A 171,641-nucleotide genomic window follows, 5' to 3' on the forward strand; every position below is an offset into this window, starting at 1 on the left:
CATCAACGGGATTCCGCATTCGATCCGCGTGTCGATCACGGCGGGCATCGGCCTCTTTCTCGCGATCATCTCGCTCAAGACTTCGGGTGTGATCGTCGCCAGCCCGGCCACGCTCGTCGAGCTTGGCAACCTGCACGACCCGCACACGCTCCTCGCGATCGTCGGCTTTTTCGCCATCGTCACGCTCGACGTGCTCAAGGTGCGCGGCGCGATCCTGATCGGCATCGTGGGCGTGACGATCCTGTCGTTCTTCTTCGGCGGCAACCAGTTCCACGGGATCTTTTCGGCGCCGCCCTCGATTGCGCCGACCTTCGCGCATCTCGATATCAAGGCCGCGCTCTCGACCGGCATCCTGAACGTGGTGCTCGTGTTCTTCCTCGTCGAGCTGTTCGACGCGACCGGCACGCTGATGGGCGTGGCCAACCGCGCCGGCCTGCTCGTGCACGGCAAGATGCACCGCCTGAACCGCGCGCTGCTCGCGGACAGCACCGCGATTCTTGCGGGCTCGGTGCTCGGCACCTCGTCGACCACGGCCTATATCGAAAGCGCCTCGGGCGTGCAGGCGGGCGGCCGTACGGGCGTGACCGCACTCACCGTGGCCGTGCTGTTCCTCGCGAGCCTGTTCGTCGCGCCGCTCGCGGGCGTGGTGCCCGCCTATGCAACGGCGCCGGCGCTGCTCTATGTGTCGTGCCTGATGCTGCGCGAGCTCGCGGCGCTGCCGTGGGACGACGCCACCGAAGTCGTGCCCGCCACGCTCACGGCGCTTGCCATGCCGTTCACGTATTCGATCGCGAACGGCGTGGCCTTCGGCTTCATCTCGTATGCCGGTCTGAAGCTGCTGACGGGCCGCGCGCGCCAGGTGCGCCCGATCGTCTGGATCATCGCGGCGGTATTCCTGTTCCGCTACTTCTACCTGGGCTCGGAGTAAGCGTCTTTAGTCTTTGTGGTTCGCGCCCGTGGCACGGGTACGCGGGGCCATGTCAAGCATTCCGGCCACGCAGGCGCACGGGGCGCCGCGTGGTCCTTATCATACGAATACTCGACCCAGTCGACGCTCACGCCCCATCCCGTCCCACCCGCAAGGAGCCGCCCCGTGGCTACGTACCCCGCCTCCGCAGAACGCTATTCGAAACCCGCGATCTTCTTTCACTGGGCCATCTTCCTGCTCGTGGCGCTCGCTTATCTCGCAATCGAAGTGCGCGGCCCCAAGGGCTCGGACAGCCGCGTGTTCTGGAGCAACGTGCACTTCTGGGCGGGCACGCTCGTGCTCGCGTTCGCCGTGCTGCGCCTCTTGTGGCGCATGTGGGAAGGCGCGCCGCAGGACATCGATTCGAACCGCGTGCTCACGTTCCTTTCGCGGCTCGTGCACGTGGCGCTTTATTTGTTCATCTTCGTGCAGCCGCTGCTCGGCATCCTGACGATCAATACCGGCGGCAAGCCAGTCACGCTCGCGGGCATCGACCTGCAGATCATGCTGGTGGGTGCGGACCCGGTCGCGCGCCAGATCATCAAGGATGCACACGAACTGATCGGCAATGCGTTCTACTGGATCATCGGCCTGCACGCGCTCGCGGCCATTGCGCACCACGTGATGTTCCGCGACAACACGCTGCGCCGCATGATCTGACGCGATCGCCAGCCTGCCCCCCGTGCGAGTGCGGCATGGCCCACGCCTCGCGCGAACCAGATAGAAACACGCCGGCGATCTCCGAGAGATCGCCGGCGTGTTTCAAATCCTACGTGAATAAGGGCAAAAAGCTCAGGACACCGCGCCGTGCGCCTGCACGAAGCGCACATAGCCGCTGCGCAGCGTCAGGCATTGCGCGCGCGTTTCGGAGAGCAGCCGGCGCGCCACCGCCTCGATGCGCTCGCGATGGTGATCGAATGCGTCGAGCATGTCTTCGGCGCGTGGCGAAGCCGCGCCGAAATGATCTTCCAGCGCTGCCGCCGTGATCGTACATTCCACCCGCTCTCCATCGATCATTACCGGAAACGCCAAGGTCAAATCGGGACCCGAGTATTCGGGCACCTCATTCGGAAACAAGATCTGCATGAGAATGGCCTTAGGTTGAGGGTGAGCGGGCCGCGCCATTCGATGCTCCTCCTGGACATACGCGCGGTTTAAATGTCGACCGCCGCAAGTGTCGCTTCGTTCGACACGATTGCGGCGGTCGTCTGGATTCACTTTAGGACACTTCCTGAGACCCGCAAGCTCGACTTTGTCACACGCGCGAAAAGATCTTCGTATCCGGTATTTTTCAGTGTCTTGCGAACCGGCCGTTGCGCGCGCAAACGGCCTCTCCCGCACCCCGCCCGCGCGGCATGGCGCACTGCAGCATCGTGCGCGCCACGCATGCACTGGCGTCGCCTCGGGTATTGGGTCCGGCAGACCCGCGAGCTCACGATTCGCGATGCTGGTGATGCTCGATCTCGATGTCCTTCGGGTGCACGGTGAGCATCGCCACGAACGCGACGATGCCGCACGACACGATCGCCATGCCGTAGAGCACGACGCGCTGCTCATCGAAGAGCAGCCCGTGGATCGCGACCGCGAGGCCCGCCAGCACGGCAAAGACGGCGAGCGCCGCCACCAGGATCCTCAATTCGCCTTGGACCATGACGGCCCTCCGCAAGGAAGCCGCGGTGGCGCCAAAGACCCCGTAATGCCCGCTGCGCCGCCGCCGGGACGCTGCATGCATGCGCCCCTGCTTTTATCCTGGCACTCGCGCGCGCAAAGACAAGCCGCACATGAAGCGCGCGCGGATACGCGCATGCGCATACTGTGCCGCCTGCCTCCGCAACTGTCCCCCATCGACCGGATTTACCCGGACTCGCCCGGATTTGGCGCGCGCCCACCTTCCTGTACTATGGCTCGCGCGGGCCACGCCGCCGGATCCGCGCCGCCAGGTTAAGCTTCGCTGGAACGAAACCCCCGCGCGCATCATGGCCTCCACCCAGGAACTCCACCGCTACCGGCGCAATCTCGCCGACGAACTCGACAGCGCCGCCGTCTACGACACGCTCAGCGCCGTCGAGAAGGACGCGGACCGGCGCCAGATCTTCGCCGAACTCGCGGCGTCGGAGCGCGAGCACGCTCAGGTCTGGCACGACAAGCTCGCCGCCAACGGCGTGCGCGTGCGCTCGCACCGGCGCAGCGCGAAGACACATCTGTTGCAGACGCTTACACGCGTATTCGGCCCGTCGCTCGTGCTGCCCACCGTCGCCGCCGGCGAATACGCCGACCGCGACCGTTACGCGCGCGAACCCGGCGCGGAAACGCTCTCGGCACAGGAACATCAGCACGCCGCCATCGTGCAATCGATCGTGGCGAGCAAGCGCGCGCACGGCCAGTCGAGAGGCGCGCAAATCGCGGGCGCCGAGTCGTGGCACAAAGGCGCGACCTCGGGCAACGACCTGCGCGCCGCCGTGCTCGGCGCCAACGACGGGCTGGTCTCGAACTTCTGCCTGATCATGGGCGTGGCCGGCGCCGGCAGCGCCAACCGGGCGATCCTGCTGACCGGCCTGGCCGGGCTGGTCGCGGGCGCGTGCTCGATGGCGCTCGGCGAATGGCTTTCGGTGACCAACGCGCGCGAACTCGCGCGCACCCAGCTCGCCAAGGAAGCCGACGAACTCGAGCACACGCCCGACGCCGAACGCCACGAACTCGCGCTCATCTACCAGGCAAAGGGCATCGACCCCGACGAAGCTCGCCGCGTGGCCGCGCAGATCATGCGCGACAAGAACGAGGCGCTCAACACGCTCGCACGCGAGGAACTCGGCATCGATCAGAAAGAGCTGGGTGGCAATCCGTGGACCGCCGCAGCCGCATCGTTCTGCCTGTTCGCGCTCGGCGCGGCGTTTCCCACGGCGGCGTTCCTGTGGGCGCACGGCACGGCGGCCATCGTCCAGTGCGTCGTGCTGAGCGCGCTCGGGCTCGCTGCCGTCGGCGTATTCACATCGCTATTCAATGGGCGCAGCGCGGCGTTCTCGGCGTTCCGGCAGATCGCGATTGGTCTTGCCGCCGCCGCGTTCACCGCCGGCGCGGGCCACCTGCTGGGAGTATCGGTTTCATGAGTGCCGGCGATTCGAACCTGCGCGCGAGCGACGAGAAACGCGAGAGCGCCACGAGCGCCGATAGCGTCCCGTCCGCTGACGCCCCCGAAGCCTTCGCTGCGGATCTGCCGGCTGCTGCACCATCGGTGCCGCTCGTGCGCGTGGAGCCGCTTGGCCGCACGTTCGAGGCGCCGTCCGAACTCACGCTGCTAGAGGCCGCCGCATTCGCCGGCATCCGCTTGCCGCGTCTGTGCCGCAACGGCACGTGCCGCACCTGTCTGTGCCGCGTCGTGAGCGGCGAGGCGAGCTTCACGATCGAATGGCCGGGCCTGTCGCGCGAGGAAAAGGCCGAGGGCTATGTGCTGACCTGCGTCGCCGTGGCGCGCACGGATCTCGTACTCGACGTGCCTGAAGCCGAACTTTTGTAGGTCATGCCCTCTCCCGAAGTCCGCCCAAAATGAAACCGGCCCGCGACTTCGCATCGCGGGCCGGTTTGTCCTGGGTGGAACCCGGGCGTCCGACGCCCCGGTATTCCGGTGCCTCAGTACCCCGAACTCAGTCCCGGTACCTGACAGGCAGCGTTACTGGCCGCCGGCGTACACCGACAGCGGCCCCTTGCGCGCCGCTTCGGAAACATACTGCGCGCCGGCCATCGACGTCGAGCTGCTCACGCCGCCATACGAGCTGTCGCCTTGGGTGACGGGCGCATTCACGGCCGTCGAGACGACGTTCTGGTTGCGCTGGGTCTGCTGGAACTCGACGAGCTGGGCGCGCACCTGCTCACGCGTGAGGCCCTGGTCGGACTGGGCGAAAGCGGCTAGCGGCGCGGCGCAGGCAGCGGCGATGACAACGGCTTGGATGAGCGACTTCATGACGATTACCTCCAGAATTGTATGAATCGCCTGGCATGCTGGATCGTGCCGCGCACAGCAGGCGTCGACTGGATTCTAGGCAAGTGCGGGTTCCGGATATAGGGTTATCGCGGTGAATTCAAGTTGCGGATTTCGCAATAATTCGTGCCCTTCGGCACGAACGCGCCCCAAATAAGCAGCCAATCCAGCCGCTCCATCCAATAATCAGACGAAACACCCACCGGATTGTTACTTCCAGAAGAACAGTGAATTCGTTTTATTGGTATTTACCCTGATGCCCCGAAGGCCTAAAGTGCGGCCATGGGTCACGCCGTCGTGCGAACCCCTTAAAAGAACCCGGAGGTCATCGTTATGAATTCGCTTATCAAGGCTGCGGTCGTGGCCGCCATCGTCGCCGTTCCGGCGCTCTCGTTTGCCCAATCGCAGCAGCAGCCTGTCACGCGCGCGCAAGTTCGCGCCGAACTCGCCCAGTTGCGCGCAGCGGGCTACGACCCGAGCGACTGGATGCACTATCCGGAAAACATTCAGGCTGCCGAAGCACGCGTCGCCGCCGACAAGGCCAATACGGCTTACGGCCCGTCGACGTCCGGCACGTCGCAGTCCAGTCAGTAATACGGTCGGTTAGCTGCCGGGTTATTCCTCGGTTATTCCCTCGGTTATTCCGTCAGCTATCCTGCCAGGCAGCGCTGAAACAAATCAGGCCCGCCGCTCCATCGAGCGGCGGGCCTGATCGTTTCTACCGTCAACGCATTGACGTCAGTGGAGGCTTTGCCGGATTTCCGCACCACCCTTGCCGCCGCCAGACGACCACGACCCGCCACGGCCTCCACCGCCATGCGAGCCGCCCGAGTCGCCGCCACGGCCACCACCGCCGGCCCAGCCGCCCGGATTGCCGCCACGGCCACCACCACCGCCCTGCCAGCCGCCTGGATTACCGCCACGAGTTCCACCGCCAGCCCAGCCACCCGGGTTGCCGCCACGCTCTCCACCACCGCCGTGCCAGTTGCCCGAATCGCCGCCACGGCCGCCGTTGCCATGCCAACCGCGCGAGTCGCCACCGCGGCCGCTGCCGGGCCGCCCCCACCATCCACCGTGGCCACCATTCCAGCCGCGGCGGTCGTAGTCGCGGTCGCGGTAATAATCGCCGCCGCCGCCCCAAATGCCGACATTCACGCCGCCGTACGCCGGCGCCGCATAGGCGGGCGCGTAGTCGTAATCGTCATAGCCGGTTTGACCGTAACCGTAGTCGTAACCTGGCGCCACACACCCTGCGAGCAGGGCAGCAGCGCAAGCCACTAGCGCATATTTGAACATGGCGAAGCCTCCTCCTTTCTGATTGTAAGAAGGCGGCGCCTGTCTCAGGTTGCTGAATTGTGAGCGTGGGTTACGAATGTAACGGCGCAGTCGGCCCAATCCGCCATCCATGCGCTTCATGCTTTGCGCTTAGTTGCGGCGGCCGAACGCGTCGTCGATCTTTCGATCGGTCTGATATTGGCTGAGCGAATACACAGCCCAGATAGCGGCGGGAATCCAGCCGATCAACGTGATTTGCAGGATCAGGCAGATGATGCCCGAGACAGGCCGGCCAATCGTGAAGAACAGCAACCACGGTAAAACGAGTGCAATCAGTAAACGCATCCTGGAACCAGCCTCGTAAGTAACAACAGTTAGTTGACGGGAGCAAATCGCGGCACGAGTGCGCCTTCGAATTCGACCTGCTCGAAGAAGACGGAAGCCGGCCGCGTCCAGATCGTGCCGTTCGCGGCCCGGTACACGATCATCGTGACCGATGGATCGGATTCGAGCGTCGCCTCGCAAACCAGTTCGTAGATGCCACCCTTGTAGTGCCGATAGCGCACCATTATCGTTCCTTCGTCGATCAAGCAAGGCGCCTAGTTTATCAACGGATCGTGCGAGCCTTCGGGGAGGCGTTTGTCCGCGCCGCCGCACCGCAGATGAGCGCCACGCCCGCCGCCGCCGTCGCGCGCAGCGCCGCGCGCGGTTCGCCGGCGCGCGCGCAAGGCGGTGCTGTGCAGCAGCGCCGAGGCCACGCGCGCAAGCATCGCCGGGTCGGCATCCGCCGGCAGTTCGCCTTGCTGCACGGCATGCCGCAAACGCCGCTCGAAGGCCTGGTCGAACGCACGCAAGCCCGCCGCGAGGCGCTCGCGCACCGCAGTGTCGGCGACCGCCTCAGCAGCCGCCGTGCCGATCAGCAAACACCCGCGCTGCGCCGCGCTCGGTGGCAAATACCACGCGAGTGCGCCATCGAATACGCGCAGCAGCGCCTCGGCCAGCGGGAGTGTTTCGTCGAGCGCCGCTTCCATCGCCGCGCGGCCCGCTTCCTATCTCGTCACCGTGCTCAACTGGGCGCCCTATGCCGGCATCGATCTCGCGCGCTGGCCCGCTGTGGCGGACTACGCGCGACGCATGCGCGAGCGCCCGGCCGTCGCGCGCGCCATGGCCGAGGAACTCGAATTTTTCAGGCGCGAGCGCGAAGCAGAAATAGCGGACGGTGTCGCGCACGAAACCGATGCACCACACGCTCAAGTCGCCAGATCGGCGAACACGGCCTTCAGGTCGCGGCCCGCGCGCAAGCGCGCCTGGCGCACCACGCGCTCCTCGATTTCAGCCAGATGCTCGCGCATGGTGGCGAGCGCCGCTGCCTGATCGCCGGCCTCCAGTGCCGCGATGATCTGCGCGTGCTCGTCGGGCGCGCACGAGGTGGCTTTCGACGGATCGAACAGCGCCTTGTAGAGCTCCGTGCGCGCCACGAGCTGCGCGAGCGCCGCCACTAGCGCCGCGCCACCCGCGAGCTCGGTCACGATCAGATGAAACTGGCCCGCGAGGCGCACCGCCTCATCCACGCGGCCCTCGCGCAGCGCCTTCTTTTCGTCGCGCACGTGCGCGGCGAGCTTGCGGCGCATGTTCGCGTCGAGCGCGCCACACAGACTCACGGCCACCCCCGCCTCCACCACCTGGCGCGCCCGGTACGTCGCGCGGATGTCCTCCTCGGAGGGCGACGGCACGAACGCGCCGCGATTGGGTTCGAGCACGAGCTTGCCTTCGAAGCCCAGCCGCGCGAGCACCTTGCGCAGCGCGCCGCGCGTGCAGCCGAACGCGGCCGCGAGCTCGCGTTCCACGAGTTGCTGGCCGGGCGCGAGCTTGCCTTGCAGGAGCGCCGAGTTGATCGAGGCGTAGACGAGCGCTTCGACGTCGTCGGCGCTCTCTCCCTGGGCAAGCCCGGCAGGTTTGTCGATAAGCGCGTCGACGTGGGCGTCGGGCGAGACGTGAGGCGCTTCGCCCGCGCGGGTGGGTCGTGTTGCAGAAGCCATGAGAGTAGGCGCATACGAACGGAATCAGGCGGCATTGTAGCGACGCGCACGCACTGGCGATATACGCAATGCGTGCGCCGCCACGCATTCTCCCGCTATATCGGCCATAGCAGCAGCGCCTGAGTTGGTTGACAATCCTTTTGTATAATGGTCAACCAAAAGTTGCAACCAAGGTTAACCAGATGAGCACGACTTACGACCCCATTGACTCCTGCGCGCGCGGCGCGGCCGTATCTGAGCGCACGAGCGCGCTCGTCTGGTATGCCGCCATCGTCGCGATCGGGCTGAATCTGCGGCCGTTGCTCACGTCGATCAGCCCGCTCATGGCCACCATCCGCGAGGCCACCGGTCTGTCTTTCTACGGTGCCTCGCTGCTCACGAGCCTGCCCGTTGTCGCGATGGGGCTCGGTGCGCTCGGCACCGGCCTGCTCGCGCGGCGCCTGGGCGACACGCGCGGCGTGGCGCTCGGCCTGATCGCCATCGCCGCGGCGTGCGGCGCACGCGCGTTCGCGGCGACGGGCGGCGCGCTCATGCTCACGGCCACCGCGGCCGGCGCGGGCGTCGCGGCCATTCAGGCGCTGCTGCCCGCCGTGATGAAGCAACGCTTCGCGCACCGCGTGCCGCTCGCGATGGGGCTCTTTTCGGCATCGATCATGGGCGGCGGCGGTCTTGGCGCGAGCCTGAGCCCGCTGGCCGCGCGTCTTGGCGGCTCGTGGCACGTAGGGCTCGCCGTCTGGGCGCTGCCCGCACTCGCCGCGCTCGCGCTGTGGAACGGGCTCAATCGCGGTGCGCGCCAGGGCGCATACGCCACGGCAGCGGGGACGAACCCGGCGAGCCACGCGGGAACGAGCACGGCCGCTGCCGGCGCTCACGCCCACGTGCCGGTGTGGCGCAAGCGCCGCGCATGGACACTCGGCCTGCACTTCGGCCTCGTGAACGGCGGCTACACGTGCCTCGTGGCGTGGCTGCCCACCTACTACCAGCAGCACGGTGCGAGCGTCGAGGCCAGCGGCTCGCTGCTCGCCGTCATGACGGTCTTCCAGGCCATCTGCGCGCTCCTGCTGCCGCTCGCGGCAGCCCGCTTCGCCGACCGCCGCCCGTGGCTCACCGCCGGACTGGCCGCGCAGTTGATCGGCATCGTCAGCCTCGCCGCCTGGCCCGAAGCCGCGCCGCTCCTGTGGGTGGCCGTCGCCGGCGCGGGACTCGGCGGGACCTTCTCGGTCTCGCTCGTGACCGCGCTCGACCACTCGGGCGATCACCGCATCGCCGCAAGCCTCGTCGCGTTCATGCAGGGGCTCGGCTTCGTGATCGCGGCAATCGCACCGGTCGTGGCCGGTCGCGTGCGCGACCTCACCGGCGGCTTCACCGGCGCGTGGATCATGCTCGCCGTCTCCCTCTGCGCGATGATCGCGCTCACGCTGGCTTTCTCTCCACGCAGCTATGGCCGCTGGCTCGGCCGGCACGGAAGCGCCGCATCCGACGCCTGAGCGCTGCCGCCTGAGCCGGGGCTGTTCGCGCTAATTCGCGCTAGTAACAGAACAGGTCCCAGGAACATTCGCACGTCGGCTGCCGTATCCACGCAACATTGGCGCGGTATGTTCCGACAATCGTTTGCATTCACCGCTGTACGAATGTACAGTGCGTGCAGCACGACCCTCCGTGCCGCCCGCTTGCCGTACCGGGCCGCGCCGCCCTCGGGCGGGCGCGCCAGCCAACCTCGCGCACTGCGCGAGACCGGTGCGCAAGGCGGGTCTGCTCACCGAAACGGAGATCACGACGTGCGTTCAATCTTGACGGGGACCTTGCTGTGCGTCCTCGCATCCACCGCGCTCGCTGGGGAACACTACACCGAGGTCTGGAATCCGCCCGAGGCACGAACGCCCGAGGCACGAATGCCCGCGGCGCGAACGCCCGCTGCGCATCCGGCCACCCCCGAAAAGAAAGCTCACGCGCATCACGGCGCGAAGCACAAGCTCGCCAGGCTGGATACGCGCAAGGTGGCCGAGCCCGCACTGCGCGCTTCGGCAGCCACCGTGCCGGTACTGCCCAATATGCCCAACGGGGTGCCCAACGGCGCCGCGCACGGCGGCTCAAAGTCGGACCGCGACGGCACGCCCTTCATCCCGCCGCAGATCGGTCCCGATGGCAACGTCCTGCAAGTAAGCTATGCAGCGCCCGCGCGCCGCGCGCAAAAACCGCTCATGCTCGTGCCGACCACCATTCCGGCCGCTGGGTCGTCTGCTGCGTCGTCCGCTGGGTCGTCGATCTCCCGCGCGCGCTGAGCGCCGCCTTCTCCCGATCCCAATCCGGAAAATCGCGAAAAAAAAGCCCCGTCACCTTGCGGTGCGGGGCCGAATCCCATGTCAAGGAGATGAAGCTCTGCATGGGATGGGACTTAAGCGCTGAAGCGCCAAGTCCCATCGACAGAAGACGGTTTCATGCTAGCCGCCTCCGTGACGCGGACCAACCAATGCGTTCAGCTATGCATATGGCGCGCGCCATGCACAGCCAGGCTGCCCCGTGTGCATATCCTTAGAAAAAAAAGTCGTTTAGCGCAGCGCTGCGCGCTCACTAAGATGGCGGTTCAGGCTTCGTTCGCACCGGCCCGCAACAGGCCACCATCGGCCCGTGGTAGCTCATCGTCGAGCCACAACCGGGCGCCGGAAGCGAGATCACGCGTTGCCGCGCGTCGCCGATGGCCCGCATCGGGCCACTACCGCTTTTCCGAGGAGCACCCCTTGAGCATTACCGATTCCAGACACCGCCCGCTCGTCGTCGGCATTGGCGGCACGACGCGCGAAGCTTCGTCGACCGAGCGCGCACTCGCCTTCGCGCTGCGCGGCGCGGAGCAGGCCGGCGCGCGCACGCGGTTGTTCGGCGGCACCTTCTTGCACAGCCTGCCGCACTATGCCCCCGAAAACGCCGTGCTCACGGACGCCCAGCGCGAGCTGATCGAAGCGGTGCGCGCTGCGGATGCCGTCATCATCGCCACGCCCGGCTATCACGGCGGCGTCTCGGGTCTCGTGAAGAACGCGCTCGACACGCTCGAGGAACTGCGCGCCGACGCGCGCCCTTATCTCGACGGCCGTGCCGTGGGCTGCATCGTGACCGCCTATGGCTGGCAGGCCGCCGGCTCGGTGCTCACCTCGCTGCGCTCGATCGTGCACGCGCTGCGCGGCTGGCCGACGCCGTTCGGCGCCGGCATCAACACGCTGGAAACGCACTTCGAAAGCGCGCATCAATGCTCGGACGCGAAGGTCGTCGATCAGCTCTTCACAGTCGGCCAGCAGGCCGCGCAGTTCGCGCTCGCGTTCGGCTCGCAGCGCGCCGCTTCGCCGGCCGGCGCCGCATGCGCGATCGCGGCGGGCGCCAGTGCGGCGCGCAATGAGGATCGCCTGAGCGTCGCTGTCTGATATCCGGGCAGCGGTCCCGCCCACCGTCGGACGGTCGGACGGTCGGGCGGCGCGGCCTTGCGCCCACCGCGCCCTTCCCTCCTGTTCCCCCCGCTCCGCACACGGGATTGCCCCGCCGCCCGCGCTCTGCGCGCTGGCGCACACAGGCACGCGCGTTGCGTCATCCAGCCCACAGACGCCGCGTGCGGCGCGATCCACATTGTAGGCAAACCGTAATCTCGCCTCATCCGGATCATTCCGCTGACCGCTCCCCGGCCACCCGTGATTAGCTTGCGACGAATGATTGGTTCCGCCCGCACGCGGCAGCCCCTACGCTTCGCTCGTACCCGTAGACGAACGAGCCACGAGGCGCTCATGCGCAACACGCATCAAGGCAGGACGCACCAGCAGGATCCAGAGGCCATGAACACGCCTATTCGCTACAAAGGCTACGAAGTCGCGCCGAGCGCACAGCGGCTTCCAAACGGGCTGTACGCCGCCAATCTCACGATCGGCACGCTTGCGACGCCCCAGACGCCGTCGCAGCCCGTGACCGCATCCGGCACCCTCCCGGACACACCGTCCGCACCGACCGCATCGGACGCAGCGCCCCCACCGAACACGGCGAACACAGCGAGCACAGCGGACTCGCCACGCAGCACGACACGCGGCGCGCTGGTTTCGTTCGACGCGCTCGACTACTTTTTCGACGAACGCCACGCGCTCGCCTACGCATGCCGCTGGGCGCGCATGTGGATCGACGAGCAGCGCCGCTGCGCGTGACGCCGCCCCTTCCCTTACAGTTATGACAGAATAGGAGTCCGATCACCGTCATCCCATCGCGATCCTTTACGCCCAATGTCCGAAACCCTGACGCATTCAGCCGAAGGTGCAAGCGACGACGAAAGCGCCCTCGCCGACCAGGACGCCGCGCTGCGGCACTGGACTTACGACAGGCCAGGGCCAATCAGGATGGGTTCGGACGAGCATCGGAAGATGTTTTGCCGGATGCTGCTGGACACGCACGATCCCTACCGCCCGGCCGTGCTCGACTGGCCGAAGCTCGAACCCGATGCGCTGCGGCGCCTGACTTCGCTGCCGATCTGGGACATTGCCGTGCAGACCGAAGGCCGCGCGTCGATCCGCGTGAAAACCTATGCGGCCACGCTGGCCGATCCACTCTTGCGGACCGCCATCGACATGGACGGCGAAGAAGAAGCGCGCCACAAGGTCGTGCTCTCGCATCTCGTCGAGGCCTACGGCATCGCGCTCGCACCCGAGCCCACCTATCCGTCGCCGAAAGACCCCGAATGGGCATGGATGTTCACGGGCTACAGCGAGTGCATCGACAGCTTCTTCGCGTTCGGCCTGTTCCGCTCGGCGCAGCGCTCGGGGTTTTTCCCCGCGGAGCTCGTCGAAACCTTCGAACCCGTGATCCAGGAAGAAGCGCGCCATATCCTCTTCTTCGCCAACTGGGTGGCGTGGTATCGCAGGAATCTGCCCTGGTGGCGCCGGCCGTGGCACTCGCTGCGAGTCGCCGGAATCTGGATCAAACTGGTATGGGACCGCGTGGCGATTGCGCGCGGCATCGACGCCGAAGGCGTTGCGCACGACTCGAATTTTCTGCCCGCCAACCGCGATGTGCTGGGCGACTCGCTCAAGCCGTGCGAAATGATCGAGCTGTGCCTGCATGAAGACCAGCAGCGCATGCGAGGCTACGATTCGCGTCTGTTGCGCCCGACACTCGTTCCCGCGCTCGCCCGCATCGCGCTGCGCTTCATCAGGAAGTAGCGGACGTCGCCCACACGGCCGCACGAGGAGGAGATTGCATGACCTGGACTGTCGACGAGCAACTGGAACTGAGCGCGACGCAGGCCGTCGCGGCCATCCGCGCGGGGCGGCTCAAAGCCGCCGATTACGTCGCCACCTTGCTCGCCCGCGCGCAGGCGCTGGAGAACCTCAACGCGCTCACGACGCTCGACGTGGAAGGCGCGCTCGCCGCCGCGCAGCGCATCGACACGCTCGGCGCCAACGAGCGCGCGCACCTGCCGCTGGCGGGGCTGCCCGTGGTCGTGAAGGACAACATCAACACGCGCGGCCTGCAAACCTCGGCGGGCACGCCCGCGCTCGAAGGCTTCATCCCCGCGCGCCACGCGCCCTCGGTGCAGCGGCTCGTGGACGCGGGTGCGATCGTGCTGGGCAAAGCCAACATGCATGAGCTCGCGTTCGGCATCACGAGCACCAATCTCGCGCCGCACGCGGGCCCCGTGCGCAACCCCTGGGATCCCGAACGAATTCCCGGCGGCTCGTCGGGCGGCACGGCCGCCGCCATCGCGGCGCGCATCGTGCCCGCGGGCCTTGGCACCGACACCGGCGGCTCCACGCGCATTCCCGCCGCGCTGTGTGGCATCGTCGGCTTGCGCCCGAGCGTGGGCGACGGCGGCACGCAGCGCCGCTACCACGACCCGCACGCCGTCGTGCCGATCAGCCACACGCGCGACACGGTCGGGCCAATGGCGCGCAGCGTCGCCGATGTAGCGCTCATCGACGGCGTGATCACCGGGCACGGCCCGCTCGCCCGGGCCGCCGTGACGAACCTGCGCGTGGGCTTGCCCGCGCCGTTCTGGGCGGGCCTCGAGGCCGCGACCGAGCGCGTGGCCCGCGCCGCACTCGCGAAACTCGAAGCGGCCGGCGTGACGCTCGTGCCCGTGGAAATGAGCGAAGTCTTCGCGCTCAATGACCGCGTGAGCATGGCCATCGCGCTGCACGAACCGATCGAGGACCTGCAAGCCTGGCTCGCCGCCAACCACACAGGCGCGCGGACCGTCGCGGACGTGGCGGCGCGCATCGCGAGCCCGGACGTGCGCGCGGCCTACGACGCCATCCTCGCCGATACGCGCGGCGGCGATTACCAGACGGCGATGACGGTCTGGCGTCCGCGACTGCAGCAGCTCTATGCGCAAACCTTCGCCGCCAGCGGGCTCGACGCGCTGCTCTTTCCGACGACGTGCCTCGCGGCGGTGCGCATCGACGGGGTGAACGGTTCGTCGAGCGTATCGATCGATGGCGGCGCGCCGGTGAACGAACTGGAGGCGTATCTGCGCAATACCGATCCCGCGAGCAATGCGGGCATTCCGGGACTGGCGCTGCCCGCCGGGTTGACGGATGGGCGGACGCCAGGGTGGACGGCGGGGCGAACCGCGGGGCGAACTGCGGGGCCGACTGACGGGCTAACTACGGGGCGGCTGCCGGTCGGCCTCGAGCTCGACGGGCCGACCGGCAGCGACCGCCGGCTGCTGGCGATCGGGCTCGCCTTCGAAGAGATTTTGGGAACCTTGCCGGCACCGGACATTTGACGGGGTAAGATGCTTTCGCGCGGCATCGCGCAGTCCACTATTCGAAGAACCAGGAGACGAGTAATGAAGCTTTCGAAGCTCTTCCTTACAAGCGTACTTGCCGTATCGGCATTTGGCCTGAGCGCCGTTGCCGCCCATGCGGAAGATCTGCTGGACAGCGTGAAACAGGCCGGAGTGCTCAAGATCGGCCTCGAAGGCACGTATCCCCCCTTCGACTCCCGGGACAGCAAGGGCGAACTCGTGGGTTTCGACGTCGACGTCGCGAAAGCGGTTGCGGCCAAACTGGGCGTGAAGCCGGAGTTCATTCCCACCGAATGGAGCGGCATCATCGCGGCGCTGCAAGCCGGGAAATTCGACGTGATCGTCAACCAGGTGACCATCACGCCACAGCGCCAGCAGGCGCTCGACTTCAGCCAGCCCTATACGTACTCCGCCGCCCAGTTGATCCAGCGCGCCGACGACAAGCGCGATTTCAAGTCGCTCGATGCGTTCAAGGGCGACAAGAAGCTCGGCGTCACGCTCGGGACGAACTACGATCAGATGGCGCGCGCCGTGCAGGGCATCAATGTGCAGACTTATCCGGGGGCGCCGGAAAAGCTGCGCGATCTGGCTGCGAAACGTATCGATGCCACGATCGACGATCGCCTGATGCTGCCGTACATCATCAAGACTTCACAACTGCCGCTACGCCCGGGCGCCGTGCTCAAGGGCGCCAATCAGGACATGGGCATTCCGTTCCGCAAGGGCAATCCCAAGTTCGAGAAAGCGATCAACGATGCGCTCACTTCGTTGAAGCAGGATGGGACGCTGAAGAAGATCTCGGAGCATTGGTTCGGGACCGATGTCACGGTGCCGATCGCGCAGTAGTGGCGTCCGGGCCGTTGCCGCGGCGGTCGCCGCTGAGATACGCGTAGACCGCCGCAGTTACCGCGATACCGCCCAATTCCTCCGGCGATGCCAGACGCGCGGCGACGATCTCACGATGATCGAGCCGAAGTTCGGGCATGCGATCGAGGCGCAGCTCGAAGAAATACACCTGGTCGCGGCGTCCGTCCCAGATGCCGGACGCGCTGCCCGCGGGGACTAACGGGCACGACGAGAGACCGATCTCCTCGTCCATTTCGCGCTGCGCCGCTGCTTCAGGCGCCTCGCCCGGATGGATACTGCCGCCGGGAAAATTCCACTCGGCCCGGTACGACGACTTCACGAGCAACAACGCCTGCCCGACATAGATTGCCACCAGCGCGCCCTCATGATGAGGCCGTCGAACGTGCCACCAGACACGAGCAAGGCGGAATCCGACGCGAAGCACCAGGCGCCAGACAGCGTCGATAAACCTGGCCGGTCGCGCTCGCTCAAAGCTCGGCATCGAGTCTCTCCTTTCCTTTCTCCTACGCGGCCTCTTCATCACTTACCAGATCGCGAGCCGCGAAAACGACTGCACGCTGGCAAGCCGCCGCCGCGACTTCGCGGCCGCAGCGCAGCGCGAGCAACCTATCATGTTTCATCCGCGCCGGAAATAAGCACGCCACATTGGCTGGGCTACACTCGCGGCAGCAAGACAAGCCCGCGCGAGCGCACCGACTGCACGATTGCCGTTGAGCGCATCGCACGGCCCATTCCTGGTTTGCCCGATATACCCGCTTAGCGCCGATGCCTCACGTCTTCTTTGCCGCCGCTTATCGCAAGTCCGCGTTCCCCGCGCTTTTCGTTTCGTTCGCTGTCGCGCTGGCCGCCACCGGCTGCGTGCGTCTTTCGACGTTCGACGCAAACGGGCTCTGGAAGGTCGTTGGCGAGCAATGCGTGCCGAACGCGCGCAACACCGCCAACCCTGGCCCATGCGCGAGCGTCGACTTCCAGAAGCGCTATGCGCTGCTCAAGGACATCAACGGACGCGCGCAATATCTGCTGATCCCGACCGACCGCGTGCCCGGCATCGAAAGCCCCGAGATTCTCTATGGCGGTTCGCCCGAATACTGGGCGGGCGCATGGGCGGCGGGCCGCTACGTGGACGCCAGGCTGAAGACGACGCTCGCGCCCACGCAGCTCGGCCTCGAAATCAACTCGTCACAGCGGCGCTCGCAGAACCAGTTGCATATCCACGTCGATTGCATGCGCAACGATATTGCCGATGCGCTCGCGCCGTATCGTCACGATACATCCGGCACCTGGCGCTGGACGACGCTGGACGGCAAGCGCTATCGCGTCATGCGCGTGATGAGCCTTACCGATGGAGGCAATCCGTTCCGCGTGGTCGCCCGCGACCTGGGTGCGCAGCAAAGCATGGGAGCGCAGACGATCCTCGTGACCGGCGCCGGTCCAGACACCACGCGCGACGGCTGGCTCGTGGTCAATAGCGGGCTCGACGTGGAAGGCGGCACGGGCACCGCAGAAGGGCTGCTCGATCATTCTTGTGCGCTCGCTCGCGCGCGATGATGCGATGAAAGAGGCGTAGAAAGGCAGAAGCAGCGGCACGCGGCAGCCTTGTCGCGACGTTCCAGCAACAGGACATCAGCCGCATCACCGTCCGTGTCCGCTTCGCGACACAAGTACTTCCACTCGCCGCGCACGTCGGCGCACGTCGGCGCACGTTTCAACCATCCGGCAACGCCTGCGGCCAGGGTTTTCCCACGTTATGCGAGTCCCGCATAAGAACATGCCATCCCCGCATTACGCTTCTTTTGGCTACTTCTACCATGCGATCTGACTCTGGTGAGAGGCGTGATCAATCCCGCTACACATCAAATTCGGAGTCGTGGGATCGCCCGCTTTTTCAGGTCATCGATAAGTCGGGTGAATTCGCCGTTCCTTCCGTCCAAGGTCTCTTCCATTTGCAAACGATCATGAATAAATTCGCGCATCCCGTTTCAGGTCGCTTTCGTACGACCATTGCCGCGGCACTGGCGGTGCTCATTGCCCTGCCCCTGTACTCCATGTCCGCCGCGGCAGCGGACACCATCCCGGATCAGCAAACCAGCGCTGCCGTTCAGACAAAGCAGTTGCCGCACGTCATCGTGCTGGCAACCGGAGGCACGATCTCCGGTACGGCAGATGCACGATCGGCCATCGGATACAACTCTGGTGAGCGGACCGGACAACAACTGATCAAGGATGTGCCGGGCATCGAGAAATTCGCCACTATCTCGGCGGAGCAAATTTCGAATATTGGCTCGCAAGATATGAACGACAAGGTTTGGTTCCAGTTGGCCAAACGCATCAACGAGATCTTTGATCGCGGCGAGGCGGACGGTGTCGTGATCACGCACGGCACGGACACCATGGAGGAAACCGCATTTTTTCTGAAGAACGTTATACATTCCACCAAGCCGGTCGTTCTCGTTGGATCGATGCGACCGGGTGGCGTCACCAGTGCCGATGGTCCCAACAACCTGCTCGAAGCCATCGAAGTCGCTGCGAGCCCGCAGTCACAGGGGCGTGGCGTAATGGTGGTCATGAACGATACGATTCATGATCCGCGCTGGATCACCAAAACGAATACCACTTCACTACAGACGTTTGTGTCTCCCAACGCCGGGCCGACCGGCTATGTGGATCCGGCGTCGATCCGCTTCGTTGCGCCCGTCCTCGCGGCTCGCAAGCCTCCATACACGCTGCCCGCCGACGGACAATTGCCCAAGGTCGAGGTTATCTTCGCGCATAGCAACATGGATGCAGTACAGATCGACCATGCAATCGCGGACAAGGCTAAGGGGATCGTGATTGCCGGAGTGGGCGACGGCGACGTTTCCAAAGCGGCCATGCTTGCCATGCAGCGCGCCGCAAAAATGGGCATCGTTGTGGTTCGCTCCTCGCGGGTTGGATCGGGCTTCGTGAATCGCAACGTCGAAGTCGACGATGATAAAAGCGGATTTGTCGCGTCCCTCGATCTCAATCCAGAGAAGGCTCGTTTGCTAACGCAGTTGCTGATTGCGAATGGGATCACGTCGCCCGCCCAGGTACAGGCAGCATTTTCCGCGACTTATTAGGACCTCACATTAGAAACACGCTTTGTGTCGGGTTCGCGGCTCCATGGTTGTCGCGGTTCCTCGTGCGCACAAGGAACCGCGAAAGCGGGTTAACCGAACCCTGACGCAACGCTAGCAGCGTAAGATCGAAACTTCCTGCAACCGGTGTTTCGCGTCCAACAAGGCGGGCCCTGCGTATGGAAATCAAGTGGGTCGAGGACTTCATCGCCCTTGCGCAATACCAGAGTTTTTCGCGCGCAGCGGAGTTCCGCAATGTGACTCAGTCCGGGTTCAGCCGGCGGATTCAATCGCTGGAGCAATGGGTCGGGGCGGAATTGATCGATCGCAGCAGCTTTCCTCCCGTGTTGACGCCCGCAGGTCAACTATTCCGCGAAGCCGCTGAAGATATCCTCCACAGACTCTTCGATACGCGCGCAATCATCAGGACTGAAAAACGGATTGGAGGCAAGAGCCTCCAGATTGCGGCTGGCCACACGATTGCGCTGAATTTCCTTCCCGCCTGGCTCAAAGCGCTTTCCGCCCACTTCGGGGACGTGCGCGCGCGAGTGGTCCCGACCAATGTGCACGACTCGATTCTGATGCTCGTGAACGGCAACTGCGAATTGATGTTCGCTTACCACCATCCCGAGCTGCCCTTGCATCTCGACCCCGCGAGATACGAGCATCTCACTGTGGGTATCGACACCCTCATGCCGGCCAGCAGACCAAACCAGCGCTCCGCACCGATGTATCGACTGCCTGGAACAGCAAAACAGCCATTGCCTCACATTTCATACACAGAGACGAGTTATTTCGGGCGTTGCGTTGCGGTGCTGCTTGGCCGAGCCCCTTCTTCACCGTCCTTATTGCTTCACTATGAATCGGACATGGCCGAGGTGCTCAAAAAAATGGTCATGGAAGGCGAGGGGATGGCATGGCTGCCAAAGAGTACGATTGCCGCCGAACTGGATGAAGGTGAACTGGTTCCCGCTGGTCCGCCGTCCTGGAATCTGGATATCGAGCTTCGCGTCTACCGCGATGCATCGAATCGCAGCGAGTTTCTCGATACGCTCTGGCAGCATTTTCGTGCGGTATTACAGTCCGGAGCTTAAGGCTTGGGGTTTTCCCGCGTTATGCGAATCAGGAATAAGCACATGTCATAGCGGCATCGCCGTTGCTTCTCGCATCCCTAATATGCCTTTCAACGCTTGACGGAAGCGCAGTCGATCTCGCTCCAGGCGTCTCTCAACGTACACCGGTCAGGCCTTGACCGCATTGCGTCATTCCAGGACAAACGGAAATGAAAAATCGCCTCACCTTTTATATTGCGGTTGGCATGATATTGGGCGTCATTGCGGGCTACGCGTGCCACGCCAGCACATCCGATCCGGCCACACTCAAAGCCATTGCAGGATACTTCTCGATCGTCACGGACATCTTCCTGCGCCTCATCAAGATGATCATCGCGCCACTAGTGTTTGTCACGCTGGTGTCGGGCCTGGCCGGCATGGACAGCGGCCAGGACGTGGGCCGCATCGGCTTGCGTTCGGTAGGCTGGTTTGTTTGCGCGTCGCTGATTTCGCTCACGATGGGCCTCATCTTCGCGAATCTCCTGCAACCGGGCGCTGGCCTGCATATGGTCGCGGGTACAGGCGAGGTCGAAACCGGCCTGAATACGTCGGCATTGAACTTCAAGGACGTATTGACCCACGCCTTTCCGACCAGCCTGCTGGACGCCATGGCGCGTAACGACATCCTGCAGATCCTGGTCTTCTCCGTGTTCCTCGGCCTGGCGCTGGGCGCGACGAAGCGGGACGCGCGCGTCAAGGTCGTGATCGAAATAATCGACGGCATGGTGCCCGTCATGCTGCGCGTGACGAACTACGTCATGCGTGCAGCACCCTTCGGCGTGTTCGGTGCGATCGCTTCGGCGGTAACGCTGCGCGGCCTCGACGTCATCTACACCTACGGCAAGTTGATTGGCTCCTTCTATGTCGGGCTGGCCGCGCTGTGGGCAATTCTGGTTTTCGTCGGCTATCTGTTCCTCGGCCGTAGCGTCGGCGCCTTGCTCAAGGCGATACGCGAACCGGCGATGATCGCGTTTGCAACGGCGAGCAGCGAGGCGGCGTATCCGCGGCTGACCGAGCAGCTGGAACGCTTCGGCGTCGACAAGAAAGTCGTCGGCTTCACGCTCCCGTTGGGTTATGCATTCAATCTTGACGGTTCGATGATGTATCAGGCGTTTGCAGCCATCTTCATTGCTCAGGCGTTCGGGGTTCACATGCCGATCTCGCAGCAATTCTTCATGCTGCTCGTGCTGATGCTGAGCAGCAAGGGCATGGCCAGCGTGCCGCGCGGTTCGGTGGTGGTGGTCGCAGCAGTGGCGCCGATGTTTCATTTGCCGGTCGAAGGAGTGGCCATGGTGCTCGCGATCGACCAGATTCTCGACATGGGCCGCACGATGACCAATGTGATCGGCAACAGCGTGGCGACCGCTGTGATCGCGAAGTGGGAAGGCGCGCGCCAGAGCAACGCCTCCGACTTCATCGACGACGAGCAGGTCTTCGGCCCGGCGCAAGGTGGAGCAAAATGACTTCCGGCAACGCCGACCACAAGCGAAAGTTCGGCATTGTCGGCGGACTGGGTCCGCTGGCAAGCGCAGACGTCTTCTTCAAACTGGTGAAGGCGACGCCTGCATCGACCGATGCCGAGCACTTCGACGCAATCTTTCAGCAATCGCCATTTCGCAGTTCGGGCTCCGGAAGTGCCGCCACGACCGAACGGAAGCTGTATGTCTTCGAGATGATCCGGGACTTCGAGAAACGCGGTGTGACGACGATCGTGCTGCCGTGCTTTCTCAGTCACACCTTCATCGACGAACTACGCGCGAACACCAGCTTGCAGATCGTGGACATGGTCGAGGCGGTTCGCAGCCATGTTCGACGCAAGTTCCCCGGTGCAAGCCGCATCGGCGTGCTCGCCTCCGACTACACACGGGAAAAGCGCTTGTTCGAGCATTACTTTGCGGCCCCCGAGTTCGAAGTCATCCATCCCCGATGCCATGAGCGCTCCGATCCTGTTACGGAAGCCGTATATGGATCGGACGGCATCAAGAGCGGGAACCTGCGCGGCCGTCCCGCCGAGCTATTGCGCAAAGCATGCGAGGATCTGATCGAGCAGGGCGCCGAGGTGATCGTACCCGGCATGACCGAAATCGCGCTAGTCGCAGACGAAATCGGCCTGCTGGACGTGCCGCTCGTCGATTCCAACCTGGTATACGCACAGTACGTCGTATCTGGCGGTTACGCCGCGCCGGCGCACGCCTTCAAGGTGGGCGTCGTGGGCGGCGTCGGCCCCGCGGCAACGGTTGATTTTCTACAGAAGATTGTCCGGAACACGCCGGCCGCGCGCGACCAGGATCACATCAAACTGCTGGTCGAACAAAACCCGCAGATTCCGGACCGCACCGGGAATCTGATTGGTGACGGCACCGATCCAACGGTCTCGCTATATGCGACGTGCAAGCGTCTTGAAGACGGCGATGCGGACATCATCGCGATTCCGTGCAACACGGCGCATGCATTCGTCGAGCGCATCCAACCGTACCTCAGTATCCCGATTGTGAATATGTTGACCGTCACGGTCGGCTATCTGCGCGAGACGTATCCGACACTTCGCGATATCGGCGTTCTGGCGACGTCGGGCACGATCGAGAGCGGAGTCTATCGAAAGGCGCTCGAATCGCAGGATTTTCGTCAGGTTACCCCCTCCCCCGCGCTACAGGAGCGCGTGATGGAATCCATCTACGGAAAGCATGGAGTCAAGGCGGGATATACAAAGGGGAAGTGTCAGGAAGACATCGCTGCCGCAATGGAAGAACTGATTGCCGAAGGCGTTGAAGTTGTCGTCCTCGGCTGCACCGAACTCCCGCTCCTTTTGACCGGAAGTGAATTCGCAGGCAAGAGCGGTGCTCGCGTCAGGCTGGTCGATCCCACAGACGTTCTCGCTCGGCGGTGCATCGCGTACGCATTGTCGGCGGACGCCGCCATCGGTCGAATCCAAAGTTAAACCGAAAACTCTCCAACGGAGCAAAAACATGCAAGACCGTTCCGAACGCATCGAACACGATCTTCTTGGCGACCTCGCTGTACCCAACGAAGTCTATTACGGAGTCCACACGCTTCGCGCGCTCATCAATTTTCCGATTACCGGTATTCCCATCTCGACCTGGCCGAATCTGATCAACGCATTGGCGTATGTGAAAGAGGCCGCGGCAATCGCGAACTGCGAGTTGCGCCTGCTCCCCGAGCACAAGATGAAGGCCATCGTTCACGCGTGCCAGCAGATCCGGGAGGGGATCGCTCACGATCAGTTCGTCGTCGATGTGATTCAGGGCGGGGCCGGCACGTCGACCAATATGAACGCGAACGAGGTGATCGCCAATCTCGCCCTCGAACATCTTGGCCACAAGCGAGGAGACTACGCGGTGCTGCACCCGAACGAAGATGTGAATCTCGGGCAGAGCACCAACGACGTTTATCCGACTGCGTTGAAAATCGCCACCTATATGGGCATTGCGCAACTGGTCGATGCGATGGGTGTCTTGCGAGCATCGTTCGAACGGAAGGCGGTGGAGTTTCGCGACGATCTGAAGATGGGCCGAACCCAGTTGCAGGACGCGGTCCCCATGACATTGGGACAGGAATTCAGCACCTTTGCAGTCATGCTCGACGAAGATCAGGAGCGTCTGCGGGAAGCATCGCAATTGATTTGCGAAATCAATCTGGGCGCTACGGCAATTGGTACGGGCATCAACACGTCGCCCGACTATGCGCCTCTCGTCTGCCGCCATCTGGCCAGCGTCACGGGTATCCCTGTGACGACGTCCCCCAATCTCGTGGAGGCGACGCAGGACGTCGGCTCATTCGTGCAACTGTCGGGGGTGCTCAAGCGCGTGGCGGTCAAGCTCTCGAAGGTCTGCAACGACCTTCGCCTGCTTTCGAGCGGCCCACGCGCAGGTCTTGGCGAAATCAATCTGCCGCCGGTTCAGGCGGGCTCCAGCATCATGCCGGGCAAGGTCAACCCGGTTATTCCGGAGGTCGTGAACCAGATCGCTTTTGAAGTTATCGGCAATGACGTGACGGTGAGCTTTGCCGCGGAGGCCGGCCAATTGCAGTTGAACGCGTTCGAACCGGTCATTGCGCACAGCCTGTTCAAGAGCGTTGCGCATCTGCGTGCGGGATGCCTCACCCTTGCATCGAGGTGCGTCGACGGAATCACGGCCAACCGCGATCGGCTTCGCTCGCTCGTTGAAAATTCGATCGGCATCGTGACTGCGCTGAACCCGTACATCGGCTATACGAATGCGACCCAGGTGGCGCAGGAAGCACTCGTATCGGGAAGAGGCGTCGCGGAAATCGTCATCGAGAGAGGACTGCTCACCCGGGCTCAACTCGAAGACATTCTCAAGCCAACGATGTTGACGCAGCCGAGGCATAACCTGCCCCTTGCGTAACGCCACCAGCATCGGGCTGACGACCGGAGCATTCATGCAGCGACGAACCGGTGCCAGCATGATGCTGCCGCTGCGCGAGCGCGCCTTTCCAGACTTCGTCGCAGTCCTTGCGCTCGGCCCTTCTGGCGGCCAGCGCAAGCCCGTTATGAATGTGAACAGGCCCAAGACACACCTGAAGTTGCAGGCGTGATCCTCACTCGGCCTCGAGCATCAGCAGTTGCGCACCATCGGCAACCTGGTCGCCCACGGCGTACAGCACTTCGGTCACCTTGCCCGCTGCCGGCGCGCCGATGGTGTGCTCCATCTTCATCGCCTCCATCACGATGAGCGGCGCGCCCTTCTCCACCACCGCGCCCGGCTCCACGAGCACGGCAATCACCTTGCCGGGCATCGGCGCCGTGAGGCGGCCTTCGCCGTGCTCGGCATCCGCCGCGTGCGCGAGCAGGTTCTGCCATTCGAACGACATGGCCACGCCAAGGCAGAACACGTGAAAAACATCACCGTCGATGAACACGTGCCCCGTCACGCGATTATTGCCAATGGTCGCGCCGTATTCGTTCTCGCGCTCACCGCGCCACCACGTGTAACGCTCTTCTTCGCCCGCGCATGCGAGCGTCTGTGCGCCGCCGTCGTGCGTGAATGCCGTCGACAATGCCGTATCGCTTTCGGTATCGCGCCACGCGAAGGTCTGCGCGAAGCCGCCATTCAGCCGCCAATGCGCCAGCGCCTGCCACGGCGACGCGCCCAGCCCCACGCCGCCCTCGCGAGCGATCAGCGCCGCGCAAGCCAGCGCGAGCGCCTCGCGCAACGGCTTTTTCTGCGCAGCGAACAGCGCATCGTGATGACGCTCGATGAGGCCCGTGTCGAGATCGGCGCCCGCGAACGGCTCGCAGGTCACGAGCCGGTGCAGGAACTCCACGTTCGTGTGCGGGCCGACGATCTCGCACTCCTCCAGCGCGCGCCGCATGCGCGCGAGCGCTTCGTCGCGCGTCGCGCCGTGCACGATGAGCTTGGCGATCATCGGGTCGTAGAACGGCGTGATGGTGTCGCCCTCGCGCACGCCGCTGTCGATGCGCACGCTCGCGCGCTCGCCCGCCTCGCCAATGCTGAACTCGACGCCCTCAGGCATGCGCAGATGCTTGAGCGTGCCCGTCGAAGGCAGGAAGCCGCGCGCGGGATTCTCGGCGTAGATGCGCGCTTCGAGCGCGTGCCCCGTCACCGTGAGTTGCGACTGTTCGAGCGGCAGCGGCTCGCCCGACGCCACGCGCAGTTGCCATTCGACGAGGTCGAGTCCCGTGACCATTTCCGTCACCGGATGCTCGACCTGCAGGCGCGTATTCATCTCCATGAAGTAGAAGTCCGCGCCCGTCATGATGAACTCGACGGTGCCCGCGCCCACGTAGTTCACCGCGCGCGCGGCCGCAACCGCGGCCTCGCCCATCGCGCGCCGCACGCTGTCGTCGAGGCCCGGGGCGGGCGCTTCTTCGAGCACTTTCTGGTGGCGCCGCTGCACGGAGCAGTCGCGGTCGAACAGATACACGGCGCCGCCGTGTTGATCGGCGAACACCTGCACTTCCACGTGTCGCGGGCGCGTGAGGTACTTCTCGATCAGCACGCGGTCGTTGCCGAAGCTGCTTGCGGCTTCACGCTTGCATGAAGCGAGCGCCGCCGCCAGATCTTCGCTGCGCTCGACCACGCGCATGCCCTTGCCGCCGCCGCCCGCGCTCGCCTTGAGCAGCACGGGATAGCCCATCGAATCGGCTTCGCGTTGCAACAGCGCGGCGTCCTGGTCGTCGCCGTGGTAGCCCGGCACGAGCGGCACGGCTGCCGCGTGCATGAGCGCCTTGGCGGCGGCCTTCGAGCCCATCGCGGCAATTGCCGCGACCGGCGGCCCGATAAAGACAATGCCGGCTTCTTCGCACGCACGCCCGAAATCTTCGTTTTCCGAAAGAAATCCGTAACCCGGGTGAATCGCTTGCGCACCGGTCGCTTTTGCGGCTGCGATGATGCGCTCGATCCGCAGATAGCTCTGCTGGGCGCTAGCCTCGCCGATATGTACGGCCTCGTCGCACGCGGCCACGTGCTTGGCGTTCGCATCGGCGTCCGAATAGACGGCCACGCTCTTTACGCCGAGGCGGCGGCAGGTGGCCGCGACCCGGCAGGCAATCTCGCCCCGGTTGGCGATCAGAATCTTGTTGAACATAGGAGGTCTCGCTATCGTTCTGGTTCGCCGTCATTCAAGCCGAATCACGCCAGCGCGGCGTGCGCTTTTCGAGGAACGACGAAACACCGTCGCGCCCCTCATCGCTCGCGCGAATGCGCGCGATGCGCACCGCCGTGTCTTCGATCAGCGCGTCATCAATTGACTCGCCCGCGATGTCCTGCACGAGCTGCTTGCACTCGCGCACCGCGTTCGGGCTGTTTGCGCAGAGCGTATCGGCGATGCGCTGCACGGTGGCATCCAGTTCGCCCGCGCTCACCGCTTCGCTCACGAGGCCGAGGCGCAGCGCCGTCGCGCAATCGAATGCTTCCGCCGTGACGAAGTAGCGGCGCGAAGCCTGCTCGCCGAGCGCGCGGATCACATACGGCGCGATGGTCGCGGGCATCAGGCCAAGACGCGCTTCGGACAGGCAGAAGTGCACCGTCTCCACCGCCACGACGATATCGGCCGCGCACACGAGGCCCATGCCGCCCGCGTAGGCGTCGCCATGCACGCGCGCGATCACGGGCTTCGGGCAACGGTACACGGCGGAGAGCATATGCGCGAGACGCAGTGCGTCGGCGCGGTTCTCCTCGTCGGAGTAGCCGGCCATCTTGCGCATCCAGTTCAGGTCCGCGCCCGCGCAGAAAGCCTTGCCGTTGCCCGCGAGCACGATGGCGCGCACGTCGTCGCGCGCGCCGAGCGCCGTAAAGGCGGCGGTCACGTCGGCGATCATCGTCTCGTTGAACGCGTTGCGCACGTCGGGGCGATTGAGCGTGACAGTCGCGACATGACCGGTCACCTCGACCAGCAGCGTTTCGTATTGCATCGTCATGTTCTCCTTCTCCGCGCGCTTACATGCGGAACACGCCGAAGCGCGTGTCTTCGATCGGCGCGTTCATCGTCGCCGAGAGCCCGAGGCCGAGCACGTCGCGCGTCTGGGCCGGATCGATCACGCCGTCGTCCCACAGGCGCGCGCTCGCATAGTACGGATGCCCCTGGCGTTCGTACTGGTCGCGAATCGGCTGCTTGAACGCCTCTTCCTCTTCCGCGCTCCACGTGCCGCCCTTGCCTTCGATGCCGTCGCGGCGCACCGTCGCGAGCACGGAGGCGGCCTGCTCGCCGCCCATCACCGAGATGCGCGCATTCGGCCACATCCACAGAAAGCGCGGCGAGTATGCACGGCCGCACATGCCGTAATTGCCCGCACCGAACGAGCCGCCGATGATGACCGTGAACTTCGGCACCTTGGCCGTGGCCACCGCCGTCACCATCTTCGCGCCGTTACGCGCGATGCCTTCGTTCTCGTACTTGCGGCCCACCATGAAGCCCGTGATGTTCTGCAGGAACACGAGCGGAATCTTGCGCTGGCAGCACAGCTCGATGAAGTGCGTGCCCTTGAGCGCCGACTCGGAAAAGAGAATGCCGTTGTTCGCGACGATCCCCACCGGATGGCCCCAAATATGCGCGAAGCCCGTGACGAGTGTGGTGCCGTAGCGCGCCTTGAATTCGTCGAAGGCCGAGTCGTCGACGATGCGCGCGATTACTTCGCGCACGTCGAACGGTTTGCGCGTATCCACGGGAATGACGCCGTAGAGACTCTTTGCGTCGTAACGCGGCGGCAGCGGCTCGCGCAGCACCACGGGCGACGTTTTCGTGCGATTCAGATTGCCGACGATCGAACGCGCGATGGCCAGCGCATGCGGATCGTTTTGCGCGAGATGGTCGGCCACGCCCGAAAGGCGCGTATGCACGTCGCCGCCGCCGAGGTCTTCGGCGCTGACTTCCTCGCCGGTCGCGGCCTTCACGAGCGGCGGGCCGCCCAGGAAAATCGTGCCCTGGTTCTTCACGATGATCGACTCGTCGCTCATCGCGGGCACGTAGGCGCCGCCCGCCGTGCACGAACCCATCACCACGGCGATCTGCGGGATGCCCTGCGCCGAGAGATTCGCCTGGTTGTAGAAGATGCGGCCGAAGTGGTCGCGATCGGGAAACACGTCGTCCTGGTTCGGCAAATTCGCGCCGCCCGAATCGACGAGATACACGCACGGCAGGTTGTTTTCCTGCGCGATTTCCTGCGCGCGCACGTGCTTCTTCACGGTGACGGGATAGTACGTGCCGCCCTTCACAGTGGCGTCGTTACAGACGATCACGCACTCCTGGCCCGCGATGCGCCCGATGCCGGTGATGATGCCGGCACCCGGCGCGGCGTCGTGGTACATGCCGTAGGCCGCGAGCTGCGAAAGCTCGAGAAACGGCGTACCCGGGTCGAGCAGTTGCGCGATACGCTCGCGCGGCAGCAGCTTGCCGCGCGAGACGTGCTTGTCGCGCGCCGCCTCGCCGCCGCCCAGCGACAGCTTCTGGATTTTTTCGCGCAGGTCCGCCACCAGCGCTTCGAGCGCGGCGGCGTTCGTCTTGAAGTCATCCGAGCGCGGATTGAGCTTCGATTCGATAATCGGCATCTCGTCTATCCTCAGGATTGCGAAATCAGGCAGTTTCCGCGAACAGCTCGCGGCCGATCAACATGCGGCGAATCTCGCTCGTGCCCGCGCCGATTTCGTAGAGCTTCGCGTCGCGCCAGAGACGCCCCACCGGATACTCGTTGATATAGCCGTTGCCGCCGAGAATCTGAATGGCCTCGCCGGCCATCCACGTGGCTTTTTCCGCCGTGTAGAGAATCACGCCGGCGCAGTCCTTGCGCACCTGGCGCACGTGCCCCTGGTGGAGTGTGTCGAGCTGGCGACCGACCGCGTAGAGATACGCGCGGCACGCCTGGAAGGTCGTATAAAGGTCGGCGACCTTGCCCTGGATAAGCTGGAATTCGCCGATGGCCTGGCCGAACTGCTTGCGCTCGTGAATGTACGGCACCACCGAATCCATCACGGCGGCCATGATGCCCGTGGGGCCGCCCGCGAGCACGGCGCGTTCGTAGTCGAGGCCGCTCATGAGCACCTTCACGCCGCCGTTGAGCTGGCCGAGAATATTTTCTTCGGGTACCTCAACATCCTGAAACACCAGTTCGCCCGTGTGCGAGCCGCGCATGCCGAGCTTGTCGAGCTTTTGCGCGACGGAAAAACCCTTCATGCCCTTCTCGACGATGAACGCCGTAATGCCGCGCGGACCGGCTTCGATATCGGTCTTCGCATAGACCACGAGCGTGTCGCAATCCGGGCCGTTAGTGATCCACATCTTCGTGCCGTTGAGCACGTATTTGTCGCCCTTTTTATCGGCGCGCAGCTTCATGCTGACGACATCGGAACCGGCGTTCGGCTCGCTCATCGCGAGTGCGCCCACGTGCTCACCCGAAACCAGCTTGGGCAGGTATTTGCGCTTTTGCGCCTCGGTGCCGTTGCGGTGGATCTGGTTCACGCAGAGATTCGAATGCGCGCCATACGAAAGGCCGACCGAAGCCGAGGCGCGCGAGATTTCCTCCATCGCCACCATGTGCGCCGTGTAGCCCATGTTCGCGCCGCCGTATTCTTCGGAGACGGTCATGCCGAGCACGCCCAGATCGCCGAACTTGCGCCAGAGGTCCATCGGGAACTGGTCGGTGCGGTCGATCTCGCCCGCGCGCGGGGCGATTTCCTTTGCCGCGAAGTTCGCGATGCTGTCGCGCAGCATTTCGACTTCTTCACCAAGCGGGAACTGCAAACCGGGTACGTTGCTCATTCTGTGTCTCCTCAATGGGGCGCGGGCGCTCTCGCGGGTGACGCGACTTGCCCTTCGGGGACATATTTCACGCCACATTTACGTTAACGTCAATAGATATTTTTGAGTCACACTCAGATTTCCGCATTGCCAGCATTTTTAGCGCCCTTACGACCTTGAAAAGCGCTAGATATCGTGCATAATCAGCACCAATCCCGCCGTAAACTGAACTTCACTCAGAATGTCGACCGCCCCCAACACCTTCATGCCCGCGTCACGCCGCCAGCCCGCGGGCCGCAAGTCCCAGCAGCGCGTCAAGGAGATTCTCGCGGCCGGGCGCGAGGTGTTCTCCGAAAAGGGCTACACGCGGGCCACCACGGCCGAGATCGCGCAGCGCCTCTCCATTTCCGAAGCCACGGTGTTCAGCTACTTTCGCGGCAAGCGCGAACTGTGCGCACGCGTGATCGGCGACTGGTACGACGAATCGATCGGGGCCATCGAGGCGGGCCTGCCGCGCGACGGCACCGTGCGGCAGCAATTTGCGTTCATCGTACGCATGCACCTGCGATTAATGCTGGAAAGTGGCACGGGCATCTGCGAGCTGGTGCTTTCGGAAGGGCGCACGCGTCACCACGAACTCAGCGAGGCGCTCACGGAAATGCAGCGGCGCTACACCGCGCCGCTCATGCGCGTGCTCGCGCGCGGGCAGGAATGCGGACAGATTCGCCGCGACATGCCGCTGCGCCTGTTGCGCTCCCTTATTTTCGGGCCGATGGAACATGTGCTCTGGGACGCGACGCTCGCCAACCGCCGCACCGATATCGACGCTACAGCGGAGAAGCTCGCCGATGTGCTGTGGAATGCGCTGCAACCACCCAATATCGAACTGGCCGCGCTCGCGCAATTCAGCCAGGACGTGGGCGAGGCCATGCGCCGGCTCGAACGCGAGCGTTCGCCGCGCAAGGCGGGAGCGCCGTCGTCTCTGCACGACTAGGGTCTGTTTGTGTAGATCGCGCGTGCCGGCTCGCAGCGTGCCTCGCTCGCGCCAGGCACCGGCAAGACTTGGGGGTTTCGCGCTAAGCTGGCGCTTTCGCATCAGCGCCCTCCACGTCGCCACGTCGCCAAGTCGCTACGCACAGACCATCATGGACACCACGCTCACCGCTGCGCTCGCCTCCCGCTTCGCGTCCCTCGCGCTCGCTCACCTCACGCGCGAGTACCCCAACAAGCTCACCCATTCGCTGGACGGTCCGCAGGACGTGCAGGGCCCGCGCGCGCTGCATCCCGTGTTCTACGGCAGCTACGACTGGCATTCATGCGTGCACGGCTACTGGCTCGTCGCGCATCTGCTGGAGCGCTTCCCCGACTTGCCCGAGGCGCCGCGCATCGTCGCCGTGATCGACGCGCATTTCACCGATGCGAACATGGCCGGCGAGCGCGCCTACCTCGACCTGCCGCACAACCGCGGCTTCGAGCGCCCCTACGGCTGGGCCTGGCTGCTCGCGCTCGCAGCGCAACTGCACGGCATGAAGACGCCCGAGGCCCAGCGCTGGTCGCGCACGCTCACGCCGCTCACCGAGGCGTTCGTCGAGCGCTTCGAGGAATTTCTGCCGAAGGCGACCTATCCGCTGCGCGTGGGCACGCACTTCAACACCGCGTTCGCGCTCACGCTCGCGCACGATTTCGCGCGCAAGACGTCGCGCGATACGCTGGCGCGCCTGATCGAGGAGACGGCACGGCGCTGGTACGCAGGCGATGCGGGATGCCAGGCGTGGGAGCCGTCGGGCGACGAGTTCCTCTCGCCCGCGCTAATGGAAGCGGTGTTGATGAGCCGCGTCATGAGTACAAACAAGAACGCCGAAGAATTCGCCGCCTGGTTTGCGCGCTTTCTGCCCGCGCTGGCCGCGCGCGAGCCGGCCACGCTGTTCCAGCCCGCCACGGTCACCGACCGCACCGACGGCAAGATCGCGCATCTCGACGGTCTGAACCTGAGCCGCGCGTGGTGCCAACGCACGCTCGCACGCGTGCTGCCCGCGGGCGACGCGCGTGCGGATGTGCTGCGCGAAGCCGCGCAGACGCATCTGGACACGGCGCTCGATCACGTCGCCGGCGACTATATGGGCGAGCACTGGCTCGCCAGCTTCGCGACGCTCGCGCTCGAGGCTTGAGCGCTTCCGGGAAAATCAGGGCGACACATAAGCGACATAAGGCCCCGTCGGCCCCGTCGCGCTCGCCCCCGATGCCGTGCCATCGATCCCGTAATAGATACGCCGGCCGTAGAAGAACGGCATGCCCAGATCGACGGTCTGCGCCAGGAACGACGCGAGATTGCTGAACGCGAAGTTCAGCGACGTAAGCAGCGCATCCGCATTGCCGATCGCGATGCTCATCGTGGCGTTCACGCCTTTCGAGTCGGACACCGTGACGGTGCGCTTGAGCGGCGTGGCAGGCACATAAAAGGTGTTGTTGTCCTGGATGATCGCCCAGTCCTCGAAACTCAGCGTGTTCGAACCCGAGTCGATGAACGTTTGCACGGTGCTGCCATTGCCGACGCTGCCTCTAAAATTGCCCCAGCCGTTGGTCGCGAGGACGGTTGCGCCCACACCCGCCAGCTGGTTGTTCGCCTGCGTGCCGATGCCGAAGGTTAGCGTGCCGCTCGCCGTGGGCGCGCCGTCGGCGGCAATCTTCGGCATGTCCACAATCACGCCGTTATTGTCGACGGGGAAAAGCGCCACCGGATTCGTGACCTGATTGACGAGCGGCATCGAGATGGGCGTAGGCGGTACGGTGTCGGCGTAGTAGTAGCCGGTGCGCGGCGTGCTGCGCGTGCACGCGGTGCCGCAATCGTTGCGCGCGACGCCTACGCCGAGTATGCCGTTCGCGCCCATCACCGCCGGGCTCGTGAGCGCCGTGTTCCACACGCACGAAGCCGGTACCGGCGAGACGATCGAGGCGTCCCCGATTATCTGGATGGGCACGGCGGCGGCCACCTCCCGCGCGAGCTTCACGTCGGCGGCGCGCAAGCTTCCCCATGTATGGCCCGAGCCGAAGACGCCGCACGCCGCCACGTTCTTGCCGCTGGCAGGGTCGGTCTGCACGGGCAGCGCGGCGAGCGTGGCAGCGGGAATCGCCGACGCATAGAGGCGCAAGCCGAACGAGCCCGTGTCGAGCAAGACGTTATCGATCGTCGAGCAGTTCGTCTGTGCGCCGCTGCCGGGCTGACAAACCGTCACGCTCACGAGCGGGAAGTTGCGCACGGCGCTCGCCGACGAGACGAGTACTGGAATCGTGTTGCCGATATCGGCAGTGGAGCCTCCACCCGAGGAGCCGGAATTGCCGGAGCCTGAGTCGGACGTGCCGGATCCCGAGCCACCTGAGCCGGAACCGCCCGAGCCAGAATCACCGGAGCCAGAACCACCCGAGCCCGAGCCACCCGAACCTGAACCACCCGAACCCGAGCCGCCTGAGCCGGAACCGCCCGAACCTGAACCACCCGAGTTCGAACCACCCGAGCCCGATCCGCCTGAGTTCGGACTCTTGCCGCCCGTTCCGCTGCTGCTTGCCGCGTCCGACGCCGCCCAAGCCCCGGCGGCGGCGCCGCTCGGTATCGCGGCGCCGCTCGGCACCGCGATGCCGTCCGAGCCGCCGCCGCAAGCCGTCAGCAGCACACTTGCGCCGAGCGCGCAAACCATGATGATCTTGTGCATCGCGCGTCCCTCGCTTATTGGATCTGATCGACGCCGAAGCCTTGCGGCAGCGCCTTCGGCAACCACGCGCGGCCCGTCAACGCGCCCATATGGCCGCCCGTCTCGACGACGAGATCGGCTTGACGCACGGCAACCGGTCCATAGCCGCCACCACGCGCGGCCTGCGCCGCCGCGAGCCCCTTTTTCCACGCGGGAAAGTAGCTGCCCAGCAACGTATCGAGCGAGCCGACGCGCGGCCCGCGCCAGGACACGGCGAATACAGTGCCGCTAGCGTCGAGGTACTCATGGATCACCGTGTCGTTTTCGAGCGTGGTCGTCGTGACGGTCCACGGCGCCGCGGCCACGTTTGCGGCAGCCATCAAGCGCGTGGCAGGCGTACGCTGCGCATCCGGAAACGCCGGTGCGCCGCCCAATCCGGCCCATGCGGGTGCAGTGGCGAGTCCGATCGCCGTCGCCGCACTCACTGTCAGAATCCCCTTCATGTTGTAGTCCTTAGTAAATCGATGGCGTGCAATAGATGAACCACGCCTCGCACGGAGCGCCCGGCGAGTCTAAGCGGGCCAACGTCGGACATCGCGATCAGCGAATCGAAATGACTATTCGAACTTTTGGCGTCGGCCCGGAGCGTCGACGTCTTTCACCTTGAAAGCGCCCATTTCGTCGGTGTCGAGCGCGCCCAGGCGCAGGAATGGAATCGTATGAACCGCGGGGCGCATGGTCGCACCTCGTTGCCTCGTTGTAACAACTCGAAAAATCAGTGGTGTTCGCGTAATTGCATTGAACGTCGCAATGTCATAGCGTTGCAGAATGCGCGGGCGCGCAAGGCCAGGCCGGCACGAGCCCCCGCCCAATCCCGTTCTGGAGAGCGTTGTGAGAAGGTCGAAACTGATTCTTGGGGCCGCCATGGCCGCGCTGACCTGCGCGAGCGGCGCAGCGCACGCGGCGCGCGTGGGTGTTTTCATCGGCGGCGGCGTGCCTTACTACTACCCGGTCGCCCCCGCGCCCTACTACTATGCGCCCGCGCCCGTGATAGTCGCGCCGCCCCCGCAGCCGCCCGAATACATCGAGCAGGGCCAGCCACAAGCGCAAGCGCCTGGATACGATGGTAGCGACGGTGGCTATGGCAGCGACGGCGGCGAAAACAGCGACACGTGGTACTACTGCGACGCCTCGAAGACCTACTACCCGTATGTGAAGCAATGCTCATCGGGCTGGCGCGCCGTGCCGGCCCAACCGGCGCCTTGGAACTGATTTGACCATATCGAGCTGCACATGAAACCGATCTATCTCGCGCTGCTCGCCACTGCGGGCCTCCTGAGCGCATGCGCCGTGGTCCCGTCCGGACCGAGCGTGATGGCCCTGCCGGGCACCGGCAAGAGCTTCGACCAGTTCCGCAACGACGACTACAACTGTCGTCAGTTCGCCTTCCAGCAGGTGGGCGGAACCACCACCAACCAGGCCGCCAGCAATACCGCCGTGGGCAGCGCCGTGGTCGGCACGGCGCTCGGCGCCGCCGCCGGTGCGGCGTTCGGCGGCGGCAACGGCGCGGCCATCGGCGCGGGCGCCGGCCTGCTCGCGGGCAGCGCCGTCGGCATGGGCAACGCGCAGGGCTCGGCCTACGACGTCCAGCGCCGCTACGACTACGCGTATCTCCAGTGCATGTACGGCACGGGCAACCGCGTTCCCGTGGCGGGCCGCATGCAGACGCAGCAGCCGTACTATCAGCCGCAGCAGCGCTATTTGCCGCCTCCGCCGCCGGGATCGCCGCCCCCGCCGCCGCCAGGTTCATATTGATCGAGCGAGGCTAACCAGGCCGCGGGCGCACCGGGCGCGACGCTCGCCAGCGCGAGCGCTTCGGCCTGCACCAAAACAAACGCGCCCGGAAAGGGCGCGTTTTATCGAACGCAAGGTTCGCTCGCCAGCGCGAGCATATCGAATCGGGCGGCCCAGCAAAGCTGGCCGCCCGACGCTACGTCATTTCACGTTCATCCTTGCCTTAACTGATTCGGCATCCGAATAAAATCCCGGCACCGTGCTGGACCAGCTCGCTATCGCGCGCAGTTGCCCGAGCGGCACGCTCACGTGCTGCACCGCGCCCGTCTGCTGATCGATCAGCGTCATCTCCTGTGAGTCGGTTGCGGCCTTCAGCTTGCCGTCCGGTGTGTCCTTCTCCTCCAGCAGCGGTTGCAGCACCGGGGCGAGCGACTTCAGTAACTGTACGGACAGCGCACTCGTGAACGAGTAGCGGGCGGCGTACGGCTCGTGCACCCAGGCGGTGAGCGTGCCGTAGAAACGGTCGCCGATAACGAACACGAACGTCGCGCTGCGGTTCACCTTGCGCGACTCGATGAGGCGCGCACCCGGCGCATAGACATTGAAGCGTTGATCGCCCGTGCCGGTCTTGCCGTAGACCGGCAGCGTCTTGCCGCCGGGGAACGCCATGCCGTCGGCGAGCCGCTTGGCCGTGCCGCCCTCCACCACCGACGTCAGCAGCTCGCGCACCACCTGCGAGATTTCCGGCGAGAACAGCGGCTGCGGCTGCGCGGCCGCGTGCACGAAGCGCGTTTCATACGGCGTGCCGTGCGCGAAGTCGAGCGATTCGAAGCTATGCGTCGGCCGTTTTTCACCGTTGCTGGAGACGAGGCCGATCAGATACGCGAGCGCCGACGGCCGGTCGCCCGACGCACCGATCGCCGCGCCATACGATGGCGTGATGTTGTCGAACGGATAGCCGAGCGCGCGCCACGACTTGCCGATCTCGGCATACGCCTTCAGTTCGATCATGTGGCGAATGCGCCGGTTCTGCGTGGCGTAATAGCGCGTCTTGAAGAGCCACTTATAGGTATAGAGGCGCACGTCGCGGCTTTGCTGCTGGACCTGCGCAAGCGTCGCTTCGGGGTGCGTGTGCAGATAATTCAGCAGCCACAGTTCGAGCGGATGAATGCCCGCGATATAGCCGCGATCGTTGAGGTTGAATTTTTCAATCGCGTACTTGTTGTAGTACTTCGCGAGGTCTTCGTCGTCGAGCCACTGGAACCTGGTGTGCTTTAGTTGCGCGCGCATCAGTCCGTTGAACCACGTCTGGTCGCCGTTCGGATTCACGCTGCGCAATACCGTCGCGATCCGCGCCGGGCCCTTGCGCGTGTGCTGCAGCAGAATCTGCAACGCCTCGTCGTTGCTCTTGCCCGCATAGCGCGTGTAGAAACGCTTCATGTAGACCTGGCTCTCGCCGTCGGCAAACTGCGTGAGGTAGCGGTTGCGCACCGCCGGGTCGTCGAGATAGTTCGAGGGCGACCCCGCAACCTGGATCATCTCGTAGTGAACGATGTCGCGCATGAGCCGCACGAACACGAGATTCACCGAATGCTGGAACGCACGCTGCACAGTGAGGATCTGCGCGTTTTCGCTCGACTCGAAATTATTGAAGCTCTGCGCGCCGCCGCCCGTGTAGAAGGTCTCGCCCGGATTCCCCGAATACTTGCGCTGCACCGCCGCTTCGAGCATGGCGGACAGCGAGCGATCGGGCGTCTTCGAGAGGTAGTCGAGCGCCCAGCGCGTGAGTGCATCGCTCGGGTCGATCTGCGGGATCGTCGCGCGCAGCGTCTTCGCGTCCTCGCCGGCGTATTTCGTGTGCAGCGCGCTCACGATCTGCAAATACGTAATGAGCGTGCGCAGCTTCGCGGTCGAGCCGAGATTCAGGCGCGCCCCGGAATTGATGTCGAACGGCTCGTTCACGCTATCGGTCTGCACACGCACGAGATTTTCGCCGCCGCGCCGCTCGAACAGCGTGAAGCTATAAGCGATCTTCGACGGATCGTCGGCGGGCTTGAGCATATTGAAGCCCACGAGCCCCGCCGCGCGCGCGCCGTCCTTGGTCGCCGCATCGGCGAGGCGGTCGCTCACGGCCTGCTGCACGGCGTCATCGAGCGTGGAGCGTGCCGAAAGATCGAGGCGGTCGAGATCGTAGATCGTCTTCAGGCCGAGCACCTGCATCAGTTGCGTGCGCATCGTGAGCACCGCCTTGCGTTCGACATAGGAGACCGGCGCGCGAGGCACGGACTTCGAGCGGTCGAGCGTGAGTTTCGCCGCGAGCGCGGCGTCGCGCAGCGCGGGCGAGATCACGCCGCCGCCGCCGAGCAGGCGTAGATAACTGTCGGTGAGCTTCGCCAGGGCGTCGTTGTTTTTCTGCAGGAAATACGAGGGCGCACGCTGGGCGATCAGGAGCGAGAGCACCTGGCGGAACGCGAGCGCCTGCTCGTCGAGCGTCGCGCTCGAAATGGGCTCGCGCAGGATGCGGTTGACGTCGCGGAAGTCGCGTCCGTACCAGGCCGCGAGACCGTCGCCGATGCCATTGACCTCGCCCACGCCCGCCTTCGCGGAGAGCGGCACGGAATTCAGGTAGTGCACGAGGATCTGCTGGCGCGCGGGCATCGTCTGCGGGCCGTCGAGATAGGCGCGCACCGAGGCCGACGCGATCTGGCGCAGCTTCTCCGGCGGCGTGGCGGTGCGCCCGCCCGAGGAGTGGCGGAACTTCTCGATCTGCGTGGCGAGCGTGCTGCCGCCCGGCGTGTGCTGGTGCTTGTTCACGAGCCTCGCGCCCTGATCGACGAGTGCGCGGCTAAAGCGCCCCCAGTCGATGGCCGGATTGCGGTTGGGCTGATCGGCGGCGAGCAGGTATTTGTCTTCGATGAAGAGCAGCGAATCGCGCACGAGCGGCGGCACGGCTTCGAAGCTCTCGTAGGCACGCTGCGGATAGCGCGTATGAAACAGCGTCGCGCCGTTCGCGTCGCGCAGCACGATGCCGGCCTGGTCCTTTTCCTCATAGGGCAGGAAAAGGCCTTCGTCGGCGAGCGAAATCATCCGCGCCGAATCGCGCGCCTGCGCGGCGACCGCGAAGCCGCGCTTTTCGAGCCGCTCGGTAAACGCAGGTAGCTGCGCGTAGCCGAGCCGCACGTCGTAAGGGCCATTCGTCGTGGGAAAGCGGATCGTGTGACTCTCTCCGGGCTCGACCGCAAAACCGACGTCGCGCGTAAGCTCGGAGAAGTAGCGCGCCTGAAGTCTCGACGTGTCGATTTCGATCTGCACGATGCGCACCACGATGGCGATGGCAACCAGAATCGCGACGAAGAAACCCCACTTGATCCACCGCCAGACTGAACGGGCATGGGTGGCAGGAAGAGGAAAACGGACCGACGGGCGGCTCATGGTTATTCTCCCTGACGTCGCGTCAGATTGCGGAGTACACCGCAGAGATAGTCTATCTCGGCTGGGTGATTCGTGTGCGGCTGTGTCGCGTTGCGGCGGCGTCAGTCGTGTGCCCGCAACACGCGTGCCCGCGTTGTGCGTGCGGTTCCGCACATTTCCTGTTGTATTACTAGTCGTGTTTCCACTGTATGTCGCGTGTATGGCGCGCAGATGGCGGCCGCCAACCCGCGCACCGGCACGCGACGTGCTGCCCTTATAATCCCCGGTTGCTTGCCGTTTGCGACCGTGTTTGCGGCCGTGTTTGCGACCACTCACTCCGGTCGAGAGCCTTGCATGGGACCGGAGTAACCGCTAAAGCGCTAACTCCGGTCGACACAGGAGAAATATGAAGAAGCTTGCCGCGCCCCTCGCCCTTTCGCTCAGCCTCGGCGCCTGCGCCTGGTTTCAGGGCAATCCGGATTCCGGTCAACCCGTCATCGATTCCACGACCAGCCGGTCGGTTCAGGACATCGTCTCGTGCCTGACCGCGCAAGCGTCCCAGCACGGCGCGAGCTTCCAGACAAGCGCACTGCCGCAGGGCGAAATGCTCGACTTCGGCGATTCGAACGTCATCAAGATTCGCACCGACAACGGCACGACCACCTATCGCTTCTACGCCGGCAAGCGTCACGCAGCGAATCTCTGGATCGAAGGCGCCAGCAAGACCTGTGCGCCCTGAGCCAACACCTCCACGCCATCCGTTTTTCCATCTGTAAATGAACATGCAAGCGGCCTTGAACGCCACCGGCGCAAGCCCGCTTATGAACGTGCTTACGAACGGACTTACAAACACGCTTACGAACAATTACGGTGCGTAACGCCGTGCAGTACGGCGACACATTTCCACGGCGGGTTTTAAGAATCGCTTAAGTCTTCGTCCGCATCATCGCGTCACCCCGGAAGAAACGCTGCAGGAGGTGCCAGTGAACTGGACAGGATCGAAGAAGCAGGCAGCAACCGAAGCACAACAAGCCAAGCCCGCAAAGCGCACCATGCTGCGACGTCTGCTGAGCCATCACGAACTCGCCACACTGCTGTTGCTGCTGCATGCCCCCATCGACGCGAGCGCCAAGCCCGAGATCACTACGCTCCAGGAAGCGGGTCTCGTCGAGCAGGTGCCTGGCGACGCCGCTGCGGGCGCCGCGCAGATCCGCCTGACGTCGGAAGGCAACGCGGTACTGCAGGGGCTCGGCATCGCACGCTGATACCGCTGCGCTAACGCGCGCGAGCGTCCATGCACCGCGCATCGAACACCGCATCGAACACCGCATCGAACACAGAAGCCAGGACTGCGGACCAGAAATAGCAAAACGGCGGCACGCTACCATGCGTGCCGCCGGCAAGAACCACGAGACGACGCAACGTCACGCCGCCGCGCGCTCGAGCGAGATCGACTCATCCTGCAAGCGCAACAGCCGGTAGCCGCTCTTGTAGACGGGCTGCAAGCGAAAGCCGTTGTGCTCCTCGATCTCGAGCAGCACGCGCAGGCGAGAGACGTGACTGTCGATGGTGCGCGTGAGCGTGTGCAGCTCACGCCCCCAGACCATCGCGTAAATATGGTCGCGCGAGAGCACGCGGCCGACGTTCGCGAAGAACAGCGAGGCCAGCCGATACTGCGTGCCCGAGAGTTCGACGGCCTTGCCGTGCACGGTGACGCTCTGGCGGTGCATGTCGAAGTGATACGGACCGGCTTCGAGCACCACGTTGTCGTAACGATCGGGAAAGGCACGCCGCAGCAGCGCGTTCACGCGCGCGCGAAACACCGACGGGCAAACCGGCAGGCTGACGTAATCGTCCGCGCCCACCGAGAACGCGCGCACCACGCTTTCGTCCGAGTCGTCCTCGGAGGCAAACAGCACCGGAATCTGATTGCCGTTCACGGCGCGCACCATCTTCAGCAGTTCCGTACCCGAGAGCCGCGAGCCCTGCCAGTCGAGCACCAGCATGTCGACGGTCGAAGCGGCCAGTGCCTTGGCGAGCGTGATCCCGTCGCTGAATGGCATGCACGCATGACCGCATTGTGCGAGCGTGCGCTCGATCAGCCCGCGCTGAACGTCGTCGCGCTGAAGAATCGCGATACGCATAGAACCTCCCTTATCCGAACAAAGCGGGTGCAATTCTGTGGAGATGTGCAAAGGCCGCCCATAAGAGGACTCTGAATTGCGACGAAGGAAGGACAATTCCTGCTGCGTCGGCGGGTAGGCCTGACAGTCATGAGGTCAGAACGAGGGCGAGCGCCGTCGGGCGCGGCGACATGCTTCGACCTTTCACGTCGCGCTGAAACGTCGTCGCGGCCAGCGTCCTAAGATACGTCGCATGAACACGCCACCTGACTCTTCGCCCTCCCCGACTTCGTCGCGGCCCGACCACCCCGTGCACTTCACGCCCGCGCTCGCGCGCATCGTGGCGACCGTGAGCGTGGGCTTCGTCGTGACGCAGCTCGACGTCACCATCGTCAATATCGCGCTGGCGCGCATCGCCACCGACCTCCACGCGAACGTCGCCCGGCTGCAATGGATCGTCGATGCCTATACGCTCGCCTTCGCCGTGCTGATGCTCTCGGGCGGCGTGCTCGGCGACCGCTACGGCGCGCGTCGCATGTACGCGGCCGGCCTCGTCGTGTTCGCGCTCGCCTCGCTGGCCTGCGGGATCGCGGCCAATCCGGTCTTGCTGATCGCCGCCCGGGCGCTGCAAGGCGCGGGCGCGGCCGCCATGCTGCCCAACTCGCTCGCGCTCCTGAACGAGGCCTGCCGCCACGAACGCACGCTGCGCGCCCGCGCCGTGGGTCTCTGGACCGCTGCCGGCGCGGTCTCCATCGCCGCCGGGCCGATCGCCGGGGGCCTGCTGATCGCCGCGTTTGGCTGGCGCAGCATCTTTCTCGTCAATCTACCGCTCTGCGCGGCGGGCCTCGCTGCCACGCTGATGTGGATTCCCGCGTCGCGCCGCGCGGGCGCTGCATCCGCAAGCCAAGCCGCAAGCCGGGACGCCAGCCAGTCCGCGAGCGAGGCCGCGCCCCAGGCGGCAACCTCCGCCGACACACCCGCACAACGCCCGCGCAGCCTCGACGTGCGCGGCCAGTTGCTCGCCGTCATTGCGCTCACGGCGTTCACGGGCGCGGTGATCGAATGCCGGCCGCTCGGCTTCGCGCACTGGGCCGTATGGGGCGGTTTCGTGCTGGCCCTCGCGGCAGGCGCGGCATTTGTCGCGCTCGAAGCGCGCATCGAAGCCCCCATGCTGCCGCTCGCCATGCTGCGCAACCGCACCTTCAGCGCGGCCGTGCTGTTCGGCGTATGCGTGAATCTGACCTACTACGGCACGGTGTTCGTGCTCGCGCTCTTTTTGCAGCACGCGCGCGGCCAGTCGCCGTTGCAGGCCGGGCTCACCTTCATCCCGCTCACTGGCGGCTTCCTGCTCTCCAATATCGCGAGCGGACATGTGGTCGCCCGTTACGGCACGCGCTTGCCGATGATCGGCGGCGCGCTCGTTGCGGGGCTCGGCTATGCGCTGCTGATCCCCGTCGATGCGAACACGCCGCTCATCGCGCTGCTCGCGGCGTTTCTGCTGATTCCAGCTGGCATGGGGCTCGCGGTGCCGGCCATGACGACGACAGTGCTGGCCTCGGTCGAGCCGGCGCGCGCGGGCACGGCATCGGCGCTGCTCAATACCGCGCGCCAGGCGGGCGGCGCGGTGGGCGTAGCGGCGTTCGGCGCGCTCACGGGCGGCGGGGCGGCGGCTGAGGTCGTGAGCGGCCTGCACGCGGATACGGCCATCTCGGCGGCGCTCCTGCTGGTTGCGGCCTGGCTCGCCTGGAACATGCGCGCGGATGCTGCGCATCTGGCACACCAGGCACATCCGACACATCCGGCCCAGGCCGCCACGGACGCGGCGCGCACGAAAGCGTCGCGCCAGGGAAAACGCGCATACGAATGAGGCGCGAACGATAACGAGGCTGTGCCGCAATCCCGGGGATCGGATTCGCGGGCACCGCCGCCCGGCCCTTGCCCGGGCTCCGCGCAGCGCCCGCAGAGCGGACTCGAATTCGGATTCGGCTAAAGCGACGCTTCCTGAATCGAGCCCGTGCTCAGTGCACGTTCGATCAGTCCATCGGTTTGCGCTTTGCGAATGGCATGCGCAATCAGCCGATCCGGCTCCTCGAGTTCGGCCTTGAGCGTGCCGATCAGCCCCGAGGCGTCGAGTATCACCAGCGTCTTCGCCGTATCGGCGGCGCTGATCAGCACGCGGTGCGTGCCGTCCTCGGCAAGGCTTGCGCAGAACCGCCCAGCCTTGCCCCCCACGTTGAAATCGAAGTTTTCAATCACAGCCGGCTCCCAGGTTTCTCAGTGGTCTTGTTTGTTGTCGGCGTGCCGCGCCGCATGAGCGCGCTATCCCGATGCACTACGCGGGCGTTCAGCCCCGCAACCCGCCGCGCGGCGCACGCAATCCATCAATGGAAGCACGTCCCGCGCCCGTGACCGTGAGCAGCAAGAATCCGCCGGCGATCGCGATGTTTTTCCAGAAGTGCACGACCGCGTCCTGTTGCAGCGCGGCCTCGGTGACGTTCCAGAAATCATGCCCGAGAACGGCCGTGACGAGCGCATAGACGGCCAGCACGAACGCCACGAAACGCGTGCGCACACCGAACACGAGCGCGAGCCCGCCAAGCAGTTCCACCGCCGTGGCGACCGGCGCCGTGAATTGCGCATAGGGCACGCCGTGCGCATGCAGATAAGCGATGAACCCCGCATACCCCAAAAGCTTCATGGCACCGCCCCACAAAAACAGGATCGCGAGCGCAATACGGGCGATGAAGATGATCAGGGAATCTGCGGGACGTGTCATGGAGGGCTCCGATATGCAATATGGCAGTGACACCGGCCCTATCCTACAGTTCCCTACCTAATGGATTACGCGCATATCAGCGGCCCGCAGGCTTGCGTCCGCCGGGCTGAGCCGCACCCGGAAGGCGGGCGCCGGCGGCTGTGCAGCCAGCGGTGGCGGTCGGGATATTGATTCGCACTGCCAGCTATCTGATACCCGATGTCCCGCCTGCCGGGCGCATGATACGCGTTTACCCGCGCACGCTTGACTTCAGAGACCGGCTTGCTGGCACGCTCAATGCTTGTGACGCATGCCGTGTCCGCGGTGTGCATTGAGCCAGCGCGTCACGCGCTCTTCGAGCACGCCCCGGCTGTGGCGCGACATGGCCCACATGGCCGCGCACACCACCACCATCACGGCCGGACCCAGCAGATAAGCAACCACCGTTTCCCTCATGGCTATCTCCTCGCCATGCCATCGAACAAATTGTGAGATATGAATTCTAGGCGAAACGCGCGGACAGCGATAAGCATCCTGCGCGAACGTCGCAAACATTTTTTCGCGCGGATTGCTTATGACACCCCGCCTGGGCGTCCCCGCCCGCCGCGGCGGCTCCGGCGAAGCGCAGGCCGCGCAGGCCGATGATTACCTCACGGGTAATCGATCGAACGCGCGGTTTCGCTAGAATCGGCGCCATGAACACGCCCGCGAACGCCTTCGTGGCGCCCTCCATCGTGCAACCGGCCAGCGGCTCGACACGCCGCAGCGTGGGCGAACTGTTGCGCGAATGGCGGTTGCGCCGCCGCATGAGCCAGATGCTGCTCGCAAATGAAGCGGAGATCTCCACGCGGCACCTGAGTTTCGTGGAATCGGGCCGCTCGCTGCCGAGCCGCGAGATGGTCATGCATCTGGCCGAGCGCCTTGACGTGCCGCTGCGCGAGCGCAACGCACTGCTCGTCGCGGCGGGTTACGCGCCGCTCTACCGCGAGCGCGCGCTCGACGACCCGCAACTCGCGGCGGCGCGCGAAGCCGTCGAGCTGGTGCTGCGTGGCCACGAGCCCTACCCGGCGCTCGCGGTCGACCGGCACTGGAACATCGTGGCAGCCAACGCCGCGCTCGCGCCGCTCGTCGGCGACGCCTCACCCACGCTGCCGGCCGCGCCCGTGAATGCGCTGCGCCTTTCGCTGCATCCCGAGGGCGTGGCGCCGCGCATCGTCAACTGGCATGCCTGGCGCGCGCATCTGCTCGCACGCCTGCAACGGCAGATTGAAGCGAGCGCCGACCCGGTCCTCGTCGCGCTCCACGACGAGCTGGCTGCCTATCCCGCACCACCGCATGCGTCTGCCGCCGACACTGAGCCGGTTCAACACCTCATCGCGGTGCCGCTGCGCATCCGGACCGCGCTCGGCGAGCTGTCGTTCTACAGCACGACCACCGTATTCGGCACGCCCGTCGATATCACGCTATCCGAGCTCGCGATCGAAGCGTTCTTTCCCGCCGATGCACAAACCGCACAAATGTTGCGCGCGCAATCATTTTGACGCGCGCTCCATACACTGCGTGCCGCTTCGATTCGACCATTAAGCAAAGCGCCGATCCGGATTTTCTCCGCATTCACCAACAGCGAAAAGGTCGCTTAACCGCGATTAACGCATATACGTAATTTATGCCATACATCGGGTAAACATCCCATTAACCCCGCGGAAAAATATAACAAACGATTTCTAACGTTTCAGATTATCCAATCGAGCGCCTAATCGGGGCGGACACTCAGAAAACATCCGCATTCCGCCTCATGCACAATGGCGCAAAGGGGTTGGCATTCGTTCAAGTCGCATTACATGCGCGGCGCGTAAATGCATGGCTCCCAGGGTATTTATTTCATGTCCGGGCCTTTACTTATTTTCGGCCTTCCCCTTAAATCACCCCTGTCCCCGAAACAGTAGCTGGAGATACCATGAGTCATTTTCTCGATCGCCTGCGTTACTTCACTACTGCCAGAGCGCAATTCGCGGACGGTCACGGTGCCGTTACCGATGAAGACCGAAAGTGGGAAGATGCTTATCGCACGCGCTGGGCGCACGATAAAATCGTGCGCTCCACGCACGGCGTCAATTGCACGGGCTCGTGCTCATGGAAAATCTATGTGAAGGGCGGCATTGTCGCGTGGGAAACGCAGCAGACCGATTACCCGCGCACGCGCCCCGACATGCCCAACCACGAGCCGCGCGGCTGTTCGCGCGGCGCATCGTACTCGTGGTATCTCTATAGCGCGAACCGCCTGAAATATCCGCTCGTGCGCAGCGCGCTCGTGAAGCTGTGGCGCGAAAAGCGCCGCACGCTCTCGCCCGTGGACGCGTGGGCCGCGATCGTCGACGACGAAGAAGCGCGCAAGAGCTACCAGACGCGGCGCGGCCTCGGCGGCTTCGTGCGCGCCGACTGGAGCGAGGTGACCGAGCTCATCGCCGCCGCCAACGTGCATACGGTCAAGCGCCACGGCCCGGACCGCGTGATCGGCTTCTCGCCCATTCCCGCCATGTCGATGGTCTCGTATGCGGCGGGCTCGCGCTATCTCTCGCTGCTCGGCGGCGTGTGCCTCTCGTTCTACGACTGGTATTGCGATCTGCCGCCCGCCTCGCCGCAAACGTGGGGCGAGCAGACCGACGTGCCGGAATCGGCCGACTGGTACAACTCCTCGTTCATCATGCTGTGGGGCTCGAACGTGCCGCAAACGCGCACGCCCGACGCACACTTCATGGTGGAGGCGCGCTATCGCGGCGCGAAGATCGTGTCGATCTTCCCCGACTATGCCGAAGGCGCGAAGTTCGGCGACATCTGGCTGCATCCCAAGCAGGGCACCGACGCCGCTCTCGCGCTCGCGATGGGCCATGTGATCCTCAAGGAATATCACCTCGCGGGCAAGAGCGCGTATTTCGCCGACTACTGCCGCCGCTTCACCGACATGTCGTGCCTCGTCACGCTCACCGAGCGCGACGGCCAGTACGTGCCCGAGCGCTACCTGCGCGCCTCCGATTTCGCCGATTCGCTAGGCCAGGCCAATAATCCCGACTGGAAAACCGTCGTGATCGATTCCGCGAACGGCGCGTTCGCGGTGCCGCTGGGCTCGGCGGGCTTCCGCTGGGGCCAGCAGGAAGGCGGCGACCTCGGCAAGTGGAATCTGCGCGAGGAAAACGCCGGGGGCGCGCCGCTCGAGCCAGCGCTCTCGCTCGTCGCGGCCCACGACGACGTGGTGGACGTGGCGTTCCCGTACTTCGGCAACGTCGCGCATGCGCACTACTCGCATACCGATCACCAGTCGGTGCTGAGCCGCCGCATCGGCGTGCGCCGCGTGGCCACGCGCGAAGGCGAGCGGCTCGTGGCCACCGTCTACGATCTCTTCATTGCGAACTATGGCCTCGATCAGGGTCTCGGCGGCAAGGACGTCGCGCACGGCTACGACGACGACGTGCCCTACACGCCCGCCTGGCAAGAAGCGATCACGGGCGTGAAGCGCGCGGACGTGATCAACGTCGCGCGCCAGTTCGCGGAAAACGCGGACAAGACCCAAGGCAAGTCGATGGTGATCATCGGCGCGGGCATCAACCACTGGTATCACATGGACATGGCGTACCGCGCCATCATCAACATGCTGGTGATGTGCGGGTGCGTGGGCCAGTCGGGCGGCGGCTGGTCGCATTACGTCGGCCAGGAGAAGCTGCGCCCGCAAACGGGCTGGACCGCGCTGGCGTTCGGGCTCGACTGGAGCCGCCCGCCGCGCCAGATGAACGCGACGTCGTTCTTCTACGCGCACACCGACCAGTGGCGCTACGACCCGATGAACCCCACCGACCTGCTCTCGCCGCTCGCGGACAAACAGGCGTATCACGGCACCCCCATCGATTACAACGTGCGCGCCGAACGCATGGGCTGGCTGCCCTCGGCGCCGCAACTCGCGTGCAACCCGCTCGAACTCGGGCGCACGATCGGCGACGCCGCACAGGCGGGCGCGGCGGTGGCGGGCAAGCTCAAGGACGGCAGCCTCAAGCTCGCCTGCGAGGACCCCGACAATCCCACCTCGTTCCCGCGCAACATGTTCGTATGGCGCTCCAATCTGCTCGGCTCGTCGGGCAAGGGGCACGAGTACTTTCTCAAGCATTTGCTCGGCACCACCAACGGCGTGCAGGGCGAGGAAGTGGCGAAGAACGGCGCGGCGCGTCCTGAAGAAGTCGTCTGGCACGAAGAGGCGCCGAGCGGCAAGCTCGACCTGCTCTGCACGCTGGACTTCCGCATGTCCACCACCTGCATGTACTCGGACGTCGTGCTGCCCACGGCCACGTGGTACGAGAAGGACGACATGAATACGTCCGACATGCACCCGTTCATTCACCCGCTCTCCGCCGCTGTCGACCCCGCCTGGCAGGCGAAGAGCGACTGGGAAATTTTCAAGGGCATCGCGAAGCGTTTTTCTGAGCTGAGCGTGGGGCACCTGGGCCGCGAGCGCGACGTGGTGCTCTCGCCCATTGCGCACGACGCGCCGGGCGAGCTCGCGCAGCCCTTCGGCGTGGCCGACTGGAAGCGCGGCCAATGCGAGCCAGTGCCGGGCAAGACCATGCCCACAGTCGCCGTGATCGAGCGGAACTATCCCGAGACCTATCACCGCTTCACCTCGCTCGGCCCGCTGATGGACAAGCTCGGCAACGGCGGCAAAGGCATCAGCTGGAACACCGAGACCGAAGTGAAGGCGCTCGGCGCCCTCAACTATCGTCACGCAGATGAGCCACGGTTCGGCGACGCCGCGGGCCGGCCGCGCATCGAGACTGCGATCGACGCAGCCGAAACGATCCTCTCGCTCGCGCCGGAAACCAATGGCGAAGTGGCGGTGAAGGCATGGGAAGCGCTCAGCAAGATCACCGGCATCGAGCACGAGCATCTGGCCGAGGCGCGCGCCGACGAAAAGATCCGCTTTCGCGACATCCAGTCCCAGCCGCGCAAGATCATCTCGTCGCCCACGTGGAGCGGCATCGAGTCCGAGCATGTGTCGTACAACGCGGGCTATACCAACGTGCACGAGCTGATCCCGTGGCGCACGCTGAGCGGCAGACAGCAGCTTTATCAGGACCACGAATGGATGCGCGCGTTCGGCGAGGCGCTGTGCGTGTACAAGCCGCCCATCGACACGGGCAGCTACGCGCACATGGAAGGCACGCGCTCGAACGGCAACCCCGAGATCGCGCTCAACTTCATCACGCCGCACCAGAAGTGGGGGATTCACAGCACCTACACGGACAATCTGCTCATGCTCACGCTCTCGCGCGGCGGGCCGATCGTCTGGATCTCGGAGAAGGATGCCGCGCAGATCGGCGTGGTCGACAACGACTGGATCGAGTGCTTCAACTCGAACGGCGCGCTGTGCGCGCGCGCCGTGGTGAGCCAGCGCATTCCGCGCGGCATGGTGATGATGTACCACGCGCAGGAGAAGATCGTGAACACGCCGGGATCGGAAATCACCGGCACGCGCGGCGGCATTCACAACTCGGTCACGCGCATTTCGGTCAAGCCCACGCACATGATCGGCGGCTACGCGCAACTGGCCTACGGCTTCAATTACTACGGCACGGTCGGCTCGAACCGCGATGAGTTCCTGCTCGTGCGCAAGATGAAGAAGGTCGACTGGCTCGACAGCGAAGAAACGCCCGTTGGCAACCTGCCCCCCGCCGTCCGCGAAGGAGAAACGTCATGAAGGTGCGCGCACAGATTGCGATGGTGTTGAACCTCGACAAGTGCATCGGTTGCCATACTTGCTCGGTCACCTGCAAGAACGTCTGGACGAGCCGCGAGGGCATGGAATACGCCTGGTTCAACAATGTCGAAACCAAGCCGGGTATCGGCTATCCGAAGGAATGGGAGAACCAGGAGAAGTGGCGCGGCGGCTGGGTGCGCAAGGCCGACGGCAAGATCGAGCCGCGCCTCGGCGGCAAATGGCGCCTGCTCTCGAAGATCTTCGCCAACCCGCATCTGCCCGAGATCGACGACTACTACGAGCCCTTCACCTTCGATTACGCGCATCTGCAGGAAGCGGGCAACACGAAGGCGACGCCGGTTGCGCGGCCGCGCTCGCTCGTGAGCGGCGAGCGCATGGAGAAAATCGAGTGGGGTCCTAACTGGGAAGAAATTCTCGGCGGCGAGTTCGAGAAGCGTTCGAAGGACTATAACTTCGAGAACGTGCAGAAGGACATCTACGGCGAGTTCGAGAATACCTTCATGATGTACCTGCCGCGCCTGTGCGAGCACTGCCTCAACCCGGCGTGCGTGGCCGCCTGCCCGTCCGGCTCGATCTACAAGCGCGAGGAAGACGGCATCGTGCTGATCGACCAGGACAAGTGCCGCGGCTGGCGCATGTGCGTGTCCGGCTGCCCGTACAAGAAGATCTACTACAACTGGAAGAGCGGCAAGGCCGAGAAGTGCATCTTCTGCTATCCGCGTATCGAGGCGGGACAGCCCACGGTGTGCTCGGAAACCTGCGTGGGGCGCATCCGCTATCTGGGCGTGCTGCTCTACGACGCCGACCGCATCGAAAAAGCCGCGAGCGTGGCCGACGAGAAAGACCTCTATCAGGCGCAGCTCGACGTGTTCCTCGATCCGTTCGATCCGGCCGTGATCGAGCAGGCCGCGCGCGACGGCGTTCCGCAAGCGTGGATCGACGGCGCGCAGCGCTCGCCCGTCTACAAGATGGCGATCGACTGGCGCATCGCATTCCCGCTGCACCCTGAATACCGCACGCTGCCGATGGTCTGGTACGTGCCGCCGCTTTCTCCCATCAACTCGGCCGCGAACAGCGGCGACCTGGGCATGAACGGCTATCTGCCCGACGTGGAGTCGCTGCGCATTCCGCTGCGCTATCTGGCGAATCTGCTGACCGCCGGCGACGAGCAGCCCGTGAAGGTCGCGCTCGAACGCATGCTCGCGATGCGCGCGTTCATGCGCGCGCGTCACGTGGACCGCGTGGATGCCACCCAGGTGCTCGATCAAGCGGGGCTTTCGCTGCATCAGGTCGAGGAGATGTACCGCTATCTCGCGATCGCGAATTACGAGGACCGCTTCGTGATTCCCACGACGCACCGCGAATACGCAGAAGACGCCTTCGATCTGCGCTCGGGTTGCGGCTTCACGTTCGGCAACGGCTGCTCGGACGGCCGCAGCGAGGCCAGTCTGTTTGCCCCGAAAGCCGGCCAGCGCCGGATTCCGATTCAGGAGATCTGAATGTTTGCGCCCCGCCCCCCCAATAGCCTCACGTTCCGGCTGCTGGCCGCGTGCCTCGAATATCCGACCGATGCGCTGATTGGCGCGCTCGATGAAGCACGCGAGCTCGTGCGCGCCGAGCGCGCCCTGCGCGGCGAAACGCGCGAGCACCTGCTGCGCTTTCTCGACTACATCGGCTCGCGCGACCTGCTCTCGCTGCAGGAGAACTATGTCGCGCTGTTCGACCGCGGGCGCGCCACCTCGCTGCATCTGTTCGAGCATGTGCACGGCGAGTCGCGCGAGCGCGGCCAGGCCATGATCGACCTGAAGCAGATGTACGAGGGCCACGGGCTGCTGCTCGGCCCCGAGCAGTTGCCCGACTATCTGCCGGTGTTCCTCGAATATCTCTCGATACTCGAAGCCGGCGAGGCGCGCACGCTGCTCGGCGAGACCCTCGCAATCTTGCAGGCGATCACGGCCGAACTGAGCCGCCGCAACAGCCACTACGCGTATGTGACGGGCGCGGTGCTCGCGCTCGCGGGCAACACCGCGAGTGACATCGAAGCAGCGCTGCCCCAAGCGGCGCACGACGACGACGCGAACGCGCCGCACGACAGCCAGGATCTCGATGCGCTCGACGCCGCCTGGAGCGAGGAGCCCGTGCGTTTCATGGGCAACACGCCACCGGCGGTGGCGCCCGTGGCGTTCCATGCGCGCCGTCCGCCGCGCTAAAAAAACGCACGCGAGCACCCAGTACCCGGATCAGTACACCACGCAGTACCCCGCGCATTCAGCAAGGAGCAGTCATGGGCCAATATTTCCATCAGTTCCTGTTCGGCATCTATCCGTACATCTGTCTGGCGGTGCTGCTGTTCGGCTCGCTCGTACGGTTCGACCGCGAGCAATACACATGGAAGAGCGACTCGTCGCAACTACTAAGGCGCGGCGCGCTGCGCATCGGCAGCAATCTCTTCCACTGGGGCATCCTCGTCGTGGTAATGGGCCATTTCGTGGGCTTTCTCGCACCGCACTGGCTCGTGGCGCCGTTCATCTCGGCGTCCATGCACCAGTTGCTCGCGATGGTCGCGGGCGGCACGGCGGGCTTCTTCGCCATCATCGGACTCACGATGCTGATCGCGCGGCGCCTCTCCGACTCGCGCATCCGCCACAACAGCAAGACGTGGGACATCGTCATCGTGCTGATGCTGTGGGTGCAACTCGCGCTGGGGCTCGGCACCGTCGTGCTCTCCGCGAGCCACATGGACGGCGCGATGTTCGAGCAGCTCACCGACTACGTGAAGGGCGTCGTGACGTTCCGCGGCAACATCGCGGGCCTCCTCGACGGCGTGCCGCTCGTCTACCAGACGCACATTGCGCTCGGCTTCACGATCTTCCTCGTTTCGCCGTTCACGCGCATGGTGCACATCTGGAGCGGCATCGCCTCGGTGGCCTATCTGCTGCGTCCTTACCAGCTCGTGCGCAAGCGCTGAAACATCAAGGAGACCTGTGCATGAACGCCGATTCGCAAAGCGTAGCGGGCGCCGAAACTAACGCGCCCGCTCGCGTGAACCATATCGAAATCGATCTGCCGGCGATCGCCGAAGAAAGCCGCCATCACGCCGACGATCCCGACCCGCAGCTTGCGGCGCGCCGGGCGCTGGTGGTGCGCGAGTTGCTGCGCCAGCGCGCAGCCCAGCTCGCGCTGATCGACACAGAGGGCCCGCTCGAAGACGACACGCTCGACGCGCTGCTCGCGCAAGAGCTGCGCACACCGGAGCCGACGCCCGAGGACTGCCGGCGCTTCTACGAGCAGCACCCCACGCGTTTCATACGCAACGAGATCGTTTATGCGAGCCATATTCTCTTCGCCGTGACGGACCGCGTGCCGCTTGCGCTGCTGCGCCACAAGGCCGAGGAGACGCTCAACGCGCTGCTCAGCGCGCCGGAGACCTTCGAGGCGCGCGCCCGCGAACTTTCGAATTGCCCCTCGGCCGGCGTGGGCGGCAGCCTCGGCCAGTTGATGCGCGGCGACACCGTACCCGAGTTCGAAAGCGCGCTGTTCGACCATCCCGACGAGGGCCTGCTGCCGCGCCTCGTGCGCACGCGCTTCGGCTTTCATCTCGTGCGTATCGAACGGCGCGTGGCCGGCGAGCCGGTTGCGTTCGAGGACGCCGCCGACGACATCGCGCGCTTTCTCGCGGAGCGGGTGCGCCACAAAGCCATTCAGCAATACGTAGCGATTCTGGCTTCGGAAGCCACACTCGAAAATGCCGCCGTCGAAGCGGCGACGAGTCCGCTGGTTCAGTGATCCGCACAACCCAGGCAACCAAGGAAAACGTCATGAATCTGCGCAACACTCCAGTCCGCGAACCGGCCCAGGCCGACGCCGTACCCACCGTGGCGGACGCCAAAGCGTGGTCCGTGCTGCTCGTGAGCACGCTCGCATTCCTGGTCTGCTTCGTGGTGTGGATGATGTTCGGCGTGCTTGGCGTGGGCTTGCGCGAGGAACTCAAGCTCAACAGCACCGAGTTCGGCCTGCTCACAGCCACCCCCGTACTAACCGGCGCCGTGATGCGGCTGCCGCTGGGCACCTGGACCGACCGTTTCGGCGGCCGCATCGTCATGACGATCCTGCTCGTGGTCTGCGCGGTGCCCGTCTATATCGTCAGTTTTGCGGACGAGTACTGGCAATTTCTCGTCATCGGCCTTTTTCTCGGCTGCGTGGGCGCCTCGTTCGCGGTGGGCACGCCCTATGTCGCGCGCTTCTTTCCGCCGAAGCAACGCGGCTTCGCGATGGGCTTTTTCGGTGCGGGCACGGTGGGCGCCGCGGTCAATCTGTTCGTGACGCCGGAACTCACCAAGCTCTATGGCTGGCGCTTCGTGCCGCGCGTTTATGCGATCGCGCTGCTCGTGACCGCCGTGATCTTCTGGCTTGGCTCCGCGCGCGATCCTGGGGCCGGCAAGGCTAACGGCTCGTGGCTCGACGCGTTCAAAGTGCTCGGCGACTCCCGCGTCTGGCGCCTGTGCCAGTACTACTCGATCACGTTTGGCGGGTTCACGGCGCTTTCGCTGTGGATTCCTCAATATCTGAAGGCGGAGTACGGCATGTCGCTGGTGGTGGCTTCCGCGTTTGCGGCGGGTTTCTCGCTGCCGGGGTCGGTGCTGCGCGCGGTGGGCGGCGTGCTCGCCGACAAGCTTGGCGCGCATAGCGTCACGTGGTGGGGCTTGTGGGTCGCGTGGATCTGCCTTTTCTTTCTCTCGTATCCGGCCACGGACTTCGTGATTCACACCATCAACGGCACCGAGACGCTGCACATCAGCATGCCGCTCGCGGGCTTTGTCGCGCTCACGTTCGTGCTGGGCGGCGTGCTGGCGTTCGGCATGGCCTCGACCTTCAAGTATGTTGCCGACGACTTTCCCACCAACATGGGCGTCGTGACTGGCGTCGTCGGCCTCGCGGGCGGGCTGGGCGGCTTCCTGCTGCCGATCCTGTTCGGCGTGCTGCTCGACCTGCTCAAGATCCGCTCGAGCTGCTTCATGCTGCTCTATGGCGTCGTATGGGTCTCGCTGATCCTGCTCTATATCACCGAGGTCAAGCGCGCACCGATCTTCGGCGACAAGCAGGCGTCGTCCGCCGGGATGCACGCGCACTCATAAGGACACCCAGGATGCACCCGGGGCGCACCGGGCTCAGGCGGCCGCCGCTTCGGCGGCCTCCGGCGCCGTCACCACGAGCACGCTGCACGACACCCGGTCGAGCAGCTTGCGGTCGTCCCGGCCCTCCCACCAGCGCTTGAACGGGCCTCTGCGGTGATGGGCCAGCACGATGAGGTCGGCGTTGAACGACGCGCTCGCACGCGCAATCTCGTCGATCGCCCGGCCCACGGCAAAATTCCCCGTTGCCTCCAGCCCGAGCGCCTTCAGGCGCGCCACGCCGTCTTCGAGAATCTCCTTCGCGGCCGCCTCCGCAGCTTCAAAGGGCACCGCGGACGCCACGTCAGTGCCCCACTGCAGCGGCGACTGGTCGAGCACGGCGAGCAGATGCGTCTGCGCCTTGCATTCGAGCGCCAGATCCTTGCCCTCGCGCAGCGCGCGGCGCCCTTCCCGCGTGGCGTCGTAACACAACAGAATGCGGCTGAACGCGCCCATCTCGCTCCTCCCTGGCTTCCCCTCGTGCTCTCTCCGAGCCCAAGCTGCCGATCGTTACCGTTACACTATTTATATCATGTCGTGATATAAAATAACAGTAAGGGCCCGTGTTGCCCGGCTTGTGCTGGGACACGGGCAGCAACTCCTCAGGGACAGGAGGCATCATGGCCATCAACAACGACTTTGAGATCGCGTATCTGCTCGTCGCCTTTGCCCTGCTGGGCGCAATATTCCTGGGTGCGCTGATCAGCGCGTTACATCTCGACAAATGGCATCCGAGGCTGCTGGGCGCGGTCGTAGGTGCGCTGGTCGGCTTCGCGCTGATCGAAGCCGTGCCCATGCTCACCTGAGCGCCCCGCCCTCCCACGGCGGCGTCGGCAAACGGACTGGATCGTGCGATTGACTTGGCCGCGTAATCTGATGGTGTTACAAAGTCGCGCCGACAGCCCGGAGCACCGTTTGTCACATTTAGATAGAAACAGTTACACAGGGTCGAAACGACTGTTACAAATTGGCGCTCCTGTGAGTGGTATTTGCAACAAGAATTTATTACCGGCTACAACCACCTCATTCAATTAAGCCGTCAATAAAAAGTCACAAAAACGCCTTTCGCAATTCACCCTGCATAGTGTATCCCTGCCTCGGAAAGCCCTTATGTTACGGCTACTTACCGGGAATTGCCCGTCCCATAAGGGCGCTCGGGCTACCTTGCAATCTGGGCATCCGTCAACCAGAAAAAATTACCGAAAATATTTGTAACAAGTAGATTATTTTTTGCAGAAGGGATTGATTTCTGGGATCTCTACTCATACAATTCGCTCCAACATGTTACGAGTTGTAACGTGTTGTATCAAAGAGTCAGGACCGCCACCAAAGAGCGGCCGACCAAGGACCAAAAAGTTACAACGGCGATCAACGCCGGGGGGTTAATCGGGGCTTCGGAAAAGAGAAAATGGACCGCAGCAGCGAGACGCTGGATTCAATCCGCGAAATTAACTTGTCGTACCTGATGCTCGCGCAGCGCATGCTGCGCGAGGACAAGCCAGTCGGTATGTTCCGCCTGGGCCTGTCGTCGGAACTGGCCGATCTGCTTTCCGGTCTGTCGCTCGCGCAGATCGTGAAGCTGGCCGCTTCCGACCAGCTCCTTTGTTTGTTCCGCTTCGACGACCATGCCATGCTGTCCGCGCTCACGCAGGCAACCCGGCATGCCGACGTGGCGGCCACCCACGCGGCCATCCTGCTCGCAGGACAGTCCGCTGTGCAATTCGCCTGAGGAAACGCGTCATGTCGACGAGCCGGCGCAGCCTCACCGAAGACGCACAGGAAGTTTTTCGCGCGATCGCGCTGATCGAGCTGGGTGCGCGCATGCAGGTGCTGGAGAGCGAGCTGTCGCTCTCGCGCGACCGCATGATCCGCCTGTATCGCGAGATCCGCGGCGTGTCGCCGCCCAAGGGGATGTTGCCGTTTTCGGCAGACTGGTACATGACGTGGCTCGCGAACATTCATGCTTCGCTGTTCTACAACACGTACCTGTTCCTGAAGAATGAAGCGCGTTGCTCGCATCTCGACGCGCTCACCAAGGGGTTCCGGCTGTACCTGGAACACTGCCAGCACAGCGGGACCGAGCCGGTGCTCGATCTCACGCGTGCATGGACCCTGGTGCGGTTTTTTGATGCCGATATTCTGCAGATGACGCCTTGCTGCCGTTGTGGCGGCAAATTCGTCGCGCACCGTCACGACTTGCAGCACAACGTCGTGTGTGGCGCATGCCAGCCGCCTTCGCGCGCTGGCAAGACGAAAAAGGCGGCTGCAGCGCGACGGGGCGCAGAGCAGACCGACCGCGACCTTCCGGTGCCAACGCCGGATGGCATTGCCGAGGCTGCATAAGCGTAGGAGACCGAAGATCCGGAGGGCCCCTCAGGCTGAACTGGACGCATCAAGACTAGACGCGAAGCCGTCCGGTGCTCGGAACGAGGGCCGGACGGCGAAGCGCATTCGGGATCGCAGCGCCGCTTGCGCACCGCCGGCGCTTTGCGCATCGCCTTCCCGTTGTTCCGCACAATCCCTCTCAACTCCCGCTAAACATCTGCAAGACGAGCCACAGGTTCGCCGCCGTGATCACGGCGAACAGCAGCCATGCAATCAGGCGCGTGGGCAGCCGGTTCACGAACGCCCCCATCAGCGCGCGATCGTTCGTCATGCGGATGAGTGGCCACAGCGCGAACGGCAATTGCAGGCTCAATACCACCTGGCTTGCGACCAGCAGCTTGCCTACCGCGCCGTTGCCGAGCATCCACACTCCCGCGAAAGCGGGCATCAGCGCGAGCACGCGAGTGATGAGACGCCGCTGATAGCAGGGGATCTTCATCTGCAGGAAGCCTTCCATCACGACCTGCCCCGCCACGGTGCCGGTGAAAGTCGAGCTCTGCCCGGAAGCAAGCAGCGTCACGGCGAACAGCACGGCGGCGGCACCGCCGCCCACGACGGGCGCGAGCAGCTTGTAGGCATCTTCGATCTCGGTGACCTGGTTGTGGCCGCTCGCATGAAAGGCCGCCGCCGCGAGAATCAGAATGGCCGCGTTGATGAGCAGCGCGAGCGTGAGCGAGACGATGGTGTCGATCCGCGAAAGCCCGATGGCCTGTGCGAGGCTCGCGTGATCTCGCTTCACGGCGCGCGTCTGCACGATGGACGAGTGCAGATAGAGGTTATGCGGCATGACGGTCGCGCCGAGAATGCCGATGGCGAGGTACAGCGGCTCGCGCAACGAGAGCGCGTGCCACGACGGCACCGCGCCCGCGAACACCGCGGGCCAGTGCGGCTTCACGAGCGCCAGTTCGATCACGTAGCCCAAGCCGATGGTGGCGATGAGGCCGGCCATGATCGCCTCGAGCGTGCGGAAATTCTTGCCCTTGAGGCCGAGCACGATAACCGTGTCGAACGCCGTGAGCACTACGCCCCATAGCAGCGAGCAGCCCAGCAGCAGATGGAACGCGAGTGCGCCGCCCAGCACCTCTGCAAGGTCGCACGCGATGATGGAAAGTTCGGCCAGCACCCACTGCCCGAGCGCGACAGGCTTCGAATAGCGTGTGCGCGACAGCTCGGCCAGATCGCGCCCGGTGACGATGCCAAGGCGCATCGCGAGACATTGCAGCGCCATGGCCGCGACGCTCGACAGCACGACGACGAACAGCAGCTGGTAGCCGTAGCGCGAACCGGCCTCGATATCGGTGGCCCAGTTGCCGGGGTCCATATAGCCGATCGACACCAGCAAGCCGGGTCCGGCGAATTGCCAGAATTTTTTCCAGAACGACGCCCGTGGTGAGACCTCCACGCTGCCCTGTACTTCGGACGGGCAAAATGGCGCCGTCGCCGTGGTCGGTAGTCTGAACTCCAACGGAACGTTCCTCGAGATGTGGATTGTCGCGCGTTGGGTTCCTGTTCCTGTTCCTGTTCCTGTTCCTGTTCCTGCTTGCGGCGCGCGGTTGGTTCGTTGAGTGTACCGTTTCCTGGGGCGCTTGCTTTTTCGCGCTTGCTTTTTCGCGCTTGCTTTTTTCGTGCTTGCTTTTTCGTGCTTGCTTTTTCGTGCTTGCCTTTTCGCGTTTCCTTGTTTTCGTGTCGGTCTGCAAGCGTTGCCCCTGTGCGGGGCGGCACCTACTTTTCTTTGCAGCCGCAAAGAAAAGTAGGCAAAAGAAAGCGGCTCAAACCGCCAGTGTGACGCCGTGCACCACTTGTCCTTAATCGGAGTGGTTCCGGGGCATCCGTCACCTCGCACCTTCCAACTCAGTGACAAAGGAGTCATTCATCCCGCTGCTCGCTACGCGCGCAGCGGTCGGGTCTGCAGGGGAAACCACACGTACTGCCAAGCATTCGAATAGGCATGCACCCCATCGATTCGTATGCATTCCTCTGGTTTTGGATTATGCCCCACGGCGCGCGTAGCGCCGCCGGAGGGATGAGTCCTTAGTCACTCTGTTGTATGGCGCGTGGTGGCGGACGCTCCGGAACCGCTCCGATCACAGGCAAGTGGTGGACGGCGTCACACTAGCGGTTTGAGCGGCTTTCTTTTGCCTACTTTTCTTTGCCGCGGCAAAGAAAAGTAGGTGCCGCCCCGCACAGGGGCAACACTAATAGACCGACACGAATACAAGGAAACGCGAAACACCATGCCCCACGAAATCCAGAAAAAAACGCACTCAGCGTAAAGCGACCGGCACAGCAGATGCACTACCAGGCTGCTGCACACCCTCAGCCTTCGCGTCACCCCACCCGCCGCCCAACGCGCGAATCAGATTGACGGCGGCCACCGCCTGCGAGCCTTGCAAATGGCTCGCCTGCAACTGCGAAACCAGCACCGAACGCTCGCTGTCGATCACGTTCAGGTAGCTCACCTCGCCCTCTTCGTACTGCGTGCGCGAAAGATGCGCCGCGCGTTGCGAAGCATTCACTGCGTCGTTCTGCGCGCCGATCTGGTCGTCGAGCAGGCGCAGGTCCGAGAGGTTGTCCTCCACCTCGCGAAACGCCACGAGCACCTGCTCGCGGTACTGCGCCACATCCTCGTCGTACTTCGCGCGCGCCTGCGCGAGATTGGCCTTGCGCCGCCCGCCATCGAAGAGGGGCAATGTGAGCGCCGTGCCAGCGAACGGGCCAAGCAGAAACGCGCGGCTCGACCACATGAAGAGGTCGCCGAGCGAAGCCGATTCGTATCCGAACGCGCCGGTGATGTCGAGCTTCGGAAAAAACGCCGACTTCGCGAGGCCCACGCGCGCGTTCGCGGCCGCCATCGCGCGCTCGGCGGCGGCGATGTCGGGGCGGCGTTCGAGCAGCGTCGAAGGCAGGCCCGGCGGCACGCTCACGGTCACCGGTGCAAGCGGCGTCTCGGGGAACGTGAAGTCCGCCGGCGCCTTGCCGAGCAGGATCGCGAGGCTGTGCTCCGAAGCCGCGCGCTGGCGCGCCACGCCCACGGCGTCGGCGCGTGCGCTCGCCACTGCGTTGCGCGCCTGCGAAACGTCGAGCTCGCTGATGTCGCCTTCCTTGAAGCGGCGCTCGACGAGCTTGAGCGCGTCCTCGCGCAACGCCACGGTGCGCCGGTAGAGATCGACGTCTGAGTCGAACTGGCGCAACTGGAAGTAGTTTTGTGCGACATCGGCCTGCAGTGCGAGCTGCACCGAGCGGAACAGCGCCTCGCTCTGCTGCGCGTCGGCCTGCGCGGCGTGCACGTTCGAGCCCACGCGGCCGAACAGATCGACTTCGTAGCTCGCCGTCGCCTGGGCGCGCCAGAGCGTTTGCGCGGGCACGTTGGCGTTTTGCGGCAGATACTGCGAGGCCGGCGAGGCGCGCTCGCGCGTAGGCCCGAAGCCCGCGTCGATCGACGGGAACCACGAGGCGCGCGCCGACTGCGTGAGCGCACGCGCCTGCTGCACGCGCGCGGCGGCTGCCTTGAGGTCCTGGTTCGCGGCCTGCGCCTGCGCTTCGAGCTGGTCGAGCGCGGGGTCGCCGAACACCTTCCACCACGCGCCGCGATGCGCGTCGTCGGCGGGTTGCGCGGGCGTCCATAAACCCACGTCGTGCGGGCCTGCGGGCTGATTTTGCGCTTGACCCTGCGCTTGACCCTGCGCTTGACTCTGCACTTGACCCTGCGTTTTTCCCTGCGCTTGTCCTTGCGTTTGCAGCGGCGCTTCCTTATACGCATTCGGCACGCCCGCGTCGGGCACCTTGTACGTCGGTTCGACATTGCACGCGGCAAGCCACGCGAACAGCGCGACACTCGCAGCCAGCCGCGTCAAGCGCCAGAAGCTGCCCATCTCTTCCACACCGCGAGGTTTCGCGGGCGAGGCCGAATAGTTAGTCATCTTTATCATCCTTGCTTACGCGTCCACCGTGGACCGGGCCGCGCGTGCGTTGTCCTTTTGCGCGACGTGTATCGTGCCGCCCGCAATCGTGCGCAGCACCACGTAGAACACCGGCGTCAGCAGCAGGCCGAAAGCCGTCACGCCGAGCATGCCGAAGAACACCGCCACGCCCATCGCATGACGCATCTCCGAGCCCGCGCCCGACGAAAGCACGAGCGGCACCACACCCATGATGAATGCAATGGACGTCATCAGAATCGGGCGCAGGCGCAGGCGGCTTGCCTCGATGGCAGCCGAAAGCGGCGTGTGTCCGTCGTGTTCGAGCTCGCGCGCGAACTCCACGATCAGGATCGCGTTCTTCGACGCGAGCCCCACCAGCACCATCAAGCCGATCTGCGTGAAGATATTGTTATCGCCGTGCGTGAGCCACACGCCGGTCAGCGCGCACAGCACGCTCATCGGCACAATCAGGATCACGGCGAGCGGCAGCGTCAGGCTCTCGTAAAGCGCGGCCAGCACGAGGAACACCAGCAGCACGCTGATCGGAAACACCCAGATGCCCGAGTTGCCCGCGAGAATCTGCTGATACGTGAGGTCGGTCCACTCGAACTTGATGCCGCGCGGCAGCACCTCGGCCGCGATGCGCTCCGCCGCCGCCTGCGCCTGGCCCGACGAGTAGCCCGGCGCGGGCCCGCCGTTGATGTCGGCAGCCGTGTAGCCGTTGTAGCGCACCACCATCTCGGGACCGTAGGTGGGCGTCACCGTCACGAGCGATGAAAGCGGCACCATGTCGCCCGCGGCGTTGCGCGTCTTCAGTTGCAGGATGTCGTCGGCCTTCTGGCGGAACGGCGCATCGGCCTGCACGCGCACCTGGTAGACGCGCCCAAAGCGGTTGAAGTCGTTCACATAGAGCGAGCCCAGATAGATCTGCATGGTCTCGAACACGTCAGTGACCGGCACGCCAAGCTGCTTGGCCTTGGTGCGGTCGAGATCCACGTTCAGTTGCGGCACGTTGATCTGATAGCTCGAGAAGGTCGGGCCGAGTTCGGGCGTCTTCGCCGCGCGCTTCACGAAGTCCTCGGTCGCACGGTTGAGCGCTTCATAGCCGAGCGCCCCGTGATCCTCCAGTTGCATCTTGAAGCCGCCCAGCGTGCCGAGGCCGAGCACCGGCGGCGGTGGGAACACGGCAATGAACGAGTCCTTGATGTTCGCGTACTGCTGGTTGAGCGCACCCGCAATCGCGCCCGCCGCAAGCGCCTTGCCCTTGCGTTCCTTGAACGGCTTGAGCGTGACGAACACAATGCCGGCGCTCGAACTATTGGTGAAGCCGTTCACGGAAAGGCCAGGGAACGCCACCGCGCTTTCCACCCCCGGTTGCTTGAGTGCGATCGCGCTCATGTCGCGAATCACGTTCTCCGTGCGGTCGAGCGAGGCGCCATTGGGCAGTTGCGCGAACGCGATCAGATATTCCTTGTCCTGCGCGGGCACGAAGCCGCCCGGCACGATGCGCGCCATCAGCACCGTCGCGCCGATCAGCACCGCATAGACCGCAAGCATCCCGCCCTTGTGACGCAGCACGCTGTTCACGCCGCGCCCGTAGTCTTCCGAGCCGCGATGGAACACCTTATTGAAGCGCCGGAAGAAGCCGCCCAGCACGCGGTTCATCACGCGCGTGAGCCAGTCCTCCTTTGCGTCGTGGCCGCGCAGCAAGAGGGCGGAGAGCGCCGGCGAAAGCGTGAGCGAGTTGAACGCGGAGATCACCGTCGAAATGGCGATGGTCATCGCGAACTGCTTGTAGAACTGGCCCGTGAGACCGCTCATGAACGCGAGCGGCACGAACACGGCCACGAGCGTGAGCGCAATGGCGATAATCGGCCCGCTCACCTCCTGCATGGCCTTGTAAGTCGCGTCGCGCGCGGAAAGCCCGCTGGCGATGTTGCGCTCGACGTTCTCCACCACCACGATCGCGTCGTCCACCACAATGCCGATGGCGAGCACCATGCCGAACAGCGACAAAGCATTGATCGAGAAGCCGAACGCCAGCAGCAGCGAGAACGTCCCCACGATCGACACCGGCACGGCAATGAGCGGAATGATCGACGCACGCCAGGTTTGCAGGAACACGATCACCACGACCACGACCAGCGCGATGGCTTCGAGCAGCGTATGCACGACCGCCTCGATGCTCGAGCGCACGAACTGCGTGGGGTCGTAGACGATGCGGTAGTCCACGCCCGCGGGCATGTCCGCCTTGAGCTCCTTCATCGCCTCGCGCACCTGGTCGGAGATCGCGAGCGAATTCGCGCCCGGCGCCTGATTGATTGCGAGCGCAACGGCCGGCTTGTTGTCGAGCAGCGAGCGCAGGCCGTATTCGGATGCCGCAAGCTCGATGCGCGCGATGTCGCGCAAATACGTTACGCCACCGTCGGGATTGGTCTTGACGATGATGTTGCCGAATTCGCTTTCCGTACGCAGACGACCGCGCGCATTCACGTTCAGTTGCAGCGGCGTGCCAGGCACGCTCGGCGAGGCGCCGATTACGCCCGCCGCGACCTGCACGTTCTGCTCGCGAATCGCGTTCACCACGTCCTCAGCCGTGAGATTGCGCTGCGCCACCTTCTGCGGATCGAGCCAGATGCGCATGGCGTAATCGCCCGAGCCCCACAGTTGCACCTGGCCCACGCCCCGGATGTTCGAGAGGCGGTCCTTGACGTTGAGGAGCGCATAGTTGCGCAGATACGTCATGTCGTATTGATTGTTCGGCGAGATCAGGTGCACCACCATCGTGAGCGTGGGCGAGCTCTTGATGGTCGTGATGCCGAGGCGCTGCACGTCCTCGGGCAGGCGCGGCAGTGCCTGGTTCACGCGGTTTTGCACGAGCTGCGTGGCCTTGTCCGGGTCGGTGCCCAGACGGAACGTGACCGTGAGCGTGAGATTGCCGTCGCTATTGGCCTGCGACTGCATGTAGAGCATGTTCTCGACGCCGTTGATCTGCTCTTCGAGCGGCGCGGCCACGGCTTCGGCAATCACCTTCGGGTTCGCGCCCGGATACTGCGCGTGAACCACCACCGAAGGCGGCACGACCTCGGGATATTCGGAGATCGGCAACTGGAACAGTGCGATCACCCCGGCCAGCAGGACCAGCACGGACAGCACGCCCGCGAAGATCGGCCGGTCGATGAAGAATTTCGATATGTTCATGGGTCGCTCTTAATTTCGGATGACTAACTGGATGCGAGGATCGCACTCGCCGCTATGACCAAAGCCGCGGCGAGTGCGGCGCGTCAGGAAGTCCTGGCAGGCGTTGGTGCTGACTTTGAGGCTGAATTCGCGACTGAGGGCGCAGACGCATTGGCAACACCCGCGTCCGGGTCGCCGTTCATCGGTACCTCGTGCGAGCGCACGGCCTCGCCCGGCCGCACGCGCTGCGTGCCGTTCACGATCACCTGGTCGCCCGCCTGCAAACCGCCCAGGATCACGCGCAGATTGCCCTGCTGGCCGCCGATTCGCACGTTGCGATATGCGACCTTGCCCGCGCCGTCCACGACATAGACGAACTTCTTGTCCTGATCCGTGCCGATGGCCGCTTCGTCGACGAGCAGCGCCGGATGAGGCGCACTGCCGCTCACCTTGATGCGCGCGTAGAGGCCCGGCACGAGCGCGCCATCGGTGTTGTCGAAGCGCGCGCGCACGCGGATCGTGCCCGAGGACGTGTCGAGCCGGTTGTCCACCGACTCGATCGTGCCGCTGCGCGAATAGCCGGTCTCGTTCGCGAGCCCCAATTCGACCGGCACTTTCGAGCCCACTTTCATGCGGCTGATGTAGTCCAGATAGGTCTGCTCGTCGGCGTCGAATTCGGCGTAAATGGGCGAGACCGAAACGAGCGTCGTGAGCGGCGGCGCGCTCGCGCCCGCCGATACCACGTTGCCCACGGTGATCTCGGCGCGCGACACCCGCCCCGATACTGGCGCGACGATGCGCGTATAGCCGAGGTTGATTTGCGCGGCTTCGAGCGCCGCTTGTGCGGCCTTGAGATTCGCGCCCGCCTCGCGCGCGGCGTTCTGCTTCTCGTCGTAATCGCGCTTCGCGATGGCGTTGTCGCCGATGAGGCGCTGCGCGCGCGCCCAGTCGCTCTGCGCGTAGCCGGTGCGCGCCTGCGCGGCAGCCACCTGCGCTGCGGCCTGGTCGACGGCGGCCTGATACGGGCGCGGATCGATCACGAAAAGCGTGTCGCCCTTTTTCACGAGCGCACCGTCGCGGAAATTCACGGAAACGATCGTGCCCGAGACCTGCGGCCGGACCTCGACTTTCTCGACGGCGGCCATGCGGCCCGAGTAGGTCTGCCAGTCAGTGACATTGCGCTTGAGTACGGCGGCCACATCCACCTCGGGCGCCGGCGGGGCTTCGGCGGCGACAGCCGGGTGCGAATCCAGACGCATGGCAACGAGCGAGCCGAACCCCGCAACGACGAGAACAGCGGCCACCGCGAGCGCAATACGCTTACGGGAATGCGAGTTGAGTGACATGGCGAGCTCCAGAAAAATGAGTACTTGTTTTTCGATGAATACGTTCTTCGGCGCGCTGCGGCAGTGCTAGCAGGCCGCGCCGGATTCGAAGCAACAGCGGAAAAAGCGCACCGCTTCGGCGAGCGCTTCCGGATGCGCGCCAATCTGCGCGTGCGAGACACTCGGATAGCGCATCACATGGGTGCGCACGCCCGCTTCGATCAGGCGCGATGCGTACTTCTCCGCTTCGATATGCAGTACGTCGTTTTGCGCCGTGACGATGAACGTGGCCGGCAACCCGGCAAGGCGCGAAGACTCCAGCGGCGCCGCATACGGATGCATGCGCTGCGAGGCCTCGGGCAAATACGCGCGATAGCAGGCCGCGCATTCGCTCGCGGAAATATCCGAAGCGAGCCGCGCTTCGTCGCCAAGGCGCGTGAGGCTCGGGTCGAGCATCGGCGCAAAGAGCGCCTGCGCAGCGAGGCGCACATCGCCACGGTCGCGCGCGATGAACGCGAGCACGTTGGCGATCTGGCCGCCCGCGTCGTGCCCCGCCGCAACGATGCGCTTCGTGCTGCCGCCGAATGCGCGTGCCCGTGTGAGCACCCACTGCGCGGCGCGATAGGCGTCTTCGGGCGCGGCCGGAAAAGGAAATTGCGGCGCGAGCGAATAACCCACTGAAACGACCAGCGCCGGTAAGCGTTCTGCGAAAAAGCAGGCGGCCGCGTCGGCATCGTCGAGCGTGCCGCGCACGAAGCCGCCGCCGTGGAAGTACAGCAGCACGGGCAGATTGTTCGCGCCCCGCGGACGGTACAGGCGCAGCACGATGTCCTGCGCATGGCCTTCGATCGTCGCCTCGCTTATGTCGATGGGCGCCAACGCGCGCGCCTTGCCCGACGGGGCCGCCGCTACGCGGGCGGATTGCGGCGCAGGTGCTGGCTCAGCGGCGCTCGCGGGCAAATTGGCGGAAATCCAGGGCGTCGAACGTTTGAAGGCATCCATGTCGAAACGGCGCAAAGCGCGAAATTAGATTCGAATGGTGCGCATTGTGGGTTCGGCAGACTTGCAAATAAATGCCTATAATCCGGCAACACAATTCGGCGCACCTGAACAATCCGTTTCCTTTTATTCGCGCGACTGGTCTGGCGTATGACCGCGCGGCGTGCGTCCGATGTCTTTCGGAGAGTGGCAATGGACCGCCTTCAGGCCATGCAGGTGTTCACCCGCGTCGTCGATACCAATAGCTTCACGCGCGCAGCCGAAACGCTCGACATGCCGCGCGCCTCAGTCACGACGATCATCCAGAATCTCGAAGCGTTTCTCGGCGTGCGCCTGATGCACCGCACCACGCGCCGTCTTTCGCTCACGCCCGACGGTGCCGCGTATTACGAGCGCTGCGTGCGCATTCTTGCGGACGTCGAAGAAACCGAGCTGACTTTCCAGGACCGCAACCGCAAGCCGCACGGCAAGCTGCGCATCGACATGCCCGGCTCGATCGGGCGGCTCATCGTGATTCCAGCGCTATGCGAGTTTCATGGACGCTACCCCGATATCGACTTGCAACTGGGCCTGACCGATCGCCCGGTCGACCTGCTGCAAGAGGGCGTGGATTGCGTCGTGCGCGTGGGCGCGCTACAGGATTCGTCGCTGGTCGCGCGGCGCATCGGCCTGTTCGAAGGGGTTTCGTGCGCGGCGCCCTCGTATCTGGAACGCCACGGCACGCCGCAAACGCTCGAGGAACTGGCCGAGCATCGCGCCGTGAATTACTTTTCGTCGCGCACGGGGCGCGTGATCGACTGGGCGTTTCTCGTCGACGGCAAGGAAGTGGAGATCAAGCTCAAGAGCATGGTCTCGGTGAACGACGCCGATGCCTATGTGACCTGCGGCATCGAAGGCTTCGGCCTGATTCAGGGGCCGCGCTACATGGTGCTGCCGCACCTGAAATCGGGCGCGCTCGTCGAAGTCCTGCCCGACTTCAAGCCGCTGCCCATGCCGATCTCGGCCGTGTATCCGCATAGCCGGCATCTGTCACCGAAGGTGCGCGTGTTCGTCGACTGGATCGCCGAAGTGTTCGACCGCTGCCCGCTCCTCTCCGGCCGCGCCTCGCTCGACAAGACCTGCACGATGCGCACGATCGAAGAGCGCGAGCAAGCGCCCGCACTCGAAACGCCGGTGATTTCGGAGTGGGCCGCATAGGCTGGGCCGCATAGGCTCGCGTTTCCACGATTGTTCTGGTTTTTCGACAATTCCTTTCGCTTTCGGGACATTTATCGCGCGAGCCCGTGCATCTACATTTGCTCCTGTCGCCACGGCCACTGATCGATCATCGATTGATCGCATACGGCCAAAGCACCTTAAAACAGGAGCAGATCATGAAACGCACTCTCGCAACCGCACTCGGCGCCACCCTCGTCATCACGCTCGCTGCGAGCGCATCGGCTTTCGCGGGTGGCATCGGCCGCGCGGGCACCTATGGCCCGCAACCCGGCACGCAAGCCGCACCGCAAGCCGAACAAGCGGCACAACAAGCCGCAGCGCCACAGGTCGACAACAGCGCGCCTAAAACGCGTGCGCAAGTGAAGGCGGAGGTCGTCGAGGCTTATCGCAACGGCACGCTGCCCTCGCTCAACAAGACGACTTATCCGGAGCAAAGCCTGATCGGCCGCACGCAGGCGCAGCGCATCGCACTTCAGGAAAGCCGCGCCAACGACACCACGCGTCTGGCCCGTGCCGGCGAATGATTTTTGTCATTCCGATTCGATAAGGATGAAGGCCCGGCGGTCTAAAGACCGCCGGGCCCGAGCCAGCAAGACAAGCGCTTAACGCTTTGCGAAGTCCGGCTCGAAAAACACCCAGCGCACCACCGGAAAATGCGCCTGCAGATCGGCTTCGATTGCGTTGATCGCCTCGACCATTGTGCGGCTATGGTCGTAATCGATCATTTCCGCCTGCACCGCCACAACCACGTCCCTACCCCATTGCAGGGTAATGAGACTGATGATGCCGCGAATCTCCGGTCGCCCGCGCAAAAACGCCTCGATATCGCGCCGCATTTCCGGGCTGGCCGATTCGCCTACGATCATCGACTTCACTTCGCGCGCGATGAACCACGAAATCAGCATGAGCAGCACGCCCACGCCGATCGAGCCGCACGCGTCCCATACCGGATTGCCGGTGACGACCGTGAGCAGCACCGCCGCAAACGCAATGGCGAGACCCGCGAGCGCGGCAATGTCCTCGCCGGCCACCACGAGCAGATCGGAGTCGCGCGTTTCGCGCGCCCAGCGCCACAGCGATTTCGTGGGCGAGCCCTTGCGGATTTCGCGCAAAGCGCCATAAAGCGAGAACGCTTCGAGCACCACGGAAATACCCAGCACCACGAGCGCCACGTAAGCGTATTGCAGAGGCTCGCGCGCAACCAGCCGGTGAACGCCTTCGTACACCGAAAACGCGCCGCCCACGAAGAACAGCAGCAGCGCCACGAGCAGCGAATAGAAGTTGATCGCGCGGCCCGCGCCCATCGGATGCAAGGGCGTGGGCGGCTCGCGCGACTGGCGCAAGCCGAACAGCAACAGCAGTTGATTGCCGCAATCGGCCGTCGAGTGAATGGCCTCGGCGAACATCGAGCCTGAACCCGTAAACGCCGCCGCCGCGTACTTGCAGACTGCGATGCCGGCATTCGCCGCGAGTGCGTAGAAAATGGCCTTCGGCGACTCTGCGCTCATGCGACTTCCACGCGCGCAGGCCCATCCGTCAATTCGCCGATCACGCGCGCATCCGCAAAGCCGTCCGCGTGAAAACGCGCGAGCACTTCATCCACTCGCTCCGGCGCGCAGGCCACCAGCAGGCCGCCCGACGTCTGCGGATCGGTGAGCAGCGTGCGCGCGCTTTCCGGCAACTGGGCCGCGAGCGTCACGCCCTCGCCATACGAGGCCCAGTTGCGGCCCGAGGCACCCGTAAACACGCCTTGCGCAACGAACGCCTCCACACCCGGCAGCCACGGCAGGTCGGCGTAGCGCACGCGCGCGGTGAGATTCGCGCCGCGCGCGATTTCGAGCGTATGGCCGAGCAGGCCGAAGCCCGTCACGTCGGTCATCGCGTGCACGCCTTCGAGCTCCGCGAGCGCGGTGCCCGGCTTGTTGAGCATCGTGGCGGCGGCAACCATCGCCCGGTAGCCGGCGTCGTCGAGCAAATCTTTCTTGAGCGCGGCCGACAGCACGCCCACGCCCAGCGGCTTGCCGAGCACCAGCACGTCGCCCGCGCGCGCCGAGGCGTTGCGCTTCACGCGCTCGGGATGCACCACGCCGAGCGCGGCCAGGCCGTAGATCGGCTCGACCGAGTCGATCGAATGACCGCCCGCCACCGGAATGCCAGCCGCCGCGCAAACGTCCTCGCCGCCGCGCAGCACCTGTGCGATCACCTCGTGCGGCAGCACGTTGATCGGCATGCCCACCAGCGCGAGCGCAAGGATCGGCTTGCCGCCCATCGCGTAGACGTCCGAGAGCGCGTTGGTGGCAGCGATGCGGCCGAAATCGTAGGGGTCGTCGACGATCGGCATAAAGAAGTCGGTGGTCGCGACGATGGCTTGCTCGTCGTTGAGCTTGTAGACGGCGGCATCGTCGGCTGTTTCGGTGCCGACCAGCAGGTTCGGAAAAGCGGCGGTAAGCGGCGTGCTGCGCGCGAGGAGCGCGGAAAGCACGCCCGGCGCGATCTTGCAGCCGCAGCCGCCACCGTGCGAAAGGCTCGTGAGGCGCGGCGCGGCCGGAGCAGCCGGCGCGGGCGCGAGGCGGTCGTTGTCGTTCATGTGCGGAATGTGTTCCAAGGGAAGCCGGAAAAACGGTCCCGATATTATGGAGCAAACCCCGCAGGCGCGATGGCGCGGTGCGGCCGGGTCCCGCGCATGCCGCCGCCACTCCCCAAGCCGCATGGCTCCGGATCGCACCGCCTGCCCCTCCCATGCCTCATGGCCCCCGGATCGCGCCGCCCGGCGTCTCGCATACGCCCGCGAGGCCTGGAAAGGCCGCGCAGAGCGCATCGACGACCCATTGCGGATCGTCGTGAGGCAGATCGTGCCCCGCCCACGGATGTTCGCGATGCGTCGCGCCCCATGCCCGCGCGAGCCGTGCCGAGCACACCGGGTCCACGAGGCGATCCTCGCGCGAGGACAGCACGAGCACCGGACAAAGCGGCACGCCGCGCACCGTATAGCGCGCCGCCGCCAGCAACTGACGCAGCGCGTTGGCGCGGCTCACCCTCGCGCTCGCGCGGATCGCACACCAGGCGTCGAGATCGGCGGCAAGCGTATCGCGGCGCGCGCAGGTGCGCGCGTGAATCATCGTTTCGACGATATCGTCGCGCTCAACTTCGCGATCAGACCCGCGATCGGCGTCGGAATCCGCCCCGCGCCAGTGGCATGCCGCACGCAGCAGCGCCGGCCATGCGCCAGGCCGCAAGCGCTCGTAAAAGCGGCTATAGGGCCGCATGCTCGTGTTGACGAGCACGAGCCGCTCGATCTCATCCGGAAAACGCCGCGCCCACGCCGACGCCACCATGCCGCCCAACGACATCGCCAGCACCCGATGCGGCGGCTGCACGCCAAGGCGCCGCGCCTCGGCGCGCACGGCGTTCACATAGGCATCGACATCGACGGGCGAGCACAGATGCGCGAGCGCGCCGTTGCCCGGCAAGTCGATCGGCAACACCGCGCCGCAACGCGCCTGGAGCAACGGCGCGAACGCGCCCCAATGGCGCGATTCGCGTGTGAGGCCGCGCAGCAGGATCCAGTTCGCGGTCATGAGCCCGGCTTCCGGTACCAGTGCCCGATCGCGCTTTGCAGCACCTGCTGACGCGCCACGCCCTGAGGCAGCCAGCGCGACGCGGAAAACGCGGCGCGCGTGAGGAACTCGAACAGGTTCGCGTGACGCCGCAATACGCGCGCGGTGCGATGCTGCATCACCGGATTGAACATGCCCTGGCGCGAAAAGAGCTGGCGCGGATTCTTCTTGATCCAGAGCCACGAGCCCAGTTCGAGCGTGAGCGGCAGGAACACGCTGGCCGCGGGCGCGCGGTCATACGCGCAGTCCCAGAGATCGCCGTGCAGCAGATATTGATGGCTCTGCGGCTCGAACGTATAGCCGTGATGCGGATGCGCACGCTCGAACATCGTCTTGAGCACGTACATCTCGGGCAGATGGCGCATCAACTGGCGCGTGCGCGCGTAGGGAAACCAGATGCTGTCGCTCCAGCCGTAGCCCGAATGGCAATCGAGCGCGAAGGCGAGCGGCCGATGCGCCAGTTCCTCGTCGACGACCTTCAGCAGCGCCGCCGCCTCGGATTCCATCGGCGCGCCGCGATGCCCGCGATACCACGGCAGCCAGGAGCCCACGCGCTGCCCGCCCGCGAGAAACGGCACGTGCTCGTCCGCGTCTTGCGGCGCGTTGCGCATGAGGTCCACGCCATTCGGATTCGCGCGCGTGGCGAGCCACATACCGCCGGGATTGCAAATCGGCATCATCACGAGGCGCACCGACTCGAGCTGGCGCATCAGCAACTCGTCCCATGCGAGGCGCCCGATTAGCGCGCGCATGTAGTCGAGCACGAGTTGCGTGCCGATGCGCTCGAGCCCGTGAATGCCGCCAAAAAAACCGATGGCGGGCGCCTGCGGATCGCGCGAGCCCACCGCCGCCACGTAGAGCGAGAACGCGCGACCACGCACTTCGACCTCGCCTGCGCTGCGAATGTCGAACCAGTGCGCGCCCGCGTCGAGGAGCGTTTGCAGGTCCTCGTATTCCGCGAAGCTGTTGGGTAGGAAGCTTAGGGCTGGCATCTTTTTTTCTTCGGGTTGGGCGCGGTTCCTTGTTTGTGGCGGTTCCTTCCTTGTTTGGCGCGGTTCCTTGTTTTCGTGTCGGTCTATTAGCGTTGCCCCTGTGCGGGGCGGCACCTACTTTTCTTTGCAGCCGCAAAGAAAAGTAGGCAAAAGAAAGCGGCTCACACCGCTAGTGTGACGCCGTACACCTCTTGCCGTTAATCGAAGTGGTTCCGGAGCATCCGTCACCTCGCACCTTTAAACGTAGTGACAAAGGGCTCATCCATCCCGCAGGGGAAACCAAGGGTTCTGCCTGGGCACTCGAATACGCACGCGCTGCATCGATTCGTATGCATTCCTCTGGTGTTGGACTATGCCCCACGGCGCGCGTAGCGCCGCCGGAGGTATGAGTCCTTAGTCACTCTGTTGTATGGCGCGTGGTGGCAGACGCTCCGGAACCGCTCCGATAATGGGCAAGTGGTCCACTGCGTCACACTGGCGGTGTGAGCGGCTTTCTTTTGCCTACTTTTCTTTGCCGCTGCAAAGAAAAGTAGGTGCCGCCCCGCACAGGGGCAACGCTAATGGACCGACACGAACACAAGGAAACGCGACAAACAAGAAAACGCACAAATCACAATATATCCCGTTAGCCGCGCGTTGCGCGTGACACATGCGAGACGTCACACAGATGTCACGTGTGCTCGCGCTGTCACGCCATCGACATGTTCCACCCCCACTCGAAACGCGCAGTAACGCAATCACATAAGACATATAGTCATCTAGACGTTTAGATGCCTTCACTCGACCGTCATAGTCGCTTCCTGGAATGCCCCCGACTCAATCAAGGACTCGCAGCCATTCCTGCCGTTCCGCACAGTTCTGGCGCTGCGGCGCATTCGCTGGAATAATCGGCTGCTTGCGGCCGCAACCTCCCTTCTCCCATTCATTGCGCTCGTTCGATGGCAAGCTTCGTGGTCCTGCTGGTCCTGATTTCGGCGCTCATGCACGCGAGCTGGAACGCCTTTCTCCACCTCTCGGGCGACCGCGTCTGGCTGCTCGGAATGTTCTCGGTGCCTTATATGGTGGTGAGCGCCGTTGGCGTGTGCGTGCTGCCGCTGCCCGCCCCCGCGAGCTGGCCGTATATCGGCGCATCGGCGCTGCTCGAATTCGCGTACTGCTTCGCGCTGATCCGCGCCTATCGCAGCGGCGACTTCGGGCAGATCTACCCGATCGCGCGCGGGCTCTCGCCACTGCTCGTGTTCGCGGGCGCGCTGGTGTTCGCACACGAGGAATTGCACCCGCTCGCGGCCACCGGCGTGGTGCTCGTCTCGCTCGGCATCATGTCGCTCGCATTCCGGCGCGGCATGCGCTTTTCGGGCGAAAGCGTGCCGTGGGCGCTGGTGACGGGCTTCTTCATCGCCACCTATTCGATCGTCGACGGCCTCGGCGCACGTCTTGCCGGCAACCCGCTCAGCTACATCATGTGGGTCTATCTGCTCTGGAACGTCCCGCAGTTCGTCGTGGTCTGCAGGCTGCGCGGCGGCGCGGCGCAGATGTTCGTCTCGAAGGCCAACGCGGTGCGCGGCATGCTAGCCGGCGTGCTCGCGCTGAGCGCGTATTGCCTCGTGATCGAGGCGTTCCGCTATCTGCCGATCGCCATGGTGTCCGCGCTGCGCGAGATGTCGTCGATCTTCGCCGTGCTGATCGGCTGGCTCTTCATGCGCGAAAAGCTCACCGCGCGCCGCGTGGTGGCGTGTGTGCTCGTGACGTGTGGGGCGGTGTTGATTCGGATGTGAGAAGGCATGGCATCGAGCCGATGCCGTCCAGCCACTCCCGCGGATTCAGGCAAATTCGGGCAATTCAGGCAAACGCCGGCAAGCTCGCATCAATAGCCTCAGCGAGCATCTCGAACGCAGGCGCGATCTCCTCGTCGGGCACGCACGCATAGCCGATCAACAGCCCCGACGCCGCGCGCTCGCGCTCCGAGTAATAGCCAGAAAGCGGCCGCACGACGATATTGCGCGCGAGCGCGGCCTCGGCCACGGCGCGGTCGTCGCTGCCTTCGGGCAATTGCATCACCACATGCAGGCCCGCGTCGCCGCCCATCGCAGGCAATGCATCGCCGTAACGGCGCACGACCGCATCGAGCAACACCTGTCGACGCTGACCATAGAGCGCGCGCATCTTGCGGATGTGCGAGGTGAAATGCCCTTCTGCGATGAACTCCGCCAGCACGGCTTGCTGCAACAGTTGGCCCTCACGATAGAGCTCGGCGCTCGCGGTCGCGAAGCTCTCGGCGAGCGGCTCGGGCGCGACGAGATAGCCCACGCGCAGCCCCGGAAACAGCGTCTTGCCGAAGCTGCCCACGTAGATCACCTGCCCCGCCGTGTCGAGCCCCTGTAGCGACGCGAGCGGCCGGCTGCCATAGCGGAACTCGCTGTCGTAGTCGTCCTCGATGATCCAGCACTGGTGCTGGCGCGCGTACTCCAGCAGCATGCGGCGGCGCGCGAGGCTCATCACCATGCCGAGCGGGTACTGATGCGAGGGCGTGACGAGAATCAGCTTCGGCGGCGCAGCGGCGAAATCGGCCGGCGACGGATTGATGCCCTCGCTGTCCACCGCGATCGGGCGCGGCTTGAGCCCGGAGACCTGCATCACGCTGCGCACGCCCCAGTAGCACGGGTCTTCGGTCCAGATCGTGTCGCCTGGGTCGGAGAGCAGACGCACGGCCAGGTCCACCGACTGGTGGATGCCCGTCGTGATGATGATCTGCTCGGGCGAGCAGCGCACCGAGCGCGAAGTGCGCAGGTAGTCGGCGAGCACGTGGCGCAGGAGCGCGAGGCCGCCGCCCGGCGCATAGGTCAGCAGATCGGGACGCAGGCTGCGCCAGTACTTGTTGTGCAGCCGTGTCCAGATACGCGCCGGAAAGCGCGAAACATCGGGCACGCCCGGCATGAACGCGCCGCCCTGGCGCTTGGAGACGCCCGCACCCGCGATCAGGCGCGCGCCGCGCGTGGACAATGCGCGGGCCGCCGTGCGCTGCGCCTGCGTGGGAGCGAGCCGCGCCTGAGCCTCGGGTGCGGATCCAAACTCCATCGTATTTTTCCGCGCGCGCAGGGAGCCAATTTCCGCCGCCCCGACGATCTCGTCGGGCGAGGTATCGGCGACATAGGTCCCACGCCCCGTCGCCGAAGTCACATAGCCTTCGAGCACCAATTGCTCGTACACCTGCGTCACGGTATTGCGCGCGATGCCCAGCTCTGCCGCCAGCAGCCGCGACGACGGCACCCGCGCGCCCGCAGGCAACTCGCGCGAGAGGATCGCCTGTTGCAGCAGCCAGTGAAGTTGCCGGTAGACCGGCTGACCACTGCCGCGTTCGATCCGCTGGGCCAGCCAGTCGGACAGGACACTCGCTCGCATCGAAATTGGCTCCTAAAGATTGCGCCGAATGGCTCTGAAATTTAGAGCCAAACCTGAGTATAGTCGCTGCATGGAGTGAATGCGGACCACTACCGGTCCGTCCGCCAAACCAGCAACCGACACTGTTTTCGAAGGAGACGAACGTGAGCAAGAACGCCGATCTGCAGAGCCGCAAGAACGCCATTACCCCGCGCGGCGTGGGCGTGATGTGCGACTTCTACGCCGAGCGCGCCGAGAACGCGGAACTGTGGGACGTCGAAGGCCGCCGCTTCATCGACTTCGCGGCGGGTATCGCCGTGTGCAACACGGGCCACCGCCATCCGAAAATCGTCGCCGCCATCAAGGCGCAGCTCGATCACTTCACCCATACCGCGTACCAGATCGTCCCCTACGAGTCGTATGTCTCGCTGGCCGAGAAGGTCGCCCAGCGCGCGCCGGGCAGCTTCGCCAAGAAGACCGCGTTCTTCACGACCGGCGCCGAAGCCGTCGAGAACGCTGTCAAGATCGCCCGTGCCCACACCGGCCGTCCGGGTGTGATCGCCTTCGCGGGCGGCTTCCACGGCCGCACGCTGATGGGCATGGCGCTCACGGGCAAGGTCGCTCCGTACAAGCTCGCGTTCGGCCCGTTCCCGGCCGACGTCTACCATGCGCCGTACCCCAACTCGGTTCACGGCATCAGCACGGCTGATTCGCTCAAGCACATCGAGATGCTGTTCAAGGCCGACATCGATCCGAAGCGCGTCGCCGCGATCATCTTCGAACCGGTCCAGGGCGAAGGCGGCTTCTACCAGGCACCCGCCGATTTCGTGCGCGGCCTGCGCAAGATCTGCGACACGCACGGCATCCTGCTGATCGCCGACGAAGTGCAGACGGGCTTCGCGCGCACCGGCAAGCTGTTCGCGATGGAGCACTACGACGTCACGCCCGACCTCATGACGATCGCCAAGAGCCTCGCGGGCGGCATGCCGCTGTCGGGCGTGGTGGGCCGCGCGGAAGTGATGGACGCGGCAGCACCTGGCGGCCTCGGCGGCACGTATGCGGGCAACCCGCTGGCCGTGGCTTCGGCGCACGCGGTGATCGAGATCATCGAAGAAGAAAAGCTCTGCGAGCGCGCCACGAAGCTCGGCGACAAACTCAAGGCCAAGCTCAACGCGATGAAGGCCGAAGTGCCGCAAATCGCCGACGTGCGCGGCCCGGGCGCAATGAACGCCGTGGAATTCTGCAAGCCGGGCACGAACGAAGCCGACGCCGACTTCACCAGGCGCGTGCAGACCGCCGCTTTGAATCGCGGCCTGCTGCTGCTCGTTTGCGGCGTGTATTCGAACGTCGTGCGCTTCCTGTTCCCGCTGACGATCCAGGACAACGTATTCGACGAAGCGCTCGCGATCCTCGACGAGTCGATCAAGGAAGCCGTGGGCGTGCCGGCGTAAGTGGATAGGAGCCAAAGCATGAACCTGAAAGACGCATCGCTGCTGCAAAGCAAGGCCTATATCAACGGCGAATGGCAAGGCGCCGAAGACGGCGCCACGCTCGACGTGATCAACCCCGCCACCGGCGCGCTGATCGGAACGGTGCCGCGCATGGGCGCCGCCGAAACGCGTCGCGCGATTGCCGCCGCGAACGCCGCCTGGCCCGCGTGGCGCGCGAAGACCGCGAAAGAGCGCAGCGTCATCCTGCGCAAGTGGCACGATCTGATGATGGCGAACGCCGACGACCTCGCACTCATCCTCACCACCGAGCAAGGTAAGCCGCTCGCCGAAGCGAAGGGCGAAATCGGCTACGCTGCGTCGTTCCTCGAATGGTTCGCCGAAGAAGGCAAGCGCATTTACGGCGACACGATTCCGACCGTGGCCAACGACAAGCGCATCGTCGTGACCAAGGAGCCCGTGGGCGTGTGTGCCGCCATCACGCCGTGGAACTTCCCCGCCGCGATGATCACGCGCAAGGTCGGCCCCGCGCTCGCGGCAGGCTGCCCGATCGTGCTCAAGCCCGCCGAAGCCACCCCGCTCTCCGCGCTCGCACTGGCCGTGCTGGCCGAGCGCGCAGGCGTGCCGCCCGGCATCTTCAGCGTCGTCACGGGCGACCCGAAGGCCATCGGCGGCGAGCTCACGAGCAGCCCCATCGTGCGCAAGCTTTCGTTCACGGGTTCGACGCCGGTGGGCCGCCTGCTGATGAGCCAGTGCGCGGCGACGGTCAAGAAAGTCTCGCTCGAACTGGGCGGCAACGCGCCGTTCATCGTCTTCGAAGACGCCGATATCGACGCGGCAGTGGCAGGCGCCATCGCCTCGAAGTACCGCAACAGCGGCCAAACCTGCGTGTGCACGAACCGCTTCTACGTGCACGACGCCGTCTATGAGACGTTCGCCGCCAAGCTGCGCGAAGCCGTGGAAAAGCTCAAGGTCGGCCTCGGCACCGAAGCCGGCGTCACGCAAGGCCCGCTCATCAACGAGGCGGCCGTGCTGAAGGTGGAATCGCACATCGAGGATGCGCTCGCGAAGGGCGCGCAAGTGATCACGGGCGGCAAGCGCCACGCGCTCGGCCACGGCTTCTTCGAGCCCACCGTGCTCACGAACGTCACGCCCGCGATGAAGGTCGCGCGCGACGAAACGTTCGGCCCGCTCGCGCCGCTGTTCCGCTTCTCGTCGGATGAGGAAGTGATCGGGATGGCGAACGATACCGAGTTCGGCCTCGCAGCGTACTTCTACAGCCGCGACATCGGCCGCGTGTGGCGTGTGGCGGAAGCGCTCGAATACGGGATGGTGGGCATCAACACCGGCCTGATCTCGAACGAAGTCGCGCCGTTCGGCGGCGTGAAGCAGTCGGGCCTTGGCCGCGAAGGCTCGCACTATGGCGTGGACGACTACGTCGTCGTCAAGTACATGTGCATGGCGGGCATGTAAGCCGCCGCTGGAGATCGGCGAGAAAAAGAAACGGGCGCCACGAAAGGCGCCCGTCGATGATCGGGACGCCGGCCTGTCGTGATGCATTCGTTATGCATTCGCGATGCGCCGGCGTTTTCCGCATGTGCAACCGTGCGACGGGCGCCCGGACGACCCGGCCGCCCCCGGCCCGGCGCTGCTTACTGCGCTGCGCCCACCGGCGTGACCTGCGTCGCGTAGGCAGAGACGAACACGGCGTGAATCGTGTCGCCAACCTTCAGCTTCTTCAGATTGACGTCGGGCGTGGCTTCGAGCGTGACCGTCTGATACGCACCGCGCAGCGTGACCTCGCGCTTCTTCGCGTTGATATGCTGCACGGTGGCCTGGACCTCGACCTGGCGCGCGGCATCATAGCCCGACGAGGCCGGCAGGTAGACGTTCGTGTCGACGCGCTTGCGAATGCCCTTGTCCTTGCCCGTCACCTTCTCGGCCGTCACGAGCAGCGCGTTCTTGTAGAGCACGTCGACGGTATCGCCCACGTTGAGCTGGTCGAAGTTGCCCACTTCCTTGCTGAGTGCGACCTGGACATCATTGCCGCGCGGACCGCGCAGCGTGACCACGCGCGACGCACGATCGATACCGACGATCCTGGCCTGCACGTGAACCGGCTCCGCATTGGCGACGATCTCCTGCGCAGCGCTCGCGAGTGCCGACTGTGCCTGGGGCGCCGACGCCGGCTGCTCCGTTTGCGCCGATGCGGCTTGCGCGAACGCCATGCCCATTACCACTGCTGCCAACGTTGCTGCCTTAATCATGCGTATTCTCCTCAAAAGTCGGGTTTCATTTTCGCAGCTACGGCTTACGCCGAAGTGTGGAGAATTCTACGCGTGCCAATTAAAAATCGACTAGTAAATGGCCACGAGCCGCATCAGATTAAGCCAAACGCATAATAAAAAGACATCGCTTTATTGACCGACATCGAATATGAAACAATCGCGATTATCTTTACGTATTTTGAAATGTTGACGCGGCAAATTCCGATATGGATCGTCTGGATGCGGAATAAAAAAACCGCGAATCAAAAGATTCGCGGTTTTCGCGGTATTCGCGGTTTAGGTGGCGCACTTACCAGAGCGGTGGCCGAAGCAAACCTCAGCACACCTGAACAGAATCAAATGCGCTCGATGGCGATGGCGATGCCCTGGCCCACGCCGATACACATCGTGCACAGCGCATAGCGCCCTTGCGTGCGGTGCAGCTGATACATCGCCGTAGTCACGAGACGCGCGCCGCTCATGCCCAGCGGGTGGCCCAGCGCGATTGCGCCGCCGTTCGGATTGACGCGGGGATCGTTGTCGGCCACGCCAAGCATACGCAGCACGGCCAGGCCCTGCGAAGCGAATGCTTCGTTAAGCTCGATCACGTCGAACTGGTCGATGGTCATGTTCAGGCGTGCGAGCAGTTTCTGCGTGGCGGGCGCCGGCCCGATGCCCATCACGCGCGGCGCAACGCCCGCGGTCGCGATGCCGATCACGCGTGCACGCGGCGTGAGGCCGAAGCGCTTCGCGTTTTCCTCGTTGGCGAGCAGCAGTGCGCATGCACCGTCGTTCACGCCCGATGCGTTGCCCGCAGTGACCGAGCCATCGGGGCTCACGACGCCCTTGAGCTTCGCCAGCGTCTCGAGGCTCGTCTCACGCAGATGCTCGTCGCGCGACACCACGAGCGGATCGCCCTTCTTCTGCGCGATCGTCACCGCGACGATCTCCTGCGCGAGCGTGCCATCGGCCTGTGCGCGCGCCGCCTTCTGCTGGCTGTGCAGCGCGAACGCGTCTTGATCGGCGCGGCTCACGCTGTAATCGACGGCGACGTTCTCGGCGGTCTCCGGCATCGAATCCACGCCGTACTGTTGCTTCATCAGCTTGTTGACAAAGCGCCAGCCGATGGTCGTATCGTAGATCGCGGCATCGCGGGCAAAGGCGCTAGCAGACTTGCCCATCACGAACGGCGCACGGCTCATGCTCTCCACGCCGCCCGCGATCATCAGGCCCGTTTCGCCCGACTTGAGCGCGCGCGCGGCAATGCCCACGGCGTCCATGCCCGAACCGCACAGCCGGTTCACCGTCGAGCCAGGCACGACCTGCGGCAGGCCCGCCAGCAGCGACGACATGCGCGCGACGTTACGGTTATCTTCGCCGGCCTGGTTCGCGCAGCCGTAGATCACGTCGTCGATTGTGGCCCAGTCCACGTCCTTGTTGCGCTCCATGAGCGCCTTGAGCGGCACGGCGCCGAGGTCGTCGGCGCGAACCTGCGCAAGTGCGCCCGCGTAGCGGCCGATCGGCGTGCGAATCGCGTCGCAGATGAATGCTTCCGTCATGAGAGTCTCCAGTTCCGGTCGCACTGGGTGCGATCCGAGGCAAGGCTGATTGAGATTGACGGACTGCGCGGGCGAAAAAAAACGGTGGGACTCGAGCGCGCATGTCCAGATGCGATTTGTTCGTTACACGAACTCGTGATCGTTTATCGAACAATTGGCGCCCATGATAGGCGGCGCGGCGCGCGAGTGTCAAGCCGGCATCTCTCCTGGCATCTCCCCTGATGGGTGAGGAAAATTCCATCATATGAAACGAAAACGGCCGCACAGAACCTTGTCTGTGCGGCCGTCGGCCTGAGCGAAGGGCGCCCCGGATGCTCTCCGAGGCGCCGGGCAGAGCCCGTGGATTATCGCGACATCATGTTCATGCCGACGTTGTGCATGACCCAGATCGTGCCAACGATCAGGAACGCGGCGGCCAGCACAGTATAGGCGAGCGAGAGCACGTTCCAGCCCTGCTCCGACGACGTGTTCAGATGCAGGAAGAACACGAGGTGCACGACCACCTGCACGAAGGCGAGCACGGCAAGCACGATCATCATGACGTTTGGCGCCATCGTGCCGTGCATGACAATGCCGAACGCACCGGCGGTCAACAGCACCGCGAGGATAAAGCCCGCCACATAGCTGCCGAGGCTGCCATGAGCTTCGCTATGAGAATGCGCCATTTAAATCACGCTCCCGAGATAGACAAAGGTAAACACGCAGATCCACACCACGTCGAGGAAGTGCCAGAAAAGGCTCAGGCACGTGAGGCGGCGCACTTCCCGCTCGTCCAGTTGAGGGCGGCGGATCACCTGCATCATCAACACGGCCATCCAGACGAGGCCGAAGAAGACGTGCAGACCGTGCGTGCTGACCAGCACGAAGAACGACGAGAGGAACGCGCTGCGTTGCGGGCCAGCGCCCTCGGCGATCAGGTGCGAGAACTCGCGCAGTTCCAGCACGAGGAAGAGCGCGCCCAGAATGAAGGTCACGCCCAGCCAGCCAATGACCGCGCCGCTCTTGCGCTGCTGCGCGCCGAGCATGGCGAAGCCGTAGGTGATGCTGGAAATCAGCAGCACGGCGGTTTCGACCGCGACGTCGCCGATATTGAACAGGTCCTTGCCCGTGGGGCCGCCCGCGAACTGATGGCCGAGCACGCCGAATGTCGCAAACAGCGCCGCGAACAGGACGCAGTCCGTCATCAGATATACCCAGAACCCGAACACGGAGTGCGACGGCGGGTGATCGTCGTGATCGAAATCGGCAAGCGTTGCCGTATTGGTTTTCTGTAACATCGATTAAGCCTCCACAGCTTCCATCTTGCGCTCGACGGCAACCGCCGCGCGATGGCGCTTCTCTTCGATCTCGCGAACCTTCGCGGCCGGAATGTAGTAGCCGTCGTCGTCGCTGAAGCTATGGGCCGCGACGATGACAACGATGGCGATGAAAGCGAGCACGCCAAGCCACGTGATGTGCCAGACGCCCGCGAAGCCCAGCAGCAGACTACACACGCCGACGAAGAAGCCCGCCGACGTATTCGACGGCATGTGAATGTCGCTGTACTTCGCGGCGAGGCCCATGCCACGGCCCGTTTCCTTCATATGGGCGAAGGCGTCGATGTCCTGCACCTGCGGAATGAGCGCGAAGTTATAGGCCGCCGGCGGCGACGAGGTCGCCCATTCGAGGGTGCGGCCGTCCCACGGATCGCCCGTGACATCCTGGCATTCCGCCTTGTTGCGGTTCACAAACGCCATCACCCACAGCACCACCTGGAGCACGATGCCGAGTGCGATGATCGCCACGCCAATGGCCGCCACGATGAAAAACGGATGCCATGCGGGGTTGTCGTAGTGATTCAGGCGGCGCGTCGCACCCATGAAGCCGAGCACGTACAGCGGCACGAACGCCACGTAGAAACCCACGAACCAGCACCAGAACGACGCCTTGCCCAGCTTCTCGTTGGGCTTGAGGCCGAACACCTTCGGGAACCAGTAATGCAGGGCCGCGAGGTAGCCGAACACCACGCCGCCGATAATGGCGTTATGGAAGTGCGCAATGAGGAAGAGCGAGTTGTGCAGCACGAAGTCCGCGCCCGGAATGGCCATCATCACGCCGGTCATGCCGCCGATCGAGAACGTGACCATGAAGCCGATGGTCCAGAGCACCGGCGCGGTGAACTGGACGCGCCCGCGGTACATCGTGAACAGCCAGTTGAAGATCTTCACGCCCGTGGGAATCGCGATGACCATGGTCATGATGCCGAAAAACGCGTTGACGTCGGCGCCCGAGCCCATCGTGAAGAAGTGGTGCAGCCAGACGAGAAACGCCAGCACCATGATGGCGCACGACGCATAGACCATCGTCTTGTAGCCGAACAGCGGCTTCTTGCAGAACGTGGCCATGATTTCCGAATAGATGCCGAACGCAGGCAGCACGAGGATGTACACCTCGGGATGGCCCCACGCCCAGATCAGGTTCAGATACAGCATCATGTTGCCGCCACCGTCGTTCGTGAAGAAGTGCATGCCGAGGTAGCGGTCGAAGCCGAGCAGCGCAACGGCGATCGTGAGGATCGGGAACGTGGCCATGATGAGCACGTTCGAGCACAGCGCCGTCCATGTGAACACCGGCATTTTCATGAGGCTCATGCCCGGCGCGCGCATCTTGATGATGGTCACGAAGAAGTTAATGCCGGTTATGAGTGTGCCCACGCCCGAAAGCTGAACTGCCCAGATGTAATAGTCGACCCCGACGCCTGGACTGAATTGCAGTTCGGACAGCGGCGGATACGCGAGCCAGCCGGTTTGCGCGAACTCGCCGATTACGAGCGAGAGGTTAATGAGGATCATGGCGATGGCCGTCATCCAGAACGAGAGCGAGTTCAGGAACGGGAACGCCACGTCGCGCGCACCGATCTGCAATGGCACGATGAGGTTGAACAGGCCGACCATGAGCGCCATCGCCATGAAGAAGATCATGATGACGCCGTGCGCCGAGAAGATCTGGTCATAGTGGTGCGGCGGCAGATAGCCTGGCGCGTCGAACGCGAGGGCCTGCTGGAGACGCATCATGACGGCGTCGATAAAGCCGCGCACGAGCATGAGCACGGCCACGATCATGTACATGACGCCAATGCGCTTGTGGTCCACGCTCGTGATCCACTCGCTCCAGATGTACTTCCACTTGCCGGTCACGGTGACAAGACCCAGCACGCTGATCACGATCAGCGCCATGAATGCCGCGGCGCCCATGATGATCGGCTGATCGAACGGAATTGCCTCTAATGTAAGTTTGCCGAACATGCCGCTTACCCCTTGGTCACGCACGACGGGTCGGTGAAATCCGTGACGTGGCCGTTGTTGTACTTCCCGATGATGTTGTTGAAGAGCTTCGAATCGACCGTCGAGAAGTACTCGACCGGCGCCTTTTCGCTCGGCTCGGAGACCTTCGCGTACTGGTCCATCGAAAGCGACGTTTGGGACGCCTTCACCTTCTGGACCCAGGCGTCGAAATCCTGCTGGCTCGTGGCGAGTGTGCGGAACTTCATGTCCGAGAAGCCTTTACCGCTGTAATTGGCCGAGATGCCCGCGTAGTCGCCGGCATGGTCGGCGATCAGGTGCAGGCGCGTCTGCATGCCCGCCATGGCGTAGACCTGGGTGCCCAGTTGCGGGATGAAGAACGAGTTCATTACCGAATCCGACGTAATGCGGAAATTGACCGGCGTGCCCACCGGCACAGCCAGCTGGTTCACCGTGGCAATGCCGAGGTCGGGGTAGATGAAGAGCCACTTCCAGTCGAGCGCGACCACCTCGACATTGATGGGCTTGACGTTCGATTCGAGCGGTTTGTAGGGATCGAGCTCGTGAGAGGTCTTCCAGGTGAGGATGGCGAGAAAGAGGATGATGACGATCGGAATGGTCCAGGTCACCGCTTCGATCGCCGTGGAGTGCGCCCATTTGGGCGCATAGGTGGCGTTGCGGTTGGACGCGCGATAGCGCCAGGCGAAATAGAGCGTGAGCAGGATCACCGGTACCACCACGAGCAGCATGGCCCACGTGGCTGTGGCGATGAGGTGCTTTTCGGCCACGCCGACGCTGCCTTTGGGATCGAGCACGGTCAGTTCGCTGCACCCCGCGAGGGAGGCTAGCAGCCCGCTGCCGAGGGGGATTAACCACCTTTTGAAGGCTTTTCTCTTCATGTTTGCCTGTTTTTCCGTTTAACCACCTGAACGCTTCTATGCATTTACATCGCAAAAAGCGATGCAAAATACACCCCTAACGTGTTTGGCGAAATTCTACGGAAATGCGTTATCCAAAAATTTGATCTCAGCCAAGGTTTAGGCCCGTGACAAATCTCGCTTGGGCAAGCGCGACAGAAAGACGCATTTAACTTTCAGCTTCCTTCCACAGGGGCACACAGCCCCGCATAGCGGACTGCCAGCGCGCGCAAGACTACTGAAAATCTAAAAACACGGAGGATGATGGGGCATCATTGGAGGGTTAAAGCAGCGAGCCCGCCATTAGGTCTGACATTATTATTCGACTGGCTCAATGGAAGATAATTTGATAATGGGAGACAAATCTAATTCGCCGCGTTTATATCTTTTCTCGCATTACGTCAATTCCAATACAAACCCTCGGAATTATGGAAAATCAAATATCAATGCAATAAAGTCCGCCAGAACCGCGATTTTTCCGTCTCGACCGGCGCCGCCCGCCGCGCGCCGGTTGGCGAATCCATGCGCTTGCGCTATCGTCATGGGTTCCTTACGCGCCGCCTCCAGCCCTTGATCCGACGCCACGACGCCATGAATCCCCCCAGCCGCGCTACGCCCGCCCCTTCCGACGAGCAACCGGAGATCCCCGAAAAGCCAGGCGACTCCTACGTGCAGTCGTTCGCGCGCGGGCTTTCCGTGATCCGCGCGTTCAATGCCGAGCACCCCGAGCAGACGCTCACGGACGTCGCCGCGGCCACCGGCCTCACGCGCGCCGGCGCGCGCCGCATCCTGCTCACGCTGCAAACCCTCGGCTATGTGGAGGCCGAAGGGCGCCTGTTCCGGCTCACGCCCAGGATCCTCGACCTCGGCTTTGCGTATCTCACCTCGATGCCGTTCTGGAATCTGGCCGAGCCTGTCATGGAAGAGCTCTCGGGTCAGGTGCACGAAAGCTGCTCGGCCGCCGTGCTCGACCGCACCGAGATCGTCTATGTGCTGCGCGTGCCCACGCACAAGATCATGACGATCAACCTCTCGATCGGCAGCCGGCTGCCCGCCTACTGCACGTCCATGGGCCGCGTGCTGCTCGCGGCGCTCGACGAGCCGGCGCTCGACGCCACGCTCGGCGCCACGCCGCTCTACGCTCACACGCCGCGCACGGTCACCGACAAGGACGAGATCAAGAAGATCGTCGCGCAGGTGCGCCAGCAAGGCTGGGCCATCGTCGACCAGGAACTCGAAGGCGGGCTCATCTCGATCTCCGCGCCCATCCGCAACCGCCAGGGCCGCGTGATCGCCGCCATGAACATCAGCGGCAACGCCCAGCGCACCTCGGCGAAGCAGATGGTCAAGACCTTCCTCGAACCGCTCCAGCAGGCCGCCCAGCGCGTCTCGGAGATGGTGGCGCTGCGCACCTGATCGGGTCGATCCGCGCTATCCGCCCCGGCGCCCCCTTCATGAAGCCAGCGTGAAGCCAGCGAACGGCGCGGCGCTCAGCCCGCCGCCACCCGCTGCACCGCCTCGACGAACGCCACACCGGCCTCTTCCAGCCGTCCCGAGTTGTCGATGTGCGTGAGCGACGTGCCCGCGGGCAGTTCGAACGGCGCGCGCCGTGCAAGGCGCGCGGCGACCTGCTCCGGCGTCTCCCGTGCGCGCGAGGCAAGCCGCGCGGCCAGCACGTGCTGCGCGGCGTTCACATGCACGAGCGTCATGCGCGGATAGCGCGCCAGCGCCTCGCTCAGGTAGGCGCGCGAGCCGTTCAGCACCACGGTGCAACCCAGCGCAAGCCATTGGTCGATCTCCACGCCGACGCCATACCGCAGCGCGTGGCTGCGCCATTGCAGCGCGAAGAGGCCATGGCGCGAACGCGCCTCGAACTCTGTGTTGGTGAGCGCGATGTGGTTCTCGCCGCCACCCGCTTCGCGCGTGATGTAGCGGTGCGCGAACAGCACCCCGTCGGCCGCGAGCCGCGCGCGGGCAAAGCCGAGCAGCGAGTCCTTGCCCGCGCCCGAGGGCCCCATCACGTAGATCAGGCGGGACGTCATGCGCGTCCCCGCGCCTGCAAGTTCGCGGGTCGGCTCACGGGAAAATCCACGCGCCGCCACAGCGCGAACGGCTCGCCCGGAAGCGGCTCGACGTAAAGCGCGACGCCTTCAACCGGCAGCGCTCCCGCGTCGCGCATCTGCGCATTCCAGGCGAACGCGAGCGCGGCGCGCACCGCGTCGTCGTCGAGCGAATCGGAGAGCGTCATGTGGAAGCGGAATTCGTCGAACACATACGGGTAGCCCCATTCTTCGACATAGGCACGCTGGCGCGGCGTGAGCGGTCCGTCGAGGCGCTTCGCGAGTTCGTCGGCCGTTTGCGCGGCGCGCAGGTGGCCGAGCGTGCGCAGGGCGTCGGCGGCGAGCTCGCGCAGCGCCCGCGCGCCGCTTTCATCGGCGGCCCGCAGCGCAACGAAGCGCGCGAGCATGGCCGCCTCCACCGCGACTTCGAAGCGCGCGCGCCCCTCGGCCCAGGCCTGCGTGGCGGCGAGCAGCGTTTGCGGCGACACGCCCGCGGCGAGCCGAAACGGCGGCACGAGCGTACCGTGCCAGCCATAGCGTCGCGGCGCGGCAGTGAGCGCGTCGAGCGGCTGCGCGAGCCCGGCGGGCTGCGGCGGCACGCGGGTCTCGCCGCTTTCCGGGTCGCGGCCGAGCCAGGCGCAGCCAGCCCGCCACCACTGCGAGGCGCGCGGCGGCGCGTAATAGAGCGCAAAGCGCGTCGTCTCGCTCCAGTCTTCGTGCGCCGCGCTCATACGTCGTGCTCCACCATCAACTGCACGCGGTCGGCTGCGAAATGCGTAATGCCGTACTTGATCGGCACGCCATCGAGATCGACGTCGACGTTCTCGACCCACAGCACCGGCTGCTGCCGGTTGATGTTCAGGCGCCGCGCCACTTCGGGCTCGGGCAGCACGCTGCCGATGCGGCTCCACTTGCGCAGATAATCGCTCACGCCGAATTCGGCGAGCGCCTTCGAGGTGCTGTCCACGCGCTCCATGACCGCGGGCAGATCGGCAAAGCGTGCGGCCGGATACCAGCTGCGCGCGTAGGTGAGCGGCACGCCTTCCGACTCGTGCAGCTTCTCCAGCCGGTAGACCAGCGCGCCGGCGCGGATGGCGAGCGCCTTCGCGACGCTCGGGTCGGCCTTCACGCGCGACGACGCGAGCAGCCTGCCCGCCGCCGAGTGCTGTTGCCGCTTCAGGTTCTCAGTGAAGCGCGTGCGCTTGCCGATGGTGTAATCGATCGCACCGGGCTGCACGAAGGTGCCGCGCCCCTGCTCCACGCTCACGAGGCCGAGCGCGGCGAGTCCCAGCATGGCGCGACGCACCGTGTGCCGGTTCACGTCGAAGCGCCTCGCCAGTTCGCCTTCGCTCGGCAGGCGGCCGTCCTCGCCGAAGCCCTTTGCCGCGATCTCGGCCGCGAGGATCTGCTCGATCTGCCGCCACACCGCCACGCCTGCGCCCCGCTCGAGCATGCTGTGCGGTGCGTCGTCGTTCGATGTCATGGCGCTGTCATTCCTTCCGGGTTCAATATGGACGTAGCTTGCGCATTGTAGTTCGCCAGGCGTGATGGAAATATGAAAACATCGCTCGTGCGCACGGCCTCACTGCGATTTTAAACGTCTAGACGTTTAGATGAATAAATACCGTTCGCCTCGCGCGAAATGCCGCTGCCGTATGGCTGTGGCACGGGCGGCATCGCCACGACCTACGACTATCCTGTGACGGTGAACGGCCGCTATCTCACCTCGCCCTCGCCGATTCCGAAATTCGACAACCCCAAGTAGCCTCCGTTCTGCCGGTATAGGACGAGCCATGACTCCGGATCCATCGATCGCGCGCGCGTTCGCCGAGCGCCCGCGCCGATGCTGCGCACGCGCAGGCGGCTATCGCTGAACCAGGCTGAAAGTGCCTGAAAGTGCCTTGAAAAGCCGCGGCCTGTCATTTGCGACAGGGCAAACTGGCGTTTGAATTCGCGCCTTAATTCGCGCCCTGACCGCACCAGGAATGCGACCCGATTTTCGGAGCCCGACGATGTTGATCAAGAACGCGCGCATCGTGACGCGAGACGAAATTTTCACCGGCACGCTGCGTGTCGAGGACGGCCTGATCCGCGAGCTCTCGCGCGGCGCGACCGCCGCGACCGATGCACAGGACTGGGAGGGCGACTTCCTGCTGCCAGGGCTCGTCGAGCTGCACACCGACAACCTCGAAAAGCACCTCGCGCCGCGCCCCGGCGTGCACTGGAACACCGATGCCGCATTTGTGATCCACGACGCGCAGATCGCCGCCGCCGGCATCACGACGGTATTCGACGCGCTCGCCATCGGCACGCGCGCCGCAGTGGGTGCGCGCGGGCGCGAGGTGCAGCTCGCGAGCGCCGCCGCGCTCTCGCGCTTTTCGGAGCACAAGCTGCTGCGCGCCGACCACTTTCTGCATCTGCGCTGCGAGATCGCGACCGAAGACGTGATCGAGCTTTTCGACACGCTGAGCGAGCACCCGCTCCTGCGCCTCGCCTCGGTGATGGACCACACGCCAGGCCAGCGCCAGTGGCACGACCGCACGCAATGGCGGCGCTTTCAGGAGCGCCACGGCAAATGGACCGACGCGCAGGCCGAAACCACACTCGCCGAGATGGCCACCGAGCAGGAGCGCTACGCCGACGCGCATCGCCGCGCGATCGTCGAGCGCTGCCGCGCGCGCCATATCCCGCTCGCGAGCCATGACGACACGCTCGTCGAGCACGTCGAACAGGCGGCGCGAGAAGGCATCGTCCTCGCCGAATTCCCGACGACGCGCGTGGCCGCCGCGGAGGCGAAAAAGCGCGGTATCGCCACGATCATGGGCGCGCCGAACGTGGTGCGCGGCGGCTCGCATTCGGGCAACGTCTCGGCGCTCGAACTGGCGCAGGCCGGCCTGCTCGATATCCTGTCGTCGGACTATGTCCCGTCGAGCCTGCTCACCGCCGCATTCGATCTCGTGACCGGAGCCGACTGGACGCTGCCGCGCGCGCTCGCCGCGGTCTCGTGTGAACCGGCGCACAAGGCGGGCCTCACGGACCGCGGCGCGATCGAGCCGGGCCTGCGCGCCGACTTCGTGCGCGTGACGATGCTCGACACGCTGCCGGTGCCGCGCGCGACTTACCGCGCGGGCACGCGCGTGGTCTGAGCGAAGCGCAGAGCGCGCTTTTTGCTGCATCTGCACACGCCGGCAGCCTGGCTGACACCGAAACCCAACGACACGCCGTCGTTTCGTTTTCGACTCCCCAACATGCGTGCAGCGCATTCTTCAGACTGTTGCGGCGAAGCATCGCAATCGCGCTCCCGGGCGCCGCGCACAGCCACTGCCTTGAACCCCCGCAAGCCTTGTCCCACAAGGCTTTGCGCCCTCGCTTCGCCAGTGCGCGAACGTTCGTTAAGCGCATTGAATCCCGCCATCCGGTATTACACTAGCGACGCGGCAATTTTGACCCTGGTAAGCTTTGCGCCGCCGCTCGCTTCCAAGCCAGCGAGCTCAACCAAAGTTCCAGCGCGAGCCGCGCCGGAGCAATGCACGGCGGCGGCACGACCGCACGCTGCGCGTCCTGAACCATACCGAGGAGTACACATAGTGAAAAAACTGCTTGCCACCCTGTCGGTCGCCCTGCTCGCGGTCTCGGCTAGCGTCGCCCACGCGAAGGACTGGACCACCGTGCGCTTCGGCGTCGACGCGAGCTACGCGCCGTTCGAATCCAAGGCACCCGATGGCAAGCTCGTCGGCTTCGACATCGACCTCGGCAACGAGATCTGCAAGCGCCTGAACGCGAAGTGCGTGTGGGTCGAGCAGGACTTCGACGGCATGATCCCGGGCCTGAAGGCGAAGAAGTTCGACGGCGTGCTCTCGTCGATGACGATCACCCCGCAGCGCTCCGAGCAGATCGCCTTCTCGGCGAAGCTGTTCAACACGCCCACGCGCCTCGTCGCCAAGAAGGGCACCGCGCTCCAGCCGACGGCCGACGCGCTCAAGGGCAAGTCGGTGGGCGTCGAGCAAGGCACGATCCAGGAAACCTATGCGAAGGAAAACTGGGCGCCGAAGGGCGTGAACGTGGTGCCTTACCAGAACCAGGACCAGGTCTACGCCGACCTGCTCTCGGGCCGCCTGGACGCCGCGCTGCAAGATGAAGTGCAAGCCGACCTCGGCTTCCTGAAGACGCCGCGCGGCGCGGGCTTCCAGTTCGCGGGCAAGGAAATCCCGACGGGTGCCGCCGCCATCGGCCTGCGCAAGGAAGACGCCGACCTGAAGACGAAGATCGACAAGGCCATCGCCGACATGATCAAGGACGGCACGTACAAGAAGATCGAGTCGAAGTACTTCGACTTCGACGTGTACGGCGGCTAAGCACCGCAAGCACGGCCTGAAAGCCGGCGCCGCGTGAAAGCGCGGTCCGGCTCGACGACGGAAGAAAGCCCGGCCTTTGCGCCGGGCTTTTTGTTTTTGCGGTGGTTTCTTGGCTCGCGCGTCCGCGCCCGGGCCGGCGAGCGCCACCTTTCAGCCCGCTGTCCAGATCGGCTAAGATCATGGGCACCGGCCCGCCAGCGGGCCATTCATACCTTCACTCTGAACGCGCCGCGCGCTCCGACGCGCCACGCGAGTCCATCATGCAAACCCACCACCATCCGTTGATAGCGCCCGCGCTCGGCACTGCGCGCCAGCTCACGAGCTTCCACTACGGCCAGCCCGGCGGCAAGAAGGTGTACGTGCAATCGTCCCTGCATGCCGACGAGCTGCCCGGCATGCTCGCCGCCTGGGCGCTGCGGCGCAAGCTTGCCGCGCTCGAAGCGGCGGGAAGGTTGCGCGGAGAAGTCGTCGTGGTTCCGGTCTCGAACCCCATCGGCCTGAACCAGCATTGGCTCGGCCACCTCATCGGCCGCTTCGAGTCGAACACCGCGCAGAACTTCAATCGCAACTTCTACGATCTCACGGCGCTCGTGCTGCCGCAGATCGAGGGGCGCCTCGGCCCCGATGCCGACGCTAACCGCGCCGCCATTCGCGCCGCGATGGGCGAGGCGCTCGCGGCGCAAAAGCCGAAGACCGAGATCGATTCGCAGCGCCTCGCGCTGCAGCGCCTTTCCTACGACGCCGATATCGTGCTGGACCTGCACTGCGACTGGGAAGCCGCGCTGCACATCTACACGAATCCCGAGCTCTGGCCCGAGGTCGAGCCGCTCTCGCGCTACCTGGATGCCAAGGCGTCGCTGCTCGCGCTCAATTCGATCGGCAATCCGTTCGACGAGATTCATAGCTTTTGCTGGTCGGAGCTGCGCGAGCGCTTCGGCCAGCGCTTCCCGATTCCGCACAGCTCGATTTCGGTGACGGTGGAGTTGCGCAGCCAGCGCGACGTCTCGCACGAATTCGCCGAGCGCGATGCGCAGGCCATCGTCGAGTATCTGACCGGCTATGGCGTGATCGACGGCACGGCGGCTCCGCTGCCGCCGCTCGCGCATCCAGCCACGCCGCTTGCGGGCACGGAGCCGATCGCGGCACCCACGAGCGGCGTGATCGTGTTCCGCGCCGAGTGCGGTGCGTGGATCGAAGCCGGCGCGCCGGTCGCCGATATCGTGGACCCGCTCACCGACACATTGACCACGCTATACGCCAGCGTGAGCGGCGTGATGTACGCGCGGCATAGTGCGCGCTTCGCAACGGCCGGCATGGAGATCGCGCGCATTGCGGGTGACAAGCCGATCCGCACGGGGTCGCTGCTGTCGCTTTGATGTTTTTCCAACTTTGACGTCCATCCCACTGGCTCGTGCCTGACATGACATGAGCCAGTGCGCCTCATCGGCAAATCCCCTCCCAATTAATTCGTATCGCTAATCAACACAGCGATCCGGATACCGCCAGCCCCATCCCCGCGCGACTCACGTCCACCTTGTGGCATCCGCGCCACATCAAGACAACATTCATCCCGCATATTCTTACTGTCACATTACTTTCGTGATCGACCCTTAAATTGCAGCGCGTCGCATCAACCGGCCCCCAAGAGGCCGGGGAATAACTTTCCTTCATCCGGAGAAACAGTTGAAAAAGAAGATTCTGACCACCGCTATTCTCACCACGTTTGCCGGGGCAGCCCACGCACAAAGCAGCGTGACCCTGTATGGCCTGATCGACGCGGGCGTGAACTACATCAATCACGTTCAGGACGCTTCGAAAGGCAGCTCGAAGGCCTTCACGTTCGGCGACGGCGTCGTGCAAGGCAGCCGTTGGGGCCTGCGCGGCTCGGAAGACCTGGGCGGCGGCCTGAAGGCAATCTTCGTGCTCGAAAACGGCTTCAACGTCGGTAACGGCACGGCCGGCCAGGGCAACTCGATGTTTGGCCGCCAGGCGTTCGTCGGCCTCACGAAGAGCAACATCGGTTCGCTCACGTTCGGCCGCCAGTACTCGTTCAGCACGGACGTGCTCGGCTCGCAGTACTCGACCGGCGGCAACACGGTTTCGGGCAACTGGGCCTACCACGTCAACGACGTCGACCAACTCACCTCGAGCCGCATCAACAACTCGGTCAAGTTCCAGAGCGTGAACTTCTCGGGCTTCACGTTCGGCGGTCTCTATGGCTTCTCGAACACGACCTCGTTCGCCGGCTCGCCGGCGGGCACCACGACGGCTTCGTCGCGCGCGTACAGCTTCGGCGCGAACTATGCCTACGGCCCGTTCAGCCTCGGCGGCGCGTACACCGACATCACCTACCCGGCCGCGGCTTCGCCCACCTCGTTCTCGACCTCGCTCGCCAATGTCAACACGACGGGCGGCGGCACGGGCGTGATCCGCGATCTGCGCTCGTTCGGCTTCGGCGGCCGCTATATGGTGGGCGCAGCGACGATGTGGCTGCTGTGGACCAACACGCGCTTTGCGCCGGTCACCGGTTCGTCGACGCTCTACAACGCCTACGAAGTGGGCGGCAAGTACGCGTTCACGCCGGCCTTCACGGGCGCGGTGGGCTACACGTACTCGCGCGCATCGGGCCTCGTCACGGCGCACTGGAACCAGGTCAACGCGTCTGCCGACTATGCGCTCAGCAAGCGCACGGACGTGTACGCCCTCGTGGCCTACGAAGACGCATCGGGCACCTACAAGGGCGCTCCGGTGCAGGCGCAGATCGGCGATTCGTCGTCGAGCATCTTCGCGCCTTCGGGCAGCGGCTCGCAGAACCAGGTCGCACTGCGCGTCGGCATCCGCCACAAGTTCTAAGCCTGCTCGCCGCAACAAGCACGGCATGGCGTCCGCTCCGCGCGGCGCCGTGCCGCCGCCTTTTTGCGCCGGCTTCTGGTACGCTGCGCCCTTTCCCCTCGCAGCGATCAACCGATGGAACTCCCTTTCAACGAAGCCGGCGTCTCGGTCACGCGCACCGCGCTCTCCGCAGCAGGTCAGGTCTTTCCGCTGCGCGACATCGACGATTTGCGCATCGTCGCCGGGCAGCGCAAGCGTGCGGTGCCCATCGCGCTGTCGCTGATTGGCGTGGCGCTCGCCGCCGTGGGCGGCGCATACGGCTCGGGTGCCGGGCTCGCGTGCGGCGTGATGCTGGTCGTGGTGGGATGGCTCGCGTGGATCTGGCAGGAGGCCAGGCACCAGTTGCTCGTGGTGACGGGCGGCGAATCGCGCGAAGCGGTCTGGAGCGCCGATCTCGCGTTCCTCGAGCGCGTCGAGCAAGCCGTGCGGGCGGCTAAAGGTGTCAGCGCCACCGGCGCCACCCGCACCGACGCAAGCGCTGCGCCCCCCGCCGCACATTGAAGCCGCGGTAAGCCCGCGGCAGGTTCGCACCGCTACAGTGCGAATCATCGCCCCGTATCAATCGACTTCGTATGCCAGATCTCGCGCGCATACTCCGCAATCGCGCGGTCCGACGAGAACATGCCCATGCCCGCCACATTCTCGATCGCGCTCGCGGTCCAGCCAGGCACGTCGACAAAGCGCCGGTCCGCGGCCTCTTGCGCCTGAATGAACGCGGCGTAGTCGGCGAGCACCATGTAGTGATCGCCCCAATCCACGAGCGTATGGAAGATTTCCGCATAGCGCGCCGGATCGCCGGGCGAGAAAAAGCCCCGCCGGATCTGGTCGAGCGCCATGCGCAGCTCGGCGTTCTCTTCGTATAGCTGACGCGGCCGGTAGCCCGCGCAGCGCAGCGCATCGACCTGGTCGGACGTATTGCCGAAGATGAAGATGTTATCCGCGCCCACGGCCTCGCCGATCTCGATGTTCGCGCCGTCCAGCGTGCCCATCGTCAGCGCGCCGTTGAGCGCGAGCTTCATGTTGCCGGTGCCCGACGCCTCGGTGCCCGCCGTCGAGATCTGCTCGGAAAGATCGGCCGCCGGAATCACCACTTCGGCCACGCTCACGCCGTAATTCGGCACGAACACCACCTTGAGACGATCGCCCGCCACGGGGTCGTGATTCACTTTCGCGGCCACGTCGTTGATGAGGCGAATGATGGTCTTGGCCATGCGGTAAGCCGAGGCCGCCTTGCCCGCGAACAGCACGACGCGCGGCACCCAGTCCCGTTCGGGTTCCTGCACGATGCGGTTGTAGCGCGTGATCACATGCAGCACGTTGAGCAATTGCCGCTTGTATTCGTGGATGCGCTTGACCTGCATGTCGAACAGCGCGTCGGGGTTGAATGCGAGGCCTGTGCGCGCGGTCATCCTGCGGATGAGGCGCAGCTTGTTTTCGCGCTTGGCCGCGCGGAACGCCTGCTCGAACGCCGCGTCGCCCGCGACCTTGCGCAGCGCGCCAAGCTCGAACAAGTCGGTGCGCCATTGCGTGCCGATGGCCTCGTCCACGAGCCGCGCGAGCGGCTGGCTTGCCTGGGCCAGCCAGCGCCGCGGCGTGATGCCGTTGGTCACGTTCGTGAAGCGCTCGGGAAAGAGCCGTGCGAAGTCGGCGAAGATATCGCGCGTCATCAACTGCGAGTGCAGCTTCGAGACGCCGTTCACCTTGTGGCTCGCGACGATCGCGAGATACGCCATGCGCACGCGCCGCTGGCCGTATTCGTCCACGAGCGAAATGCGGCGGATGAAGTCGAGATCGTGCGCGCCCTTTTCACTCGCCTCGTGCAGGAACGCGGCGTTGATGTCGAAGATGATCTCGAGATGGCGCGGCAGCACGCGCGCCAATAGTTCGATATCCCAGGTTTCCAGCGCTTCGGGCATCAGCGTGTGATTGGTGTACGAGAACACGCGCTTGACGTGGCCCATCGCCTCGTTCCAGGGCATGTGATAGACGTCCACGAGCAGGCGGATCAGCTCGGGAATCGCCAGCACCGGGTGCGTATCGTTCAGGTGCACCGCGACCTTGTCGGAGAAGCGGCCGAACGTGCTGTGCGTGCGCAGGTAGCGGCGGATCAGATCCTGCATCGTCGCCGAAACGAAGAAATACTCCTGGCGCAGCCGCAATTCGCGTCCCGCCATGGTCGAGTCGTCGGGATAGAGCAGGCGCGAGACGTTTTCGGAGATGTTGCGCGCCTCCACCGCGCGCTGATAGTCGCCCTGGTTGAAGGCAGAGAGATCGAGCTCCTCGCCGGCGCGTGCCGACCACAGGCGCAGCGTGTTGGTGGCGCTCGTCGCATAGCCGGGAATGATGGTGTCGTAAGCCATCGCGTTCACGGTATGCGTCTCGATCCACTCCACGGTGCCGTTGTTCTGTACGGTGCGCCCGCCGAAGTGCACGGGATACTGCACCTCGGGGCGCGGGAATTCCCATGGGTTGCCCGAGCGCAGCCAGTAATCGGGCTCCTCCACCTGCTCGCCGTTGATGACCTGCTGGCGAAACATGCCGTAGTCGTAACGGATGCCATAGCCGAAGCCCGGGATGCCGAGCGTCGCCATCGAATCGAGAAAGCATGCAGCGAGGCGTCCGAGGCCGCCGTTGCCGAGCGCGGCGTCGGGTTCGAGCTCGATGAGCGCTTCCATGTCGACGCCGAGGCCCGCGAGCGCCTCTTTCATCGGGTCGTAGATGCCGAGCGCGAGCAGCGCGTTGGAGAAGGTGCGGCCGATGAGGAACTCCATCGACAGGTAATAGACGCGCTTGGCGTCCTGGTCGTACTGGCGGCGCGTGGTCACCATCCAGCGCTCGACGAGGCGGTCGCGCACGGCCAGCGCGGCGGCGTGCAGCCAGTCCTGCGGACGCGCGGTCACGGCGTCCTTGCCGACGCCGTACATCAGGCGGTTCGACACGGAGCGACGCAGCGCGTCGGCACTGCTCTTCAATTGGTCGAATTCAAGACCCACTGCTGTCATCGAATGTCTCCCTCAAAACGGCGCGCCGCGCAGCGGAGGTGGCAAATGCGGGCAAATAGGGGGCAAATGCAGCAGCAAATGCGACGGCTGGGCAGGCGCAAGTCAGTTTGCAGAGTAGGACATTTTTGGTTTTCGCGCGGCGCTGCGCCATTCGGGTTGCGCGGGGCGGCTCGCGTGGATGCGCAGCGTGGCGGCGGCTCGCGGGCATTGAGCATACTTGGCAGTTAGTTGCATTGATTTCCGGCGACATGGCAACCAGGGCGTTTTCGCGTGCGCGCCCCGCATTGGGACGACGCATCCACAGCGCTTGAGTGAGGCATTCGCTTTGAAGCGTCCGCTGCAGAATCGCGCCAGGTCTGCAACAATCGCGGGGTTGCCCGCGCCGCACCTGCCACACCTGCCGCGTCCGCGCGTTTCCCGCCCAAACTTCGCATCACCCGAGATCCGCCGTGTCCGATACCCGCACTGCGCAAAGCCTCATCGAGCGCGCCGACGCACCTATGTCGCCCGCGTCCATGTCGCCCAGAAACCGCCGCGCGATGGCGGCGATCATGCTCGCCGTCGCGCTGGCGACGCTCGACACCGCCATCGCCAACACCGCGCTGCCCGCCATCGCCGCCGACCTGCACGCGGCGCCCGCGGCCTCGGTCTGGATCATCAACGCGTACCAGCTCGCGATGGTGGCGACGCTGCTGCCGCTCGCCGCGCTCGGCGACATCATCGGCCACCGCCGCATCTATATCAGCGGGCTCGCCATCTTCACGGTGGCGTCGCTTGCCTGCGCGCTCGCGCCCACGCTCACGGCGCTTGCCGGCGCGCGCGTGCTGCAGGGGCTCGGCGCGAGCGCGATCATGAGCGTCAACACGGCGCTGATCCGCTTCCTCTACCCGCCGCACCGGCTCGGGCGCGGCGTGGGCATGAACGCGCTGATCGTGGGCGTCTCGTTCGCCGTGGGGCCGACCATCGCCTCGATCATTCTCTCGGCGGGCACCTGGCCGTGGCTCTTCGGCATCAACGTGCCGCTCGGGATCATCGCGCTCGTGTTCGCGCTGCCCGCGCTGCCGCACACGGAGCGCGGCAAGCATGCCTTCGACCCGCTCGCCGCGCTGCTCAATCTGGTGACCTTCGCCGCGCTGATCTTCGCGCTCGGCGAGGCGGCGCAGCGCGCGCCGTTCCGGGAAGTGGCCGTGGCGGCGGTCACCGCGCTCGTGTTCGGTGCCCTGCTGATCCGCCGCGAGGCGGGCCATCCCGCGCCGATGCTGCCTGTCGACCTGTTCAAGCGCCCCGTATTCGCGCTCTCATCGGTGACGGCCATGTGCTCGTTCGCGGCCCAGGGGCTCGCCTTCGTCTCGCTGCCGTTCTATTTCGAAACGGTGCTGATGCGCAGCCAGGTGGAGACCGGCTTCCTGATGACGCCCTGGTCCGTGGTCGTGGCCGCTGCCGCGCCCATTGCGGGGCGACTTTCCGACCGCTATCCGCCGGGCCTGCTGGGCGCGATCGGCCTTGCGATCCTGGCAGCCGGCATGGCGTCGCTCGCGATGCTGCCCGCGCATCCTGGCGTGCTCGACATCGTGATCCGCATGTCGATCTGCGGCGCGGGCTTCGGTTTCTTCCAGTCGCCGAATCTGAAGGCGATCATGTCGTCCGCGCCGCCCGAGCGCAGCGGCGGCGCGAGCGGCACCATCGCCATCTCGCGCCTGCTCGGGCAGACGACCGGCGCGGCGCTCGTGGCGTTGTGCTTCGGCATTGCGGGCACGCATGGGCCCACGCTGGCGCTGGGTCTGGGCGCGGTATTCGCGGCGGCGGCGAGTGTGGCGAGCGGGTTGCGGCTGTTCGCGCCCTCGCATCGCGCAGTGAGCAAGTGAGGATGCGAGCGCCGTGCGCGCCGCATCCCGCTTCGGCTGCTTCGGCTGCTTCGGCTGCTTCGGCTGCTTCGGCTGTTAGCGCTTGAAGTAGCCCTTCACCGCCGCAACGAACGTGTCGATATCGGCGGCGCTCACGTCGAGGTGCGTCACGAAGCGCGACGCATAGAGCATCTGCGTGAGGATCCCGCGCTCCTTGAGCCACGCCTCCAGCGGCGCGCAGTCCGCCGGCGGGAACTGCGCGAACACCATGTTGGTGGCCTGCGACGTCATCTTCACTTCATCGATCTGCGCGAGCCCGGCCGCGAGGCGCTCGGCATTCGCGTGATCGTCGGCGAGACGCGCGACGTTGTGATCGAGCGCGTAAAGACACGCCGCCGCCAGCACGCCTGCCTGACGCATGCCGCCGCCGAGCATCTTGCGCCAGCGGTGCGCCGAGTCGATCAGCGCCTTGCTGCCCACCAGCACCGAGCCGATCGGCGCGCCCAAGCCCTTCGAAAAGCAGATCGACACCGAATCGAAGCCCTCGGTCAGCGCCTTGAGCGACTGGTTAGACGCGACCGCCGCATTGAACACGCGCGCGCCGTCGAGGTGCGTGGCGAGTCCGCGGCCATGCGCGAACTGCGTGGCCTCGGCGACATAGGCCGCAGGCAGCACCTTCCCGCCAATGGTGTTTTCGAGCGCGAAGAGGCGCGTGCGCGCGAAGTGATCGTCGATCGGCTTGATCGCGGCGGCGACGCGCTCGAGCGCGATGGTGCCGTCCTCGGCGTTCTCGAGCGGCTGCGGCTGGATGCTGCCGAGCACCGCCGCGCCGCCGCCTTCGTATTTGTACGTGTGGGCCGCCTGGCCGACGATGTATTCGTCGCCGCGCGCGCAATGCGCCATCAACGCGGCGAGGTTGCTCTGCGTGCCGCTGGGAAAGAACAGCCCCGCCTCCTTGCCGGCCTCCTCGGCCACGCGCGCCTGCAGGCGCAGTACGGTGGGATCGTCGCCCCAGACGTCGTCGCCGGTTTCGGCGCGGGTCATGGCGGCGAGCATGGCGGGGCTCGGGCGGGTGACGGTGTCGCTACGCAGATCGATCATGCGGATGGCATCCTCGTAATGGCTGTGCGCGCACGGCGCATTCCGCCGCATTGCGCGGCGTCGAAACCATCGAGTGTATTTTCAAACGGCGGGGAAAGGGAAGCCGGGGCTAACGCACCAACCGCCTGGACACGCCGGGGGCGCATGGCCCCGGCGCGCAGTTAGATGCCGTTACGTGCATTTGCAATCGCACGAGCGATCACACACATGCAAACGCGCACAGATAGCGCCGCAACGCGCGTGGCGTGCTTAGCGCGGCAGCAATTGCAGCGGATCGACCGGCTTGCCGTCGCTGCGCACTTCGAACACCACGCCGGGGATGCCGTTGTTGTCGACGCCCATTTCGGCGATCGGCTGGCCTTGCGAGACGGCGTCGTCTTCCTTCACGAGCAGTTTGCCGTTGTGACCGTATGCCGTCACGGTCTGGTCGTTGTGCTTGATGATGACGAGCGGGCCATAGGCCTCGATGCCCGTGCCCGCGTAGACCACGCGGCCTGCGGCGGCAGCCTTGACGGGCTCGCCCTGCTGGCCGCCGATCACGATGCCGTTGGACTTGCCCGGCGAGAAGCGTTGCAGGATCGGGCCACGCGCCGGCCACGCGAGCGCGGCCCCAGCGGGTGCGGGCGCGGCCACGCCGGCGGCCGCGGGCGCTGTGCTGGTATAGGCAGGCGGCTGGGGCGCCGCATTCGCGTAGCTCGGCGGCGGCGCCACGCGCAGCACCTGGCCAGGCAGCACTTGCGCGTTCGGCGGCAGCTGGTTCCAGCTCGCGAGGTCCTGCGGGCGCTGGCCATAGGCGCTGGCGATGCGCGAGAGCGTGTCGCCCGGGTTGACGCGGTAATAGCCGGCGGGCACGCCGCTGGATGTCGTGGTGGAAGGAGCCGAAGTCGTACCGCCCTCCCAGGGTGGCATGAGCGTGCTACAGGCGCTGCAGGCGAGCGTGAGCGCGGCCAGTGCCGCGTACGTGCCCAGGTTTCGCCGTTGTCGATTCATCTTGCTGTACCTCGCTGGTTCCTCGCTACGTACGACCGGAATACGTATTTGAATGCGCGTGGGGCCGCTGGCGTAAGCCTGCGATACCTTGATTAAGCCGGAATGGGAACGGCCCCCATTATATCGTCCGATACGTGACGACCTATTTTCGTGCACAGGCGCGCCGCTCGCGCACGCACAGCCCATCCGCTTGAGGGCTCGCCTATACTGGGTCCTGCTGTTCTCATCAGATAATCAGACGAAAGGCCTCTCGCTGTGGTGCAACGTCCGTGAGGAATCCGAGGATGAACAAAGCCACTTTCCTTTCCGTGCAGATCAACGTCGAAGACGTCGCAGCATCGCCTGGTCTCGTCGAACTGCTGAACAACCACCTCGTCTTCGCTGCCGACGTCGCGGAAGCCGCCGACGAACTGATCCAGCATGCCAGTATCGCCCGGCTGTCAGGAGGCCTGGAAGCCACAGTCGAGATTCCGGCCATCGTGATCGAGCGCCTGCGCGACGCGCTCGATACCCTGAGCGGCTATGACGAAACGTGGCTCTTCGCACTCGAGCCCGGCCGCGCGCTCTTCGACGATATTGCACGCCGGCGGCGCCTGCTGCACTGAGCTTGCGCGCACCGCGAACCAAACCCTGAGCGGGCCACCTGTGCCCGCCCCCGCCTGCCATCCGCCAAGCCCTGGCCGCCGCGACGTCCGATATGCCATTTTGGGGGAAACGCCGTGAAGTCGTTCCTGAATCGCCGTAGCGCCGGGCTCTCCGACGGCGCGTCGCACGTCGTCGCCGTAGAGCTCGAAACGCAGCACGAAGCAACACCCATGGGAAGTTCTGCGCGGCTGGCCGATGGAGGCGCCGTCATCGACGATGGCGCGCCCGCCGACCCCGAAACGCTTGCCCCGAGCATGGCCGACACCACCGCGCCACCATGCCCAGTGTCCACGCTGCATGCGGTGCCGGCCGTGCCCGCATACTTGAGCAACCGGCCCGTGCAAGTCGCCGAAGGCGCTTCGTTCGAAGCGCTCGCCGCCGCGAACGAACTCACCACTTTCCGCGTGTTCCGCAGCTTCGACTATGCGGTGACGCTGCTGTTTCATGGCCGCACGCTTTCTTACTTCACGACCCTGCATCAGGACAACACGCTCTGGCATGCCTTGCGGACCACCGATCTCGAATCAGCCAGCGCGGCGTTTCATCATCTCGAAGAGCAAGCGACGCGCCTCGCCGAGGGCGAAACCCGCCTGGCCCAACTGGCCGCGCAAAATGCGATGCTCACGAAGCAGATCGAACAGTCCGAGGCGCAAGCCGAGCGACTGCGCGTCGACTTGCAGCGGCACGCGGAGCAGGAGCACCGCGTGAGCGCGCGCCAGCATCAGGTGCGCAAGGACGTGGCGCAACTCGAAGCGCAACGCGTCGCCGCCCAGGCGCAGTTGAACAAGGCGCACAGAACGATCCATCAGCTAAGCGTGGCGAGCAACGAAGGCGTGCCGCACCTGCCGGGCCGCTGACGGCACGCGTTGACAAATTCACGGCAGATGAACCCGGGCTCGTGGGGAATTGAGGCAATCCGGCATCCATAAAAGAAAAGCGCGGGCCGGTCTGTACCGGGCCGCGCTGGACTGCATGCTGCTACTGCGTACTGCAACTGCTTGCTACGTACTGCAACTGCTAATGCAACCTCTTTGCTTACTGCGCCTTCTACTGCTGACTACGTATTGCTACCGCTTACTGCGTAAAGCAACCGCTACTTCAACATCTACAACGTATTGCAACTTCCACTTCTGACTGCGTACTGCTACCACCCTACTGCATAAGCAACAACAACTACTGCGCACTGCTTGCTTCTACTGCAACTACACCTCTTTGCTTGCTGCACCTTCTACTGCGTATTGCTACTGCCTACTACGTAAAACAACATCCACCAAAAAATTTACTACGCACTACTTACTTCTACTGCAACTACACCTCTTTTGCTTACTGCACCTTCTACTGCGCACTGCAATTTCCACTACCGACTGCTCACTACTACCACCTACTGCGTAAAGCAACATCCACTACGCACAACAGCTTCCAACCGCCACAGGCGCGAAGCCACTCGACGCGACTCCGCTTCAACCTGCGGCCACTACACGACTTAGTGGCCGAAATAAACCGATTGCGACGGAGCAACACGTTGCGGCTGCACCGAAGCACCCGACTGCGACGTGCCGACAGCCGGCGCGCCATAACCGCTCGTGTCGCCGCTCGCCAGCTTTTCCTGGGTTACGCGGGTCTGTGCGGCCTGGAGATTTTGGGGGTAGTTCACCCGGTCGCCCGTCGGGTTGTAACCGGCCTTCTCGAGCTGGGCGAGCTCTGCGCGCACCTGGGCGCGGGTCAGTCCTTGCTGGCTCGACTGAGCGAACGAAAGAGCCGGAATAGCGAGTGCTGCGGCCACGACAACTGCGGGGATAAGCTTCTTCATGATCTAACCTCCATCTATTTGATGTCCGCTTCGAACTCGGTGTTCGTTAGCGCTTGATGAAAGTCTAGGCGTTTACCCTGACCAGGGAAAACCCTTATTACGCAATACATCATTGCAAAACCGGTAATAAAGAAGGGGAACCAGATGGTTCCCCTTTTCATTCAGCGACGACCCGAAACAGCAATGCGGTCAGGCGCCGCAGTAAGCACTAACTTCTGACAACCTCAGGACCAGTCGGCGTGGAAGCTGCCTGGCTTGTCGATACGTTCGAAGGTGTGCGCGCCAAAGAAGTCGCGCTGCGCCTGCACGAGGTTCGCGGGCACGCGCTCCGAGCGATAGCCGTCGAAGTACGCGATCGCCGACGAGAACGCCGGCACCGGCACGCCCGCGTTCACCGCCTGGACCACCACTTCGCGCAGCGCCGCCTGGTAATTCGCGGCGATGTCGCGGAAATAGGGATCCAGCAGCAGGTTGTCGAGCTGAGGGGCCTTTGCGTAAGCATCCATGATCTTCTGCAGGAAGCGCGCACGGATGATGCAGCCCGCGCGGAAGATCCTGGCGATAGTGCCGTATTGCAGATCCCACTTGTACTCGTCCGAGGCCGCGTGCAGTTGTGCGAAGCCCTGCGCATACGAGATCACCTTCGAGAAGTACAGCGCGCGGCGCACCGCTTCGACGAACGCCTTGCGCTCGCCCGCGAACGGCTTGGCATCCGGGCCCGCGAGCACCTTGCTGGCCGCCACGCGCTGCGTCTTGAGCGACGAAAGCACACGTGCGAACACGGCTTCGGTGATGAGCGGCAGCGGCGCGCCGAGGTCGAGCGCGTTCTGGCTCGTCCACTTGCCGGTACCCTTTTGCGCGGCGCGATCGAGAATCACGTCGACGAGATCCTTGCCCGTCTCCTCGTCCTTCTTGCCGAAGATCTTCGCGGTGATTTCGATCAGATAGCTGTCGAGCTCGCCCTGGTTCCACTCCGTGTAGACCTGGCCCAGTTCCTCGTTGGAAAGACCGAGCACCTGCTTGAGCACCGCATAGCTTTCGGCGATCAACTGCATGTCGCCGTATTCGATGCCGTTGTGGACCATCTTCACGTAGTGGCCCGCGCCGTCCGGACCCATGTACGCGACGCATGGCTCGCCGTCCGGCGCCTTCGCGGCGATCTCGGTGAGGATCGGCGCAACCAGATCGTAAGCATCGCGCGGGCCGCCCGGCATGATCGAGGGGCCCTTGAGCGCGCCCTCCTCGCCACCCGAAACACCCGTGCCGATAAAGTGCAGGCCCGCCTTCGCGAGTTCCTGGTTGCGGCGGATGGTGTCGGTGAAGTGCGTGTTGCCGCCGTCGATCAGGATGTCGCCCTGGTCCAGTAGCGGCCTGAGCGCGGCGATGGTGGCATCGGTGGGCTCGCCGGCCTTGACCATCATCAGGATGCGGCGCGGCTTTTCGAGCGACGCGACAAACTCTTCGAGCGTATACGTGGGCACGAGCTTGCGCTCGGGATACTCAGCGATCAGCTCGTCGGTTTTCTCGCGGGTGCGGTTGAACACCGACACCGCGTGGCCGCGGCTCTCGATGTTGAGCGCGAGATTGCGCCCCATCACGGCCAGACCCACCACGCCGATTGGCTGTTTGCTCATGTTGAATCTCCACTTCAATCGATTGGGGCGACGCCTCGCGACTCAGCGCGCGGCGTCGATCGTGCAAGGATAAGGGAAACGTCCACGCGGCGTGCCGCAGCGTACATGTCGTGCGCAGCGGCTCAGCGGACCTCGGCGGCAACCGTGAGCCCGCCCGCGTGTTTGTTTCCATGCGCGTCTTTGCGCGCTGGTGTTTCCCCGAGGGCCGCGATTATCGCTTACTGGCTGGCCGTGGCCGCCCGCTTGCGAAAAACCACGCTGAAATTATTGGCCGGCATCGGCACGAGCGCTTCGCAGGCAAAGCCCTCGGCCTGCGCGAGCGCCTCGACTGCCTCCAGATCGCGCACGCCCCACGAGGGATCGCGCGCGCGCAAGTCGGCATCGAAGGCCTCGTTCGAGGGCGCCGTGTGCGCGCCGCCGCGCCGGTACGGACCGTAGAGCACCAATGCGCCGCCCGCAGCAATCCGCGCGCCCGCGCCTTTCATCAGCGCGACAGCCGCCTCCCAGGGCGCGATATGAATCATGTTGATGCAGACGATGGCGTCCACGGCGCCCACCGGCCAAGGCTCGCGGCGCACGTCGAGATCGAGCGGCTCGCGCAGGTTCGCGAGACCCGTGTGGGCACGCCACGCGGCAATGGAAGCGCGGGCGCGCGGGTCGGCGTCGCTCGGCTGCCACGCGACGCCGGGCAGCGCGGCCGCGAAATGCGCGGCATGCTGGCCGGTGCCGCTCGCGATCTCCAGCACCGTGCCGCTCGCGGGCAGCGCGCCGCGCAGCACGTCGAGGATCGGTGCCGCGTTGCGCGCGGCGGCAGGCGCCGTAAGGTGGTGAGTGTCCTGATCTTGCGGATCGTTCATCGTATCGTCGTTTGAATGGCGTGGATCGGTCAGTAGCAGGCCGGCCTGCAGCCACGCCACCACGTTGCGCAGGCTGGCCGCGTCATGTATGCAACGTTACGCAGCGAAACGTGCGGCCAGCGCTTCGAGCGTGGCCGCGCACGGCGCCGCCACTTTGAGCGCGAGCAGCGGATCGGCGCGCGTCTTGCCGAGGTTGATCGCCGCCACAGGCTTGCCGCGCTGCTGCGCCCACACACAGAAACGATAGCCCGAATACACCATCAGCGACGAGCCGACCACCAGCACTGCATCCGCTTCGTCGAGCGCCGCCGAGGCCGCCGCCACGCGCTCGCGCGGCACGTTTTCGCCAAAGAACACCACCGACGGCTTGAGCATGCCGCCGCACGCCTCGCAGGCGGGTATGTCGAAAGCCTCGTCGCCACCGAAGTCGAGGTGCGCGTCGCCGTCGGCGGCGGGCTCCGCGTTCGCGCTCGCAAGCGCCGGATTGCCCGCTTCCAGGCGCGGCTGCAACGACGCGCGCGTGTACTGCGCGCCGCAGTCGAGACAATGCACGTGGCCGATGCTGCCGTGCAGCTCGATCACATCGGGGCTGCCGGCGCGCTGATGCAGGCCGTCGACGTTCTGCGTGACGAGCGCGCCCACGCGCTGCGCAGCGCCAAGCTGTGCGAGCGCGCGATGCGCGCCGTTGGGCTGCGCGAGGCCGACGGTCGGCCAGCCGATCATGCTGCGCGCCCAGTAGCGCCGCCGCGCGCTTTCGGCGCCGAGAAACTCCTGCAGCGTGATGGGCGGCGAGCGTTTCCAGGCGCCGTTTTCATCGCGATAGCCGGGGATGCCCGAGTCCGTGCTGATGCCGGCGCCGGTCAGCACAAAGAGACGCGGATGGCGTTCGACGAACGCGTGCAGCGCGTCGAGCGCGGCGGAATCGGGCTGGCTGGCAGCGAGGAGCGAAATGGAAATGGAATCGGACATGACGATCTACTGGGGATTCGGAGTAGATGACGTCTCGCTGCCCTGCGCAGCCGCTGCCTGACGCGCGGCCTCGCGGGCTTCCCATGCCGCCAGCGCGATGCGCCAGCGGCCCACCTCTTCATCGTAGAGATCGAAGATGCAAGGACTGCAACCGCTCTGGCAGCACTCTTCGTTACTGGGCCGCTCGGGCGGTGACGGACGCGGGTCGTCCTCGGGACGAGAAGGCAAAGACATGGGAATTCAGGCGATGTGACGGGTGGTGGCGCGTAATGACACGTAATGGCACTGACGCGGTATGGCAATTCGGCACGCCCAGTATACGGGAGCATGCGAACGCGCGTGCGGCACGCCGGCAGCGGCAGCGCCCCACTCACCCCGCTGCAAGCAGGGCGCGCAGCACATCCACGAACGCGTTGCCCGCCTGCGAATCCATGCCGCCATCGCGCCACACCGCGAATACGCCCACGGTAAGCTCGGGCTCCACGCGGCGGATCGCGACCGGCTCGCCCGCGCTCCTCGCGGTAATTTCGTCGAGCAGCACGCGCCCGACACCGCGCGCCGCGAGCGAGCGCGCCACGTACCAGGTCTGTGCCTCGACGGCGGCAAGCCGCCCATCCACGCCCTGAGTCTCGAGCAGATGGCCGATGGTCTCGCCAAGCGGATCGACATTGCCGATGCTGATCCAGTCGCCGTCGACGAATTCCTGCAGCGCGAGCGGCACGCCGGCCGGCGTGGGATCGTCGGGCGGCGCCACGCATACCACGGCCGTGCGGCCGAGCTCGAGCGTCTCGATGCCGGGGCGCGCGGGCGGATTGAGCGCGACGCCCACGTCCAGCTCGCGCGTGAGCAAGGCGTTGAGCAGTTCGGCGGTATGGCGCGTCTGGATTTTCAGCGAAACGGCCGGGTAGCTCGCGCGAAACGTCTGAACGGCCTGCGGCATGAGACTGAGACCGAGGCTCGGCAGGCAGCCGATGCGCAGTAGTCCTTGCGGATGCAGCGCGAGATTGCGCGCGAGGTCGCGAATGCTGTCGAGGCTCGACTGGAGCTTCTGCGTTTCGGCGAACAGCAATTCGGCTTCGCGCGTGGGCTGCAAGCGGCCATGTGCGCGCGCGAACAGCTTCAGGCCCGCGCTGCGCTCGGCATGTGCGAGCACCTTGCTCACGGCGGGCTGCGAAACGCACAGGAGCTCGGCGGCCTTCGAGAGCGAGCCCGTGCGCATGATCGCGTGGAAGACTTCGATATGACGTAGACGCATGAGACGCGAACCGCATGGCGCGGCGCGCATGCGGCGGGACAAAAGCGCAAGGATAGCGCGTTCGCGCCCGCGGCCGATCAGATGCGGAAATCGGCGGCCATGTCCTCGTCGCTGCGCGCCACGATCTCGCCGCTGCGCGCGGCCTTGACGAACGCGTCGAAATCGCGCTCCACCTGATCCGCGTAATGGGCCGCATAGCCCGCGAGCGCTTCGGCGAACGAGTCGCCGCGCCCGACATACGAGGCGATCTCGATGGCCGCGTTGCCCGACTTCGCATGCGCGCGCGCCATCGCCCAGCCGCACATGCGCGCATAGCCCGCGAGCAGTGTGCTGTCGAGCGTCTCGAGCTCCACGGAGAGCTTCATGTCGCGCAACTGGCGGAAGTAGAAATGGCGCCCCGAAGGCCCCGTGGACCAGCCGAGAAAGAGATCGCTTGCGGCCTGCAACAGACGCTGCCCCTGCACCACGCGCGCGCCCTCATGCCCCCCATGCCCCTCGTGCCCCTTCTTGTGCTTGAATGCGGGCGCCTTGAAATACTGGGAAACGACGGACTGGCGCGCCTCCTTCAACTGCAGGAAGAGCGGCTTGCCGTGATGATCGACGAGCAGCACCACGAGGCAGCGCGTGCCCACGCTGCCCACGCCCACCACCTTGAAGACGAGATCCTGGATCTCGAAGTGTTCGAGCAGCTCGCGGCGGTCGGGAGCGAGCGTCTTCAGATAGGCCTCGTAGATGGGCAAGATCAGCGAGCGCCAGTCGCTGAGCGTCAGCCAGTTGTCCTCGTGCTCGTAAAGCGAGTTCGGGCCGTGCACGTGAAAGAGCGCGGGCGGAGCGTCGCGAATCGTCCAGTGCGCGTCGGCGTGCCCTTCGCGGTCGTCATGTTCGTTACGGTCGCTACGATCGTTTTGGTAAGCGAGCTTTTCCAGCATGCTCTCGTGCGTGCGGCCCGCGGCCTTCTCCATGCCGCGGCGAATGAGACGCCGGCCCTCGGGCGTGAGCGCGGTCTCCACCATGCGGTCGAACGTGATCTTGTCGTACCAGAGTTCGAGCGCGCCGAACTCCGCGTACTGGCGCATGTGGTTGCGATAGGAGGTCACGGCCGTCATCACGAGATCTTCGGCCACGCCGCGCGAAAAGCGCAGGTGCCGCGCGGCCACTACGAGACTCGCGGCGAGCCGCTTGAGGTCCCACTCCCAAGGGCCCGGGGCCACTTCGTCGAAGTCGTTCAGATCGAACACGAGCTGACGCTCGGGCGTCGCGAAGCCGCCGAAGTTGAGCAGATGACCGTCGCCGCAAATCTGCATGACCATGCCCGTGTTCGGCACCTGGGAGAGATCGTGTGCCTGCAGGATCGCGCTGCCGCGAAAGAACGTGAACGGCGAGACGATCATGCGCCCGTAGCGCAACGGCACGAGGTTGGGCACGCGGCCCTCGCTGCTCTTCTTGAGCAGCGCGACCGGATCGCGGTGCAGTTCACCCACCTGCTTGTGACTCGAACGCTTCACGCGCTCGCGCGCAGCGCGGCCGGCCGCTTCGCGCTCGGCAACGGTCCTTCCGTTCATGAACGGCTCCCTTTCTCGAGGATGTTCGTGGATGCTTTGTAGTTGCTCGTGGATGCCTGTGATGCACTCCGCATCGGCCCGTCAGCAAGGCAGGACGCGCCCGGCATATTTAAGCGTGCGGCCCCTTTTTACGCAAGCGCGCCCGCGGCCAACCGACTGGGCCAACCGACTACGGGCCACTCGACGGTGCCGCCGGCATCGAGCAGCACGGCGCTTGAAATCGCGGCCTTTGGCAGACCCACTTCGCGCTAGAATCGCTCGATGCGCCATCGGGCGCATTACTGTTGCATTGCATCAGCACATTGTGTCGAACCACGATCATGTCCCTCACCGCCTGGCTCTTTTTCCTGCCCGCCTGCTTCGCGCTGAACATGGCGCCCGGGCCTAATAACCTGCTGTCGATCAACGTAGCCGCGCGCCACGGCTTCATGCGCGCACTCGTGGGCGGCACGGGCCGGCTGGTCGCCTTCGCGGCGATGATCGCGCTTGCGGCAACAGGGCTCGCGTTCGTGCTGCGCGCCTCGGAGGCCATCTTCTTCGCCATCAAGCTCGCGGGCGCGGCCTACCTCGTCTGGCTCGCCGTGCAGCTCTGGCGCAGCGACGCCGCGCCGATCGGCATGAAGCTCGACGACGACGCCACGCTCGCGCGCATCGCACGGCGCGAATGTCTCGTGGCGGCAGGCAACCCGAAGGCGATTCTCGTGTTCACCGCATTCCTGCCGCAGTTCGTCAACGTCGCCAAGCCGATGCTGCCGCAATTCGGCGTGTTGGGCGCGAGCTTTCTCGTGCTCGAATGCGTGGCCATCGCGCTCTATTCGCTCGCCGGCATGTACCTGGGCCGCTGGCTCACGCGTGCGAGTGTGCGCCGCTGCTTCAACCGCGCGTGCGGTGCGTTTCTGGGCGCTATCGGTGTGAGCTTCCTACTGGTGCGGCGCGCCTGATCCTGTCTCTTCTCTCATCTCGCATCACCTCGGGAAAACGCGTAGTTCATAATGTATTCCTGATGATTAAGCCGATAAACTTTAACTGTCGTTAATCGACGGCAGCCCCTATGCTCGAACCATCGTCTGCGTGTGCAGCGAGTGGCCAGATTTACCTCTGTCACTTGTGCGGCACTCGCGGACACGCGGTTTTCAACGTCATTGGGGGAATCCATATGAAGATCTGCATCTTTGGAGCGGGCGCCATCGGCGGCATGATGGGCGTGCAGATGGCCCGCGCGGGCGCCGACGTGAGCTTCATCGCACGTGGCCCGCATCTGGCCGCCATGCGCGAGCACGGTGCTCGGCTCTTGATGGACGGCGAGGAATATGTCGCAAAGGTCCGTTGTACGAACGATCCGCGCGAGCTGGGCGTGCAGGACGTGGTGATCATCACGCTCAAGGCGCATTCGGTGGCGAGCGTGATCGACTCGATGCAGCCGCTGATCGGCAAGCACACCGCCATCGTCACGGGCACCAACGGCATTCCCTACTGGTACTTTTACCGCCACGGCGGCAAGTTCGAAGGCTCGCGGCTCGAAAGCATCGACCCGGACGGCTCGCAATGGACGCGTCTCGGGCCCGAGCGCGCGATCGGCTGCGTGCTCTACCCCGCCGCCGAGATCGACGAGCCGGGTGTGATCCGCCATGTGTACGGCAAGAAGTTTCCCATTGGCGAGCCTTCGGGCGAGCGCACCTCGCGCATCGTGCAACTTCATGAAATCATGACGGCCGCCGGCTTCGACGCGCCGATCCGCGAGAATATCCGCGACGAAATCTGGCTCAAGCTGTGGGGCAATCTCTGCTTCAATCCGATCAGCGCGCTCACGCACGCCACGCTCGACGTCATCACGCAAGACCCGGCCACGCGCTCCGTCGCGCGCACGATGATGCTCGAAGCGCAGCGCATTGCCGAGCAGTTCGGCGTGCATTTCCGCGTGGACGTGGAGCGGCGCATCAACGGCGCGGGTGCGGTGGGCGCGCACAAGACCTCGATGCTCGTCGATCTGGAACAGCGCCGGCCGATGGAGATCGATCCGCTGCTGACCGTCGTGCAGGAAATGGGGCAACTGGTGGGCGAAGCCACGCCCGCCATCGACACCGTGCTCGCGCTCATCAAGCAACGTGAACGCATGGCGCAACAGGCAGCCTGAAAATACACAGAGGGGCGTTGAACGGGCCGCGCGAAAAGCGCGGCCCGTTTTGCGTTTACCGCCGGAGCTTTTGCTGCTTTGGAGAAACGCGGAGGGAAAGAAAATGCGCGCGGAGAAGCGCGTGGCGAATCGAGGGGAATCGAGGGGAATCGCGAGGAATCAAGTGGACTCGCGCGGCGATTGGCTCAGGACATGGCCTGCGCCAATCGCCGACGAAAATCAACCGAAAATCAACCGGCAATCAACCGATACGCGCAAGCGCAGTGGCTTCGCGTTCGAAGCGCTGCGCGACGTGAACATCGTGGGTCGGATCGGAAGCGTGGTTCTGCTCGAAGTGGCTGTCCGCAGCAAACTGAGACCACGCTGCCTGAGCACAAGGACGCAAGGAACGATTGCGGCGGCGCACGAGCATCGTGCTCACCGTCACGACGGGATGCAGCACGCGCGCAACGAGCGGCCCGGCCGGCACCGGCCAGTGACACGCCGCAGCCGCCGCGTCGCCATGCGTCGCACGCGCGCCGTCGCTGCTGATGGGCAGCACGCCGATGCCCATGCCCAGTTGCGCCATGCGCGCGACGCCTTCGACGTGCGCGAGCTCCTGGACAGGACGCCCTTCGGGCCGCAGCCCCTGGAGTGCGCGCATCACCGCGCCACGGCAGCCCGCATCGCGATTGAGCGTGACGAGCGGCTCGCGCGCCAGTTCGTCCCAGCGCAACGCACCTTGCAGCGCCAGCGGATGATGCGAGGGCAGCACGGCGCACAACGGCGTGGCCGCGAGCGGCTGCACATCGAGATTGGCGCTCGCGAACGGCATGGCTTCCGCAATCACGCCAAAATCGGCTTCGCCCTGCTCGACCGCCTGCAAGACCGCGGCCTGCGGCAAGTCCCGCAATTGCAGCGAAAGCGAAGGAAATGCCGCGGCACAACGCGCAAACGCGGCGGGAACCCAGCCTGAGGACAGCGCCGGATTGCTCGCCACGAGTACGACGCCGCTATGTTCCTGGTGCGCGTCGCGGCCTTCGTTCAAGGCCATGTCGATTTCGTCGAGCAGGCGCCCGATGCGCCGCTCGAAGCCGCTGCCCGCGAGCGTGAGCTCGACCTGGCGCGTCGTGCGATCGAAGAGCTTCAGATCGATCGCCTCTTCGAGATCGCGCACGCAGCGGCTCACCGCCGACTGCGTGAGCCCGAATTCGCGCGCGGCGCGCGTGAAGCTGCGCTCACGCGCCACCGCGACGAATACCTTGAGTTGCTGGAGCGAAACATTCATCGCCATGGCCGTGTCAGCGTTCGCCGCTCATTCGCCGGTCTGCAGGCCGCCGGCCGGATTTGCAGCGAGCGTGGTGGAGTGCTCGTCGCTGCGCTCGATCAGGCGGTGACGCATTGGCGCGAGGATGAACTTGGCGCTCACACCCGCCGCGATCGTGATGATCGCTGCGACGATGAACACGGCGCTCCAGCCACCCGCTGCGGAGAGCACGGAGGCCACCGGCACGAGCAGCGCGGCAGTGCCCTTCGCGGTATAGAGCGTGCCCGCGTTGGCGGCGGCGTACTTGCTGCCGAAGGTGTCTGCACAGATCGCCGGGAAGATCGAGAAGATCTCGCCCCAGAAGAGGAAGATGAGCGCGGCGAACGTCATGAACGCATACGGGTTCGTGCCGTACTGCATCATGCCGAGCAGCGCGAGGCCTTCACCCACGAAGATGAAGAACATGGCGTTCTCACGGCCGATCTTGTCGGAGACGAAGCCGCACAACGGACGCGTGAAGCCGTTGCAGATGCTGTCGATCGAGAGCGTGAGCGTGAGCAGCGGCAGCGTCGCGCCGAACACGGTCATCGGCATGCGGGCGAGGCCCCAGTCCTTGGCGATCGGGCCGATCTCGGCAGTCGCCATCAGGCCGCCCGCGGCGACGGCAACGAATGCCACGTAGATGACCCAGAATACCGGCTGCCTGACCATCTGCCCCGGTGTGTAGTCGACACGCGAAACGAGGCGGCGGCCCACCGCCATCGCGGCGCGCGGCGCAGGCTTCACGAGCAGCAGCGCGAGGATGAAAATCGCCACGCCCTGCAAGATGCCGAAGAAGAAGAACGTGTGCTCGTAGCCCGAACGCGAAATCATGTTCGCAATCGGAATCACCGTGACGGCCGCGCCCGCGCCGAAGCCCGCGGCGGTCAGGCCTGCCGCCAGGCCGCGACGGTCCGGGAACCACTTGAGCGCGTTGCCCACGCAGGTGCCGTACACGCCGCCCGCGCCGAGGCCGGCGAGCACCGACCCTACATAGAGCATCGGCAGCGTGTCCGCATACGAGTAAATCACCCAGGCGAGGCCCGCACATACGGCGCCGCCCATGACGACCGGGCGCGGACCGAACTTGTCGACGAGCCAGCCTTCGATCGGCACGAGCCAGGTTTCAGTCAGGATGAAGATGGAAAACGCCAGCTGAATGGAGGCTTGCCCCCAGTGATGGCGAGCGTTCATGGGCGCGACGAAGAGCGTCCACGCGTACTGCAGATTGGCAACGAGGGCCATGCATAGCATGCCCAATACCAGTTGACCCCAGCGGTTCGTCCAAAACGGACCGCCCTCGCCCTTCTGACTGATTGCATTCATCTCGGTTGTCTCCACTATCCATTCACGGATTGCAGCCGTTTTTCCGGCTTGCATAAATTTCATCTTATGGTCTTTCGATCCATCCTTGCTTACTGCTTATTCTTATTGGATTCAGCACACAAAAAATCGAGTGAAAATACGTAATTCCCCTTTCATTCCACGAATTCATGAAGCGCCTGAGAAGTCCGGTCACCACGCTTTGAGATTCGGGTTTTCCCGCTAAAAAAACGCCTTTTTTGATCAATCCAGGCGTTAACCCGCATCTAATTCACGGCATTCGAACGCCTTTCAACTCATGCTAGGGTGATTACTCGATTACTCATAATTAAAGTTTGTTATTATGTTGATTCAGTATCCTTTATGGATCAGTCATGACCATGCGAAACGCCACGCTGCGCCAGTTGAAAGTCTTCGAGACCGTGGCGCGCCACCTCAGTTTTTCGCGTGCCGCCGAAGAGCTTCATCTCACGCAGCCTGCGGTCTCCACGCAAGTCCGGCAGCTCGAAGACCATGCGGGCCTCCCGCTCTTCGAACAGCTCGGCAAGAAGATCTATCTCACGCCTGCCGGCACGGAGATGCTGCACTACAGCCGCACGATCATTCAGCAGTTCCATGAAGTCGACGAGGCCATGAGCCAGTTGAAGGGCGTCTCCGGCGGCAAGCTCAACGTGGCCGTGATCAGCGCGGGCGACTACTTCTTTCCGCGCCTGCTCGCCGAATTCACGCGGCGCTACAAGGGCGTGCAGCTCAATCTCTCGGTGCACAACCGCGAGCAATTGCTGCAGCAGCTCTCGACCAACCAGACCGATCTCGCGGTCATGGTGCGCCCGCCGCACGCGACCGACGCCATCAACGAAGTATTCGCACCCCACCCTTATGTGATCGTGGCGGCACCCACGCACCCGCTTGCGAACAAGCGCGGCATCAAGCTCAGCACGCTCGCGAACGAAGCCTTCATCGTGCGCGAACGCGGCTCGGACACGTGGAATTCGATGGAAGAAGGGTTTGCAGGCAAGATCACGAACCTGAAGATCGCGATGGAGATCCAGAGCACCGAGACGATCAAGCAGGCCGTGATCGCCGGCATGGGCATCGCATTTCTCTCCGCGCATACGATCAGCCTCGAATTGCAGGTCGGACACCTCACCGTGCTCGACGTCGAAGGCTTTCCGGTCATGCTCAACTGGTACCTCGTGCACCGCAAAAACAAGCGCCTGCCGCCCGTCGCGCTCGCGTTCAAGCGCTTCCTTCTCGAGGAAGGCGAGCAGCTCATCGAGAACATCACACGTGTCTCAGAGTCGTCGTTGCATAAATAAAATTGAATAAATCCGCGCGGATCCATCAGGCACCACTAATCGTTCGCGCCCATCGCCGGCAAACGCCGTTGCAACGGGGTGCGAATCAATGCAGCGCCCTTCCCCGAATCGTTGGATGAGTGACTTCAGTGCAGCCCCTGGCGCAGCCTGAGCGCGCCATAGCGGCTGCGATCGCGCCGGCGGCGCGGTAGATCCTGCGAGGCATGGTGCAACGTGCGCGGCGTCTCGCTGGGCAGGTCGCAGTCTGCCAGCCATATGTCGAGGCTCGCGGGTTCGAGCGCAGCGCGCCCGCACGCCGCCACGAGCCATTCGCCCGGCACGCCCGCGAAGCGCGCTAGCACAGGCGATTTCGACGCAATATGCGAAAACGCGTTGGTCTGCTCACCGGCGGATACACGCACGATGCCCGGACGCGGCGCGACACGACCACGCGCACCGCCCATGAGACGCACGCCGAACGCGGCGGCAAGCACGCAGGCGGCCACGAGTACGGAGAGCCCGAGTTCGTCCGAGGACAGAATATGCACCGCGGCAAAACCGTAGCCCAGTATCGCGAACAAAACGAACGCAATGGCATGCACTACGCGATCGCCCGGCCGGAACGGCAAGCGGCGGCGCTCACTCATGCTCGCGCCGCTGCTTGCACCGGATACGAATGCGTTCGTAGCGGCGCCTGTGAGCAGCGCGCCGAGCGTTGCCGTGACGTAAAGCGCAGCGCGCCCGGAAGCGGGTAGCACAGGCAGCAGCAGAAAACCGGCAAGGCAGACGCAAATGGACACCGCGCCCACGCTGCAACCCGCGATGGCGGTCGCCCGCGCGTGCCTCGCGAGGTCGTGCCGCGCGCCCAGCCATAATCCGGCAAGCGCGCCACATTGCGCAGCGGCGAGCGCATCGGGCCGATATGCAACGAGCGCCGCCAGCAAGCCCGGCGGCAGCATCAACAGTAGTGCGAACGATATGGCGAGCGCGTTGCGCACCCGCGGCTTCACCTCGCGCGCAAGCTTGCAGCGCGGCTTCGCGCGCACCGGGGCGCGCCGCGCCCACGCTGGCGCGAGCGCCGCCAGTTGTGCAATCGCACACGCGAGCCACGCGAACAGCAGGCTGCCCGCCAGCCATGCGACGTCGCCCGCCAGTTGCTCCGGCATCTCTCCTCCTCGTGCGCGGCACTCATGCCGCGCACGTAATAGTTCGCGCTTCGAATGCCTGCTGCGGCGCACACTTGTTTTGCGCCCCGGTCGAGAGTCAAGCCGCGCGATGCGTCACGTCGTGCATCGCGCGGCTCTCCTGTCCGTTCCGGCTTGTCCCCCTGCTACAACAACCTGCCGTACAACTGCTACATAGTTTCTTGCACGATCTCTTAAGAGCCGCTTAACAACCTCTTAAGCACTCGTGGCCGACTCGCGCTCGCGGCCTGCGCGCGCCGGATCCTGCGTGTCGCCCGATCGCGAGCCCAGCGTGTTCACCAGCGTGCCGATACCTTCGATGGTGACCTCGACCGTCGCGCCGTCGCCGATCGAGCCCACGCCCAGCGACGTCCCACATGCGATCACGTCGCCCGGTTCGAGCGTGAGATCCTGCGAAATCAGGCTCACTTGCTGCGCGGGCGTGAACACCATGTCGTCGAGCCGATAGTTCTGCCGCTCCACGCCGTCCAGTCGCGTCACGACGCGCTCGTTGCTCCAATCGAGCCCCGAAACGATAGCCGGGCCCAGGCAACAAAATGTATCGAAACCTTTGGCGCGGCACCATTGAGGGAAGTGCGGATTTTCGGCAAGCAGGCCCGCAGCGGTCACGTCGTTGACGATCGTGTAGCCGAAGATCGCGTCCTCGGCTTCAGCAAGACTCGCATTGCGGCAACGCTTGCCGATCACGATGCCAAGCTCGCCTTCGAAAACAATTTTTCCCGAATAGTGGGCCGGACGCCGGATCGGCACGCCCGATCCGATCACCGACTCCGCCGGCTTGATCAAAAAGAGAGGATGCTCTGGAACCGGCTTTTCGAGCTTCAGCGCAAGCGCATGAAAATTGTTCCAGAGCGCCACGACCTTGCCCGGCGCGCACGGCGCGAGCGGCGTGAGTGTGCGCAGCGAGAGCACCGCGCCCGTGGGCACCGGTTGATCGAGCCCTTCGTATTCGTGCAGGTAACCATCTTCTACGCGTCCGAACACGATACTGCCGTCGTTCGCCATCAAGCGCATCCATGTGTCCATGCTTCGCTCCATCGTTGCGTGGCGCGCGGCACGCCTGTACCGCGCAGTCCATCGGTTCAAAGATTCAGTCGTTCATGGGCACGGGCGCATGGTTGCGCCCGCATCGATCTTCGCGTGCCGCTTCGCACCTTCGCCACACCTTCATACGGCGGTCCGCGGCGTCGTTCAGATCGCGCCCGAAGCGCGCAGTGAACGGATGTCCATCGCGCTATAGCCGAATTCGGCAAGCACTTCGTCCGTGTGCTCGCCCAGAAGCGGCGAGCGCGTGACCTCGGTGGGGCTGTCCGAGAGCTTGATCGGGTTGCCGACCGTGAGGTACTTGCCGCGCACGGGATGGTCGACCTCGACGATCGTGCCGGTTGCGCGCAGCGAGTCGTCGGCGGCAATCTCCTTCATCGAGAGAATTGGACCGCACGGAATGTTCTGACGATTGAGCACGGCCATCACTTCGAACTTGGTGCGATGCATGGTCCAGTGCTCGATCTCGGCGAAGATCTCCTTGAGATGCGGCAAGCGCGCATTGGCCGTGGCGTAGAGCGGGTCATCGATCCATTCCTCGCGGCCGATCAGCTTGCAGATGCGGTCCCACACGGGCGCCTGCGCGATGAAATAGATGTACGCGTTCGGATCGGTCTCCCAGCCTTTGCACTTGAGAATCCAGCCCGGCTGACCGCCACCCGAGGCGTTGCCCGCGCGCGGCACGGCGTCGCCGAAGCTCTCGTTCGGGTACTGCGGGTACTCCTTCATCACGCCGTTGCGATCGAGCCGCTGCTGGTCGCGCAATTTCACGCGGCACAGGTTGAGCACGCCGTCCTGCATGGCGGCCAGCACCTTCTGGCCGCGCCCGGTGTGCGTGCGCTGATACAGCGCCGTGACGATGCCGAGCGCGAGATGCAGACCCGTGCCGCTGTCGCCGATCTGCGCGCCGGAAACCACCGGCGGGCCGTCGTCGAAGCCCGTGGTGGAGGCGGCGCCGCCCACGCATTGCGCGACGTTCTCGTAGACCTTGCAGTCCTCGTAGGGCCCCGGGCCGAAGCCCTTCACGGAAGCGACGATCATGCGCGGATTGAGCGTCTGGATGTGCTCCCAGCTGAAGCCCATGCGTTCCAGCGCGCCGGGCGCGAAGTTTTCGACGAGCACGTCGCAGTCGCGGATCATCCGTTCGAGCACGCGCTTGCCCTGCGGATTCTTCGTGTCGAGCGTGACCGAACGCTTGTTGCCGTTGAGCATCGTGAAGTACAGGCTGTCCGCATCGGGGATATCACGCAACTGCTCGCGCGTGATGTCGCCGGAGCCGGCGCGCTCTACCTTGATGACGTCGGCGCCAAACCATGCCAGCAGTTGTGTGCAGGTCGGACCCGACTGCACGTGCGTGAAATCGAGAATACGCACGCCATCCAGTGCCTTGCCCATGTCATGTCTCCCTTGGTTAGTCGTGGCCGGGCGAGTTTCGAAAAATCTGTGGACTGCGGGGGCGCCTGTGGGCGTCCGCGCGGGTTGCTGCTTTTGCTGCGTCCTTGCTCAATACAGTATGTGATATATCACAGCGAAGCAAGAGGGAATTTACCGAGAGCCAATGCAGGTCGAATGAGCCAGAGGCCATACCTGGCGTGGCTTTCAAGGGATTTATGCGCTTTTAGCGAATCACGAGCAAGGGAAAACCCCGAGTCGATAGTGGTGAGATATTTCAGATTTGGTGTTCGAGATTGGACGATGCCTCACCTTGATGCGCATAAAGTCTCGTCCAACCTCACCCGGCAGCGGCTATCAAAGCCCACCAAAAACCCGCCGCACAAACAAAAAAGCGGGAGACCCCATCAGGTCTCCCGCTTTTCAAGCGGATAACTGCCTTGCCGCGCTCAGTCGAGGAAATCGCAATGCTTCTCGATGTACGCAGCGAGATCGAGCGAATGCTGGCGCACGAGTCGCTCCGCGAGTTCGGTATCGCGCTTCTCTAGCGCCTCGATAATGCGCAGATGATCGACGATCGAGCGCGATGCACGATCGCTCTGCGAGATCGTCATGCGCCGGATCGCGCGCACATGCACGAAGATGTTCTTGATCGTCTCGAGGATCAACTGCGACTTCGAAAGCTCGACGATCGCCTGATGGAACGCGATATTGGCGTCCGAGTACTCGGCGATATGCTCGGCCGGCGTACTGTCGCGGAAGTCGTCGAACATGTGACGCAGCTTCGCGATTTCTTCGTCCGTGGCGTTGGTCGTCGCCAGACGCGCGGCCATGCTTTCGAGCGCAGCCCACATCTGGACCATCTCGACGATCTCGCGCTTGCTCTTGCGCACGATATAGATGCCACGGCGCGGCACCATGCGCAGGAAGCCTTCCTGCTCCAGCAGCGTCATGGCCTCGCGTACCGGTGTGCGGCTCACGCCGAGCGTTTCGCTCAACACGCGCTCGTCCAGCCGGATTTCTTCGTGCGTCTGATAGATATCGGCGTCGGCGATAGCCTGACGCAACATCGCATAAGCCTGATCGCGCAGGCTCAGGGTCGCGTTGATGGGCTGCAGCGCCAGCTTGAGTGGCGCGGCGTCCCGGGTGACGACTGCTTCAGTGTGTTCTGACGACATTCATTGCCTCTTTAACAACCTGCACGCCGACCAGCGGGCGACGCTGCGCGGGCAAGTCCAGCATTGCGCGCGGCGCCTCGCCGAGACCGGCAAAACGGCTATGTTGGACCGCCTGTTCGATGGCCGACTGCGGCAGCCACTGCGCGATCATAACCGTTGCTGCCGTGCCTAAGCCGACAACCGCCAAGCCAAGAAGCGAGAGAAAGATGAAATCCATTTGAAGCTCCGCAAAGTTGAATCATCGAATGACTCAATCATATGCTGCATCGCGACAAAAATCAATATTTCGTATGTGATATATCAAATACGAATACCGTTATCACCTTTCTCTATGGCTCCCCCCTCTGGCACAGATTCGAAAGCGGCACGCCGGCGAAGGCGTCCCGCCACTAAGCGTCCCATTTCGGACGCCAGAAGGCCTCCGAAATCGTTCCGCGTGGAAAAAATTCCATCCTGAAGGAAACCGTCGCGCGCGGCAAGGGGCGGGATGACAGACCAAGGGCAAAACCGAAGTGTCCGCGGCAGGTCCGGCAGCGCATTCCCACGTGCATGCCTACCCCAAATGGCGACTCGTCCTACAAATCTTGTTGACAGTGCCCACACGCGCCCCGCACACTCGACGCATGCACACCTCCACCTCTTTCATCCACGCGAACGCGATGAATCACCCGTGGCATATGCCCAATGGCATGGCACGGGGAAGGTGTGCGGACGAGCAATTCAGGTAGTTCAGTCTGTCGTTACGCAAATCACACAGCCCCGCCGGCATCGACGGGGCTGTTGTTTTTTGGGTGGTAGTGGCAGTGCCCCGTCCGTCGGCTCCTCATCATGGAGAACACGATGGATTTCGCTTCGCAGCAGGCCGATCAAGACAGCGCCTCCGGCGCCCTTATACACGACGATGCGCTGCCGGCCCTGTCGATCCACTTTGCCGTGCCCGCGACCGGGACGTTCACCTGGCGCGTGCGCGCGGACAGCACGCTGCGCGTCTACGGCGCGCGCATCTGGCTCACGCGTGCGCGTTCGCCCTACGACCATTGGCTGAACCCGGGCGAAACGCTGCGGGTCTACCGCGGCGAACGCCTCTGGCTTAGCGCGGACGGCGAGAGCGCCGCCGCCCGCGTGACGCTCACGAGCGCATGGCGGCCGCCGTTTGCGGCTGTGCGGCGCGCAGGCGGGCGCTGCGCCAGCCGGCTCGCGTTGCTCGCGGTGCGTCTCACGGGTTAGCGGCGCCGGCCGGCTCGACCGGCCCCACTGGCTCCACTGGCTCCACTGGCTCCACTGGCTCCACTGGCTCGACCGCCGAGAGCGCCGAGAGCGCCCCCTTGCAGCGCAGGCGAGTGCCGCTTCCCCACACCGCGAGGCAAAAAGGCCGGACGCGCCACCCACATGGCGCGCCCGGCCTTCACGAAACGTCATACGTCTAGCACGGCGCAAACGCAAAACGCAGCGCGCCAGCGCGCTCAGAATTTGTGCCGCAGGCCCAGATTGAACATGGTCTGCGTCGCCGTTCCGTTATAGCCGTATGAGCCGATCGACGCTTCGGCCGGCATCGAGCCGCCCACGCCGTCGCCCTGGTCGCCGCTCGCGTGCTGCCAGCCCGCGGTCATGTAGACGTCGGTGCGCTTCGAGAGGCTGTAGTCCGCACCGATCGACACCTGGTGGTAATTCGCGCTCGTGTCGCCATTGGCATGCGTATAGCTGTAGCCGAGGCCGAGCAGGAACACCGGGCTCAGTTGATAGTTCACGAAACCCTGGCCCGTATTGTATTTCTCAGTGCTGCGGAACACGGAACTCGCGTCTGGCGCGTATTGCGCGTTGCTGTAGCCGAGACCGAACGTAAACAGGCCGAGCGAGTACTGCGCCGCCGCCCGCGCGATGGAAAGTGAGTGAGCGCTCGCATAGCCGCCGTTGATGGGACCGTCGAAGGTGCCGTCCGAGGTGCTGTTCCAACCGGTGGTGCGAATGCCGATGGCGGCTTGGCTATTGGCCGCGTAGAAGTAGCCGCCCGCCAGCGAAATGGGGCCGTTGTTGTAGGCCACGGCCGCCGAATACGACTGTTCGGAGCCGGTGGAACCCGCGATGCCGCCGAACGAGTACATGGCGGCGGCCTGCAGGCCGTTCCACACCGGCGTGGTGTACTTGACGGCATTGTTGACGCGGAAGCTGTTGTCGTAATTGTCGACGTCGCCGGGGGTCGCGAAGACCGAGCCGAAGTAATTGTCTGCGGTGATGCCCTGCACGAGGTCGATCAGCGGGTCATATTGGCGTCCGAGCGTGAGCGAACCGTATTGCGCCGCCGTCAGGCCTACGTAAGCCTGGCGGCCGAACAACCGGCCGCCTTGGCCCAATCGGCCGGTCGACGGATTAAAGCCGCTCTCCAACTGGAAAATGGCCTTGAGGCCGCCGCCCAGATCCTCGGCGCCCTTCAAGCCCCAGCGCGAGCCCGAGAGATTGCCGAAGCTGCTGTTGCCGAGCGCCCAGAGATTTTTATTGCCGTTTGCGTGATTGACGTAGGTGAGGGAAGTGTCGATGGTGCCGTACAGCGTGACACTGGTCTGTGCATGCGCCACGCTGGCGGCGCCGAGCGTGACGAACGAAAGCGAAGTCAGGGCGAGTCTGTTCACGTCTTTCTCCCGGCGCAGTCAAACTTCCGCAGTCAAACAGCACGTGATCGAATCAGACTACCTCCACGGACACGCGAAGTAAAAGAATTAAAAAGCGTGTCTCGAATTGGTAACAACGGTTTCAGAAAAAGTCCCGCGCAGCCGTAAATCATTGTGTCGCGCGGCGACACAATGGCGGGCCGGGCGCCCGTTGCAGCGCGACCGTCCGTGTCCGGAGCTTGGGATCCGTCAGGGTTTTCAAAGACATCCGCGTCGAATCCTCAAGCAAAAGTGCTCGGGCAAACTCAGGTAAAGTCGCGCGCATCGCACTGTTACGTTCGCAGCGGCGATCTTTTAAAAATCATCCGGTCCCGTTTGCGTTTCGCTTCAGCGTTCGTTCGAGGTTTCCGAGGTTTCCGAGGTTTCTTGCGGCACGGGTCAACCACCAGGTCGCCCCATGCGTTTCCAGCTTTACAGTCATTACCAAACGTTTACGTTTTGGCAAGCTGCCACGGCTTGCTGCTACGGCTCCCCCCGCTACGGCCCCTTGCGCTGCAAGCCGCAACGGCCAGCCGCCGGACCACCCTAACAAACAACACGCGATGCCGCCCCTGAAGACGCCGGCCACGGCGCCAAGGCGGCATCGGAGAATCGCCAGGCCAACCCATGTTTGAATCGCCTCCTTCGCGCATTGCGCGCGCCGCCGCCGTGGCGCTGCGCCGCCGCGCCCGCGCGTTGCGTTTGCAGCGCTTCGTGGCGCCGGCCCTCGCCATCGGCATCTGCGCGCTTTTGCTGCTGGTGTTTCAGCACCTCTCGCAGTCCGTCGACTACCGCTCGGTGATTCGTCAGCTCTGGCGCCTGAGCCCGGCGCAATGGACCGGCGCGCTCGGCGCCACCGCCGTCAGCTTCGTCGCGCTGGTCGGGCGCGACGCGGTCGGCCTGCGCTACCTCGGTGCGCATGTCTCGCGCGGCGCGCTTTGGGTGGGCGCCATCGCCGGCTCGGCGCTCGGCAACGTCACCGGCTTCGGCGCGCTCACGGGCGGCGCCGTGCGCTGCCGCGTCTATGGCGGCGCGGGCGTCACGGCCGCGCAGATCGGCCGCATGACGGTGTTCACGAGCGTCACGCTCGCGCTCGCCCTCGCGCTCATGACCGCGCTCGGCATGGTGGGCGCCGCCGATACGCTTTCCGGTCTGCTGCACCTCTCGCCCGAGGCGCTGCGCTGGATCGGCGGCGTCGTGCTCGCGCTCGGCGCCGCGCTCATCGCGGCCTGCCCCGGCGAGGCGCGCGAAATCGAGCCGCTCAAGCGCGCCTGGCTGCGCTTCGCGGTGCCCGCGCGCCGCGACCTCGTTGCGCAATTGCTGCTCGCGGCACTCGACGTGGCGGGCGCCGGTCTCGCGCTCTGGTCGGTGATGCCGCACGCGCATATCGGCTTTGCCGAGTTCCTGACCGTCTATACCGCCGCCCTGCTGCTCGGCCTGATCGGCCACACGCCCGGCGGCATCGGCGTGTTCGAAGCCGCGATGGTGTTCGCGCTCGGCGCGAGCGTGCCGGGCCCCAAGGTGTTCGCCGCGCTGCTCGCCTATCGCGCGATCTATTTCGGCGCACCGCTCGCGCTTTCGGCCGCGCTGCTCGCGGCATTCGAAGGGCGCGCACTCAAGAATCCGCTCAACACGGATTTCGCGAGGCGCGGCGTCCATGGCGTCTCGCAGCTCGCTCCGCTGTTTCTCGCCATCGTCACCTTCGTGACCGGCAGCATGCTCGTGATCTCGGGCGCCACGCCCGCGTTCACTCATCGCATCGAGCTCCTGCAGAATTTCATTCCGCTCTGGGTACTCGAAAGCTCGCAGTTGCTCGGCAGCCTGTTCGGCGTGCTGCTGCTGTTCGTCGCGCGCGGCCTGTTGCGCCGCCTCGACGCCGCCTGGTGGCTCGCGCTCATGCTCGCTGTCGCCAACCTCGCGCTCTCGCTCACCAAGGGTCTCGCATTCGTCGAAGCGGGTGTGCTGTGCGTGCTGATCGTGCTCCTGCTGGTCACGCGCCAACGCTTCAACCGTCATTCGTCGCTGTTCGCCGAGCCCTTTACGCCCGCCTGGCTCGCCTCGGTGGGCTGCGTGATCGCACTCGCCGTGTGGGTGTTGTTCTTCGCGTTCCGCGATGTCGAGTACTCGCAGCATCTCTGGTGGCAATTCGCCTTCGACGAACGCGCACCGCGTGCACTGCGCGCGACGCTCGGCGCGGGCGTGTTCGCGGCGGCGCTCGCGTTGTGGCAGTTGCTGCGCCCCGCCGCGGGCCGTTTTGTGATACCCGCGAGCGAGGATCTGGCCGAAGCCGCGCGCATCGTGCGCGCGCAGGAACGCAGCGACGCGGGCCTCGCGTTGATGGGCGACAAGAGCTTCCTGTTCTCGTCCTCGCGCAACGCCTTCCTCATGTACGCGAAGCGCGGACGCACGTGGGCCGCGCTGCATGACCCGGTGGGTCCGCGCGAAGAATGGCCCGCGCTGATCCGCGAATTCGTCTCGCTCGCGCACGCGCACAGCGGCCGCGCCGCGTTCTATCAGGTGCGCGCCGACGCCCTGCCGCTCTATCTCGACGCCGGTCTCACGCTGATGAAGCTCGGCGAGGAAGCGCGCGTGATGCTCAAGGAGTTCGATCTCAAGGGCCCGCAGCGCGCGCATCTGCGCTATGCGCTCAAGCGCGGCGAACGCGACGGCTTCACGTTCGAGCACATCGATCCGGCACGGATGAGCGACAGCCTGCCGGTGCTGCGCACGATCTCCGACGCGTGGCTCGAAGAGCGCGACGTGCGCGAAAAGAGCTTCTCGGTGGCCGCATTCGACGACGACTATCTCGCCGCGCAACACGTGCTGCTCGTGCGCCAGAACGGCGCGCCGCTCGCCTTCGTGACCTTCATGACGACCGACCTCAACACCGATGCGACGGTCGGCGTCATGCGCCATCTGCCGGGCGCCTCGTCCTATGCGATGGAGTATCTGTTCACGCAACTCGCGCTGCATCTGAAGGGCGCCGGCTATCAATCGCTCTCGCTCGGCATGGCGCCGCTCGCCGGCATGGCGCCGACGCCGCTCGCTTCGTCGTGGCACCGCCTTGCCGGGCTGATCTGGCGTTTCGGCGGCAAGTTCTACAACTTCCGGGGGCTGCGCGGCTTCAAGAACAAGTTCGCGCCGCGCTGGGAACCGCGCTATCTGGCCGCGTCGGGCTCGATCAGCGTGTTCATCACCCTCGCGGATCTTTCGTTGCTGGCAGGAGGCTGGCGCTCATGACTCTTCGTATTCTCTCGCTGCCGCGCCTCGCCGGCGCCGCGGCGGGCGCAGCCTTGCTCGCGCTCTGCGCGGTTCAGGCCAACGCTGCTCAGGCAAGCGCTCCGGCGCCGTCGCACACCGCGCCCGCGCACGTCTCGGGCGGCCGCTATGGCGATGTCGCCGTGACGAAACCCGCCGGCGCGATGCGCGGCTTTACCGTGCTGTTCTCGGCGGGCGAGCACTGGAACGCAGCAGACCAGACGCGCGCCGACGCCCTCGCGCAACACGGCGCCCTGGTCGTGGGCGTGGACACGGCGCGCTACGCCGCCAATCTCGCGGCAGTGAAGGACGAGACCTGCCACAAGCTCTACAGCGATGCAGAAGCGCTCAGCCACCAGCTCGAGCGCCAGCAAGCGTCGAACCAGTATTTCGCGCCGATCGCGATCGGCAGCGGCGAAGGCGCGCTCATCGCGCAACGCATGCTCTCGCAGGCGCCCGCGAACACGATGGCGGGCGCGGTGTCGCTCGATCCCGCCGCGAAGCTCGACGCGCGCTTCGCCCCCTGCCCCGCCGACCCCACGCTGTCGCGCGGCAAGGGCCTGCCCGGCTTCTTCGAACAAGGCGCGACGACAGTTGCTAGCGCAACGAAATCGCCGGCCTCGACGAGCGCAACAGTTGTTAGCACGACCTCTTCAACCAACGCGAAGCCGCACACATTTGCCGCGAATCTCACCGATGCCGAGAAGCTCGTCGCGCTCACCTCACCGCATCTGCGCGTGCAGACGGAAAGCGAGGAAGACGTGTCGGACCTGCCGCTCGTCGAGCTGCCTGCGGCGCATCCGACCGACATGCTCGCGGTCGTGATTTCCGGCGACGGCGGCTGGCGCGATCTCGACAAAACCATCGCGGAAGCCCTGCAAAAACAGGGGGTTTCGGTGATCGGCTGGGATGCGCTGCGCTACTTCTGGAGCGAGAAGACGCCCGCGCAGACGAGCCACGATCTCGCGCGCGTGCTCAACACCTATACCGCGCGCTGGCACGTGAAGCACATCGCGCTCGTGGGCTATTCGTTCGGCGCGGACGTGATGCCGTTCGCCTACAACCGACTGCCCGATGCGCTGCGCGCGAAGGTGTCGTACATGTCGCTGCTCGGCTTCGCGCCCGATGCGGACTTCCAGATTCGCGTGACGGGCTGGCTCGGCATGCCCGCGAGCGACAAGGCGCTGCAGGTGCGCCCGGAACTCGCGAAGGTGCCGCCCGCGATCGTGCAATGCGTCTATGGCGCCGACGAAAAAGAAACGCTTTGCCCAGCGCTGGCGAACACGGGCATCGAGCTCGTGAAGACGAACGGCAGCCATCACTTCGACGGCGACTACAACGCGCTCGCGGCAAAGATCATCGCCGGGTGGAAAAAGGAGATTGCAGCGCGAGGGTGAGCCAGTCAGCAGGCCGCTCCTCACTCCCCACCAGCCCCTCTACGGCGCGCCACCTGGCGCGCTCCCGCCAGCCTGACCTTTCATCGGAACACGAATGAAAGGCCTCAGTAAAAATCTCCACTTTCATTACAAACAACTTTCATCTATAACGGCATCACATGTCGCGATCTCCACTATCTCGCACATGACTCAGCCCGCCAGGCCTTGCCTGCGGGCTTTTTTTTCGGATTTCTGGGCATCGATTTTAAGCTTTCAACAAACTTACTCATCAATGCCCCATAGGTAGTGAAAACACCGACGCCGCCCCTCTTGACTCTGTTGATATATCACATATTGTGTAAACAACTGTCAGCGAAACGACAGGATTCAAAGGCCGCGGCCAGGTGCAAAACTGCAAAACGGCCTCGCGGGACTCCATTCACAGTCAATAAACCGCAATCAACCCGTATGGAACCGGAGCAGGTGCAAGGCACCCACTTCGGTCGACAAGGAGACACTTATGGAGCATCGGCAAGGAGGGGCGTCGCGCTTTGCGTCGCCGTGGGTTCAGCTCGTGTTCGGCGTGATCTGCATGGCAATGATCGCCAACATGCAGTACGGCTGGACGCTGTTCGTCAATCCGATCAACGAGAAGTACCACTGGGGGCGCGCCGCGATTCAGGTCGCGTTCACGATCTTCGTCGTCACCGAGACCTGGCTCGTACCCATCGAAGGCTGGCTCGTCGACAAATACGGCCCGCGTCCCGTGGTCGTCGGCGGCGGGCTGCTCTGTGCGATCGCATGGGTGCTCAACTCGGTCGCCTCGTCGCTGCCCTTGCTCTATGTCGCGGCGGCCGTGGGCGGGCTCGGTGCGGGGGCCGTCTATGGCACCTGTGTCGGCAACGCGCTCAAGTGGTTTCCGAACCGGCGCGGGCTCGCGGCGGGCATCACGGCGGCGGGGTTCGGCGCGGGATCGGCGGCCACCGTCGTGCCCATCGCCCACATGATCAAGAGCAGCGGTTACGAGGCCACGTTCCTCTGGTTCGGTCTCGGTCAAGGGATCGTCGTGCTCATACTCGGCCTCGCGCTTGCAGCGCCCGTGTCTCACGGTGCCGCCGCGGCAAAACGCATCATCGGGCAAGCCGCGAAGCAAGCCGCGCAAGGGGTGAGCGCCGTCTACAACGCGGGCCCGCGCGAGGTGATCGCCTCGCCCATCTTCTGGGTGATGTACGCGATGTTCGTGATGATGGCCGCCGGCGGCCTGATGGCGACCGCGCAGCTCGGCCCGATCGCGAAGGACTTCGGCCTGCACGACACGCCCGTCTCGCTGCTCGGCCTCACGCTTCCCGCGCTCACGTTCGCGCTCACCATCGACCGCGTGCTCAACGGTCTCACGCGACCGTTCTTCGGCTGGGTGTCGGACCGCATCGGCCGCGAGAACACGATGTTCGTCGCGTTCGCCGTGGAGGCAGTCGGTATCGTGCTGCTCTCGCAGTATGGGCACAGCCCGGTCGCGTTCGTCGTGCTCACGGGTATCGTGTTCTTCGCGTGGGGCGAGATCTACAGCCTCTTTCCCGCCACCTGCGGCGACACCTTCGGCCCGAAGTTCGCCGCCACCAACGCCGGCCTGCTCTACACCGCGAAAGGCACCGCCGCGCTGCTCGTGCCGTTCTCGAGCGTGATCACCGCTGCAACCGGAAGCTGGCATGCCGTGTTCATGCTCGCCTCGGGCATGGCGGCGGTCTCCGCGCTGCTGGCCGTGTTCGTGCTCAAGCCGCTGCGCAACACCCATCGCCAAAAGCATGCGGAGCCGGCTGCCGGTTTTTCGTATCGCAGCACGCTCGCACAGGAGTGAGTGACTTCGCCAGGCAATAAAAAAACGCCACGGAAGTTCGTGGCGTTTTTCATGGTGCTGCGCCGTCTTCGGATGCGAACTTACGCGCTCGCGGCGCAGATCATCGCCGTGTGGAAGAAGGAGATTGCGAAGCGGAGCAGAGACACCGCGTTTTGTTGGCATCGCTTAACTTCAGGCAGATTTCGAATAACTATAACGCCACGCGTCATATGATGCGTGGCGTGGCGCAATGGAAACGCATACGACGTGGAAATCGTCGACTACCACTAACCGAGGCGCAGACTATGAAAAAACTCGCGAACGTTCATCCCGGCGTCGTTCTTCAGGAAGAGTTTCTGACGCCGATGGAAATGAGCCAAAACGCGTTGGCCCGCGCCATGAGCGTTCCGCCGCGCCGCATTAACGAGATCGTGCACGGCGAGCGCAGCGTCACTGCCGACACGGCGCTACGGCTGTCCTTTGTCTTTGGCACAACGCCGCAGTTCTGGATGAGCTTGCAGACTGACTACGACCTCGAAGAAGCCGCGAAGCACGTCAAACTGACCGATCTGCAGCGTCTGGCCGCCTGAGCAGCCGGTGGCCGCGCGACAGCGGCACGACGATTAAACAGAAAAAATGCGGACCTAAAAAAACGCCGGCTAAAAGCAGCCGGCGTTCTCCGGGAAAAACAACTTGACTGGCCTCGGGGCTCAAGCCTCCACAGCGGCCGCGCTCGCATCTTCTTCCTGATCCACCGACGAGCGGATCAGGTAGTCGAACGCGCTGAGCGAGGCCTTCGCGCCTTCGCCCACGGCAATCACGATCTGCTTGAACGGCACGGTCGTCACATCGCCTGCGGCGAACACGCCCGGCACCGAGGTCTGGCCCTTCGCGTCCACTTCGATCTCGCCGTGCTTCGAGAGCGCCACCGTGCCTTTGAGGAATTCGGTGTTGGGCACGAGACCGATCTGCACGAACACGCCTTCGAGTTCGACATGATGCGCCTCGCCCGAGGTGCGATCGAGGTACGCGAGGCCCGTGACCTTCTGGCCGTCGCCGGAAATTTCCGTGGTCTGCGCGTTCACGTGCACCGTGACATTCGGCAGGCTGCGCAGCTTGCGTTGCAGCACTTCGTCCGCACGCAGTTGTGCGCCGAACTCGAGCAGCGTCACGTGGCTCACGATGCCCGCGAGGTCGATAGCCGCCTCGACGCCCGAGTTGCCGCCGCCGATCACGGCCACGCGCTTGCCCTTGAAAAGCGGGCCGTCACAGTGCGGGCAGTACGCCACGCCCTTGTTCTTGTACTCCTGCTCGCCCGGCACATCCACGTTGCGCCAGCGCGCGCCCGTGGCCAGCACCACGCTCTTCGCGCGCAGCGTCGCGCCGCTCTGCGTGCGCACTTCGAAGCCGTTGCCCACTGCGCTGAGCGCTTCGGCGCGTTGCAGATTCATGATGTCGACGTCGTAGGCACGCACGTGCTGCTCGAGCGCCACCGCGAACTTCGGCCCGTCGGTTTCCTTCACCGAGACAAAATTCTCGATGGACATCGTGTCGAGCACCTGGCCGCCGAAGCGCTCGGCGAGCACGCCGGTGCGAATACCCTTGCGCGCCGCGTAAATCGCGGCCGCGGCGCCAGCGGGTCCGCCGCCGACGATCAGCATGTCGAAAATGTCCTTCTGGTTCAGCTTTTCGGCGGCACGCGCCGAGGCGCCGGTGTCGAGCTTCGCGAGAATCTCCTCGACGCCCATGCGGCCCTGGCCGAACACTTCGCCGTTCAGGAAGAGGGTCGGCACGGCCATGATCTTGCGCTGCTCGACTTCGTCCTGGAACAGCGCACCGTCGATGGTGACGATTTGCACGTTCGGGTTGAGCGCGGCCATCGCGTTGATCGACTGCACGACTTCCGGGCAGTTCTGGCACGACAGCGACATATAGACTTCGAACGAGAACACGCCGTCGAGCGCCTTCACCTGTTCGATCACATCGTTCTCGAGCTTGACCGGGTGGCCGCCCACCTGGAGCAGCGCGAGCACGAGCGACGTGAATTCATGACCCATCGGAATGCCCGCGAACGTCACCTTGACGTCGGAGTTCGCGCGCTTGATCTCGAACGAAGGGGTACGCGCGTCGCCAACAGCGGCGCCACGGCGTTCCTCGAGCGTGATGCGCTCCGAGAGCGAGGCGATGTCCTGCAGCAGTTGCTGCAATTCTTGCGACTTCTCGCCGTCGTCCAGGTACGCAACGATCTCGATCGACTGCGTGACTTTTTCGAGGTAGCTTTTCAGTTGGGTCTTGAGATTTGCGTCGAGCATGGCGTGTTCCGGCTGAAGAAGAAGCGTTGGAATGCTAAGTAATTCCTGCTGCTAAAAAAGCCTTGTGGGCTTGCAGCAAGATGCCCGGACCGCAAGCAGCTAGCGTGCGGTCCGGAGGTACAGCTCAATGTGATTCAGCGTCAGGCGCAGCGTCATGCGATCAGGTCGACCGCATCTGTGCGCGTGAACAAGCGACGCTTAGATCTTGCCGACGAGGTCGAGCGACGGCTTGAGCGTTTCTGCGCCCGGCGTCCACTTGGCGGGGCAAACTTCGCCCGGGTGAGCCGCAACGTACTGGGCAGCCTGAACCTTGCGCAGCAGTTCCTTGGCGTCACGGCCGATGCCGTTGTCGTGGATTTCGCACAGCTTGATCTCGCCTTGCGGATTGATCACGAACGTGCCGCGCAGCGCCAGGCCTTCTTCCTCGATCATCACGTCGAAGTTGCGCGTGAGCGCGCCAGTCGGGTCGCCGACGAGCGGGTACTGGATCTTGGCGATCGTGTCCGACGTGTCGTGCCATGCCTTGTGCGTGAAGTGCGTGTCGGTCGACACGCCGTAGATCTCAACGCCCAGCTTCTGGAATTCTGCGTACTGGTCGGCCAGGTCGCCCAGCTCGGTCGGGCACACGAAAGTGAAGTCGGCCGGGTAGAACACGACCACGGACCACTTGCCCAGGAAGTTCTCTTCAGAGACCGGAACGAACTTGCCATTGTGGAATGCGGTGGCCTTGAACGGCTTGACTTGCGTGTTGATGAGAGACATCAGTTGTTTCCTCGCTCTGGGTTGGAAAAGGTATGGACACAGGTTACGGGAACCTCGTCCATTTGAAAAATTGATTACGTTGATCGGCGGAATAAACCAAACCTATCGAGCCTCATAGAAAATCCTGAAAGGACTTCCGAAGCCTGCCAGCGCGGCGTTTCGGGCCCGTTTCAGAGCCCGTTTTTCAGGGTCCCGTTTTCAGAGCCCCGTTTTTCAGAGCCGATTCAGCGCCCGTCTCAGGCCCATTCCGCGCCCGCATCAAGCGCCCCGAGCAACCCTCGGGGCGGTGAGCATACAACGAAACTGCGACATTGCGCCTCACGTGCCCGATGCTGCCCGAGGTCGACTCGCTGATCGTCGCGAGCCGCACGTCAAACCCATGGGAGTGCGTCCTGCCCACCAGGTTCCGCAGATTCGCTCCGACCAGCCAGCGGCGCGCCGCCGGGGCGGCAGCCCACTAGATGCGGGCGCAACCGGCAAATCACAAGGCCCACGCGCCCGATCCGCAGACGGCCCGCATCAAAGCGCGCCGCCACGCGCCGTTGCCGCACGCGCGGCCAGACGTTCGCGCAGAAATTGCGTGAACGCGCGTATGGTCACGGAAGCTTCACGATGCTGCGGATACAGCGCGTGCAGCGCATTGGGCGGCGGCATGAACGGCTCGAGCACTTCCACCAGCAGCCCCGCATCGGCCGATCCCGCCACGATGAAGTCCGGCAGATAGCAGATGCCGAGGCCGGCCACGGCGGCGTCGCGGATCACTTCGCCGTTGTTGGCCCGCAGCGGCCCGTGCACCTCGAACGCAGTGCGCACCCCGTCGATCATGAACTCCCATGACGCGCGCCCCTGCTGTCCGTAGGGCAGGCAAGCGTGCTGCGCCAGATCGGCGGGCGTTTGCAGCGCGCGGTGGCGGCGCAGGTAGCCGGGGCTGCAGCAGGCGATCATCCGCACGTCGACGAGCTTCTGGGCGATCAGCGTGGAGTCGCCAAGCCGCCCGATGCGCAGCGCCATGTCGAAACCCTCGCCGATCACGTCGACGTTGCGGTCGCTCAAATCCATGTCGAAGTGCACGTCGGGGTGCGCGCGCAGGAATTCGGCCACGAGCGGCGAGAGATGGGCCATGCCGAACGACATCGGCGCGCTCACCTTGAGCAGGCCGCGCGGCTCCGAGCGGCGCGCCGACATGGCCTGCTCCGTGTCGGCCACGTCGGCGAGGATGCGCTTCGCGCGCTCGTAGAACTCCTGGCCAAGGTCCGTGGCGGCCAGCTTGCGCGTATTGCGCACCAGCAGGCGCGCGCCCAGATCGGCTTCGAGGGCCGCCACGCGGCGGCTCACGAATTGCTTTGAGAGCCGCAGGCGGTTCGCCGCCGCCGTCAAGCTGCCTGCGTCCACGGTGCTCACGAAGATGCGCATGTCGTCGAGTTGCATGGTCATCGTCTACTTGAATGTGACAGTGATTCGTATTTTACGGTGTTCCACGTCACATAGATTGACCTAAACTGTGTTCATCGCAACCGGATATCGGAACAAACGGAGAAACGAACATGATCGAACTTCGCAAGGCAGACCAACGCGGCCGTGGCGAACATGGCTGGCTCAGCTCGCGCCACACGTTTTCTTTCGCGAACTACTACGATCCGCAGCAGATCGGCTTCTCGGACCTGCTCGTGATCAACGACGACCGCGTGGCCCCGGGGCGCGGCTTCGGCAAGCATCCGCACCGCGACATGGAAATCTTCTCGTATGTGCTGGAAGGCGGGCTCGAGCACAAGGACTCGATGGGCACGGGCTCGGTGATCGTCCCCGGCGACGTGCAGTTGATGAGCGCCGGCACGGGCGTCGCGCACAGCGAGTTCAACCACTCGGCCGAACAGCCGGTGCACTTCCTGCAAATCTGGATTGCGCCGAACGTGAAGGGCGCGCAGCCGCGCTATCAGCAAAAGAACATTCCGGACGCGGAAAAGCGCGGCGCGCTGCGCCTGATCCTCTCGCCGGACGGCGCCGACGGGTCGCTCGAACTGCGCCAGGACGCACGCGTCTATGCGGGCCGCTTCGACGGTGCGCAAAGCGCGAAGGTCGAGATCGGCGCCGAGCGCTTCGCCTATGTGCACGTGGCGCGCGGCAGCGTGAAGGTCAACGGCGTGGAACTGGGCGAAGGCGACGGCGCGCGCATCCGCTCGGAGCGCGAGCTGACCTTCACCGACGGACACGATGCAGAGGTACTGGTGTTCGATCTGCGTAATATCGAGGTGTCGGAGCTCTGGTCGTAATCGAAGCCCTGGCGCCCACCTTGCATTGAGGTGGCGCCAGCGGCCCGGCGCGGTCCTGCGAAGTACCGGGCCGCGCCGCCGACAGGCGCAACAACGCAAACAAGCCACGGCAACGTCTTGGGAGAATCAACATGCGATATAACCTCTTCGGCCAGGGCAACGACGTCGCCCTGCTTGTCTCGCGCATCCTTCTGGTCACCTTGTTCCTGATGTTCGGCTGGCCCAAGCTCACCGGATTTTCCGGCACCGTCGCCTACATGGCGAGCGTGGGCACACCCGCGCCCACGCTCGCGGCTATCATCGCCGTCGTCATGGAAGTCCCGGTAGCCATTCTGATCCTGCTTGGCTTCTATACGCGTCCGCTTGCGGTGCTGCTCGCGATCTACACCATCGGCGCCGCGCTCGTCGGCCACCACTTCTGGACCATGACCGGCGCGGAGCAGATGGAAAACATGATCAACTTCTACAAGAACGTCGGCATCGCGGGCGGCCTGATCGCGCTCGCCGTGGCGGGCCCGGGGAAGCTCTCGATCGACAGGAAGTAACAACAGAAACTCACCCGCGCGCCGGCAAAGCGCGGTGCGGAAAAGCGCGATGGCCTTCGAGGCATCGCGCTTTTTTTGCGTCTCGTCGAGAGGTGTTTGCGTTTCGTTGTGCGGCGTTTGCGCTTCGTCCGCGCTTCATTCACCATTGCGCAGCACGCGAACCATCGCACTCAGGCACCGCCAGCATACGAGGAAACGCCCATGCAAGACCAAGACCGCCACGGCGTGAACCGGGAGCGCGCGCAGCATTTGCTGTTCGGCGTGCCGCTGCACTGGATGAACGAGACGACGAACTCGAGCACGTCATCCATCTGTATCTGCTCAATCGCGGCGTGCGCATCACGCCGTTCCACAACATGATGCTCGTGTGCCCCGATACCACCGAAGCCGACATCGAACGCCTGCTGGGCGCGTTCGACGCCTGTCTCGGCGAGTTGCGCGCGTAACGAGAAAATCGGGAGAATCACCGCCGATGAATGCCCCGCAAGAAGACCTCCTCGCCTATCTCTCGTCGCTGCAGCAGTCCGCGCTGGGCGCGCTCAAGCTCCTGCCGCTCAAGAGCCGCGCCGCGCAAGGCGTGCTGATGGCACTGCGCGCCGTCTGCGGCGCGGGCCTCGCCTATAGCATCGGCCGCGCGCTGCATACCGAGCAGGCGTTCTGGGCGGCGATCACGGCCATTGCCGTCACCCAGCACGATTACGCCGATACGCTCTCGCAGTCGCGCGACCAGTTCATCGGCGCGATCGCGGGCGGCGTCGTGGGCTTCGCGGCGGCAACGCTCGGGCCGGAGAACACGGCCGCATATCTCGTGGCGGTGGCCGTGGTGATCGTCGCGTGCTGGTGCCTGCGCGTGAGCACCGCCGCGCGGCTTGGCGCAATCACCACGACCATCGTGCTGCTCGTGCCCACGAGCGGCCCGGTGTGGGACGTGGCGCTCTTTCGCGTGGCGGAGGTGGCGATCGGCATGGCCTGCGCACTGCCGGTGTGCTGGGTGTTTTCGTATTTCGAGCGGCGCTGGTTGCGGGTGTAGATGGGCTCATCGCGCAGGCTTGCACACGTATCTCGCGCGCTTTCAACCATCACGAAATAATCCATCTCCGCACGCTGCACAATAAATAACGCATTGGCAGCGATAATCGGGGCCACCGTGCAAACGATGCACCCACGGGCCTGTAACGGAGCATCTAAAGGTGCGGCCAGTGCGCGCGGTCCGCGCCCAATCGTGCCCAATCGCCCCCGCGGACGCGCAAAACATGCGAAACTCGTCGCCCCGCGCCCTGCCCGCCCTGCCCGGTTTGGGCACACGATGGCGGCGCACCCAACATTCGCATCCGTATTGCATCCGCACCCATGAACACGAATCGTCAATCCGTCCCCGTCACCCCGAACGCGCCCGCGCGCAAGTCCATCTCGCTCCTGCAGATGCTCTCGCTGATCGCCTTCGGCGGCATCGCGGCCTCGCTCGTGCTCCGACACTTCATCTGAGCGCCGCACCGCGCGGAACGCCCCTCTACCGTTTTCGCTTATGTACAAGAAAGGCGTCGCCCTCGAAATCCAGTTCTCACCCGAGCGCCTGAACGACGGCGCAGGCGATCCCTACTGGATCGACCTCACCGCTGCGGAAGCCGCCGCGCTGCTCGAAACGCTGCAAGCAAAGCTCGCCGCGCGCGAGACCACCTCGGCGCCGCTCGTCGTGGCGCTCGACACGCCGCGCGAACCCGCGCCGGATGCATCCGGCGCCGTGTCGGGCGCCATTGCAAGCGCCGCACAGTCCGCCTGCGCCGATGTCGGCTTCAAGCAATGGGTCTGCGTGATCTGCGGCTGGGTCTACGACGAAGCGGCCGGCGCCCCCGACGACGGTCTCGCTCCCGGCACACGCTGGGCCGACGTGCCCGACGACTGGCGCTGCCCGTTGTGCGACGTCGGCAAGGAAGATTTCGCGCTGGTGGAGTTCTAACCTTCGCGCCCGTGCGGCTCGTAAAAAAGCGCAAATAGTTCAGACTGCGAACTAACGCCGAGCTTCGCGTAAATGTGCTTCTTGTGCGCCCGCACGGTCTCGAACGAGATTTCGAGCCGCTCGGCAATCGCGCGCGTCGAAAAGCCCGAAAGACTCTGGCGCACCACTTCGATCTCGCGTGCGGTGAGCGGGGTGCGGCCGCTTTGCCGCGCGACCGCTTCGAAGCGGCTCGCGTAGTCCACGCCTCCCACGCCGCGAGCGCAAAGCACTGCTCCACTTGCCACCATGGCCCCGGACTGCGGCACGCCCTCGGCCACATTGATCGCGTCGGCCGCATCAGCCATATCGGCCGCCCGCGTCGCGACGAGCGGCTCATGGGGCAGCCGCTGCCGCATCAACGCCATCACCCACGGCGCGAACATCGCGAACAGCGCAATATCGCGCTCCGCGTAATGGTGCGCTGCGCCCAGCGAAAAAATCAGCGTGCGGCACGCATCGAGCGGGTGATTGAACTGCACTTCGTCGCCGATGATGTTGCTCTTGAAATAGCGCTGGTAGTAGTCCGTCATGCGGAAGTTGTCGGGCGCGACTTCGGCGAGCGTGACGAGCCCCGCGCGCGGCTTTTCGCATGCGTTGATATAGAACGGGTCGAGCTGGTACATCCCCTCCAGATACGCGCCGAACAAGAGATCGACGGTGCCGTCGGGCATCGGCGATTCGGCGCAGACGAGCGGTGCGCGATCGCGTATGAAGACGAGCGCGACCCAATTGTCGAAGGCGACGAATCGCTCGATCACGCGCGTCATGCGGGTCCAGAAATCGGGGCCATCGAGGGCGTCGATGAGCGTCGCGATATGGTGATGGAACGCGCGGTCCTGCCAGTCGAGTTCCATGCTTCCTCCGGTCAGGGTAACCCTGCAGGGTAATTTCTGAACAAAAATAACGTGGTGATAATAGCCGCTCCTGACGCTCGCGCGGCCAATTATCAAGCCCCATAGCCGGATATCCCGCGAGCCTGAAAGTTTGAAGCACAACGGAACCCGCGCAACGCAACGCGCGATGGAACCGGAGCAAGGAGACAAGCATGCAAATCGAACTCGCGCAGATTCCCCTCGTCGATGGCGTCGTCGCGCCCAACCTCGCGCGCACGCTCGATGCCATCGGCAAGCGCCGCGCGCTCACCGACCTGATGGTGTTCCCCGAAGCCACGCTCACTGGCTTTCCCACGCGCGAGAACGTGCGCGACGTGGCCGAGACGCTCTCCGGCCCCTCGCTGACCGCCGTGCGCGACGCCGCGCGCAATGCCAACGTGGCCGTGGCCGTGGGCCTTGCCGAACGTGACGGCGAGCGCTTCTACAACACGACGGTGCTGATCGACGAACGCGGCGAGATTGCGCTGCGCTACCGCAAGACGCACCTGTGGGCCACCGACGTGGGCGTGTTCACGCCCGGCGATCGCTTCGAGGTCTGCGAGTTCAAGGGCATGACTGTCGGCCTGCTGATCTGCTACGACATCGAGTTTCCCGAAACCGCGCGCGCGCTCGGCATGCTCGGCGCCGAGATGCTGGTCGTCACGAACGGCAACATGGATCCGTTCGGTCCCGTGCACCGCCGCGCCATCGTTGCCCGCGCGATGGAGAACCAGATGTTCGCGGCGCTCGTGAACCGCATCGGCAACGGCGACGACAACCTCACGTTCCCCGGCGAATCGGCGCTCATCAGCCCGTTCGGCGACGTGCTGGCCGAGCTCGAGAACGAAGATGCGGTCCTGCCCGTCACGGTGGATCGCGCGCTGCTCGCCCAAAGCCGCGAGCACTACAGCTATCTGCACGACGCGCGCGTCGCGCTGAATCTCGCCGACGAAAACGACGCACAAGGGCGCCGCTCGCTCAACATCCGCGCACGTCCCAGTCGCTAATCCGCTGCTTATCTGCCGCTTATCCGCCGTCACTTCGCCGGATCGGCGACGCAGCCCCAGCCACTGAGCGGGCTGCGCTCGCGGTCATAACAACAAACCAACAACCAACAAACGCTTGACGCTCACAAGGCGCGCTGCCCTGGGCCAACGCTCGGGGCCGCACGCTCGCGCGCGGACTTCGCATGGCCACGCCGCAAGGCAGGCCTCGCCAATTTGCGCAGACCCAACCCGCAGCACTTCGGAGACACCTGCATCATGAAGCCTTCCTCAACGCCCGCCGAGCGCGGCACGAACAGTACGAGCAGCACAAGCAGCGCCGCGCGCGAACCGCATCTCAAGCGCACGCTCGGCCTGCCGTCGGTGCTCCTGTTCGGCCTCGCCTACATGGCGCCGCTGATCGTCTACGGCACCTACGGCGTGCTCGCGGGCGCGAGCCAGGACACCGCCGCGCTCGCCTACCTCATTGCGCTGATCGCGATCGTATTCACGGCGCTCAGCTACGGCAAGCTCGCGCGTCTGTTCCCGGTGGCGGGCTCCGCCTACACCTACACGCGCAAGAGCTTCAACGCGCACATGGGCTTCATGATCGGCTGGGCCACGCTGCTCGACTACTTCTTCCTGCCGATGGTGATCTGGCTGATCGGCGCGGCCTATCTGGGCGCGGCGTTCCCGCACGTGCCCGCGTGGATCTGGATCGTCGCGTTCATCGTGCTCACGAGCGGCCTGAACATGATCGGCATCGAACTGGCCGCACGCTTCAATATCGTGCTGATGATCGTGCAGCTCGGCATTGCCGCGATGTTCGTCGTGCTGTGTCTGCACTACGCCTCGGCCGCAGCGGGCCCCGGCGGTCTCATCACGGCGCAGCCGTTCTTCCAGCCGCACGTGCCGCTTTCGGCCACGATGGCCGGCGCCGCCATCGCTGCGTATTCGTATCTCGGCTTCGACGCCGTTTCCACGCTCACCGAAGAAACCATCGAGCCGGAAAAGAACATTCCGCGCGCCATCGTGCTGATCGCGCTGGTGGGCGGCGCGATCTTCGTGATCGCCGCGTACACGCTGCAACTCGCGCATCCGGGCGCCGTGTTCAAGGACCCGGATTCGGCCGCATTCGAAATCGCGCGCAAGGTGGGCGGCGATATCTTCGTGACGATCTTCCTCGCCGGCCTGATCCTCGCGCAGTTCGCCTCCGGCATCTCGGCGCAGGCGAGCGTGGGGCGTCTGCTCTACGCGATGGGCCGCGACGAAGTGCTGCCCAAGTCGATCTTCGGCTTCATTCACCCGCGCTTTCGCACGCCCACCATCAACATCGCGATTGCCGGCGCCATCGGCCTGATCGCGTTGAAGCTCGACGTGGCCACGTCCACTTCGTTCATCAACTTCGGCGCGTTCCTCGCGTTCACCTCGGTGAACCTGTGCGTGATCCGCCAGTATCTGAGCGGCGCGGCCGGCACGCGCGGCTTCGGCTTCCTTGGCGGCCTCGTGTTCCCGCTCATCGGCGCCGTCACCGATATCTGGCTGCTGTGCAGCCTCGAGAAAGCCGCGATCGAGCTTGGCGTGATCTGGTTCGTGCTCGGTCTCGCGTATCTCGGCTGGATCACGCGGTGCTTTCGCCGCGCGCCGCCGGAAATGGCCGTGTAATACGTACCGGCACGCGCCGGCACGTACCGGCGAGATTGCGCAATGACGCAATTGCGGGGTCAGGGTGAAACAAGCGATTCGGTCACGCGAGTCCGAACCGAACTACAATGCATGCCGTCCTCTGCTTTGCCGGCACGCTTGCCGTTATTCGTACGCACCATGCCCCGTTTTTCAAAAGTTGTCCCGTTCCTGCTGATTCCGCTTGCCGCCGCCCTCAGTGCATGCTCGTCGCCCAAACCGTCGTTTCGGGACGATCAACTGCTGAGCAACGCACCGAGCCCGTTCTCGCACGGCTTCAACTACGCCAGCGCGGATGCCTGTGAGGCATCGCGCCGCGCGCTCTTGAGCCAGGGCTACATGACGACGATAACGCGCAACGACACCGTCGACGCCACCAAGAACTTCCAGCCGTCCATCGACCAGCACATCGTCGTGGAGGTGCACGTGGTCTGCACGCCCGCCGACGCGACGAACACGAGCATGGTGTACGTCAACGCCGTGCAGAACGGCTATGCGCTCAAGAAGAGCGCGACGTCGGCGAGCGTGGGGCTATCGATTCTCGGGTCGATCTCGCTGCCGATTCACTCGAACAGCGACGAAATGGTCAAGGTCTCGAGCGCAACGGTCCAGTCGGATGAGTTCTACAAGCGCTTCTTCGATCTCGTGGGGCGCTATCTGGGCTCGGTCGCGCGCAGCGAGCCCGTGCCGGGCAGCGGCGAAATCAAGACCGCACCGCTGCCGCTGCCGCTCGAGCCGACCGCGGCGATGGTGAACGCGGCGGCGCCGGGCGCTTCCACGGCGCCAGCAGCGGCGGCGGCGGCTGCGGCGGCGACCGGTGCGGCGGTGCTGCGCACCGGCATTGCGTCGACGACGCCTGCGCCGTCCACACCACCCGCGACGCCCGTGCAAAGCGCGCATGCGGCGGCGCCCGCCGCCGCGGCAAGCGGCGTGCGCGCGGTCTTCCCTGCGTCGCCCGCCTCGGAGGCGACGCTGCTCACGCCGGTATTGCCTGTGGCGGCATCGGCTCCTGCTGCTGCTTCGAGTGCTGCTTCGAGTGCTGCTTCGAGTGCTGCGCCAACGCCTGCTGCTACGGCAGGCGCCGCGCAATCGACAAAGACCACAGCCTCCCCGGCCCCCGCCAGCGGCGCTCAAAACGCCGCGGCGGCCTCGTCGGTCACGGCCAGCGCGGCCAATGTCCCTGCTTCAAGTTCGGCACCAGCAGCCACCTCAGCGCCCTGAGCGCCCTTAGCGCCCTGAGCGAAGTGCGTATGTGGGCGGCAATACGCACGCCGCCGCCCCAACCCAACCCAACACATCGTGGTAGAGACGCACACAATCCGGACGCCTGTCCCTGCGTCCGGCGCATAGCGCTCGCGCCTCGCCGCAGCGCTGCCTAGCGCAAGCCCGCCATCATCGCGCCCATACCCACGAGCAAACCGCCCATCAGCCGGTTGACCGCGCGCAGCCGCCGGGGCCGTTGCAGCACGTGGCGCAGGCGATGCGAAAACAGCGCCATCGACGCCACGCCGCCCGCGAACAGCAACGCGAACGTCGCCGCCAGCACGAGGTACTGCCGGTTCGCGCTCCATGCCGCATCCGCGCTGATGAACTGCGGGAAGAACGACGGAAAAAACAGCAAGGTCTTGGGATTGAGCCCCGAGGTGGCAAATCCGCGCCAGAACAGATCGCGCCGGGAAGTGAGCGCCGACTCTTCGGGCTCGGCACCCGCCTCGCCGCCGAGCGTGCGGCTGCGCCACTGCTTGCAGCCGAGCCAGACGAGGTAAGCCGCGCCCGCCCAGCGCAGCACGGTAAGTGAATGCTCACTTATGAGCAGCAGCGAATTCAGGCACAGCGCCGTGAAACCGAGCTGCAACAGCACCGCGAGCGTGCCGCCCCAGACGCAGGGCAGCGCGCGGCGCCAGCCGGCGTGCAGCGCGTGGCTCATCGTGAGCACGTTGACGGGACCGGGGGTATAGACGAGGACCAGCGCGGCGGCAAGAAACGACAAGTACAACTGGAGCGACATTTCTGGAAGTTCTGGCGAAAACGGGTGACGGACGGCGCTTCACGATCGAGATCGAAACGGCGAGCAACAAAAAACCGCGCAAAGGCGCGGTTTCAAATGCCATCTGCCCGATCGAACGTCGCTGGCCGCGTGATGAACGCGCGCAACGCCCAATGGCCGCCGCAGGGTGCAACGGAAACCGGCTCTGACGGTCCACCGCGGCTTGTGGCTGCGGCGGCGCACCCCAACGCGGGGAGGTGGCCGCGTGGGTCGTGCCGGGCAAGAAGGCATGTGGAAAATATACCGGGGACGGGCCAGTATAGGCTTCCTGTTTTCAGGCAAAAGTCCGACATTTGCGGAATCTTCTTCCGTTAAAATAGCCATTCCCTGTAGAGAATTCCATTCACCATGAGCTCCCGCGAACGCCCGCCCAAAACGCTCGACAACCAGGACCGCAAGATCCTGCGCGCCCTGCAACAAAACGCCCGTCTTTCCAACGCCGAGCTTGCGGAGCAGGTGGGCATGTCGACCACGGCGTGCTGGAACCGCACGCGCCAGCTCGAAGCCGATGGCTACATCGACGGCTATGTCGCGCTCGTGAATCAGCGCAAGCTGGGTTTCGCCGATATCGTGATTCTCGAAGTCACGCTCGACCGCCACGAAGACGACGCGCTCGCACGCTTCGGCGCGGAGCTTGCGGCGTTGCCCGAAGTGCTGGAGGCCTATCTCGTCTCCGGCGAGTACGACTACTGGATCAAGGTAGCCGTGGATGGCACGGCGGGCTATGAGCGCTTCCTGCGCGAAAAGCTCTATCGCATTTCGAGCATCCGCCACAGCCGCTCGATGTTCGCGTTGCGTTGCATGAAGGATGTCGCGTCGATGCAGGTGTAAGGCTGGTGTGACTTGGTGTGAGCTTTGCGGGCGCAGCGCAGGATTTGGTTCGGCATCCGTATCAAATCAAGATCAGATGTACAGCGCGGCTCACACCTCCGGTGAGCGCGCCCCGCTCGCGCGCAGGATCATCTTCACGACTTCCTCGGTCGTGGCCTCGAAGCTCGCGGCGGATAGTGCACGCTTGCCCGCGAGCGCGCGAATCTGCGCCTCGAAATCGGCGTAATGCTGCGTGGTCGCCCAGATCATGAAGAGCAGCGTTTTCGGGTCCAGCGGCGCGAGCAGCCCTTCGTCGATCCAGCGCTCGATCAGTTGCACGCGCGACTCCATCCACGGCTTCACGCGCTTCAGAAGAATGTCCTGCATATGCGTGGCGCCGCTGATGATCTCGTTGGCCCAGACTTTCGAGCCCAGCGGCCGGCGCCGCGAGAGCGCCATCTTCGCGCGCACGTAGCCGCCTATCGCGACGACCGGGTCGTCGCTCGCGTCGAAGGTGTCGGCGGCGGCGTTCCATTCTTCGAACAAATCGTCGAGCACGCGCCAGTACAGCGCGAGCTTGGTGGGAAAGTAGTAGTGCAGATTCGCCTTGGGCAAGCCGGCACGCTCGGCAATTAGCGCCGTGCTCGCGCCCTCGAAGCCGCGCTCGGCAAAAACTGCCTCCGCGCATGCCAATAAGTGCATTTCGTTCGATGCGCGAATCGACGCCTTGCGGCGCGGTTTGTGCGCTGCATCAGCGCCCTCGCGCGCGCTCGCACTCGTGCGCATGGCAAGGTTCGCGGCTGGCGTGTTCGGGTCGTCATCGCGCATGGCGTTCGGTCCGCTCAAGGATGGAAGGGCGCCGCGCGCATCATTCGCCGCGCAACGCCGGTTTCATTGTAGTCACGCCGAAAGCGCATTGTGCGCACGCGCGTGACCCGCCTTCGGGTAAACCTGCGCGCCATGCATGCGCTTTCGCGCAGTGCAACATCGATGGCACGCTTTTCGCTCGTAACACCGCATTGAATTCCCGAAGTTTATAGCCTACAACCTGTCCAATCGGACAGGATTCGGCAAGCGCGGTTCAACGGCGTCGACGCACCGCCCAAGCGCATGCACCATCGCGGCGCAGTGCGCCCCGCAATGTGCCCCGGGACGGCACGAATGCACACGAATTGCACGCTTAAGGACTACGAGGAGAGCACGCATGAACACAGTAAGCGAAGCCGCGCTGACCACCGCGATTCACGTAAATGGCCAGCGTCTCTGGGACAGCCTCATGGAGATGGCGAAGATAGGCGCGACCGCGAAAGGCGGCGTTTGCCGCCTCGCGCTCACCGATCTCGACAGACAGGGCCGCGACCTCATCGTGAAGTGGGCGAAGGAGGCGGGCTGCACGGTGAGCGTCGATCAAATGGGCAACGTCTTCATGCGCCGCGCGGGCCGCAACGACGATCTGCCGCCGGTGATGACCGGCTCGCACGCCGACTCGCAGCCCACGGGCGGCCGCTTCGACGGCATCTACGGTGTGCTCGGCGGGCTCGAAGTGATCCGCTCGCTCAACGACCACGGCATTCAGACCGAGCACCCCATCGAAACGGTGATCTGGACCAACGAGGAAGGCTCGCGTTTCGCACCGGCCATGGTGGCGTCGGGCGTGTTCGCGGGCGTGTTCACGCTCGATTACGGGCTCTCGCGCAAGGACGTGGACGGCAAGACCATCGGCGAGGAATTGCAGCGCATCGGCTATGCGGGCGCGCTGCCGTGCGGCGGGCGCAAGATTCACGCGGCGTTCGAATTGCACATCGAACAGGGGCCGATACTCGAGGCGGAGAACAAGACCATCGGCGTCGTGACCGATGCTCAGGGCCAGCGCTGGTACGAAGTCGTGCTCACGGGCCAGGAGGCGCACGCGGGCCCCACGCCCATGCCCCGCCGCCGCGACGCGCTGCTCGGCGCCTCGCGCGTGGTGCAGCTCGTGAACGAAATCGGCCTGCGCCATGCGCCGCTCGCGTGTGCGACGGTCGGCATGATGCAGGTGCATCCGAACTCGCGCAACGTGATTCCGGGCCGCGTGTTCTTCACCATCGACTTCCGCCATCCGCAGGACGAAGTGCTCGCAAAGATGGATGTCGAGCTGCGCGAAGGCATCGCGAAGATCGCTGCGCAAGGCAAGCTGGAAACCGAGCTTGAGCAGATTTTCTATTACGCGCCGGTGCCCTTCGACAAGGCCTGCGTGAAGTCCGTACGCGCGGCGGCGGAACGCTTCGGCTATTCGAACCGCGACATCGTCTCGGGCGCGGGCCACGACGCGTGCTATCTCGCGACGGTCGCACCCACTTCGATGGTGTTCGTGCCGTGCATCGACGGCATCAGCCATAACGAAATCGAAGACGCGACGCAGGAATGGATCGAGGCTGGCGCGAACGTGCTGCTGCACGCCATGCTCGAACGCGCGAGCGAACCGGGTTGATCCTGCACGATTCGACATGAGCGGTCTCAGCGCCGCATAGCAATTCCAGTGCTTCCCCACCTTCCGGCTGCCGCGTGATGCGCGCAGCCGGCGGACCCGTGTTTTGCCTCGCAAGGAGCATCCGGATGTCCCACTCGAACTCGCGTGCCACCGCTTCTGCCACCGCTTCTGCCGCCGCTTCTGCCACCACGCCTGCAACGCAAGGCATCGCCGCAGGGCGCCTCAGCGCTGAAGAACTCGGCTGCAATTTCGCCGATGTCGCCCCGCCCCTCTCCGCCGATGCCGCCGTGGTCGCCGCCGACCGCTGCCACTACTGCTACGACGCGCCGTGCGTCGCCGCCTGCCCCACCGGCATCGATATCCCGAGCTTCATCCGCAAGATCGGCAACGGCAATCTCAAGGGCGCGGCGCGTGACATCCTGAGCGCCAACCCGCTAGGCGGCATATGCTCGCGCGTGTGCCCCACCGAGATTCTGTGCGAAGGCGCCTGCGTGCGAAATCATCAGGATGGCGAACCAGTCAGGATCGGTGCGCTGCAACGCCATGCCACCGACTTCCAGATGGTGCGCGAAGCCGAGGGCGCAGCGCCGCTCTTCAAACGCACGAGCGAGACCGGGCGGCGCGTGGCTGTGGTCGGCGCCGGTCCTGCCGGCCTCGCCTGCGCGCATACGCTCGCGCTGGCCGGGCACACCGTGACGGTGTTCGACGCGCGCGAAAAACCCGGCGGGCTCAACGAATATGGCATCGCGGCGTACAAGACCGTCGACGGCTTCGCCCAGCGCGAGGTCGAGTGGCTGCTCTCCATCGGCGGAATCACGATCGAGCAAGGCAAGCGGCTCGGGCGCGATCTCACGCTCGAGACGCTGCGCGAAACGTTCGACGCAGTGTTCATCGGCGTGGGGCTGGGCGGCACGCAGGCGCTTCGCATCGAAGGCGATGCGCTGAATGGCGCGCGCGACGCCGTCGAATTCATCGCTCAACTGCGCGAGGCGCAGGACCTCGCGACGTTGCCCGTGGGCCGCCGTGTCGTAGTGATCGGCGGCGGCAACACCGCCATCGACGCCGCCGTGCAAAGCCGCAAGTTGGGCGCGGAGCACGTCACGCTCGCCTACCGGCGCGGCAGCGCGCAGATGAGCGCCACGTGGGCCGAGCAGGAATTCGCACGCACCCAGGGCGTGACGATCGTCGAGTGGATGAAGCCGTTGCGGATTTTAGGCGCGGATGGGGGCGCGGGTCGCGTCGCGGCCGTCGAATTCGAGCGCACGGCGCTCGATGCGAACGGCGTGCTCCAGGGCACCGGCGCGATCGAGCGCATCGAGGCCGACATGGTGCTCAAGGCGATTGGCCAGAAGCTGCTGCCAGCGGGTCTCGAAGCACTGCAATTGACCGAAGGCGGTGTGCGCATCGCCGTGGACGCCGATGGCGCGACTTCGCTCGCAGGCGTCTGGGCGGGCGGCGATTGCGCAGGGCACGGCGCAACCGATCTCACCGTGCAGGCGGTGCAGGACGGCAAGCTCGCCGCGCGCGCGATCGACTGCTACCTCGCCGCGCAGGCGACGAAAGCGGCATGAGCAGCATAAGCGGCATAAGCGCTAACTTCGAATCGACACAAGGAGCCCCATCATGGCCGATCTGCGCTGCACGATTGCCGGTATTCAATCGCCCAACCCGTTCTGGCTCGCCTCGGCGCCGCCCACCGACAAGGCTTATAACGTCAACCGCGCCTTCGAGGCCGGCTGGGGCGGCGTGGTCTGGAAGACCCTCGGACTCGACCCGCATGTGGTGAACGTAAGCTCGCGCTACGGCGCCACCACCTGGCGCGGCCAGCGCATCGCCGGGCTGAACAATATCGAGCTGATCACCGACCGGCCGCTCGACGTGAACCTCAAGGAGATCGTGCAAGTGAAGCGCGACTGGCCCGACCGCGCGCTGATCGTTTCGCTGATGGTGCCGTGCACCGAGCAGGACTGGAAATGGATCCTGCCGCTGGTGGAAGACACGGGCGCCGACGCCGTCGAGCTCAACTTCGGCTGCCCGCACGGCATGAGCGAGCGCGGCATGGGCTCGGCGGTGGGCCAGGTGCCCGAGTACATCGAAATGGTCACGCGCTGGGTCAAGGAAGGCACGCGCCTGCCCTGCCTCGTGAAGCTCACGCCCAACGTGACCGATATCCGCCACGGCGCGCGCGCCGCGTTCAAGGGCGGCGCGGACGGCGTCTCGCTCATCAACACCATCAACTCGATCGTGGGCGTGGACCTCGACGCCATGGCGCCGCTGCCGACCGTGGACGGCAAGGGCACGCATGGCGGCTACTGCGGCCCCGCCGCGAAACCCATCGCGCTGCACATGGTGGCCGAAATCGCTCGCGACCCGCAGACCCAGGGTCTGCCCATCTCCGGCATCGGCGGCATTTCCGACTGGCGCGACGCCGCCGAATTCATGGTGCTGGGCGCGGGAAGCGTGCAAGTGTGCACCGCGGCGATGCATTATGGATTCCGAATCGTCCAGGACATGATCGACGGGCTCTCGAACTGGATGGACGACAAGGGCTACGCGAACCTCGATGCGATTCGCGGCCGCGCGGTGCAGAACGTCACCGACTGGCAGTACCTGAATCTGAACTACGACATCAAGGCCCGCATCGACCAGGACCGCTGCATCCAGTGCGGCCTGTGCCATATCGCCTGCGAGGACACCTCGCACCAGGCCATCACCGCGACGAAGGACGGCAAGCGGCACTTCGAGGTGGTCGATGCGAACTGCGTCGGGTGCAATTTATGCATGCATGTCTGCCCGGTCGACCAATGCATCACGATGGAGCGCGTCGACTCGGGCCGTTACGCGAACTGGACCACGCATCCGAACAATCCGGCCCGCACGGCCGATCCGAAAGCGGCCTGATCCTCCCGATCTCGACCGAACACCAACGAAACCGCAACGAGCAGTCACGGAGAAACCGCACCATGAGTCAGCCAGCCGCAAGCGGTGGTGTAGAAGGCGACGCGCACGCGCGCCGCAGCGCCAGCGAGCTATACAACGACGACCTCGCGCCCACAGGCGCCGCGCAGCGCACATGGCGCTGGTATCACTTCGGCGCGCTATGGGTGGGCATGGTGATGAACATCGCCTCGTACATGCTCGCGGCGGGGCTGACCGAGCAGGGCATGTCGCCGTGGCAGGCGGTGATCACGGTGCTGCTCGGCAATGTGATCGTGCTCGTGCCCATGCTGCTGATCGGCCACGCGGGCGCGAAGTACGGGATTCCCTATGCGGTGCTCGTGCGCTCGTCGTTCGGCACCCAGGGCGCGAAGCTGCCCGCCATGCTGCGCGCCATCGTGGCGTGCGGCTGGTACGGCATTCAGTCGTGGCTTGGCGGCAGCGCGATCTATACGCTCGCCAACATCCTCACGCACAATGCGCTGGTGGGCGACGCGCTGCCGTTTCTCGGCATCTCGATCGCCCAGGGCGCGTGCTTCCTGATCTTCTGGGCGCTGCAACTCTACTTCATCCTGCACGGCACCGATTCGATCCGCTGGCTCGAAAGCTGGTCGGCGCCCATCAAGGTCGTGATGTGCGTGGCGCTCGTCTGGTGGGCCTGCTCGAAAGCGGGCGGCGTGGGCTCCATGCTCTCGCAGCCCTCGCAGTTCGCGCCGGGCGGCAAAAAGGCCGGGCTCTTCTGGGTCACCTTCTGGCCGAGCCTCACCGCGATGGTGGGCTTCTGGGCCACGCTCGCGCTCAACATTCCCGACTTCACGCGCTTCGCGAAGACCCAGAAGGATCAGCTCGTGGGCCAGGCGCTGGGCCTGCCGATCCCGATGGCGCTGCTCTCCGTGGTCTCGGTCGTGGTCACCTCGGCCACGGTCGTCATCTACGGCAAGGCGATCTGGGACCCCATCGATCTCACGAGCCGCATGGAAGGCATCGGCGTGGGCGTCGCGCTCGTGATCCTCACGCTCGACACCATGTGCTGCAATCTCGCGGCAAACCTGGTTGGGCCTGCTTACGATTTTTCCAGCCTCTGGCCCAAGGGCATCTCGTACAAGGCGGGCGGTCTGATCACGGCGACCATCGCTATCGTGATGATGCCGTGGAAGATTCTCGCCACCACGCAAGGCTATATCTTCACATGGCTCGTGGGCTATTCGGCACTGCTCGGGCCGGTGGCGGGCATTCTGATGGTCGATTACTTTCTCATTCGCGGCACGCGCCTGAACACCGAACAGCTATTCGAGGAGAGCGGCGAATACGCCTATTCGAACGGCTGGAATCTCGCCGCCGTGATCGCGTTGGTCGCGGGCGTGCTGCCGAATCTGCCGGGCTTTTTGAACGTTGCGTTTCCGAATGCCTTTCCTTCGGTGCCCGACGCGTTCAAAGGACTCTATACGTATGCGTGGTTCGTGGGACTCGCGATTGCGGCCGTCGTCTACGGCGTGCTGATGAAGCTCGGCAAGAGCCGTAGGCCAAGCATCGCAAATGCATAGTGAGTGCATGGGGCGTGCATAAGCACACACGCGCATCCGAACATGTAACCGAAGGAGACATTGCATCATGGCCATTCTGATTCGAGGCGGCACCGTCGTCGACGCGGACAAGAGCTATCGCGCGGACGTGCTCTGCGAAAACGGCATCATCCAGGCGATCGGCGAGAATCTCGACGCACCTGCCGGCGCCACCGTGGTCGACGCGGGCGGGCAATACGTGATGCCGGGCGGCATCGACCCGCATACGCACATGGAGTTGCCGTTCATGGGCACCACGGCGAGCGACGACTTCTTCAGCGGCACGGCGGCGGGTCTGGCCGGCGGCACGACATCGATCATCGACTTCGTGATTCCGAACCCTAAGCAGCCGCTCATGGACGCGTTCCGCGAATGGCGCGGCTGGGCGGAAAAAGCCGCCGCCGACTACGGCTTTCACGTGGCCGTGACGTGGTGGGACGAGAGCGTGCACCGCGATATGGGACTGCTCGTGCAGGACCACGGCGTATCGAGCTTCAAGCACTTCATGGCGTACAAGAACGCCATCATGGCCGACGACGAAATCCTCGTGAACAGCTTCTCGCGCGCGCTCGAACTGGGCGCGCTGCCCACCGTGCACGCGGAAAACGGCGAGCTCGTGTTTCAGCTACAGCGGCAGTTGCTCGCGCGCGGCTTCACCGGACCGGAGGCGCATCCGCTTTCACGTCCGCCCGAGGTGGAAGGCGAGGCCGCGAACCGCGCGATCCGCATCGCGCAGGTGCTGGGCGTGCCCGTGTATATCGTGCACGTCTCCGCGAAAGACGCGCTCGAAGCCATCACGCGGGCGCGCTCCGAAGGCCAGCGCGTATTCGGCGAAGTGCTCGCGGGTCATCTCGTGGTCGACGAGTCGGTGTACCGCGACCCCGACTGGACGCGCGCGGCCGCGCACGTGATGAGCCCGCCGTTCCGCACCAAGGAGCATCGCGACGCGCTCTGGCGCGGGCTGCAAGGCGGCCTGCTGCACACCACGGCCACCGACCACTGCGTGTTCTGTGCTTCGCAGAAGGCCATGGGCCGCAACGATTTCACACGGATTCCTAACGGATGCGGCGGCGTGGAAGACCGCATGGCTGTGCTATGGGATCAGGGCGTGAACACGGGGCGACTCACGCCGAACGAGTTCGTGCGCGTGACGTCCACGAATGCGGCGCAGATATTCAATCTCTATCCGCGCAAGGGCGCGGTGGCCGTGGGCTCGGACGCCGATCTCGTGGTCTGGGACCCGCAGGGCACGCGCACGATCTCCGTGAAGACCCATCATCAGAACGTGGACTTCAACGTATTCGAAGGCATGACGGTGCGCGGCGTGCCCACGCATACGGTTTCGCAGGGAGAACTCGTGTGGGCGGACGGCGACCTGCGTGCGCGGCGCGGCGCGGGGCGCTATCTGAAGCGGCCCGCGAATCCGGGCTACTTGCAGGCCTCGCGGCTCGCGAAGCAGTTGAAGGAGACGGAGCCCGTGCATCGCGAGGGGGATCAGCCCGCCTGAACGCATCGCGAAGAAAGCATCAGTACTGCACGACGATCGTCACGCGCCGGTTGAGCGCGCGGCTTGCAGGGTCGGTGCCGGCAACAAGCGGAAAGTTGTCGGCCCGCCCGATCGCTGCGAGGCGATGCGACTCGACGCCCCGCTCGACCAGATAGCGCACGACGGCGCCCGCGCGCGCCGAAGAAAGCTCCCAGTTCGATGCGTAACGTGCGTTCGAGATCGGCGTGTTGTCGGTGTGGCCTTCGACAAGGATGTTGCCGTTGGGCACCTGCGCCAGCACGCGTGCGATGCGGCTCAGCACACCGAACGAATCGGGCAGCAGCGCCGCGTCGCCGGCGTTGAAGAGAATCTTCGCGTTGATGCCGATCTCCACGCCATGAGCCACGGGCGCGATCGTGATCTCGCCGCGCTCGCGCAGCGGAGTGAGCGACGCCAGCAACGCACTGTCGGCAGCCTGCGGCTGCGCGGCCCGCGCGGCAGCAACGGGCGCGGGCGCCGCCTGCGACTGCGCGCGGATCGCCTGTTCGCTGTGCTTCGCGAGCTGCATCGCGTAGAGCGCGAGAAACAGCACCATCATCGTGGTGATGAGATCCGCGTAGGAGAGCAGCCAGCGGCCGGATTGCTCGCCGCCTTCGTCCCCTTCGTGCTCGAAGGCGCTAACGAGCGCCTCGTGCACCGGCCGGCTTTCGGATGAAGTCTTCATGTGCGCCCGCGCGTTGTGGTCTCAGTTTGCATGCGCGCCGGCTTTTGCGACTGCTTGAGCGCCGGCTTGAGCGCCTGCCTGCGTTCCTTGCCGCGACCAGGCGTTCGCCTCACCCGCCATGCCGGCGCCGCGCCCTCCGACCTCCCCCGCGAGCCGGGTCGCGATCGTATGCGGCGTTTCCTTGCGCGAGATGGCGAGCAGCCCGTCCAGATAGAGCTTGCGCAGCCGCAGTTCGCTTTCGATGTGCGCACGCATCTTGCCGTACAGAGGCAAGAACACGAGATTGGCCAACGCGAGCCCGTAGAGCGTGGCGACGAACGCCACCGCGATGCCCTGCCCCAGTTGCGAGGGCTCGACCAGATGCGCGGTCACCTGAATGAGCCCCAGCACCGAGCCCAGAATGCCGAAGGTCGGCGCATAGCCGCCCGCCTGCTGCCAGACGCGCGCGGCCGCCATATGCGCGCGGCCATACGCTTCGAGCTCGCGATTGAGCGCATCTTCGATCACGGCGGTCGAGACGCCGCTTGCCAGCAGTTCGAGCCCGCGCCGCGCGAACGGATGAATCCCCTGCCAGTCCATCGACTCGAACGCGAGCAAGCCGTTGAGCTTGGCCTGGTCGCCCCATTCCAGCACGGCAGCGAGACTCGTTTCATCCACCTGCTGCGCGCGCACGAATACCGTGCGCAGATGCAGGATCGCATCAAGGAAACGCGCCCACGTATTCTGGATCATCACCGCCGCCAGCGTGCCGCCCAGCACGACCAGCAGTGCCTCGGGCTGCAGGAGCGAGGCGAACTGCCCGCCTTCGAGCGAAAAGCCAATCGCGATGGCCGCCCCGCCCAGCAGGACTCCGAATAAAGTTGCCAGATCCATACGCCTCCCTTATTGGGCGCCCTTCGCCTTGATCTCGCGCACCGCGCCAATCAGGCGCTGCTCGATCTCCTCGATCTCCACCGGATCGGATTTGATCTCGCGCCGCATGAGCCACGACACTTCGTTCTTGCGCGCCTCCGACATCACCGAGAGCAGGCGTTCCGACACGGCCTGATCTTCGAGCGATGCAAGCAGCTTGGCGAGATCGTAGCTGTCGAGCGAACCGATGGCTTCGAACAGCGTGCGCTGATCGACGAAAAGCAGGTCGTCGAGCGCCGCGAGTTCGCCCGAGCCGCGGTTCACGCGCCGCGTGAAATACGACACGCCCTTTTGCTCGACGAAATTCAGCACCATCGACTTCCTGAACGCGAACAGTTCGTCGGCGATTTCGTCGTGCGAGAGCTTGTTGAGCAGCAGCTTGCGCTCGACGCCAATCAGCGCTTCGAGATCGGCGAGTTCAATCAGTTCGAGTTCGCTGTTGATGGAAACGTCGAGTTCGTGGTCGGCCACCATCGCGGCGCGCTCGACGATACGCACGGGATCGAACGTGACGACCTGGCGGCCCAGCGCGCCTTCGCCGGCATCTCCGCCGGCCAGATGCGACGACACGAGACCCGATTCGATCGCGACCAGATTGAGCTTTTCCATGCGGCGCAGCATGGCCATCACGTGCGGACGCGAATGCCCCGCCACGGCGCGGCACTTCTGCACGACCTCGGCCAGCGCCACGCTCACTTCGCCAGCCGCTGCGGCGCCCGGGCGCGACCAGCCGCTCTTCGCCTCGGCGGCACGCTCGGCGCGCGCGGCGCCGGCGAGCAGCGAGAGCACGTGTGCATACGAGAGAACGCCCGGCAGGAAGTCTGCGTGCGTGTAAGTCGCGAGTTGATCGTCCTTGGCCTTGGTGCGGCGGATCATCGTGCGCACGATGTGGCGCAGCAGTGGCGAGACGCGTTCGAGTTCGTCCTCGACGATACTCGCGGGCACGACGGTCAACTGGCAAAACGCAAGCGCTTTGGCCGTGCTCGGGCGTGGCTCGGGGCCAAGCAATGCGCTTTCGCCGAAGAAGTCGCCTCGACCCAGCGTAGCCGTCACGACCCGCTTTTCGTCGCAACGCGTAGAGATTTCGACTTTGCCTTCAGCGATGAGGAAGAGCACGCGCTCGCCCGCGAAGCCCTCCGAATAGATTACTTCGCCCGGCGCGGCGGTGCGCGACCATGTCTGACTGCGATTCAAGGTAATACCCCGTAAGCGGATGCCGTTCTTTTCGATCCCGTAAGCTGGCCGGTCTGCGCCGACATGGACGAACGGGGTCTCGTCAACGCCGTTTACGGCTTGGTGATGAGGTTCTTGAGTCGTTTTGCATCGCCGCACCCACTGCTCGCGGGCAAGTCGAAGGCGAGATCACAGGGTATGCAATGCGCGTGCTGCCATTTGCGCGCGAAATCGGCGAACGCAAACGATTGCGCACGCAGATGCGGAAATTGCGCGCGAGAAGGCCGGACGCGCGATCCGCCCGGCCATGTTTGGGTTGCTTAATGCTGTTGTCGATGCTGTTGTCGATGGCGCGCACGCTCAGGCTGCAAGCTGACCGACAGCTCCATTCGCGGGCGCACGCACCACGCCCGCGCGCGCGAAGCGGATAGCGTCCATCAGCGCCTCGTGCTCGCCCACGTGATTCGCGAGCAGCAGGATCAATTGCGCATTGGCCGACTGGCTTTGCGCGTCGTCCAGATCGCGATGCATGTCGATCAGCGCTTCGTAGAAGTCGTCGGGCCGTGCGAGATTGGGTTGGGTATTGAGCATCGTTGTCTCCTTTGCTCCTGATTCTGTTTTCGTCTGCGCAACAAAATTGAAGGGCGGCGACGCCTCACGTGCGCCGCCCTTCGTCTCGCTGCTTCAAGCCGTACCGGCCACGCACAGCGCTCGCTTGAGCGCACGCTCGACACGCGGCGCGTCGGCGTGACGCCAGCGCGCGCATACGTGCTGATCCGGCCGGATCAGATAGAACGCACCCTCCTGCGCACCGTAGCGTTGCGCGGCCAGGCCCTCGGCATCGCGCATCACCGTCGTACCCGGCGGCAGGCCTTCGGGCGCTGCGCCCTCGCCGTCCAGGACGGCCACGAAATGCATCGGCACCGGGCCACGCGCAAGCGCATCGAGCGCGGCGCGCGCATCGCTTTCGAGCGCCGCTCCCGCGCGGCAGAACAGCAGCCCCGTGAAGCGTCCGCCGAGCTGAGCGAGCAGCCATTGCGGCGCGCCTTGCGAATTGGAATCGGCACAGGCCAGCGGTGCATCGGCGCACGACGCGCCCGGCACCATCTGACCCGCGAACGTCTCCTCGTCGGCCGTATTGAGCGTCGATTCGTGCAGCACGGCAGGCACCGATAGCCGTCCGCTGTTCACCAGTTGCCGCGCGAACGCGTGCTCGCGTGCGAGCGTCAGCACGGCGTCGCGGAACACACGGCTCACCGCGCTCTTCGGCGTGATGAAGTCGGTCGAGCGCGTGGAGTTGCGGATGTTTTCGTCGGCGGCGTATTCGCGTTCGCTCGCATAGGTGTCGAGCAGCGCATCGGAGGCGCGCTTCTCCAGCACCATCGCGAGCTTCCATGCGAGGTTCTCGCTGTCCTGGAAGCCGCTATTCGCGCCACGCGCGCCGAACGGCGAGACGAGGTGCGCCGAGTCGCCCGCGAACAGCACGTTGCCGTGGCGGAAACTGTCCATGCGCAGGCACGAGAACGTGTAGATGCTCACCCACTCCAGCTCGAACTTCACGTCGGGGCCGAGCAGCGCGCGCACGCGCGGAATCACGCGCTCGGGCGTCTTTTCGACCACCGGGTCGGCGTCCCAGCCCAGCTGGAAGTCGATGCGCCAGACGTTGTCGGGCTGCCGATGCAGCAGCACTGACTGGTTCGGATGAAACGGCGGATCGAACCAGAACCAGCGCTCGGTGGGGAATTCGGCTTCCATCTTCACGTCGGCGATCAGGAAGCGGTCCTTGAAGGTGCGGCCGTGGCTGTCGAGGCCCATGAGCTTGCGCACCGGGCTGCGCGAGCCGTCGGCCGCCACCACGTAGCGCGCGAGCAATTCATATGGGCCATCGGGCGTTTCGATTTCCAGCGCCACGTGTGCGTCTTCGGTGCCCGGCGTGCCGTGCTGCGCGACGCCCGTCACCTTGCTCTTCCAGCGGATCTCGAGGTTGGGCAGTTCCTGCGCGCGCTCGAGCAGGAAGCCTTCCACGTAGTACTGCTGCAGATTGACGAACGCAGGCCGATGGTGGCCGCTTTCCGGCAGCAAGTTGAAGGTGTAGACCAGTTCGTCCTTGCGGAACACCTTGCCCACGTTCCAGCTCACGCCTTTCTCCACCATACGCTCGCCGCAGCCGAGCCGGTCGAAGATATCGAGCGAACGCTTCGAAAAGCAGATCGCGCGCGAACCCGTGGAAAGCGTGCAGTCGTCGTCGACGAGCACCACGGGCAGGCCATGCTGCGCGAGGTCGATCGCCGTGGCGAGGCCCACCGGCCCCGCGCCCACCACCACGACCGGACGCACGCATGAGGCGGCATCCGGGCCTTGCTCGCTACAGCGCGTGTATTCGAAGGTCAGCGTCTGATAGTCGATCATCGTTGTGTCTCCTGTCGGCCGGAGTGAGTGCTCCGGCCCATGCAAAGCTGCATGTCGTTCTCACGCAAGCCGCTTCAATCCTGCAGCGCGTCCCACATGTCCTTGTCGCGCTGCGCGGTCCAGATGCGCGGATGCGTGATGCCGCTCGCCTCGTCGTAGGCGCGCGAAACGTCGAACGGCAGGCAATGCTCGTAGATGAAGACCTGGCCGAACTTCGGGTCCATCGCTTCGCGCGTGAGCGCCATGGCGTCCTTGAGGTCCAGCTTCTGCGCGACCGCCTTGCGGCCTTGCGCGAGCAGCGTCGTCACGAAGTCCTTCGTGTAGTCGAGGCCCTTGTTCACCTCTTCGGGCGTGACCAGCGCGGGGCCACGGCCCGGCACGAGCTTCTCCGCGCCAAGCGAGCGCAGCGCTTCGAGCGTGGCGGGCCATTCGGCGAGCTGTGCGTCGCCGCAATAACAGGCCGCGTCGTATTCCACGAGATCGCCCGAGAACAGCACCTTCTGCTGCGGCAGCCACACCACGGTGTCGCCCTTCGTGTGGCCCGAGCCCAGGTGCGCGATCTTCACTTCGAGCTTGCCGAGGTACAGCGTGATGTCCTTCTCGAACACGAGCGTGGGCCACGTGAGGCCCGGCACCGTTTCCACGCCCGCGAAGAGGCGCGGGAAGCGCTCGATTTCCGACTTCATGTCGGCTTCGCCGCGCTCGACGATCATTTCGTAAGTGCCGCGGCTCGCAATGATCTGCTGCGCGCCTTCCTTGAAATACGCCGATGCACCCAGCACGCGCACCGCGTGATAGTGCGAGAGCACGACGTATTTGATGGGCTTGTCCGTGACGCTGCGGATCTTCGCGATGAGGTCCTGCGCCATGGCGGGCGTGGCGGTGGTGTCGACGATCAGCACGCCGTCGTCGCCGATGATGACGCCCGAGTTCGGGTCGCCTTCCGTGGTGTACGCGTAGGCGTTTTCAGAGAGTTGTGTGAAGGTGACCTGCTTCTCTTCGAGATCGGCCTGCGATGCGAACGCCTTTGCCATCTGAATCTCCGTATCTGTTGGGGAGCGAACGACGGAGCGAGGCAAGGCAGCCTGCGCCAGCAGGTGCCGGGATGGCGCGCGTGACACCTATGACACGCGCAACACGCGTGACAAGCATGACGCCCGCCGGATTGTCTCGCCCCGCCTGGTTGTGAATGAGCCGCTGTTTTGCCGGGGTGAGGCCATGATCGCCCGCCCGCTTTTATTTGTCAATGGCGAATACACTAGCCATATGCAAATATTCTGACGGCGAGTGTTCGTCCGCCGTTCGGTTAACATGGACCCTTTTTCAGCCCGAGACAACGAGTGAAGACCCCTCGCAATGCGCGCGCCGCCGAGCCACCGCAGCCGGCCGCGTCCGATGCGGACGCCGGCGCCGGCGCCGGTGCTGGTGCGGGTGCCAGCGCCGCAAAGACGCAGCGCGGCATCCAGAGCGTGGAAGTGGGCGCGCGCCTGTTGCGCGTGCTCGCCGACGCGCGCGTGCCGCTCGCGCCCAGCGATCTCGCGGCTGGCGCCGACATCGCGTCGAGCCAGGCGCATGCCTATCTGGTGAGCCTCACGCGGCTCGGCCTGATCAAGCGCGACGCGCTTTCCGGGCGCTACGAGGCGGGGCCGCTCGCGCTGCGCCTCGGCCTGCTGCATCTGGCGCAGGAGCCCGCGTTGCGCGAGGCCGTGCCGCGCGCGGCGGCGCTAGCCCAGGCGCACAACTGCAGCATCGCGCTGTGCATCGCGGGGCCGCAGGGGCCGACCATCGTGCGCTACGAGCACGCGAGCCTGCCGCTGCACGTGAACCTGCACGTGGGCACGGTGATGTCGCTGCCGGCCACGTCCACGGGCCGCGTGTTCTGCGCGTTCCTCGACGACGACGCGCTGCGCGCGATGTGGCGCAACCAGACGGCGCAGCCGGTCTGGCGCGGCACGGCGGATCGCGGCGCGGCCGGCGCGGCCGGAACGACAGGGACGACCGGCATGACAGGGACGGCGGCAGCAGGTAAAGCGCCGTCGAAACCAGACGATGCGGCACCCGAACTCGATGCCGCGTTCAAGGCCACGCTCGACACCATCCGCGCGCGCGGCTTCGAGCTCGGCATCGACGCGCCCAGCCCCGGCGTGAGCAGCATCTGCGTTCCCGTGCTCAAGCCGGGGCTCGATCCAGGACTCGATCCAGGACTCAAGCCGGCGCACGACCCGCGCCGCGCGTTGCGCCTCACGCTCACGGCCATCGGCGCCACCGGCGCGCTCGACGTGCGTCCGGCAGGCGCGCTCGTGCGCGCGCTGCGCGAGGCCGCGCACGAGATCGCCGAGGCCGCCTTTCCTGCGTCTCCTGCGTCGTCCGCTTCCTCCGCCTCTGATTCGAACTGAACCGCCACCATGCCCCGAGCCCGCACCCCGTCCGCCTCTCCCGCCACGGACGAAGCCCGCGCCGATAATGCCGATACCGCCCCTCAGGCGGAATCCGCCGACAAGCCGCAGCGCGGCATCCAGGCGCTCGACGCCACGGGCGAGCTGCTCGCCGCGCTGGTGGCGGCCGGCATGCCGCTCTCGCTGCGCGATCTCGCGGCGGCGGCCGGCATGCCGAGCGCGAAAGCGTTCCCGCACCTCGTGAGCCTGCTCAAGACCGGCCTGCTCGCACGCGACGAAGCGGGCCGCTACGAAGCCGGCCCCTTGAGCCTCGAACTGGGCCTGCTGGGACTCGCGCGCCTCTCGCCCGTGCGCGAAGCCGACTCCGAGCTGGTCGACCTCGCCGCCAGCACCGGCATGAGCGTGGCGCTCGCGGTGCCGGGGCCGCTCGGGCCCACGGTCGTGCGTCTCGAAGAATCGCCCCAGCCCCTGCACGTCAGCCTGCGGCCGGGCACGGTGATGTCGCTCGTGAACACGGCCATCGGCCGCGTGTTCGCCGCCTGGCTCGACGACGACGTGCGCGCCGAGCTGCTCGCGCAAGACGGCTTGCGCCTCGCGGGCGTGCCGTCACCGTCGTCGTCGCCGTCGTCGCAGCCGTCGCCGTCATCGCAGCCGTCACCGTCGTCGCAACACGCGTCGCGACAAGCGCAGCAGTCGGCACAAGAAGCCCACGACCCGCGCTACGCCGAACGCCTTGCCGCGATCCGCGCGCAACGGCTCGACACGGCGCTCGGCAATCCGATCCCCGGCATCAGCACGGTAGCCGCGCCCGTGTTCGACCACACCGGCAGCGTGTGCCTCGTGCTCGCGCTGATGGGGCCATCAGGCAACTTCGACACGGCAAACGAAAGTGACAGCGCGCAGCGGCTGGCCGCAGCGGCCGAGCGCCTGTCGCGCCGCTTCGGCTATGTGCCGGGGGCCGCGCCGCTATAATCGGCGTGCGCGACCTGGCCGAAGCAGCCGAAGCGGCCGAAGCAACACAAGATCAACGAACACCCCGCGCGCAGTCCGCAAGCCACTCGCACGCAGCCCCACGCAACCGAACAAGCCGCCACCAAGGAAGCGCTCATGAGCACGGCCTCCACCGCTTCTCGCGCCGCGCAGCGCCAGGTCGCCGACCTGCCCTGTCCGCGCGGCCTGCCGCTCGTCGGCAATCTGCTGCAGCTCTCGCCCGCGCGGCTGCATCTGATCCTCGAACGCTGGGCCGCCGAGCTCGGCACGCCATACCGCTTCCAGGTGGGCAGCATCCCCATCACGATCTGGACCGACACCGAGCTGATCCAGCAGATCATGCGCGAGCGTCCGCATCGCTACCGGCGCTATCAGCCTGTCGAAGCGGTACTCGAAGAGATGGGCTGCAACGGCCTCTTCTCCGCCGAAGGCGCGGCGTGGGAGCCGCAGCGCCGCCTCGTGATGCAGGCGCTCTCGATTCCGACCATCAAGGCGTTCTATCCCACGCTCGCCGAAATCACCGGGCGTCTGCGCGCGCGCTGGCTGCGCGCGGCCGAGCACGGCGAGATCGTCGAGATGACCGACGACCTCAAGCGCTACACGGTGGACGTGACGAGCGCGCTCGCATTCGGCGAAGACCCGCGCACGCTCGAGCGCGATCATGGCGTGATCCAGGAGCATCTGGAGCGCATCCTGCCGAGCGTGATGGGCCGCATCAACGCGCTCTTTCCCTATTGGCGCTACTTCAAGCTGCCCGCGGACCGCAAGCTCGATCAGTCGCTGGCCGAAGTGCATCGCTACGTGGACGCGATGATGGCGCGCGCACGAGAACGCATGCGCGACGAGCCCTCGGAAACGCCGCGCAACCTGCTCGAAGCGATGCTCGTGCAACAGCAGCAGGCCGAAACGGAACCGGGCGCCGCGCCCATTACCGATGCGCAGATCCGCGCGAACGTATTGACGATTCTGCTCGCGGGCGAGGACACCACCGCTGATTCGATCGCATGGACGCTGCCCTACCTCGCGGCGGACTCGCAACTGCAAACGCATCTGGGCGAACAAGCGCACCGCGTGCTCGGCGAGGCGAGCGTATGCCCCGACTACGCCACGCTCAAGGAGCTCGACATCTTCGAGGCGATCTGCATCGAGGCGACGCGCCTGCGGCCCGTGGCGGCCGTGCACTCGTTCGAGCCGCTCGAAGACGTGGTGCTCGACGGCGTGGCGCTGCCCAAGGGCACGCGCATGTTCTTCGTGGCGCGGCCCGCGATGGTCGACGCAAAGAACTTCGTCGATCCGCAGCGCTACGATCCGTGGCGCTGGATGCACAAGCGGGAGCACGGCAATGAACATGACAGGCCGCATGACAAGCCAGGCGGCCCGCACGACGTGCGTGCCTATTTGCAGTTCGGCGCGGGGCCGCGCGTGTGCCCGGGACGCCATCTCGCGACCGTCGAAATGCGCCTCGCGCTCTCCATGTTGATGAACGAATTCTCGATCGAGTTGGCCATCGATCCCGCCAAGATCAACGAAGTCTCCGCGTTCACGATGGTGCCCGACACCATGCCGGTGAGGCTCACGAAGCGCGTGCGCGGCGGTTGAGCAGGCCGCTCGCCCGGAGCAGGCGAGCATGAGCGCTAGCAAAGAAAGTTCAACTCTTCGATTTCAAGACGTGCGACCGATATATCGTGGCGCACGATCGAACAACCCTGAGTTGAACTTACCATGTCCATACGTCCCGAACTCGCCATCCTGAAGCCCGCAATCGCCGGCGCCGTAGTTTGCGCGCTGCTCGCCGCCTGCAACAGCAAGCAGGACGCGGCAAATGCCGCCCCCGATGCACCGGTGCTCTCCGTCCCGATCCAGCGCAACGGAGGCTGGGTGGTCGAGGCGCAAGACGCTGGGAACAAGACTCATCGGGTTCTGCTCGATACGGGCGCGAGCTTTAACCTGTTCGAAGCCGACGGGCCACTGGCCGCCGCGCCTCTCACCACGACAGCCGGATCTGCCCTCCTCAGGCAAGGAGTGCTAACAAGCTCGACTGCCGATGCAAGCCTGACCATCAACACGCTCAGCGGCGCACATCGAATCGAACTGGGCCTCAGTCCTGCGCTGCGCGTCCAGGGCTGGTCAATGCCAGCAGGCGCGCTGGCATTCCGGGGAAAAATCGGTCGCATGGCTTCGGCGGACGATCAGCCATTCGACGGCATCATCGGCATGGAGAACATGCGCAATCTGACTTGGCGCGCCGACCATGTCGCCGGCCGGCTCACGGCCTACGCAAACGCAGCGCCCGCGCACGCGTGGCAGCAGTGCACGTTCATGACACTGGATACGCGCACCCGTTTGCCGCTCATCGAGTTCGGCTTCGACGGCGAGTCCAACCCGTTCATCCTGGACACAGGGCTCGACTCGGACCTCTTGCTGCCTCAAGCGTTGTTCGACAATCTGCGAAACGCGAAGAAGTTTCCACGCGTCCAGACCGTCTTCACCACCGACATCACCAACCGTGTCGTCCCTCGCCCCGAGGGCCTGCTCGCCGGCCTGACCATCGGACAGAAGGCCATGCCCAAGCTGGCGGTAAGGGGCGGCTCGCCGGATCTGCGTGTCGGCATGGGCCTGCTCGAGAAGATGGACCGCTTCGAGCTGGATTTCCGCGGCTATCGATTCTGCTTCGACCTTCCCGCCGCACCGAAGGACAGCGTGCTCACCAAGGCGAACTCGGTCCTCGAACGCCGCGGCGACCGCTACGAAATCCTGGCACTCCTGCCCGGCGGAAGGCTGGCCGAGAGCGGCGTCAAGGTGGGGGACCAGATCACGATGATTGACGAGATCTTCGTGAATACGCTGAACCTCGCCCAAATGAGCGCGCTGCTGAGCAATCCCGCTACCAGCGAGTTGACTTTGCGACGAGGCAATAGCCCGTGGGTCGTAAAACTGACAAAGCCGAAGCACCCTTGACTAACTCAAGCGCTGCCAGAAGGCCGCGCCGCACCTGGCTTGCTCACGCCCTCCGCACGTTCAGCACGTTCAGCACCTTCAGCACGTTCAGCACGTTCAGCGCCTTCGTGGCCGCTGCGCGTCTGCGCGTCGCGCATCTTTTCGAGCGTCTTCGGCTCAAGCCCGAGCGCCACGCCCATCGCGAGCGCATCCATCACCGCGAGATGCGCGATGCGCGACACGCCGGGTGCGTGGGAGACTGCGTGCGGTAATTCAGGCGCCTCGGATTCCGGCACGCGCAACAGCAGCGGAATGTCGACCACCCACGCGAGCCGCGAGCCCGCATTCGTGAGCGCGATGGTGGTCGCGCCGCGCTCCTTCGCGATCTGGATGCTCTCGTTCACTTCCACGCTGCGGCCCGATTGCGAGATCGCGAACGCCACGTCGCCGGGTTCGAGCAGTCCGGCATAGAGCCGCTGCAAATGCGCGTCGGCAAACGCGCTGGCCGCAATGTCCAGACGCAGCAGGCGCAGCGCCGCGTCTTGCGCCACGAGCCCCGAGCCCGCACCCACGCCGAAGAAGTAGACGCGCCGCGCACTGGCGAGCGCCGCCACCGCTGCCTCGAACACCGCCGGATCCAGCGAGGCGCGCGCGTGCCGCACGCCCTGCACCACCTGCTCGGTCACGCTGTCGAGCAAGGTGCCGGCCTGCGTGAGGTCGCCGCTCGCCACTTCGCGCGCGGCGGCAAACGGCATGCCGCCCGCCGCGCTCTGCGCGAGCCGCATCTTGAAGTCGCGCAGGCCGTGCGCGCCCACCGCGCGGCAAAAGCGCGTGACAGAGGGTTCGGACACATCGGCGCGCAGCGCAAGCTCGGTGATGCTCGCGCGCATCGCGAAGTCGATGTCGGTGAGCACCATCTCCGCGACCTTGCGCTCGGCGGGCCGCAGCGACTCCGCTACGTTGCGGATGTGATGGATCAGGTTGGAGACCGGCAAGCTGTATTCCGTGGATAAGCCGTGGAAGGTGCATGGATCAAGCATGGATCGCAACGCAGCCCAATGCGCATGGATCCTTGCTTCGTCAGTCGAGCCGCTTGCCGCTTTCGGTGTCGAACAGATGCAGGTGCGCGAGCGGCAGATCCAGCGTCATGCGCTGCCCCGGTTCGATGCCGGGCCGCGCACGCGTCGTGACGCACCATGTCGTGCCGCCTATTTTCCCGTACAAGTGGGTTTCCGCGCCAGTCGGCTCGATCACCTCGACGTTGAACGGCACCTCGCCGTGCTGCGTTTCGATGTGCTCGGGGCGAATGCCTAGCGTCACGCGCGCGCCCGCTTGCATGCCCACACTCGCGCGGCCTTCCGGAATCGCAATGCGCACGCCATCCTCGAGCACGAGCGCCGTGCCGCGCGCGTCGCTCATCACGGTGCCCGCGGCGAAGTTCATCGAAGGCGAGCCCAGAAAGCTCGCCACGAACAGGTTGGCCGGCTTGTCGTAGAGATCGAGCGGCTTGCCGATCTGTTCGATGCGCCCCGCGTTCATCACCACGATGCGGTCGGCCATGGTCATCGCTTCGATCTGGTCGTGCGTGACATACACCACCGTGTTGCGCAAGCGCTGATGCAGCGCCTTGATTTCCGTGCGCATCTGCACGCGCAGCTTGGCGTCGAGATTCGAGAGCGGTTCGTCGAAGAGAAACAATGAGGGCTCCCGCACCACGGCACGCCCCATCGCGACGCGCTGGCGCTGGCCGCCCGAAAGCGCGCGCGGCAGGCGGTCGAGATAGCTCGACAGATTGAGCATTTTCGCAGCGGCCTCGATGCGCGGCTTGAAGCCCTCCTCGCGCTCCTTGCGGATGCGCGGCCCGAACGCGATGTTGTCGTAGACCGAGAGATGCGGGTAGAGCGCGTAGCTCTGGAACACCATCGAGACGTTGCGCTGCTGCGGCGGCAGCGTGTTCGCGCGCGTGCCGCCGATGGTGAGATCGCCGCCGCTGATGTCTTCGAGGCCCGCGATCATGCGCATCAACGTAGTCTTGCCGCAACCCGATGGCCCGACCAGCACGACGAATTCGCCGTCCGCGATATCGAGGTCCACGCCGTGCACGACCTGAGTGTCGCCGTAGCGCTTGTAGATGCCGTTCAGTTGTACCGCTGCCATGCTGTCCTCGTGTGCTGTCGTTGCTTGCCGTGCGGGTGTTTTCGTGCGCCTCAGAACGGATCGAGCGTGAGCTCGTTCGCCATCAGCCGGTTGCCCGCCATGAGGCCCGCGTCCACCGGCAGCGCCACGCCGGTGATCACCCGCGCCTGCGGCGAGGCGAGAAACTGCACGGCATCGGCGATGTCCTCGGGCGTGGCGACATCGCCGAGCGGATACCATTTCCTTAGTTCTTCGAAGATCTTCGGATGCTGCGTCACGCGCGTATGCCATGCAGGCGTCTTCACAGTACCGGGGCAAACGATGTTCGCGCGAATGCCGTGCGGCCCAAGCTCCATCGCCAGCGCCTTCGTGTAGCTCACAAGCCCCGCCTTGGCGGCGCTATACGCGGGATGGCCCAGCGCGGCAAGCCCGTTCACCGAGCCAATCAGCACGAGCACGCCGCGCCCGCGCTCGATCATCGAGCGGCGCACCGCTTCGACGGTGTAGTAAGTGCCGTTCAGATTCAGATCGATGTCGCGCCGCCAGCTCGCGGCGTCGGTATGCGCGAGCGTGGTGCCGAGCGCACCGCCCGCGTTGGCAACGGCCACCTCCACCGGGCCGCGCGCAGCCACCGCGCGCGCCACCGCGTCCTGGAGCACAACCGGATCGCTCACGTCGGCGGCCAGTGCTTCGAGACGCGCGGCGCCAAATTCGTCCGCCAGCGCCTGCACGCCGGCCTCGTCGCGATCGAGTGCGAGCACGGTGTCGCCCGCCTCGTGAAATCGCTTGCATAGCGCACGGCCAATCCCGCCGCACGCGCCCGTTACCAGCACCACCCGGCTCATCGTCGACTCTCCGCGAAGGATTCGAAAGGCCCCGCCGGCGCATCTAGCTGGGCTGTAAATTTCCTACATAGTGGGCATTGCCCGCGATCCCGGACATCGGCTTGCACGCGCAGCCCACTGTTGCGATGCCGCATGAATTTTCCCGGTTTTACAGCATGTTAGGCAATTTCAGGCATGCAAAACAATCTCGCGTTTCCCAGGTGACAACGCTTTTTTCATCCTGTAGGATTTTTTCAAACAACGCAACACGGTCACAACACGGTCAGCTCGACGACCGGGGCCAAGGCGGCGGCAATATCCGAAAAACCAGGCAGCAACCACCCCGCACGGGATGGAACGAGGTGCGCGCGCACCGGCTTCCATCGACACAGGAGACAGAGAATGGCGTTTAAGGCACGTGCATCCATCACGCTCGGCAAACTCGCCGTCGCGCTCGCGGCAGGTATCACCATGGCAGGCATGACCGTGGCGGCGCACGCCGACACGGTCCGCGTGACCGTCGCCCACTACAGCGACGCCACGGCCCCGTACTTCGAGAAAATCGCCAAGCAGTTCGAGGCCGCCAATCCCGGCACCACGATCAAGATCGAAGACGTGAACTGGGACTCGCTGCAACAGAAACTGCAAACGGACATCTCCGGGGGCGCGAACGCCGATCTCGCGATCATCGGCACACGCTGGCTGCTCGACTTCGTGAAGGACGACATTGCCGAGCCGCTCGATCCCTACATGGACGCGAACTTCAAGGGCCGCTTCATCGGCCCGTTCCTCGCGCCCGGCGAAATCAACGGCAAGATCTATGGCCTGCCGATTGCCGCTTCCGCGCGTGCGCTTTACTACAACAAGGACATGCTCGCATCGGTGGGCTATCCGAACGGCCCGAAAAGCTGGAACGACGTGATCGAGGCCTCGAAGAAGCTCAAGGCCAAGGGCATCGCGGGCTTCGGCCTGCAAGGCAAGGAAATCGAAACCGATGTGTACTTCTACTATTCGCTGTGGACCAACGGCGGCGACGTAGTGGGCAAGGACGGCAAGGCCGCGTTCAATTCGCCGGCCGGCGTGAAGGCGGCCACGCTCTACAAGACCATGATCGACGAAGGGCTCACGGAGCCGGGCGTGACGGGCTATAGCCGCGAAGACGTGCAGAACCTCTTCAAGCAGGGCCGCGTGGCGATGATGATTTCCGCGCCGTTCCTCGCCAAGCAGCTCAAGAAGGAAGCGCCGAACATCAAGTACGGCATCGACCCGATTCCGGTGGGCACGACGCCCGCAACTTACGCGGTCACGGACTCGATCATGATGTTCAAGAACTCCAAGGTGAAGAAGAGCGCCTGGAAGTTCCTCGACTTCCTGTTCACGAAGCAGCCGCGCGTGGAGTTCACGAGCACCGAGGGCTTCCTGCCGACGACGAACGCCGAAGCCACCGACCCGGCGTTCCAGGATCCGGACACCAAGGCGTTTGTCGCGCTGTTGCCGCATGCGCGCTTCGCGCCAACCGTGACGGGCTGGGAAGACACCGCCAAGGCCGTGACCAACGCGATGCAGTCGATCTACCTGGGTAAGGCCAAGCCCGCCGACGCGCTGAACCACGCCGCCGCCCAGGCCAACAAGTCGCTCGGCAAGTAGTTTTCGGCACGCCGCTTTCACGGAGTTCGTACGCAGTTTCGTACGCAGTTGGGTACGCATTTTCGTAATCAGGCAGGCGCTTCATCGCCGCAAGAACCGGCGCGTGGCGTAGCACAGGATTCGCTACGCGGCGCGCCGGTTCGCTCATGTAACGACCGCACCACCGGACGCACCACGCCATGCCCCTGGGTCCCCATAAGCAAACGCCGCCAGCCGGTCCGGCGACCGGCGAAGCGCCCGACCCCCCACGCACACCGAACCGCCGCCGCATGAGTCGCATAAGTCACCACATGAGCCGCTCACACCGTGCCGTCGCCGTGCCCCGCGCCCCCTGGCTCCTGATCGTGCCGAGCCTCGTGCTGGCGCTGTTCATCATCAGCTATCCAATCTTCAACATCGTGTACCAGTCGCTGCACGACGTATCGCGCTTCGGCCAGATTCGCGGCTTCAGCGGCTTGCAGAACTTCTATAACGTGTTCGCCGACCCGGTGTTCCTGAGCGCGCTCCAGAACACGTTGATCTGGACGTTCTGCGTTGTGGTGGGCACCGTGGCGACCTCGGTGCCGGTCGCGCTGATACTCAATCAGGACTTCTACGGACGCGGCATCGCACGCACCATCGTCATGCTGCCGTGGTCGGTCTCGCTCACCATGACCGCCGTGGTCTGGCGCTGGGCCTTCAACGACGACTACGGCATGGTCAACGTCACGCTGCAGCGGCTGGGCGTGATTGCAGGGCCGATCCACTGGCTCGCCACGCCGCAGTACGCGTTTCCGGTGGAGATCGCCGTGGGCATTCTCGTCTCGATACCGTTCACCACGACGATCCTGCTGGGCGGGCTCTCCTCGGTGCCCGGCGACATCTACGAAGCCGCGCGCATCGACGGCGCGAGCGCCTGGCAGCAGTTCCGCCAGCTCACGCTGCCGCTGCTCAAGCCCTTCATCAACATGGCGATCCTGCTCAACGTGATCTACGTGTTCAACTCGTTTCCGATCATCTGGGTGATGACGCAAGGCGGCCCCGACGACAGCACGCACATTCTCGTGACCTACCTCTACGAACTGGGCTTCCGGCTCGGCCGGCCCGGCGAAGCGGCTGCCGTCTCGCTCATCATGCTGGTGATCCTGTTCGCATTCTCGGTGGCCTACCTGCGCGTGCAGGCCAGACGCGGCAGCGGTGGCGCGCAAGGAGACCTTGCATGAACAATCGCAAGCTCAAACGCTCGCTCTGGTGCTGGCTCGCGCTTTCGCCGCTCGTGGTGGCCGTGCTGTTCCCGTTCGCGGTGATGTTCTTCACCTCGTTCAAGCCCGCCTCCGAGGTGTTCGTCTATCCGGCGCGCTGGCTGCCCATGCACTGGCGCTGGGAGAACTATGTCGACATGTGGCAGGCCGCGAACTTCGGTGTCGCGCTACGCAACAGCATCGTTGTCTCGTGCCTCTCCACGGCGCTCGCGCTCGCGGTGAGCCTGCCCGCCGCCTACGCACTCGCGCGCTTCCGGTTTCGCGGACGCGGGCTCTACCGGCAATTCCTGCTCGTCACGCAGATGCTCTCGCCCATCCTGCTCGTGGTGGGCCTGTTCCGGCTCGCCGCGATGATCCCTTACGGCGACGGCAATCTCGTCGATTCGAAGATCGGCGTGATCATCTCGTATGCGGCGTTCAATATTGCGTTCGCGGTGTGGATGTTGTCTTCGTACTTCCAGACCGTGCCGCGCGACCTCGAAGAGTCGGCCTGGCTCGAAGGCTGTAGCCGCAGCGGCGCCGTGCTGCGCGTATTTCTGCCGCTCGCGGTGCCTGCCGTGGTGGTGACGGCGATCTTCACGTTCATCAGCGCCTGGAATGAGTTTGCGGTGGTTTATACGCTGATCCGCTCGCCCGAGAATAAGACGCTTACCGTGCAGGTCACCGACATGGTGGCCGGCAAATACACCGTGGAATGGGAACTGGTGATGGCAGCCACGCTCGCGGCCACGCTGCCGGTTTCCGTGGTGTTCGCGTGGTTGCAGCGCTATATGGTGAAGGGGCTCGCGCTCGGTGCGGTGAAGTAGCGAGGCGTTAGAAGCAGGCTTGTGGTGTGGGTTTTTTTGTACTGGTTTGTCGGGTTGTCGGGTTGTCGCGTTTCCTTGTTTTCGTGTCGGTATGCCAGCGTTGCCCCTGTGCGGGGCGGCCCCTACTTTTCTTTGCCGCGGTGTACAGACTGGAGACATGGTTGACACATGTACGGGGACATCGTTGACACATGATGTTCAGGTTTTTGCTGTCTTCAGGTCAAGTGTCGTGAGGCGGTGATG

Annotated in this window: 150 protein-coding genes and 6 pseudogenes (1 of these 156 only partly in view); 83 read left to right on the plus strand and 73 right to left on the minus strand. The window is 64.8% G+C overall.

Going from position 1 to position 171,641, the window contains the following annotated elements; genetic code table 11:
• On the plus strand, window positions 1-928 hold the 3' portion of the coding sequence (locus tag L5014_RS12655) for an NCS2 family permease (RefSeq protein ID WP_238464041.1). 374 nt of this gene lie to the left of the window's left edge; only the last 928 of its 1,302 coding nucleotides appear in the window; its start codon lies beyond the left edge, outside the window; the stop codon is at window positions 926-928.
• A gap of 165 nt (window positions 929-1,093) precedes the next feature.
• Entirely contained in the window at window positions 1,094-1,627 is a 534-nt protein-coding gene (locus L5014_RS12660) for a cytochrome b (protein ID WP_238464045.1), read from the plus strand.
• Window positions 1,628-1,759: 132 nt separating this feature from the next.
• Here L5014_RS12660 and L5014_RS12665 read toward each other — a convergent pair whose 3' ends face one another.
• Window positions 1,760-2,053, minus strand: coding sequence for a DUF1488 family protein (locus L5014_RS12665; protein WP_238464046.1), 294 nt, complete (start codon window positions 2,051-2,053; stop codon window positions 1,760-1,762).
• 346 nt (window positions 2,054-2,399) lie between these two features.
• Window positions 2,400-2,618 carry a DUF2964 family protein gene (locus L5014_RS12670; RefSeq protein ID WP_238464047.1) on the minus strand — a complete coding sequence of 73 codons (219 nt, stop codon included), beginning with the start codon at window positions 2,616-2,618 and terminating at the stop codon, window positions 2,400-2,402.
• Between the two features lie 325 nt (window positions 2,619-2,943).
• Here L5014_RS12670 and L5014_RS12675 point away from each other — a divergent pair, with 325 nt between their 5' ends.
• Together L5014_RS12675 and L5014_RS12680 are read left to right on the plus strand one after the other, a co-directional pair.
• On the plus strand, window positions 2,944-4,074 hold the full coding sequence (locus L5014_RS12675; RefSeq protein WP_238464048.1) for a VIT1/CCC1 transporter family protein: 1,131 nt from the start codon (window positions 2,944-2,946) through the stop codon (window positions 4,072-4,074).
• A gap of 104 nt (window positions 4,075-4,178) precedes the next feature.
• Window positions 4,179-4,481, plus strand: a complete 303-nt coding sequence (locus tag L5014_RS12680; RefSeq protein WP_274389356.1) for a 2Fe-2S iron-sulfur cluster-binding protein — start codon at window positions 4,179-4,181, stop codon at window positions 4,479-4,481.
• 153 nt (window positions 4,482-4,634) lie between these two features.
• Here the strand turns inward: L5014_RS12680 and L5014_RS12685 are convergent, their stop codons facing one another.
• Window positions 4,635-4,925, minus strand: a complete 291-nt coding sequence (locus L5014_RS12685) for a DUF4148 domain-containing protein (RefSeq protein ID WP_238464050.1) — start codon at window positions 4,923-4,925, stop codon at window positions 4,635-4,637.
• Between the two features lie 351 nt (window positions 4,926-5,276).
• Here L5014_RS12685 and L5014_RS12690 point away from each other — a divergent pair, with 351 nt between their 5' ends.
• Window positions 5,277-5,537, plus strand: a complete 261-nt coding sequence (locus tag L5014_RS12690; protein WP_238464052.1) for a DUF4148 domain-containing protein — start codon at window positions 5,277-5,279, stop codon at window positions 5,535-5,537.
• 279 nt (window positions 5,538-5,816) lie between these two features.
• On the opposite strand, the pseudogene L5014_RS39005 reads toward L5014_RS12690, so the two are convergent.
• The 5 genes and pseudogenes from L5014_RS39005 to L5014_RS12715 form a co-directional block, all read right to left on the minus strand.
• Window positions 5,817-6,239: pseudogene (locus tag L5014_RS39005) on the minus strand (hypothetical protein); the annotation flags it as partial.
• A 129-nt stretch (window positions 6,240-6,368) separates the two neighbouring features.
• Complete coding sequence (locus L5014_RS12700) at window positions 6,369-6,563, minus strand: YqaE/Pmp3 family membrane protein (RefSeq protein WP_238464055.1); 195 nt, start codon at window positions 6,561-6,563, stop codon at window positions 6,369-6,371.
• A gap of 29 nt (window positions 6,564-6,592) precedes the next feature.
• Window positions 6,593-6,787, minus strand: coding sequence for a DUF1653 domain-containing protein (locus tag L5014_RS12705; RefSeq protein ID WP_035528235.1), 195 nt, complete (start codon window positions 6,785-6,787; stop codon window positions 6,593-6,595).
• A gap of 30 nt (window positions 6,788-6,817) precedes the next feature.
• The gene (locus L5014_RS12710) at window positions 6,818-7,249 is read right to left on the minus strand and encodes a TetR family transcriptional regulator C-terminal domain-containing protein (protein ID WP_238464057.1); all 432 of its coding nucleotides are present in this window, start codon (window positions 7,247-7,249) and stop codon (window positions 6,818-6,820) included.
• Between the two features lie 219 nt (window positions 7,250-7,468).
• Window positions 7,469-8,257 carry a GntR family transcriptional regulator gene (locus L5014_RS12715; protein WP_238464059.1) on the minus strand — a complete coding sequence of 263 codons (789 nt, stop codon included), beginning with the start codon at window positions 8,255-8,257 and terminating at the stop codon, window positions 7,469-7,471.
• Between the two features lie 182 nt (window positions 8,258-8,439).
• On the opposite strand from L5014_RS12715, the gene L5014_RS12720 reads away from it, so the two are divergent.
• The 8 genes and pseudogenes from L5014_RS12720 to L5014_RS12755 all read left to right on the plus strand — a co-directional run bounded on the left by L5014_RS12720 (window position 8,440) and on the right by L5014_RS12755 (window position 15,872).
• On the plus strand, window positions 8,440-9,744 hold the full coding sequence (locus tag L5014_RS12720; RefSeq protein WP_238464060.1) for a cyanate transporter: 1,305 nt from the start codon (window positions 8,440-8,442) through the stop codon (window positions 9,742-9,744).
• A gap of 291 nt (window positions 9,745-10,035) precedes the next feature.
• The gene (locus tag L5014_RS12725) at window positions 10,036-10,539 is read left to right on the plus strand and encodes a hypothetical protein (RefSeq protein WP_238464061.1); all 504 of its coding nucleotides are present in this window, start codon (window positions 10,036-10,038) and stop codon (window positions 10,537-10,539) included.
• 456 nt (window positions 10,540-10,995) lie between these two features.
• Window positions 10,996-11,670, plus strand: a complete 675-nt coding sequence (locus L5014_RS12730) for an NADPH-dependent FMN reductase (RefSeq protein ID WP_238464062.1) — start codon at window positions 10,996-10,998, stop codon at window positions 11,668-11,670.
• A 402-nt stretch (window positions 11,671-12,072) separates the two neighbouring features.
• Window positions 12,073-12,162: pseudogene (locus L5014_RS12735) on the plus strand (transcriptional regulator); the annotation flags it as partial.
• Between the two features lie 165 nt (window positions 12,163-12,327).
• Window positions 12,328-12,432: pseudogene (locus tag L5014_RS12740) on the plus strand (transcriptional regulator); the annotation flags it as partial.
• Between the two features lie 75 nt (window positions 12,433-12,507).
• Window positions 12,508-13,440, plus strand: a complete 933-nt coding sequence (locus tag L5014_RS12745; protein WP_238464063.1) for a ferritin-like domain-containing protein — start codon at window positions 12,508-12,510, stop codon at window positions 13,438-13,440.
• Between the two features lie 38 nt (window positions 13,441-13,478).
• Window positions 13,479-15,005: an indoleacetamide hydrolase gene (iaaH, locus tag L5014_RS12750; RefSeq protein ID WP_238464064.1), complete on the plus strand. Its 1,527-nt coding sequence runs from the start codon at window positions 13,479-13,481 to the stop codon at window positions 15,003-15,005.
• Between the two features lie 63 nt (window positions 15,006-15,068).
• Complete coding sequence (locus L5014_RS12755; RefSeq protein WP_238464065.1) at window positions 15,069-15,872, plus strand: transporter substrate-binding domain-containing protein; 804 nt, start codon at window positions 15,069-15,071, stop codon at window positions 15,870-15,872.
• Here the strand turns inward: L5014_RS12755 and L5014_RS12760 are convergent.
• Complete coding sequence (locus tag L5014_RS12760; RefSeq protein ID WP_238464066.1) at window positions 15,850-16,374, minus strand: NUDIX domain-containing protein; 525 nt, start codon at window positions 16,372-16,374, stop codon at window positions 15,850-15,852. The genes L5014_RS12755 and L5014_RS12760 overlap by 23 nt on opposite strands.
• 284 nt (window positions 16,375-16,658) lie before the next feature.
• On the opposite strand from L5014_RS12760, the gene L5014_RS12765 reads away from it, so the two are divergent.
• The 7 genes from L5014_RS12765 (at window position 16,659) to L5014_RS12795 (ending at window position 24,675) form a co-directional block, all read left to right on the plus strand.
• The gene (locus L5014_RS12765) at window positions 16,659-17,441 is read left to right on the plus strand and encodes a CDP-diacylglycerol diphosphatase (RefSeq protein WP_238464067.1); all 783 of its coding nucleotides are present in this window, start codon (window positions 16,659-16,661) and stop codon (window positions 17,439-17,441) included.
• Window positions 17,442-17,938: 497 nt separating this feature from the next.
• Entirely contained in the window at window positions 17,939-18,991 is a 1,053-nt protein-coding gene (locus L5014_RS12770) for an asparaginase (RefSeq protein WP_238464225.1), read from the plus strand.
• Between the two features lie 176 nt (window positions 18,992-19,167).
• Entirely contained in the window at window positions 19,168-20,082 is a 915-nt protein-coding gene (locus tag L5014_RS12775) for a LysR substrate-binding domain-containing protein (protein ID WP_238464069.1), read from the plus strand.
• Between the two features lie 188 nt (window positions 20,083-20,270).
• The gene (locus tag L5014_RS12780; RefSeq protein WP_238464071.1) at window positions 20,271-21,563 is read left to right on the plus strand and encodes a dicarboxylate/amino acid:cation symporter; all 1,293 of its coding nucleotides are present in this window, start codon (window positions 20,271-20,273) and stop codon (window positions 21,561-21,563) included.
• Window positions 21,560-23,038: a cysteate racemase gene (cuyB, locus tag L5014_RS12785; RefSeq protein WP_238464073.1), complete on the plus strand. Its 1,479-nt coding sequence runs from the start codon at window positions 21,560-21,562 to the stop codon at window positions 23,036-23,038. Before L5014_RS12780 ends, cuyB begins: the two co-directional genes overlap by 4 nt.
• Before the next feature lie 28 nt (window positions 23,039-23,066).
• A complete protein-coding gene (aspA, locus tag L5014_RS12790) occupies window positions 23,067-24,485 on the plus strand; it encodes an aspartate ammonia-lyase (RefSeq protein WP_238464074.1) in 1,419 nt (472 codons plus the stop codon).
• 34 nt (window positions 24,486-24,519) lie between these two features.
• Window positions 24,520-24,675, plus strand: coding sequence for a hypothetical protein (locus L5014_RS12795; RefSeq protein ID WP_238464076.1), 156 nt, complete (start codon window positions 24,520-24,522; stop codon window positions 24,673-24,675).
• 3 nt (window positions 24,676-24,678) lie between these two features.
• Here L5014_RS12795 and L5014_RS12800 read toward each other — a convergent pair whose 3' ends face one another.
• Genes L5014_RS12800 through L5014_RS12815 form a run of 4 tightly spaced genes read right to left on the minus strand, consistent with a single transcriptional unit; the run spans window position 24,679 to window position 30,354 of the window.
• On the minus strand, window positions 24,679-26,688 hold the full coding sequence (locus tag L5014_RS12800; RefSeq protein WP_238464078.1) for an acetyl/propionyl/methylcrotonyl-CoA carboxylase subunit alpha: 2,010 nt from the start codon (window positions 26,686-26,688) through the stop codon (window positions 24,679-24,681).
• A 34-nt stretch (window positions 26,689-26,722) separates the two neighbouring features.
• Complete coding sequence (locus L5014_RS12805; RefSeq protein ID WP_238464226.1) at window positions 26,723-27,514, minus strand: enoyl-CoA hydratase/isomerase family protein; 792 nt, start codon at window positions 27,512-27,514, stop codon at window positions 26,723-26,725.
• A 25-nt stretch (window positions 27,515-27,539) separates the two neighbouring features.
• On the minus strand, window positions 27,540-29,147 hold the full coding sequence (locus tag L5014_RS12810; protein WP_238464080.1) for a carboxyl transferase domain-containing protein: 1,608 nt from the start codon (window positions 29,145-29,147) through the stop codon (window positions 27,540-27,542).
• A gap of 25 nt (window positions 29,148-29,172) precedes the next feature.
• A complete protein-coding gene (locus tag L5014_RS12815) occupies window positions 29,173-30,354 on the minus strand; it encodes an isovaleryl-CoA dehydrogenase (protein ID WP_238464081.1) in 1,182 nt (393 codons plus the stop codon).
• Between the two features lie 220 nt (window positions 30,355-30,574).
• On the opposite strand from L5014_RS12815, the gene L5014_RS12820 reads away from it, so the two are divergent.
• Both L5014_RS12820 and L5014_RS12825 read left to right on the plus strand, forming a co-directional pair.
• Complete coding sequence (locus L5014_RS12820; RefSeq protein WP_238464083.1) at window positions 30,575-31,327, plus strand: TetR/AcrR family transcriptional regulator; 753 nt, start codon at window positions 30,575-30,577, stop codon at window positions 31,325-31,327.
• Window positions 31,328-31,478: 151 nt separating this feature from the next.
• Complete coding sequence (locus tag L5014_RS12825) at window positions 31,479-32,501, plus strand: DUF2891 domain-containing protein (RefSeq protein WP_238464085.1); 1,023 nt, start codon at window positions 31,479-31,481, stop codon at window positions 32,499-32,501.
• A 15-nt stretch (window positions 32,502-32,516) separates the two neighbouring features.
• Here the strand turns inward: L5014_RS12825 and L5014_RS12830 are convergent, their stop codons facing one another.
• Both L5014_RS12830 and L5014_RS12835 read right to left on the minus strand, forming a co-directional pair.
• A complete protein-coding gene (locus tag L5014_RS12830; RefSeq protein ID WP_238464087.1) occupies window positions 32,517-34,040 on the minus strand; it encodes a DUF3443 family protein in 1,524 nt (507 codons plus the stop codon).
• A gap of 14 nt (window positions 34,041-34,054) precedes the next feature.
• The gene (locus tag L5014_RS12835) at window positions 34,055-34,522 is read right to left on the minus strand and encodes a DUF2844 domain-containing protein (protein ID WP_238464089.1); all 468 of its coding nucleotides are present in this window, start codon (window positions 34,520-34,522) and stop codon (window positions 34,055-34,057) included.
• A 388-nt stretch (window positions 34,523-34,910) separates the two neighbouring features.
• Between L5014_RS12835 and L5014_RS12840 the strand changes: the two genes are divergently transcribed.
• Together L5014_RS12840 and L5014_RS12845 are read left to right on the plus strand one after the other, a co-directional pair.
• Window positions 34,911-35,291, plus strand: a complete 381-nt coding sequence (locus L5014_RS12840) for a hypothetical protein (RefSeq protein ID WP_420800060.1) — start codon at window positions 34,911-34,913, stop codon at window positions 35,289-35,291.
• A 21-nt stretch (window positions 35,292-35,312) separates the two neighbouring features.
• Window positions 35,313-35,834: a YMGG-like glycine zipper-containing protein gene (locus tag L5014_RS12845; protein ID WP_238464091.1), complete on the plus strand. Its 522-nt coding sequence runs from the start codon at window positions 35,313-35,315 to the stop codon at window positions 35,832-35,834.
• A gap of 180 nt (window positions 35,835-36,014) precedes the next feature.
• Here the strand turns inward: L5014_RS12845 and L5014_RS12850 are convergent, their stop codons facing one another.
• On the minus strand, window positions 36,015-39,245 hold the full coding sequence (locus L5014_RS12850) for a transglycosylase domain-containing protein (RefSeq protein WP_238464093.1): 3,231 nt from the start codon (window positions 39,243-39,245) through the stop codon (window positions 36,015-36,017).
• 385 nt (window positions 39,246-39,630) lie between these two features.
• Here L5014_RS12850 and L5014_RS12855 point away from each other — a divergent pair, with 385 nt between their 5' ends.
• Window positions 39,631-39,963: a hypothetical protein gene (locus L5014_RS12855; protein ID WP_238464095.1), complete on the plus strand. Its 333-nt coding sequence runs from the start codon at window positions 39,631-39,633 to the stop codon at window positions 39,961-39,963.
• Between the two features lie 313 nt (window positions 39,964-40,276).
• Window positions 40,277-40,489 (plus strand): hypothetical protein, encoded by a 213-nt coding sequence (locus L5014_RS12860; RefSeq protein WP_238464228.1) that lies wholly within the window; start codon window positions 40,277-40,279, stop codon window positions 40,487-40,489.
• A gap of 159 nt (window positions 40,490-40,648) precedes the next feature.
• On the opposite strand, the gene L5014_RS12865 is transcribed toward L5014_RS12860, so the two are convergent.
• On the minus strand, window positions 40,649-41,368 hold the full coding sequence (locus L5014_RS12865; protein ID WP_238464097.1) for a response regulator transcription factor: 720 nt from the start codon (window positions 41,366-41,368) through the stop codon (window positions 40,649-40,651).
• 232 nt (window positions 41,369-41,600) lie between these two features.
• On the opposite strand from L5014_RS12865, the gene L5014_RS12870 reads away from it, so the two are divergent.
• Entirely contained in the window at window positions 41,601-43,214 is a 1,614-nt protein-coding gene (locus L5014_RS12870; RefSeq protein ID WP_238464099.1) for an MFS transporter, read from the plus strand.
• A gap of 119 nt (window positions 43,215-43,333) precedes the next feature.
• Here the strand turns inward: L5014_RS12870 and L5014_RS12875 are convergent, their stop codons facing one another.
• The 3 genes from L5014_RS12875 to L5014_RS12885 form a co-directional block, all read right to left on the minus strand.
• Window positions 43,334-43,603, minus strand: a complete 270-nt coding sequence (locus tag L5014_RS12875) for a hypothetical protein (RefSeq protein ID WP_238464101.1) — start codon at window positions 43,601-43,603, stop codon at window positions 43,334-43,336.
• 88 nt (window positions 43,604-43,691) lie between these two features.
• Complete coding sequence (locus L5014_RS12880; protein ID WP_238464103.1) at window positions 43,692-44,123, minus strand: DoxX family protein; 432 nt, start codon at window positions 44,121-44,123, stop codon at window positions 43,692-43,694.
• A gap of 273 nt (window positions 44,124-44,396) precedes the next feature.
• The gene (locus L5014_RS12885; RefSeq protein WP_238464105.1) at window positions 44,397-44,558 is read right to left on the minus strand and encodes a hypothetical protein; all 162 of its coding nucleotides are present in this window, start codon (window positions 44,556-44,558) and stop codon (window positions 44,397-44,399) included.
• A 239-nt stretch (window positions 44,559-44,797) separates the two neighbouring features.
• On the opposite strand from L5014_RS12885, the gene L5014_RS12890 reads away from it, so the two are divergent.
• The 7 genes from L5014_RS12890 to L5014_RS12920 all read left to right on the plus strand — a co-directional run bounded on the left by L5014_RS12890 (window position 44,798) and on the right by L5014_RS12920 (window position 54,998).
• A complete protein-coding gene (locus L5014_RS12890) occupies window positions 44,798-45,643 on the plus strand; it encodes a helix-turn-helix domain-containing protein (RefSeq protein WP_476638957.1) in 846 nt (281 codons plus the stop codon).
• Window positions 45,644-46,059: 416 nt separating this feature from the next.
• A complete protein-coding gene (locus tag L5014_RS12895) occupies window positions 46,060-49,842 on the plus strand; it encodes a nitrate reductase subunit alpha (protein WP_238464109.1) in 3,783 nt (1,260 codons plus the stop codon).
• Window positions 49,839-51,362, plus strand: coding sequence for a nitrate reductase subunit beta (gene narH / locus L5014_RS12900; RefSeq protein WP_238464111.1), 1,524 nt, complete (start codon window positions 49,839-49,841; stop codon window positions 51,360-51,362). The genes L5014_RS12895 and narH overlap by 4 nt, the downstream gene beginning before the upstream one ends.
• Complete coding sequence (narJ, locus tag L5014_RS12905; protein ID WP_238464113.1) at window positions 51,363-52,073, plus strand: nitrate reductase molybdenum cofactor assembly chaperone; 711 nt, start codon at window positions 51,363-51,365, stop codon at window positions 52,071-52,073.
• A gap of 74 nt (window positions 52,074-52,147) precedes the next feature.
• Window positions 52,148-52,831 carry a respiratory nitrate reductase subunit gamma gene (narI, locus tag L5014_RS12910; protein ID WP_238464115.1) on the plus strand — a complete coding sequence of 228 codons (684 nt, stop codon included), beginning with the start codon at window positions 52,148-52,150 and terminating at the stop codon, window positions 52,829-52,831.
• Between the two features lie 20 nt (window positions 52,832-52,851).
• Window positions 52,852-53,649 (plus strand): peptidylprolyl isomerase, encoded by a 798-nt coding sequence (locus tag L5014_RS12915; RefSeq protein ID WP_238464116.1) that lies wholly within the window; start codon window positions 52,852-52,854, stop codon window positions 53,647-53,649.
• Between the two features lie 32 nt (window positions 53,650-53,681).
• Entirely contained in the window at window positions 53,682-54,998 is a 1,317-nt protein-coding gene (locus L5014_RS12920) for an MFS transporter (RefSeq protein WP_238464117.1), read from the plus strand.
• A gap of 33 nt (window positions 54,999-55,031) precedes the next feature.
• Here L5014_RS12920 and L5014_RS12925 read toward each other — a convergent pair whose 3' ends face one another.
• Window positions 55,032-55,490, minus strand: a complete 459-nt coding sequence (locus L5014_RS12925) for a universal stress protein (RefSeq protein ID WP_238464118.1) — start codon at window positions 55,488-55,490, stop codon at window positions 55,032-55,034.
• A 164-nt stretch (window positions 55,491-55,654) separates the two neighbouring features.
• Here L5014_RS12925 and L5014_RS12930 point away from each other — a divergent pair, with 164 nt between their 5' ends.
• The 3 genes from L5014_RS12930 (at window position 55,655) to flhC (ending at window position 57,377) form a co-directional block, all read left to right on the plus strand.
• Window positions 55,655-55,840, plus strand: a complete 186-nt coding sequence (locus tag L5014_RS12930; protein ID WP_238464119.1) for a hypothetical protein — start codon at window positions 55,655-55,657, stop codon at window positions 55,838-55,840.
• Window positions 55,841-56,442: 602 nt separating this feature from the next.
• The gene (gene flhD / locus L5014_RS12935; protein ID WP_238464120.1) at window positions 56,443-56,763 is read left to right on the plus strand and encodes a flagellar transcriptional regulator FlhD; all 321 of its coding nucleotides are present in this window, start codon (window positions 56,443-56,445) and stop codon (window positions 56,761-56,763) included.
• Window positions 56,764-56,774: 11 nt separating this feature from the next.
• On the plus strand, window positions 56,775-57,377 hold the full coding sequence (gene flhC / locus L5014_RS12940) for a flagellar transcriptional regulator FlhC (protein ID WP_238464121.1): 603 nt from the start codon (window positions 56,775-56,777) through the stop codon (window positions 57,375-57,377).
• A 181-nt stretch (window positions 57,378-57,558) separates the two neighbouring features.
• On the opposite strand, the gene L5014_RS12945 is transcribed toward flhC, so the two are convergent.
• The 5 genes from L5014_RS12945 to L5014_RS12965 form a co-directional block, all read right to left on the minus strand.
• Window positions 57,559-58,884, minus strand: a complete 1,326-nt coding sequence (locus L5014_RS12945; protein ID WP_238464122.1) for an Nramp family divalent metal transporter — start codon at window positions 58,882-58,884, stop codon at window positions 57,559-57,561.
• Window positions 58,885-59,683: 799 nt separating this feature from the next.
• Window positions 59,684-61,291: an efflux transporter outer membrane subunit gene (locus L5014_RS12950; protein WP_238464229.1), complete on the minus strand. Its 1,608-nt coding sequence runs from the start codon at window positions 61,289-61,291 to the stop codon at window positions 59,684-59,686.
• A gap of 63 nt (window positions 61,292-61,354) precedes the next feature.
• Window positions 61,355-64,540: an efflux RND transporter permease subunit gene (locus L5014_RS12955; RefSeq protein ID WP_238464123.1), complete on the minus strand. Its 3,186-nt coding sequence runs from the start codon at window positions 64,538-64,540 to the stop codon at window positions 61,355-61,357.
• Between the two features lie 83 nt (window positions 64,541-64,623).
• Complete coding sequence (locus tag L5014_RS12960) at window positions 64,624-65,865, minus strand: efflux RND transporter periplasmic adaptor subunit (RefSeq protein WP_238464124.1); 1,242 nt, start codon at window positions 65,863-65,865, stop codon at window positions 64,624-64,626.
• A gap of 66 nt (window positions 65,866-65,931) precedes the next feature.
• Complete coding sequence (locus tag L5014_RS12965) at window positions 65,932-66,846, minus strand: alpha/beta hydrolase (protein WP_238464125.1); 915 nt, start codon at window positions 66,844-66,846, stop codon at window positions 65,932-65,934.
• A 189-nt stretch (window positions 66,847-67,035) separates the two neighbouring features.
• Here L5014_RS12965 and L5014_RS12970 point away from each other — a divergent pair, with 189 nt between their 5' ends.
• Window positions 67,036-68,040: a LysR family transcriptional regulator gene (locus L5014_RS12970; RefSeq protein WP_238464126.1), complete on the plus strand. Its 1,005-nt coding sequence runs from the start codon at window positions 67,036-67,038 to the stop codon at window positions 68,038-68,040.
• A gap of 176 nt (window positions 68,041-68,216) precedes the next feature.
• The gene (locus L5014_RS12975) at window positions 68,217-68,585 is read left to right on the plus strand and encodes a DUF4148 domain-containing protein (RefSeq protein WP_238464127.1); all 369 of its coding nucleotides are present in this window, start codon (window positions 68,217-68,219) and stop codon (window positions 68,583-68,585) included.
• Window positions 68,586-68,663: 78 nt separating this feature from the next.
• Here L5014_RS12975 and L5014_RS12980 read toward each other — a convergent pair whose 3' ends face one another.
• The 4 genes from L5014_RS12980 to L5014_RS12995 all read right to left on the minus strand — a co-directional run bounded on the left by L5014_RS12980 (window position 68,664) and on the right by L5014_RS12995 (window position 72,670).
• Complete coding sequence (locus L5014_RS12980) at window positions 68,664-69,569, minus strand: cation diffusion facilitator family transporter (RefSeq protein ID WP_238464128.1); 906 nt, start codon at window positions 69,567-69,569, stop codon at window positions 68,664-68,666.
• Window positions 69,566-70,648, minus strand: coding sequence for a selenide, water dikinase SelD (gene selD / locus L5014_RS12985; RefSeq protein WP_238464129.1), 1,083 nt, complete (start codon window positions 70,646-70,648; stop codon window positions 69,566-69,568). The genes L5014_RS12980 and selD overlap by 4 nt, the downstream gene beginning before the upstream one ends.
• A gap of 157 nt (window positions 70,649-70,805) precedes the next feature.
• Entirely contained in the window at window positions 70,806-71,639 is an 834-nt protein-coding gene (locus L5014_RS12990) for an alpha/beta fold hydrolase (RefSeq protein WP_238464130.1), read from the minus strand.
• Window positions 71,636-72,670 carry a M14 family zinc carboxypeptidase gene (locus L5014_RS12995; protein WP_238464131.1) on the minus strand — a complete coding sequence of 345 codons (1,035 nt, stop codon included), beginning with the start codon at window positions 72,668-72,670 and terminating at the stop codon, window positions 71,636-71,638. Before L5014_RS12995 ends, L5014_RS12990 begins: the two co-directional genes overlap by 4 nt.
• Window positions 72,671-73,608: 938 nt before the next feature.
• Here L5014_RS12995 and L5014_RS13000 point away from each other — a divergent pair.
• On the plus strand, window positions 73,609-74,445 hold the full coding sequence (locus tag L5014_RS13000; RefSeq protein ID WP_238464132.1) for an EamA family transporter: 837 nt from the start codon (window positions 73,609-73,611) through the stop codon (window positions 74,443-74,445).
• Between the two features lie 64 nt (window positions 74,446-74,509).
• On the opposite strand, the gene pdxR is transcribed toward L5014_RS13000, so the two are convergent.
• Entirely contained in the window at window positions 74,510-76,069 is a 1,560-nt protein-coding gene (pdxR, locus tag L5014_RS13005) for a MocR-like pyridoxine biosynthesis transcription factor PdxR (RefSeq protein WP_238464133.1), read from the minus strand.
• Window positions 76,070-76,212: 143 nt separating this feature from the next.
• Here pdxR and gabT point away from each other — a divergent pair, with 143 nt between their 5' ends.
• Both gabT and L5014_RS13015 read left to right on the plus strand, forming a co-directional pair.
• On the plus strand, window positions 76,213-77,499 hold the full coding sequence (gene gabT / locus L5014_RS13010; RefSeq protein WP_338019286.1) for a 4-aminobutyrate--2-oxoglutarate transaminase: 1,287 nt from the start codon (window positions 76,213-76,215) through the stop codon (window positions 77,497-77,499).
• An 18-nt stretch (window positions 77,500-77,517) separates the two neighbouring features.
• A complete protein-coding gene (locus tag L5014_RS13015) occupies window positions 77,518-78,969 on the plus strand; it encodes an NAD-dependent succinate-semialdehyde dehydrogenase (RefSeq protein ID WP_238464134.1) in 1,452 nt (483 codons plus the stop codon).
• A gap of 179 nt (window positions 78,970-79,148) precedes the next feature.
• On the opposite strand, the gene L5014_RS13020 is transcribed toward L5014_RS13015, so the two are convergent.
• The gene (locus L5014_RS13020; RefSeq protein WP_238464231.1) at window positions 79,149-79,760 is read right to left on the minus strand and encodes a hypothetical protein; all 612 of its coding nucleotides are present in this window, start codon (window positions 79,758-79,760) and stop codon (window positions 79,149-79,151) included.
• A gap of 156 nt (window positions 79,761-79,916) precedes the next feature.
• Between L5014_RS13020 and L5014_RS13025 the strand changes: the two genes are divergently transcribed.
• Window positions 79,917-80,186 (plus strand): hypothetical protein, encoded by a 270-nt coding sequence (locus tag L5014_RS13025; RefSeq protein ID WP_238464135.1) that lies wholly within the window; start codon window positions 79,917-79,919, stop codon window positions 80,184-80,186.
• Here the strand turns inward: L5014_RS13025 and pcaF are convergent.
• From pcaF to cyoA, 5 genes are all read right to left on the minus strand, one after another.
• On the minus strand, window positions 80,120-81,322 hold the full coding sequence (gene pcaF / locus L5014_RS13030; protein WP_238464136.1) for a 3-oxoadipyl-CoA thiolase: 1,203 nt from the start codon (window positions 81,320-81,322) through the stop codon (window positions 80,120-80,122). The two genes, L5014_RS13025 and pcaF, sit on opposite strands and share 67 nt — an antisense overlap.
• A gap of 344 nt (window positions 81,323-81,666) precedes the next feature.
• Window positions 81,667-81,987 (minus strand): cytochrome o ubiquinol oxidase subunit IV, encoded by a 321-nt coding sequence (gene cyoD / locus L5014_RS13035; RefSeq protein WP_238464137.1) that lies wholly within the window; start codon window positions 81,985-81,987, stop codon window positions 81,667-81,669.
• Window positions 81,988-82,599 (minus strand): cytochrome o ubiquinol oxidase subunit III, encoded by a 612-nt coding sequence (gene cyoC, locus L5014_RS13040; protein ID WP_238464138.1) that lies wholly within the window; start codon window positions 82,597-82,599, stop codon window positions 81,988-81,990.
• Window positions 82,600-82,602: 3 nt separating this feature from the next.
• A complete protein-coding gene (gene cyoB / locus L5014_RS13045) occupies window positions 82,603-84,606 on the minus strand; it encodes a cytochrome o ubiquinol oxidase subunit I (protein WP_238464139.1) in 2,004 nt (667 codons plus the stop codon).
• Window positions 84,607-84,611: 5 nt separating this feature from the next.
• Window positions 84,612-85,502, minus strand: a complete 891-nt coding sequence (gene cyoA, locus L5014_RS13050; RefSeq protein WP_238464140.1) for a ubiquinol oxidase subunit II — start codon at window positions 85,500-85,502, stop codon at window positions 84,612-84,614.
• A gap of 609 nt (window positions 85,503-86,111) precedes the next feature.
• Here cyoA and L5014_RS13055 point away from each other — a divergent pair.
• Complete coding sequence (locus L5014_RS13055) at window positions 86,112-86,936, plus strand: IclR family transcriptional regulator (RefSeq protein WP_238464141.1); 825 nt, start codon at window positions 86,112-86,114, stop codon at window positions 86,934-86,936.
• Window positions 86,937-87,010: 74 nt separating this feature from the next.
• On the opposite strand, the gene phnN is transcribed toward L5014_RS13055, so the two are convergent.
• Genes phnN through phnF form a run of 3 tightly spaced genes read right to left on the minus strand, consistent with a single transcriptional unit; the run spans window position 87,011 to window position 89,063 of the window.
• The gene (gene phnN / locus L5014_RS13060; RefSeq protein ID WP_238464142.1) at window positions 87,011-87,562 is read right to left on the minus strand and encodes a phosphonate metabolism protein/1,5-bisphosphokinase (PRPP-forming) PhnN; all 552 of its coding nucleotides are present in this window, start codon (window positions 87,560-87,562) and stop codon (window positions 87,011-87,013) included.
• Window positions 87,559-88,311 carry a DUF1045 domain-containing protein gene (locus tag L5014_RS13065; RefSeq protein WP_238464144.1) on the minus strand — a complete coding sequence of 251 codons (753 nt, stop codon included), beginning with the start codon at window positions 88,309-88,311 and terminating at the stop codon, window positions 87,559-87,561. Before L5014_RS13065 ends, phnN begins: the two co-directional genes overlap by 4 nt.
• The gene (gene phnF, locus L5014_RS13070; protein ID WP_238464145.1) at window positions 88,308-89,063 is read right to left on the minus strand and encodes a phosphonate metabolism transcriptional regulator PhnF; all 756 of its coding nucleotides are present in this window, start codon (window positions 89,061-89,063) and stop codon (window positions 88,308-88,310) included. The genes L5014_RS13065 and phnF overlap by 4 nt, the downstream gene beginning before the upstream one ends.
• 138 nt (window positions 89,064-89,201) lie before the next feature.
• On the opposite strand from phnF, the pseudogene L5014_RS13075 reads away from it, so the two are divergent.
• The 6 genes and pseudogenes from L5014_RS13075 to L5014_RS13100 form a co-directional block, all read left to right on the plus strand.
• A pseudogene (locus L5014_RS13075) lies at window positions 89,202-89,342 on the plus strand (alpha-D-ribose 1-methylphosphonate 5-phosphate C-P-lyase PhnJ); the annotation flags it as partial.
• A gap of 250 nt (window positions 89,343-89,592) precedes the next feature.
• On the plus strand, window positions 89,593-90,726 hold the full coding sequence (locus L5014_RS13080; protein ID WP_238464147.1) for an alpha-D-ribose 1-methylphosphonate 5-triphosphate diphosphatase: 1,134 nt from the start codon (window positions 89,593-89,595) through the stop codon (window positions 90,724-90,726).
• A 441-nt stretch (window positions 90,727-91,167) separates the two neighbouring features.
• Window positions 91,168-91,935 carry an ABC transporter substrate-binding protein gene (locus L5014_RS13085; protein ID WP_238464149.1) on the plus strand — a complete coding sequence of 256 codons (768 nt, stop codon included), beginning with the start codon at window positions 91,168-91,170 and terminating at the stop codon, window positions 91,933-91,935.
• Window positions 91,936-92,195: 260 nt separating this feature from the next.
• The gene (locus L5014_RS13090) at window positions 92,196-93,311 is read left to right on the plus strand and encodes a succinylglutamate desuccinylase/aspartoacylase family protein (RefSeq protein WP_238464152.1); all 1,116 of its coding nucleotides are present in this window, start codon (window positions 92,196-92,198) and stop codon (window positions 93,309-93,311) included.
• Window positions 93,312-93,618: 307 nt separating this feature from the next.
• Complete coding sequence (locus tag L5014_RS13095; RefSeq protein ID WP_238464154.1) at window positions 93,619-94,788, plus strand: porin; 1,170 nt, start codon at window positions 93,619-93,621, stop codon at window positions 94,786-94,788.
• A 114-nt stretch (window positions 94,789-94,902) separates the two neighbouring features.
• Entirely contained in the window at window positions 94,903-95,328 is a 426-nt protein-coding gene (locus tag L5014_RS13100) for a DUF6232 family protein (RefSeq protein WP_238464156.1), read from the plus strand.
• Between the two features lie 44 nt (window positions 95,329-95,372).
• On the opposite strand, the gene L5014_RS13105 is transcribed toward L5014_RS13100, so the two are convergent.
• Window positions 95,373-97,829 carry a glycogen/starch/alpha-glucan phosphorylase gene (locus tag L5014_RS13105; protein ID WP_238464158.1) on the minus strand — a complete coding sequence of 819 codons (2,457 nt, stop codon included), beginning with the start codon at window positions 97,827-97,829 and terminating at the stop codon, window positions 95,373-95,375.
• 515 nt (window positions 97,830-98,344) lie between these two features.
• Here L5014_RS13105 and L5014_RS13110 point away from each other — a divergent pair.
• A complete protein-coding gene (locus L5014_RS13110) occupies window positions 98,345-99,694 on the plus strand; it encodes an MFS transporter (RefSeq protein WP_238464232.1) in 1,350 nt (449 codons plus the stop codon).
• A gap of 75 nt (window positions 99,695-99,769) precedes the next feature.
• Here L5014_RS13110 and ltaE read toward each other — a convergent pair whose 3' ends face one another.
• Both ltaE and L5014_RS13120 read right to left on the minus strand, forming a co-directional pair.
• Window positions 99,770-100,774 (minus strand): low-specificity L-threonine aldolase, encoded by a 1,005-nt coding sequence (gene ltaE / locus L5014_RS13115; RefSeq protein WP_238464160.1) that lies wholly within the window; start codon window positions 100,772-100,774, stop codon window positions 99,770-99,772.
• Window positions 100,775-101,023: 249 nt separating this feature from the next.
• Window positions 101,024-101,764, minus strand: coding sequence for a M23 family metallopeptidase (locus tag L5014_RS13120; RefSeq protein WP_238464161.1), 741 nt, complete (start codon window positions 101,762-101,764; stop codon window positions 101,024-101,026).
• A gap of 284 nt (window positions 101,765-102,048) precedes the next feature.
• Between L5014_RS13120 and L5014_RS13125 the strand changes: the two genes are divergently transcribed.
• Together L5014_RS13125 and L5014_RS13130 are read left to right on the plus strand one after the other, a co-directional pair.
• Window positions 102,049-102,369, plus strand: coding sequence for a hypothetical protein (locus tag L5014_RS13125; RefSeq protein ID WP_238464162.1), 321 nt, complete (start codon window positions 102,049-102,051; stop codon window positions 102,367-102,369).
• Window positions 102,370-102,483: 114 nt separating this feature from the next.
• On the plus strand, window positions 102,484-103,266 hold the full coding sequence (locus L5014_RS13130) for a DUF2968 domain-containing protein (RefSeq protein ID WP_238464163.1): 783 nt from the start codon (window positions 102,484-102,486) through the stop codon (window positions 103,264-103,266).
• Window positions 103,267-103,892: 626 nt separating this feature from the next.
• On the opposite strand, the gene L5014_RS13135 is transcribed toward L5014_RS13130, so the two are convergent.
• The 7 genes from L5014_RS13135 to L5014_RS13165 all read right to left on the minus strand — a co-directional run bounded on the left by L5014_RS13135 (window position 103,893) and on the right by L5014_RS13165 (window position 110,496).
• Complete coding sequence (locus tag L5014_RS13135; protein WP_238464164.1) at window positions 103,893-104,219, minus strand: DUF4148 domain-containing protein; 327 nt, start codon at window positions 104,217-104,219, stop codon at window positions 103,893-103,895.
• A 224-nt stretch (window positions 104,220-104,443) separates the two neighbouring features.
• Entirely contained in the window at window positions 104,444-105,853 is a 1,410-nt protein-coding gene (gene gndA / locus L5014_RS13140; RefSeq protein WP_238464165.1) for an NADP-dependent phosphogluconate dehydrogenase, read from the minus strand.
• Window positions 105,854-106,071: 218 nt separating this feature from the next.
• Window positions 106,072-106,710 carry a DUF938 domain-containing protein gene (locus tag L5014_RS13145; protein WP_238464166.1) on the minus strand — a complete coding sequence of 213 codons (639 nt, stop codon included), beginning with the start codon at window positions 106,708-106,710 and terminating at the stop codon, window positions 106,072-106,074.
• Between the two features lie 96 nt (window positions 106,711-106,806).
• A complete protein-coding gene (locus L5014_RS13150; protein ID WP_238464167.1) occupies window positions 106,807-107,679 on the minus strand; it encodes an NAD-dependent protein deacetylase in 873 nt (290 codons plus the stop codon).
• Window positions 107,680-107,685: 6 nt separating this feature from the next.
• Window positions 107,686-107,913: an oxidoreductase-like domain-containing protein gene (locus L5014_RS13155; protein WP_238464168.1), complete on the minus strand. Its 228-nt coding sequence runs from the start codon at window positions 107,911-107,913 to the stop codon at window positions 107,686-107,688.
• Window positions 107,914-108,049: 136 nt separating this feature from the next.
• Window positions 108,050-108,934 carry a LysR family transcriptional regulator gene (locus L5014_RS13160; protein WP_238464169.1) on the minus strand — a complete coding sequence of 295 codons (885 nt, stop codon included), beginning with the start codon at window positions 108,932-108,934 and terminating at the stop codon, window positions 108,050-108,052.
• 77 nt (window positions 108,935-109,011) lie between these two features.
• Window positions 109,012-110,496, minus strand: coding sequence for a DUF2252 domain-containing protein (locus tag L5014_RS13165; RefSeq protein WP_238464170.1), 1,485 nt, complete (start codon window positions 110,494-110,496; stop codon window positions 109,012-109,014).
• A 320-nt stretch (window positions 110,497-110,816) separates the two neighbouring features.
• On the opposite strand from L5014_RS13165, the gene L5014_RS13170 reads away from it, so the two are divergent.
• Together L5014_RS13170 and L5014_RS13175 are read left to right on the plus strand one after the other, a co-directional pair.
• The gene (locus tag L5014_RS13170; RefSeq protein WP_238464171.1) at window positions 110,817-111,437 is read left to right on the plus strand and encodes a LysE family translocator; all 621 of its coding nucleotides are present in this window, start codon (window positions 110,817-110,819) and stop codon (window positions 111,435-111,437) included.
• A gap of 215 nt (window positions 111,438-111,652) precedes the next feature.
• Entirely contained in the window at window positions 111,653-112,630 is a 978-nt protein-coding gene (locus L5014_RS13175) for a 2-dehydropantoate 2-reductase (RefSeq protein ID WP_238464172.1), read from the plus strand.
• Between the two features lie 241 nt (window positions 112,631-112,871).
• Here the strand turns inward: L5014_RS13175 and L5014_RS13180 are convergent, their stop codons facing one another.
• Both L5014_RS13180 and oxlT (L5014_RS13185) read right to left on the minus strand, forming a co-directional pair.
• Window positions 112,872-113,897, minus strand: a complete 1,026-nt coding sequence (locus L5014_RS13180; RefSeq protein ID WP_238464233.1) for a LysR family transcriptional regulator — start codon at window positions 113,895-113,897, stop codon at window positions 112,872-112,874.
• 27 nt (window positions 113,898-113,924) lie between these two features.
• The gene (gene oxlT / locus L5014_RS13185; protein ID WP_238464173.1) at window positions 113,925-115,241 is read right to left on the minus strand and encodes an oxalate/formate MFS antiporter; all 1,317 of its coding nucleotides are present in this window, start codon (window positions 115,239-115,241) and stop codon (window positions 113,925-113,927) included.
• Between the two features lie 371 nt (window positions 115,242-115,612).
• On the opposite strand from oxlT (L5014_RS13185), the gene L5014_RS13190 reads away from it, so the two are divergent.
• On the plus strand, window positions 115,613-116,557 hold the full coding sequence (locus L5014_RS13190) for a LysR family transcriptional regulator (RefSeq protein WP_238464174.1): 945 nt from the start codon (window positions 115,613-115,615) through the stop codon (window positions 116,555-116,557).
• A 125-nt stretch (window positions 116,558-116,682) separates the two neighbouring features.
• On the opposite strand, the gene L5014_RS13195 is transcribed toward L5014_RS13190, so the two are convergent.
• From L5014_RS13195 to L5014_RS13215, 5 genes are all read right to left on the minus strand, one after another.
• A complete protein-coding gene (locus L5014_RS13195) occupies window positions 116,683-117,702 on the minus strand; it encodes a hypothetical protein (protein ID WP_238464175.1) in 1,020 nt (339 codons plus the stop codon).
• A gap of 234 nt (window positions 117,703-117,936) precedes the next feature.
• The gene (locus L5014_RS13200) at window positions 117,937-118,767 is read right to left on the minus strand and encodes a fumarylacetoacetate hydrolase family protein (RefSeq protein ID WP_238464176.1); all 831 of its coding nucleotides are present in this window, start codon (window positions 118,765-118,767) and stop codon (window positions 117,937-117,939) included.
• 165 nt (window positions 118,768-118,932) lie between these two features.
• A complete protein-coding gene (frc, locus tag L5014_RS13205) occupies window positions 118,933-120,180 on the minus strand; it encodes a formyl-CoA transferase (protein ID WP_238464177.1) in 1,248 nt (415 codons plus the stop codon).
• Between the two features lie 446 nt (window positions 120,181-120,626).
• Window positions 120,627-121,355, minus strand: coding sequence for a GntR family transcriptional regulator (locus L5014_RS13210; RefSeq protein WP_238464178.1), 729 nt, complete (start codon window positions 121,353-121,355; stop codon window positions 120,627-120,629).
• Complete coding sequence (locus L5014_RS13215) at window positions 121,336-121,572, minus strand: hypothetical protein (protein ID WP_238464179.1); 237 nt, start codon at window positions 121,570-121,572, stop codon at window positions 121,336-121,338. The genes L5014_RS13210 and L5014_RS13215 overlap by 20 nt, the downstream gene beginning before the upstream one ends.
• A 623-nt stretch (window positions 121,573-122,195) precedes the next feature.
• On the opposite strand from L5014_RS13215, the gene L5014_RS13220 reads away from it, so the two are divergent.
• A complete protein-coding gene (locus L5014_RS13220) occupies window positions 122,196-122,582 on the plus strand; it encodes a DUF2917 domain-containing protein (protein WP_238464180.1) in 387 nt (128 codons plus the stop codon).
• Between the two features lie 236 nt (window positions 122,583-122,818).
• Here the strand turns inward: L5014_RS13220 and L5014_RS13225 are convergent, their stop codons facing one another.
• Entirely contained in the window at window positions 122,819-123,982 is a 1,164-nt protein-coding gene (locus L5014_RS13225) for a porin (RefSeq protein ID WP_238464181.1), read from the minus strand.
• Between the two features lie 645 nt (window positions 123,983-124,627).
• On the opposite strand from L5014_RS13225, the gene mprF reads away from it, so the two are divergent.
• From mprF to L5014_RS13245, 4 genes are all read left to right on the plus strand, one after another.
• Window positions 124,628-127,240 (plus strand): bifunctional lysylphosphatidylglycerol flippase/synthetase MprF, encoded by a 2,613-nt coding sequence (mprF, locus tag L5014_RS13230; RefSeq protein ID WP_238464182.1) that lies wholly within the window; start codon window positions 124,628-124,630, stop codon window positions 127,238-127,240.
• Window positions 127,237-128,655, plus strand: a complete 1,419-nt coding sequence (locus tag L5014_RS13235; RefSeq protein ID WP_238464183.1) for a virulence factor family protein — start codon at window positions 127,237-127,239, stop codon at window positions 128,653-128,655. Before mprF ends, L5014_RS13235 begins: the two co-directional genes overlap by 4 nt.
• A 499-nt stretch (window positions 128,656-129,154) precedes the next feature.
• Window positions 129,155-130,489: an oxalate/formate MFS antiporter gene (gene oxlT, locus L5014_RS13240; RefSeq protein ID WP_238464184.1), complete on the plus strand. Its 1,335-nt coding sequence runs from the start codon at window positions 129,155-129,157 to the stop codon at window positions 130,487-130,489.
• 284 nt (window positions 130,490-130,773) lie between these two features.
• Window positions 130,774-131,058: a HigA family addiction module antitoxin gene (locus L5014_RS13245; protein ID WP_238464185.1), complete on the plus strand. Its 285-nt coding sequence runs from the start codon at window positions 130,774-130,776 to the stop codon at window positions 131,056-131,058.
• 120 nt (window positions 131,059-131,178) lie between these two features.
• Here L5014_RS13245 and ahpF read toward each other — a convergent pair whose 3' ends face one another.
• From ahpF to L5014_RS13260, 3 genes are all read right to left on the minus strand, one after another.
• Window positions 131,179-132,780, minus strand: a complete 1,602-nt coding sequence (gene ahpF / locus L5014_RS13250; RefSeq protein WP_238464186.1) for an alkyl hydroperoxide reductase subunit F — start codon at window positions 132,778-132,780, stop codon at window positions 131,179-131,181.
• A gap of 198 nt (window positions 132,781-132,978) precedes the next feature.
• Window positions 132,979-133,542, minus strand: a complete 564-nt coding sequence (gene ahpC, locus L5014_RS13255; protein ID WP_238464187.1) for an alkyl hydroperoxide reductase subunit C — start codon at window positions 133,540-133,542, stop codon at window positions 132,979-132,981.
• Window positions 133,543-134,061: 519 nt separating this feature from the next.
• Window positions 134,062-134,970: a LysR family transcriptional regulator gene (locus tag L5014_RS13260; protein WP_238464188.1), complete on the minus strand. Its 909-nt coding sequence runs from the start codon at window positions 134,968-134,970 to the stop codon at window positions 134,062-134,064.
• Window positions 134,971-135,086: 116 nt separating this feature from the next.
• Here L5014_RS13260 and L5014_RS13265 point away from each other — a divergent pair, with 116 nt between their 5' ends.
• The 6 genes and pseudogenes from L5014_RS13265 to L5014_RS13285 all read left to right on the plus strand — a co-directional run bounded on the left by L5014_RS13265 (window position 135,087) and on the right by L5014_RS13285 (window position 138,314).
• Window positions 135,087-135,812: a pirin family protein gene (locus tag L5014_RS13265; protein ID WP_238464189.1), complete on the plus strand. Its 726-nt coding sequence runs from the start codon at window positions 135,087-135,089 to the stop codon at window positions 135,810-135,812.
• A gap of 131 nt (window positions 135,813-135,943) precedes the next feature.
• Window positions 135,944-136,357, plus strand: coding sequence for a DoxX family protein (locus L5014_RS13270; RefSeq protein WP_238464190.1), 414 nt, complete (start codon window positions 135,944-135,946; stop codon window positions 136,355-136,357).
• Between the two features lie 284 nt (window positions 136,358-136,641).
• Window positions 136,642-136,803 (plus strand): annotated as a pseudogene (locus tag L5014_RS13275) (aspartate aminotransferase family protein); the annotation flags it as partial.
• A 26-nt stretch (window positions 136,804-136,829) separates the two neighbouring features.
• On the plus strand, window positions 136,830-137,387 hold the full coding sequence (locus L5014_RS13280; RefSeq protein ID WP_238464191.1) for an FUSC family protein: 558 nt from the start codon (window positions 136,830-136,832) through the stop codon (window positions 137,385-137,387).
• Window positions 137,388-137,707: 320 nt separating this feature from the next.
• Entirely contained in the window at window positions 137,708-137,842 is a 135-nt protein-coding gene (locus tag L5014_RS38615) for a hypothetical protein (RefSeq protein WP_274389354.1), read from the plus strand.
• A gap of 40 nt (window positions 137,843-137,882) precedes the next feature.
• Window positions 137,883-138,314, plus strand: a complete 432-nt coding sequence (locus tag L5014_RS13285; RefSeq protein WP_238464192.1) for a rubredoxin — start codon at window positions 137,883-137,885, stop codon at window positions 138,312-138,314.
• Here L5014_RS13285 and L5014_RS13290 read toward each other — a convergent pair.
• Window positions 138,311-139,207 (minus strand): helix-turn-helix transcriptional regulator, encoded by an 897-nt coding sequence (locus tag L5014_RS13290; protein ID WP_238464193.1) that lies wholly within the window; start codon window positions 139,205-139,207, stop codon window positions 138,311-138,313. The two genes, L5014_RS13285 and L5014_RS13290, sit on opposite strands and share 4 nt — an antisense overlap.
• Before the next feature lie 191 nt (window positions 139,208-139,398).
• Between L5014_RS13290 and L5014_RS13295 the strand changes: the two genes are divergently transcribed.
• From L5014_RS13295 to L5014_RS13305, 3 genes are all read left to right on the plus strand, one after another.
• Window positions 139,399-140,232: a carbon-nitrogen hydrolase family protein gene (locus L5014_RS13295; protein WP_238464194.1), complete on the plus strand. Its 834-nt coding sequence runs from the start codon at window positions 139,399-139,401 to the stop codon at window positions 140,230-140,232.
• 255 nt (window positions 140,233-140,487) lie between these two features.
• Window positions 140,488-141,873: an APC family permease gene (locus tag L5014_RS13300; RefSeq protein ID WP_238464195.1), complete on the plus strand. Its 1,386-nt coding sequence runs from the start codon at window positions 140,488-140,490 to the stop codon at window positions 141,871-141,873.
• Between the two features lie 159 nt (window positions 141,874-142,032).
• Window positions 142,033-143,112 (plus strand): DUF2242 domain-containing protein, encoded by a 1,080-nt coding sequence (locus L5014_RS13305; protein WP_238464196.1) that lies wholly within the window; start codon window positions 142,033-142,035, stop codon window positions 143,110-143,112.
• 154 nt (window positions 143,113-143,266) lie between these two features.
• Here L5014_RS13305 and L5014_RS13310 read toward each other — a convergent pair whose 3' ends face one another.
• Window positions 143,267-143,899: a LysE family translocator gene (locus L5014_RS13310; RefSeq protein ID WP_238464197.1), complete on the minus strand. Its 633-nt coding sequence runs from the start codon at window positions 143,897-143,899 to the stop codon at window positions 143,267-143,269.
• A gap of 387 nt (window positions 143,900-144,286) precedes the next feature.
• Here L5014_RS13310 and L5014_RS13315 point away from each other — a divergent pair, with 387 nt between their 5' ends.
• Entirely contained in the window at window positions 144,287-144,769 is a 483-nt protein-coding gene (locus L5014_RS13315; protein WP_238464198.1) for an Lrp/AsnC family transcriptional regulator, read from the plus strand.
• Between the two features lie 90 nt (window positions 144,770-144,859).
• Here L5014_RS13315 and L5014_RS13320 read toward each other — a convergent pair whose 3' ends face one another.
• Window positions 144,860-145,576, minus strand: coding sequence for a TetR/AcrR family transcriptional regulator (locus L5014_RS13320; protein ID WP_420800061.1), 717 nt, complete (start codon window positions 145,574-145,576; stop codon window positions 144,860-144,862).
• Window positions 145,577-145,952: 376 nt separating this feature from the next.
• On the opposite strand from L5014_RS13320, the gene L5014_RS13325 reads away from it, so the two are divergent.
• The 5 genes from L5014_RS13325 (at window position 145,953) to hydA (ending at window position 153,224) form a co-directional block, all read left to right on the plus strand.
• Entirely contained in the window at window positions 145,953-147,218 is a 1,266-nt protein-coding gene (locus L5014_RS13325; RefSeq protein WP_238464199.1) for a Zn-dependent hydrolase, read from the plus strand.
• 125 nt (window positions 147,219-147,343) lie between these two features.
• Window positions 147,344-148,789, plus strand: coding sequence for an NAD(P)-dependent oxidoreductase (locus L5014_RS13330; RefSeq protein ID WP_238464200.1), 1,446 nt, complete (start codon window positions 147,344-147,346; stop codon window positions 148,787-148,789).
• 52 nt (window positions 148,790-148,841) lie between these two features.
• Entirely contained in the window at window positions 148,842-150,119 is a 1,278-nt protein-coding gene (gene preA / locus L5014_RS13335) for an NAD-dependent dihydropyrimidine dehydrogenase subunit PreA (RefSeq protein ID WP_238464201.1), read from the plus strand.
• A gap of 62 nt (window positions 150,120-150,181) precedes the next feature.
• Entirely contained in the window at window positions 150,182-151,699 is a 1,518-nt protein-coding gene (locus L5014_RS13340) for an NCS1 family nucleobase:cation symporter-1 (RefSeq protein ID WP_238464202.1), read from the plus strand.
• Window positions 151,700-151,766: 67 nt separating this feature from the next.
• Window positions 151,767-153,224 carry a dihydropyrimidinase gene (hydA, locus tag L5014_RS13345; RefSeq protein ID WP_238464203.1) on the plus strand — a complete coding sequence of 486 codons (1,458 nt, stop codon included), beginning with the start codon at window positions 151,767-151,769 and terminating at the stop codon, window positions 153,222-153,224.
• 19 nt (window positions 153,225-153,243) lie between these two features.
• Here hydA and L5014_RS13350 read toward each other — a convergent pair whose 3' ends face one another.
• The 6 genes and pseudogenes from L5014_RS13350 to L5014_RS13375 all read right to left on the minus strand — a co-directional run bounded on the left by L5014_RS13350 (window position 153,244) and on the right by L5014_RS13375 (window position 159,455).
• Window positions 153,244-153,927: an OmpA/MotB family protein gene (locus L5014_RS13350; protein WP_238464204.1), complete on the minus strand. Its 684-nt coding sequence runs from the start codon at window positions 153,925-153,927 to the stop codon at window positions 153,244-153,246.
• Window positions 153,928-154,050: 123 nt separating this feature from the next.
• Window positions 154,051-154,800, minus strand: a pseudogene (locus tag L5014_RS13355) (flagellar motor protein); the annotation flags it as partial.
• A 9-nt stretch (window positions 154,801-154,809) separates the two neighbouring features.
• Window positions 154,810-156,033 carry a Crp/Fnr family transcriptional regulator gene (locus tag L5014_RS13360; protein ID WP_238464205.1) on the minus strand — a complete coding sequence of 408 codons (1,224 nt, stop codon included), beginning with the start codon at window positions 156,031-156,033 and terminating at the stop codon, window positions 154,810-154,812.
• Between the two features lie 339 nt (window positions 156,034-156,372).
• Window positions 156,373-156,603, minus strand: coding sequence for a DUF2783 domain-containing protein (locus L5014_RS13365; protein ID WP_238464206.1), 231 nt, complete (start codon window positions 156,601-156,603; stop codon window positions 156,373-156,375).
• Between the two features lie 93 nt (window positions 156,604-156,696).
• Complete coding sequence (locus L5014_RS13370; protein WP_238464207.1) at window positions 156,697-158,421, minus strand: FAD-dependent oxidoreductase; 1,725 nt, start codon at window positions 158,419-158,421, stop codon at window positions 156,697-156,699.
• Between the two features lie 74 nt (window positions 158,422-158,495).
• The gene (locus L5014_RS13375; RefSeq protein WP_238464208.1) at window positions 158,496-159,455 is read right to left on the minus strand and encodes an MBL fold metallo-hydrolase; all 960 of its coding nucleotides are present in this window, start codon (window positions 159,453-159,455) and stop codon (window positions 158,496-158,498) included.
• Window positions 159,456-159,761: 306 nt separating this feature from the next.
• Between L5014_RS13375 and L5014_RS13380 the strand changes: the two genes are divergently transcribed.
• The 4 genes from L5014_RS13380 (at window position 159,762) to L5014_RS13395 (ending at window position 164,765) form a co-directional block, all read left to right on the plus strand.
• On the plus strand, window positions 159,762-160,817 hold the full coding sequence (locus L5014_RS13380) for an IclR family transcriptional regulator (protein ID WP_238464209.1): 1,056 nt from the start codon (window positions 159,762-159,764) through the stop codon (window positions 160,815-160,817).
• A gap of 9 nt (window positions 160,818-160,826) precedes the next feature.
• Window positions 160,827-161,789 carry an IclR family transcriptional regulator gene (locus tag L5014_RS13385; protein WP_238464210.1) on the plus strand — a complete coding sequence of 321 codons (963 nt, stop codon included), beginning with the start codon at window positions 160,827-160,829 and terminating at the stop codon, window positions 161,787-161,789.
• Between the two features lie 135 nt (window positions 161,790-161,924).
• A complete protein-coding gene (locus L5014_RS13390) occupies window positions 161,925-163,406 on the plus strand; it encodes a cytochrome P450 (RefSeq protein WP_238464211.1) in 1,482 nt (493 codons plus the stop codon).
• Between the two features lie 123 nt (window positions 163,407-163,529).
• On the plus strand, window positions 163,530-164,765 hold the full coding sequence (locus L5014_RS13395; protein ID WP_238464212.1) for a S41 family peptidase: 1,236 nt from the start codon (window positions 163,530-163,532) through the stop codon (window positions 164,763-164,765).
• Window positions 164,766-164,770: 5 nt separating this feature from the next.
• On the opposite strand, the gene L5014_RS13400 is transcribed toward L5014_RS13395, so the two are convergent.
• The 3 genes from L5014_RS13400 to L5014_RS13410 form a co-directional block, all read right to left on the minus strand.
• The gene (locus tag L5014_RS13400; protein WP_238464213.1) at window positions 164,771-165,739 is read right to left on the minus strand and encodes a MurR/RpiR family transcriptional regulator; all 969 of its coding nucleotides are present in this window, start codon (window positions 165,737-165,739) and stop codon (window positions 164,771-164,773) included.
• An 85-nt stretch (window positions 165,740-165,824) separates the two neighbouring features.
• Window positions 165,825-166,901, minus strand: coding sequence for an ABC transporter ATP-binding protein (locus L5014_RS13405; protein ID WP_238464214.1), 1,077 nt, complete (start codon window positions 166,899-166,901; stop codon window positions 165,825-165,827).
• Between the two features lie 50 nt (window positions 166,902-166,951).
• A complete protein-coding gene (locus L5014_RS13410) occupies window positions 166,952-167,725 on the minus strand; it encodes an SDR family oxidoreductase (RefSeq protein WP_238464215.1) in 774 nt (257 codons plus the stop codon).
• 381 nt (window positions 167,726-168,106) lie between these two features.
• Here L5014_RS13410 and L5014_RS13415 point away from each other — a divergent pair, with 381 nt between their 5' ends.
• From L5014_RS13415 to L5014_RS13425, 3 genes are all read left to right on the plus strand, one after another.
• Window positions 168,107-169,351, plus strand: a complete 1,245-nt coding sequence (locus tag L5014_RS13415) for an ABC transporter substrate-binding protein (RefSeq protein WP_238464216.1) — start codon at window positions 168,107-168,109, stop codon at window positions 169,349-169,351.
• A gap of 290 nt (window positions 169,352-169,641) precedes the next feature.
• Window positions 169,642-170,553, plus strand: a complete 912-nt coding sequence (locus L5014_RS13420; protein ID WP_238464217.1) for a carbohydrate ABC transporter permease — start codon at window positions 169,642-169,644, stop codon at window positions 170,551-170,553.
• Window positions 170,550-171,398, plus strand: coding sequence for a carbohydrate ABC transporter permease (locus tag L5014_RS13425; protein ID WP_238464218.1), 849 nt, complete (start codon window positions 170,550-170,552; stop codon window positions 171,396-171,398). The genes L5014_RS13420 and L5014_RS13425 overlap by 4 nt, the downstream gene beginning before the upstream one ends.
• Window positions 171,399-171,641: the final 243 nt, after the last annotated feature.

This window comes from Paraburkholderia tagetis (assembly GCF_022213065.1).
Classification (GTDB): Bacteria; Pseudomonadota; Gammaproteobacteria; order Burkholderiales; family Burkholderiaceae; genus Paraburkholderia; species Paraburkholderia tagetis.

Bases quoted from the DNA above. Each gene is read 5' to 3' on its own strand.
- L5014_RS13190 (WP_238464174.1), top strand. From the start codon at position 115,613: ATGACCATGCGAAACGCCACGCTGCGCCAGTTGAAAGTCTTCGAGACC.
- L5014_RS13125 (WP_238464162.1), top strand. From the start codon at position 102,049: ATGAACAAAGCCACTTTCCTTTCCGTGCAGATCAACGTCGAAGACGTC.
- L5014_RS13080 (WP_238464147.1), top strand. From the start codon at position 89,593: ATGTTGATCAAGAACGCGCGCATCGTGACGCGAGACGAAATTTTCACC.
- L5014_RS12720 (WP_238464060.1), top strand. From the start codon at position 8,440: ATGAGCACGACTTACGACCCCATTGACTCCTGCGCGCGCGGCGCGGCC.
- L5014_RS12915 (WP_238464116.1), top strand. From the start codon at position 52,852: ATGAACGCCGATTCGCAAAGCGTAGCGGGCGCCGAAACTAACGCGCCC.
- L5014_RS13315 (WP_238464198.1), top strand. From the start codon at position 144,287: ATGAGCTCCCGCGAACGCCCGCCCAAAACGCTCGACAACCAGGACCGC.
- L5014_RS12820 (WP_238464083.1), top strand. From the start codon at position 30,575: ATGTCGACCGCCCCCAACACCTTCATGCCCGCGTCACGCCGCCAGCCC.
- mprF (WP_238464182.1), top strand. From the start codon at position 124,628: ATGTTTGAATCGCCTCCTTCGCGCATTGCGCGCGCCGCCGCCGTGGCG.
- L5014_RS12970 (WP_238464126.1), top strand. From the start codon at position 67,036: ATGGACCGCCTTCAGGCCATGCAGGTGTTCACCCGCGTCGTCGATACC.
- L5014_RS13055 (WP_238464141.1), top strand. From the start codon at position 86,112: ATGAATCCCCCCAGCCGCGCTACGCCCGCCCCTTCCGACGAGCAACCG.
- L5014_RS13120 (WP_238464161.1), bottom strand. From the start codon at position 101,764: ATGAATCGACAACGGCGAAACCTGGGCACGTACGCGGCACTGGCCGCG.
- L5014_RS12670 (WP_238464047.1), bottom strand. From the start codon at position 2,618: ATGGTCCAAGGCGAATTGAGGATCCTGGTGGCGGCGCTCGCCGTCTTT.
- L5014_RS12955 (WP_238464123.1), bottom strand. From the start codon at position 64,540: ATGAACATATCGAAATTCTTCATCGACCGGCCGATCTTCGCGGGCGTG.
- L5014_RS13340 (WP_238464202.1), top strand. From the start codon at position 150,182: ATGAGTCAGCCAGCCGCAAGCGGTGGTGTAGAAGGCGACGCGCACGCG.
- L5014_RS12920 (WP_238464117.1), top strand. From the start codon at position 53,682: ATGAATCTGCGCAACACTCCAGTCCGCGAACCGGCCCAGGCCGACGCC.
- L5014_RS12705 (WP_035528235.1), bottom strand. From the start codon at position 6,787: ATGGTGCGCTATCGGCACTACAAGGGTGGCATCTACGAACTGGTTTGC.
- ahpC (WP_238464187.1), bottom strand. From the start codon at position 133,542: ATGTCTCTCATCAACACGCAAGTCAAGCCGTTCAAGGCCACCGCATTC.
- L5014_RS13310 (WP_238464197.1), bottom strand. From the start codon at position 143,899: ATGTCGCTCCAGTTGTACTTGTCGTTTCTTGCCGCCGCGCTGGTCCTC.
- L5014_RS12770 (WP_238464225.1), top strand. From the start codon at position 17,939: ATGTCCGCCGCGGCAGCGGACACCATCCCGGATCAGCAAACCAGCGCT.
- L5014_RS13135 (WP_238464164.1), bottom strand. From the start codon at position 104,219: ATGAAGAAGCTTATCCCCGCAGTTGTCGTGGCCGCAGCACTCGCTATT.
- L5014_RS13160 (WP_238464169.1), bottom strand. From the start codon at position 108,934: ATGCGTCTACGTCATATCGAAGTCTTCCACGCGATCATGCGCACGGGC.
- L5014_RS13110 (WP_238464232.1), top strand. From the start codon at position 98,345: ATGTCGCCCAGAAACCGCCGCGCGATGGCGGCGATCATGCTCGCCGTC.
- L5014_RS13235 (WP_238464183.1), top strand. From the start codon at position 127,237: ATGACTCTTCGTATTCTCTCGCTGCCGCGCCTCGCCGGCGCCGCGGCG.
- oxlT (WP_238464184.1), top strand. From the start codon at position 129,155: ATGGAGCATCGGCAAGGAGGGGCGTCGCGCTTTGCGTCGCCGTGGGTT.
- L5014_RS13265 (WP_238464189.1), top strand. From the start codon at position 135,087: ATGATCGAACTTCGCAAGGCAGACCAACGCGGCCGTGGCGAACATGGC.
- L5014_RS12710 (WP_238464057.1), bottom strand. From the start codon at position 7,249: ATGGAAGCGGCGCTCGACGAAACACTCCCGCTGGCCGAGGCGCTGCTG.
- L5014_RS13260 (WP_238464188.1), bottom strand. From the start codon at position 134,970: ATGCAACTCGACGACATGCGCATCTTCGTGAGCACCGTGGACGCAGGC.
- L5014_RS13105 (WP_238464158.1), bottom strand. From the start codon at position 97,829: ATGACAGCAGTGGGTCTTGAATTCGACCAATTGAAGAGCAGTGCCGAC.
- L5014_RS12775 (WP_238464069.1), top strand. From the start codon at position 19,168: ATGGAAATCAAGTGGGTCGAGGACTTCATCGCCCTTGCGCAATACCAG.
- ltaE (WP_238464160.1), bottom strand. From the start codon at position 100,774: ATGATCGATCTGCGTAGCGACACCGTCACCCGCCCGAGCCCCGCCATG.
- L5014_RS12870 (WP_238464099.1), top strand. From the start codon at position 41,601: ATGAACACGCCACCTGACTCTTCGCCCTCCCCGACTTCGTCGCGGCCC.
- L5014_RS13285 (WP_238464192.1), top strand. From the start codon at position 137,883: ATGTACAAGAAAGGCGTCGCCCTCGAAATCCAGTTCTCACCCGAGCGC.
- L5014_RS13215 (WP_238464179.1), bottom strand. From the start codon at position 121,572: ATGGATTTCATCTTTCTCTCGCTTCTTGGCTTGGCGGTTGTCGGCTTA.
- L5014_RS13300 (WP_238464195.1), top strand. From the start codon at position 140,488: ATGAAGCCTTCCTCAACGCCCGCCGAGCGCGGCACGAACAGTACGAGC.
- oxlT (WP_238464173.1), bottom strand. From the start codon at position 115,241: ATGAATGCAATCAGTCAGAAGGGCGAGGGCGGTCCGTTTTGGACGAAC.
- iaaH (WP_238464064.1), top strand. From the start codon at position 13,479: ATGACCTGGACTGTCGACGAGCAACTGGAACTGAGCGCGACGCAGGCC.
- phnF (WP_238464145.1), bottom strand. From the start codon at position 89,063: ATGACATCGAACGACGACGCACCGCACAGCATGCTCGAGCGGGGCGCA.
- L5014_RS12675 (WP_238464048.1), top strand. From the start codon at position 2,944: ATGGCCTCCACCCAGGAACTCCACCGCTACCGGCGCAATCTCGCCGAC.
- frc (WP_238464177.1), bottom strand. From the start codon at position 120,180: ATGGGCAAGGCACTGGATGGCGTGCGTATTCTCGATTTCACGCACGTG.
- pdxR (WP_238464133.1), bottom strand. From the start codon at position 76,069: ATGCGAGCGAGTGTCCTGTCCGACTGGCTGGCCCAGCGGATCGAACGC.
- flhC (WP_238464121.1), top strand. From the start codon at position 56,775: ATGTCGACGAGCCGGCGCAGCCTCACCGAAGACGCACAGGAAGTTTTT.
- L5014_RS12815 (WP_238464081.1), bottom strand. From the start codon at position 30,354: ATGAGCAACGTACCCGGTTTGCAGTTCCCGCTTGGTGAAGAAGTCGAA.
- L5014_RS13090 (WP_238464152.1), top strand. From the start codon at position 92,196: ATGCAAACCCACCACCATCCGTTGATAGCGCCCGCGCTCGGCACTGCG.
- L5014_RS12700 (WP_238464055.1), bottom strand. From the start codon at position 6,563: ATGCGTTTACTGATTGCACTCGTTTTACCGTGGTTGCTGTTCTTCACG.
- L5014_RS12825 (WP_238464085.1), top strand. From the start codon at position 31,479: ATGGACACCACGCTCACCGCTGCGCTCGCCTCCCGCTTCGCGTCCCTC.
- L5014_RS13280 (WP_238464191.1), top strand. From the start codon at position 136,830: ATGAATGCCCCGCAAGAAGACCTCCTCGCCTATCTCTCGTCGCTGCAG.
- narI (WP_238464115.1), top strand. From the start codon at position 52,148: ATGGGCCAATATTTCCATCAGTTCCTGTTCGGCATCTATCCGTACATC.
- L5014_RS12890 (WP_476638957.1), top strand. From the start codon at position 44,798: ATGAACACGCCCGCGAACGCCTTCGTGGCGCCCTCCATCGTGCAACCG.
- L5014_RS13015 (WP_238464134.1), top strand. From the start codon at position 77,518: ATGAACCTGAAAGACGCATCGCTGCTGCAAAGCAAGGCCTATATCAAC.
- selD (WP_238464129.1), bottom strand. From the start codon at position 70,648: ATGAACGACAACGACCGCCTCGCGCCCGCGCCGGCTGCTCCGGCCGCG.
- flhD (WP_238464120.1), top strand. From the start codon at position 56,443: ATGGACCGCAGCAGCGAGACGCTGGATTCAATCCGCGAAATTAACTTG.
- L5014_RS12715 (WP_238464059.1), bottom strand. From the start codon at position 8,257: ATGGCTTCTGCAACACGACCCACCCGCGCGGGCGAAGCGCCTCACGTC.
- L5014_RS12995 (WP_238464131.1), bottom strand. From the start codon at position 72,670: ATGCCAGCCCTAAGCTTCCTACCCAACAGCTTCGCGGAATACGAGGAC.
- L5014_RS13375 (WP_238464208.1), bottom strand. From the start codon at position 159,455: ATGGCAAAGGCGTTCGCATCGCAGGCCGATCTCGAAGAGAAGCAGGTC.
- pcaF (WP_238464136.1), bottom strand. From the start codon at position 81,322: ATGACGGAAGCATTCATCTGCGACGCGATTCGCACGCCGATCGGCCGC.
- cyoB (WP_238464139.1), bottom strand. From the start codon at position 84,606: ATGTTCGGCAAACTTACATTAGAGGCAATTCCGTTCGATCAGCCGATC.
- L5014_RS13210 (WP_238464178.1), bottom strand. From the start codon at position 121,355: ATGTCGTCAGAACACACTGAAGCAGTCGTCACCCGGGACGCCGCGCCA.
- L5014_RS12860 (WP_238464228.1), top strand. From the start codon at position 40,277: ATGCTGCGACGTCTGCTGAGCCATCACGAACTCGCCACACTGCTGTTG.
- phnN (WP_238464142.1), bottom strand. From the start codon at position 87,562: ATGACGTCCCGCCTGATCTACGTGATGGGGCCCTCGGGCGCGGGCAAG.
- L5014_RS13170 (WP_238464171.1), top strand. From the start codon at position 110,817: ATGTCCCTCACCGCCTGGCTCTTTTTCCTGCCCGCCTGCTTCGCGCTG.
- L5014_RS12960 (WP_238464124.1), bottom strand. From the start codon at position 65,865: ATGTCACTCAACTCGCATTCCCGTAAGCGTATTGCGCTCGCGGTGGCC.
- L5014_RS12805 (WP_238464226.1), bottom strand. From the start codon at position 27,514: ATGCAATACGAAACGCTGCTGGTCGAGGTGACCGGTCATGTCGCGACT.
- narH (WP_238464111.1), top strand. From the start codon at position 49,839: ATGAAGGTGCGCGCACAGATTGCGATGGTGTTGAACCTCGACAAGTGC.
- L5014_RS13395 (WP_238464212.1), top strand. From the start codon at position 163,530: ATGTCCATACGTCCCGAACTCGCCATCCTGAAGCCCGCAATCGCCGGC.
- L5014_RS13175 (WP_238464172.1), top strand. From the start codon at position 111,653: ATGAAGATCTGCATCTTTGGAGCGGGCGCCATCGGCGGCATGATGGGC.
- L5014_RS13295 (WP_238464194.1), top strand. From the start codon at position 139,399: ATGCAAATCGAACTCGCGCAGATTCCCCTCGTCGATGGCGTCGTCGCG.
- L5014_RS13370 (WP_238464207.1), bottom strand. From the start codon at position 158,421: ATGATCGACTATCAGACGCTGACCTTCGAATACACGCGCTGTAGCGAG.
- L5014_RS12760 (WP_238464066.1), bottom strand. From the start codon at position 16,374: ATGCCGAGCTTTGAGCGAGCGCGACCGGCCAGGTTTATCGACGCTGTC.
- L5014_RS13420 (WP_238464217.1), top strand. From the start codon at position 169,642: ATGAGCCGCTCACACCGTGCCGTCGCCGTGCCCCGCGCCCCCTGGCTC.
- L5014_RS13325 (WP_238464199.1), top strand. From the start codon at position 145,953: ATGAACACAGTAAGCGAAGCCGCGCTGACCACCGCGATTCACGTAAAT.
- L5014_RS12690 (WP_238464052.1), top strand. From the start codon at position 5,277: ATGAATTCGCTTATCAAGGCTGCGGTCGTGGCCGCCATCGTCGCCGTT.
- L5014_RS38615 (WP_274389354.1), top strand. From the start codon at position 137,708: ATGAACACGAATCGTCAATCCGTCCCCGTCACCCCGAACGCGCCCGCG.
- L5014_RS13415 (WP_238464216.1), top strand. From the start codon at position 168,107: ATGGCGTTTAAGGCACGTGCATCCATCACGCTCGGCAAACTCGCCGTC.
- L5014_RS12800 (WP_238464078.1), bottom strand. From the start codon at position 26,688: ATGTTCAACAAGATTCTGATCGCCAACCGGGGCGAGATTGCCTGCCGG.
- L5014_RS13180 (WP_238464233.1), bottom strand. From the start codon at position 113,897: ATGAATGTTTCGCTCCAGCAACTCAAGGTATTCGTCGCGGTGGCGCGT.
- L5014_RS12925 (WP_238464118.1), bottom strand. From the start codon at position 55,490: ATGGGCGCGTTCAGCCGCATTCTGTTGTGTTACGACGCCACGCGGGAA.
- L5014_RS12810 (WP_238464080.1), bottom strand. From the start codon at position 29,147: ATGCCGATTATCGAATCGAAGCTCAATCCGCGCTCGGATGACTTCAAG.
- L5014_RS12765 (WP_238464067.1), top strand. From the start codon at position 16,659: ATGCCTCACGTCTTCTTTGCCGCCGCTTATCGCAAGTCCGCGTTCCCC.
- cyoC (WP_238464138.1), bottom strand. From the start codon at position 82,599: ATGTTACAGAAAACCAATACGGCAACGCTTGCCGATTTCGATCACGAC.
- L5014_RS12755 (WP_238464065.1), top strand. From the start codon at position 15,069: ATGAAGCTTTCGAAGCTCTTCCTTACAAGCGTACTTGCCGTATCGGCA.
- L5014_RS12950 (WP_238464229.1), bottom strand. From the start codon at position 61,291: ATGGGCAGCTTCTGGCGCTTGACGCGGCTGGCTGCGAGTGTCGCGCTG.
- L5014_RS13245 (WP_238464185.1), top strand. From the start codon at position 130,774: ATGAAAAAACTCGCGAACGTTCATCCCGGCGTCGTTCTTCAGGAAGAG.
- L5014_RS12835 (WP_238464089.1), bottom strand. From the start codon at position 34,522: ATGAAGGGGATTCTGACAGTGAGTGCGGCGACGGCGATCGGACTCGCC.
- cuyB (WP_238464073.1), top strand. From the start codon at position 21,560: ATGACTTCCGGCAACGCCGACCACAAGCGAAAGTTCGGCATTGTCGGC.
- L5014_RS12855 (WP_238464095.1), top strand. From the start codon at position 39,631: ATGAAGAAGCTTGCCGCGCCCCTCGCCCTTTCGCTCAGCCTCGGCGCC.
- L5014_RS12885 (WP_238464105.1), bottom strand. From the start codon at position 44,558: ATGAGGGAAACGGTGGTTGCTTATCTGCTGGGTCCGGCCGTGATGGTG.
- L5014_RS12980 (WP_238464128.1), bottom strand. From the start codon at position 69,569: ATGAGCGCAGAGTCGCCGAAGGCCATTTTCTACGCACTCGCGGCGAAT.
- L5014_RS13220 (WP_238464180.1), top strand. From the start codon at position 122,196: ATGGATTTCGCTTCGCAGCAGGCCGATCAAGACAGCGCCTCCGGCGCC.
- L5014_RS13350 (WP_238464204.1), bottom strand. From the start codon at position 153,927: ATGAAGACTTCATCCGAAAGCCGGCCGGTGCACGAGGCGCTCGTTAGC.
- L5014_RS12895 (WP_238464109.1), top strand. From the start codon at position 46,060: ATGAGTCATTTTCTCGATCGCCTGCGTTACTTCACTACTGCCAGAGCG.
- L5014_RS12850 (WP_238464093.1), bottom strand. From the start codon at position 39,245: ATGAGCCGCCCGTCGGTCCGTTTTCCTCTTCCTGCCACCCATGCCCGT.
- L5014_RS12685 (WP_238464050.1), bottom strand. From the start codon at position 4,925: ATGAAGTCGCTCATCCAAGCCGTTGTCATCGCCGCTGCCTGCGCCGCG.
- L5014_RS13145 (WP_238464166.1), bottom strand. From the start codon at position 106,710: ATGAACGATCCGCAAGATCAGGACACTCACCACCTTACGGCGCCTGCC.
- cyoA (WP_238464140.1), bottom strand. From the start codon at position 85,502: ATGAAGAGAAAAGCCTTCAAAAGGTGGTTAATCCCCCTCGGCAGCGGG.
- hydA (WP_238464203.1), top strand. From the start codon at position 151,767: ATGGCCATTCTGATTCGAGGCGGCACCGTCGTCGACGCGGACAAGAGC.
- L5014_RS12845 (WP_238464091.1), top strand. From the start codon at position 35,313: ATGAAACCGATCTATCTCGCGCTGCTCGCCACTGCGGGCCTCCTGAGC.
- ahpF (WP_238464186.1), bottom strand. From the start codon at position 132,780: ATGCTCGACGCAAATCTCAAGACCCAACTGAAAAGCTACCTCGAAAAA.
- L5014_RS13100 (WP_238464156.1), top strand. From the start codon at position 94,903: ATGGAACTCCCTTTCAACGAAGCCGGCGTCTCGGTCACGCGCACCGCG.
- L5014_RS13330 (WP_238464200.1), top strand. From the start codon at position 147,344: ATGTCCCACTCGAACTCGCGTGCCACCGCTTCTGCCACCGCTTCTGCC.
- L5014_RS13425 (WP_238464218.1), top strand. From the start codon at position 170,550: ATGAACAATCGCAAGCTCAAACGCTCGCTCTGGTGCTGGCTCGCGCTT.
- L5014_RS13290 (WP_238464193.1), bottom strand. From the start codon at position 139,207: ATGGAACTCGACTGGCAGGACCGCGCGTTCCATCACCATATCGCGACG.
- L5014_RS13155 (WP_238464168.1), bottom strand. From the start codon at position 107,913: ATGTCTTTGCCTTCTCGTCCCGAGGACGACCCGCGTCCGTCACCGCCC.
- L5014_RS12830 (WP_238464087.1), bottom strand. From the start codon at position 34,040: ATGCACAAGATCATCATGGTTTGCGCGCTCGGCGCAAGTGTGCTGCTG.
- preA (WP_238464201.1), top strand. From the start codon at position 148,842: ATGGCCGATCTGCGCTGCACGATTGCCGGTATTCAATCGCCCAACCCG.
- L5014_RS13065 (WP_238464144.1), bottom strand. From the start codon at position 88,311: ATGAGCGCGGCGCACGAAGACTGGAGCGAGACGACGCGCTTTGCGCTC.
- L5014_RS12745 (WP_238464063.1), top strand. From the start codon at position 12,508: ATGTCCGAAACCCTGACGCATTCAGCCGAAGGTGCAAGCGACGACGAA.
- L5014_RS13165 (WP_238464170.1), bottom strand. From the start codon at position 110,496: ATGAACGGAAGGACCGTTGCCGAGCGCGAAGCGGCCGGCCGCGCTGCG.
- L5014_RS12975 (WP_238464127.1), top strand. From the start codon at position 68,217: ATGAAACGCACTCTCGCAACCGCACTCGGCGCCACCCTCGTCATCACG.
- L5014_RS12990 (WP_238464130.1), bottom strand. From the start codon at position 71,639: ATGACCGCGAACTGGATCCTGCTGCGCGGCCTCACACGCGAATCGCGC.
- L5014_RS13150 (WP_238464167.1), bottom strand. From the start codon at position 107,679: ATGTCCGATTCCATTTCCATTTCGCTCCTCGCTGCCAGCCAGCCCGAT.
- aspA (WP_238464074.1), top strand. From the start codon at position 23,067: ATGCAAGACCGTTCCGAACGCATCGAACACGATCTTCTTGGCGACCTC.
- L5014_RS12865 (WP_238464097.1), bottom strand. From the start codon at position 41,368: ATGCGTATCGCGATTCTTCAGCGCGACGACGTTCAGCGCGGGCTGATC.
- L5014_RS12965 (WP_238464125.1), bottom strand. From the start codon at position 66,846: ATGGATGCCTTCAAACGTTCGACGCCCTGGATTTCCGCCAATTTGCCC.
- L5014_RS13195 (WP_238464175.1), bottom strand. From the start codon at position 117,702: ATGCCGGAGCAACTGGCGGGCGACGTCGCATGGCTGGCGGGCAGCCTG.
- L5014_RS12795 (WP_238464076.1), top strand. From the start codon at position 24,520: ATGCAGCGACGAACCGGTGCCAGCATGATGCTGCCGCTGCGCGAGCGC.
- L5014_RS13200 (WP_238464176.1), bottom strand. From the start codon at position 118,767: ATGGACACATGGATGCGCTTGATGGCGAACGACGGCAGTATCGTGTTC.
- cyoD (WP_238464137.1), bottom strand. From the start codon at position 81,987: ATGGCGCATTCTCATAGCGAAGCTCATGGCAGCCTCGGCAGCTATGTG.
- L5014_RS13270 (WP_238464190.1), top strand. From the start codon at position 135,944: ATGCGATATAACCTCTTCGGCCAGGGCAACGACGTCGCCCTGCTTGTC.
- L5014_RS12665 (WP_238464046.1), bottom strand. From the start codon at position 2,053: ATGCAGATCTTGTTTCCGAATGAGGTGCCCGAATACTCGGGTCCCGAT.
- L5014_RS13405 (WP_238464214.1), bottom strand. From the start codon at position 166,901: ATGGCAGCGGTACAACTGAACGGCATCTACAAGCGCTACGGCGACACT.
- L5014_RS13000 (WP_238464132.1), top strand. From the start codon at position 73,609: ATGGCAAGCTTCGTGGTCCTGCTGGTCCTGATTTCGGCGCTCATGCAC.
- L5014_RS13305 (WP_238464196.1), top strand. From the start codon at position 142,033: ATGCCCCGTTTTTCAAAAGTTGTCCCGTTCCTGCTGATTCCGCTTGCC.
- L5014_RS12880 (WP_238464103.1), bottom strand. From the start codon at position 44,123: ATGACACGTCCCGCAGATTCCCTGATCATCTTCATCGCCCGTATTGCG.
- L5014_RS13365 (WP_238464206.1), bottom strand. From the start codon at position 156,603: ATGCTCAATACCCAACCCAATCTCGCACGGCCCGACGACTTCTACGAA.
- L5014_RS12930 (WP_238464119.1), top strand. From the start codon at position 55,655: ATGGCCATCAACAACGACTTTGAGATCGCGTATCTGCTCGTCGCCTTT.
- L5014_RS13320 (WP_420800061.1), bottom strand. From the start codon at position 145,576: ATGCGCGATGACGACCCGAACACGCCAGCCGCGAACCTTGCCATGCGC.
- gndA (WP_238464165.1), bottom strand. From the start codon at position 105,853: ATGAGCAAACAGCCAATCGGCGTGGTGGGTCTGGCCGTGATGGGGCGC.
- L5014_RS12780 (WP_238464071.1), top strand. From the start codon at position 20,271: ATGAAAAATCGCCTCACCTTTTATATTGCGGTTGGCATGATATTGGGC.
- L5014_RS13390 (WP_238464211.1), top strand. From the start codon at position 161,925: ATGAGCACGGCCTCCACCGCTTCTCGCGCCGCGCAGCGCCAGGTCGCC.
- L5014_RS13410 (WP_238464215.1), bottom strand. From the start codon at position 167,725: ATGAGCCGGGTGGTGCTGGTAACGGGCGCGTGCGGCGGGATTGGCCGT.
- narJ (WP_238464113.1), top strand. From the start codon at position 51,363: ATGTTTGCGCCCCGCCCCCCCAATAGCCTCACGTTCCGGCTGCTGGCC.
- L5014_RS13385 (WP_238464210.1), top strand. From the start codon at position 160,827: ATGCCCCGAGCCCGCACCCCGTCCGCCTCTCCCGCCACGGACGAAGCC.